General features: G+C 70.7%; 178 protein-coding genes, 5 tRNA genes and 5 pseudogenes. 139 read left to right on the top strand and 49 right to left on the bottom strand.

Annotated features, from left to right (window positions below):
- Positions 1-2,156, bottom strand: a 2,156-nt coding sequence (locus tag ABB07_RS40775) for a sensor histidine kinase (RefSeq protein ID WP_244189755.1), incomplete at its 3' end; no start/stop codon positions are given.
- Between the two features lie 573 nt (positions 2,157-2,729).
- Between ABB07_RS40775 and ABB07_RS11500 the strand changes: the two genes are divergently transcribed.
- From ABB07_RS11500 to gltX, 3 genes are all read left to right on the top strand, one after another.
- The gene (locus tag ABB07_RS11500) at positions 2,730-2,921 is read left to right on the top strand and encodes a hypothetical protein (protein ID WP_208898630.1); all 192 of its coding nucleotides are present in this window, start codon (positions 2,730-2,732) and stop codon (positions 2,919-2,921) included.
- A gap of 229 nt (positions 2,922-3,150) precedes the next feature.
- Positions 3,151-3,936, top strand: a complete 786-nt coding sequence (locus ABB07_RS11495) for a fumarylacetoacetate hydrolase family protein (protein ID WP_208898629.1) — start codon at positions 3,151-3,153, stop codon at positions 3,934-3,936.
- Positions 3,929-5,413: a glutamate--tRNA ligase gene (gltX, locus tag ABB07_RS11490; protein WP_208898628.1), complete on the top strand. Its 1,485-nt coding sequence runs from the start codon at positions 3,929-3,931 to the stop codon at positions 5,411-5,413. Before ABB07_RS11495 ends, gltX begins: the two co-directional genes overlap by 8 nt.
- Before the next feature lie 60 nt (positions 5,414-5,473).
- Here the strand turns inward: gltX and ABB07_RS11485 are convergent, their stop codons facing one another.
- Positions 5,474-5,758 carry a hypothetical protein gene (locus ABB07_RS11485; protein ID WP_208898627.1) on the bottom strand — a complete coding sequence of 95 codons (285 nt, stop codon included), beginning with the start codon at positions 5,756-5,758 and terminating at the stop codon, positions 5,474-5,476.
- Between the two features lie 41 nt (positions 5,759-5,799).
- Between ABB07_RS11485 and ABB07_RS11480 the strand changes: the two genes are divergently transcribed.
- From ABB07_RS11480 to ABB07_RS11455, 6 genes are all read left to right on the top strand, one after another.
- Entirely contained in the window at positions 5,800-6,531 is a 732-nt protein-coding gene (locus tag ABB07_RS11480) for an HAD family hydrolase (RefSeq protein WP_208898626.1), read from the top strand.
- A gap of 90 nt (positions 6,532-6,621) precedes the next feature.
- A tRNA-Gln gene (locus tag ABB07_RS11475) sits at positions 6,622-6,693 on the top strand.
- Positions 6,694-6,714: 21 nt separating this feature from the next.
- Positions 6,715-6,787 (top strand) — tRNA-Glu (locus ABB07_RS11470).
- Between the two features lie 29 nt (positions 6,788-6,816).
- Positions 6,817-6,889, top strand: a tRNA-Glu gene (locus ABB07_RS11465).
- A gap of 21 nt (positions 6,890-6,910) precedes the next feature.
- Positions 6,911-6,982: transfer RNA gene (locus ABB07_RS11460), tRNA-Gln, on the top strand.
- 28 nt (positions 6,983-7,010) lie between these two features.
- Positions 7,011-7,083 (top strand) — tRNA-Glu (locus tag ABB07_RS11455).
- 52 nt (positions 7,084-7,135) lie between these two features.
- On the opposite strand, the gene ABB07_RS11450 is transcribed toward ABB07_RS11455, so the two are convergent.
- Positions 7,136-7,780, bottom strand: coding sequence for a MerR family transcriptional regulator (locus ABB07_RS11450; RefSeq protein ID WP_208898625.1), 645 nt, complete (start codon positions 7,778-7,780; stop codon positions 7,136-7,138).
- 82 nt (positions 7,781-7,862) lie between these two features.
- On the opposite strand from ABB07_RS11450, the gene ABB07_RS11445 reads away from it, so the two are divergent.
- Positions 7,863-8,372, top strand: a complete 510-nt coding sequence (locus ABB07_RS11445; protein WP_208898624.1) for a DUF4188 domain-containing protein — start codon at positions 7,863-7,865, stop codon at positions 8,370-8,372.
- Positions 8,373-8,460: 88 nt separating this feature from the next.
- Here the strand turns inward: ABB07_RS11445 and ndgR are convergent, their stop codons facing one another.
- Positions 8,461-9,177: an IclR family transcriptional regulator NdgR gene (ndgR, locus tag ABB07_RS11440; RefSeq protein ID WP_009320373.1), complete on the bottom strand. Its 717-nt coding sequence runs from the start codon at positions 9,175-9,177 to the stop codon at positions 8,461-8,463.
- Between the two features lie 209 nt (positions 9,178-9,386).
- On the opposite strand from ndgR, the gene leuC reads away from it, so the two are divergent.
- From leuC to ABB07_RS11420, 4 genes are all read left to right on the top strand, one after another.
- Positions 9,387-10,811 carry a 3-isopropylmalate dehydratase large subunit gene (leuC, locus tag ABB07_RS11435; protein WP_208898623.1) on the top strand — a complete coding sequence of 475 codons (1,425 nt, stop codon included), beginning with the start codon at positions 9,387-9,389 and terminating at the stop codon, positions 10,809-10,811.
- Positions 10,812-10,817: 6 nt separating this feature from the next.
- Positions 10,818-11,411 (top strand): 3-isopropylmalate dehydratase small subunit, encoded by a 594-nt coding sequence (gene leuD, locus ABB07_RS11430; protein WP_208898622.1) that lies wholly within the window; start codon positions 10,818-10,820, stop codon positions 11,409-11,411.
- A gap of 263 nt (positions 11,412-11,674) precedes the next feature.
- Complete coding sequence (locus ABB07_RS11425; protein WP_055703456.1) at positions 11,675-11,905, top strand: SCO5555 family protein; 231 nt, start codon at positions 11,675-11,677, stop codon at positions 11,903-11,905.
- 136 nt (positions 11,906-12,041) lie between these two features.
- Positions 12,042-12,689, top strand: coding sequence for an HU family DNA-binding protein (locus ABB07_RS11420; protein ID WP_055703457.1), 648 nt, complete (start codon positions 12,042-12,044; stop codon positions 12,687-12,689).
- A gap of 82 nt (positions 12,690-12,771) precedes the next feature.
- Here ABB07_RS11420 and ABB07_RS11415 read toward each other — a convergent pair whose 3' ends face one another.
- Entirely contained in the window at positions 12,772-12,975 is a 204-nt protein-coding gene (locus ABB07_RS11415; RefSeq protein ID WP_208898621.1) for a hypothetical protein, read from the bottom strand.
- A gap of 117 nt (positions 12,976-13,092) precedes the next feature.
- Complete coding sequence (cofC, locus tag ABB07_RS11410) at positions 13,093-13,731, bottom strand: 2-phospho-L-lactate guanylyltransferase (RefSeq protein WP_208898620.1); 639 nt, start codon at positions 13,729-13,731, stop codon at positions 13,093-13,095.
- Between the two features lie 153 nt (positions 13,732-13,884).
- Here cofC and ABB07_RS11405 point away from each other — a divergent pair, with 153 nt between their 5' ends.
- The 3 genes from ABB07_RS11405 to ABB07_RS11395 are packed head-to-tail and all read left to right on the top strand — an operon-like array spanning position 13,885 to position 16,909.
- On the top strand, positions 13,885-14,685 hold the full coding sequence (locus ABB07_RS11405) for a lysophospholipid acyltransferase family protein (protein ID WP_208898619.1): 801 nt from the start codon (positions 13,885-13,887) through the stop codon (positions 14,683-14,685).
- The gene (locus tag ABB07_RS11400; RefSeq protein WP_208898618.1) at positions 14,682-15,692 is read left to right on the top strand and encodes an NAD(P)H-dependent glycerol-3-phosphate dehydrogenase; all 1,011 of its coding nucleotides are present in this window, start codon (positions 14,682-14,684) and stop codon (positions 15,690-15,692) included. Before ABB07_RS11405 ends, ABB07_RS11400 begins: the two co-directional genes overlap by 4 nt.
- A 59-nt stretch (positions 15,693-15,751) precedes the next feature.
- On the top strand, positions 15,752-16,909 hold the full coding sequence (locus ABB07_RS11395; RefSeq protein WP_208898617.1) for a D-alanine--D-alanine ligase family protein: 1,158 nt from the start codon (positions 15,752-15,754) through the stop codon (positions 16,907-16,909).
- A gap of 10 nt (positions 16,910-16,919) precedes the next feature.
- On the opposite strand, the gene ABB07_RS11390 is transcribed toward ABB07_RS11395, so the two are convergent.
- Together ABB07_RS11390 and ABB07_RS11385 are read right to left on the bottom strand one after the other, a co-directional pair.
- Positions 16,920-17,438 carry a DUF3515 domain-containing protein gene (locus tag ABB07_RS11390; protein ID WP_208898616.1) on the bottom strand — a complete coding sequence of 173 codons (519 nt, stop codon included), beginning with the start codon at positions 17,436-17,438 and terminating at the stop codon, positions 16,920-16,922.
- Between the two features lie 20 nt (positions 17,439-17,458).
- Complete coding sequence (locus ABB07_RS11385; RefSeq protein ID WP_003997603.1) at positions 17,459-17,692, bottom strand: Lrp/AsnC family transcriptional regulator; 234 nt, start codon at positions 17,690-17,692, stop codon at positions 17,459-17,461.
- A gap of 246 nt (positions 17,693-17,938) precedes the next feature.
- Here ABB07_RS11385 and ABB07_RS11380 point away from each other — a divergent pair, with 246 nt between their 5' ends.
- Together ABB07_RS11380 and thiD are read left to right on the top strand one after the other, a co-directional pair.
- Positions 17,939-18,904: a thiamine-phosphate kinase gene (locus tag ABB07_RS11380; protein ID WP_208898615.1), complete on the top strand. Its 966-nt coding sequence runs from the start codon at positions 17,939-17,941 to the stop codon at positions 18,902-18,904.
- Positions 18,901-19,686: a bifunctional hydroxymethylpyrimidine kinase/phosphomethylpyrimidine kinase gene (gene thiD, locus ABB07_RS11375; protein ID WP_208898614.1), complete on the top strand. Its 786-nt coding sequence runs from the start codon at positions 18,901-18,903 to the stop codon at positions 19,684-19,686. The genes ABB07_RS11380 and thiD overlap by 4 nt, the downstream gene beginning before the upstream one ends.
- A 151-nt stretch (positions 19,687-19,837) precedes the next feature.
- Here the strand turns inward: thiD and rpmB are convergent, their stop codons facing one another.
- Positions 19,838-20,023, bottom strand: a complete 186-nt coding sequence (gene rpmB, locus ABB07_RS11370; RefSeq protein ID WP_009190838.1) for a 50S ribosomal protein L28 — start codon at positions 20,021-20,023, stop codon at positions 19,838-19,840.
- 260 nt (positions 20,024-20,283) lie between these two features.
- On the opposite strand from rpmB, the gene ABB07_RS11365 reads away from it, so the two are divergent.
- Complete coding sequence (locus tag ABB07_RS11365; RefSeq protein ID WP_208898613.1) at positions 20,284-22,140, top strand: DAK2 domain-containing protein; 1,857 nt, start codon at positions 20,284-20,286, stop codon at positions 22,138-22,140.
- Between the two features lie 9 nt (positions 22,141-22,149).
- Here the strand turns inward: ABB07_RS11365 and ABB07_RS11360 are convergent, their stop codons facing one another.
- Together ABB07_RS11360 and ABB07_RS11355 are read right to left on the bottom strand one after the other, a co-directional pair.
- Positions 22,150-25,368, bottom strand: coding sequence for a tetratricopeptide repeat protein (locus ABB07_RS11360; RefSeq protein WP_208898612.1), 3,219 nt, complete (start codon positions 25,366-25,368; stop codon positions 22,150-22,152).
- On the bottom strand, positions 25,361-27,193 hold the full coding sequence (locus ABB07_RS11355) for an HSP90 family protein (RefSeq protein WP_208898611.1): 1,833 nt from the start codon (positions 27,191-27,193) through the stop codon (positions 25,361-25,363). Before ABB07_RS11355 ends, ABB07_RS11360 begins: the two co-directional genes overlap by 8 nt.
- Positions 27,194-27,359: 166 nt before the next feature.
- On the opposite strand from ABB07_RS11355, the gene recG reads away from it, so the two are divergent.
- The 9 genes from recG (at position 27,360) to ABB07_RS11310 (ending at position 35,147) form a co-directional block, all read left to right on the top strand.
- Entirely contained in the window at positions 27,360-29,576 is a 2,217-nt protein-coding gene (gene recG, locus ABB07_RS11350; RefSeq protein WP_208898610.1) for an ATP-dependent DNA helicase RecG, read from the top strand.
- Between the two features lie 80 nt (positions 29,577-29,656).
- Positions 29,657-30,244, top strand: a complete 588-nt coding sequence (gene rsmD, locus ABB07_RS11345) for a 16S rRNA (guanine(966)-N(2))-methyltransferase RsmD (protein ID WP_208898609.1) — start codon at positions 29,657-29,659, stop codon at positions 30,242-30,244.
- 26 nt (positions 30,245-30,270) lie between these two features.
- Positions 30,271-30,750 carry a pantetheine-phosphate adenylyltransferase gene (coaD, locus tag ABB07_RS11340; protein ID WP_208903392.1) on the top strand — a complete coding sequence of 160 codons (480 nt, stop codon included), beginning with the start codon at positions 30,271-30,273 and terminating at the stop codon, positions 30,748-30,750.
- Between the two features lie 66 nt (positions 30,751-30,816).
- The gene (locus ABB07_RS11335) at positions 30,817-31,896 is read left to right on the top strand and encodes an ATP synthase F0 subunit B (protein ID WP_208898608.1); all 1,080 of its coding nucleotides are present in this window, start codon (positions 30,817-30,819) and stop codon (positions 31,894-31,896) included.
- 132 nt (positions 31,897-32,028) lie between these two features.
- Entirely contained in the window at positions 32,029-32,673 is a 645-nt protein-coding gene (locus ABB07_RS11330; protein WP_208898607.1) for a YceD family protein, read from the top strand.
- Positions 32,674-32,675: 2 nt separating this feature from the next.
- A complete protein-coding gene (rpmF, locus tag ABB07_RS11325) occupies positions 32,676-32,849 on the top strand; it encodes a 50S ribosomal protein L32 (protein WP_003951102.1) in 174 nt (57 codons plus the stop codon).
- Positions 32,850-32,857: 8 nt separating this feature from the next.
- The gene (rnc, locus tag ABB07_RS11320; RefSeq protein ID WP_208898606.1) at positions 32,858-33,748 is read left to right on the top strand and encodes a ribonuclease III; all 891 of its coding nucleotides are present in this window, start codon (positions 32,858-32,860) and stop codon (positions 33,746-33,748) included.
- Between the two features lie 84 nt (positions 33,749-33,832).
- Positions 33,833-34,714, top strand: coding sequence for a bifunctional DNA-formamidopyrimidine glycosylase/DNA-(apurinic or apyrimidinic site) lyase (mutM, locus tag ABB07_RS11315; RefSeq protein WP_208898605.1), 882 nt, complete (start codon positions 33,833-33,835; stop codon positions 34,712-34,714).
- Positions 34,715-34,727: 13 nt separating this feature from the next.
- Positions 34,728-35,147 (top strand): DUF6924 domain-containing protein, encoded by a 420-nt coding sequence (locus ABB07_RS11310; protein ID WP_208898604.1) that lies wholly within the window; start codon positions 34,728-34,730, stop codon positions 35,145-35,147.
- A gap of 109 nt (positions 35,148-35,256) precedes the next feature.
- On the opposite strand, the gene ABB07_RS11305 is transcribed toward ABB07_RS11310, so the two are convergent.
- Positions 35,257-35,661, bottom strand: coding sequence for a winged helix-turn-helix transcriptional regulator (locus ABB07_RS11305; protein WP_425264707.1), 405 nt, complete (start codon positions 35,659-35,661; stop codon positions 35,257-35,259).
- A gap of 120 nt (positions 35,662-35,781) precedes the next feature.
- On the opposite strand from ABB07_RS11305, the gene ABB07_RS11300 reads away from it, so the two are divergent.
- The 4 genes from ABB07_RS11300 (at position 35,782) to ABB07_RS11285 (ending at position 39,769) form a co-directional block, all read left to right on the top strand.
- Positions 35,782-36,366: a flavodoxin family protein gene (locus ABB07_RS11300; protein WP_208898603.1), complete on the top strand. Its 585-nt coding sequence runs from the start codon at positions 35,782-35,784 to the stop codon at positions 36,364-36,366.
- A 255-nt stretch (positions 36,367-36,621) separates the two neighbouring features.
- Positions 36,622-37,530, top strand: coding sequence for a hypothetical protein (locus ABB07_RS11295; RefSeq protein WP_208898602.1), 909 nt, complete (start codon positions 36,622-36,624; stop codon positions 37,528-37,530).
- 1,163 nt (positions 37,531-38,693) lie between these two features.
- Entirely contained in the window at positions 38,694-39,251 is a 558-nt protein-coding gene (locus ABB07_RS11290; RefSeq protein ID WP_208898601.1) for a hypothetical protein, read from the top strand.
- Positions 39,252-39,307: 56 nt separating this feature from the next.
- Positions 39,308-39,769: a hypothetical protein gene (locus ABB07_RS11285; protein ID WP_208898600.1), complete on the top strand. Its 462-nt coding sequence runs from the start codon at positions 39,308-39,310 to the stop codon at positions 39,767-39,769.
- Between the two features lie 240 nt (positions 39,770-40,009).
- Here ABB07_RS11285 and ABB07_RS11280 read toward each other — a convergent pair whose 3' ends face one another.
- The gene (locus ABB07_RS11280) at positions 40,010-40,267 is read right to left on the bottom strand and encodes a hypothetical protein (RefSeq protein ID WP_208898599.1); all 258 of its coding nucleotides are present in this window, start codon (positions 40,265-40,267) and stop codon (positions 40,010-40,012) included.
- Positions 40,268-40,570: 303 nt separating this feature from the next.
- The gene (locus tag ABB07_RS11275) at positions 40,571-40,783 is read right to left on the bottom strand and encodes a hypothetical protein (RefSeq protein ID WP_208898598.1); all 213 of its coding nucleotides are present in this window, start codon (positions 40,781-40,783) and stop codon (positions 40,571-40,573) included.
- A 913-nt stretch (positions 40,784-41,696) separates the two neighbouring features.
- On the opposite strand from ABB07_RS11275, the gene ABB07_RS11270 reads away from it, so the two are divergent.
- Complete coding sequence (locus ABB07_RS11270; protein WP_244189329.1) at positions 41,697-42,506, top strand: IS5 family transposase; 810 nt, start codon at positions 41,697-41,699, stop codon at positions 42,504-42,506.
- On the opposite strand, the gene ABB07_RS11265 is transcribed toward ABB07_RS11270, so the two are convergent.
- Both ABB07_RS11265 and ABB07_RS11260 read right to left on the bottom strand, forming a co-directional pair.
- Positions 42,445-42,948, bottom strand: coding sequence for a hypothetical protein (locus ABB07_RS11265; protein WP_208903390.1), 504 nt, complete (start codon positions 42,946-42,948; stop codon positions 42,445-42,447). The genes ABB07_RS11270 and ABB07_RS11265 overlap by 62 nt on opposite strands.
- Positions 42,949-43,383: 435 nt before the next feature.
- A complete protein-coding gene (locus ABB07_RS11260; protein ID WP_341845881.1) occupies positions 43,384-43,803 on the bottom strand; it encodes a GntR family transcriptional regulator in 420 nt (139 codons plus the stop codon).
- A 208-nt stretch (positions 43,804-44,011) separates the two neighbouring features.
- Here ABB07_RS11260 and ABB07_RS11255 point away from each other — a divergent pair, with 208 nt between their 5' ends.
- The 4 genes and pseudogenes from ABB07_RS11255 to ABB07_RS11240 all read left to right on the top strand — a co-directional run bounded on the left by ABB07_RS11255 (position 44,012) and on the right by ABB07_RS11240 (position 47,450).
- Positions 44,012-44,386: a hypothetical protein gene (locus ABB07_RS11255; RefSeq protein ID WP_208898597.1), complete on the top strand. Its 375-nt coding sequence runs from the start codon at positions 44,012-44,014 to the stop codon at positions 44,384-44,386.
- Between the two features lie 295 nt (positions 44,387-44,681).
- Positions 44,682-46,018 (top strand): annotated as a pseudogene (gene repSA, locus ABB07_RS11250) (replication initiator protein RepSA).
- Entirely contained in the window at positions 46,015-46,209 is a 195-nt protein-coding gene (locus ABB07_RS11245; RefSeq protein WP_031167282.1) for a helix-turn-helix transcriptional regulator, read from the top strand. The pseudogene repSA and the gene ABB07_RS11245 overlap by 4 nt, the downstream one beginning before the upstream one ends.
- Positions 46,209-47,450 (top strand): annotated as a pseudogene (locus tag ABB07_RS11240) (tyrosine-type recombinase/integrase). The gene ABB07_RS11245 and the pseudogene ABB07_RS11240 overlap by 1 nt, the downstream one beginning before the upstream one ends.
- A gap of 20 nt (positions 47,451-47,470) precedes the next feature.
- Here the strand turns inward: ABB07_RS11240 and ABB07_RS11235 are convergent.
- Entirely contained in the window at positions 47,471-48,580 is a 1,110-nt protein-coding gene (locus tag ABB07_RS11235) for a CAP domain-containing protein (RefSeq protein ID WP_425264810.1), read from the bottom strand.
- Between the two features lie 602 nt (positions 48,581-49,182).
- Here ABB07_RS11235 and ABB07_RS11230 point away from each other — a divergent pair.
- From ABB07_RS11230 to ABB07_RS11215, 4 genes are all read left to right on the top strand, one after another.
- Positions 49,183-49,464: an acylphosphatase gene (locus tag ABB07_RS11230; RefSeq protein ID WP_069778503.1), complete on the top strand. Its 282-nt coding sequence runs from the start codon at positions 49,183-49,185 to the stop codon at positions 49,462-49,464.
- 381 nt (positions 49,465-49,845) lie between these two features.
- The gene (locus tag ABB07_RS11225) at positions 49,846-50,049 is read left to right on the top strand and encodes a hypothetical protein (protein ID WP_031167290.1); all 204 of its coding nucleotides are present in this window, start codon (positions 49,846-49,848) and stop codon (positions 50,047-50,049) included.
- A 246-nt stretch (positions 50,050-50,295) separates the two neighbouring features.
- Positions 50,296-53,934, top strand: a complete 3,639-nt coding sequence (gene smc / locus ABB07_RS11220; protein WP_208898595.1) for a chromosome segregation protein SMC — start codon at positions 50,296-50,298, stop codon at positions 53,932-53,934.
- Positions 53,935-54,133: 199 nt separating this feature from the next.
- Entirely contained in the window at positions 54,134-55,552 is a 1,419-nt protein-coding gene (locus tag ABB07_RS11215; RefSeq protein WP_208898594.1) for a sugar porter family MFS transporter, read from the top strand.
- A gap of 117 nt (positions 55,553-55,669) precedes the next feature.
- Here ABB07_RS11215 and ABB07_RS11210 read toward each other — a convergent pair whose 3' ends face one another.
- Positions 55,670-56,029 carry a hypothetical protein gene (locus ABB07_RS11210; RefSeq protein ID WP_208898593.1) on the bottom strand — a complete coding sequence of 120 codons (360 nt, stop codon included), beginning with the start codon at positions 56,027-56,029 and terminating at the stop codon, positions 55,670-55,672.
- 53 nt (positions 56,030-56,082) lie between these two features.
- Positions 56,083-57,054, bottom strand: a complete 972-nt coding sequence (locus ABB07_RS11205) for an LLM class flavin-dependent oxidoreductase (protein ID WP_208898592.1) — start codon at positions 57,052-57,054, stop codon at positions 56,083-56,085.
- A gap of 137 nt (positions 57,055-57,191) precedes the next feature.
- Between ABB07_RS11205 and ABB07_RS11200 the strand changes: the two genes are divergently transcribed.
- Positions 57,192-57,395 (top strand): hypothetical protein, encoded by a 204-nt coding sequence (locus ABB07_RS11200; RefSeq protein ID WP_208898591.1) that lies wholly within the window; start codon positions 57,192-57,194, stop codon positions 57,393-57,395.
- Positions 57,396-57,400: 5 nt separating this feature from the next.
- Here ABB07_RS11200 and ABB07_RS11195 read toward each other — a convergent pair whose 3' ends face one another.
- Positions 57,401-58,888: a cytosine permease gene (locus ABB07_RS11195; RefSeq protein ID WP_208898590.1), complete on the bottom strand. Its 1,488-nt coding sequence runs from the start codon at positions 58,886-58,888 to the stop codon at positions 57,401-57,403.
- A gap of 171 nt (positions 58,889-59,059) precedes the next feature.
- Here ABB07_RS11195 and ftsY point away from each other — a divergent pair, with 171 nt between their 5' ends.
- On the top strand, positions 59,060-60,265 hold the full coding sequence (ftsY, locus tag ABB07_RS11190; protein WP_208898589.1) for a signal recognition particle-docking protein FtsY: 1,206 nt from the start codon (positions 59,060-59,062) through the stop codon (positions 60,263-60,265).
- A 122-nt stretch (positions 60,266-60,387) separates the two neighbouring features.
- Here the strand turns inward: ftsY and ABB07_RS11185 are convergent, their stop codons facing one another.
- The gene (locus tag ABB07_RS11185; protein WP_208898588.1) at positions 60,388-61,050 is read right to left on the bottom strand and encodes a bifunctional DNA primase/polymerase; all 663 of its coding nucleotides are present in this window, start codon (positions 61,048-61,050) and stop codon (positions 60,388-60,390) included.
- 490 nt (positions 61,051-61,540) lie between these two features.
- On the opposite strand from ABB07_RS11185, the gene nsdA reads away from it, so the two are divergent.
- The 6 genes from nsdA to ftsH all read left to right on the top strand — a co-directional run bounded on the left by nsdA (position 61,541) and on the right by ftsH (position 71,295).
- The gene (gene nsdA / locus ABB07_RS11180; RefSeq protein ID WP_208898587.1) at positions 61,541-63,019 is read left to right on the top strand and encodes a transcriptional repressor NsdA; all 1,479 of its coding nucleotides are present in this window, start codon (positions 61,541-61,543) and stop codon (positions 63,017-63,019) included.
- Positions 63,020-63,421: 402 nt separating this feature from the next.
- Entirely contained in the window at positions 63,422-64,765 is a 1,344-nt protein-coding gene (locus ABB07_RS11175) for an ammonium transporter (protein ID WP_208898586.1), read from the top strand.
- Positions 64,762-65,100, top strand: coding sequence for a P-II family nitrogen regulator (locus tag ABB07_RS11170; RefSeq protein WP_030990174.1), 339 nt, complete (start codon positions 64,762-64,764; stop codon positions 65,098-65,100). Before ABB07_RS11175 ends, ABB07_RS11170 begins: the two co-directional genes overlap by 4 nt.
- A gap of 29 nt (positions 65,101-65,129) precedes the next feature.
- A complete protein-coding gene (locus tag ABB07_RS11165; RefSeq protein ID WP_208898585.1) occupies positions 65,130-67,571 on the top strand; it encodes a [protein-PII] uridylyltransferase in 2,442 nt (813 codons plus the stop codon).
- A 123-nt stretch (positions 67,572-67,694) separates the two neighbouring features.
- The gene (gene ffh / locus ABB07_RS11160) at positions 67,695-69,245 is read left to right on the top strand and encodes a signal recognition particle protein (protein WP_208898584.1); all 1,551 of its coding nucleotides are present in this window, start codon (positions 67,695-67,697) and stop codon (positions 69,243-69,245) included.
- 109 nt (positions 69,246-69,354) lie between these two features.
- Positions 69,355-71,295, top strand: a complete 1,941-nt coding sequence (ftsH, locus tag ABB07_RS11155) for an ATP-dependent zinc metalloprotease FtsH (RefSeq protein ID WP_208898583.1) — start codon at positions 69,355-69,357, stop codon at positions 71,293-71,295.
- Between the two features lie 138 nt (positions 71,296-71,433).
- Here ftsH and ABB07_RS11150 read toward each other — a convergent pair whose 3' ends face one another.
- Positions 71,434-72,429 (bottom strand): class I SAM-dependent methyltransferase, encoded by a 996-nt coding sequence (locus ABB07_RS11150; RefSeq protein WP_208898582.1) that lies wholly within the window; start codon positions 72,427-72,429, stop codon positions 71,434-71,436.
- A gap of 521 nt (positions 72,430-72,950) precedes the next feature.
- Here ABB07_RS11150 and ABB07_RS11145 point away from each other — a divergent pair.
- From ABB07_RS11145 to ABB07_RS11065, 17 genes are all read left to right on the top strand, one after another.
- A complete protein-coding gene (locus tag ABB07_RS11145; RefSeq protein ID WP_055704355.1) occupies positions 72,951-73,547 on the top strand; it encodes a hypothetical protein in 597 nt (198 codons plus the stop codon).
- Positions 73,548-73,888: 341 nt separating this feature from the next.
- Positions 73,889-74,308: a 30S ribosomal protein S16 gene (rpsP, locus tag ABB07_RS11140; protein ID WP_208898581.1), complete on the top strand. Its 420-nt coding sequence runs from the start codon at positions 73,889-73,891 to the stop codon at positions 74,306-74,308.
- Positions 74,309-74,313: 5 nt separating this feature from the next.
- Complete coding sequence (locus tag ABB07_RS11135; protein WP_003973401.1) at positions 74,314-74,553, top strand: RNA-binding protein; 240 nt, start codon at positions 74,314-74,316, stop codon at positions 74,551-74,553.
- 82 nt (positions 74,554-74,635) lie between these two features.
- Complete coding sequence (rimM, locus tag ABB07_RS11130; RefSeq protein ID WP_208898580.1) at positions 74,636-75,223, top strand: ribosome maturation factor RimM; 588 nt, start codon at positions 74,636-74,638, stop codon at positions 75,221-75,223.
- Positions 75,223-76,056 carry a tRNA (guanosine(37)-N1)-methyltransferase TrmD gene (trmD, locus tag ABB07_RS11125; protein WP_208898579.1) on the top strand — a complete coding sequence of 278 codons (834 nt, stop codon included), beginning with the start codon at positions 75,223-75,225 and terminating at the stop codon, positions 76,054-76,056. The genes rimM and trmD overlap by 1 nt, the downstream gene beginning before the upstream one ends.
- Before the next feature lie 135 nt (positions 76,057-76,191).
- Positions 76,192-76,542 (top strand): 50S ribosomal protein L19, encoded by a 351-nt coding sequence (gene rplS, locus ABB07_RS11120; protein ID WP_055704359.1) that lies wholly within the window; start codon positions 76,192-76,194, stop codon positions 76,540-76,542.
- 63 nt (positions 76,543-76,605) lie between these two features.
- Positions 76,606-77,301 carry a signal peptidase I gene (gene lepB / locus ABB07_RS11115; protein ID WP_208898578.1) on the top strand — a complete coding sequence of 232 codons (696 nt, stop codon included), beginning with the start codon at positions 76,606-76,608 and terminating at the stop codon, positions 77,299-77,301.
- The gene (lepB, locus tag ABB07_RS11110) at positions 77,294-78,385 is read left to right on the top strand and encodes a signal peptidase I (RefSeq protein ID WP_208898577.1); all 1,092 of its coding nucleotides are present in this window, start codon (positions 77,294-77,296) and stop codon (positions 78,383-78,385) included. Before lepB (ABB07_RS11115) ends, lepB (ABB07_RS11110) begins: the two co-directional genes overlap by 8 nt.
- On the top strand, positions 78,273-79,253 hold the full coding sequence (gene lepB, locus ABB07_RS11105; protein WP_208898576.1) for a signal peptidase I: 981 nt from the start codon (positions 78,273-78,275) through the stop codon (positions 79,251-79,253). The genes lepB (ABB07_RS11110) and lepB (ABB07_RS11105) overlap by 113 nt, the downstream gene beginning before the upstream one ends.
- A gap of 159 nt (positions 79,254-79,412) precedes the next feature.
- Entirely contained in the window at positions 79,413-80,147 is a 735-nt protein-coding gene (gene lepB / locus ABB07_RS11100) for a signal peptidase I (protein ID WP_208898575.1), read from the top strand.
- A complete protein-coding gene (locus ABB07_RS11095; RefSeq protein ID WP_208898574.1) occupies positions 80,137-80,661 on the top strand; it encodes an NUDIX hydrolase in 525 nt (174 codons plus the stop codon). The genes lepB (ABB07_RS11100) and ABB07_RS11095 overlap by 11 nt, the downstream gene beginning before the upstream one ends.
- Before the next feature lie 56 nt (positions 80,662-80,717).
- Positions 80,718-81,026: a DUF2469 domain-containing protein gene (locus tag ABB07_RS11090; RefSeq protein WP_003965949.1), complete on the top strand. Its 309-nt coding sequence runs from the start codon at positions 80,718-80,720 to the stop codon at positions 81,024-81,026.
- A gap of 81 nt (positions 81,027-81,107) precedes the next feature.
- Entirely contained in the window at positions 81,108-81,503 is a 396-nt protein-coding gene (locus ABB07_RS11085; protein ID WP_208898573.1) for a YraN family protein, read from the top strand.
- Complete coding sequence (locus ABB07_RS11080) at positions 81,504-83,129, top strand: YifB family Mg chelatase-like AAA ATPase (protein WP_208898572.1); 1,626 nt, start codon at positions 81,504-81,506, stop codon at positions 83,127-83,129. It abuts the gene before it with no gap.
- Positions 83,126-84,286, top strand: coding sequence for a DNA-processing protein DprA (gene dprA, locus ABB07_RS11075; protein WP_208898571.1), 1,161 nt, complete (start codon positions 83,126-83,128; stop codon positions 84,284-84,286). Before ABB07_RS11080 ends, dprA begins: the two co-directional genes overlap by 4 nt.
- Positions 84,287-84,607: 321 nt before the next feature.
- The gene (gene whiG, locus ABB07_RS11070; RefSeq protein ID WP_023546455.1) at positions 84,608-85,450 is read left to right on the top strand and encodes an RNA polymerase sigma factor WhiG; all 843 of its coding nucleotides are present in this window, start codon (positions 84,608-84,610) and stop codon (positions 85,448-85,450) included.
- A 127-nt stretch (positions 85,451-85,577) separates the two neighbouring features.
- Positions 85,578-86,135, top strand: coding sequence for a TetR/AcrR family transcriptional regulator (locus ABB07_RS11065; RefSeq protein WP_208903387.1), 558 nt, complete (start codon positions 85,578-85,580; stop codon positions 86,133-86,135).
- 103 nt (positions 86,136-86,238) lie between these two features.
- On the opposite strand, the gene ABB07_RS11060 is transcribed toward ABB07_RS11065, so the two are convergent.
- The gene (locus tag ABB07_RS11060; protein ID WP_208898570.1) at positions 86,239-86,826 is read right to left on the bottom strand and encodes a M23 family metallopeptidase; all 588 of its coding nucleotides are present in this window, start codon (positions 86,824-86,826) and stop codon (positions 86,239-86,241) included.
- Positions 86,827-87,098: 272 nt separating this feature from the next.
- Here ABB07_RS11060 and rpsB point away from each other — a divergent pair, with 272 nt between their 5' ends.
- From rpsB to ABB07_RS11030, 6 genes are all read left to right on the top strand, one after another.
- Positions 87,099-87,953, top strand: coding sequence for a 30S ribosomal protein S2 (rpsB, locus tag ABB07_RS11055; protein ID WP_208898569.1), 855 nt, complete (start codon positions 87,099-87,101; stop codon positions 87,951-87,953).
- A gap of 175 nt (positions 87,954-88,128) precedes the next feature.
- Positions 88,129-88,965: a translation elongation factor Ts gene (tsf, locus tag ABB07_RS11050; protein WP_208898568.1), complete on the top strand. Its 837-nt coding sequence runs from the start codon at positions 88,129-88,131 to the stop codon at positions 88,963-88,965.
- A gap of 204 nt (positions 88,966-89,169) precedes the next feature.
- The gene (pyrH, locus tag ABB07_RS11045) at positions 89,170-89,928 is read left to right on the top strand and encodes a UMP kinase (RefSeq protein ID WP_055706845.1); all 759 of its coding nucleotides are present in this window, start codon (positions 89,170-89,172) and stop codon (positions 89,926-89,928) included.
- Positions 89,929-90,103: 175 nt separating this feature from the next.
- Positions 90,104-90,661, top strand: a complete 558-nt coding sequence (gene frr, locus ABB07_RS11040; protein ID WP_055706853.1) for a ribosome recycling factor — start codon at positions 90,104-90,106, stop codon at positions 90,659-90,661.
- Positions 90,661-91,824, top strand: coding sequence for a phosphatidate cytidylyltransferase (locus ABB07_RS11035; protein WP_208898567.1), 1,164 nt, complete (start codon positions 90,661-90,663; stop codon positions 91,822-91,824). Before frr ends, ABB07_RS11035 begins: the two co-directional genes overlap by 1 nt.
- 363 nt (positions 91,825-92,187) lie before the next feature.
- A complete protein-coding gene (locus tag ABB07_RS11030) occupies positions 92,188-92,634 on the top strand; it encodes an SRPBCC family protein (protein ID WP_208898566.1) in 447 nt (148 codons plus the stop codon).
- Between the two features lie 13 nt (positions 92,635-92,647).
- Here the strand turns inward: ABB07_RS11030 and ABB07_RS11025 are convergent, their stop codons facing one another.
- The gene (locus tag ABB07_RS11025) at positions 92,648-93,298 is read right to left on the bottom strand and encodes a YceI family protein (protein WP_208898565.1); all 651 of its coding nucleotides are present in this window, start codon (positions 93,296-93,298) and stop codon (positions 92,648-92,650) included.
- 273 nt (positions 93,299-93,571) lie between these two features.
- On the opposite strand from ABB07_RS11025, the gene ABB07_RS11020 reads away from it, so the two are divergent.
- Positions 93,572-93,778 carry a hypothetical protein gene (locus ABB07_RS11020; RefSeq protein ID WP_208898564.1) on the top strand — a complete coding sequence of 69 codons (207 nt, stop codon included), beginning with the start codon at positions 93,572-93,574 and terminating at the stop codon, positions 93,776-93,778.
- A 179-nt stretch (positions 93,779-93,957) separates the two neighbouring features.
- Here ABB07_RS11020 and ABB07_RS11015 read toward each other — a convergent pair.
- Both ABB07_RS11015 and ABB07_RS11010 read right to left on the bottom strand, forming a co-directional pair.
- Positions 93,958-94,116 (bottom strand): annotated as a pseudogene (locus ABB07_RS11015) (site-specific integrase); the annotation flags it as partial.
- A 221-nt stretch (positions 94,117-94,337) separates the two neighbouring features.
- Positions 94,338-94,619, bottom strand: a complete 282-nt coding sequence (locus ABB07_RS11010; protein WP_208898562.1) for a hypothetical protein — start codon at positions 94,617-94,619, stop codon at positions 94,338-94,340.
- Between the two features lie 1,620 nt (positions 94,620-96,239).
- On the opposite strand from ABB07_RS11010, the gene ABB07_RS41985 reads away from it, so the two are divergent.
- A complete protein-coding gene (locus ABB07_RS41985; RefSeq protein WP_425264704.1) occupies positions 96,240-96,623 on the top strand; it encodes a ribosomal protein L7/L12 in 384 nt (127 codons plus the stop codon).
- Between the two features lie 255 nt (positions 96,624-96,878).
- On the opposite strand, the gene ABB07_RS11000 is transcribed toward ABB07_RS41985, so the two are convergent.
- A complete protein-coding gene (locus tag ABB07_RS11000; RefSeq protein ID WP_244189328.1) occupies positions 96,879-97,103 on the bottom strand; it encodes a hypothetical protein in 225 nt (74 codons plus the stop codon).
- 210 nt (positions 97,104-97,313) lie between these two features.
- On the opposite strand from ABB07_RS11000, the gene ABB07_RS10995 reads away from it, so the two are divergent.
- The 6 genes from ABB07_RS10995 (at position 97,314) to ABB07_RS10970 (ending at position 103,718) form a co-directional block, all read left to right on the top strand.
- Positions 97,314-97,631, top strand: coding sequence for a S1 domain-containing protein (locus ABB07_RS10995; protein WP_208898560.1), 318 nt, complete (start codon positions 97,314-97,316; stop codon positions 97,629-97,631).
- Between the two features lie 125 nt (positions 97,632-97,756).
- On the top strand, positions 97,757-98,863 hold the full coding sequence (rlmN, locus tag ABB07_RS10990; RefSeq protein WP_208898559.1) for a dual-specificity RNA methyltransferase RlmN: 1,107 nt from the start codon (positions 97,757-97,759) through the stop codon (positions 98,861-98,863).
- Between the two features lie 215 nt (positions 98,864-99,078).
- Positions 99,079-100,155, top strand: coding sequence for a thiamine ABC transporter substrate-binding protein (locus ABB07_RS10985; protein WP_208898558.1), 1,077 nt, complete (start codon positions 99,079-99,081; stop codon positions 100,153-100,155).
- A 47-nt stretch (positions 100,156-100,202) separates the two neighbouring features.
- Positions 100,203-101,804, top strand: a complete 1,602-nt coding sequence (locus ABB07_RS10980) for an ABC transporter permease (protein WP_208903385.1) — start codon at positions 100,203-100,205, stop codon at positions 101,802-101,804.
- Positions 101,805-101,872: 68 nt separating this feature from the next.
- The gene (locus tag ABB07_RS10975) at positions 101,873-102,892 is read left to right on the top strand and encodes an ABC transporter ATP-binding protein (protein ID WP_208898557.1); all 1,020 of its coding nucleotides are present in this window, start codon (positions 101,873-101,875) and stop codon (positions 102,890-102,892) included.
- Between the two features lie 25 nt (positions 102,893-102,917).
- Positions 102,918-103,718 carry a maleylpyruvate isomerase family mycothiol-dependent enzyme gene (locus ABB07_RS10970; protein WP_208898556.1) on the top strand — a complete coding sequence of 267 codons (801 nt, stop codon included), beginning with the start codon at positions 102,918-102,920 and terminating at the stop codon, positions 103,716-103,718.
- A gap of 86 nt (positions 103,719-103,804) precedes the next feature.
- On the opposite strand, the gene ABB07_RS10965 is transcribed toward ABB07_RS10970, so the two are convergent.
- The 6 genes from ABB07_RS10965 to ABB07_RS10940 all read right to left on the bottom strand — a co-directional run bounded on the left by ABB07_RS10965 (position 103,805) and on the right by ABB07_RS10940 (position 109,737).
- Entirely contained in the window at positions 103,805-104,503 is a 699-nt protein-coding gene (locus ABB07_RS10965; protein ID WP_208898555.1) for an LAETG motif-containing sortase-dependent surface protein, read from the bottom strand.
- A 203-nt stretch (positions 104,504-104,706) separates the two neighbouring features.
- Positions 104,707-105,114, bottom strand: coding sequence for a VOC family protein (locus ABB07_RS10960; protein ID WP_208898554.1), 408 nt, complete (start codon positions 105,112-105,114; stop codon positions 104,707-104,709).
- A 98-nt stretch (positions 105,115-105,212) separates the two neighbouring features.
- On the bottom strand, positions 105,213-106,910 hold the full coding sequence (locus ABB07_RS10955) for a hypothetical protein (RefSeq protein ID WP_208898553.1): 1,698 nt from the start codon (positions 106,908-106,910) through the stop codon (positions 105,213-105,215).
- Entirely contained in the window at positions 106,892-107,632 is a 741-nt protein-coding gene (locus ABB07_RS10950; protein ID WP_208898552.1) for an ABC transporter ATP-binding protein, read from the bottom strand. Before ABB07_RS10950 ends, ABB07_RS10955 begins: the two co-directional genes overlap by 19 nt.
- 216 nt (positions 107,633-107,848) lie before the next feature.
- Positions 107,849-109,231, bottom strand: a complete 1,383-nt coding sequence (locus ABB07_RS10945) for an aspartate aminotransferase family protein (protein ID WP_244189327.1) — start codon at positions 109,229-109,231, stop codon at positions 107,849-107,851.
- Positions 109,216-109,737 carry an Lrp/AsnC family transcriptional regulator gene (locus ABB07_RS10940; RefSeq protein ID WP_208898550.1) on the bottom strand — a complete coding sequence of 174 codons (522 nt, stop codon included), beginning with the start codon at positions 109,735-109,737 and terminating at the stop codon, positions 109,216-109,218. Before ABB07_RS10940 ends, ABB07_RS10945 begins: the two co-directional genes overlap by 16 nt.
- A gap of 169 nt (positions 109,738-109,906) precedes the next feature.
- Between ABB07_RS10940 and ABB07_RS10935 the strand changes: the two genes are divergently transcribed.
- From ABB07_RS10935 to fxsT, 6 genes are all read left to right on the top strand, one after another.
- Positions 109,907-111,346: a gamma-aminobutyraldehyde dehydrogenase gene (locus tag ABB07_RS10935; RefSeq protein WP_208898549.1), complete on the top strand. Its 1,440-nt coding sequence runs from the start codon at positions 109,907-109,909 to the stop codon at positions 111,344-111,346.
- Positions 111,347-111,363: 17 nt separating this feature from the next.
- Positions 111,364-111,888, top strand: coding sequence for an MmyB family transcriptional regulator (locus ABB07_RS10930; RefSeq protein ID WP_208898548.1), 525 nt, complete (start codon positions 111,364-111,366; stop codon positions 111,886-111,888).
- Positions 111,889-111,980: 92 nt separating this feature from the next.
- The gene (locus tag ABB07_RS10925; RefSeq protein WP_244189326.1) at positions 111,981-113,174 is read left to right on the top strand and encodes an ABC transporter substrate-binding protein; all 1,194 of its coding nucleotides are present in this window, start codon (positions 111,981-111,983) and stop codon (positions 113,172-113,174) included.
- Between the two features lie 157 nt (positions 113,175-113,331).
- Entirely contained in the window at positions 113,332-113,640 is a 309-nt protein-coding gene (locus tag ABB07_RS10920) for a trypco2 family protein (protein ID WP_208898547.1), read from the top strand.
- 143 nt (positions 113,641-113,783) lie between these two features.
- A complete protein-coding gene (locus ABB07_RS10915) occupies positions 113,784-115,229 on the top strand; it encodes a VMAP-C domain-containing protein (RefSeq protein WP_208898546.1) in 1,446 nt (481 codons plus the stop codon).
- Between the two features lie 184 nt (positions 115,230-115,413).
- Complete coding sequence (gene fxsT / locus ABB07_RS10910) at positions 115,414-119,325, top strand: FxSxx-COOH system tetratricopeptide repeat protein (RefSeq protein ID WP_208898545.1); 3,912 nt, start codon at positions 115,414-115,416, stop codon at positions 119,323-119,325.
- Between the two features lie 52 nt (positions 119,326-119,377).
- Here the strand turns inward: fxsT and ABB07_RS10905 are convergent, their stop codons facing one another.
- The 3 genes from ABB07_RS10905 to ABB07_RS10895 all read right to left on the bottom strand — a co-directional run bounded on the left by ABB07_RS10905 (position 119,378) and on the right by ABB07_RS10895 (position 122,626).
- The gene (locus ABB07_RS10905; protein ID WP_208898544.1) at positions 119,378-121,243 is read right to left on the bottom strand and encodes an HEXXH motif domain-containing protein; all 1,866 of its coding nucleotides are present in this window, start codon (positions 121,241-121,243) and stop codon (positions 119,378-119,380) included.
- A 38-nt stretch (positions 121,244-121,281) separates the two neighbouring features.
- A complete protein-coding gene (locus ABB07_RS10900) occupies positions 121,282-121,479 on the bottom strand; it encodes a hypothetical protein (protein ID WP_208898543.1) in 198 nt (65 codons plus the stop codon).
- Positions 121,480-121,582: 103 nt separating this feature from the next.
- Positions 121,583-122,626 carry an effector-associated domain 2-containing protein gene (locus tag ABB07_RS10895; protein ID WP_208898542.1) on the bottom strand — a complete coding sequence of 348 codons (1,044 nt, stop codon included), beginning with the start codon at positions 122,624-122,626 and terminating at the stop codon, positions 121,583-121,585.
- A 149-nt stretch (positions 122,627-122,775) separates the two neighbouring features.
- Between ABB07_RS10895 and ABB07_RS10890 the strand changes: the two genes are divergently transcribed.
- The 6 genes from ABB07_RS10890 (at position 122,776) to ABB07_RS10865 (ending at position 127,113) form a co-directional block, all read left to right on the top strand.
- Positions 122,776-123,174 (top strand): hypothetical protein, encoded by a 399-nt coding sequence (locus tag ABB07_RS10890; protein ID WP_208898541.1) that lies wholly within the window; start codon positions 122,776-122,778, stop codon positions 123,172-123,174.
- Between the two features lie 85 nt (positions 123,175-123,259).
- Positions 123,260-124,216, top strand: a complete 957-nt coding sequence (locus ABB07_RS10885; RefSeq protein WP_244189325.1) for a hypothetical protein — start codon at positions 123,260-123,262, stop codon at positions 124,214-124,216.
- A gap of 43 nt (positions 124,217-124,259) precedes the next feature.
- Positions 124,260-124,916: a hypothetical protein gene (locus tag ABB07_RS10880; protein ID WP_208898540.1), complete on the top strand. Its 657-nt coding sequence runs from the start codon at positions 124,260-124,262 to the stop codon at positions 124,914-124,916.
- Positions 124,900-125,874, top strand: coding sequence for an inositol monophosphatase family protein (locus tag ABB07_RS10875; protein ID WP_208898539.1), 975 nt, complete (start codon positions 124,900-124,902; stop codon positions 125,872-125,874). The genes ABB07_RS10880 and ABB07_RS10875 overlap by 17 nt, the downstream gene beginning before the upstream one ends.
- 149 nt (positions 125,875-126,023) lie before the next feature.
- Positions 126,024-126,863 carry a helix-turn-helix domain-containing protein gene (locus tag ABB07_RS10870; protein ID WP_208898538.1) on the top strand — a complete coding sequence of 280 codons (840 nt, stop codon included), beginning with the start codon at positions 126,024-126,026 and terminating at the stop codon, positions 126,861-126,863.
- Positions 126,835-127,113 (top strand): DUF397 domain-containing protein, encoded by a 279-nt coding sequence (locus ABB07_RS10865; RefSeq protein WP_208898537.1) that lies wholly within the window; start codon positions 126,835-126,837, stop codon positions 127,111-127,113. Before ABB07_RS10870 ends, ABB07_RS10865 begins: the two co-directional genes overlap by 29 nt.
- Here the strand turns inward: ABB07_RS10865 and ABB07_RS10860 are convergent.
- Positions 127,110-128,393 (bottom strand): ArsB/NhaD family transporter, encoded by a 1,284-nt coding sequence (locus ABB07_RS10860; RefSeq protein ID WP_244189323.1) that lies wholly within the window; start codon positions 128,391-128,393, stop codon positions 127,110-127,112. The two genes, ABB07_RS10865 and ABB07_RS10860, sit on opposite strands and share 4 nt — an antisense overlap.
- A gap of 102 nt (positions 128,394-128,495) precedes the next feature.
- Here ABB07_RS10860 and ABB07_RS10855 point away from each other — a divergent pair, with 102 nt between their 5' ends.
- Together ABB07_RS10855 and ABB07_RS10850 are read left to right on the top strand one after the other, a co-directional pair.
- The gene (locus tag ABB07_RS10855; RefSeq protein ID WP_208898536.1) at positions 128,496-134,324 is read left to right on the top strand and encodes a WD40 domain-containing protein; all 5,829 of its coding nucleotides are present in this window, start codon (positions 128,496-128,498) and stop codon (positions 134,322-134,324) included.
- A 90-nt stretch (positions 134,325-134,414) separates the two neighbouring features.
- Positions 134,415-134,912, top strand: coding sequence for a hypothetical protein (locus ABB07_RS10850; RefSeq protein WP_208898535.1), 498 nt, complete (start codon positions 134,415-134,417; stop codon positions 134,910-134,912).
- Between the two features lie 62 nt (positions 134,913-134,974).
- On the opposite strand, the gene ABB07_RS10845 is transcribed toward ABB07_RS10850, so the two are convergent.
- Both ABB07_RS10845 and ABB07_RS10840 read right to left on the bottom strand, forming a co-directional pair.
- On the bottom strand, positions 134,975-135,673 hold the full coding sequence (locus ABB07_RS10845; protein WP_208898534.1) for a glycerophosphodiester phosphodiesterase: 699 nt from the start codon (positions 135,671-135,673) through the stop codon (positions 134,975-134,977).
- 36 nt (positions 135,674-135,709) lie between these two features.
- A pseudogene (locus tag ABB07_RS10840) lies at positions 135,710-136,874 on the bottom strand (adenosine deaminase).
- 144 nt (positions 136,875-137,018) lie between these two features.
- Here ABB07_RS10840 and ABB07_RS10835 point away from each other — a divergent pair.
- Positions 137,019-137,750: a DUF4190 domain-containing protein gene (locus ABB07_RS10835; RefSeq protein WP_244189322.1), complete on the top strand. Its 732-nt coding sequence runs from the start codon at positions 137,019-137,021 to the stop codon at positions 137,748-137,750.
- A 107-nt stretch (positions 137,751-137,857) separates the two neighbouring features.
- On the top strand, positions 137,858-138,310 hold the full coding sequence (locus tag ABB07_RS10830) for a DUF4190 domain-containing protein (RefSeq protein WP_208898531.1): 453 nt from the start codon (positions 137,858-137,860) through the stop codon (positions 138,308-138,310).
- A gap of 133 nt (positions 138,311-138,443) precedes the next feature.
- Here ABB07_RS10830 and ABB07_RS10825 read toward each other — a convergent pair whose 3' ends face one another.
- Positions 138,444-139,013, bottom strand: coding sequence for an NADAR family protein (locus ABB07_RS10825; protein WP_208898530.1), 570 nt, complete (start codon positions 139,011-139,013; stop codon positions 138,444-138,446).
- 208 nt (positions 139,014-139,221) lie between these two features.
- Here ABB07_RS10825 and ABB07_RS10820 point away from each other — a divergent pair, with 208 nt between their 5' ends.
- The 8 genes from ABB07_RS10820 (at position 139,222) to ABB07_RS10785 (ending at position 147,474) form a co-directional block, all read left to right on the top strand.
- Positions 139,222-140,757 carry a gamma-aminobutyraldehyde dehydrogenase gene (locus ABB07_RS10820; RefSeq protein WP_208898529.1) on the top strand — a complete coding sequence of 512 codons (1,536 nt, stop codon included), beginning with the start codon at positions 139,222-139,224 and terminating at the stop codon, positions 140,755-140,757.
- Between the two features lie 85 nt (positions 140,758-140,842).
- The gene (locus tag ABB07_RS10815; RefSeq protein ID WP_208898528.1) at positions 140,843-142,090 is read left to right on the top strand and encodes a polyamine ABC transporter substrate-binding protein; all 1,248 of its coding nucleotides are present in this window, start codon (positions 140,843-140,845) and stop codon (positions 142,088-142,090) included.
- Positions 142,087-143,247, top strand: coding sequence for an ABC transporter ATP-binding protein (locus ABB07_RS10810; protein ID WP_208898527.1), 1,161 nt, complete (start codon positions 142,087-142,089; stop codon positions 143,245-143,247). Before ABB07_RS10815 ends, ABB07_RS10810 begins: the two co-directional genes overlap by 4 nt.
- Positions 143,247-144,182 (top strand): ABC transporter permease, encoded by a 936-nt coding sequence (locus ABB07_RS10805; RefSeq protein ID WP_208898526.1) that lies wholly within the window; start codon positions 143,247-143,249, stop codon positions 144,180-144,182. The genes ABB07_RS10810 and ABB07_RS10805 overlap by 1 nt, the downstream gene beginning before the upstream one ends.
- Positions 144,183-144,983 carry an ABC transporter permease gene (locus ABB07_RS10800; protein WP_208898525.1) on the top strand — a complete coding sequence of 267 codons (801 nt, stop codon included), beginning with the start codon at positions 144,183-144,185 and terminating at the stop codon, positions 144,981-144,983.
- A 36-nt stretch (positions 144,984-145,019) separates the two neighbouring features.
- Positions 145,020-146,450: an NAD(P)/FAD-dependent oxidoreductase gene (locus ABB07_RS10795; protein WP_208898524.1), complete on the top strand. Its 1,431-nt coding sequence runs from the start codon at positions 145,020-145,022 to the stop codon at positions 146,448-146,450.
- Positions 146,451-146,588: 138 nt separating this feature from the next.
- The gene (locus tag ABB07_RS10790) at positions 146,589-146,873 is read left to right on the top strand and encodes a hypothetical protein (protein WP_208898523.1); all 285 of its coding nucleotides are present in this window, start codon (positions 146,589-146,591) and stop codon (positions 146,871-146,873) included.
- A gap of 142 nt (positions 146,874-147,015) precedes the next feature.
- On the top strand, positions 147,016-147,474 hold the full coding sequence (locus ABB07_RS10785) for a hypothetical protein (protein WP_208898522.1): 459 nt from the start codon (positions 147,016-147,018) through the stop codon (positions 147,472-147,474).
- 59 nt (positions 147,475-147,533) lie between these two features.
- Here ABB07_RS10785 and ABB07_RS10780 read toward each other — a convergent pair whose 3' ends face one another.
- Positions 147,534-148,244, bottom strand: a complete 711-nt coding sequence (locus ABB07_RS10780; protein ID WP_244189321.1) for a phosphatase PAP2 family protein — start codon at positions 148,242-148,244, stop codon at positions 147,534-147,536.
- Between the two features lie 464 nt (positions 148,245-148,708).
- Complete coding sequence (gene gabT, locus ABB07_RS10775; RefSeq protein ID WP_208898521.1) at positions 148,709-150,043, bottom strand: 4-aminobutyrate--2-oxoglutarate transaminase; 1,335 nt, start codon at positions 150,041-150,043, stop codon at positions 148,709-148,711.
- A 300-nt stretch (positions 150,044-150,343) separates the two neighbouring features.
- Between gabT and ABB07_RS10770 the strand changes: the two genes are divergently transcribed.
- From ABB07_RS10770 to ABB07_RS10755, 4 genes are all read left to right on the top strand, one after another.
- Entirely contained in the window at positions 150,344-152,470 is a 2,127-nt protein-coding gene (locus tag ABB07_RS10770) for an ATP-binding protein (RefSeq protein WP_208898520.1), read from the top strand.
- 128 nt (positions 152,471-152,598) lie between these two features.
- A complete protein-coding gene (locus ABB07_RS10765; RefSeq protein ID WP_208898519.1) occupies positions 152,599-154,254 on the top strand; it encodes a PucR family transcriptional regulator in 1,656 nt (551 codons plus the stop codon).
- A 163-nt stretch (positions 154,255-154,417) separates the two neighbouring features.
- A complete protein-coding gene (locus ABB07_RS10760; RefSeq protein ID WP_208898518.1) occupies positions 154,418-155,863 on the top strand; it encodes an aldehyde dehydrogenase family protein in 1,446 nt (481 codons plus the stop codon).
- 223 nt (positions 155,864-156,086) lie between these two features.
- A complete protein-coding gene (locus ABB07_RS10755) occupies positions 156,087-157,448 on the top strand; it encodes a S53 family peptidase (protein WP_208898517.1) in 1,362 nt (453 codons plus the stop codon).
- Positions 157,449-157,560: 112 nt separating this feature from the next.
- On the opposite strand, the gene ABB07_RS10750 is transcribed toward ABB07_RS10755, so the two are convergent.
- Positions 157,561-160,404: a glycoside hydrolase family 3 C-terminal domain-containing protein gene (locus ABB07_RS10750; protein ID WP_208898516.1), complete on the bottom strand. Its 2,844-nt coding sequence runs from the start codon at positions 160,402-160,404 to the stop codon at positions 157,561-157,563.
- Positions 160,405-160,756: 352 nt separating this feature from the next.
- On the opposite strand from ABB07_RS10750, the gene ABB07_RS10745 reads away from it, so the two are divergent.
- The 8 genes from ABB07_RS10745 to ABB07_RS10710 all read left to right on the top strand — a co-directional run bounded on the left by ABB07_RS10745 (position 160,757) and on the right by ABB07_RS10710 (position 172,571).
- Entirely contained in the window at positions 160,757-162,469 is a 1,713-nt protein-coding gene (locus ABB07_RS10745) for an extracellular solute-binding protein (protein WP_208898515.1), read from the top strand.
- Positions 162,470-162,496: 27 nt separating this feature from the next.
- Positions 162,497-163,528 carry an ABC transporter permease gene (locus ABB07_RS10740; RefSeq protein WP_208898514.1) on the top strand — a complete coding sequence of 344 codons (1,032 nt, stop codon included), beginning with the start codon at positions 162,497-162,499 and terminating at the stop codon, positions 163,526-163,528.
- On the top strand, positions 163,525-164,469 hold the full coding sequence (locus ABB07_RS10735) for a carbohydrate ABC transporter permease (RefSeq protein WP_208898513.1): 945 nt from the start codon (positions 163,525-163,527) through the stop codon (positions 164,467-164,469). Before ABB07_RS10740 ends, ABB07_RS10735 begins: the two co-directional genes overlap by 4 nt.
- A gap of 284 nt (positions 164,470-164,753) precedes the next feature.
- The gene (locus ABB07_RS10730) at positions 164,754-166,928 is read left to right on the top strand and encodes a beta propeller repeat protein (RefSeq protein ID WP_208898512.1); all 2,175 of its coding nucleotides are present in this window, start codon (positions 164,754-164,756) and stop codon (positions 166,926-166,928) included.
- Positions 166,925-168,895, top strand: a complete 1,971-nt coding sequence (locus tag ABB07_RS10725; protein ID WP_208898511.1) for a beta-galactosidase — start codon at positions 166,925-166,927, stop codon at positions 168,893-168,895. The genes ABB07_RS10730 and ABB07_RS10725 overlap by 4 nt, the downstream gene beginning before the upstream one ends.
- Positions 168,892-171,216 (top strand): glycosyl hydrolase family 95 catalytic domain-containing protein, encoded by a 2,325-nt coding sequence (locus tag ABB07_RS10720; RefSeq protein WP_208898510.1) that lies wholly within the window; start codon positions 168,892-168,894, stop codon positions 171,214-171,216. The genes ABB07_RS10725 and ABB07_RS10720 overlap by 4 nt, the downstream gene beginning before the upstream one ends.
- Before the next feature lie 43 nt (positions 171,217-171,259).
- Positions 171,260-171,973, top strand: coding sequence for a glycoside hydrolase family 12 protein (locus tag ABB07_RS10715; protein ID WP_208898509.1), 714 nt, complete (start codon positions 171,260-171,262; stop codon positions 171,971-171,973).
- Between the two features lie 19 nt (positions 171,974-171,992).
- Entirely contained in the window at positions 171,993-172,571 is a 579-nt protein-coding gene (locus ABB07_RS10710; protein ID WP_425264699.1) for a chorismate mutase, read from the top strand.
- Between the two features lie 49 nt (positions 172,572-172,620).
- On the opposite strand, the gene ABB07_RS10705 is transcribed toward ABB07_RS10710, so the two are convergent.
- Positions 172,621-174,672 carry a glycoside hydrolase family 31 protein gene (locus tag ABB07_RS10705; RefSeq protein WP_208898508.1) on the bottom strand — a complete coding sequence of 684 codons (2,052 nt, stop codon included), beginning with the start codon at positions 174,670-174,672 and terminating at the stop codon, positions 172,621-172,623.
- 82 nt (positions 174,673-174,754) lie between these two features.
- Complete coding sequence (locus ABB07_RS10700) at positions 174,755-175,768, bottom strand: LacI family DNA-binding transcriptional regulator (protein WP_208898507.1); 1,014 nt, start codon at positions 175,766-175,768, stop codon at positions 174,755-174,757.
- 341 nt (positions 175,769-176,109) lie between these two features.
- Here ABB07_RS10700 and ABB07_RS10695 point away from each other — a divergent pair, with 341 nt between their 5' ends.
- Positions 176,110-178,047, top strand: coding sequence for an acyl-CoA dehydrogenase family protein (locus ABB07_RS10695; RefSeq protein ID WP_208898506.1), 1,938 nt, complete (start codon positions 176,110-176,112; stop codon positions 178,045-178,047).
- A gap of 34 nt (positions 178,048-178,081) precedes the next feature.
- On the opposite strand, the gene ABB07_RS10690 is transcribed toward ABB07_RS10695, so the two are convergent.
- On the bottom strand, positions 178,082-178,546 hold the full coding sequence (locus ABB07_RS10690; RefSeq protein WP_244189320.1) for a hypothetical protein: 465 nt from the start codon (positions 178,544-178,546) through the stop codon (positions 178,082-178,084).
- 230 nt (positions 178,547-178,776) lie between these two features.
- On the opposite strand from ABB07_RS10690, the gene dxr reads away from it, so the two are divergent.
- From dxr to ABB07_RS10610, 17 genes and pseudogenes are all read left to right on the top strand, one after another.
- On the top strand, positions 178,777-180,048 hold the full coding sequence (gene dxr, locus ABB07_RS10685) for a 1-deoxy-D-xylulose-5-phosphate reductoisomerase (RefSeq protein ID WP_208898504.1): 1,272 nt from the start codon (positions 178,777-178,779) through the stop codon (positions 180,046-180,048).
- Positions 180,045-181,349 carry a M50 family metallopeptidase gene (locus ABB07_RS10680; RefSeq protein WP_208898503.1) on the top strand — a complete coding sequence of 435 codons (1,305 nt, stop codon included), beginning with the start codon at positions 180,045-180,047 and terminating at the stop codon, positions 181,347-181,349. Before dxr ends, ABB07_RS10680 begins: the two co-directional genes overlap by 4 nt.
- A 170-nt stretch (positions 181,350-181,519) precedes the next feature.
- Complete coding sequence (gene ispG / locus ABB07_RS10675) at positions 181,520-182,677, top strand: flavodoxin-dependent (E)-4-hydroxy-3-methylbut-2-enyl-diphosphate synthase (protein ID WP_208898502.1); 1,158 nt, start codon at positions 181,520-181,522, stop codon at positions 182,675-182,677.
- A gap of 329 nt (positions 182,678-183,006) precedes the next feature.
- A pseudogene (locus ABB07_RS40755) lies at positions 183,007-183,477 on the top strand (helix-turn-helix domain-containing protein); the annotation flags it as partial.
- Positions 183,404-183,598 (top strand): DUF397 domain-containing protein, encoded by a 195-nt coding sequence (locus ABB07_RS40750; RefSeq protein ID WP_244189753.1) that lies wholly within the window; start codon positions 183,404-183,406, stop codon positions 183,596-183,598. The pseudogene ABB07_RS40755 and the gene ABB07_RS40750, both read left to right, overlap by 74 nt.
- Positions 183,599-183,701: 103 nt before the next feature.
- Positions 183,702-184,079, top strand: a complete 378-nt coding sequence (locus ABB07_RS10665) for a WXG100 family type VII secretion target (RefSeq protein ID WP_208898500.1) — start codon at positions 183,702-183,704, stop codon at positions 184,077-184,079.
- Positions 184,076-188,362 (top strand): DUF6531 domain-containing protein, encoded by a 4,287-nt coding sequence (locus ABB07_RS10660; protein WP_244189319.1) that lies wholly within the window; start codon positions 184,076-184,078, stop codon positions 188,360-188,362. Before ABB07_RS10665 ends, ABB07_RS10660 begins: the two co-directional genes overlap by 4 nt.
- Before the next feature lie 131 nt (positions 188,363-188,493).
- Positions 188,494-188,781 carry a hypothetical protein gene (locus ABB07_RS10655; RefSeq protein ID WP_208898499.1) on the top strand — a complete coding sequence of 96 codons (288 nt, stop codon included), beginning with the start codon at positions 188,494-188,496 and terminating at the stop codon, positions 188,779-188,781.
- Positions 188,782-189,335: 554 nt separating this feature from the next.
- Entirely contained in the window at positions 189,336-189,905 is a 570-nt protein-coding gene (locus ABB07_RS40745; RefSeq protein WP_244189318.1) for a hypothetical protein, read from the top strand.
- Between the two features lie 284 nt (positions 189,906-190,189).
- The gene (locus ABB07_RS10645) at positions 190,190-191,038 is read left to right on the top strand and encodes a GNAT family N-acetyltransferase (protein ID WP_208898498.1); all 849 of its coding nucleotides are present in this window, start codon (positions 190,190-190,192) and stop codon (positions 191,036-191,038) included.
- Between the two features lie 21 nt (positions 191,039-191,059).
- Positions 191,060-191,590, top strand: a complete 531-nt coding sequence (locus tag ABB07_RS41980) for a GNAT family N-acetyltransferase (protein WP_208898497.1) — start codon at positions 191,060-191,062, stop codon at positions 191,588-191,590.
- 75 nt (positions 191,591-191,665) lie between these two features.
- Complete coding sequence (locus tag ABB07_RS10635) at positions 191,666-193,369, top strand: proline--tRNA ligase (protein ID WP_208898496.1); 1,704 nt, start codon at positions 191,666-191,668, stop codon at positions 193,367-193,369.
- A gap of 214 nt (positions 193,370-193,583) precedes the next feature.
- Positions 193,584-193,997: a hypothetical protein gene (locus ABB07_RS10630; protein ID WP_208898495.1), complete on the top strand. Its 414-nt coding sequence runs from the start codon at positions 193,584-193,586 to the stop codon at positions 193,995-193,997.
- A 207-nt stretch (positions 193,998-194,204) separates the two neighbouring features.
- Entirely contained in the window at positions 194,205-194,432 is a 228-nt protein-coding gene (locus ABB07_RS10625; RefSeq protein WP_208898494.1) for a hypothetical protein, read from the top strand.
- Positions 194,433-195,002 carry a DUF6879 family protein gene (locus ABB07_RS10620; RefSeq protein WP_208898493.1) on the top strand — a complete coding sequence of 190 codons (570 nt, stop codon included), beginning with the start codon at positions 194,433-194,435 and terminating at the stop codon, positions 195,000-195,002.
- A gap of 39 nt (positions 195,003-195,041) precedes the next feature.
- On the top strand, positions 195,042-197,210 hold the full coding sequence (locus tag ABB07_RS10615) for an ATP-binding protein (RefSeq protein ID WP_208898492.1): 2,169 nt from the start codon (positions 195,042-195,044) through the stop codon (positions 197,208-197,210).
- The gene (locus ABB07_RS10610) at positions 197,194-197,763 is read left to right on the top strand and encodes a GNAT family N-acetyltransferase (protein WP_208898491.1); all 570 of its coding nucleotides are present in this window, start codon (positions 197,194-197,196) and stop codon (positions 197,761-197,763) included. Before ABB07_RS10615 ends, ABB07_RS10610 begins: the two co-directional genes overlap by 17 nt.
- Here the strand turns inward: ABB07_RS10610 and ABB07_RS10605 are convergent.
- The 3 genes from ABB07_RS10605 to ABB07_RS10595 are packed head-to-tail and all read right to left on the bottom strand — an operon-like array spanning position 197,760 to position 199,728.
- A complete protein-coding gene (locus ABB07_RS10605; RefSeq protein WP_208898490.1) occupies positions 197,760-198,659 on the bottom strand; it encodes an aminoglycoside phosphotransferase family protein in 900 nt (299 codons plus the stop codon). The genes ABB07_RS10610 and ABB07_RS10605 overlap by 4 nt on opposite strands.
- A 53-nt stretch (positions 198,660-198,712) precedes the next feature.
- Complete coding sequence (locus ABB07_RS10600) at positions 198,713-199,207, bottom strand: ferritin-like domain-containing protein (RefSeq protein WP_208903377.1); 495 nt, start codon at positions 199,205-199,207, stop codon at positions 198,713-198,715.
- A gap of 20 nt (positions 199,208-199,227) precedes the next feature.
- On the bottom strand, positions 199,228-199,728 hold the full coding sequence (locus tag ABB07_RS10595) for a hypothetical protein (RefSeq protein WP_208898489.1): 501 nt from the start codon (positions 199,726-199,728) through the stop codon (positions 199,228-199,230).
- 273 nt (positions 199,729-200,001) lie between these two features.
- Between ABB07_RS10595 and rimP the strand changes: the two genes are divergently transcribed.
- The 4 genes from rimP to ABB07_RS40730 form a co-directional block, all read left to right on the top strand.
- Complete coding sequence (rimP, locus tag ABB07_RS10590; protein ID WP_208898488.1) at positions 200,002-200,529, top strand: ribosome maturation factor RimP; 528 nt, start codon at positions 200,002-200,004, stop codon at positions 200,527-200,529.
- Positions 200,530-200,531: 2 nt separating this feature from the next.
- Complete coding sequence (gene nusA / locus ABB07_RS10585; RefSeq protein WP_208898487.1) at positions 200,532-201,518, top strand: transcription termination factor NusA; 987 nt, start codon at positions 200,532-200,534, stop codon at positions 201,516-201,518.
- Positions 201,519-201,670: 152 nt separating this feature from the next.
- On the top strand, positions 201,671-201,967 hold the full coding sequence (locus ABB07_RS10580) for a YlxR family protein (RefSeq protein ID WP_208898486.1): 297 nt from the start codon (positions 201,671-201,673) through the stop codon (positions 201,965-201,967).
- Positions 201,968-202,111: 144 nt separating this feature from the next.
- The coding region (locus ABB07_RS40730) for a translation initiation factor IF-2 N-terminal domain-containing protein (protein WP_244189317.1) at positions 202,112-202,759 on the top strand (648 nt) is incomplete at its 3' end.

Below are 202,759 nucleotides of genomic sequence, written 5' to 3'. Positions count from 1 at the left end.
AGCATGACCAGCGCGGTCGTACCACCGGAGTCGGACGGGCGCAGCTGGATGCGGATGCCGTGCCGCTGGGACAGCCGGCCGACCACGAACAGGCCCATGCGGCGGGAGACGGAGACGTCCACGGTGGGCGGCGAGGCGAGCCGCTCGTTGATCGCCGCGAGGTCCTCAGGGGAGAGGCCGATACCGGTGTCGTGGATCTCGATCAGCACGCGGCCGTCGGGCAGCGCGTGACCGGTGACCTTGACCTTGGTCTGCGGGGAGGAGAAGGAGGTCGCGTTCTCGAGCAGCTCGGCGAGCAGGTGCACGAGGTCGTTGACCACGCGGCCGGCGACCTCGGTCGTCGGCACGGCGGCCAGCTCGATGCGCTCGTACTGCTCCACCTCGGACGCGGCGGCGCGGAGCACGTCGACCAGCGGGACCGGGCGGGTCCAGCGGCGGCCGGGCTCCTCACCGGCGAGGACGAGGAGGTTCTCACCGTTACGGCGCATACGCGTCGCGAGGTGGTCGAGCTTGAACAGCGAGGACAGCTGGTCCGGGTCGGCCTCGCGGGACTCCAGTTCGGAGATCAGCGACAGCTGGCGCTGGATCAGACCCTGCGAGCGGCGCGAGAGGTTGGTGAACATCGCGTTGACGTTGCCCCGCAGCAGGGCCTGCTCGGCGGCGAGGCGGACCGCCTCGCGGTGCACGTCGTCGAAGGCCGCGGCCACCTGGCCGATCTCGTCCCGGGAGTGCACACCGACCGACTCCACCGAGGTGTCGACGTCCTGCGGGTCGGACTCCGACAGCTGCTTGACCAGCTCGGGCAGGCGGTCCTGGGCGACCTTGGTCGCGGTCTCCTGCAGCCGGCGCAGCGAGCGGATCATGGAGCGGGCCACGATGAACGCGCCGACCAGCGACACACCGAGCACGAGGAGGATCAGCGCACCGGAGATGATGGCGTCCTGCTGGGTGGCGCTCTTCAGCTCGCGGGCCTTCTGCTCCATCTCCTCGAGCAGGGTGTGCTCGATCTTCTTCATCTGCTCGATCTTGGTCGAGCTGTCGTCCACCCAGTCGCGGTACGAGCGCGCGTTCAGGCTCTGCAGGCCGTCGCGCGAGTCGAAGACGCGCTTGGCGTAGGTGTCGGCGGACTCGATCGTCGGGTTGCCGTTGTCGATCGGCTTGAGGAGTTCCTCGGCGTTGTGGCTCGCGTAGATCTTGCGGAAGATCGCGATTTCCGAGAGCTCGCTGTCGTACGCGGACTGGCCGTAGAGGCGGTCGTTCTCGGAGAGGTCGCCCTTGCTGGTCGTGGTCGCGGGCAGCGCGGCGGCGATCGTGGCGCGCTGCACGGAGGCGTACTCCTTGGCCGTGGAGAAGGCCGCGAGCGCGCGGGTGCGCGAGATCATCTCCGGGTTGCTGGACGCCTGGGCCATGTCCTGGGACAGGTCGATCAGCTGGGTGATCAGCCGGTGGTACGACTCGATCGTCTGGGTCGAGTTGCCCTGCTGCCCGTAGGCGGCCTTGCGGATCTTGGCCAGCTGGTCCAGCTGGTTGAAGATGCCGACGAGGTTGTCACGGACGCCCTGGAGGTTGCCGTTCTTGCTGGCGTCGTCGATCTCCTGGGTGGAGTTCTCGAAGTTCTGCAGGGCGCGGTCGGTCTTGTCCCGGTAGCCCTTGACCGTGTAGTCGGTCGCGTTCAGACCGTGCGCCAGCGGACCGGCGGACTGGTCGCGCTCCTCCTGGAGCGCGGCGGCCAGCTCGGTGGCCTGCTTGGTCATGTCCGTCAGCAGCTTCATGTTGTCGAGCTGCTGGATGTCGGTGATGTTCTGGTCGATGCGCAGCGCGCCCAGCGAGGTCGCCGCGACCACGGGCAGCGCGAGCAACGAGACCAGACGCGTGGAGATGCGCCAGTTGCGCAGGGCCAGGCGCGAGCCGGGGCCGCTGGAGCCCTTGGCGGGCTTGATGGGCGGCGCGGGGGCGGCGCCGGAGGTGCCCGTCCCGGTGGCGGCCGTCGGGGCCGACACGCCGGGACGTCCGCCGCGCTCACCGCCGTCCGCGGACGGAGCCGGGCCCGGGTTCTGGGCGTGCTGGGGCGAGGAGCTGCCCTTCATGGGGCCAGTCCTGTCGTGCGACTCCGGCTCCGCCGAAGCGCTGCCATCCCTCTTGAAACGTCCCTGCACTAGCGTCGCAACCTCTGGACCAGGCACCCCTCCGCGTGAACGGAGGGACACGGTGTCGGCGTTGTGGAGAGCGCCCTGAATACGCCCCCCGGTGGTCTTGAGTGACCGGCGCTGGTTCCCCCCTGTCTCGGCCGCCGCGCGGCGCTGCTTCGCGCCCCTTGTGCGCCGGCTCGATCCCTGCGGCGGTCCGTGGAATTCCAGCACAGTGCCGGATCTCCAACAAGGGCCGTGTCCCTAGCTGTGACCTACGTGACGGGCTGTGAGTGCCGCGTCACCAGCCGTGGAGGCTGATCCCGGTCATATCGGGCGTATCCCTGCGAGTTGGCGCCCGGGGTCAGGTGTCTGAGTCGCCATGATCAGGAGCGGAATGAGGGCTTCAGGTGGTCAATGTCCGTTTCGACAGGGCGTGTTGCCGGTGCGATTTGACCGAATTGTCCGCGAGGTCGTGAGCAAACTCACACGCACCTCGTGGGCAGTTGGCGCCATCGGCAGGGAATTGGATGTTTAGCCTGACGCTTTACAAGAGGGACGCTTCTGTAAGCCCGCCGACACAGAACCAGGACTCGTACAACCGTGAAGACGACGATGATGTTCCACAAGATCGCCAACCCACGACGCACCACCCTGGCGCATCTGAACGACGCCGGCGAACTCGAGACGCCGGAGCTGCCGGAGCACTCCCTCGAACTCCCCGCCCAGACGGCCAACCCCCGCCGCACGGTGCTGGTGGACGTCCCGGCCGGCGCGACGGCCTCGGCAGAGTAGCCGACGGGGCCACCCCGGCCCGCCGAGGGGCTCCCGCGCCCACCCTTCGTGCCGCATACGGGGGCTCCCGCGCTCACTCTTCGTTCTGAACACGGGCTGAACACGGGGCCGCCGGCGCACACCGGCGGCCCCACCCGTATGACCGCTCTTTCCCGGCGGAAATGCGCGGTCCGACCGGTTAACCTGGGGCGTCAGTACGCCGGTTCTCAGTAAGGGGCGCAAGGATCCCGTGCGCATCGCCAGGTTCTCCATCGACGGGAACGTCGCCTTCGGCGCGGTCGAGGGCGACAAGCAGGACGAACTCGTCCTCGACATCATCAAGGGCATCCCGTTCGCGGACCACGAGCTCTCCGGTACGAAGGTGCCGCTGAGCAAGGTCAGGCTGCTCCCGCCGGTCCTCCCCAACAAGGTCGTGGCCTTCGGGCGCAACTACGCCGAGCACGCGCGCGAGCTGGGCAACGAGGTGCCGGACGCCCCCTTCGCCTTCTTCAAGCCGTCCACCTCGGTGATCGGCCCCGGCGACGACATCCAGTACCCCTCCTTCTCCGAGGAACTGCACCACGAGGCCGAGCTGGCCGTCGTCATCGGCCGCATGTGCCGCGAGGTCCCGCGTGAGCGCGTCAAGGACGTCATCTTCGGCTACACCTGCGCCAACGACGTCACCGCCCGCGATGTGCAGCGCCGGGAGAAGCAGTGGGCCCGGGCGAAGGGCTTCGACAGCTCCTGCCCGCTCGGCCCGTGGGTGGAGACCGGGATCGACCTGGACCGGGCGAACGACCTCACCGTCCAGCTCACGGTCAACGGAGAGCAGCGCCAGCTGGGCCGCACGAGCGAGATGATCCACCCCATCGAGGACCTGGTCGTCAACATCTCCGAGGCCATGACCCTGCTCCCCGGCGACGTCATCCTCACCGGCACCCCGGCAGGGGTCGGCCCCCTGAACGTCGGCGACGAGGTCGCCGTCTCCATCGAAGGCATCGGCACTCTCACCAACAAGGTTGTCAAGCGTGGCTAGCGCACCCGCCTCACCCGTACGCGTCCGTTTCTGTCCCTCGCCCACCGGTAACCCCCACGTGGGCCTGGTCCGCACCGCCCTGTTCAACTGGGCGTTCGCCCGGCACCACCAGGGCACCCTGGTCTTCCGCATCGAGGACACCGACGCCGCCCGCGACTCGGAGGAGTCGTACAACCAGCTGCTCGACGCGATGCGCTGGCTCGGCTTCGACTGGGACGAGGGCCCGGAGGTCGGCGGGCCGCACGCGCCGTACCGCCAGTCGCAGCGCATGGGCATCTACGCCGACGTCGCCCAGAAGCTGCTGGACGCCGGGCACGCCTACCACTGCTACTGCTCCCAGGAGGAGCTGGACACCCGCCGCGAGGCCGCCCGCGCCGCCGGCCGGCCCTCCGGCTACGACGGCCACTGCCGCGACCTGAGCGCCGGGCAGGTCGAGGAGTACCGGGCCCAGGGCCGCACCCCGATCGTCCGCTTCCGGATGCCCGACGAGACGATCACCTTCACCGACCTGGTGCGCGGCGAGCTGACCTTCACCCCGGAGAACGTGCCGGACTACGGCATCGTCCGCGCGAACGGCGCCCCGCTGTACACGCTGGTCAACCCGGTCGACGACGCCCTGATGGAGATCACCCACGTCCTGCGCGGCGAGGACCTGCTCTCCTCCACCCCGCGCCAGATCGCGCTGTACAAGGCGCTGATCGACCTGGGCATCGCGAAGCGGATCCCGGACTTCGGCCACCTCCCCTACGTCATGGGCGAGGGCAACAAGAAGCTCTCCAAGCGCGACCCGCAGTCGTCCCTGAACCTCTACCGCGAGCAGGGCTTCCTGCCCGAGGGCCTGCTCAACTACCTGTCCCTGCTGGGCTGGTCGCTCTCCGCGGACCAGGACGTCTTCGGCATCGACGAGATGGTCGCCGCCTTCGACATCTCCGACGTGAACCCCAACCCGGCCCGCTTCGACCTGAAGAAGTGCGAGGCGATCAACGGCGACCACATCCGCATGCTGGATGTGAAGGAGTTCACCGAGCGCTGCCGCCCGTGGCTGAAGGCCCCCTTCGCCCCCTGGGCGCCGGAGGACTTCGACGAGGCCAAGTGGCAGGCCATCGCCCCGCACGCCCAGACCCGCCTCAAGGTCCTGTCGGAGATCACCGACAACGTCGACTTCCTCTTCCTGGCCGAGCCGGTCTACGACGAGGCCTCGTGGACGAAGGCGATGAAGGAGGGCAGCGACGCCCTGCTCCGCACGGCGCGGGAGAAGCTGGAGTCGGCCGACTGGACCTCCCCCGAGGCCCTGAAGGAGGCCGTCCTGGCCGCCGGTGAGGCGCACGGCCTCAAGCTCGGCAAGGCCCAGGCCCCGGTCCGCGTCGCCGTCACCGGCCGCACCGTCGGCCTGCCGCTCTTCGAGTCCCTGGAGGTCCTGGGCAAGGAGAAGGCCCTGGCCAGGATCGACGCGGCCCTGGCGAGGCTGAGCGCGTAGCCGGCCCATGCGTCAGGGGCGGCACCCGGTGTGTTCCGGGTGCCGCCCCTGTTGCGTCAGTCACTGTGCGTCGGCTTCGTCGACCAGATAGGCACTCTCGTCGAAGATCTCCACTACGACGACGACCATGAGCGCGCCGGCCACCATGTACTCCAGCATGACGCCCGGGGCCACGTACGCCTTGCGCAGGTGCTCGTCGGGGCCCAGCTGTGCGGTCGAGGTCTTCCGGAACGGGTCGCGCGCCAGGATGCGTACGGCCCTGTCCAACTGTGTTCGGCGCTCAGCGGGCAGGGTGTCGAACGTCGCACGGGCCTCGACGGTGAACTGGACGCGGTAATCGCTCATGCCGCCCAGCCTGCCAGCCGTTCGGCGGTACGGTCGGTGGCATGACGATCAGAGCCGTGGTCTGGGACGTGGACGACACCCTGTTCGACTACACGACCGCCGACCGCGAGGGCATGCGGGCGCATCTGGCGGTGGAAGGACTGCTCGCCGGGTACGACGGCCCCGAACAGGCCCTCACCCGGTGGCGGGAGATCACCGACCAGCAGTGGGCGCGGTTCTCGGCGGGGGAGGTCGGCTTCGAGGAGCAGCGGCGCGACCGCGTGCGGATCTTCCTGGACGCGGACCTGACCGACGCCGAGGCCGACGCCTGGTTCCGGCGGTACATCGGGCACTACGAGGCCGCCTGGAGCCTCTTCCCGGACGTCCTGCCCGCTCTGGAGGCCCTCTCCGCCAGCCACCGGCACGCGGTGCTGTCCAACTCCAGCCTCACGGTCCAGGAGCACAAGCTGCGCACCCTCGGCCTCCTGGACCGCTTCGAGGTCGTGCTGTGCGCCGCCGAGCTGGGCGTGTCCAAGCCGGAGGCCGGCGCCTTCCTGGCCGTCTGCGAGGCGCTGCGGTTGCCTCCGCACGAGGTGGCGTACGTCGGCGACCACCCGGAGATCGACGGGCGGGGCGCCGCCGAGGCCGGGCTGCTGTCCGTGTGGATCGACCGCCGGACGGGCTCCGCGCAGGCCGCGGGGGAGGCCGTCTGCCGCCGGATCTCGACTCTCGCCGAACTCCCGGCGCTCGTCCGCGCGGATACCCGTTTTGGAGCCCCGTCCACCTTCGGGTAATGTTCTTCCTGCGCCGAGGGGAGCGGGCCGGAAGGCCGGAACCCCGAGGAGCAAGCTAGAACGAGAACCCCGTAGGGGCTTGAGTTCCAGTGGCCTATGGTGTAATTGGCAGCACGACTGATTCTGGTTCAGTTAGTCTTGGTTCGAGTCCAGGTAGGCCAGCTCGCAGAGCTTATCTGCAAAGCCCCCGTTGTGTAGCGGCCTAGCACGCTGCCCTCTCAAGGCAGTAGCGCCGGTTCGAATCCGGTCGGGGGTACTGATCCTGATCCTGTCGGGATCGCTAGGGCCCCCGTTGTGTAGCGGCCTAGCACGCCGCCCTCTCAAGGCGGTAGCGCCGGTTCGAATCCGGTCGGGGGTACTGACTGGTCTAAACCATCATTGGTCTATGGTGTAATTGGCAGCACGACTGATTCTGGTTCAGTTAGTCTTGGTTCGAGTCCAGGTAGACCAGCTCGGACCTGCGGAAACGCAGAGTCCACGCCCCCGTTGTGTAGCGGCCTAGCACGCCGCCCTCTCAAGGCGGTAGCGCCGGTTCGAATCCGGTCGGGGGTACGCACAGGGAAGGCCCTCCACCTCGGTGGGGGGCCTTCGCCGTATCCAAGGGCTACTCGAAGCCGTAGCGGCGCCCCGACTCCTCCTCCTGGGCCAGCCGGCGCAGGGCCTGCAGCATCGGCTCGGTCAGCACCGAGCCGAGCACCGCCGTCTCCGCCTTCTCCGCCTCCGACGGGTGCGTCTCCACGACGTCCAGGTCGAGTTTGGCCACCTCGTGCATCAACCGGCCGTAGGACGCGAGCAGTTCGAAACCCCAGTCGTAACCGAGCCGGCGGAAGGCTGCCACCGCCACCACCAGGGAGCGGTACGAGGGGGAGATCGTGGTCAGCAGCTTCGCGTTCGACCAGCCCAGCCGGTCCAGCAGCTCGTCCACCTCCCGGTGCGCCGCCTGCACGAACGCGTCGTTCTCGTCCGGCTCCGGCACCTGCGGCAGCGCCCACAGGGCGGCGCCCAGCCGGATGGTGCGGCCCAGGGCGTAGTCGTCGACGTTGCGCAGCACCTCGCGGACCGTGGCCACCGGGATGCCGCCGACCTGGATCATCGCGCGCACCAGCCGCAGCCGGCGCAGGTGCGCCTCGTCGTACTCCGCCGTCGTGGGATTGACCTGGCGGCCCGGCGGCAACAGGCCTTCACGCAGGTAGTACTTGATCGTCGCGGTGGATACACCGCTGCGTCTGCTCAGTTCGGCGAGCCGCATGTCTTGCGCTCCTTCTTGGATAAGGGCACTATCCAAGCATCGGCTCTTGGATAGCGCCGCTCGCCAACGAGGGGGAGTAGTCATGGTTGCCCGTACGACCGCCGACGCCAAGGGCGAGGTCGTCGTCCTGCTGATCGGCATGCGCATCAACCGCTTCTGGGCCGTTCATCTGTGGCTGCCGGTGATGCTCGCGATGTTCCGCATGCTGCGGGAGCTCGAGAAGGACCCCGCGCGGGGCCTGCGCAGCCGGGTCATGCTGACGGCGTCGCCGCGCACGTACTACATCGTGCAGTACTGGGAGTCCAAGGAGAAGCTGTACGGCTACGCGACCGCGCCCGACGCCTTCCACCACAAGGCCTGGGCGGCGCTCAACCGGAAGGAGCGGACCGGGAAGCTGCGCGGGCAGGTGGGCATCTGGCACGAGGCGTACGTCGTGCCGGAGGGGTCGTACGAGGCGATCTACGGGGACATGCCGGCGTTCGGCCTCGCGGCCGCGCACGGGCAGATCCCGTTGGAGAAGCGGGGGCGGTACGCGAAGGACCGGTTCGCGCACCGGTCCCAGCAGCAGCCGGTGGCCGAGAAGGCCGGCTGAACCGGGGGGATCGGGGGAGCGAGGAGGGCCTGCCGCGGCGTTGGGGCAGGCCCTCCTCGGCGTTCCCGGACATCCCGGAGGCCGGGGCTCAGCCCGAGCGGCGCAGGGCCTCGGAGAGACGGGCGGCGGCGTCGATGACCGCCTGGGCGTGCATCCGGCCCGGGTGGCGGGTCAGGCGCTCGATCGGCCCGGAGACCGAGACGGCGGCCACCACGCGGTTGGAGGGGCCGCGCACCGGCGCCGAGACGGACGCGACGCCCGGCTCGCGCTCGCCGATGGACTGGGCCCAGCCGCGCCGCCGTACGCCCGACAGGGCCGTCGCCGTGAAGCGGGCGCCCTGCAGGCCGCGGTGCAGGCGCTCGGGCTCCTCCCAGGCCATCAGGATCTGCGCCGAGGAGCCGGCCTTCATCGTGAGCGTGGAGCCGACCGGGACCGTGTCCCGCAGGCCGGACAGGCGCTCCGCCGCGGCCACACAGATCCGCATGTCACCCTGGCGACGGTAGAGCTGTGCACTCTCGCCGGTGACGTCGCGGAGGTGGGTGAGCACGGGGCCCGCCGTCGCGAGCAGGCGGTCCTCGCCGGCCGCCGCCGCCAGTTCCGCGAGCCGCGGGCCGAGGATGAACCGGCCCTGCATGTCGCGTGCCACCATGCGGTGGTGTTCCAGGGCCACGGCCAGGCGGTGGGCCGTGGGTCGTGCCAGTCCGGTCGCGCCGACCAGACCCGCGAGGGTGGCCGGACCGGACTCCAGAGCGCTCAGGACGAGGGCCGCCTTGTCCAGAACGCCGACGCCGCTACTGTTGTCCATGCAACGATACTCGCGTCTCACTCTGTGAAACGCAAGTTCAATTTTCCGTGGAACGCGCCACTCTGGAATCACACAGCGGCCCGCAGACCAACGGGCCCGGCGGTGGACGCCCGGAATCACGACTTCATGGGGCCCCTCAGCAGGGCAGTCGCCGCTTCCTCAAGATCTCTAGTTGGGCCGGTGGACGTTTGCCGGCCGGAGGGAAAGCGATGGGTAGGACACTCGCGGAGAAGGTCTGGGACGACCACGTCGTCCGGCGCGCCGAGGGCGAGCCCGACCTCCTCTTCATCGATCTGCACCTGCTGCACGAGGTGACCAGCCCGCAGGCCTTCGACGGGCTGCGCCAGAACGGCCGCCAGGTGCGGCGCCTCGACCTCACCATCGCCACCGAGGACCACAACACCCCCACCCTCGACATCGACAAGCCCATCGCCGACCCGGTCTCCCGCGCCCAGCTGGAGACGCTGCGCAAGAACTGCGCCGAGTTCGGGGTGCGGCTGCACCCGCTGGGCGACGTCGAGCAGGGCGTCGTGCACGTCGTCGGCCCCCAGCTGGGTCTGACCCAGCCCGGTACGACCGTGGTCTGCGGTGACTCCCACACCTCCACGCACGGCGCGTTCGGCGCGCTGGCGTTCGGCATCGGCACCTCCCAGGTCGAGCACGTGCTGGCCACCCAGACGCTGCCGCTGGCCCGCCCCAAGACCATGGCGATCACGGTCGAGGGCGAGCTGCCCGAGGGTGTCACCGCCAAGGACCTGATCCTGGCGATCATCGCGAAGATCGGTACGGGTGGCGGCCAGGGCTACGTCCTGGAGTACCGCGGCTCCGCCATCGAGAAGCTCTCGATGGAGGCCCGGATGACCATCTGCAACATGTCGATCGAGGCCGGCGCCCGCGCGGGCATGATCGCCCCCGACGAGACCACCTTCGCCTACCTCAAGGGCCGCCCGCACGCCCCCGAGGGCGCCGACTGGGACGCGGCGGTCGAGTACTGGAAGACGCTGCGCACCGACGACGACGCCGAGTTCGACGCCGAGGTCGTGATCGACGCCGCCGAGCTGTCGCCGTTCGTCACCTGGGGCACCAACCCCGGCCAGGGCGCGCCGCTTTCGGCGTCCGTCCCCGACCCGGCTTCGTACGAAGACGCTTCGGAGCGCCTCGCCGCCGAAAAGGCCCTGGAGTACATGGGGTTGGAGGCCGGCCAGCCGCTGCGCTCCATCAAGGTGGACACCGTCTTCGTAGGCTCCTGCACCAACGGCCGCATCGAGGACCTGCGCGCCGCCGCCGAGCTCCTCAAGGGCCGCAAAGTCGCCGACGGCGTACGGATGCTGGTCGTCCCGGGCTCCGCGCGCGTGGGTCTGCAGGCCGTCTCCGAGGGCCTGGACGTGGTCTTCAAGGAGGCCGGCGCCGAATGGCGGCACGCGGGCTGCTCGATGTGCCTCGGCATGAACCCCGACCAGCTGGCCCCGGGCGAGCGCTCCGCCTCCACCTCCAACCGCAACTTCGAGGGCCGGCAGGGCAAGGGCGGTCGTACGCACCTGGTGTCGCCGCAGGTCGCGGCCGCGACCGCCGTCCTGGGCCACCTGGCCTCGCCCGCCGACCTGTCCGACGCCCCCGTGCCCGCTGGAGTCTGAGAAATCATGGAAGCCTTCACCACCCACACCGGCCGGGCCGTCCCGCTGCGCCGCAGCAACGTCGACACCGACCAGATCATCCCTGCTCACTGGCTCAAGAAGGTCACCCGGGACGGGTTCGAGGACGGGCTGTTCGAGGCCTGGCGCAAGGACCCCGAGTTCGTCCTCAACCGCCCCGAGCGGCAGGGTGCGACCGTCCTGGTCGCCGGCCCCGACTTCGGCACCGGCTCCTCCCGCGAGCACGCCGTCTGGGCGCTGCAGAACTACGGCTTCAAGGCCGTGATCTCCTCCCGCTTCGCGGACATCTTCCGGGGCAACTCGCTGAAGAACGGCCTGCTCACGGTCGTGCTGGAGCAGAAGACCGTGGACGCGCTGTGGGAGCTCACGGAACAGGACCCCACTGCTGAGGTCACTGTTGACCTTGAGGCGCGTGAGGTTCGCGCCGAGGGCATCACCGCCTCCTTCGAACTGGACGAGAACTCCCGCTGGCGGCTGCTGAACGGCCTGGACGACATCTCCATCACGCTGCAGAACGAGGCCGACATCGCCGCTTACGAGGCCAAGCGGCCGTCGTACAAGCCGCGGACGCTCCAGGCCTGATCCACATCCCCCAGCGCGTCGCGTTTCGGCCACCCAACACCCCGCCCGTACCCCCGATCGCCACGATCGGGGGTACGGGCATGTCTGGCCCCGAACGGCCCCGTGAGCTTCTTGCTTCACGCTCAACTCGCCACGTTACGAAGGACGTTGCCTGGGTACGTGAGTGCTGGAACCGCGCTCTCCGCAAGTGCCTGGAAGGCCATTTGAGGCGGCAGTTGCCCCCTGCGCAGGCGACAACTCGCCCCAGATGGCACAATCTGTGCATGGAACACGACGGCCAACTCCAGCTCTATACGGCGGTCGCGGGCCAACTGAAGGAAGCGCACGCAAGGGTGCGCGCACTGCAAGTCCCGGAGGGCGTACGGATGGCGCTGACCCGGAAGCTGCTGGTCATTACGGCCGCGGCCAAGCACGATCTCGCCGCTGCGGCAAGGCGGCTCGAGCGGTTCAACGCGGACCTCGACGAGGGTCGGATCCCCGACGAGGACGACTGAACAGCCCGGGACCACCGAGTCTGTTGCGGCACAAGGGTGATAAGCCCGTTTCGTGTTTGATTTGCGGTATATATCTGCCTAACGTGCGAAAAAGCTTGAACACTTTCGTTCTGGCGATGTCTCCGAAGGGGAAGACGTGAACAAGGCGCAGCTCGTAGAAGCGATTGCCGACAAGGTGGGTGGCCGCCAGCAGGCCGCCGACGCTGTCGATCATGTCCTGGACGCCATTGTCCGCGCGGTCGTCGCGGGCGAGCGGGTCTCGGTCACCGGCTTCGGGTCCTTCGAGAAGGTGGACCGCCCCGCCCGTTACGCCCGCAACCCTCAGACCGGCGAGCGGGTTCGGGTCAAGAAGACCTCGGTGCCGCGCTTCCGCGCCGGTCAGGGCTTCAAGGACCTGGTGAGCGGCTCGAAGAAGCTGCCGCGCGGCGGCGAGGTCTCGGTCAAGAAGGCGCCGAAGGGCAGCCTGACCGGCGGCGCCGCGGCGACGGTCAAGAAGGCCGCCGCGAAGAAGACCACCAAGGCGGCCGCGAAGAAGACCACGGCCAAGAAGGCGGCGCCGACGAAGAAGGCGGCCGCAGCGAAGAAGACCACGGCGAAGAAGGCGCCCGCCAAGAAGACCACGGCGACCGCCAAGACCACCGCGGCGAAGAAGACCACCGCCAAGAAGGCGACGGCCAAGAAGGCCCCGGCGAAGAAGGTCACCGCGAAGAAGGCCCCGGCCAAGAAGTCGACGGCCCGCAAGACCACCGCCAAGAAGGCCACCGCCCGCAAGGCGACGTCGTAAGGACGCCAGGGCGCTGCCGGGGCACTCACGCGCCGGGCCGGACTCCCCCAGGGAGCCCGGCCCGCGGCGTGTGTAAGGGCGGTTACAGGGTCTGAAGGGTTACGAGGGTGATCCGCAGGGCGTCGCCGGTCCCCTCGGTCTCGATCCGCACGCGCTGCCCGGGGCGGAGCAGTCGCAGGCCGCCCCTGTCGAACGCCGACGCGTCGAAGGGCACGGGGGTGCCGTCGTCGAGCAGTACCTGCCCGCTTCGGGTGCGGGGGTCGTAGGTGTACGAGGTCGCCTGCATGACGGCCAGCCTACTGGTCGTGGGTGGTACCGGGTTTCGCCGCAGGGGTGCGGGCCGTCTCCGGGCCGCGGGCCCGTCGTGCCCGATCGCGCGGTCCCCGCGTCCCTTCGGGGCGCTTCACGACCCCGGGATCAGCAATCCCGCCGAAACCGCAGCCGTGTACGGTCCGACCCCCATGGCCAGCGCCGCCCGGAGATCCTCTCCCGTGTCCACGTCCTGCCGTACCGAATCCACGCCCGCGAGCTGGAGTTCCTCGGCCCCGGACGCCCGGTGACGGCGACGCGAACGCACGCCGAACTCCGGCCGCAATTCCCCGCCCGGCCCCGCGGCCAGCAAAGTCGTACCCAGCCGCGCCGCGTCCGCGAGAAACGCCCGGGAGAACTCCGAGGCCGCGCCCAGGACCGCGGCGAGTTCCGCGGGGCGCAGGGCCGGGAGGTCGGCGTTCAGGGCCGCGAGCGGTGTGCGCGGGCGCATTTCCCGTACCACCGCGGCACCGTGCGCCACAGCGGCGTTCAGGCCGCCCGCCGGCGTGTCCGGGACGATCCGCGCGCCCAGTGCGGCCAGCTCGCGCGCCGCCCGCTCGTCGTCCGTGACGACCGCCACATCCGCCACGGCCGCACAGGACAGCGCCGCGGCCACCGTGTCCTTGGCGAACGCGAGCGCCAGCCCCGGGCGCACCCCGTCGCCCGCGGTGTCCGAGAGCCTGCTCTTGGCCCGCGACAGGGGCTTCAGGGGGATGACCAAGGTCCACTGCACCGGCGTACCGTCCCTCTCTTGTCACGATCATTGTCCCCGCGCCATCTGGCGCCGTCGGTGGCGGGGCGTACGGTGTTCTCGACAGACCGGCGGCACGGGGCGACAATCGTGCGGCCCCCGCCGGGGTGGCAGCCCCTAGAGGAAGGTGTCCTTGTGCCCCGCCGCAGAATCGGCTTCTGGTACCGCTTCGCCGCGGTGATCTGCAAACCGCCGCTGGTGGTTCTGATCAAGCGGGACTGGCGTGGAATGGAGCACATTCCGGCCGAGGGCGGATTTATCACCGTGGTGAACCACAATTCCCACGTGGATCCCTTCGCGTACGCGCACTATCAGTACAACACCGGACGGGTTCCGCGATTCCTGGCGAAGAGCGGGCTTTTCAAGAAGGGATTCGTCGGTGCCGCGATGCGCGGCACCGGGCAGATCCCCGTCTACCGCGAGTCCACGGACGCGCTCAGCGCCTTCCGGGCCGCGATCGACGCGGTGGAGCGCGGCGAGTGCGTCGCCTTCTACCCCGAGGGCACCCTCACGCGCGACCCGGACGGCTGGCCCATGACCGGCAAGACCGGCGCCGCCCGCGTCGCCCTGCAGACCAAGTGCCCGGTCATCCCGATCGCCCAGTGGGGCGCCAACGAACTGCTGCCGCCGTACGCCAAGAAGCCGAACCTCTTCCCGCGCAAGACGCATCACGTGCTCGCGGGCCCGCCGGTGGACCTCTCGCGCTTCTACGACAAGGAGATGACCCCGGACCTGCTCAAGGAGGCCACCGAGGTCATCATGGCGGCCATCACCCGCCGGCTCGAGGAGATCCGCGGCGAGAAGGCGCCCGAGACGCCCTACGACCCCCGCCGCGAGCGGATCGAACAGCGGCGCCGCACCCAGGCCCAGACGCGGAGCGCCCAGACGCAGAGTGCCCAGACGCAGAGCAAGGAACCGGAGGGGCAGGGCAAGTGAGCAAGGCGGTCAAGGCGGCGGTCATGGGCACCGGCTCATGGGGCACCGCCTTCGGTATGGTCCTCGCCGACGCGGGCTGCGAGGTGACCCTGTGGGCGCGCCGCCCCGAGCTGGCCGAGGCGGTCAACTCCACCCGGACCAACCCCGACTACCTGCCCGGTGTCGAACTCCCGGAGAACCTGAGAGCGACCTCGGACCCGGCCGAGGCGCTGCGCGACGCGGACTTCACCGTGCTCGCCGTCCCCTCCCAGACCCTGCGTGCCAACCTCGCCGAGTGGACCCCGCTGCTCGCCCCGGACACCGTGCTCGTCTCCCTGATGAAGGGCGTCGAACTCGGTTCCGCCATGCGGATGAGCGAAGTCGTCGACGACGTCGCCAAGGTCGGCGCCGACCGCATCGCCGTCGTCACCGGGCCCAACCTGGCCCGTGAGATCGCCGCCCGCATGCCGGCCGCGGCCGTCGTCGCCTGCACCGACGTGACCGTCGCCCAGCGCCTCCAGGCCGCCTGCCACACGCCGTACTTCCGGCCGTACACGGAAACCGACGTGGTGGGCTGCGAGCTGGGCGGCGCCGTGAAGAACGTCATCGGGCTCGCCGTCGGCATCGCGGACGGCATGGGACTCGGCGACAACGCCAAGGGCTCCCTCATCACCCGTGGTCTCGCCGAGACCGCGCGGCTCGGTGTGGTGCTCGGCGCCGACCCGCTGACCTTCTCCGGACTCGCCGGCCTCGGCGACCTGGTGGCGACCTGCTCCTCGCCGCTGTCCCGCAACCACACCTTCGGCACCAACCTCGGCAAGGGCATGACCCTGCAGGAGACCATCGCGGTCACCAAGCAGACCGCCGAGGGCGTCAAGTCCTGCGAGTCCGTGCTGGATCTGGCCCGCCGGCACGGCGTCGACATGCCCATCACCGAGACGGTCGTCGCCATCGTCCACGAGGGCAAGTCCCCGGTGGTCGCCGTCAAGGAGCTGATGTCGCGCAGCGCGAAGCCGGAACGACGCTGAGCGAACCCCCTGAGTCGACGCTGTATCCGGGCTCTACCAACGGGTACTCTCAACGCGATATGAGCACCGAGAACCTTCCCCAGAGCCCTGAGCAGCCGTCGCGCAAGCCGCGCGTGGCCGTCGTGTTCGGCGGGCGCAGCTCCGAACACGGGATCTCCGTGGTCACCGCCGGCGCCGTCCTCAAGGCCATCGACCGGACCAAGTACGACGTCCTGCCGATCGGCATCACCCGGGACGGCCGCTGGGCGCTGACGGCCGACGAGCCGGAGCGGATGGCCATCACCGACCGCCGCACCCCCGAGGTCGAGGACCTCGCGGAGTCGCACGAGGGCGGCGTGGTGCTCCCCGTCGACCCCGCGAACCGCGAGGTCGTCTACAGCGAGCCCGGCTCGGTGCCCAAGGCGCTCGGCGAGGTCGACGTGGTCTTCCCGGTGCTGCACGGCCCGTACGGCGAGGACGGCACCCTGCAGGGCCTCCTGGAGCTGTCCGGGGTGCCGTACGTGGGCGCCGGTGTGCTCGCCTCGGCCGTCGGCCAGGACAAGGAGTACATGAAGCGGATCTTCACCTCCTACGGGCTCAAGGTCGGCCCGTACCTGGTGATCCGCCCCCGCGCGTGGGAGCGGGACGAGTCCGCCGCCCGCAAGAAGATCGTCGACTTCGCCGGCGAGCACGGCTGGCCGCTGTTCGTGAAGCCCGCGCGGGCCGGCTCGTCGATCGGCATCACCAAGGTCGACGACCTGTCCGGCCTGGACGAGGCGATCGCCACCGCGCAGGCCCACGACCCGAAGATCCTGGTCGAGGCCGCCGTGCGGGGCCGCGAGATCGAGTGCGGCGTCCTGGAGTTCGAGGACGGCCCGCGCGCCTCGGTGCCGGCCGAGATCCCGCCGCCGGACGCGCACGCGTACTACGACTTCGAGGCCAAGTACATCGACTCCACGCCCGGCATCGTCCCCGCGCCGCTCACCGGGGAGCAGACCGCCGAGGTGCAGGAGCTGGCGGTGCAGGCGTTCGAGGCGGTGTCCTGCGAGGGCCTGGTCCGCGCGGACTTCTTCCTCACCGAGGACGGCGAGTTCGTGATCAACGAGATCAACACCCTGCCCGGGTTCACGCCGATCTCGATGTACCCGCAGATGTGGCAGGCCGCCGGCATCGGCTACCCCGAGCTGATCGACCGCCTGGTGCAGGCGGCGCTGCGCCGCTCGACGGGGCTCCGCTGAGCGGACACGCTCACTTCATGGAGGCGATCCCCTCGGGGATCGCCTTCTTCACTGCGGGCGCGAGATCCGTGAGGATCGCGGTGCCCTCCTCCTGCGCCGACATCCCCTTGGGCAGGCGGACCTGCACATAGGCCACGCGGCCCGCGGTGGTGAAGCGCCAGGTGCCGTCGCTCTGCTTCTCCATCAGCCAGTCCACGCCGTTCACCCCGCCCGCGATGGCGTCGGGGTCACCGCCCTCGGCCACCTTCGGGTCGATCATCTTCGGCGGCCGTACGACACCGCAGCGCAGTATGATCGCCGGGTTTCCCCAGCCCGCCGTGTAGGCGGACCGGGGCCCGGGGTCGTTGCGGCTTCGCCCGTCGAGCTCGCGCGGCAGCGCCCGGTGCAGTTCCCGGCACACCGGCGCCGTCTTCGCGTCGGGGCTGGGAACCGCCACGGCGGCGCTGTCGTCTGCCGAGGAGCAGCCCGCGACCGCGATCAGCAGCGCGGGCGCGAGCAGGCCGAGGGGCCGGTGACGGAAGAAGTTCACCGGCCAAGGGTAGACGGGGGCTACAGATGCACGACCGGACAGGTCAGGGTGCGGGTGATGCCGTCCACTTGCTGGACCTTGGCGACCACCATGCGACCGAGGTCGTCGACCGTGTCGGCCTGGGCGCGCACGATGACGTCGTACGGTCCCGTCACGTCCTCGGCCTGGATCACTCCAGGGATCTTGCTGATCGTCTCGGCGACGGTCGACGCCTTGCCGACCTCCGTCTGGATCAGGATGTACGCCTGTACCACGGAACCTCCAGGGCGGCCACGAGGATCATGTGGGGAAAAGGAACGCCACGGTATCGCGTCGCCGCTCCCCGCGGGGAGACCTGCGGGAACCGGGCTTGCGCGCCAGGGTGCAGGCACGACGGAAGTTGACGGCCGCAAGGCCGCTGCGACGGTCATCCGGACCGTATCGACAGTCACCTCGACCGTATCGGGGACACTGATGACGCGCGACTGGGCACGGCATGGCAGAGAAGGGGAGCAAGGGCAATGAAGGGCACTGTTGGTGAGCTCGGGGAGTTCGGGCTCATCAGGGAGCTCACCTCCCGTCTCACCACCACCCCGGCGGTCCGGATCGGCCCCGGCGACGACGCCGCGGTGGTCGCCGCGCCCGACCGGCGGGTGGTGGCGAGCACCGACATCCTGCTGGAGGGGCGGCACTTCCGCCGCGACTGGTCCACGGCCTACGACGTCGGCCGCAAGGCGGCGGCGCAGAACCTCGCCGACATCGCCGCGATGGGCGCCGTACCGACCGCCCTGCTGCTCGGCCTGGTCGTCCCGGCCGAACTCCCGGTGACCTGGCCCAGCGAGCTGATGGACGGCCTGCGCGACGAGTGCCAGGTCGCGGGTGCCTCCGTGGTCGGCGGTGATGTCGTGCGCGGCGACACGATCATGGTGTCGATCACCGCGCTCGGCGATCTGCGCAACCAGGAGCCCGTCACGCGCGCCGGCGCCCAGCCCGGCGACCTGGTGGCCGTCACGGGCTGGCTGGGCTGGTCCGCGGCCGGTTACGCCGTCCTCTCCCGCGGTTTCCGCTCGCCGCGCGCCTTCGTCGAGGCCCACCGCCGCCCGGAGCCGCCGTACCACGCGGGACCGGCCGCCGCGGGGCTCGGCGCGACCGCGATGTGCGACGTGAGCGACGGGCTGATCGCCGACCTCGGGCACATCGCCGAGGCCAGCAAGGTCCGCATCGACATCCGCTCCGGCGCGATCGACATCCCGACCCAGATGAACGACATCGGTCAGGCCGTCGGCGTCGACCCGCTGCAGTGGGTGCTGACCGGGGGAGAGGACCACGCGATCGTCGCGACCTTCCCGCCGGACACCAAGCTGCCGGCCCGCTGGAAGGTCATCGGCGAGGTCCTCAACCCCTCCGCGCTGCCCCAGGTGACCGTCGACGGGGCGCCCTGGACCAGCAAGGGCGGCTGGGACCACTTCGGGGACATCGAGTCATGATCCCGCGCGTCCTGACGGTGGCCGGCTCGGACTCCGGCGGCGGCGCCGGCATCCAGGCCGACCTGAAGACGATGCTGGCGCTCGGCGTGCACGGGATGAGCGTGATCACGGCGGTGACCGCGCAGAACTCGCTGGGCGTGCAGGGCGCCTGGGAACTGCCCGTGCGGGCCGTACGGGCCCAGTACCGCAGCGTCGTGGACGACATCGGCGTCCAGGCCGTGAAGACCGGCATGCTGGCCTCGGCGGAACTGGTCGAGGCGGTCGCCGAGTTGATCTCCGGCACGGACGCACCGGCCGTGGTGGACCCGGTGGGCGTCTCCAAGCACGGTGACCCGCTGCTGGCCGCCTCCGCGCTGGACTCCGTACGGACGAAGCTGCTCCCGGCGGCCACCGTGGCGACCCCGAACCTGGATGAGGTGGCACAACTCACCGGGGTGCGGGTCGAGTCGGAGGACGATCTGCGACGGGCCGCCGGAGCCGTGCTGGAGTTCGGCCCTCGCTGGGTGCTGATCAAGGGCGGGCACCTGGCGGGCGATGCCGTGGACCTGCTCACGGACGGTGCCGCCGAGTACCGGCTGCGTGCGCCCCGCCACGACAACCGGCACACGCACGGCACGGGCTGCACGCTGGCCTCCGCGATCGCCTCGGGGCTGGCGAAGGGCCTGAGCGTGCCGGAGGCGGTCACGGAGGCCAAGGAGTACGTCACGGGCGCGATCGCCGGGGGATTCGCGCTGGGGGCGGGGATCGGGCCGGTGGACCACGGGTGGCGGTTCAGGAGCTGACCTCGCGCGCGGGTGCGGGCGAAAGGGCACGGTCGCGGGTGCGGGTGCGGGTGCGGGCAGAAGGCGCGGGTACGGCAAAAAGCCGGCCCACCCTTCGGTGGACCGGCTCAGTGCAGCGAACCAGGCAGTGGCCGCGCGCTCAGCTGTAGCGTCAGCGCGAGACCTTGCCGGCCTTGATGCACGAGGTGCAAGCGTTCACGCGCTTCGGCGTCCCGCCGACCACGGTACGCACACGCTGGATGTTGGGGTTCCAGCGGCGGGACGTACGGCGGTGCGAAAACGAGATGTTGTTGCCGAAGCCCGGCCCCTTGCCGCAGACGTCGCAGTTGGCAGCCACGGGTCACTCCAAAGACTTCAGATGCACTTACGGTTAATCCCGGCATGCCGGGATCGAGATCCTAAGACCTGAGATCTTGAGTGGCGTTGCCAGGGGAACGGCCCGATCGGATCGGGCAACCGGAGCAGCATACAACGGCTGCGCCCGTAGAACGAAACTACCATGGCAGCTCAGGGCACCGCTTCCGGCCCTCTTCCGGTGGACACCACTTCGGGGTCTACGCTGCGTCCACGTCCAGCCAGCAGGTCAGGGAGGCGCAGGTGGCGCAGGTGCCGCAGACATTGCTCGATGCTCTCGCGGTGCGCACCTGGTGCGGTCTGGCGCTCGGAGCGCTCGGACGCGCGCGTGAGGAGATCGACGCGATCAACGTCTATCCGGTGGCCGACGGCGACACCGGGACGAATCTCTACCTCACCCTGGAATCGGCGGCCACGGCCGTGGAGGCGGTGTTCGCCGGGTACGGGACGGGTGCCGGGGAGCCCTCCCTGGCGGACACCGTGCACGCGATGGCCCACGGGGCGCTCATCGGGGCCCGCGGCAACTCCGGGACGATCCTGGCGCAGCTGCTGCGCGGCATGGCACAGGTGCTCGCGGAGGGCGGCGCGGCGGCCGACGGCGACGGCGCGGGGACCCACGGCGACGGCGCGGCGCTGCGGCGGGCGCTGCGGCGGGCCGCCGACTCCGCCCGGCAGGCCGTGGCCCACCCCGTCGAGGGCACCGTGCTGACCGTCGCCTCGGCCGCGGCCGAGGCCGCCGAGGCGGCCGAGGGCGACTGCGGCACGGTCGCGCGGGCGGCCTACGAGGGCGCGCGGACGGCCCTGGCGGCCACTCCGGGTCAGCTGCCCGTACTCGGCCGGGCCGGGGTGGTCGACGCGGGCGGACGCGGACTCGTGGCGGTGCTGGGGGCGCTGGTGGAGGCGTTCACGGGGGAGGCGGTGCGGGAGGCGCCGGGAGCACGGGAGGGCCGTGCGGCGGCCGCGGAGGGCGAGCGGGCCCCGGAGGCGGTTTCCGGGGGGCACGCGCGCGTGGGCGCGGTGTGCGGCACCGGCGACGCCGGTACGCACGCGCGTACCGGTGCCGGGACCGGTGTGGACGCCGGTGCCCCGGAGCGTGCGGGCGCCGAGCCCGATGCGGGCGCGCACGCGTGCGTGGCCGCCACGGACGCCGGACCGTGCGTCGAGGGCACCGAGGCCGGTGGGCCCGCGTTCGAGGTGATCTATCTCCTGGAGGCCGGCGACGCGGCCGTGGCCCGGCTGCGGGAACGCCTCGACGCGCTCGGCGAGTCCCTGGTCGTGGTCGGCGGCGACGGGCTGTGGAACGTCCATGTGCACGTCGACGACGCGGGCGCCGCCGTGGAGGCGGGCGTGGAGGCCGGGCGGCCGTACCGGATCCGCATCACCCACTTCGGGCTCGGGGACGTGCACACCGGGGGCGAGCGGCCGCCGCGCGAGCGCACCCAGCGGGCCGTCGTCGCCGTCGTACCGGGCGAGGGCCTGGCCGGGCTGTACACCGAGGCGGGCGCCACGGCCGTCCTCGCGCGCCCCGGGGAGCCGCCCGCCAGCGGGGAGCTGGTGCAGGCCGTACGGCGGGCCCACGCGCGCGAGGTGGTCCTGCTGCCCAACGACGCCGAGCTGCGCCACACGGCCGCGGCGGCCGCCGAGCAGGCCCGCACCGAGGGCATCCGGGTGGCCCTGATCCCGACCCGCTCGGCGGTCCAGGGCATCGCCGCGCTCGCCGTGCACGAGCCGGGGCGCCGGTTCGACGAGGACGTCGTCCAGATGACGGCGGCGGCGGGCGCCACCCGGTACGCCGAGGTCGTCGTCGCCGAACGCCAGTCCTGGACGACGGCCGGCATCTGCCAGGCCGGCGACGTCCTCGGGCTGATCGACGGCGACGTGGCGGTGATCGGCGAGGAGGTGACCGCCACCGCCGCGACCGTCCTGGACCGCATGCTCCAGGCCGGCGGCGAGCTGGTCACCCTCGTCGTCGGCGACGAAGCCCCCGAGGCCATCGCCGAGCAGCTTCAGGCCCGCGTTCGGGAGTCCTACCTCGCCGTGGACACGGTCGTGTACCGGGGCGGCCGGCAGGGGACCCTGCTGCTCATCGGGGTGGAGTGACCCCGCGCCTCACTGTCCGGGCCCGAGCATCCCGTCGGCCTCCGCCCGCCGCGCCCGGACGGTCCCGTCCCCGTCATCGGCACCCTCGTAGGCCGCGAGTACGGCACGCGCGCGTGCCGCCGCCTCGGCGGGCCGGCCCAGGTCGGCCGCCAGCCGGCCCGCGGCGAGTTCGGCACCGGTACGGTCGTGCAGCCCGTCCGCGCCCAGCGTGCCGAACAGCGCGGCCGCCCGCTCCATCTGGACCAGCGCCGCCTCGAACCCGGCCCGGACCGCGCCGCCTTCGACCTCCTCGGCGTCCTTGATCCCCTCGGTTTCCTCGGCGCCTACTGCCTCCTCGGCCTCCTCGGCCTCCTCGGTCGCCTCGGCACTCACGGCCTCCTCGGCACTCACGGCCTCCTCGGTCGCCGCGAGGGCGAGCAGGTCGCCGAACTGGCGGTGGGTATGGGCGAGTTCGGCCGTGAGCCGTTCCCGGGACACCGGGTCGGCCGCGTCCCCGCGCGCCCGCTCGCACGCGCGCACCGCCTCCGTCATCAGCTCCCGTGCGCCCTTCGCCCCGCCGTCCGCGCGCAGCGCCAGCCAGCCGCGGGCGCGCAGCGAGCGCACCAGGAAGGCGTGGTTGCCCAGTCCGCGCCAGAGCTCACCGGCCCGCACGTAGGCCCGGTCCGCCTCCTTCAGCAGACCGGCCTTGCTCAGCGACTCGGCGGCGAGGTGGGCGAGCGTGGCGTGGTCCTGCTGCTCGGGCCAGTGCCGGGCGGTCTCGGCCGCCCGCAGCCGGTGCTCGGCGGCCGCCCGGTGGTCGCCCAGCTCGCTCAGGCAGTCGCCGAGCCACCACCGCGCCTGTACGACGGCCCCGTCGCCGTGCGTCTCGCCGGACAGGTCGGCCAGGGCCGACTCCAGCACCTCGGCGGCCTCGGCGTACCGGCCCTGCCGCAGCAGGCAGCCGCCCAGCTGCTGCCGCGCCCAGGCGCCCAGCGTGCCGCTCTCACCCGCCTCGTCCGCCCAGTGCGCGGCCTCCAGGGCGTGCTCGACGGCCTCGGCCACCTCACCCCGGGCGCCGGCCACCTCGGCGAGCTGCAGATGCAGCTGGGCCCGCCCGACCGGCTCCACGTACGGCCCGCCGTGCTCCAGCGCGGCCCGCAGCGCCCGCTCGGCCCCGGCCGCGTCGCCCGCCTGATGGGCCAGCGCGGCGACCTGCACCTGGTACTCCACGGCGAACCAGGGCAGCCCGGCGCTGACATACGCGTCGGCCGCCCTCCGGAACAGCTCCCCGGCCCGCCCGGTGTCTCCGCGCAGCTGCGCCAGCTCGGCGAGCATCGCCCGCGCCTCCGCGGCCCGGGCGGCCAGCCGCACGTCGTCCCCGGCCCGCCCGTCGACCAGCGCCAGCACCTCCCGCACGGCCTGCTCGGTCCGCACGAGCAGATCCGCGGCCGGCTCCGGCACCGGCCCACCGGGCACGCCGTCCTCGCCCCCCGGCCGCTGGGCCGCTGCCTCGCCGGAGACCGCACCGCCTGACGGCAGGCCCTCACGCCCCGGTTCGTCCGAGGCCGTCGCGTCGGTGACCGGGGCGTCCGGTACGCGGCCCGAGGGTGCGCCACCGCCCGTGGGCGTTGTGTCCGGTGCCGGGTCCCCCAGGACAGGCACCCCCGCGTGCACGCGCCGCATCAGGATCCGGGCCCGGCTGATCAGCACCGACGCCGTCTGCCGTACGCCGGTGGCCTCCTCGGCGTACAGGGCGAGCGCCTCGTCGTACAGGCCGGTGACCGTCGCCAGCGCCGGGTCCACCTCGCCCGTCAGGGCGCGGACGTACGCGCCACGCGCGCGTGCCGCCAGGGCCTCGCCGGGGTCGCCCGCCTCCGCGTACAGGGCCGCCGCCTGCTCGAACAGCTCGATGCCCGCGGGGCCGCGGCTCATCGCCTCGTGGTCGGCGAGCTCCGCGCGGTCGCGCGGCTCCAGCTCCGCGCCGCGCGCGGCCCGCGCGACCGCGGCCCAGGCCTCCAAGGCGTGCGGCCGCAAGGTCTCCGACAGCCGCCGGGCCTCGGCGAGCAGGGCCGCCAGGCCGGGCTCGTCGTGCGCCTCCGGCAGCGGGGGCGCGGCCACCGGGACGGGCGCCGGGCGCACCGTCCGCACGCCCAGCGGCAGGCGCTCCACCAGCGGCCGCTGGTCCATACGCGCGCGTGCCCGGTCGCCGACGTGCGACGTGCCGTTGCGCCGGTCGAACCGCTCGGCCAGCTCCAGCGTCTCCACGCGCGCGTGGGCGGCGAGTTCGCCCGCCGTCCAGGTCCGCCCGGCCGGCCCCGGCACCCGCTGCCCGCCGAGGCCCAGCCCGTTCAGCCGGTCCATCAGCAGCGTCACCACGGCCATGAACTCCAGCCGGCTGCGCGGATGCCCGGTGTCCGTGAAGTACGCGGGCCGTTCGGCGAGCAGCTCCAGGGCGCGGGCCTCGTTCCCGGTCAGCGCGCAGAACTCCACGTGGTCGGCGTACGCGGCGCGCATCGACTCCATCGGGCGGACGAGCCGGAAGCCCCGCAGGTGGTGCGCGCGGGCCTCGTCCAGGCGGCCCAGGCGCAGCAGCGGGGCCAGCGAGGAGGCCAGCACGGTGTGCGGTTCGTGCGCGCAGGCGAACTCGCCCTCCAGCACCGGCCGCCACAACTCCAGCGCCTCCTCGTCCCGGCCGAGCTCGGCCTGCCAGAAGCCCTGCCCGTGCAGCTCGCAGGCGTGACAGTCGGCCATCTCGTCACGGTCCGCGGCGAGCCACGCCGCGTACGCCCGCTCCGCGCGCGCCAGGTCCCCGACGTGCGCGGCCACGCTGAACTCGGCGCTGCGCACGGCCCGTTCGGAGTGCCCGGCGAGCCGGTAGCGGTGCGCCATCTCGCCGAGCCACTTCTCGATCGAGGCGAGCGGGACGTGCGGCTGGTCCAGCATGCCCGCCGACATCCACTTGAAGACCCAGTGCAGCGCGTGCGCCTCGTACGCGTCGAAGTCCTCGGGCCGTTCGTCCCACATGCGCAGCAGCCGCGCGAAGGGGACGAACATCTTGTCCTTCTCGGAGCTGTAGTTGTAGACCTTCAGCTGGTGCCCGAGCGCCTCGATGACGGCCAGCGGGATGCCGAGGCCCTCCGCCGCGGCCAGCAGCTGCTCCGCGCGCGCGTTGCGGGCCGGGCCCTCGGGCTGCTCGGAGTTCTCCGCCATCGCCCGGCGCAGCGCGTCGAAGTCCGTGATCTCACTCATCGCCCGTCGTCTCCCCATGGGTCGCCCACTCCAGCAGGCCGATGAACGCCCGGTTCAGCAGCGCCGAGTCCGCCGTCCTGAGCGGGCGCTGCGCCATCAGCAGGGCCTGCCCGTACAGCGACTCGGTGGCCGTGCCGATCAGCTCGGGGTCCTTGAGCGAACTGATCCTGCGCACCAGCGGGTTGAGATGGTTGAGCACCAGACGCGCGCGTGGGGCGGTGCCGCGCAGCGAGCCGAGGATGCCCGCCCACAGGTCGTCGGCCTGCTCCTCGGCCGCCGCGCGGGCCTGCTCGTGCCGCGCCGCCCGGTCGTCCAGGTGCAGCGCGGGCACGGACAGCGGATGGAAGGCCCGGAGTACGACGTCACAGCCCAGCGGGTCGAGCTTCGCCCGCGCGGCCGACAGGAAGCCGGACAGGGCCAGTTCCTCGCCCGGGTCGACCGCGTCCAGGTGCGCGGTCACGGTGTCCGCGTCCAGCTCGGCGACCACCGTCCCGGGCCGCACCGACGGCAGCGCCTCGACCAGGTCGCCGTCGTACGTGTAGCCGCCGTTGACCACCCCGACGCCCTGCGCGGCGGCGATCGGCGCCACCTGCCGGTACTCCTCGACGGTCCGGGTGAAGTGCACCACCGGGTGCCGCTGCGCGAACTCCTCCAGCGACAGCTGCCCGTCGGTCGTCTCGAACGGCAGCCAGGGCAGCATCGTGCGCAGCATCTCGCGGTCGTGCCGGGCGAGGGACTTCACGCCCAGGTGGTGCACGGCGAGGAAGGCCGTCAGCCGCTCCGGGTCGCCGGCGGCGAGCCCCGTGAGCCACGAGCGGATCCGTTCGCCGAGCGCCTCCCGCACCGCGGCCAGCGTCTCGTCCTCGTAGAGCGACTCGCGCGAGGCGGTGGGCCGCAGACTGTCGGTGTCCAGGACGCAGCGCACGAAGAACGCCCAGTCGGGCAGCAGCTGTTCGGCCCGCTCGGTCAGCAGCATGCCCTTCAGGTGCACCCGGTGGGTCGCCCGCTGGGCCGGGCTCACGGCCGCCGGCAGCACGTACGCCACCCCGCGGATCCCGGCCAGCGGCACGGCCAGGTCGATCGAGTCCAGCGGCGTGAACCCGAACAGCTCGTGACAGTGCCGGGCCAGCGCCACCCTTCTGCCCGAAGGGCTCGGATACGGCCGGTCCCAGGGCGCGGGCAGATCGGTGACCGGCTCCTCGCCCACCCGGACGTCGTACGGCAGCAGCGCACCGAAGTCGCGGGCCAGGGTCAGGACCCGCTCCGGTGCCAGCCACTCGGCCGCCCCGGGCCGCGCGGTCAGGTGCACGGTCGTACCGGGTTCGGGCCGCGCGGAGGCGGGAAGGGTCCGCACGGTGTACGAGCCGTCGTCGCGCGCCGTCCACTCCACCGGTGGTGCGCCGGGCGTACGGGCGCTGCGGCTGACCACCCGGATCCGCTCGGCGACGAGGAAGCAGGCCAGCAGGCCGATGCCGAACTGGCCGAGGAAGTCCGAACGGACCTCCTGCAGGCCCTCGGCCCGCTTGGAGCTGCGCCCGATGGTGGCCAGCAGTGCGTGCACGTCCGCCTCGGTGAGCCCGATCCCGCTGTCCTCCACGCGCAGACCGCCGCCGTCGGCGTGCAGCCGCACCCGGGCCGGGGCGCCGGGCTCCGCGTCCCGCCGGGCCGTGATGGCGTCGACGGCGTTCTGCAGCAGCTCGCGCAGATAGACCTTGGGGCTGGAGTAGAGGTGATGGGAGAGCAGATCCACCAGCCCGCGCAGGTCGACCTGGAACGTGTGAGGTGAGAGGGAACCCTGTGATGTCTGTGAGCTCTGGTAGTCCATCGTCGCAGCGCCGGAGGGGGGAGGAGCATCGGCGCGGGGTCGGGCGGTCCCAGGTGGGGCGGTGACCGCGAAGGATGGCCGGAGCGCGCCATCCTAGAGTCCGAACAGCCCGCCTGACCAGGGGTTTCCCAAGACATATACGGCATTGTCAGTGCCGTGGTGTGCAATGGATCGCGTGCACGGACTGGAAGAACCACTGAAGCAGCCACTGAAGTCGGTGCTCGGCCCCGCCACCGCGAAGGTGATGGCCGAGCACCTCGGCCTGCACACCGTCGGCGACCTCCTCCACCACTACCCGCGCAGATACGAGGAGCGCGGCCAGCTCACCCAGCTAGCCGAGCTGCCCATGGACGAGCACGTCACGGTGGTCGCCCAGGTGGCCGACGCCCGCCTGCACACCTTCGCCTCCGCCAAGGCCCCGCGCGGCAAGGGCCAGCGCCTGGAGGTCACGATCACCGACGGCAGCGGCCGGCTCCAGCTGGTCTTCTTCGGCAACGGCGTCCACAAGCCCCACAAGGAGCTGCTGCCCGGCACCCGCGCGATGTTCGCCGGGAAGGTCTCGGTCTTCAACCGCCGGCTGCAACTCGCCCATCCCGCCTATGAGTTGCTGCGCGGCGACAGCGACGAGACGGTGGAGAGCTGGGCCGGCGCCCTGATCCCCATCTACCCGGCCACCGCGAAACTGGAGTCCTGGAAGATCGGCAAGGCGGTCCAGACGGTGCTGCCCACCGCCCAGGAGGCCCTGGACCCCCTGCCGCCCGCCCTCCGCGACGGCCGCGGCCTGGTCCCGCTCCCCGAGGCCCTCCTCAAGATCCACCGCCCGCACACCAAGGCCGACATCGCCGACGCCCGCGCCCGGCTGAAGTGGGACGAGGCCTTCGTCCTCCAGGTCGCCCTGGCCCGCCGCCGCTACGCGGACACCCAGCTGCCGGCCGTCCCCCGCACCCCGGAACCCGACGGCCTCCTCGCCGCCTTCGACGACCGTCTCCCCTTCACCCTCACCGAGGGCCAGCAGAAGGTCTCCAAGGAGATCTTCGACGACCTCGCCACGGAACACCCGATGCACCGGCTGCTGCAGGGAGAGGTGGGATCGGGCAAGACCCTGGTGGCTCTGCGCGCCATGCTCGCCGTGGTCGACGCGGGTGGGCAGGCCGCCATGCTCGCGCCCACCGAGGTGCTCGCCCAGCAGCACCACCGCTCGGTCACCGAGATGATGGGCGAGCTGGCCGAGGGAGGGATGCTGGGCGGCGCCGAGCACGCCACCAAGGTCGTCCTGCTCACCGGCTCCATGGGCGCCGCCGCCCGCCGCCAGGCGCTGCTGGACCTGGTCACCGGCGAGGCCGGCATCGTCATCGGCACCCACGCGCTGATCGAGGACAAGGTCCAGTTCCACGACCTCGGCCTGGTCGTGGTCGACGAGCAGCACCGCTTCGGCGTGGAGCAGCGCGACGCCCTGCGCGGCAAGGGGAAGCAGCCTCCGCACCTGCTGGTCATGACGGCCACCCCGATCCCGCGCACGGTCGCCATGACGGTCTTCGGCGACCTGGAGACCTCCGTGCTCGACCAGCTCCCGGCCGGCCGCTCCCCGATCGCCAGCCACGTCGTCCCCGCGGCCGACAAGCCGCACTTCCTCTCCCGGGCCTGGGAGCGGGTCCGCGAGGAGGTGGAAGGCGGCCACCAGGCGTACGTCGTCTGCCCCCGGATCGGGGACGAGGAGGACGATCCCAGGAAGGCCAGGCAGAAGTCGCCCGAGGACGAGGCGGAGAAGCGCCCGCCGCTCGCGGTCCTGGACGTCGCCGACCAGCTGGGCCGCGGCCCCCTGCGGGGCCTGAGGGTGGAGGTCCTGCACGGCCGTATGCACCCCGACGACAAGGACGCGGTGATGCGCCGGTTCGCCGCGGGCGAGACCGACGTCCTGGTCGCCACCACGGTCATCGAGGTCGGCGTGAACGTCCCCAACGCCACGGTGATGGTCATCATGGACGCCGACCGCTTCGGCGTCTCCCAGCTCCACCAGCTCCGCGGCCGCGTCGGCCGGGGCTCGGCCCCCGGCCTGTGCCTCCTGGTCACCGAGATGCCCGAGGCCAGCGCGGCCCGCCAGCGGCTGAACGCCGTCGCCGCCACCCTCGACGGCTTCGAACTCTCCCGCATCGACCTCGAACAGCGCCGCGAGGGCGACGTCCTCGGCCAGGCCCAGTCCGGAGCCCGCTCTTCCCTGCGCGTCCTGGCGGTCATCGAGGACGAGCAGGTCATCGCGGAGGCGAGGGAGGAGGCGACGGCCCTTGTGGCGTCCGACCCGGACCTGGAGCGTCTGCCGGGGCTCCGTACGGCTTTGGACGCCTTGCTGGACGACGAGAGGGAGCAGTACTTGGAAAAGGGCTGAAGGAGACTTACCCAGGGGCGCGGGGAACTGCGCGACCAGCCACAATGAACCGTAAAGCCGCCCACGAAGAAGGACCCCACATGACCCGCGTGATCGCCGGTCGGGCAGGCGGACGGCGCCTGTCAGTACCGCCCGGCACCGGAACACGGCCAACATCAGACCGCGCACGCGAAGGTCTCTTCTCCACCTGGCAGTCACTGCTGGGCGGCCCCCTGGACGGCGAACGGGTCCTCGACCTCTACGCCGGCTCAGGAGCCGTGGGCCTGGAAGCCCTCTCCCGAGGCGCCGGTCACACCCTCCTCGTCGAAGCCGACGCCCGCGCGGCGAGGATCGTGCGCGAGAACGTGAAGAACCTGGGCCTGCCCGGCGCCGAAGTGCGAGCGGGCAAAGCGGAACAGATCATCAGGCAACCGGCACCGGAAGAGCCGTACGACCTCGTCTTCCTCGACCCCCCGTACGCCGTCACGGATCACGATCTTCGCGAGATTCTGCTCACACTCCACTCGGAAGGCTGGCTCGCTGAGCAAGCGCTCGTCACCGTGGAGCGCAGCACCAGAGGTGGCGAATTCCGGTGGCCGGACGGCTTCGAGGCGATCCGGTCCCGTCGCTACGGCGAGGGAACGTTTTGGTACGGTCGCGCCGCCTCTACGTGCGAAGACGCACGATGACCGGACCGGAGAGCGAGGGATCACAAGTGCGCCGCGCCGTCTGTCCCGGGTCGTTCGACCCGATCACCAACGGACACCTCGACATCATTGCCCGAGCCTCCCGTCTGTACGACGAGGTCTATGTCGCGGTGATGATCAACAAGTCCAAGAAGGGCCTGTTCGAGATCGAGGAGCGGATCGAGCTGATCCGCGAGGTCACCGCCGACTACGCCAACGTCCGGGTCGAGGCCTTCCACGGCCTCCTCGTCGACTTCTGCAAGCAGCGCGACATCCCCGCCATCGTCAAGGGCCTGCGCGCCGTCAGCGACTTCGACTACGAGCTGCAGATGGCCCAGATGAACATCGGCCTCACCGGTGTCGAAACCCTCTTCGTGCCCACCAACCCCACCTACAGCTTCCTGTCCTCCTCCCTGGTCAAGGAGGTCGCGGCCTGGGGCGGCGACGTCTCCCACCTGGTGCCCGCCCCGGTTCTCGAGGCTCTGAACAAGCGCCTGCGCAAGGCCTGATGGGGCAGGGGGGACTACAGTCGTCCCGTCCGTCTCCAACCCGGCTGTAGAGAGTGGCGAGCACAGGTGGACGTGCAGAAGAAGCTCGACGAGATCGTCTCCACGGTCTCCGGCGCCCGGTCCATGCCCATGTCGGCGTCGTGCGTGGTCAACCGCGCCGAGCTGCTCGCGATGCTCGAAGAGGTGCGCCAGGCCCTGCCCGGCTCCCTCGCGCAGGCGCAGGAGCTGATCGGCGACCGTGAGCAGATGGTCGAGCAGGCCCGTCAGGAAGCCGAGCGGATCATCTCGCACGCGCACGCCGAGCGCGGCTCGCTGATCTCCGACACCGAGATCGCCCGCCGCTCCCAGGCCGAGGCCGACCGGATCCTCGCCGAGGCCCGCAAGGAGGCCGAGGAGATCCGCGCCGAGGCCGACGACTACGTCGACTCCAAGCTCGCCAACTTCGAGGTCGTCCTCACCAAGACCCTCGGCTCGGTCGGCCGCGGCCGGGAGAAGCTGCTCGGCACCGGCCCCGGCCTGGACGAGAACGGCTACGAGGACGAGGACGCCCCCGAGCGCAGCCACGACCCGGAGACCCTGCGCCACAACGCCGACCAGTACGTCGACGCCAAGCTGGGCGCCTTCGAGGCGGTCCTCGCCAAGACCCTGGAGGCCGTCGGCCGCGGCCGGCAGAAGCTGCACGGCCGGATCGCCACGGACGACCTCGGCGCCCTCGCCGACGACACCACGACCTTCCAGCACTCCAGCGACGCCGACTACCTCGCCGACCTGGCCGCCCTCGCCGAGCAGGACACCCCGGCCGAGCGTCCGGACCGGTCCGCACCGCAGCAGCCGCCGCAGCAGCCCTCGTACGAGCCGCAGCCGTCGTACGCGTCGTACGACCAGCAGCAGGACCCCTACGGCGGCTTCCCGCAGCAGCCCGCCTACGGCCAGGACCCGTACGGCTACCAGCAGGCCGACCCCTACGCCGCCTATCAGGGCTACGACCCGCAGCAGGCCGCCTACGACCCCCAGCAGGCCCAGCAGCAACAGCAGCCCCAGCAGCAGCCGCAGCAGGGCTACGCTCTCGACGAGACCAGCCTCTTCGACACGAGCATGATCAGCGCGGAGCAGCTGCGCGCGTACGAACAGGGCCGGGGCCTGTAGCCACGGGCCGGATTGGGCCCTGAGCGAAAGGTCCAGTATCCTGGCTCTTCGGTCGCGCGTACGTCCGCGATCACCGCTGCCCGAAGACACCGACGGGCGGCGGCCCTCCGAGCTCGAAGATCGAAAGCAGGAATGGCCTCCAACGCCCGCCTCGACCACCGCAACCCCCTCGTGTTCGACACGCACGAGCTGGGTCGGCGTCCTGGCGCGCTCCAGCGCCTGACCCGCACGATCGACGCTCCCGCCGATCTCGGCATCCAGGGGGTCATCGGAGTGCCGGAAGGCACCCCGGTGGAGCTCGAACTCCGGCTCGAGTCGGTCATGGAAGGGGTGCTCGTCACAGGCACCGCCCGTGCACGGGCCGAGGGGGAGTGCGTAAGGTGTCTGGAGCCGGTCGGGCTGGAGCTCGAAGCGGACTTCCAGGAACTGTTCTCGTACCCTGACGCCGATGACCGGGGCCGCGTGATCGCGGAACCGGGCGACGACGCCGAGGACGACGAGGACAGGTTCTTCCTCGAGGACGGACTGTTCGACCTCGAACCTCTGCTGCGCGATGCGGTGGTGCTCGCACTGCCGATGCAGCCGGTGTGCCAGGAAGACTGCCCGGGCCTGTGCTCCGAGTGCGGAGCGCGGCTCGCGGACGACCCGGACCACCACCACGACGCCGTCGACATCCGTTGGGCGGCTTTGCAGGGACTCGCCGGTTCACTCGAAGACGGCGAGAAGGACGAGATGAGCGGCGCCGAAGCGGGCGTCGACGAGAAGCAGGAGAAGTAGCCGTGGCTGTTCCGAAGCGGAAGATGTCGCGCAGCAACACGCGCCACCGCCGGTCGCAGTGGAAGGCTGCGGTCCCCACCCTGGTTGCGTGCGAGCGCTGCCACGAGCCCAAGCAGCAGCACATCGCGTGCCCGTCTTGCGGCACCTACAACAAGCGCCAGGTCCTCGAAGTCTGAGCGGGCTGGTGAGAGGCACTGTGTCCAGTCCCAAGAAGGCGGAAGACGCCAAGGCGGACGCACCCGCCAAGAAGAAGGCGGACAACCAGGCCTCGTCCCACACGCTTCTGGAAGGGCGGCTCGGCTACCAGGTCGAGTCCGCCCTTCTGGTGCGCGCGCTGACCCACCGTTCCTACGCGTACGAGAACGGCGGTCTGCCGACGAACGAGCGGCTGGAGTTCCTCGGGGACTCCGTCCTCGGCCTCGTCGTCACGGACACGCTGTACCGCACCCACCCCGACCTGCCCGAAGGCCAGCTGGCCAAGCTGCGGGCCGCGGTGGTCAACTCGCGTGCGCTGGCGGAGGTCGGCCGTGGCCTCGACCTGGGCTCCTTCATCCGGCTGGGCCGCGGTGAAGAGGGCACGGGCGGCCGGGACAAGGCGTCCATCCTCGCCGACACCCTGGAAGCGGTGATCGGCGCGGTCTATCTCGACCAGGGCCTCGACTCGGCGTCCGAGCTGGTGCACCGGCTCTTCGACCCGCTGATCGAGAAGTCCTCGAACCTCGGTGCCGGCCTGGACTGGAAGACCAGCCTCCAGGAGCTCACCGCGACCGAAGGACTCGGCGTGCCCGAGTACCTGGTCACGGAGACCGGACCCGACCACGAGAAGACCTTCACTGCTGCCGCCCGCGTCGGAGGCGTCTCGTACGGCACCGGCACCGGCCGCAGCAAGAAGGAGGCGGAGCAGCAGGCCGCCGAGTCCGCCTGGCGGGCCATCAAGGCCGCCGCGGACGAGCGCGCCAAGGCGGCCAAGGAGGCGGCCGCCGCGGACGCGGAGGCGGTCAGGGCGGCCAAGGAGGCCGCCGAGGAGAGCAGGGAAGCCGTCCAGGGCGGCGACCCGTCCTCCGCTCCCGCCTGACCCACGGCAGTACCGAGCGCCCGCCCCGCCGATGCCGACGGGGCGGGCGCTCGGCTCATCCACCGCTTCGTACGGGGGGTCCCGATGCCCGAATTGCCCGAGGTCGAGGTCGTCCGGCGCGGTCTCGCGCGCTGGGTCGCCCACCGCACCGTCGCCGAGGTCGAGGTGCTGCACCCGCGCGCCGTACGCCGGCACATCGCGGGCGCCGACGACTTCGCGCACCGCCTCAAGGGCCACCACATCGGTACGCCGAGCCGCCGCGGCAAGTACCTGTGGCTGCCGCTGGAGGAGACCAACCAGTCCGTCCTCGCCCACCTCGGCATGAGCGGCCAGCTGCTGGTGCAGCCGTACGAGGCGCCGGACGAGAAGCACCTGCGCATCCGGATCCGGTTCGCCGACTCCCTCGGCACCGAGCTCCGTTTCGTGGACCAACGCACCTTCGGCGGGCTGTCGTTGCACGACAACACCCCCGGCGGCCTGCCCGACGTCATCGCGCACATCGCCCGCGACCCCCTCGATCCGCTGTTCGACGACGAGGCCTTCCACCTGGCGCTGCGCCGCAAGCGGACCACCGTCAAGCGGGCCCTGCTGGACCAGTCGCTGATCAGCGGCGTCGGCAACATCTACGCGGACGAGGCGCTGTGGCGCGCCCGCATCCACTACGAGCGCCCGACGGCGAACTTCACCCGCCCGGTCACGACCGAACTCCTCGGCCACGTCCGGGACGTGATGAACGCGGCCCTCGCCGTCGGCGGCACCAGCTTCGACAGCCTGTACGTCAACGTCAACGGCGAGTCGGGCTACTTCGACCGGTCCCTGGACGCGTACGGCCGCGAGGGCGAGCCCTGCAACCGGTGCGGCACGCCGATCCGCCGCCGCCCCTGGATGAACCGCTCCAGCTACTTCTGCCCGAAGTGCCAGCGCCCGCCGAGGATCCGGGCGGCGGGGCCGGCCGGCCGGGGCTGAGAGGAACAGCCGTATGGCCCTGCCCGGGCACGACGAGTTCTCGCTCGTCCTGCGCACCGACTTCTCCGACGACGCGGCCTGGGAAGCGGTGTGCGCGGAGACCGACGCGGCGGAGGAGTTCTCGACGGCCGTCTTCGTCGGCGACCCCCGGTTCGCCGGGGTGAGCGTGCAGGCGCTGGTCGAGGAGGACGCCGCCGCCGACGACGACGAGAAGGTCTTCCACGTGTTCCTCGCGGACGCGTTCACCATGGCGGACGCGGAGCACCGCCTGCTGGCCGTCGACCTCGCCGACGAGCCCGGCCGCACCTTCCGGGTGCCGCCGGCATGGTTCTCCGACATCTCCGTCAACCTGGGCATCGCGAACATGGACTTCGCCGAGTTCGCGGACTCGGTCGACGGCTCGGGCACCTACCGGGGCTTCGGCGACGACTGACGGCCGCCCCGCCTGCGCCGACCGCCCCCGCCCGGGCACGCCTGCCCTACTCAGGTTCGCCTGCCCCGCCTGGGCACGCCTGCCCTGCCCAGGTACTGCACACCCCCGCCTACGCCGGCTCGCGGCCGTCGTACGCCTCGCGGGCCGCCAGGACCTCGTCCATGGCGCCCTCCACGCAGTGGATGAGCGCCAGCAGGCGCTCGGCGACCTGGCGGCCCAGGGGAGTCAGTTCGTAGTCCACGCGCGGCGGGTTGGTCGGCTGGGCCTCGCGGTGCACCAGGCCGTCGCGCTCCAGCGCGTGCAGCGTCTGGGACAGCATCTTCTCGCTCACCCCGTCCACGCGGCGGCGCAGCTCGTTGAAGCGCAGCGAGCCCTCGTACAGCGCGCCGAGCGTGAGACCGCCCCAGCGGCCGGTGACGTGCTCCAGCGTGCCGCGGGACGGGCAGGCCTTGGCGAAGACGTCGTAGGCGAGGTCGTCCTGGCCCTGGGCGGTGGCACTCATACCGGCGGTCATGGCACAAGGATACTTCCGCGCAGCGCTAACCGCTAGGTTGCACTAACCAGAGGTTAGTGCTTTCCTGGGGTCACTGCTTCCGAGCTGCCCAGCAGCCCAGTCGCCCTTCGAGGAGTCTCTGTGACCACCCCTGTCGTTTCCATCGCCTACCACTCCGGCTTCGGCCACACCGCCGTACTCGCCGAGGCCGTCCGCGCCGGTGCCGCCGGCGCGGGTGCCGAGGTGCACCTGATCAAGGTCGACGAGATCACCGACGAGCAGTGGGAGACGCTGGACCGCTCCGACGCGATCGTCTTCGGCTCGCCCACGTACATGGGCACGGCCTCCGGCGCCTTCCACGTCTTCGCCGAGGCCACCTCCAAGCGCTGGTTCGGCCAGGACTGGAAGGACAAGCTGGCCGCGGGCTTCACCAACTCGGCCTCCAAGAGCGGCGACAAGCTGCACACCCTGCAGTTCTTCCAGACGCTCGCCGCCCAGCACGGCATGCACTGGGTCAACCTCGGCCTGCTCCCCGGCTGGAACGCCAGCACCGCCTCCGAGAACGACCTCAACCGCCTCGGCTTCTTCGCCGGCGCCGCCGCCCAGAGCAACAACGACCAGGGCCCCGAGGGCGTCCACAAGGCCGACATAGCCACGGCGGAGCACCTGGGCCGCCGCATCGCGGAGACGGCGCAGGTGTTCGGCCGCGGGCGGTCCGCCGCGTAACCGGGCCCCGGACCGGCCGGCGCCGCGACCTCCGACTCGGCAGTCGGTGGTGGCCGGCGTCGGCCGTCCTCCTTCTGCGGGGCCGTGTGAACCATTGGACGTGCCGTAGAGGGCTGTAAGGCGTATATCCGGATGCGATCGGTGGCATCGGGTGGCGTGCTGGGGCACACCTCGCTCGACAGATCTGCCTGCGACGCCGCACGACTCCTTCGCGGGCCCGACATTCGCGGCGGTCGCGACCCCCAAAGGAGTGACATGCTCACGCGTAAGCCGCTTGCCCGGATCGCCCAGGTGCTCTCCATGGGCACCGCCGCCACGCTCGCCGGAATGGCGTTGGCTCCCGGTGCCTCGGCCGCCACGTATGCCGTGGCCTGCAACGAGGGCGCGTTGGCCAGTGCCATCAACGCCGCCAACAGCAACCCCGGGAGCGACACGCTCAACCTCACGCCCGGCTGCACCTATCAGCTGACCGGCGAGCTGCCCGCCATCACCTCACAGATCGTGATGAACGGCAACGGTGCCACGATCACCCGGGTGTCCGGGACGTTCCGTCTGCTCACCGTGAACGGCGGCAACCTGACCCTGCGCGCGATCCAGCTCACCAACGGCGACGCCACCGGCAGCCCGGTCGAGAACGGCGCGGGCGGCGCCATCGTCGTCACCGGCAATGGCACGCTGAACCTCAGCAGCGCCGTGGTCCGGAACAACCACGCCAACTTCGGCGGTGGCATCAGCAACTTCAGCGGCTCCACGACGACCGTGAGCGTCTCCACCTTCACGGGCAACACCGCGTCCGTGAACGGCGGAGCCATCGTCAACGACGGCACGGTGACCGTGGGCTTCTCACAGATCAGCGGGAACACGGCCGACAACGTGGGCGGCGGCATCGCCAGCATCGGCAAACTGACCGTCAATTTCACCAACGTGCTCAACAACACGGGCACGAACGGCGGAGGCGGCCTCGCCAACGGCGTACCCGCCGTGGCCGCCGGAACCTCCACGCTGACGGCCAGCAACGTCAGCAACAATCACGCGGGTGACAACAACCCCGGCGGCATCTACAACAACGGCGGCACGGTGACCCTGATCGGCACCCGGGTCGCCGCCAACACCCCGAACAACTGCGCCACCAGCCCGACCCCCGTCCCCGGCTGCGTCGGCTGATCCGGGGGCGGACGTGAGGTCCGACCCGCTCAGTACCCGAAGAAGTGAAGGGCCGGGTCTCTGACCTGCGGCCGTACAATCGATCAACGCTGCGACCTGCGACTTAGCTGTCGGTGGTTGTCAGCGTTGGTCGGCGTTGAGCGCCCCCGCACGGCCCAGAGACGGCCCGGGCGGGGGCGTCGCGGTGCGCCCCTCGATGCGAACTACGGGCGGGGCGGTCGCTGAGGTCTGCTGGGCTGGCCAGCCAGCCGGATGCGTGCAGTGATGGTCTCCTGCGGTCGTACCGGTTGCTGTACTTCGCTGCTGTACGGCAACCGGCTCCACCTCATCGACTCTGCTTCCGTTGTCTACGACGCAACCCAACGACACTGGCGATGGCGACGAAGAAACTGCCGCCTACTGTCATAGGGAGGTCAGAAGCGAAGGGCCTTAGAGGGGGGTGTTCAAGAAAGGCTCGGTCGAACGCAAATCCGATCAGGGCGCCTGTCAGTGTGATCGCCCACAAGAGCAGTATGAGCAACCATGTGCTCCGGGTGCTCAGCCAAGAAGTCATTGGATCATCATGCACCCGACGGAGCGCCGACCACAGCCCCCTCGCTTCCACTACCAGCTGCGCGAAGGCGACAGGCCGCCCCGGATTTGGCACCGGGTCGCCAGTTTGGAAGATCGCATGTGTGGATGTGTGGTGACCTGGTGAGACGCTGACCTGCGCGTTTCTGAACTGGTTGCCGTGACTCCCCACTGTTCCCCGTTCGGAACCGCGTCATCGGGCACGCAGGGGGCACGCGTAGCTCTCTGCCGCGTTCTCAGCCTTCCTGGGTCCCTGAGCTGACCCCGGGCCCTGCTCGGCTTCCCATGCGGTGCTCTGAGCCGTCCCGGCACACAGGCTTTGAGGTCCGGCCTCGTCCTTATCAGGTCGATCACGGGCCTCTGAGGCCTGGATCCCAGCCTTACGACGGTCTGCCGACCGCTGGGGGCCGCCCTCGGCCGGCCGGTCGTATTCGCCGCTGTTGGTGTCAGCCGTTGGTGTCAGACAACGACTACGGGCTCGACACCACCTGGCCTCGACCGCGATACGCCCTGAACCCCGTTTTGACCGCTATACCAGGGGCACATGGGGGTTAAGTGGTACATAACGGGCAAATCAAGGGGGCTCGGTCGCAATGTCAACAGGGACGCTTCTAGCGATCATCATCCCCGTCGTAGTGGTGATCGCTCTCGCTGCGACGGCGGCCTTCTTCTTCATGCGCCGCCGCCACCTGCGCGAACGCTTCGGCCCCGAGTACAAACGAACAGTCGAGGGCGCCGACAACAGATTGGCCGCCGAGCGCGAGCTCAGTGCACGTGAGAAGCGCCATGACTCCCTCGACATCAAGCCGCTGCCCAGCAGCGTGCGAGAACGGTACGCCCGGGACTGGACCAGCGTGCAGGACGAGTTCGTGGATCGGCCCAACGATGCCGTGCATGACGCCGACCGTCTGGTCACTTCTCTGATGCACGAGCGCGGCTACCCGACCGGGGAATTCGAGCAGCGCGTGAAGGATCTTTCAGTCGAGCACGGCCGCACGCTCGAGCATTATCGGGCCGCCCACGAGATCGACACACTCAGCACCCAACACAAGGCCACGACCGAGCAACTGCGCGGCGCCATGGTGCACTACCGCGAGCTCTTCGACGAGCTGCTCTCCGACGGTGGTCAACCTCGCCACGCCCGGGCCTGAACCCGCTCACCACCGCAATGCCGACGGATCCCGAAGGACGATGGGACGGAGGAGACATGGAACGCGAACACGCATCGGGCCCCGAGAGGGAACTGTCCACCGAAGACCTGGCCCAGCCCCGCGCCGGCACCGGGGGTGAACCGCCCGCGCAGTCCGAGGCGCCGGTCTACCCCGGCGAGAGCACAGCCCCGCCTCAAGAGACTGCCGAAGGGCAGGGGCGTGAGGCTGCCGCGGCACCGGGCGACGAGACTCTTCACCTCCTCGCGCCGGAGGAAGAGGAGCATCTCCGCGAACGGTGGCAGGAGATCCAAAACGAGTTCGTCGACGACCCCCAAGACGCCGTACACACGGCCGACTCCCTGGTCGCCGATGTCATGCAGCAGCTGGCCGAGACGTTCGCCGAGCAGAAGCACGAGCTGGAAGGCCAGTGGAACCGGGGTGAGCAGGCGGACACCGAAGATCTGCGTAGGGCCCTGCAGCACTACCGCTCCTTCTTCAACCGCCTCCTCACTGCATGACGGGGCTCACGGCGAGGTCGGGCGAAGACCCGCGAGAACAAAGCCGACGGTGCGCCGCCCAAGTGAGGACGGCGCACCGCTCCCGGTGCACTTTGAGGTTTGGCCTCATCCTTATCAGGTCGATCATGCGAGGCTGTCGACGTTGCTCCTCGCACTTCACGCTGCGGCTAGCTGATCGCTCACGTTCGGCATCGATCGCCTGAGTACGCGGCTGTTGATGTCAGGCGTTGATGTCAGACATCAACCGCCCACTTGACGGCTTCTGCAGCTCACGGCATGGCGTGGGGTGATGCATGCTCGAACGAGAATCAGCACGACGATCACGGTGATCAACTGAGTCGCCGAGTCGAGGGCTGCCCCGATGGGTTTACCGCCGACCACACAGCCTGCGATGGACATGATCGCCAGCCAGAGGACGTTGTCACTGGCTCGTGGCAAGGTGTTAGTAGCGCCATCACGACCGTTCGGAAGTGGGGCGCTGAGGATCTGGTGGAGCACGCTTGTTTCTCCTGGTTCTCCTCAGGGGGCGCACCCGTCTCTCGCCAAAGTGCTCGGGTGCGTCCCTTCCGTTTGCGGGCCAGACCCATTCTGTGGCGCGACACTGACAAATGAGAGACCCAACTCCGCTTAGGTCTAATCCAGTTGCCCGCAGATGCCAGCATCACCCGAGGGTGGCTGGCCCTTGAGCAGGCTAGATGGACTTCCCCGAAAGCCGTAATACGGACAGCGCGTCGGAGGTCCAAGGTCGGTGGAGCCTCACACTGCTTCGCTGATACAGCGCCTGCGTCGGCGCCCGAGCCGTCACCGCTCGGCGTGTCGTCGGCTGCCATCACCGGAAATCCATCGCTGTCCTGCCCCTGGGAACAGCACGGTCATCAGGGTGAGCACATCGGCGTAAGCCCTCACCACGTCAGCCGCTGCGCTCCAAACGATCACAACGACCACCACCACCGTGATCAGCCACGGCTTCAAGTCGGGGTTTGACAGCTCCCCCGGGTGAAGGGTCACACTCATGCTTGGACCTCCTGTAGGTCTAGTGCCCACTCGGTCGCTTCGGCCTGGAAGCTAGCGCGACCGGGTGGGCCTTTACTGGGCCCAAGGCGGGTCACCTGGGTTTTCTAGGGTCGGCCCCATTTTTGGGCACACGACCATCCACCCCCCTATCTTGGGCTGCGACTGGCGTCGCACAATGGGATTCTCTACTCGCCCAAAGAGAAGCGCAAACCTGCAGGTCAGAGGCCACGACAACTAGCGAAACCACATTAAGTGGTCCACGCGCGCTAGTGGACCACTTAATTGACAACTAAGTGGTCCACTAAGTTCGCCAACAAAGTTCGCCAACTAGATTAGCAAACAGACTTCGCTAACCAGATTCGCGAACAGGGTTCGCTAACAAGGTTCGCCATAGATTCGCGAACAAAGTTCGCTAACAAAGTCTCGACGTTGAAGACGACCGCGAGACAGTTTGAGTAGACATAGACCAAACGTGCGGGATGTGCTAACGAGCGGTCGGCGGAGCGGCTTTGGGCTGGAGCTGCTTTGGCGCGAGTGATCATGGCCCCGTAAGCTTCCGGCGCGTCGGGCAGTCTGTGGACCTGCCCGGTAAAGCACGACGTTGGGGCCATGATCTTCGAGGCTCGCGCCAAAGTGGCTGGCTAACTGGCCGTTCTCTATCCGTTCGTGTGCTCGATCTGGTTCGAACGAGGTCCTGGATCGGGTGAGTTGACCGCCTTCGGGGCATGAAGGAAGGGCCTCTTGGTAGCTCGCGGTTGTCGAGTCCAGCGAGAAGCAAGAGGCCCTGTTGTCGAAGTGTCGCGTGGTCGCGGTTGCCGGGTCCAGTCCGTCCACTCGTGGGTGCGACTGTCTCGCCCATAGGTTCGGGAACGCGGGTGACCGGCCGGAGCGCCGGCCCCGGTACGGCTCGGACATGAGCGATGCCGAGTGGGCGTCGGTGCGGGATCTGCTGCCGGTGCCGGGGTGGCTGGCGGGCCGGGGCGGCCGTCCGGAGGGCTACTGTCACCGGCAGATGATCGACGCGGTGCGCTATCTCGTCGACAACGGCATCAAGTGGCGGGCGATGCCTTCCGATTTCCCGCCCTGGTCACGCGTGTATGCCTTCTTCGCCCGCTGGCGGGATGCGGGGCTGGTGACCGAGCTGCACGACCGGCTACGCGAAGCCGTCCGCTTGTCTGAGGGCCGCAGCCCGGAGCCGAGCGCGGCGGTCGTCGACTCACAGTCGGTGAAGGCGGACGCCACGGTCACCCTCACTTCGCGGGGATACGACGCCGGGAAGAAGATCAATGGGCGCAAGCGGCACCTGCTCACCGACACCCTCGGGCTCCTGCTGACCGTGCTCGTCACGCCGGCCTCCACGACCGACCGGGACGCCGCCCGCGTCCTGCTGCCCGCAGCAAAGCATCACTTCCGGCGGCTGGGGCGGGTCTGGGCCGACGGCGGTTACACCGGCCATCTCACCGACTGGACCACTCAGCACCTCGGACTCGTCCTCGGCATCGTCCGCCGCAGCGACGATGCCAGCGGCTTTGAGGTCCTGCCCCGCCGCTGGGTCGTCGAGAGGTCCTTCGCCTGGCTTCTGCGCAGTCGGCGCCTGGTCCGTGACTACGAACGGCGCACCGACACCAGCGAGACCGTCGTCCTGTGGTCGATGACCATGCTCATGAGCCGCCGCCTGGCCGCCCAGCGCCGGCAGCGTCCTGTTCCGACGCGGGCAGCATGAACCTGCCCGGTTTCTCCTCGACCAGCCAGCCCCGTTCCACCAGCCGTTTCAGCCGGGCCCTCGCTCCTTCGACGCGAGAGGCGGAAGTACTGTCCCAGCCCAGCACCACCGCGGCCCGCCGGGCACCCAGCCCATCGGCTCCCGCCTCCAAGGCGGCGGCCATCAACGCCTGGTAGTCCACCGACAGCACCTCGATGTCGGCCGCGTCCTGGCGGTGAGGCACCGCCCGGCGCGGACCCACCGGCTTCCTCTGCGACACGACGGCCACGGCGGGCGCCTCGTCCTCGGCCAGCGCCTCCAGATACTGTTCCAGCCCGATCACTCGGCGTCTGAGCACCTCTTCGGCCTCTGCCAGAGCCGCCCGCACCCGCTCCAGCTCGGCTTCAAGCTCCTCCACCCGCACCGCCGCGACCTTCTGCCGCGCTTCCAGCACCGCCCGCATCGACGGCATCTGCCACCCCCACGACATCTCGGTCAGCAACGGACCGAGACTCCCGCGACAACTGGGCCTCCACGCCTGACCAGCAGAAACCACACACGAGGTTCGGAAAGAGAACGACCTCTAAAGCCGTGGAGCCGACCGCCCCAGCCACGACGTGTTCTGACCTCGGCTGGGCCGTCTCACCCTTACCCCGGCCTGGTCTTCGCCCCCTTGTGGGCGCGGACGGGCGACGGCGCGCGGCCCCGGTGACAGCGGCAAGGAGGGGCGGCGCGCCGGCGACCGGCCGGCGCCGCCGCGCTGTGCGCGGCACCTTCGATCTGTGATCGGACTGCTTGCAGTTCAGGAGGCCGGGAGCAACGGCGAGCGAAGCGAGCCCTTGATGAGGTAGAGAAACCTGTAACCGGCTCTAGTTGGTGCGGCTTGGTGCAGCGGGGTTCAGCTGCTCAGTCGGTACTCGAGGACGTAAGAGCCAGCGTCCAAGAGCATCTGATTGACCTCGACCGGTCGGTCCTCGGCCGTGTACGCGATGCGGCAGATCTCGACCACAGGCGTCCCGGAGGTTAGCCCAAGGGCCGTTCGCTCATCCTCGCTGGGCATGCGTGCACGCAGCTCCTCGCTGAAGCGCACCGGCTCAGCGCCGAGTTCGGCAAGTCGGGCGTAGCTTCCTCCCGGGCCGGTGTCTTCTTGCGCGATGGCTGTGCCTCGTACGAGTTCGGCGGGAAGGTATGACGTGGCCATCTGGACGGGGGGATCCTCGACCACGAACTTTCGGCTTCGGACGATGACAGGAGCGCCCGGCTCCAGATTCAGGCAGCGGCCGACCTGCCGGGGTGCCTCAGTCTCGTAAACCTGCACGTCAGTAACCAGGGGGCGCTGGGCAACGTCCGCAGACCAGATGGACTGTCCTGCTGACCACCGAGACTTAGCCAGTCGGTCATTCGCTACACGCCGGATCGGTCGGTCTCCCTAGGGAGGTTGTGCTCCCTGAAGCAGCAAGAAGGGGCGACGCCCTACCGCCAAGCAGACGCGCCGCCCCTCGTGTCCCTCGAAGGGAGCTTCCATCATGCCCGCAAAGTCCACCGGCACGCTCGTGTCGTTGTCCCCGGCCCCGTTAGCTCACCTGCCGTCCGTGGCGCTGGTGCTCGCCCTGTACGCATCGGACTACGTCCACGAGCGTCGGCCGGACCTTGAGAAGGTCGCGGCGTTCATGGTCGACGGCGCCAATCGCCTGGGTCTCGCCGACCTCATGACCAGCACATGCCATCTCGTGGCCTTCTGGCAGATGTGCGAGGACGACGCATCCACTGACGAAGCTTGGGCAGCTCACTACAAGCGGTTCGACAACTACCGGATCGTCCACTGCACTTTGACCAAGGGGCAGATGTCGACGGTGCGGCGTCACCTGCGCACCATGGCGGCTGAGGCGGTGGCGGCATGAGCCTGTTCCCCTCGTGCCTGGACCTGCTGGACCGTCCGACCAGGTGCCCCGGTTGCCGTGCTCACGCGCCCGGGTGGGTCCGCATGTCGGTGGACGGGCTGAGCGTGCTGACCCACGACGGTGACCGGATCTGCCCGGCTGACCCAATCTTCGGCACGTCGGCGGTGAGGGCGCTCCCCGTCGCCTTGCCCGTGGCCGCCGTGGAGGTGGCTGCGTGACGGTCTTTCCCGTCGCCCCTGAGGCCGTGGCCGGTGCTGCGGCCTCCCTGGGCACTGACCCGATCACCCTCGCCGACATGCTGCGGGTGGCCAACTCGCCCGGCTTCGACCGCTGGCAGGAACAGATCCGCCGCACGGGCGGCTGCGCCCACCCGATCCGCCTGCGGGGCGAGACCGTCACCCGCGACACCAAGACCGGGGACGTCCTCTACTCCTACAGCACCGAGCAGGAGCCGGGCGGTATGCTCCGGGTCGCCTGCGGCAACCGGCGGGCCTCCCGCTGCCCGGCCTGCGCCTGGACGTACGCCGGAGACCCTACCACCTGATCCGGGCAGGGATCACCGGCGACGAACTCAAGGACGTCCCCGCCACCGTCCGGGATCACCCGCGCGCCTTCGCCACCCTCACGGCCCCGTCCTTCGGCCCCGTGCACAACCGGCCCGACTCTGGCCATTGCCGCTGCGGCATCCAGCATGCCGACGGCGACCCCGCCTTGGGCACGGCGCTCGACCCGGAGCGCTACGACTACGCGGGCGCAGTGCTGTGGAACAACTACGCCGGGGACCTATGGCGGCGCTTCACTATCTACCTCCGCCGCGAGATCGCCGCCCGTGCGGGCCTGACGCAGACGGCCTTACGGGAGGTGTGCCGAGTCTCCTTCGGCAAGGTCGCCGAGTTCCAAAAGCGCGGCTCTGTCCACTTCCATGCCGTGGTGCGGCTCGACGGCCCGGACGGCCCGGACGCCACCCCGCCGGCATGGGCCACGGTCCGCCTCCTGGACGACGCCATCAAGGCCGCCGCCGCCCGCGTCTCCATCCCGGTCCCCGCCCCCGGTGACCACCAGGCACGCACCCTGCGCTGGGGTTCCCAGGTCGACGTGCAACCTATCGGCGCCCTCGGACATGAGGAACTGACCGAACAGGCCGTCGCCTCCTACGTCGCCAAGTACGCCACGAAAGCCGCCGAGACCACCGGCACGGTAGACCACCGCATCGGGGAGCTTTCCGAACTCGACCGCTTGCCGCTGCCCGACCACACCCGACGCCTGATCGAAGCCTGCTGGGACCTGGACGACGCCTACCCGGAACGGCTGCTGGCCCGCTGGGCTCACATGCTCGGCTTCCGCGGCCACTTCTCCACCAAGTCCCGCCGCTACTCCACCACCCTCGGCGCCCTCCGCCAGGTCCGCGCCGACTACCGCGCCCGGCAGGAACGCCGCGAACGCGGGCTCTCCGAAGACCTCGACGACACGGAGGGCTGCACGCTCGTACTCGCCCACTGGACCTACGCCGGACAGGGCCACACCCCCGGCGAATCCTGGCTGGCTGCCTCGATCGCCCGAGACATCCGGCTGAACCGGGAAACAGCACGCGAAGCGCTGGCCGACCTGGACGACTGGGAGGTGTGCGCATGAAGCGCCCGCTGCCTTCCCGCTACCTGACGCCGATCGACGTTGCTGACCTGCTCGGCGTGCCAGTTGAGACCGTCTACCAGTGGCGGCGCAAGGGCACCGGCCCCCGTGGCTTCCGCGTCGGCCGGCATCTCCGCTTCGACCCGGAGGACGTGCGCGCCTGGGTCGAGTCCCTGATGGAAGGGGCCGCCTGATGGCCGGACATATCCAAGACCGCTGGTACAAGACAGAGCCAGGGCCGGACGGCAAGCGTCGCAGGGTGAAGACCGAACGCCATGGCGTCGGCCTCCGCTACCGGGCTCGCTACGTCGGGCCGGACGGATCCGAGAAGTCCAAGAGCTTCCCGGACAAGCAGAAGCGCAAGGCGGAACAGTGGCTGGCCAACATCGAGGCCGACATGTCGCGCGGCGACTACGTCGATCCTGACGCTGGCAAGGTCACGTTCGAGCAGTACGCCACGGAGTGGATGGCCACGCAGATCACGGACCCGCTGACCCGTGAGTCCGTGGAAAGCCGTCTGCGACTGCACGCGATCCCGTATCTGGGCACGCGGCCGTTGGCGTCGTTCACCCCGTCGCACCTTCGCCTCTGGCTGCGGACCCTGGAGGATCGTGGGCTGTCCGCCGGGTACCGGCGCGGCATCTACGCCCATGTCTCCACGGTCTTCACCGCTGCCGTCGAGGACCGGATCATCCGGACCAACCCGTGCAGCGCTCGGTCTGTGCGCGCGCCGCGCCTGGAGCCTCGCAAGGTCAAGCCGTGGCCTGCCGAACGAATCATGGCCGTGCGCTCGGCGCTGCCGGACCGCTATCAGGCCCTCGTCAACCTCGCAGCCGGGTGCGGCCTGCGTCAGGGCGAGGCCTTCGGCCTGGCCGTTGAAGACGTGGACTTCCTTGGGGGGTGGTGCACGTCGTACGGCAGGTCAAGCTGCTGCGGCTGTCCCGGCCGGTGTTCGCCCCGCCGAAAGGTGGCAAGGAACGTGATGTTCCTCTGCCTGAGTCCGTCGCCTTCGCGCTGGCCGGTCATCTCAAGCGCCACCCGGCCGTGAGGATCACGCTGCCGTGGAAGACCCTCGACGGTCCTCCCGTCACGGCATCGCTGATTTTCACCGGCCCCATGGGGCTGCCGCTGGATCGGAACCGCTTCAACGACCGCGTGTGGCGGCCGGCACTTCGGGCGGCGGGCGTTGAGACTGGGCGGGACAACGGCATGCACGCGCTGCGGCACTTCTATGCCTCGGTGCTGCTGGACGCGGGGGAGAGCATCAAGGCTCTCAGTGAGTACCTGGGCCACCACGACCCCGGCTTCACGCTGAGGACGTACACGCACCTGATGCCGTCGAGCGGGTCCCGGACCCGGGCCGCCCGTGGATCGTGTCTTCGCCGCCGACGAGCCCACGGTTGACGGCCCGGACACGGCCCAGGAGGGTGCTTAGCCGTCTGACCTGCGGTTATCTCAATACCCGAAGTCCTGCGTCCACCAAGGCCCGCCCGGGCCGAAGTGGACGCCGACGCCCAGGGTCTTGAAGTCGCAGTTGAGGATGTTGGCGCGGTGGCCGGGGCTGTTCATCCAGGCCTGCATCACGGCCGCCGCGTCGGCCTGGCCGCGGGCTATGTTCTCGCCGCCGAGGTCGGTGATCCCCGCTGCCGCGGCCCGGTCCCACGGCGACTTGCCGTCCGGGTCGGTGTGGTCGAAGAAGTCCCGCGCCGCCATGTCGTCGCTGAACGACTCGGCCAGCCCGGTCAGCGCGGAGTTCGCGGCCAGCGGGCTGCAGCCGACCTTCGCCCGCTCCTCGTTGACGAGCCTGAGCACCTCTGCCTCCGCCGCCGCCGTGTCCGCCCTCGACACCGCAGCCGGTGCGGAACCCGCCGGCGCGGCCTTGGACGCCGTGGCCGCCGGGGCCGCCTTCGACGGGGCGGACGCGGTCGCCCGCGGCGTCGGCGTCCCCGTTGCCGTCTTCGACGGGGTGGGCGTGGGGGAGGCCGACGGGGCCGCCGGCTGGGACGCGGAGGCGGACGGGCTCGAGGCGGACGTGCTGGGGGCCGATGTGATCGGGGCGGAAGGGCTCGGGGACCGGGAGGAGCCGGACGCCGGGCCGGCGCCGCCCTTGGGATCGTCGGCGGTGCCGGAGGTGCCGCCCTGCTCGGCGGCCGTGTTGCTGGGCGTGGGGGCCGCCTGCACCCGGGCACCGCCGGTGGTGTGCGTGTCGCCGCCGAGCCGGTAGTTCTGCAGACCCGGCACCACCCCGGTGGCCACCGCGGCCGTACCGAGGGCCACGGCCGCGGACACCCCGAGCAGGCCCGTGCGCACCGGCCGCGCGCCCTTCCTGCGGCGCCGGTGGCCGGAGGAGGCGCCGTCGGCAGGAGTGAAGCCACCGCCCCCGGAGCCGCCGGGGCCGTCGTGCTCCGCCGCGAACAGATAGGCGTGCGCCTTGGCGGTCGCCTCGGCGTAGGCCATTGGCTGCAGACCGGTCGCCGGCGTGTGGAACTCCGGGTTCAGATACGGCGCGATGCCCCGCGGCGCCTGTTCGCGCCGGACGATCTCGGTCCGCCCGCGCCGGACGATCTCACCCGGGTACGACTCCCGCCGGGCCCCGGCCGCGAACCCACCCTGCTGGGCGCCACCCGGGTAGGAGCCCCGCCGGGCCTCGGCCAGGTACGAGTCCTGCCGGGTGCCGCCCTGGTACGAGTTCCGCCAGGTTTCGCCAGCGTGCGAGTCCCGCTGGGCGCCACCCGGGTAGGAGCCCCGCCGGGCCTCGGCCGGGTACGAGTCCTGCCGGGTGCCGCCCGGGTACGAGTTCCGCCAGGTTTCGCCAGCGTGCGAGTCCCGCTGGGCGCCGCCCGGGTACGACGAGTCCTGCCAGGCCTCGCCCGTGAACGAGTCCTGCGGGGTGCCGCTCCCGGTCCGCGAGCGCTGCGGGTGGGTGACCCCCGTGGCGCGGCCCGTGGCGGCGCGGCCGGCGGCGGAGCGTCGGTGGCGTCCCATGTCCTGGCCCTCTTCCTCGTCCTCGCGGTCGGCCGGCGCCTGCGCGGCCGGTGACTCCCCATGGCCAACCCGACTCACTCGATCGAGTGAGTTTCATATGAGATGCATGGGGCTCGGGACGCTACCGCATGCCGTCGGCGCGCGATGTGAACCGAGCGACATCGGCCGGTTAGGTTGCACCCATGAGCGAGGATGTACGGCTGGTCGCCTGGGTGCGAGGACGCGTCCAAGGTGTGGGTTTCCGCTGGTTCACGCGGGCCAAGGCACTGGAGATCGGCGGCCTGAGTGGTTTTGCTCTCAATTTGGCCGACGGTCGCGTCCAGGTCGTCGCGGAGGGGTCGCGCGAGGGCTGCGAGGGGCTGCTGGACTGGCTCCAGGGCGACGACACGCCCGGACACGTGGACGGAGTCACCGAGATCTGGGACACACCCCGCGGCGGCTACGACGGCTTCGCCATCCGCTGAGTCGTTTCTGTAAAGGCGCGCAGGCCGGCGCACGGGGAGCTGCCGGGGGCACATGCGCTCAGCAGAAACGACCTGGTGGTTGCCAAGAACGGCCCGGCATGGCAGGCTCCGCAGGAACAGCTGATCGCCACGCCCTGAGGGCCCCGGAAGACTCGCAGCGCCGCCACTTTTTCGGCCGCGCGCCCCGGTTTGCCCGCCAATACAGGGCGTGATCGTGTTGACCGTCAAACTTTTTGGTGAGACGCTGAAAGCCCCGCGCACCTTAGCTGTTTGGCATGGAGCAACAGCAGAGCAACACCCGGATGTGCCAAGCACCGCGGGTGCTATCCCTCACGACCCACACCGCATCGGTCGGTCACTCATTGTGGAGGACCATCCATCATGGCAAAGGCGCTTCTCGGTTACGTCGGCGGCTCCGACCCTCGACTCCTCGCCGAGATGCGACGGCTGCAGCAGCGCGTACAGGACCTGGAGTCCGAGCTCGTACGGATCCAGGCGGAGAACGAAGCGCTCTCGGCTGCCGCCTCTCAGGACAGGATCATGGAGAGCATCGACGCACACCAGGCGGAGCCTGCGCTCACCTGATCACTGCATCAGCTCCACGACAGCAGTCGCAGTGGTTGGGCTGCCCGTAATCAACCGCTCAGTTGATCGGACGACCGCAACCCGGCCGTCAGAGTTGCAAGGGACGCTTCGGCGTCCCTTCTTTCTTGCCCCGCGCATCCTTTCACCCTCTTTAACGTACGGTGTGCCCTGCCTGTTCATTGGCGAAACCGCGCGGTTGCGAGGGTTCATGGAGTGAGATAGCGGCGCCCGGTAGAGTCCAGCGGCGTGCACCTCAAGGCCCTGACCCTGCGCGGGTTCAAGTCGTTCGCCTCGGCGACCACGCTCCGGTTCGAGCCGGGCATCACGTGTGTGGTCGGCCCGAACGGCTCGGGCAAGTCCAATGTCGTGGACGCGCTCAGCTGGGTCATGGGCGAACAGGGCGCCAAGTCCCTGCGCGGCGGCAAGATGGAGGACGTCATCTTCGCCGGCACCACCGGCCGCCCCCCGCTGGGCCGCGCCGAGGTGTCCCTGACCATCGACAACTCCGACGGCGCGCTGCCCATCGAGTACGCCGAGGTCACCATCACGCGGATCATGTTCCGCAACGGCGGCAGCGAGTACCAGATCAACGGCGACACCTGCCGCCTCCTGGACATCCAGGAACTCCTCTCCGACTCGGGCATCGGCCGGGAGATGCACGTCATCGTCGGCCAGGGCCAGCTCGACTCGGTCCTGCACGCCGACCCGATGGGCCGCCGCGCCTTCATCGAGGAGGCGGCCGGCGTCCTCAAGCACCGCAAGCGCAAGGAGAAGGCGCTGCGCAAGCTGGACGCGATGCAGGCCAACCTCGCGCGCGTGCAGGACCTGACCGACGAACTGCGCCGCCAGCTCAAGCCCCTGGGCCGCCAGGCCGCCGTCGCCCGCCGGGCCGCCGTCATCCAGGCCGACCTCCGCGACGCCCGCCTGCGCCTGCTCGCCGACGACCTGGTGCGGCTGCGCGAGGCGCTCAAGGCCGAGATCGCGGACGAGGCGGCCCTGAAGGAGCGCAAGGAGGCCGCCGAACAGGAGCTGAAGAAGGCCCTGCACCGCGAGGCCCTCCTGGAGGACGAGGTACGGCAGCTCACCCCGCGCCTCCAGCGCGCCCAGCAGACCTGGTACGAGCTCTCCCAGCTGGCCGAGCGGGTCCGCGGCACGGTCTCGCTGGCCGACGCACGAGTCAAGAGCGCGACGTCCGCGCCCCCCGAGGAGCGGCGCGGCCGCGACCCCGAGGACATGGAGCGGGAGGCCGCCCGGATCCGTGAGCAGGAGGCCGAGCTGGAGGCGGCCCTGGAGGCGGCCCAGCACGCCCTCGACGACACCGTCGCGCACCGCGCCGAGCTGGAGCGGGAGCTGGCCGCCGAGGAACGCCGGCTGAAGGACGTCGCCCGCGCCATCGCCGACCGCCGCGAGGGCCTGGCCCGCCTGTCCGGCCAGGTCAACGCGGCCCGCTCCCGTGCGGCCTCGGCGCAGGCCGAGATCGACCGCCTGGCCACGGCCCGCGACGAGGCACAGGAACGCGCGGTGCGCGCCCAGGAGGAGTACGAGGCCCTGAAGGCCGAGGTCGACGGCCTCGACGCCGACGACGCGGACCTCGCCGAACGGCACGAGGCCGCCAAGCGCGGGCTCACCGAGGCCGAAGCCGCGCTGACCGCGGCCCGCGACGCCCTCACCGCCGCCGAGCGCACCCGCGCCGCGACCCAGGCCCGCCACGAGGCGCTGGCGCTGGGCCTGCGCCGCAAGGACGGCACCGGCATACTCCTCGGCGCCCGCGACCGCCTCACCGGCGTCCTGGGCCCGGCGGCGGAACTCCTGACGGTCACCCCGGGCTACGAGGTCCCCCTGGCCGCGGCCTTCGGCGCGGCGGCCGACGCGATCGCGGTGTCGACCCCGTCCTCGGCGGCGGAGGCGATCCGTCTGCTGCGCAAGCAGGACGGCGGCCGGGCGGCACTGCTGCTGGCAGGTGACATGGAGCCGACGCCGGAGGACGCGCACCAAAGGGGCGCGGGGCTGTGTCCGACATGCGGCTACCGCCGCGTGGGCGCGCTCAGCCACGACGTACCCGCAGACGAACGACTGCCCGGCACCCCCCTCTTCGCCACCGATCTGATCCGTGGCCCCGCCGAACTGATGCCCGCCGTCCGCCGCCTCCTGCGCGGCATCGTGGTCGTAGGCACCCTGGAGGACGCCGAAGACCTCGTCCACGCGCACCCGGAATTCACCGCGGTCACCGCCGAAGGCGACCTCCTGGGCGCCCACTTCGCACACGGCGGCTCCGCCGGCGCCCCGAGCCTGCTGGAGGTGCAGGCCTCCGTCGACGAGGCCGCGGCCGAACTGGCCGAACTGGCGGTGCGCTGCGAGGAGCTGGCCGAGGCACAGCGGGCGGCGGCGCAGCGGCGTACCGAGGCGGCCGCCGTCGTGGAGGAGATCGGAGAGCGCCGTCGCGCGGCGGACCGGGAGAAGTCGGCCGTCGCCCAGCAGCTCGGCAGGCTCGCCGGACAGGCGCGGGGCGCCGCCGGCGAGGCCGAGCGGTCGGCCGCGGCCGCCGCACGCGCGCAGGAGGCGCTGGAGAAGGCCGTGCAGGAGGCCGAGGAGCTGGCCGAGCGGCTGGCGGTCGCCGAGGAGATGCCGGTCGAGGAGGAGCCGGACACCTCCGTGCGCGACCGGCTAGCCGCCGACGGGGCCAACGCCCGGCAGACCGAGATGGAGGCCCGGCTCCAGGTCCGTACCCACGAGGAGCGGGTGAAGGGGCTCGCCGGGCGGGCCGACTCGCTCGACCGGGCCGCCCGCGCGGAACGCGAGGCACGCGCGCGTGCCGAGCAGCGCCGCGCCCGGCTGCGGCACGAGGCGGCCGTCGCGGAGGCCGTCGCCTCCGGCGCCCGGCAGCTGCTCGCGCACATCGAGGTGTCCCTCGCCCGCGCCGCGCAGGAACGCACCGCCGCCGAGGCGGCCAAGGCGCGGCGCGAGCAGGAGCTGACCGCCGCGCGCACCGCCGGACGCGACCTCAAGGCCGAACTCGACAAGCTCACCGACTCCGTTCACCGCGGCGAGGTTCTCGGCGCCGAGAAGCGGCTGCGCATAGAGCAGCTGGAGACCAGGGCGCTGGAGGAGCTGGGTGTGGAGCCGGAGGGGCTGGTGGCCGAGTACGGGCCGCACCAGCTCGTGCCGCCCTCGCCCCCCGCCGAGGGCGAGGTGCTGCCGGACGACCCCGAGCACCCGCGCAACCAGCCGAAGCCCTTCCACCGCGCCGAACAGGAGCGGCGGCTCAAGGCCGCCGAGCGGGCGTACCAGCAGCTCGGCAAGGTCAACCCGCTGGCGCTGGAGGAGTTCGCGGCGCTGGAGGAGCGGCACAAGTTCCTCAGCGAGCAGCTGGAGGACCTGAAGAAGACCCGCGCCGACCTGCTGCAGGTGGTGAAGGAGGTCGACGAGCGCGTCGAGCAGGTCTTCACCGAGGCCTACCGGGACACCGCCCGCGAGTTCGAGGGCGTCTTCAGCCGGCTCTTCCCGGGCGGCGAAGGGCGGCTCGTCCTCACCGACCCCGACAACATGCTCACCACCGGTGTGGACGTCGAGGCGCGCCCGCCGGGAAAGAAGGTCAAGCGGCTCTCCCTGCTGTCGGGCGGCGAGCGCTCGCTGACGGCCGTGGCCCTGCTGGTGTCGATCTTCAAGGCGCGCCCCAGCCCCTTCTACGTCATGGACGAGGTCGAGGCGGCCCTGGACGACACCAACCTCCAGCGGCTGATCCGGATCATGCAGGAGCTGCAGGAGGCCTCGCAGCTGATCGTGATCACGCACCAGAAGCGCACGATGGAGGTCGCCGACGCGCTGTACGGCGTGTCGATGCAGGGAGACGGCGTCTCCAAGGTCATCTCCCAGCGCCTTCGTTAGCCAACCATTCAAGATCAACTGACTCTGTGTTCAAGAACTGAACACAGAGCACTCGGGCATATCGAAAAACTCACAGCACCTGAACTATTGACTTCGAAACTTGAAGGCATAGTCTCTGCAACGTTGCTTTTACCTTCAGGTCTCACCTGTAAGGGCTCTACCCCCACCGGCAGCGTTGCCGTGGCCCGAGGAGATTCACGTGACCAGCACCACGCAGGCACCTCAGTCAGGAGCCAGGACGGCTCAACCCGATCATCTCGGGCACGTCATCTTCATCGCGGCGGCCGCCGCCATGGGCGGTTTCCTCTTCGGCTACGACAGCTCCGTGATCAACGGCGCGGTCGAGGCCATCCGTACCAAGTACGACATCGGCTCCGCGGCCCTCGCCCAGGTCATCGCCGTCGCGCTGATCGGCTGTGCCGTCGGCGCCGCGACCGCCGGCCGGATCGCCGACCGGATCGGCCGCATCCGCGTCATGCAGATCGCCGCGGTCCTCTTCGTCGTCAGCGCCGTCGGCTCCGCGCTGCCCTTCTCCCTGTGGGACTTCGCCTTCTGGCGCGTCGTCGGCGGCTTCGCCATCGGCATGGCCTCCGTGATCGGCCCCGCCTACATCGCCGAGGTCGCCCCGCCCGCCTACCGCGGCCGGCTCGGCTCCTTCCAGCAGGCCGCGATCGTCGTCGGCATCGCCGTCTCCCAGCTGGTCAACTGGGGCCTGCTCAACGCCGCCGGCGGCGACCAGCGCGGCCACCTGATGGGCCTGGAGGCCTGGCAGGTCATGCTCGGCGTCATGGTCGTCCCGGCCGTCCTCTACGGCATGCTGTCCTTCGCGATCCCGGAGTCCCCCCGCTTCCTGCTCTCCGTCGGCAGGCGTGAGCGCGCCAAGGAGATCCTCGCCGAGGTCGAGGGCAAGGACGTCGACCTGGACGCCCGCGTCGCCGAGATCGAGCACGCGATGAAGAGCGAGCACAAGTCCACCTTCAAGGACCTGCTCGGCGGTGGTTTCTTCTTCAAGCCGATCGTCTGGATCGGTATCGGCCTGTCGGTCTTCCAGCAGTTCGTCGGCATCAACGTCGCGTTCTACTACTCCTCGACGCTGTGGCAGTCGGTCGGTGTCGACCCGACGGACTCGTTCTTCTACTCCTTCACGACCTCGATCATCAACATCATCGGCACCGTGATCGCGATGATCTTCGTGGACCGCGTCGGCCGCAAGCCGCTCGCGCTCATCGGCTCCGTCGGCATGGCCGTCGGTCTGGCGCTGGAGGCCTGGGCGTTCTCGTACCACCTCGTCGACGGCAAGCTCCCGAGCGCCCAGGGCTGGACCGCCCTGATCGCCGCCCACCTGTTCGTCCTCTTCTTCGCCCTGTCCTGGGGTGTGGTGGTCTGGGTCTTCCTCGGCGAGATGTTCCCGAACAAGATCCGCGCCGCCGCCCTGGGCGTGGCCGCCTCCGCGCAGTGGATCGCCAACTGGGCCATCACCGCGAGCTTCCCGTCGCTGGCCGACTGGAACCTCTCCGGCACCTACGTGATCTACACGGTCTTCGCCGCGCTCTCCATCCCGTTCGTCCTGAAGTTCGTCAAGGAGACGAAGGGCAAGACGCTGGAGGAAATGGGCTGACCAGCCCCGTGAACTCGGGGAGAAGGGCCAAGTCCCCGCTGCCCCTCTCCTCGTACCTGCCGCCGCCCCCGCACCGGCCACTGCCCGGTGCGGGGGCGGCGGTGTCGTACGCGCCGGTCACCAGATGAGAACGCGGGCGCCGAGCCGCCGGGCCCGTAGCGTCGCCGCCTCGATGTTGTCCAGGCGGCTCGCGATCCCGTACGGATGCTCGCCGAGCGCCGCGCAGATCATGTCCAGGTGCGTGCGCAACAGGGCGATCTCCTCCAGGAACCGGGGAAGCTCCTCGGTCGGGACCTCCATCCAGTCGCCGTCGAGCAGGGGAAGGTAACGGGCGCCCAGCGAGCGCACCACCTCCGATCCCCACACCTTCCACCGCCAGGACTCGAACCCGGCCGAGTCATTGCACCCCTCGGGCACGTCGAGCACCTCGAACCCGCCGTTCGGCCCGCGGACGACCACATCCACACTCAGACTCACCGTCCCAGTGGAGCACCGCCGGACCCGCCCGGACCACCGGGTATCGCCGCAGGTCAGTCGCCCAGTGCCGGAATCACCCGCTCCGCGAACAACCGCAGGCTCCGCCACCCCTCCTCCACCGGCATCCCGCCCACCAGCGGATGCAGGACGAGACTGTCGGCACCCAGCGCCACGCACTCCTGCGGGGTCAGCACCCGGTACACGCCCTCGGCGCGCAGCTCCTCCACCGTCGTGGCCGCCGACCTCACCGCCGAGCTGATCTCGCCCGACTGCCAGGAGGCGTAGGTCCGCGCCTCGTGCAGGAAGTGCTCGCCGTAGTGGGCCCACGCCCGGTCCGGGTCCTCGGCGAGGTGCAGCAGGGGAGTCTCGGCCGCGGGCATCATGACCCAGCCCTCGGTGCCGTACTCGGTGAGCTTTTCCTTGTAGTAGGACTCCAGCTCCGGCAGATGCGCGCTCGGGAAGAACGGCAGGCCGAGGCGGGCGGCCCGGCGGGCGGCGGCCCTGGAGGAGCCGCCGACCAGCAGGAGGGGATGCGGGTCGGTGTACGGGCGCGGGGTGAGCCGTACCGTCCGGCCCCGGTAGGTGAACTCCTCGCCGGACCACGCCTTCAGCAGCGTCTCCAGCACCTCGTCCTGGAGCCTGCCCCGGCGTGTGTAGTCGACGCCGAACAGGGCGTACTCCTCCGGCCGGTAGCCGATCCCGGCCACCGTCACCAGCCGTCCGCCGCTCAGCAGGTCCAGTACGGCGATCTCCTCGGCCAGCCGCAGCGGGTCGTGCAGCGGGCCGATCACCGCCGAGACGGTCACCGCGATCCGTCGGGTCGCCCCGAACACCGCCCCTGAGAAGGCGAACGGCGACGGCAGCCAGTTGTTCTCCGCGCCGTGGTGCTCCTCGGTCTGCACAGTGCTGATCCCGTGCTCGTCCGCGTACGCGGCCATCTCCAGGGCGGCCCGGTAACGGGCGGCCAGGGCGGCGGGGCCGGCGCCGGGTGCGACGAGGTTGAAACGGACGACCGTGACGGGCATGGGAAGTCCCCCTCCGGTGCGATGCGGTGGAGGGGGACGGTAGCTGACGTAGCGTCAGATGGCCATGGGGGGGCGGAGGCAGGCCCGCGGGATGAGTGACCCCGTACCCACCGAGACCCACCGAGCCATGGGCAGCCGTGCCCACCGATCCGCGGGCGGAGGCCGGCCGGAGCCGGATCGCCCGCCGGCTCGACCCGGACGACCTGCGGTGGCTCGCCCGCCACTGCTGCTGCCCGGACGACGCCGGCCAGGAGACGGCCGGCCAGGAGACGAAGGACCGCTGCTCCCGCATCCGTTTCCGGGCCGGTGCCGTCCTGCACGAGAGCGGCCCGGCCGACTGAGCCCGTCAGGCGCCGGCGGTCGCGCGCTCCTCGGCCGGCTCGGCGACCTCGGCCGGCTCGGTGGCCTCCGCAGGCTCGGTGGCCTCCGTCGGCCTGGTGACCGCCGGCTTGGGCAGCGCCAGGTACAGCAGGCCCGAGATCACGATGGTGGCAACCCAGCCGAGGCCGTACTCGCCGATGACGTTGTTCTTCGCGAGCGGGCCGGTGAACCAGTCCGAGGTCGTGAACATCAGGCCCGACACCAGGCCGATCGCCCAGGCGGCCACGGCCGCGGGGGAGAAGCCGCCCCGGTACCAGTAGGCGCTGGTGCGGGTGGTGTCCGTCATGGCGCGGCCGTCGTACTCGGTGCGGCGCAGCATGTCCGCGCCGAAGACGCCGACCCAGGCGCTGAAGGCGACCGCCAGCAGCGACAGGAAGGCGATGAACGAGCCCATGAAGCTCGTCGCCACCAGCATCAGCACACCGCCGAAGACCAGCGAGATCACGGCGTTCACCGAGACCGCCCAGTGCCGCGGCACCTTGAAGCCGAGGGTCTGCGCGGTGAAGCCCGCCGAGTACATCGACATCGAGTTGATCAGCAGCATGCCGATCAGCGCGATGAACAGGTACGGCACCGCGATCCACGTCGGCAGGATCTCGCCGAGGAAGGACACCGGGTCGGTCGCCGAGGCCAGGTCCGGCGTGGAGACCGCCATCACCGCGCCCATGAGGACCATGGGGAGCACGACGATGCCGGCGCCGCCCACCGCCGTGCCGACGATCGCCTTCGAGGACGCCGTGCGCGGCAGGTAGCGGGTGAAGTCCGGCGCCGTCGGGATCCAGCTGACACCGCCCGCCGCGATCATGCCGATACCGGTGATCACCGCGGCCGTGGAGCCGCCGCCGTGGTGCAGCACCTTCGACCAGTTCGTGTTCGCGACCAGGTAGACCAGGACCAGCACCGAGAAGACGCCGAAGAAATAGGTCGCGTACTTGTTGCACTTCTGCACGGCGTTGATGCCGAGCCCGGAGATCGCGAAGGTCGCGACGACGAAGACCAGCAGCGTCACCATGTCCAGCACGCTGTTCGCCTTGATGCCGAACAGGATGTCCAGGATGGTGAGCATCGCGTAGGCGCCGGTGACCGCGTTGATCGTCTCCCAGCCCCAGCGGGCGACCCAGATCAGCGAGCCGGGCAGCAGGTTGCCGCGCTGGCCGAAGACCGCGCGGGAGAGCGCCATGCCGGGCGCGCCACCGCGCTTGCCCGCGATGCCGATCAGCCCGACCAGGCCGTACGACACGACCGGCGCCGCCACCGCGACGACGAGCGCCTGCCAGATGTCCAGGTGGTATGCCACGACGAGGCTCGCGCCCATGGTCAGCAGCAGCACGCTGATGTTGGCGCCGACCCAGGTGGGGAACAGCTCACGGGTCTTCGCGGTGCGCTCGCGATCCGGGACCTGCTCGATACCTCGGGTCTCGAGAGCGCCTTCGGTCTCGACGGTTTTGCTCATGGAAAAGGGGCACCAGACGTGGGGGGACGGGGACGGTCGGGACTCTACGCGCGTCAACGGAGTCGCGACCATCGTACTTTGCTCCGAGTCCTTGTATTAAGTGGCGTTTGTCTCTCGGACGAAGCCACAAACGGCCTCCTGCCGTACCCCATGGCTGATACTGGACGAGTTATGGAAACCGTCATCCTTGCTGTAGTCATCGCCGTGGTCGTGCTCGCGGCGCTCGGCGGGCTGCTGGTGGGCACCCGGCGCAAGAAGCCGCTGCCTCCGCCGCCCCCGAAGGCGCCCGACATCACCGCGCCCCCGGCCGAGCCGCACATCGGCGAAGAGGCCGAGACGCCGCGCGAAGAACCGCGCCGGACCATCGAGGAGGTGGACCTCCCCGGCGGCCCCGCACCGGTCGCCGTGGAGGAGCCCCCTGCCGCCGTAGAGGCTCCCGAGATCGAGATCCCGGAGCCCACCGCAGGCCGGCTGGTCCGCCTGCGCGCCCGCCTGTCCCGCTCCCAGAACGCCCTCGGCAAGGGCCTGCTCACGCTGCTCTCGCGCGAGCACCTGGACGACGAGACCTGGGAGGAGATCGAGGACACGCTGCTCACCGCCGACGTCGGCGTACAGCCCACCCAGGAGCTGGTCGAGAGCCTGCGCGAGCGCGTGAAGGTGCTCGGCACCCGCACCCCCCAGGAACTGCGCGGCCTGCTCCGCGAGGAGCTGCTCAAGGTCGTCGGCACGGACTTCGACCGCACGGTCAAGACCGAGCCCGAGGACCGCAAGCCCGGCATCGTGATGGTCGTCGGCGTCAACGGCACCGGCAAGACCACCACCACCGGCAAGCTCGCGCGCGTGCTCGTGGCCGACGGCCGTACCGTCGTCCTGGGTGCCGCCGACACCTTCCGCGCCGCCGCCGCCGACCAGCTGCAGACCTGGGGCGAGCGGGTCGGCGCCTACACCGTGCGCGGCCCGGAGGCCGGCGACCCCGCCTCCGTCGCCTTCGACGCGGTCAAGGAAGGCAAGGAGATGGGGGTCGACGTCGTCCTCATCGACACCGCCGGCCGGCTGCACACCAAGACCGGGCTCATGGACGAGCTCGGCAAGGTCAAGCGGGTCGTGGAGAAGCACGCTCCGCTCGACGAGGTGCTGCTCGTCCTGGACGCCACCACCGGCCAGAACGGCCTGGTCCAGGCCCGCGTCTTCGCGGAGGTCGTGGACATCACCGGCATCGTGCTGACCAAGCTGGACGGCACGGCCAAGGGCGGCATCGTCGTCGCGGTCCAGCGCGAGCTGGGCGTGCCGGTCAAGCTGGTCGGACTCGGCGAGGGCGCGGACGATCTGGCGCCGTTCGAGCCGGAGGCGTTCGTGGATGCCCTGATCGGTGACTGAGGGTAGTGCATTTACCACCCACCGGGTCTGCGAGAAGCGCCCGCTCCCAAGGTGCAGTTGGGGACGGGCGCTTCGCCTTGCCCGGCGCGCGTACGCCTGATCAGGCCCGCAGCCGCGACTGATCAGGCCCGCAGCCGCGACCTGTGCGCCACATACGCCAGCGTCCCCAGCAGCAGACGCGCCGCCGGAGGCCGGGTCGCCGAGTCCAGCGCGGGTGGGCGCAGCCAGCGCACCGGGCCCAGGCCGCCCCGGTCCGAGGGCGGCGCGGTGATGTGCGTACCGGGGCCGAGGCCGCGCAGGTCCAGGGCCGAGGGGTCGTCCCAGCCCATGCGGTAGAGCAGCCGGGGCAGCTCGGCGGCGGCGCCGGGCGCGACGAAGAAGTGGGCGCGGCCGTCGGGGGTCGCGGTCACCGGGCCGAGGGGGAGTCCCATCCGCTCCAGGCGGACCAGGGCGCGGCGGCCGGCGGCCTCGGACACCTCGACCACGTCGAACGCCTGGCCCACCGGCAGCATCACCGCGGCGCCGGGGAACTCCGACCAGGCCTTGCCCGCCTCGTCCAGCGTGGCCCCGGCCGGCACCACGGGCGCGAAGTCCAGGGGATGCGCGCCCGGTGCCGGGCAGTCGGCGTGTCCGCAGCTGCAGGCGCCCGCCGCGGCCCGCGCTCCCGGCACCACGTCCCAGCCCCACAGCCCGGTGAACTCGGCGACGGCGGTGCACTCCGACGAACGGCCGCGCCGGCGCGTGCCGGAGCGGATCTCGCGGATGCCGCCGATCGTGAAGCCCATGCCCCCTCCAACGGGTCCGGCGCGCCGGTGGTTACGACACGGAACGAGACGGAAGCGGAACGTAACGCTACGGCTCCGCCTTCCCTGTGCGACGCGAGGCCAAGGCGGCGCGTTGAGGTGCAGCGAGTGGCGCATCGGGGTATTCACGCCCCCGGGTGCATCACTCCGCCCACTTCCGGCTGTCCTATGTCAAGTGAATCGCGTACGACCCACCGTGAGTTCATTCGAAGGGGTGGCGAATGGTGGCGTTTCCGGGATCCCCGTGGCTGAGCGGGTGATCGTAGGATTACTGTGAGTGTGCGAGTCCGAGCGGCATATGCATCCTTGGGTATGCCGGGGGCGAGTCGTCAGCTCGTTCGAAGGGTGAGAACCGGCGGACAAGAGGCCGTATTTACCGGCATTCTGATAAGGCTTGGCGCGTGGCGGTCTCCCTCCGGGGCGACCGGGGGTCGCGAGGGCGACACGTGGTCTCAGGGATGGGGGCGTTCCAGTGAGCGGCAACGGCGGTAGCGGGGCGAACGCTGACAAGCGCCCCAATGAGCTGCTCGGCTCGTGGTTCGTGCGCAGCGGCTGGTCCAAGGGCGAGCTGGCCCGCCAGGTGAACCGCCGGGCCCGTCAGCTGGGCGCCAACCACATCTCCACCGACACCTCGCGCGTGCGTCGCTGGCTGGACGGGGAGAACCCGCGCGAGCCGATCCCGCGCATCCTCTCGGAGCTGTTCTCCGAGCGCTTCGGCTGTGTGGTCTCCATCGAGGACCTGGGTCTGCGCGCCGCCCGCCAGTCGCCCTCCGTGTCCGGCGTCGACCTGCCCTGGACGGCCCCGCAGACGATCGCCCTGCTCGGCGAGTTCTCGCGCAGCGACCTGATGCTCGCCCGGCGCGGCTTCCTCGGCACCTCCCTCGCGCTGTCCGCCGGCCCCTCCCTCATCGAGCCCATGCAGCGCTGGCTCGTCCCGAGCCCCGCCTCGCCGGTCCCCGCCGAGCCCGAGCCCGTCCTCGACCCCCGCAGGCCCGGCCGGCTGTCCAAGCCGGAGCTGGACCTGCTGGAGTCCACCACGCGCATGTTCCGCCAGTGGGACGCCCAGTGCGGCGGCGGCCTGCGCCGCAAGGCGGTCGTCGGCCAGCTGCACGAGGTCACCGACCTGCTCCAGGAACCCCAGCCCGGGGCCACCACCCGCAGGCTCTTCAAGGTCGCCGCCGAACTGGCGGAGCTGGCGGGCTGGATGTCGTACGACGTCGGTCTGCAGCCCACCGCGCAGAAGTACTTCGTGCTCGCCCTGCACGCGGCCAAGGAGGCCGGTGACAAGCCGCTCGGCTCCTACATCCTCTCCAGCATGAGCCGCCAGATGATCCATCTCGGCCGGCCCGACGACGCCCTGGAGCTGATCCACCTCGCCCAGTACGGCAGCCGTGACTGCGCGAGCCCGCGCACCCAGTCCATGCTGTATGCGATGGAGGCCCGCGCCTACGCCAACATGGGCCAGCCGGGCAAGACCAAACGCGCGGTCCGCATGGCCGAGGACACCTTCGCCGAGGCCGACGAGTGGGACGAGCCGGACCCCGACTGGATCCGCTTCTTCTCCGAGGCCGAGCTGTACGGCGAGAACTCCCACTCCTTCCGCGACCTCGCCTACGTCGCTGGCCGCAGCCCCACCTACGCCTCCCTCGCCGAGCCGCTGATGCGCAAGGCGGTGGAGAAGTTCGCCGAGGACAGCGAGCACCAGCGGTCGTACGCGCTGAACCTGATCGGCATGGCCACCGTGCACCTGCTCCAGCGCGAGCCCGAGCAGAGCACGGACTATGCCTCCCAGGCCATGGACATCGCCAAGAAGGTCCGCTCGGAGCGTGTGAACACTCGTATCCGAAAGACGGTCGACACGGCCGTACGGGACTACGGCGACCTCGCCGCCGTGGTCGACCTCACCGATCAGCTCGCCGTCGACCTGCCGGAGACCGCCGAAGCGGTCTGACCACCCGGCTCCCCGTGCCCCGGCCGCGGCCGGCCCTCCCGAACTGCCCGACTCGGCTCCCCCACGCCAGGTCATCGGAGGCCCGCCGCGGCCGGACCCTTGTTTGCGCCCAAACCGGCGCCGCTCTCGCGGACGTGGTTGCTCGCCGTCGTGGTTCCTCAATTGATGGTTGCGGTGGTGGGCGTGATGGTTGCGTCACGATAACGATCGGCGAGCCGCGAATCCGGTGGTTCATCCAGGCGTAACACGCAGGGTGCCCTTGTCACCCCGGCGAAACAACCAGGGGCTTCCACCGAAACCGCGCTGCGTCAGTCTCGTGGCGCATAACCGGCCCACCCCACTACCCGCCGGACCGCTCAGGCACCGCCCGCACGGGGCCGTACAACCGACGAGGAGACGCCGATGGCACCAGCCATCACGCTTGCCGCGGAGGCACCCAAGCTGTCGTCCGCGAACACAGGCTTCATGCTCATTGCTTCCGCTCTGGTGCTGATCATGACGCCGGGCCTCGCCTTCTTCTACGGGGGCATGGTCCGCGTCAAGAGCACCCTGAACATGCTGATGATGAGCTTCATCAGCATGGGCATCGTCACCATTCTGTGGGTGCTCTACGGCTTCTCCCTCGCCTTCGGCACGAACAACAGCCTCATCGGCTGGGACTCCGACTGGTTCGGCCTGCGCAAGATCGGTCTGACGGAGCTGTGGCCCGGCTACAGCATCCCGATCTTCGTGTTCATGGTCTTCCAGATGATGTTCGCGATCATCACCCCGGCCCTGATAAGCGGCGCCCTCGCGGACCGCGTCAAGTTCTCGGCCTGGTCGCTGTTCATCGCCCTGTGGCTCACGATCGTCTACGTCCCGGTCGCCCACTGGGTCTGGGGCGCCGACGGCTGGGCCTACAAGCTCGGTGTGATCGACTTCGCGGGTGGTACGGCGGTCCACATCAACGCGGGTGCCGGCGCCCTCGGTGTCATCCTCGTCATCGGCAAGCGCGTCGGCTTCAAGAAGGACCCGATGCGCCCGCACAGCCTCCCGCTGGTCATGCTCGGTGCCGGTCTGCTGTGGTTCGGCTGGTTCGGCTTCAACGCGGGCTCCTGGCTCGGCAACGACGACGGCGTCGGCGCGCTGATGTTCGTCAACACCCAGGTCGCGACGGCCGCCGCCATGCTGGCCTGGCTCGCCTACGAGAAGATCAGGCACGGCGCGTTCACCACGCTGGGCGCCGCCTCCGGCGCGGTCGCCGGTCTGGTCGCGATCACCCCGTCCGGCGGCGCGGTCTCCCCGCTCGGCGCGATCTGCGTCGGCGCCATCGCCGGTGTCGCCTGCGCCGCGGCCGTGGGCCTGAAGTTCAAGTTCGGCTACGACGACTCCCTCGACGTCGTCGGCGTCCACATGGTCGGCGGCATCATCGGCTCCCTGCTGATCGGCTTCTTCGCCACCGGCAAGGGCCAGTCCGCCGCGACCGGTGTCTTCTACGGCCACCACACCTGGACCCAGCTGTGGAAGCAGTGCGCGGGTGTCGGCGCGGTCCTTGCCTACTCCCTGGTCGTCTCCGCGGTCCTCGCCTTCCTGCTGGACAAGACGATCGGCATGCGGGTCACCGAGGACGAGGAGATCTCCGGCATCGACCAGGCCGAGCACGCCGAGACCGCCTACGACTTCAGCGGCGCCGGCGGCGGCGTCATCGGTTCCGTCGCCCACGCCCCCGCCCTGGCCGGCACGCAGACCAAGAAGGTGGACGCATGAAGCTCATCACCGCCGTCGTCAAGCCCCACCGGCTGGACGAGATCAAGGAAGCCCTTCAGGCCTTCGGCGTCCACGGCCTGACGGTCACCGAGGCCAGCGGTTACGGTCGTCAGCGGGGCCACACCGAGGTCTACCGCGGTGCCGAGTACACCGTCGACCTGGTCCCCAAGATCCGCATCGAGGTGCTGGCCGAGGACGACGACGCCGAGCAGCTGATCGAGGTCATCGTGAAGGCCGCCCGCACCGGCAAGATCGGTGACGGCAAGGTCTGGTCCCTGCCGGTCGAGACGGCCGTACGGGTCCGCACCGGCGAGCGCGGCCCGGACGCGCTCTGACCACAACTTCTCAGAACGGGAGTCGCTGGGTGACGGGAACGGACGAGCGGATGGCAGAGGACTCGGGACCCAGCGGCTACGCGGCGGCCCGGCTGCGCCTCCTCACCGAGGGGGCGCGGTCCGGGCCGCCGCGCCGTGCCGCACTCGCCGAACTGACCGACGACTGGCTCGCCGGACTGTTCACGGCGGCGGCCGGAGGCCTCCCGGGGGCCTCCCTGGTCGCCGTCGGCGGCTACGGCCGTGGCGAGCTGTCCCCGCGCAGCGACCTCGACCTCCTGCTGCTGCACGACGGCTCCGATCCGAAAGCGGTGGCCGCGCTGGCCGACCGCCTCTGGTACCCCATCTGGGACCTGGGCCTCGCCCTCGATCACTCCGTGCGCACCCCGGCCGAGGCCCGCAGGACCGCCGGAGAGGATCTGAAAGTCCAACTCGGCCTCCTGGACGCCCGCCATCTCGCCGGCGACCTGGGTTTGACTTCCGGACTGAGGACGGCCGTCCTGGCCGACTGGCGCAACCAGGCCCCCAAGCGCCTCCCCGAACTGCAGGAGCTCTGCGCCGAGCGGGCCGAGCGCCAGGGCGAACTGCAGTACCTGCTGGAACCGGACCTCAAGGAGGCCCGGGGCGGCCTCAGGGACGCCACCGCCCTGCGCGCCGTCGCCGCCTCCTGGCTCGCCGACGCCCCGCGCGAGGGCCTCGCGGACGCGCGCCGGCGCCTGCTCGACGTACGGGACGCGCTGCATCTGGCCACGGGCCGCGCCACCGACCGGCTCGCCCTCCAGGAGCAGGACCAGGTGGCGGCCGAGCTGGGGCTGCTGGACGCGGACACCCTGCTGCGGCAGGTCTACGAGGCGGCGCGGGTCATCTCGTACGCCAGTGACGTCACCTGGCGTGAAGTGGGGCGCGTGCTGCGGTCGCGCGCCGTCCGTCCGCGGCTGCGCGCCATGCTGGGCGGCGGCAAGCCCGTCGCGGAGCGGTCGCCGCTGGCCGAAGGGGTGGTGGAGCAGGACGGCGAGGTGGTGCTCGCCCGCGCCGCGCGCCCCGAGCGCGACCCCGTGCTCCCCTTGCGCGCGGCGGCCGCCGCCGCGCAGGCCGGCCTCCCGCTCTCCCTGCACGCCGTACGGCGCATGGCCGCCACCGCGCGCCCCCTGCCCACGCCCTGGCCCGCCGAGGCCCGCGAACAGCTGGTCACCCTGCTCGGCTCCGGCCGGCCGACCGTGGACGTCTGGGAGGCGCTGGAGGCGGAGGGCCTGATCAGCCGCCTCCTGCCGGACTGGGAACGGGTCCGCTGCCGCCCGCAGCGCAACGCCGTCCATCTGTGGACGGTCGACCGGCACCTGATCGAGACGGCCGTCCGCGCCTCCGAGCTGACCCGCCGCGTCAGCCGCCCGGACCTGCTCCTGGTCGCCGCCCTGCTGCACGACATCGGCAAGGGCTGGCCCGGCGACCACTCGGTGGCCGGCGAGATCATCGCCAGGGACGTGGCCGCGCGCATCGGCTTCGACCGCGCGGACGTGGACGTGCTCTCCGCCCTGGTCCGCCACCACCTGCTGCTGATCGAGACGGCCACCCGGCGCGACCTCGACGACCCGGCCACCGTCCGCTCGGTCGCCGAGGCCGTCGGCACCCAGAGCACCCTGGAGCTGCTGCACGCCCTCACCGAGGCCGACGCCCTCGCCACCGGACCGGCCGCCTGGTCCTCCTGGCGCGGCCACCTCGTCACCGACCTGGTCCGGCGGGTCTCCGCCGTGCTCGCCGGAGACGCCCCCGACGAGCCGGAGCCCGCCGCGCCCACGGCCGAGCAGGAGCGGCTGGCGATCGAGGCGTACCGCACCGGCGGCCCGGTCCTCGCGCTGCGCGCCCAGACGGAACCGGCCACCGGCGAGGAACCGTCCGGCGAACCCCTCGGCGTGGAGCTGCTCATCGCCGTACCCGACCAGCCCGCCGTGCTCCCCGCCGTCGCCGGTGTCCTCGCCGTGCACCGCCTCACGGTCCGTACGGCGGAACTCCGCGCCCTGGGCCTGCCCGACGACGTCGACGACGGCTCGGTGCTGCTGCTCAACTGGCGGGTGGCCGCCGAGTACGGCTCCCTGCCGCAGGCCACCCGGCTGCGCGCCGACCTGGTCCGCGCCCTGGACGGCAGTCTGGACATCGCCGGCCGCCTCGCCGAACGGGACGCGGCCTATCCGAGGCGCCGCGGCTGGGTCGCCCCGCCGCCGAGGGTGACCGTCGCCCCGGCGGCCTCCCACCACGCCACCGTGATCGAGGTCCGCGCCCAGGACGCCCCGGGCCTGCTGCACCGGATCGGCATGGCCCTGGAGAAGGCGGGGGTGCGGGTGCGGAGCATGCACGTGTCGACCTTGGGGTCGAACGCCGTGGACGCCTTCTACGTGACGACCGGGGCGGGGGCGCCACTGCCGGGGGAGGACGCGGCGTCGATGGCCCGGGCGCTGGAGGAGACGCTGCGGGGGTGACACCGGCGGGCGCGTAACGCGTTCCCGTCCGTCGAAGGAAGCGGGCGGGGACGATTCGCTTGCCGAGCCGGATACCCTGGAAGACGCTCACCACTGCCCCCGACCTCGAGGACCGACGCCACCGTGTTCGATACCCTCTCCGACCGCCTCAGCGCGACTTTCAAAAATCTCCGCGGCAAGGGGCGCCTCAGCGAGGCGGACATCGACGCCACGGCACGCGAGATCCGTATCGCGCTCCTCGAAGCGGACGTCGCGCTCCCTGTCGTCCGCACCTTCATCAAGAACGTCAAGGAAAGGGCACTCGGCGCCGAGGTCTCGCGCGCGCTGAACCCCGCCCAGCAGGTGCTGAAGATCGTCAACGACGAGCTCGTCACCATCCTCGGCGGCGAGACCCGGCGCCTGCGCTTCGCCAAGCAGCCGCCCACCGTGATCATGCTGGCGGGTCTGCAGGGTGCCGGTAAGACCACCCTCGCCGGCAAGCTCGGCCGGTGGCTCAAGGAGCAGGGCCACTCCCCGCTGCTGGTCGCCGCCGACCTCCAGCGCCCGAACGCCGTCAACCAGCTGAGCGTCGTCGCCGAGCGCGCCGGCGTGGCCGTCTACGCCCCGGAGCCGGGCAACGGCGTCGGCGACCCGGTCAAGGTCGCCAAGGACTCCATCGAGTTCGCGAAGTCCAAGGTCCACGACATCGTGATCGTGGACACCGCCGGCCGCCTCGGCATCGACGCCGAGATGATGCAGCAGGCCGCGGACATCCGGGACGCGATCGGCCCCGACGAGATCCTGTTCGTCGTCGACGCGATGATCGGTCAGGACGCCGTCAACACCGCCGAGGCCTTCCGCGACGGCGTCGGCTTCGACGGCGTGGTGCTCTCCAAGCTCGACGGTGACGCCCGCGGTGGTGCCGCCCTGTCGATCCGGCAGATCACCGGCAAGCCGATCATGTTCGCGTCGAACGGCGAGAAGCTGGACGACTTCGACGCCTTCCACCCGGACCGGATGGCCTCCCGCATCCTCGACATGGGTGACCTGCTCACCCTGATCGAGCAGGCGGAGAAGACCTTCAGCCAGGAAGAGGCCGCCAAGATGGCCTCCAAGCTGGCGTCCAAGAAGGGGCAGGACTTCACCCTCGACGACTTCCTGGCCCAGATGGAGCAGGTCCGGAAGATGGGCAGCATCAGCAAGCTGCTCGGCATGCTCCCGGGCATGGGCCAGATCAAGGACCAGATCCAGAACATCGACGAGCGGGACGTCGACCGCACCGCCGCGATCATCAAGTCGATGACCCCGGGCGAGCGCCAGGACCCGACGATCATCAACGGCTCCCGTCGCGCCCGCATCGCCAAGGGTTCCGGTGTCGAGGTCAGCGCGGTGAAGAACCTGGTCGAGCGGTTCTTCGAGGCCCGCAAGATGATGTCCCGCATGGCGCAGGGCGGCGGCATGCCGGGCATGCCGGGGATCCCGGGCATGGGCGGCGGCCCCGGCCGGCAGAAGAAGCAGCAGAAGAAGGCCAAGGGCAAGCAGCGCTCCGGCAACCCGATGAAGCGCAGGCAGCAGGAGCTGGAGGAGGCCCAGCGCCGCGAGGCCGCCGCACAGGGCGGAGGCGCCTTCGGGCTGCCGCAGCAGGGCGGTCAGGACTTCGAGCTGCCGGACGAGTTCAAGAAGTTCATGGGCTGAGCCCCACTCGTACGTGTCGTAGGTCTCGTACGTCCCTGAGGGGCGCCCCCGGCCAAGGGGGCGCCCCTCAGCGCATGCCGACGTCCGCCATATGCCGTAACGTCCAGATATGAGCGATGCGGCGCCCCCACGCAAAGCCCCGGACCAGCCGTGGCGCACCGAGGGCACCCCCGACGAGTCGCCGCGGCGATCCGGCGGCGGAAGGATCCGCGGCGGAAAGTGGTGGGGGCTGCTCGTCACCGCGGTGATCGTCTTTCTCCTGGCCTATGTCGGACTGAACTATCTCGGCCAGGGCAACGAGCCGACGATCTCGTACACGGAGTTCAGCAGACAGGTCGCCGCCGGCAACGTCACCAAGATCTACTCCAAGGGTGACGCGATCCAGGGCCAGCTCAGGAGCGCGCGGGCCAATCCCGAGGGCGGCGGGAACTACACCAGGTTCAAGACCCAGCGCCCGGCCTTCGCCGACGACCGGCTGTGGCACAACCTGACCGCCCACGGCGTCACCGTGACGGCACGGCCGGTCGTGCAGGAGCGCAGCCTGTGGTCCAACGTGCTGATGTCCCTGATCCCGATCGCGGTGCTGGTCGTCGTGTGGCTCATCGTCGCGCGGCGGCTCGGCGGGGCCCTGCCCGGCGCGGGCGGCCTGTTCGGCCGCCGGGCGCCGCCCAAACCCGTCGGGCTGCGGCCCGGCCACGAGCGCACCACCTTCCTGGACGTGGCCGGCATCGACGAGGTCAAGGGCGAACTGGACGACGTCGTCGACTTCCTGGAGCACCCCGACGTCTACCGCCGGATGGGCGCGAAGCTGCCGCGCGGCGTGCTGCTCGCCGGCCCGCCCGGCACCGGCAAGACCCTGCTCGCACGCGCCGTCGCGGGCGAGGCCGGCGTGCCGTTCTTCTCCGCCTCGGCGTCCGAGTTCATCGAGATGATCGTCGGCGTCGGCGCCTCCCGCGTCCGCGAACTGTTCGCCGAGGCCCGGAAGGTGGCGCCGTCGATCATCTTCATCGACGAGATCGACACCATCGGCCGGGCCCGGGCCGGCGGTGCCTCCATGAGCGGGCACGACGAGCGCGAGCAGACGCTGAACCAGATCCTCACGGAGATGGACGGCTTCTCGGGCTCGGAGGGCGTGATCGTCATCGCCGCGACCAACCGCGCGGACATCCTGGACCCGGCCCTGACCCGCCCCGGCCGCTTCGACCGGGTGGTCAACGTGGCCCCGCCGGACCGCGCCGGGCGCGAGTCGATCCTGCGCATCCACACCCGGGACATCCCGCTCTCCGGTGACGTGGACCTGGCCCAGATGGCGCGTGTCACCCCCGGTATGACGGGTGCGGATCTGGCCAATCTCGCCAACGAGGCCGCTCTGCTCGCGGTCAAGCGCAAGCAGGAACAGGTGACCGCCGCCGACATGTCCGAGGCGCTGGAGAAGGTCCAGCTGGGGGCCGAGCGCACCCTCGTGATGCCCGAGGAGGACCGCCGGCGCACCGCCTACCACGAGAGCGGCCACGCCCTGCTCGGCATGCTGCAGCCCGGCGCCGACCCCGTCCGCAAGATCACCATCGTGCCGCGCGGCCGGGCGCTCGGGGTGACCATGTCCACGCCCGAGGTGGAGCGGTACGCCCACTCGGAGGAGTACCTGCGCGGCCGCATCATCGGCGCCCTGGGCGGGATGGCGGCGGAGGACGTCGTCTACGGAGTCGTCACCACGGGCGCGGAGAACGACCTCGAACAGGTCACCAACATCGCGCGCGGGATGGTCGCCCGGTGGGGCATGAGCGAGCGCGTCGGCCGCCTGTCCGCCCTCCCGAGCGACGCCCAGCAGGCCTACGGGCTCTCCGCCGCCCCGCAGACCCTCGACGTGATCGACACCGAGATGCGGCGGATCGTCGACGCGTGCTACGAGGAGGCCTGCGCCAAACTCCGCGACCACCGCGACCAGTTGGACGCCCTCGCCCTCGCCCTGCTGGACCAGGAGACGCTGGAGGAGGCGGACGCGTACCGCATCGCCGGGATCCCACGCCTGACCAAGGACGGCGACGCCTAGGTCCTGGCGTCCAGGTCCTGTCGTCAGACTCCCGCCGTCCGCCCGGAGGACGCGCCGCGCGGCTGGGGGAGTGCCGGTCCTGGCCCTCGTACCGGACGTACTTGGGCTCGGGCCCGGTGCGGCGGGAGTACGTGCCGTCTAGGGCACGCGGGCGACCAGGTAGCGGAAGACGTTCGGCATCCACACGGTGCCGTCCGGGCGCCGGTGGGGGTGCAGGGACTCCGTGAGCTCCTTGTCGACCTGCTTGGCGTCCGTCGCCGTGATCGCCGCGTCGAACAGGCCGGTCGACAGCAGGCCCCGTACGGCGCTGTCCATGTCGGCGTACCCGAACGGGCAGGCCACCCGCCCCGAGCCGTCGGGCTTCAGCCCCGCCCGCTGGGCGACCTCCTCCAGGTCGTCCCGCCGGGCGGGCCGCCAACTGCGCGCGCTGCGCAGGGGATCGGCCAGTTTCGTCGCCACCCGCAGCACCGCGGAGGTGGCGCAGCGCTCCGGCGGCCCCCACCCGGCCAGCACCACGGCGGCCCCGCGCGCGGCCAGCGGCAGCGCGTCCGCCAGCAGCTCACCGAGCCCCTCGGAGTCGCCCGCGAGGCACCCGATCGGCTCGAAGACGGTCACCAGGGTGTAGGCGGCGGTCTCCGCCCCGGCCACGTCCTGGGGCGAGCCCGCGACGAGCCGCACGGCACGCGCGCGTGTACGGCCGCTCGGGCCCTGCGCTCCGGTCCGGCCGGCACCAGCCGCGCTGCCTCCGGGCGCAGCGCGCCTGCCGGGGCCGTCCGACGCGCCGCGGGCCCCGCCGGGCTGCCCGGGCCGGCCCAGGGCGCTCCCGTCGGCGCGGCGTGCGGCGTCCGGCAGCAGGCGTTCGCGGGCCAGGGCGAGCCGTTCGGGGGAGGCGGCGTCGACACCGGTGACGTCGGCGCCTCTGCCGGACGCCAGCAGCAGCGCGAGCCCGGCGCCGCAGCGCAGGCCCAGCAGCCGGGTGGCAGGGCCCACTTCCAGTCGTTCGTAGACGGCTTCGTAGAGCGGCACCAGCATCCGCTCCTGGATCTCGGACCAGTCACGCGCGCGTGCGCACAGGTCCACGCCGGGTGCGGAACCCGCGTGAGGCACGTGCGGTCGCACGAGCGTAGGTGTCATAGGTAAGCGCCCCAATCCGCCGACAGTTCGCCGCTGTGCCCGGTTGCGTGGCCCCCGTGCCGTGCGCGCGCACTTCCCACGTATGCCAGGTAACTCCCGGCTCGCTGCCCCGTCCAGGGGTCGTGGGCCCCCGCTTGGGGCCCTGGAGCGGGTGTGGCGAGATTTCACATCCCGGCAATCTGGAGGGCCGTACGGTGTCCGCTCCGGGGAAACCGGCCGGTGCCGGGGCCGGACGGCGTGCAGTAACGCCACGCGCGTCACGGACGCTGACCGGAGTGAGGCTTCACGACGAGAGCGACCGAAACGCCTCTTGCGCAACCGGCGGCCACACCCGTAGAGGGGTCTACCCCCTGGGTCGTACGGCGGACTACGCACCAGCTTGGTAGGAGCTGTGCGGCTTCTCCGCAGATCAGCGCACCCGCCCTCGTCCGGACGCATCAGCGGCAACTGACGGGTACGTGCAAATTATTTGAGATGCCCCGGAATAGGAACACATTCGAGCTCCCGCTCGTTGTCATTACGTGAGCACGACACAGACACCACCTGTACTCGCCGCAGAGCTGGCGCAGGCGTGGGCCGACATTCAGCGGTACCACCCCGAGCTGCCGGACCTTGCCGCGCCAGAGTCCCTGATCGGAGAGTCGTCGTCCGCCTGCGGACACGAGCTCTCCTTCGAGCGACTGCTCCATGAGGCAGTCCACGGCATCGCCGCCGCCCGCGGGATCCGCGACACCTCCCGCGCCGGCCGCTACCACAACCGCCGCTTCCTCGCGATCGCCGAGGAGCTGGGCCTCGACCACCCCGAGGAGCCGCACCCGAGCAGCGGTTTCTCCCTGGTCACGCTCAACCCCGAGGCCAAGCGGCGCTACCGCCCGACGATCGAGCGGCTGCAGCGCGCCCTGAAGGCGCACACGGCGGCGACCTCCTCGGACACCACCCGCAGCTTCCGCGGCCCGGCCGCCCGGCACGGCTCCTCCGGGGGCGGGGTGCGGGTCAAGGCGGTCTGCGACTGCGGCCGCAACGTCCGCGTGGTCCCCTCGGTCCTCGCCCAGGCCCCCATCGTCTGCGGCGGCTGCGGCAAGCCGTTTCGGATCCCGGAGGTCGCGGGAGCGGCGTGACGCGCCAGGCCACGGAGTACCGGCATCTCGTGGGTGCCGGTTGCGGGCCGGGCGATGTGGGGGTGCCGCCGGACCCCGCGGCGGCACCTCGTCACGCCGAGCAGCGCACCCGACGTACGGTCACCTCCACGCCGGGTGCCTCACAGGCATGCCCAGCCGCAGCTCACCCACCCTCGGCCAAAAGCGACCCGCAGGGTATGGCACAATGGCTAGCTGTACTCGACAGCCGCACAGGACCCCTCTCTCCTCCGGCTGACGCGTCCATCGGGCACTCGGGTACCGCAACCCCACGCGGCAGCTCGCCGTGCCCAACCACGTCAAATCCAGGAGAACCCACTCCCGTGGCAGTCAAGATCAAGCTGAAGCGTCTGGGCAAGATCCGTTCGCCTCACTACCGCATCGTCGTCGCCGACTCCCGTACCCGCCGTGACGGCCGGGCCATCGAGGAGATCGGCAAGTACCACCCGACCTACAACCCGTCGGTCATCGAGGTGGACGCCGAGCGTGTGGCGTACTGGCTGGGTGTCGGCGCGCAGCCGACCGAGCCGGTTCTCGCCATCCTCAAGAAGACCGGCGACTGGCAGAAGTTCAAGGGCGAGCCGGCCCCCGCGCCGCTGCTCACCGCCGAGCCGAAGCCGGCCCGTCCGTCGTTCGAGGCGCTCGGCGGTGACGACGAGGGCAAGGGTGAGGCGATCACCCAGAAGAAGAAGGCTGAGAAGAAGGACGAGGCGGCCGCCGAGTCCGAGTCGACCGAGGCCTGAGCAGCATGCTCGAAGAGGCGCTTGAGCACCTCGTGAAGGGCATCGTCGACAACCCTGACGATGTGCAGGTCGCCTCGCGCAACCTGCGCCGCGGACGCGTGCTCGAGGTCCGGGTCCACCCGGACGACCTCGGCAAGGTGATCGGCCGCAACGGCCGCACCGCGCGCGCTCTGCGCACCGTCGTGGGCGCCATCGGCGGTCGCGGTGTCCGCGTCGACCTCGTCGACGTGGACCACGTCCGCTGACGCTTCAAAGCAACCGGCTCGGGCCGGGGAGGGCCACTGGGCCGTCCCCGGCCCGCAGTCGTATGACAGGAGATCACGCACAGTGCAGCTGGTAGTCGCACGGATCGGCCGCGCCCACGGCATCAAGGGCGAGGTCACCGTGGAGGTACGTACCGACGAGCCGGAGCTGAGGCTCGCCCCGGGCGCCGTCCTGGCCACCGAGCCGGCCTCCGCCGGACCGCTCACCATCGCCACCGGCCGCGTCCACAGCGGCCGTCTCCTCCTGCGCTTCGAGGGCGTCGCCGACCGCAACGCGGCCGAGGCCCTGCGCAACACCCTCCTGATCGCCGAGGTCGATCCGGAGGAACTGCCCGAGGGCGAGGACGAGTACTACGACCACCAGCTCATCGACCTCGACGTGGTCACCGAGGACGGGGTGGAGGTCGGCCGGATCACCGAGATCTCGCACCTGCCCTCCCAGGACCTGTTCATCGTCGAGCGCCCCGACGGCAGCGAGGTGATGGTCCCGTTCGTGGAGGAGATCGTCACCGAGATCGACCTGGAGGAGCAGAAGGCGGTCATCGCCCCGCCGCCGGGCCTGATCGACGACCGCGCCGAGATCGCGTCCTCCCGCGACACGGGGGACGAGGCGGGGGACGGGACCGGGGACGAGACCGGGGAAGAGTCGTAATGCGCCTCGACGTCGTCACGATCTTCCCCGAGTACCTGGAGCCCCTGAACGTCTCCCTCGTCGGCAAGGCACGCGCGCGTGGACAGCTCGACGTACACGTCCACGATCTGCGCTCGTGGACGTACGACCGCCACAACACCGTCGACGACACCCCGTACGGCGGCGGCCCCGGCATGGTCATGAAGACCGGGCCCTGGGGCGACGCCCTGGACACGGTCCTCGCCGACGGCTACGAGACCGGCGCCACGGCCCCCGCGCTGATCGTGCCCACGCCCAGCGGCCGCCCCTTCACCCAGGAACTGGCCGTGGAGCTCTCCGAGCGCCCGTGGCTGATCTTCACGCCGGCCCGCTACGAGGGCATCGACCGGCGCGTGATGGACGAGTACGCCACGCGCATACCGGTGTACGAGGTCTCCATCGGCGACTACGTCCTGGCCGGCGGCGAGGCGGCCGTCCTGGTCATCACGGAGGCCGTCGCCCGGCTGCTGCCCGGTGTCCTGGGCAACGCCGAGTCCCACCGCGACGACTCCTTCGCGCCCGGCGCGATGGCGAGCCTCCTGGAAGGCCCCGTCTACACCAAGCCGCCCGTCTGGCGCGGACGGGACATCCCGGACGTGCTGCTCAGCGGCCACCACGGCAGGATCGCCCGCTGGCGCCGGGACGAGGCCCTCAGGCGTACGACCGCCAACCGGCCCGACCTGATCGAGCGCTGCGACCCCAAGGCCTTCGACAAGAAGGACCGCGAGATGCTCTCCATCCTGGGCTGGGAACCGGACCCCGAAGGCCACCCGTACGGCCGATTTTGGCGGCGGGCCGAGGGCATGGAAGAATAGACCGCTGTTGTGCGCCCGTCCGGCGTGCGCCCCTGCCACAGGGGGACACGACGCTCGCCCCGACCCGCACACGGCTTCGTGCAAACACCTAGTTTCCGTTGATGACCTGTGGCATCAGCGAAGAAAGCAGACGAAATGTCTCACCTGCTCGACTCCGTCGACGCCGCGTCGCTGCGCAGCGACATCCCGGCCTTCCGTCCGGGTGACACCGTCAACGTGCACGTCCGCGTCATCGAGGGCAACCGCTCCCGTGTGCAGCAGTTCAAGGGCGTTGTGATCCGTCGCCAGGGCTCCGGTGTCCGCGAGACCTTCACGGTCCGCAAGGTCTCGTTCTCCGTCGGCGTCGAGCGCACCTTCCCGGTGCACACCCCGATCGTCGAGAAGATCGAGCTGGTCACCCGTGGTGACGTGCGCCGCGCCAAGCTGTACTACCTCCGTGACCTGCGCGGCAAGGCCGCGAAGATCAAGGAGAAGCGCGAGAGCTGAGCGCTTCCCCGGTGTCACGGCCCGCGCGAGGGCCACAGCGGAGCCGGATAGCATCTGGCTCCGATGGACACCGAAGCACAGCCGACGGAACGCGACCGCTCCTCCCACCCGGATTCACCGGGGCCGGAGGGACGGTCGCGTTTCGCGTTGGTGGCGCGGGTCGCCGACTGGCTGCCGGGCGGCCGGATCACCCTGACGCTCTTCCTCTGCCTGGTTTTTTTGCTCGTCCTCAACACTTTCGTGGTGCAACCGTTCCAGATTCCGAGCGGATCCATGGAACAGGGCTTGAGGATCGGGGACCGCGTTCTCGTAAATAAGTTGGCGTACCGTTTCGGTGCCCAGCCGCGCCGCGGCGACGTGATCGTGTTCGACGGCACGGGGTACTTCGGGAACGCCGACTACATCAAGCGCGTGGTCGGTGTGGGGGGAGACCATGTGGTCTGCTGCGACAAGCAGGGGAGGATCGAGGTGAACGGCCGCGCCGTCGACGAGTCGGCGTTCCTCTATCCCGGGGACAGCGCCTCCGGCGTGCCCTTCGACGTCGTCGTACCCGCCGGCCGCCTGTTCGTCCTCGGCGACCACCGCAGCGACTCCAGCGACTCCCGCGACCACCTCGGCTCGCCCGGTGGCGGCATGGTCCCGGTCGGCGACGTCATCGGCCGCGCCGACTGGATCCTGTGGCCGTACGACCACTTCACGCACCTGACGCGGCCCTCCGCCTACGCGCGCGTGCCCACCCCGGAGGGCGCGCATGGGTAATCGCGGCAAACCGCGCGGAGTGCCGAGCAGCCCCGCCGACAATCTGCTGCCCACCGGATCGCGCCGCACCTCCGCGCCCGGCGGCGGCCGCACGCGCGCGGAGCGGCGGAAACTCCAGCGCAAGGTCAAACGCAAGCGCCGGCGTTCAGCCGTCCGGGAGATCCCTCTTCTCGTCGGCGTGGCCGTCCTCATAGCACTCGTGCTGAAGACCTTCCTGGTCCAGGCCTTCGTGATCCCGTCCGGCTCGATGGAGCAGACGATCCGGATCGGCGACCGCGTCCTGGTCGACAAGCTCACCCCGTGGTTCGGCGCCAAGCCGCAGCGCGGGGACGTCGTCGTCTTCCACGATCCGGGCGGCTGGCTGGCCGACGAGCAGACGGCCAAGAAGCACGACCCGGTCGTCGTCAAGCAGCTCAAGGAAGGCCTCACCTTCATCGGCCTGCTGCCCTCCGACAACGAGAAGGACCTGATCAAGCGGGTCATCGGGGTCGGCGGCGACCACGTCAAGTGCTGTGACCAGCAGGGCCGGGTCACCGTCAACGGCGTACCGCTCACCGAAGGGGGTTACATCTACCCGGGTGACGCCCCGTCCGCCCAGCCCTTCGACATCACCGTCCCCCAGGGCCGGCTGTGGGTCATGGGCGACCACCGGGGCAACTCCGCGGACTCCCGTTTCCACCAGAACACCCCGTACGGCGGAACGGTGTCCGAGGAATCCGTGGTGGGCCGTGCCGTCGCCATCGGCTGGCCGATCGGCCACTGGACACGCCTTCAGGAACCTAAAACCTTCGCAAGCGTCGCCGACTCCGCGTCGGGTGCGACCGCCGGTCGCGCGCTGTCGCATAGGGTTGCCTCCGAGAATCCGAACGGAACGATCCAGCTCCCGACCCCTGCGGAACTCCCGCTCGTTATGGGAGTGGTGGGCCTGCGTCGAATGTGGGGCAGGCGGCGGCACAGAGTAAGGAGTTGGCGTGGGGGATGTGGCGGTTGGCGCACGGTCGGGGCACGACGGCGAGGAGCACCGCGGGCACCCCGTGGAAGACAACGCCCCCGTGCCGGACGGCGCCATGACCTCCGGGAATGACGCGGCGGGCGACGCGGGCACGCCGGGCGACGGGCAGCGGCCGAGGGCGGAGGGCGCGGGTGCGGGCGAGGCCGCGAACCGGCCGAAGAAGCCACGCTCCTTCTGGAAGGAGCTGCCGATCCTCGTGGTCATCGCGCTGGTGCTGGCGCTGCTGATCAAGACGTTCCTGGTGCAGGCGTTCTCGATCCCGTCCGCCTCGATGCAGAACACCCTCCAGGTGGGTGACCGTGTCCTGGTCGACAAGCTCACCCCGTGGTTCGGCTCCAAGCCCGAGCGCGGCGAGGTCGTGGTCTTCCACGACCCGGACGACTGGCTGGCGGGCGAACCGGCCCCGAGCCCGAACGCCGTGCAGAAGGTCCTCAGCTGGATCGGCCTGATGCCGTCCGCCAACGAGAAGGACCTCATCAAGCGCGTGATCGGCGTCGGCGGCGACACCGTCCAGTGCAAGGGCAGCGGCCCGCTGCTGGTCAACGGCCACGCCCTGAACGAGCCGTACGTCTACCCCGGCAACACGCCGTGCACCGACGACGAGCTGGGCGGCCAGTTCAAGGTGACGGTCCCCAAGGGCTACATCTGGGTGATGGGTGACCACCGCCAGAACTCCCGCGACTCGCGCTACAACCAGTCCGACAAGCATCACGGCATGGTCCCGGTCAGCGACGTCGTGGGCCGCGCGATCGTCAAGGCCTGGCCGATCACCCGCTGGGGCACCCTGCCGGTCCCGGACACCTTCGACCAGCCCGGCATCAACCAGCAGACCTCGGCGTCCGCCGCCCTGACGGTGGCCCCGCAGGGCGTGGCCATCGCGGCGGTGCTGCCGGTGGCGGTGTGGCGGCGCCGGCGCGCGGTGAAGTGGAAGCGTCGCTGAGGGGTCGGGCGGGCAGCGTTCCCGGGCCCCTTCCAGCCGGTCGTTCCGGCTGGGCGGGTGGGAAACGGAGCCTCCGGGCGGGGGCTGGGGCGGAGCCGCGGGAAGAGCCGACCGACGGGGGTGGGCAAGCCCAGGTACTGCCGGGTAGGGTCCGGGTCCATGAGTGGTGAGCGCAGGCAAGGGCTCGGACAGCGCCTGTCCGGAGTGGCCGTGGCACTGGGTCTGGTGCTGTTCCTCGGCGGTTTCGCCTGGGCGGCGGTGACCTACCGGCCGTACACCGTGCCCACCAGCTCCATGACGCCCACGATCGACGCCGGGGACCGGGTGCTGGCGCAGAAGGTCGACGGCGGCCAGGTCAAGCGCGGTGACGTCGTCGTCTTCGAGGACAAGAGCTGGGTCACCAACGCCAAGGTGGTCAAGCGTGTGGTCGCGGTGGGCGGCGACACCGTCTCCTGCTGCACGAACGGCAAGCTGACCGTCAACGGCAAGCAGATCGACGAGCCCTATCTGCCCAAGGGCAGCCTGGCCGAGGTCAAGAACTTCCCGACGGTGACCGTCCCCCAGGGCCGCCTGTTCCTCCTCGGTGACGAGCGGCAGGGGTCCCTGGACTCCACGGCCCACCTCACCGACGCGGCCAAGGGCACCGTCTCCCGCGACGCCGTGACCGCCCGCGTGGACGCGGTCATCTGGCCGTGGAAAGGCTCGCTGAAGCGCCCCACCGGCTTCGAGGCCCTGGGCGCCCTCTCCCAGCCCGGGCCGCTGTCCACGATCGAGCTGCTGATCGCGGCCGGTGCCGTCCTCGTCCTGGCCGGCGGCGCCTACGGCCCGATCGCGGGGCGCATGAGCCGCTCCCGCGCGCGTGCCGCCCGCCCTGAGGCGGCCGGTGTCCGCTGAGGCCACGCGGACCGGCGAGGACTCGTACAACGGCGGCCTGCGCAAGGTGGCCCGGGTGGTCCTCCTCGACCCGCGGGACCGCATACTCCTGCTGCACGGCCATGAGCCGGACGATCCGGCCGACGACTGGTGGTTCACCCCCGGCGGGGGCCTGGAGGGCGCCGAGACGCGCGAGGAGGCCGCGCTCAGGGAACTCGCCGAGGAGACCGGCATCACCGACGTCGAACTCGGCCCGGTGCTGTGGCGCCGGCTCTGCTCCTTCCCGTTCGCCGGCCGCCGCTGGGACCAGGACGAGTGGTACTACCTGGCCCGTACGACGCAGACGGCCACCGCGGCGCAGGGGCTGACGGAGCTGGAGCGGCGCAGTGTCGCCGGAGCGCGCTGGTGGACGTGTCAGGAACTGAGCCGGGCACATGAGACGGTGTATCCGACCAGACTCGCCGAGCTGCTGCGCACGCTGCTCGACGAGGGTCCCCCGGTCAGTCCTGTGACCCTCGACCCGGAAATCGTCTGAGGGCCCGTCGGACTGGCGCACAATGGGGGGATCGCACGGCTGAAGGGGAACATGCCATGAGCGCCGAGGACCTCGAGAAGTACGAGACCGAGATGGAGCTGAAGCTCTACCGGGAGTACCGAGATGTCGTCGGTCTGTTCAAATACGTGATCGAGACCGAGCGGCGTTTCTACCTCACGAACGACTACGAGATGCAGGTGCACTCGGTGCAGGGTGAGGTGTTCTTCGAGGTGTCGATGGCGGATGCCTGGGTCTGGGACATGTATCGGCCGGCCCGGTTCGTGAAGCAGGTGCGGGTTCTCACGTTCAAGGACGTGAACATCGAGGAGCTGAACAAGAGCGACCTGGAGCTTCCGGGCGGGTGATCCCGCCCCGCGCTTGTGGGTGACGGAGTTTTCCACAACCGCCGGGTTGTCCACCAAGATCAACAACTTGGGGCGGGATGCGTGACGGTTGGCGCCGGAGGTGGTGCCGACATGAGCAACGCACGCAGTGCACTCGGCAAGTACGGCGAGGACCTGGCCGCCCGGCGGCTCGCCGAGGCCGGAATGACGATCCTGGAGCGCAACTGGCGCAACGGCCGTTCCGGCGAGATCGACATCGTCGCGCGCGACGGTGACGCGCTCGTCGTCTGCGAGGTGAAGACCCGCAGGGGCGGCGACTACGAACACCCCATGGCCGCGGTGACCCCAGAGAAGGCGGCCAGGCTGCGCGAACTGGCCGAGCACTGGCTCCAGGCCCACGGCGGGGCACCGCCGGGCGGCGTCCGCATCGACCTGATCGGCGTCCTGCTGCCCCACCGCGGAGCCCCGTCCGTCGAGCACGCACGGGGGGTGGCCTGAATGGGATTCGCCCGCACCTGCTCCGTCGCCCTGGTCGGCGTGGAGGGCGTCGTCGTGGAGGTCCAGGCCGACCTGGAACCCGGCGTCGCCGCCTTCACCCTGGTGGGCCTCCCGGACAAGAGCCTGACGGAAAGCCGGGACCGGGTCCGGGCGGCGGTGGTGAACTCGGGCGGCGAGTGGCCGCAGAAGAAGCTCACCGTCGGACTCAGCCCGGCGTCGGTGCCCAAAGCCGGCTCCGGTTTCGACCTGGCCGTCGCCTGCGCCGTGCTCGGAGCCGCCGAGCGGATCGATCCGCGTGTCCTCGCGGACATCGTCATGATCGGGGAGCTGGGCCTGGACGGCCGGGTCCGACCGGTACGCGGCATTCTCCCGGCCGTCCTCGCCGCTGCCGACGCAGGCTACGAGCAAGTGGTCGTACCCGAGTGCGCCGCCGCCGAGGCCTCACTGGTCCCGGGCGTCTCCGTGCTCGGCGTCCGCAGTCTGCGACAGCTCGTCGCAGTCCTCACCGAGGAGCCCGTACCCGAGGAGGAACCCGACGAACAAGGCCGCCCCGACCCCCTCCTGGCCGGTCTGCGCGTGCCGGGCACGGGCGCGGCCACCGGCATGCACAGTCTTGGCGCCGCGCAGCACGAACACGATCACGACCTGGCGGACGTCGTGGGCCAGACCTCGGCCCGTACGGCCGTGGAGGTGGCCGCCGCCGGTGGACACCACCTGTTCCTCGAGGGTCCGCCCGGCGCGGGCAAGACGATGCTCGCCGAGCGGCTGCCCGCCGTCCTTCCCCGGCTCACCAGGGAGGAATCGCTGGAGGTGACGGCGGTGCATTCGGTGGCCGGGCTGCTGCCGCCGGGCAAGCCGCTCATCGACGTGGCCCCCTACTGCGCACCCCACCACTCGGCCACCATGCAGTCGCTGGTCGGTGGAGGCCCCGGTGTCGCACGGCCCGGGGCGGTCTCCCTCGCCCATCGCGGGGTGCTGTTCCTGGACGAGGCGCCGGAGTTCCACAGCCATACCCTGGACGCCCTGCGACAGCCGCTGGAGTCGGGCCACGTCGTGATCGCCCGCAGTGCCGGTGTCGTCCGCTTCCCGGCCCGCTTCCTCATGGTGCTGGCAGCCAACCCCTGCCCCTGTGGACGCTTCTCGCAACGCGACTCCCTGTGCGAGTGCCCGCCGTCGGCGATCCGCCGCTACCAGTCCCGGCTCTCCGGCCCGCTGCTGGACCGGGTGGACCTGCGCGTCGAGGTCGATCCGGTCACCCGGGCCGAGCTCACCGAACCGGGCGCCCGGGGCGAGTCCACGGTGACCGTGGCCGATCGGGTACGGCAGGCCCGCGAGCGCACCGCGGCCCGCTTGGCCGGAACCCCCTGGCGCACCAATAGCGAAGTCCCCGGCCGGGAACTGCGCAGTCGCTACCAGCCCGTCGCCGGCGCGATGGACGAGGCCGAGCGCAACCTCGAGCGGGGTGTGCTCACGGCCCGAGGCATCGACCGGGTCCTGCGCGTCGCCTGGACCGTCGCCGATCTGGTCGGACACGACCGACCGGACGCCACCGACGTCGCCCTGGCCCTGCAACTGCGCACCGGAGTACCGCGAGGGGTGCCGATGGCCATCGGGGCGCTGACATGACCGCGGTCGAGAACCCCGGAGAAGAGCTGCTCGGGCGGGTCTTTCTCTGTCGGGTGATCGAGCCGGGGGATGAGGTCGGGGGGCGGTGGGTTCGGGAGTTCGGGGTGGGGGAGGTGGTGCGGCGGTTGAAGGAGGGGGCGCCGGGGCTGCCGGGGGTGAGTGAGGTGCGATGGGGCGGGCTGGTCGCTCGGGCCCGGCGGGCCGCGCCGGAGCGGGATCTCGCCGTGGCCGCGGAGGCCGGGGCGCGGTTCGTGGTGCCCGGGGCTGCCGAGTGGCCCGGACAGCTCGATGACCTGGGGGACGCCCGGCCGATCGGACTGTGGGTGCGCGGGCGGCCCAGCCTGCGCATGTGGGCGCTGCGGTCCGTGGCCGTGGTCGGCGCCCGGGCCTGCACCGAGTACGGCACCCACGTCGCCGCCACCCTCGCCGGAGGCCTCGCAGAGCGGGGCTGGGTGGTGGTCTCGGGCGGCGCGTACGGCATCGACGGCGCCGCCCACCGAGGCGCCCTCGCCGCCCGCGGAGCCACCGTCGCCGTCCTGGCCTGCGGCGTCGACCGGCCGTACCCGCGCGGCCACGCCGCCCTGATCGGCCGGATCGCGGAACAGGGACTGGTGGTGGGCGAGTTGCCCCCGGGTGACCATCCGACGCCCAGCCGGTTCATCCTCCGCAACCGCGTCATCGCCGCGCTGACCAGGGGCACCGTCGTCGTGGAGGCCGCCTGCCGCAGCGGCTCGCTGGCCACCGCCCGGGCGGCCGGGCGCCTCGGCCGGTTCACCATGGGCGTCCCCGGCCCCGTCACCAGCGCCCTCTCCGCCGGCGTGCACGAACTGCTCCGCTCGGAGGCGACCCTCGTCACCGACGCCGCGGAAGTCGTCGAACTGGTCGGTGACATGGGAGAACTCGCGCCGGCCCGGCGAGGCCCGGTGCTCCCGCGCGACCTCCTGGAACCCGCCGCACGGGCCGTGCTCGCCGCCCTGCCGGGCCACCGCGCGGCCGGCGTCGAGGAGATCGCGCTCGGCACGCCGACCACCCGGGACGAGGCGATCGCGAAACTGTACGAACTCCGAGCACTTGGGTACGTCGAACGACATGGCGACGGCTGGAAGTTGACACGCCAGGCGGTGATGTCGGTCCGTAGCGGTCACCGTCCGTGCTGACCGAGCGTGTTCGGCCGTCCGGGGGAACCTCCGACGCCCTTGAGGTTTCCAGGAGTTGACGCTCCGGCCGGTCACGCAGAGCGAGCCGCGAAACCCGCGCGCGGGGCCGGTGGAAGCGCCCCGCGCACGGGTGGAGCCTCCTTGTTCGCACACCGCGACACCTCAGTCACGCTACGCTCACGAAGGCGCCCCCACAGAACGCGCCAACTCGACACCAGACCGACAGCTCACCCAGGCAGCCCACATCGCCCCACCAACCCCACCACCTACCACTTCACAGCGATTCACAGCACTTCACGGCAGAACGGCACAAGGCGACGAATGCCCCAGCACACCTCCGGGTCCGACCGGGCGGCGATCCCCCCAGCCGCCCGCGACGGTGGCAGCGAGCGGCCGCCGGCTCCCTCGACGCTCGACGAGCTGTGGCGGTCGTACAAGGCGACGGGGGACGACCGGCTGCGGGAGCAGCTGATCCTGCATTACTCGCCGCTCGTGAAGTACGTGGCCGGCCGGGTGAGCGTCGGCCTGCCGCCCAACGTCGAGCAGGCCGACTTCGTCTCCTCCGGCGTCTTCGGGCTGATCGACGCGATCGAGAAGTTCGACATCGACCGGGAGATCAAGTTCGAGACGTACGCGATCACCCGGATCCGGGGCGCGATGATCGACGAGCTGCGGGCGCTGGACTGGATCCCGCGGTCGGTGCGGCAGAAGGCGCGGAACGTTGAGCGGGCGTACGCCACCCTGGAGGCGCGGCTGCGGCGCACCCCGAGCGAGGGCGAGGTCGCCGCCGAGCTCGGCATGGAGGTCGACGAACTCCACGCCGTGTTCAGCCAGTTGTCGCTGGCCAACGTGGTCGCCCTGGAGGAGCTGCTGCACGTCGGCAGCGAGGGCGGGGACCGGCTCAGCCTCATGGACACGCTGGAGGACACCGCCGCGGACAACCCCGTGGAGGTCGCCGAGGACCGGGAGCTGCGCCGCTTCCTGGCGCGGGCGATCAACACGCTGCCCGAGCGCGAGAAGACCGTGGTCACCCTCTACTACTACGAGGGGCTCACCCTCGCCGAGATCGGCAACGTCCTCGGGGTCACCGAGAGCCGGGTCAGCCAGATCCACACCAAGTCGGTGCTGCAGCTGCGGGCCAAGCTGGCGAGCTTCGGGCGGTGACCGCCCAGGTCCGGGCGCCCGGATCGGTGGTTCGGGTGGTGCGGCCGGCGCCATGGGGGCAAGCGGCTCCCCTTCGGGTGGGGGCGTCCGTAAAGTGGTTGACGTGCCAAGGATTCGAGCGGCCTCCGTGGCCGAGCACCGGTCGATGCAGCGAGCCGCCCTGCTGGACGCGGCCCGGTCGTTGCTGTCCGAGGGCGGGACGGAAGCGCTGACGTTTCCCGCGCTGGCCGAGCGGACCGGGCTGGCGCGGTCGTCCGTGTACGAGTACTTCCGGTCGCGGGCCGCGGTGGTCGAGGAGCTGTGTGCGGTCGACTTCCCGCTGTGGGCGGCGGAGGTGGCGGCCGCGATGGAGCGGGCCGAGACCGCCGAGGGCAAGGTCGAGGCGTATGTGCGGCAGCAGCTGGCGCTGGTCGGGGACCGGCGGCACCGGGCGGTCGTCGCCATCTCCGCGAGCGAGCTGGACGCCGGGGCGAGGGAGAAGATCCGGGCGGCGCACGGCGGCCTCGTCGCGATGATCGCCGAGGCGCTCGCAGAGATGGGGCATGCGCAGCCTCGGCTGGCGGCGATGCTGCTGCAGGGGGTGGTGGACGCGGCGGTCCGTCGTATCGAACTCGGCGCGGCGGAGGATCCCGCGGTCGTGACGGACGCGGCGGTGGCCATGGCGCTGCGGGGCGTGAAGGGCTGACACCGGCTGCCGCTGGGCGTGAAGGGCTGACGCCGGCCGCCGCCGGGCGGGGGTGGATCGCTTACCGGCGTCGGCAGCCCGCGGCTGAGCAGCTACCCGCCGGTTACGACGGCAGCGGTACCCCCAGCACCGGCAGCAGCCTCGGTGGCCCCCTGTGCAGGAGCCAGGGCGGGAGCAGGGACAAGGGGTCGAGGTAGGTCCGGTCCCGGAGCAGGCCCCAGTGGACGCATGTCGTGGGGCAGTGGGAGGCGGGCGCCGGTTCCACCGTGCCCAGTGCCTCTCCCGCGGCCACCTCGTCCCCCTTGTGGACCAACGCGGTCACCGGCTCGTACGTCGTCCGAAGATCCGTGCCCGTGAGGTCGACCGAGACGACCCCGCGCCCCGCCACCCGGCCCGCGAAGGACACCCGGCCCGGGGCGACCGCCCGTACCTCGGAACCGGCCGGTGCCGCCAGGTCCACGCCCCGGTGACCGGGGCCGTACACCGTGGCCGGTGGCTCCCAGCCGCGTAACACCAGGGGGCGGACGCCCACCGGCCAGGTGCGCGCGACGGCCGGGACCGGGGCCTGAGGGGGCGGCGCGGGCGCCGGAGGCGGGGTGTTCGCCCAGGACCGGTAAGGGAGCAGGGCGGCCAGGACCAGGCCGAGGAACAGAACCGTCGACAGCAGGACATATCGCAGGGGTGCTCGCATGCGACCACCGTCCCGCACCCCGCCGATCACCGCCGGAGTCTGTGGACAACCCACCGGTTGTGGACAGCGGCGTCACCCGATGCCCCGGCGGTCCCGTACACTTCTTCTGGCGATCCGGGTCACCGGGTCGACTTCGCACGCCCCGACACCAGGCCGTCAAGCGGTCGGTGTCAGCGCCTCTCGGTCCCTCGTGGCAAGGCGCGTCGCGGGCGTCAGGCGCGGGAGCCGTCCGGCATCCGCGGCACAACCGAGAAACTCAAGGAGATACGGCCATGGCCGTCGTCACGATGCGGGAGCTGCTGGAGAGCGGCGTCCACTTCGGTCACCAGACCCGTCGCTGGAACCCGAAGATGAAGCGCTTCATCTTCACCGAGCGCAACGGCATCTACATCATCGACCTGCTCCAGTCGCTGTCGTACATCGACCGCGCCTACGAGTTCGTCAAGGAGACCGTCGCCCACGGCGGCACGGTCATGTTCGTCGGCACCAAGAAGCAGGCGCAGGAGGCCATCGCCGAGCAGGCCACCCGCGTCGGCATGCCCTACGTCAACCAGCGCTGGCTGGGCGGCATGCTCACCAACTTCTCGACCGTCTACAAGCGTCTGCAGCGCCTGAAGGAGCTCGAGCAGATCGACTTCGAGGACGTCGCCGCGTCCGGTCTGACCAAGAAGGAGCTTCTCGTGCTCTCGCGCGAGAAGGCCAAGCTGGAGAAGACCCTCGGTGGTATCCGCGAGATGCAGAAGGTGCCGAGCGCCGTCTGGATCGTGGACACCAAGAAGGAGCACATCGCCGTTGGTGAGGCCCGGAAGCTGAACATCCCGGTCGTCGCGATCCTCGACACCAACTGCGACCCCGACGAGGTCGACTACAAGATCCCGGGCAACGACGACGCGATCCGCTCCGTCACCCTGCTCACCCGTGTGATCGCCGACGCCGTCGCCGAGGGCCTCATCGCCCGCTCCGGCGTCGCCACCGGCGAGAAGGGCGAGAAGGCCGCAGGCGAGCCGCTCGCCGAGTGGGAGCGCGACCTGCTCGAGGGTGAGAAGAAGGACGAGGCCCCGGCCGCCGAGGCCGCCGCCGAGGCCGCTCCGGCCGAGGAGAAGGCCGCCGAGGGCGAGCAGGCCTGACGCACGCGTTGACGGCGGGGGCGGTACGGAATCCCACAGCGCCTCCGGCGCGGTGAAGTCCGCCCCCGCTGTTCACCCGTAGGTCGGCGCGCGGTCCGCTGTCCGCGCTCACATGTGGACCGCAGACCGTACCGATCTCCGATCACCCAAGACTTCGAGAAAGACTCACAGACTCATGGCGAACTACACCGCCGCCGACGTCAAGAAGCTCCGTGAGCTCACCGGCGCCGGCATGATGGACTGCAAGAAGGCGCTGGACGAGGCCGAGGGCAACGTCGAGAAGGCCGTCGAGGCGCTGCGCATCAAGGGCCAGAAGGGCGTCGCCAAGCGCGAGGGCCGCTCCGCCGAGAACGGCGCCGTGGTCTCCATCATCGCCGACGACAACTCCTCCGGCGTCCTGGTCGAGCTGAAGTGCGAGACGGACTTCGTCGCCAAGGGCGAGAAGTTCCAGGCCGTCGCCAACAAGATCGCCGAGCACGTCGCCGCGACCTCCCCGGCCGACATCGAGGCCCTGCTCGCCTCCGAGATCGAGGCCGGCAAGACCGTCCAGGCGTTCGTGGACGAGGCCAACGCCAACCTCGGTGAGAAGATCGTCCTGGACCGCTTCGCGCAGTTCTCCGACGGCTTCGTGCTCGCCTACATGCACCGCACCATGCCCGACCTGCCCCCGCAGATCGGTGTCCTGGTCGAGCTCGACAAGCCGAATGCCGAGGTCGCCAAGGGCGTCGCCCAGCACATCGCCGCCTTCGCGCCGAAGTTCCTCTCCAAGGACGAGGTGCCGGCCGACGTCGTCGAGTCCGAGCGCCGCATCGCCGAGGAGACCACCCGCGCCGAGGGCAAGCCCGAGGCCGCGATCGAGAAGATCGTCGAGGGTCGTCTCAACGGCTTCTTCAAGGACGCCACGCTGCTCGGCCAGCCGTACGCGCTCGACAACAAGAAGTCGGTCCAGAAGGTGCTGGACGAGGCCGGTGTCACCCTGAAGCGCTTCTCGCGCATCAAGGTCGGCATCTGAGCCCGTTCCGCGATCGACGCGCGACCCGCGGGGAATTCTCGGTAGGGTCGACAGCAGTCGTCCGCGCACACCGCCACACCCCGGGGTGGGGCGGACGGCAGCAGATCTGACGAGGAGGCCATTGCCGCGCATGGGAGCGAAAAGCGACCCCACCGGCAATGGTCTTCTTCGTATGTGCAACACGTGAAAGAGGCGGGATCTCCCATGACCACCAAGGCCCAGAAGAGCGACGACGGCAAAGTACGCGGCCGGTTTCTGCTGAAGCTGTCCGGAGAGGCGTTCTCCGGTGGCGGGGGCCTGGGCGTGGACCCGGACGTGGTGCACAAGATCGCCCGCGAGATCGCGGCCGTGGTACGGGACGGCGCGCAGATCGCGGTCGTCATCGGCGGCGGCAACTTCTTCCGCGGTGCCGAACTCCAGCAGCGCGGCATGGACCGCGCCCGCTCCGACTACATGGGCATGCTCGGCACCGTCATGAACTGCCTCGCCCTCCAGGACTTCCTGGAGAAGGAGGGCATCGACAGCCGGGTGCAGACCGCCATCACCATGGGCCAGGTCGCGGAGCCGTACATCCCGCTGCGCGCCGTGCGCCACCTGGAGAAGGGCCGCGTGGTCATCTTCGGCGCCGGTATGGGCATGCCGTACTTCTCCACCGACACCACCGCCGCCCAGCGCGCCCTGGAGATCGACGCCGAGGCGCTGCTCATGGGCAAGAACGGCGTGGACGGGGTCTACGACTCCGACCCCAAGGCCAACCCGGACGCCGTCAAGTTCGACGCCCTCGGCTACGGCGAGGTCATCACCCGCGACCTCAAGGTCGCCGACGCCACGGCCATCACGCTGTGCCGCGACAACAAGCTTCCGATCCTCGTCTTCGAGCTTCTCGCGGAGGGCAATATCGCCCGGGCCGTCAAGGGTGAGAAGATCGGCACGCTGGTGGGTGACCACGGCAGCCGGGACTGACCCGGCATCAACCCGGCCGGTGGCGCGCGGCCCCGTAAGGGGGCCGGACCCTGGCCGGGGGATGGACAATGTCCTGCCGGTCGGGAACCGTGCAGGAAGAAGACGCGACGCAGCCGGCCGCCGACCGCTTCAGGAACCGCAGCCGGGCCTTACTCAAGACACGCAGGAGCAAGTGGTGATCGAAGAGACCCTCCTCGAGGCCGAGGAGAAGATGGAGAAGGCCGTCGTGGTCGCCAAGGAGGACTTCGCCGCGATCCGCACCGGCCGTGCGCACCCGGCGATGTTCAACAAGATCGTGGCCGACTACTACGGTGCCCCGACGCCGATCAACCAGCTGGCCTCGTTCTCCGTGCCGGAGCCGCGCATGGCGGTCGTGACCCCGTTCGACAAGAGCGCGCTGCGCAACATCGAGCAGGCGATCCGCGACTCCGACCTGGGCGTCAACCCCAGCAACGACGGCAACATCATCCGAGTGGTGTTCCCCGAGCTGACCGAGGAGCGCCGCCGCGACTACATCAAGGTCGCCAAGGGCAAGGCCGAGGACGCGCGCGTGTCCATCCGCTCCGTGCGCCGCAAGGCCAAGGAAGCCCTCGACAAGCTCGTCAAGGACGGCGAGGTCGGCGAGGACGAGGGCCGCCGTGCGGAGAAGGAGCTCGACGACACCACGCACAAGTACGTCGCGCAGGTGGACGAGCTCCTCAAGCACAAGGAAGCGGAGCTGCTCGAAGTCTGATGAGCGACTCTTCCTGGGGGGCGCCGCCAGCGGCGGGCCAGGCCGGGTACTGGGGGCCCGCCGGGGGCGGGCCTGCCCAGCCTGTCCCGGGGGCCGTCCCGGCGGGTCCCGCGTACGATGCGCCTGAGGCGCAGCAGACTCGCCCCATGCCCGTCGTGCCCGACGAAGCCGGGTACGACGGGGATCAGGGTGTCGACCGGGGGGTTGCCCGGCGGGGCGGCTCCTCGTTCCAGGAATTCCAGGACGAGTTCCGCCCCGAGCCCCCGCAGGCCCGCGCCCTCCCGGCCGAGAACCAGAATCCGGAGCCCATGCCCGACGCCCACCAGCCGGCCTCAGCGCCGCAGAAGAAGAGCGCGGGCCGTGACCTGAGCGCGGCCATAGGCGTCGGGGTCGGGCTCGGTGTGGTGATCATCGCCTCCCTGTTCATCGAGAAGGCCGTCTTCGTCGGCGTCATCGCGGTCGCCGTCGTCGTCGGCCTGTGGGAGCTGACCAGCAGGCTGCGGGAGCGCAAGCAGATCAAGGCGCCGCTGGTGCCGCTCGCGGTCGGCGGTGCGGCGATGGTGGTCGCCGGGTACGTCAGCGGCGCCGAGGGCGCGTGGGTGGCCATGGCGTTGACGGCGCTCGCCGCCCTGATCTGGCGGATGACGGAGTCGCCGGAGGGCTATCTCAAGGACGTCACGGCAGGCGTCTTCGCGGCCTTCTACGTGCCCTTCCTGGCCACGTTCGTGGCGATGATGCTGACCGCGAAGGACGGCCCCTGGCGGGTGCTCACCTTCCTCCTGCTGACGGTGGTCAGCGACACCGGCGCGTACGCGGTCGGCTGGCGGTTCGGCAGGCACAAGCTGGCCCCGCGGATCAGCCCCGGCAAGACCCGCGAGGGTCTGCTGGGCGCGGTGCTGTTCGCGATGACCGCCGGCGCGCTGTGCATGCAGTTCCTGATCGACGGCGGCACCTGGTGGCAGGGCCTGCTGCTGGGCCTCGCGGTCGCGGCCAGCGCCACGCTGGGCGACCTCGGCGAATCCATGATCAAACGCGACCTGGGCATCAAGGACATGGGCACCTTGCTCCCCGGCCACGGAGGCATCATGGACCGCCTTGACTCCCTCCTCCCGACGGCGCCGGTGGTCTGGCTGCTGATGGTGGTGTTCGTCGGCTCGGCTTGAGCGGTGGGTCGCGACGGCTTGCGGGTCTCGTGCCTGGTGGAGGGCGGTCCGCTGCGTGTCTCGGTGGCTGCTGTCGGTGGTTGGGGGAGGCCACGGTGCCGCCCCGCGGTAGCGGCACATGGACACAGCATGGACCGCCTCGACTCCCTCCTCCCGACGGCGCCGGTGGTCTGGTTGCTGATGGTGGTGTTCGTCGGCTCGGCGTGATCGGTTGGTCGTACTCGGCTCGGCGTGAGCGGTGGTCGTGACGGCTTGCGGGTCCTCGCCCGGGTCAGGAGGGAGGGCCCGTCGGTGTGTGGTCGTACGGGTCTCGGGATGGGACGATTCTGGAGGTAAGCCCTCTATTCGGAGAAGGAGGGTGTGATGGCCGCCTTCCATGAAGAGATCGACGTCGACCGGTCTCCCGGCGAGGTCTGGGCGTATCTCAGTGACCCGTCGCACCTGCCGGAGTGGCAGAAGAGCGCGGTGTCGGTCGAGCAGCTCGACGACAGCCCCTTCGGGCTCGGGTCCCGGATCCGGATCACCCGGCACGTCGGCCGCCGCGACGTCCCGCTGACCATGCGCGTCACCGAGTTCGAGCCACCGCGCGCATGGAGCATGCGGGGCATCGACGGTCCGGTCCGGGGCCGGGTGCACGGCGAGGTCACCCCGCTCCCCGACGGCCGTACGCGCGTGACGATGGACCTGGACTTCGAGGGCCACGGCCTCGGCAGGGTGCTGATCCCTCTCGTCGTACGCCCCCAGGTCCGCAGGGAGCTGCCGGAGAACGAGCGGTTGCTCAAGGAGCGCCTCGAGCGCACCGCCCGCTAACGGGAAGGGGCCTTCACGTGGCCCGGATCGCCGCGATGTCGAACTGGAGGCGGACCTTCTCGCTCACCATGGTCCCGCCCTGGGCCAGCCGGGCGTCGTAGGTCAGCCCCCAGTCGGAGCGGTTGATGGTGGTGGTGCCGTCGAAGCCGACCCGCTCGTCGCCGAACGCGTCGATGACATGACCGATGTAGGTGAGCTCCAGGTCCACGGGGCGGGTGGTGTCCTTGATCGTGAGATCGCCGGTCATGCGGTAGACGTCCCGCCCCGCGAGCTGTACGGCGGTGCTCGTGAAGGTCATCCGCGGATAGCTGCCGGAGTCCAGGAACTGCCGGCCGATCACATGTGCGTCGCGCTGTTCGACACCGGTGTCGACGCTCGCCGTGTACAGCACGATGTCGGCCCGGGAGCGCGCCGGGTCGCGGCCGTCGAAGTAGAGCCGGCTCTCGTACTCGGTGAACGCGCCGCGCACCGTCGTCACCATCGCGTGCCGCACGGAGAACCCGATCCTGCTGTGCGCCGGATCGATCAGCCACTCGCCGGTGAGGCCCGCCAGCTCGGGATCGGGCAGAACGGCGGTGGCGCTGGCCCGCGGTGCGGCGGTCGCCACGGGAGCGGCGGTCGGCTGCGGGCGCCGCTGGAAGGAGTTGCGGCCGAAAAGGTTCATACCTCATGTGGTTACGTCAGGCCAAGGGACGGAACAAGGCCCGATCAGGAAACCCGACCGTTCGTCAGCAGAACTTCACAGCTCACCGCTCGTATCCGGGCCCTCACACACGCGCATCACGGACACCCGGTACCGCCGATTTTCGACAACAATGCCCCAATTCATGGTATTGACGCCATGTCTGCCGCATATGACGATATGCGGAACATGAGCGCCGGCCCGTCGCCCTGTGAACCGTGCGGCGCTCCCGTCTCGGCCCGAAGGAGGGCGGCAATGAAGACGTTCCGGAGGCACATCCCGGGCAAGAAATCGGCGGTGGCGGCGATGGTCCTCGGGGCGATCGTCCTGGTCGCTCCGACCGCGACCGCCGCCACCGAGAGCCCGAAGCCCCAGCGCCCCGGCCTCGACCAGTGCGTGCACAGCGCTGGTCCGGCCGGGCGCTACTACTACCCGGGCTTTGCCAACCTCCCCTGCCTCTGAGGGGCGCACCCACGAGGGCTCGGTCACGTCCGGCCGAGCCCTCCTCCCGACCCCGCAGGCCACCCATGTGGATCTGCGACACTGGTAGCACCATGCCCAAGCCCGGAGAACTTGCAGTGAGCGGGCAGCAATAGGCCCCCTACCAGCGCGTTTGGCGCGGATCGGGGGCCTGGTTCAGGTCACTGGGCCGTCTCTGGGCCGTCCGGCTCGCGCGGGGCCGGGAGAAGCACCCGGTCCACGGCCTTCCTGGTGCGGTCCTGGCTCGACGGCATCAGGTGCGCGTACACCCGCAGCGTCAACCCGGGGTCGGAGTGCCCCAGGTACTCGCTCACGGCCTTGAGGGGGCGCCGTTGCCGACCGCGGGTCCGTCGTGGCGGATGCTGGGGGCTCCCATCCCGCACACCGTCGACCCAGGCAGAGCCGAGCAGACGTCGCCCCTGGCGTCCAGGTCGTTCGTACAGTGGCGCGCTCCACCTGGACGCCAGGAACCACGCCCGCTCCACGGTGTGTGGGTCGACGGCGTACGGGATGGGAGCTGGGGAGAGTGGTGGATGCAGGTTCACTCGGTGGATCGGGGAATCAGAGTCACTTCGAGATTCTGCACGCTGAAAGACCAGCGGTTCCCCAGCCCCATGGCCCTGACCCCATCGGTAAGCATCTGCTCGCGCATCCGTTCCGCGGACTCACCTAGCATCACCGCTTCGGATGGCGTACAGAGCCTCTCTTGCGCGCGGCGTACAGAGATGTCCAGCGCACGCAATGCGCTGCTCATGTCGGCGACCGCCTCGCCAGCCTCGCCCAGTCCGGTGACGCCCCAACGCATCCAATAGGACACGGCCACACCTCCCACTCTCCAGCGTACGAGCGGGGGTGCAGGTGGCAAGGGATCGTCAAGCACGGCGCGGATGTCTGACACCAGTGGCTGACACCAACAGGGGCGAACAGCGATGGTCGAGGCTGAACCTGAGCGGACCGGCGATCCAGGCCGAAGGTCGATTGACCCAGTACGCACATCCGGCGTGATCGACCTGATAAGGATGAGGCCAGACCTCAAAGCCTTCACCTCGTAGCGGGTGCCGTTCCTCACCCGTGGGCCGGCGCCCATCGCCTTGACTCGGTCATTGAAACTCCCGGCCAAAGTCGCTACGTCGACCTTGCGCTGTTTGTTCTGCGTCCGCCACTTGAAGGGCCGTACCATCCCGCGATGAGCTGCAGCATCTACATTCGCTTCTGACCTGCGCCGAAGGTCGCATCCACTCCTTCCCCAGCGTCAAGGGCCGTGACATGATCCGCTCGTGCGGCATGGAGCCGCGCCGACGATCTTCCGAGGAGACGCGCTCGTCATGGACGCTTATGGCTGGGCCGCTCTCGGAGCTGCCTTGACGATCACGCTGATACCGGGCGGAGCTGCAGTCTTCCGCCGCTGGCTGCTCCCTCGGCTCAGGGGCCGTGTCGAGTCACCCCGAATCTGGGGGCTCGGCGTCATCCTGATGGGGCTCGGGCTGTCGGTCGAGCTTCTCGACGCATGTCGGCACGATGACATGTTTCGCAACATCGCAGGATTGGCAGGCCTCTGCATCCTGATATACGGCTTTTGCCTTGAAACGTGGGCGCGGGTGTCCGGTCGACTCAGCCAGTCATAGGCGTGCCGAGGCAGCGCCAAAAAGCCGCAGACGGGTCACGCAATCCCAATCGCCATGGATCATGACTGGCCCGGGCCGTCGCAGGGCGCTCAACGACGACCAACGCTGACAACCACCGACAGCTAAGTCGCAGGTCGCAGCGTTGATCAATCACACGGCCGCAGGTCAGGGACCCAGCCCTTACTTCTTCGGGTACTGATCGAGACCATGCTTGACTCGCCCATTGAAACTCCCGGCGAAGGTCGCTGCACCGACCTAGTACGTCAACGTGACCGCAGCAGCCCCGCGATCGGCTCATCACCTGCGGTGGTTCATCCAGGAGAGATCTTCACCGCTGTTGCCCATGGCCCCGCGCTTCCAGGCGCGCAGATCGCGCCGGGCCTCCCGCGCATCAACCTCCATGGTGCGGCTGTCTCGGTTTGTGCTCCCGCGGCGTCGCGCACGCCTGTCGCTAAGGACGCCGAAGGCGAGGAACCCCAACACCACCATTGCTGTCGGCACTAAAAGAATCATGGACACGATGGTCCAGCCGCTCAACCTCGCTGTCCAGCGACATGCGTCGTGCGACTGCGGCAGAGTGCTTCGACGGGTGGAGTCGCAGGCGAGCAGGGAGGGCGGGAGAACGGCGTACGTGCCCTCTACGTGCCCGATCAGATGGTGAGCGGCGGGGAACTACGGGGAACGTCAGCAACCCACTCAGGAACGCGCAGGTCAGCGTCTTGCCAGTTCAGGCAGCACCCGCATACGCGATCTTCCAAACTAGGGACTTCGGGTGATGGGCTGCCGCAGGTGGTTGGCCCCTGGCGTCATGCAGCACCATGTGGTCGACCAGCGCGGACGGGTGGAAACCCCGTGGCCTGCGGCGAGGCGCCAGGGCTACATTCAGCGGCCACTCGGCCTTGAGGAGCAGCATGCCCCAGACGTTCTTGCTGATCTGTGACGAGATTCCCCAGGACATTGTCCTGCTCGACCCAGGACCGCAACCCCTGGAAGTGGCGAAGGCACTCCGCGGGCTCGTCGGCGGGGGGCTATGGAGGGCCAAGCAAACGGTCACGCGGACGCCGCCGGTGCGCCTCGCCGAGGGTGTTGGGGATGAGGTGGTGTCCAGGTGGGTCGGAGTCCTGCGGGAGGCCGGTGCGGTGATCGAGGTCCGCACGTGGTGGCGGTACCGACCGGGGAATCCTCCGTTGCCAGTCGATTGACCATGGGCGTCCGGCTCGCCGTGCCACATCCGTGCCAGATCGAGCGGGTAACCAGGGGGAACGGCGGTGGCCGGCGGGAGGCTGATCCTCTGTCCACCCACGTGAATGTTTCGCAGGTCAGAGCCGTACTCACCTCACCTCGCTCCTCAAGCGGGTGTCGCAGGTTCGAATCCTGCCGGGGCACCAGGGAATACGCTCCGGATCGATCTTGGCCCGGGCTTTTGGCATCCGAGGGGGTTCTGAGTCGAGGCGTGGTCAGCTCACCAGGATGCGCAACGCTCCTGCCAGGAGGAAGACGCCCGCGATCCCGAAGCAGATCCGCATGGTGGTAAGACTTCGCCAGGTCTTTCCGTATGGAGTGCGCACCGCGTCTGCCCAGTCCCAGACCCATACGTCGGCGCCGCGGTAACCACACGCAACCGCCGTGCAGGCGCTGACCGCGAGCAGCAGGAGCAGACAGAGCACCCCACGAATGATCACGTTGTTCCCTCCCCGAGCTGACGGTCAGCGTCGCATCGCGGCATTGTCGCAAGTGGCGAAGGCGGGTGCTGAGCGTCCCTGATGTGACGGCAACGCCGACGGCAACGACGGCGGACGGCAGCGGCGCTCAGCAGCCCGAGGCGGAACTGGCGGACTGCCGTCGGACCTGCCGATCGCGGCTTGCCCGCATCTGGGCGTCATGATCTACCGATGGATGAGTACGCCTGGCCCACAGGCCCTGAGGCGCCGGCCGCTGACGCGGTCCGGTCGAGCTGGGCGGCAACCGTCGCGGCCCTGCCTGTAGGCACCCGGATCACCGGCGAGGTCATCGGTCGCCAGCGCTTCGGGGTCTTCATACGTATAGACGGCGTGCCGAACGCCATAGCGCTGGCCGAGATCACGGCTATGCCGCACGGGATGGATCTCCCGGCCCTCGGGGCCTTCGTCAGTGGGGAGGTCATCTGTCACGCCGCCCACAACCACCAGGTCAAGGTCCGGCTCGATGAGTGGCTGGCGGCCGACGAGTGATCTTCGCTGGGCCGTCTCTGGGCCGTCCGACGCCGCTCAGCGGCGACCACTGACGCCTACTAATGACAGTTGTAGCGACCGGCAGCCCCAGGTCACCCAAGTGGATCTGCGACACTGGTACAGCCATGCCTAAGCCCGGAGAACTCACTTTCGTCGCCCCGCGCGGAGCCAAGAAGCCGCCGCGGCACCTTGCCGATCTCACGCCCGCCGAGCGCAAGGACGCGGTGGCCGAGACCGGCGAGAAGCCGTTCCGTGCCAAGCAGCTCTCGCAGCACTACTTCGCGCGGTACGCGCACGACCCGGAGCAGTGGACCGACATCCCGACCGGATCGCGTGCCAAGCTGCAGGAAGCGCTGTTCCCCGAGCTGATGACCGTCGTCCGGCATCTGTCGACCGACGAGGGGACCACCCGCAAGACGCTGTGGCGGCTGTTCGACGGGACCCTCGTCGAGTCCGTGCTGATGCGGTACCCGGACCGGGTCACCATGTGCATCAGCTCGCAGGCGGGGTGCGGGATGAACTGCCCGTTCTGCGCGACCGGGCAGGCGGGCCTGGACCGGAATCTGTCCACCGCCGAGATCGTCCACCAGATCGTGGACGGAATGCGGGCGCTGCGGGACGGGGAAGTGCCCGGAGGCCCCGCCCGGCTCTCCAACATCGTCTTCATGGGTATGGGTGAGCCGCTCGCCAACTACAAACGGGTGGTCGGGGCCATTCGCGCCCTCACCGATCCCGCCCCTGACGGGCTGGGGCTCTCGCAGCGTGGGATCACCGTCTCGACGGTCGGGCTCGTGCCGGCCATCCACCGGTTCGCCGACGAGGGCTTCAAGTGCCGGCTCGCGATCTCCCTGCACGCCCCCGACGACGAGCTGCGCGACACCCTCGTCCCCGTGAACACGCGCTGGAAGGTGCGCGAGGTGCTGGACGCCGGGTTCGAGTACGTCGAGAAGAGCGGGCGCCGGCTGTCCATCGAGTACGCCCTCATCCGGGACATCAACGACCAGGCGTGGCGGGGGGATCGGCTCGGGCGGCTGCTCAAGGGCAAGCCCGTGCACGTCAATCTCATTCCGCTGAACCCGACGCCGGGCTCGAAGTGGACCGCCTCGCGGCCCGAGGACGAGAAGGCGTTCGTGGAGGCCATCGCCGCCCACGGTGTGCCCGTCACCATCCGGGACACCCGTGGCCAGGAGATCGACGGGGCCTGTGGTCAGCTGGCGGCCACCGAGCGGTAATCTGACCACCGTCATTCATATCTTCATATTCCGACAGGGGAGCGCCACAGCGCTGAGAGTGCGGCGGACAGGGCCGCAGACCCTCTGAACCTCGCCCAGGTCATTCTGGGTAGGGAGTTCGGTCATCACTCAAGCTGTTGCGCCCTGCCCGGGTCTCCCCAGCGGAGCCCGGGCAGGGCCGCGTCTCTTCCTGGCCAACCCCAGGAGGACATCCAGTGCAGAACAAGACCTTCGTGGCCGTGGCGGTCGGGCTCGGCCTGATCGCGCTGTCCGCGTGCGGTTCCGGCGGCGGCACCACGTCGTCCGCGGACTCCAGGACCGTGACGCTCGTCAGCCACGACTCGTGGGCCGTGTCCAAGAGCGTGCTCAAGGACTTCGAGCGGCAGACCGGGTACAAGGTCCGCAACCTCCAGGACGGCGACGCCGGACAGGCCGTCAACAAGGCCATCCTGACCAAGGACGACCCGCAGGGCGACGTCTTCTTCGGCGTCGACAACACCCTGCTCTCCCGCGCCCTCGACAACGGCCTCTTCCAGCCGTACACCGCGAAGGGCCTCGACAAGACCGGCGCCCAGTACCAGCTCGACCGGGCCGAGCACCGCGTCACGCCGGTCGACTACGGCGACATCTGCGTCAACTACGACAAGAAGTACTTCGCCGACCACCACCTCACCCCGCCGCAGACCTTCGCCGACCTCGCCAAGCCCGAGTACAAGAACCTGCTGGTCACCGAGAACGCTGCCACCTCCTCGCCCGGGCTCGGCTTCCTGCTCGGCAGCGCGGCCCAGTTCGGTGACAACGGGTGGCAGGGCTACTGGAAGAAGCTCAAGGCCAACGGCGTCAAGGTCGTCGACGGCTGGGATCAGGCCTACTACCAGGAGTTCTCGGGTTCGTCGGAGGGCAGGAAGGCCGGCGGTGACCGGCCGCTCGTCGTGTCATACGCCTCCTCCCCGCCCGCCGAGGTGATCTACGCCAAGAAGCGGCCCGGCACCGCTCCGACCGGGGTGTCGTACGGCACCTGCTTCCGGCAGATCGAGTTCGCCGGGCTGCTCAGCAACGCCAGGAACCCCAAGGGCGCCAAGGCGTTCATCGACTTCCTGGTCTCCAGGGAGTTCCAGGAGGACATGCCGCTGAAGATGTTCGTCTACCCGGTGCTGCAGGGCGCGAAGGTCCCGGCCGAGTTCACCGAGTACGGCAAGGCCGCCCAGCACCCCGAGACCATGGCCCCCGGCAGGATCGCCGCCAACCGTGACCAGTGGGTCAAGTCGTGGACCTCGCTCGTACTGAAGTAGTCCCCCGCACGAGGGACTGGCGCGGGAGCGCGGCTCGGCTCGGGCTGCTGGCCCTGCCCGTCGCGTTCTTCGCGCTGTTCTTCGCCTGGCCCGTGGCCGCGATCGTGGCGCGCGGGCTGAAGGTGGACGGCGCCTGGCGGTGGGGGCGGATCGCGGACGTCGTCACGCAGCCGGACATCCGGCACGTGCTGTGGTTCACCACCTGGCAGGCGCTCGCCTCCACCGCGCTCACCCTGCTGCTCGCGCTGCCCGCCGCCCATGTCTTCGCCCGCCTCGACTTCCCGGGCAAGCAGGTGCTGCGGGCCGTCGTCACCGTCCCGTTCGTGCTGCCGACCGTCGTCGCCGGCAGCGCGTTCCTCGCCCTCGTCGGGCACGGCGGGCTGCTGGACGAACTGTGGGGCGTACGGCTGGACACCACGGTGTGGGCGATCCTGCTGGCCCATGTCTTCTTCAACTACGCGGTGGTCGTACGGACCGTCGGCGGGCTGTGGGCCCAGCTCGACCCCCGCCAGGAGGAGGCCGCGCGGATGCTCGGCGCGTCCCCGTGGCGGGCCTGGCGGAAGGTGACGCTGCCCGCCCTCGCGCCCGCCGTGGCCGCCGCCGCGCTGATGGTGTTCCTGTTCACCTTCACCTCCTTCGGCGTCGTCCAGATCCTCGGCGGCCCCACCTTCTCCACCATCGAAGTGGAGATCTACCGGCAGACCTCCGAGGTCTTCGACCTCTCCACGGCCGCCGTCCTCACCCTCGTCCAGTTCGCCGCCGTCGGCGCGATCCTCGCCGTGCACGCGTGGACGGTACGGCGCCGGGAGAGCGCGCTGCGGCTGGTCGACCCCGCGGTGACCGCCCGCCGGCCGCGCGGCGCCGGGCAGTGGGCCCTGCTCGCCGGTGTCCTCGCCACCATCGCGCTGCTCCTGGTGCTGCCGCTCGCCGTCCTCGTCCAGCGCTCCCTGGACGCGCCCGGATTCGGCTACTACCGGGCGCTCACGAACGCCGACGGCGGTACGTTCCTGGTGGCGCCCGTGCACGCGGTGTGGACCTCGCTGCAGTACGCCGTCGCCGCCACCGCCATTGCCGTCGTAATCGGAGGTCTCGCCGCCGCCGCGCTGGCCCGCCGGGACGCCGGACGACTGGTCCGGGGTTTCGACGCGCTGCTGATGCTGCCGCTCGGCGTGTCCGCGGTGACCGTCGGTTTCGGCTTCCTGATCGCCCTCGACAAGCCGCCGCTGGACCTCAGGCAGTCCTGGATCCTCGTCCCGCTCGCCCAGGCGCTGGTCGGCGCCCCCTTCGTCGTACGGACCATGCTGCCCGTGCTGCGCGCGGTGGACCTACGGCTGCGGGAGGCCGCCGCGGTGCTCGGGGCCTCGCCCTGGCGGGTGTGGCGGGAGGTGGACCTGCCGCTGGTGCGGCGGGCGCTGCTGGTCGCGGCCGGGTTCGCGTTCGCCGTCTCGCTCGGCGAGTTCGGGGCGACGGTGTTCATCGCCCGGCCCGACAACCCGACGCTCCCGGTCGCCGTGGCCCGGCTGCTCAGCCGCCCCGGAGACCTCAACTACGGCCAGGCGATGGCGCTTTCGACCATCCTGATGGTGGTGTGCGCCGCCGCCCTGCTGCTCCTGGAGCGGCTGCGCACCGACCGCACGGGGGAGTTCTAGATGCCGGCGGCGGGGTTCCGTGCCGACGGGGGAGTTCTGATGACGCTGACCGGACGGATGGGTGCCCGATGCTGCTGAGCCTGGATGCCGTGACCGTGCGCTTCGGCGGGCGGGCCGTGCTCGACGCGGTCGATCTGGATGTCGCGGAGCACGAGGTGGTGTGTGTGCTGGGCCCCAGTGGCAGCGGGAAGTCGACCCTGCTGCGGGTGGTCGCCGGGCTTCAACCCCTGTCGGGCGGACGGGTGTTGCTCGACGGCCGGGACCAGTCGGGCGTGCCCGCGCACCGGCGGGGCGTCGGCCTGATGTTCCAGGACCACCAGCTCTTCCCGCAGCGGGACGTCGGCGCGAACGTGGCGTTCGGACTGCGTATGCACGGCGTCGCCAAGGGCGAACGGGACGCCGAGGCAGGGCAGTTGCTGGACCTCGTCGGACTGCCCGGGGCCGGCCGACGGGCCGTGGCCTCCCTGTCCGGCGGCGAGCAGCAGCGCGTGGCCCTCGCCCGGGCGCTGGCGCCCCGGCCCCGGCTGCTCATGCTCGACGAGCCGCTCGGCCAGCTCGACCGCTCGCTGCGCGAACGCCTGGTGGTCGAACTGCGACAGCTCTTCGGTCGGTTGGGTACGACCGTGCTCGCCGTCACCCACGACCAGGGCGAGGCGTTCGCGCTGGCCGACCGGGTGGTGGTGATGCGGGACGGGCGGATCGCGCAGTCCGGCACGCCGCTCGAGGTGTGGCAGCGGCCCGCCGACGCGTTCGTGGCCCGCTTCCTCGGCTTCGACAACGTGGTCCCGGCGACCGTCGCGGGGACGGCCGCCGACAGCCCCTGGGGCAAGCTGCCGGTCCCCGACGGCTCCCCGCAGGGCGCGCGCACCCTCCTGGTCCGGCCCGCCGGGGTACGGCTCGTGGCGGCCGGCACCGGCCTGCCGTGCACGGTGACCGCCCGCACCTTCAAGGGCACCCATGTGGCCGTCCACCTCCAGCCCGCCGACGGGCCGCGCCTGGAGGCGGCCTGCGCGCTGCGCGAGGCGCCCGAGGCCGGGGACGGGGTGGGCGTGGAGTTCGACGCGGCCGAAATCGTCGTCCTCGACTGATCGTTCCCGGCCTAGGGTGGGGGACATGACCTTGCTCGCGCATGACCGGTACTGCGAAGAAATCGCCCACCAGGTCGACCTGTTGAGGGCCGTGGTGACGTCCGGCGCCGATCTGTCCGCGACCGTCCCGACCTGCCCGGACTGGTCACTGGAGGACCTCGTACGGCACATGGGTGGCGCCCTGCGCTGGGTGGACACCCTGGTGCGCACCCGGGCCCAGGAGAACGTCCCGCACGACCGGGTGCCGCTCGGTTCGGGGCCCGAGGAGCGCGGGAACGCGGCCGTGCTCGACAAGTGGCTCGCTCAGACCGGTGAACTGGTCGTCGCGGCGCTGCGCGAGGCCGGACCGGACACCGCGGTGTGGAGCTTCGTCCCGGGGAAGTCCGTCTCCGGGTTCTGGGCCCGCCGGATGACCCACGAGATCACCGTCCACCGCGCCGACGCGGCCCTCGCCGCCGGGACGGACTACGAAGTGGCGCCGGAGATCGCGGTCGACGCGATGGACGAGTGGCTGGACTTCGCCGTCCTCCTCCAGCAGCTGCGGGGTGCCGAAGAGGCACTCCGTCTCGACGGCCCCACCCGCGCCATCCACCTCCACGCCACCGACGCCGATCCGGCCCTGAACGCCGAGTGGCTGCTGGAGTTCGGCGCGGACGGCGTGCGCTGGCGGCGCGGCCACGAGAAGGCCACGGTCGCCCTGCGCGGCCCGCTCACCTCGGTTCTGCTGGCCTTCTACCGGCGGCTGCCGCTGGACACGCCCGGGCTCGACGTGCTGGGCGAGCGCGAGGTGCTGGAGTTCTGGCTGGAGCGGGCCACCTTCGGCTGACCCCTGGCCGCCGCGTACGACCGCGGCCCGTCCCCTGGGGATAGGGGGACGGGCCGCGGTGGCGTACGGATGAGAGGGGCGAGGCGTCAGCCGTTGCCGCGGGCACCACGACGGCGCATGCCGAAGTAGACCGCGCCACCGCCGACGACGACCAGCGCGCCCGCGATGCCGGCGATCAGGCCGGTGTTGGAGCTGGCACCGGTCTCGGCGAGGTTGGAGTCACCGGCCGCCGGGGACGGCGCGTTGCTCGACGTGGCCGCCGGGGCGGAGCTGGACGCGGAGGCCGACGGGGTCGGGGTCGCCGACTCGGCCGGGGCGGACGTCGACGGCGACGGCTTCGGCGTCGTGGAGGCCGGCGCGGTCGGGGTCGGGGTGTCGGTCTTGCAGGCGGCGGCCGGGGTGACCAGGTCCGGGGTGATGAACTGGTCGAAGTGGAATCCGCCAGCATCCACCTTGACGTTGACGCGGTAGGTGGTCTTGGCCTTCCAGTCCACGTCGATCGGGGTCTTGGTGCCCTTGGCGGAACCCTTGACGTTCGTCTCGGCGACCTTCGTGTCGACAGCGTCGTTCGACTCGAACACGGTGATGTGAGCGGTGGTACGGGACGAGTCGGTGTCGGTGATGACGATCTGGGCCTTGCCACCGACACAGGTGGCTTCGGCCGAGAAGTCACCGATCTGGCACGCGAACGCGGAGCTGGACAGTCCCAGCACCACGGCGGCGGAGGCGGAGGCAACACCCAGGATGCGCACGGAACGGCGCGCGCTGCGGCGAGTTATGGACACGTTTGTCCTTTACAGAGTGCATAACTGCGGGGGGTTCAGGGAGTGTTGAGGCGACGGATGAGGTGAGGCCCCAACACCCCCAAGAGGCTCACAGGTCTATAAGCGCTCCATAAGCAGTGTCAACGCATATGCCGCCAACGGCCGTTGGCTTTGCCTTCTTATTAATCACCGTGACGTTTGGCGCCGATTTGGGTGGTGCGGGCTCAGCCCTGGACCGTGGCCGGGTCCATCCAGATGACCTCCCAGGTGTGGCCGTCGAGGTCGTCGAAGGCTCGGCCGTACATGAAGCCGTGGTCCTGGGTCTCGCCGCTCGGGGTGGCGCCCGACGAGAGGGCCTTGTCCACCAGTTCGTCCACCTTCTCGCGGCTCTCGGCGCTCAGCGCGACCAGCACCTCACTGGTCTTCGTGGCGTCGGCGATCTCCTTCTTGGTGAACGTGGCGTAGAACGGCTTGGTGAGCAGCATCGCCACGATGGTGTCGCTGATCACCACGGAGGCGGCCTTCTCGTCGCTGAACTGCGGGTTGATCGTGTAGCCGAGCTCCGTGAAGAACTTCTTGGACGCGTCGAGGTCGTTCACGGGCAGGTTCACGAAGATCATCTGCTGGTACATGACGGTCTCTCTCCCATGGTGGTCCGTGCCGGGATCGGCGTGTTCGGTGGGTAGACCGGGGGCCCCGGGAGAACTCATCGGTCGCCGGAGAACTTTTTTCAGCGGCCCGCGGGGAGGGCCGCCAGGGCGGCGACGACGAGGGTGAGCGGCCCGAACAGCGTCAGCAGGGCCGCCGCGCGCAGGGCCGCGGCCGCGCGCAGCATCGAGGCCGGGGCGCCGAGCCGGAGCAGCGCGGCGGTCGTGTCGGCGCGGCACTGGCGGGTCTCCACGGCCGCGGTGAGGAGCGTGGCGACCGTGCAGCCGGTGACGAGCAGCCCGCCGAGGGTGGTCAGGGGGCCGAACGCCGGTGCCGAGCCGGTGTACAGCGAGGTCATGGCGTAGCCGGCGGACGCGACCGCGCAGACGACGCCCAGGGGGCGGCCGATGCGGGTGGCCTCCGCCATGAGGACCCGGCCGGCCAGCAGGCGGAGGGCGCCGGGGCGGGTGGCCTGCAGGAGCAGGCCGCACAGGTGGGTCAGGCCGGGGGCGGCCAGCACCAGGCCGGTCGCGGTGAGGAGCCAGCCGAGGAGTACGGCGGCGTTCGCGCGGCCTGCGTAGGCCTGGACCGCGAGGCCGGTGGCCAGCAGGGCGATGCCCCAGGGGAGGCCTACGGGGGCCGTTCTGGGGGCGCGGGGGGCGCCGTCGGTCCAGTCCGCGTCCGGCGCCGGGAGCTCGGGGCCGGTTTCGCTGCCGGGCGCCGACGGGGTACCGTCCGCGCCCACCCTCCCCCACGCTCGGCTGCGCCCGCGCGGGGGCACCCCCGTCGCCCCGGCGGCAGGACCGCCCGCGGGATGCGGACGGGGTTGCGCGCCGTCGTCGGGTGCGCCTGCGGGGTGCCGGCCGGGTTGTTCGCCGTGGGCGTCCGCGACTGCGGGCTGATGTCCGGGCTGTTCGCCGTGGGCGTCCGCGGCCGGGTGATGTCCGGGGTGCTCGCCGTGGGCGTCCGCGGCCGGGTGATGTCCGGGGTGCTCGCCGTGGGCGTCCGCCACCGGGTGATGTCCGGGGTGCTCGCCGTCGTCGCGTGCGGCCGCCCGGTGACGGCCCGGCTGCTCGCCGTCGTCCGCTTGCCCGTGCTCGCTCCCCTGTGCCTGGTCGTCTCCCTGCCCGTGCCTGTCGCGAGGAGCACCGGCCCGCGCCCGTGACCGTGCCCCGAACCGGCCGTACGTCCCGAACGTCTCCCGGGCCGCCGCGTAGCCATACGCCCCGAAGCGGCCGTACCGGCGCAGGAGCGGGGTGGCGGGGCGGGGGTCCTTGGGGCGCAGGGACAGGGCCACCGTGGCCGAGGAGACCGCCGGGACCAGGGCCAGCAGGGTCAGGGTCGCCGGGACGGGGAGGTGTTCGCCGGAGGCCAGGACGTCCGCCGCCGCGCCGCCGTAGGGCAGGCCCGCGAGGTCGCCGCGCAGCTGGAGGAAGACCAGCAGGGCCAGCAGCGAGCCCAGGGTGCAGGACAGGGCCGTGGTCAGCGCGGAGACCGCCATCAGGCGCGCCGGACCGAGCCCCACGGCGGACAGTCCCGTGCGCGGCCGGGTGCCCGGGTCGGTGCGGGCGACGGCGAGCGCGAAGTACGCGGTGGCGGCGAGCGGCACCGCGCACCAGGCCAGCCGCAGCGCGGCGGCGTCCGCGGCCTCGGGGTGGTTCAGGGCGTAGCCGAAGCAGGACAGCAGCAGGAAGCCGGTGCCCGCCGAGGCCGCGGCCACCAGCAGGCGGCGCAGCTGGACGGCGGGCCGGGCCGCCCAGGTCAGACGGAGAGCGACCACGCGGCGCGGCCTTCCGTCTCGGGGGCGTCCGGCAGGTGCACGGTGCTGACGCGCCGGCCGTCCAGCAGGGCCACGGTGCGGTCGGCGAGGGCGGCGGTGTCGGGGTCGTGCGTGGCGAGGACCACGGTGATGCCGTGTGAGCGGGCGGCCGAGGTGAGCGTGCGCAGCACATGGGTGCGGTCGGCGTGGTGCAGCGGAGCCGTGGGCTCGTCGGCGAAGAGGACCGCGGGGGCGTGGGCCAGCGCCCGGGCGATGGCGACGCGCTGGCGCTCGGCCTGCCGCAGTTCGTGCGGCCGGTTGCGGGCACGGTCGCCGACGTCGAGCCGTTCCAGCCACTCCAGCGCGGCGACCTTGGCCCGGCGGCGGCCGGTGCCGCGCAGCATCAGGGGGAGCGCGGCGTTCTCCCAGGCGTTCAGTTCGGGGACCAGTACCGGCGCCGGGTCGATCCAGCCGAAGCGGTCCCGGCGCACCCGCTCCCGGCGCATCGGGCCCAGGGTGTGCAGGGGTGAGCTGTTGAACCACACCTCGCCGCTGCGCACCGGTACCAGGCCGGACAGACAGCGCAGCAGGGTCGTCTTGCCGCTGCCGCGCGGTCCGGTGACGGCGACGATCTCGCCCTCGCGCACACCGATCGAGACCCCCGCGAGCCCGGGGGAGCCGTCGGGGTGCCTGAAGTGCAGGGAGCGTGCCCAGAGCACGTCGTTGTCCGGCGGGGCCTCCATGGGCGTACACCTCGGTTCTGATCCGTTTTCCCGTGCCTCATCCCTCGTCCGGGGGAACGAAGGGTGGGCCGATCGGTCACTGGAACGCAGGGAACGCTAGGCAGCCGTGATCGGGAGGCCGGACAGCACACGGCCCCGGGCCTCCGTTCTCACTCGAACGGGTGGCGCCGGGGCCGGTGTCGGTCATCCGGTCGGATGATCGGAGCTCCGAAGGGCTCAGAGCTTGGTCCACGCCTCCGTGAGGGTGGCGCGCAGGATCTGCTCGATCTCGTCGAAGGTCTCCTGGTTGGAGATCAGCGGCGGGGCGAGCTGGACGACCGGGTCGCCGCGGTCGTCGGCACGGCAGTACAGGCCGTTGTCGAACAGCGCCTTGGAGAGGAAGCCGTACAGGACGCGCTCGGTCTCCTCCTCGTTGAAGGACTCCTTGGTGTTCTTGTCCTTCACCAGCTCGATGCCGTAGAAGAAGCCGTTGCCGCGGACATCGCCGACGATCGGCAGGTCGTGCAGCTTCTGCAGGGTCTGCAGGAAGGCGCCCTCGTTGTCCAGCACGTGCTGGTTGAGGCCCTCGCGCTCGAACAGGTCGAGGTTGGCGAGACCCACCGCGGCGGAGACCGGGTGGCCGCCGAAGGTGTAGCCGTGCAGGAAGGTGTTGTCACCCTTGTAGAACGGCTCGGCGATCCTGTCGGAGACGATGCAGGCGCCGATCGGGGAGTAGCCCGAGGTCATGCCCTTGGCGCAGGTGATCATGTCCGGGACGTAGCCGAACTTGTCGCAGGCGAACATCGTGCCGAGGCGGCCGAAGGCGCAGATGACCTCGTCCGACACGAGCAGCACGTCGTACTGGTCGCAGATCTCGCGGACGCGCTGGAAGTAGCCGGGCGGGGGCGGGAAGCAGCCGCCGGCGTTCTGCACGGGCTCCAGGAAGACCGCGGCGACGGTGTCCGGGCCCTCGAAGAGGATCTGCTGCTCGATCTGGTCGGCGGCCCAGCGGCCGAAGGCCTCCGGGTCGTCGCCGAAGATCGGGGCGCGGTAGATGTTGGTGTTCGGCACCTTGTGCGCGCCCGGGACGAGCGGCTCGAACGGCGCCTTCAGGCCGGGCAGACCCGTGATGGACAGGGCGCCCTGCGGGGTGCCGTGGTAGGCGACCGCACGCGAGATGACCTTGTACTTGGTCGGCTTGCCCCGCAGCTTGAAGTACTGCTTGGCGAGCTTCCAGGCGGTCTCCACGGCCTCGCCGCCGCCGGTGGTGAAGAAGACCTTGTTCAGGTCGCCCGGGGCGTAGTCGGCGAGGCGCTCGGCCAGCTCGACGGCCTTCGGGTGGGCGTAGGACCACACCGGGAAGAAGGCCAGCTCCTGGGCCTGCTTGAAGGCGGTCTCGGCGAGCTCCGTGCGGCCGTGACCGGCCTGGACCACGAACAGACCGGCGAGACCGTCCAGGTAGCGCTTGCCCTTGTCGTCGTAGATGTAGGTGCCCTCGCCCCGGACGATGGTCGGGACGGGGGAGTTCTCGTACGAGGACATGCGGGTGAAGTGCATCCACAGGTGGTCGTACGCGGTGCGGCTGAGGTCCTTCTGGGTCACGGTTATCGGGTTCCCCACATGTAGGTCTGCTTCTTCAGCTTCAGGTAGACGAAGCTTTCGGTGGAGCGCACGCCGGGGAGCGCCCGGATGCGTTTGTTGATGACGTCCAGCAGGTGGTCGTCGTCCTCGCAGACGATCTCGGCGAGGATGTCGAACGAGCCCGCGGTCATCACCACGTACTCGACTTCCGACATGTCAGTCAGCGCGTCCGCGATCTTCTCGACATCGCCCTCGACGTTGATCCCGACCATCGCCTGCCGGCGGAAGCCCACGGTGAGCGGGTCCGTGACGGCGACGATCTGCATCACGCCCTGGTCCAGCAGCTTCTGGACGCGCTGGCGCACGGCCGCCTCGGACAGGCCGACGGCCTTGCCGATCGCGGCGTACGGCCGGCGGCCGTCCTCCTGGAGCTGCTGGATGATGGCGAGGGAGACGGCGTCCAGCTGGGGGGTGCCGCCGTTCCTGGACTCGCGGGTGGAGTCCCTCTGGTCTGCGCTTCGACTGGCCACGGCCTCACTGTGCACGAGGTCTCGACAGTTTCGCAAGCCCCGATCGATGAAATTCGTTGTTTGTGAGACGGAAGCTTGCGGATTTCGCAGAACTGGTGGCCGTGGGGGTGTTGAAAACGTCGGCTCGGCGACTAGTGTGGGTGTCTCAGTGAGTGGACAGTTGAACCAGATCAGGAGGCCGGCAGTGAGCACCGAGCTGCGTCGTCTGCGCAACTACATCGACGGTGAGTTCCGGGACGCCGCCGACGGACGGACCACCGAGGTGGTCAACCCCGCGACGGGCGAGGCGTACGCGACCGCGCCGCTGTCCGGCGAGGCGGACGTGGACGCCGCCATGGAGGCCGCCGCCCGCGCCTTCCCGGCCTGGCGCGACACCACCCCCGCCGAGCGCCAGAAGGCCCTCCTCAAGATCGCCGACGCGTTCGAGGAGCGCGCCGAGGAACTGATCGCGGCCGAGGTGGAGAACACGGGCAAGCCGACCGGGCTCACCCGCTCCGAGGAGATCCCGCCGATGGTCGACCAGATCCGCTTCTTCGCGGGCGCGGCGCGACTGCTGGAGGGCCGCTCGGCAGGCGAGTACATGGAGGGGATGACCTCGATCATCCGCCGTGAGCCGGTCGGCGTCTGCGCGCAGGTCGCGCCGTGGAACTACCCGATGATGATGGCCGTGTGGAAGTTCGCCCCGGCGATCGCGGCGGGCAACACGGTCGTGCTGAAGCCCTCGGACACCACCCCCGCCTCGACCGTCCTCATCGCCGACATCATCGGCTCGATCCTGCCCAAGGGCGTCTTCAACGTCGTCTGCGGCGACCGCGAGACCGGCCGCCTGATGGTCGAGCACGACATCCCGGCGATGGCCTCCATCACCGGCTCGGTCCGGGCCGGCATGTCGGTGGCCGAGTCCGCGTCCAAGGACCTCAAGCGGGTCCACCTGGAGCTCGGCGGCAAGGCCCCGGTCGTCGTCTTCGAGGACACCGACATCGCCAAGGCCGTCGAGGACATCTCCGTGGCGGGCTTCTTCAACGCCGGCCAGGACTGTACGGCCGCCTGCCGCGTCCTCGTCCACGAGGCCATCCACGACGAGTTCGTGGCCGCGCTCGCGAAGGCCGCCGAGGACACCAAGACCGGCCAGCCGGACGACGAGGACGTGCTCTTCGGCCCGCTCAACAACCCCAACCAGCTCAAGCAGGTCGAGGGCTTCATCGAGCGGCTGCCCGCCCACGCGCGCGTGGAGGCCGGCGGCAAGCGCGTCGGTGACAAGGGCTACTTCTTCGCGCCGACCGTCGTCTCCGGCGTCAAGCAGGACGACGAGATCATCCAGAAGGAGGTCTTCGGCCCGGTCATCACCGTCCAGTCCTTCTCCGACGAGAACCAGGCCGTCGAGTGGGCCAACGGCGTCGAGTACGCCCTCGCCTCCTCCGTGTGGACCAAGGACCACGCCCGCGCGATGCGCATGTCCAAGAAGCTCGACTTCGGCTGCGTGTGGATCAACACCCACATCCCGCTGGTCGCGGAGATGCCGCACGGCGGCTTCAAGAAGTCCGGCTACGGCAAGGACCTGTCGGCGTACGGCTTCGAGGACTACACGCGGATCAAGCACGTGATGACGTCCATCGGCGAGTAACCGTCGGAGACAGCAGTGTGCGGCCCCGGGCAGGCTCCCTGCCCGGGGCCGCGCTGTGTCATTTCCCGGCGACGAACTCCAGCTCCCGCTCGGTCAGTTCGAGGCGGCCGCCCGGCGACCGTCTTCGGCGACTTCGGCGAAGTGCCCGAGAACCGGCGGACTTCGCGCACCTCATCTTCCTCGACGTCCGGGACCGCGAGCTGTTCGCGGACAGCCGGCGGGCGAAGGCGGAGGCCACCGTGGCGTTCCTGCGGGTGAGCGTGGGCCGGTATCCCGACGATCCGGCGCTCGCCTCCCTCATCGGCACCCTCGCCATGAAGAGCGAGGAGTTCGCGGCGCTGTGGGCCCGCCAGGACGTGGCGGACGAGGGCCCCGGCCGCTACACCCTGCGCCACCCGCTGGTCGGGCCGCTCACCCTGGACTTCGAGGTGCTCGCGGCCAACGACCCCGGCCATGTGCTGGTCGGCTGTCTCCCGGCCCTGGACACGGAGGCGGCCCAGGCCCTGGAACTGATCGGCCGCTGGGGGCCGGCCGGTGCGTGAAAGGCGCTGATCGACAGGGTGTCGGGCAGGCGGGGGCATGCTCGACGCAGCGTCGATTGCCCCTCGGAGTGCCGGGGCGGCATCCTTCCGGGGTGCCCCAGACTTCTTCTCGTACGTCGCCGATGTCCCGCCGCTCCCTCCTGCGCGCACTCGGCGGCACCGCCGCGCTCGGTGCCCTGGCCGGCTGCGGGGTGCCCGCCGCCTATGTCGCGCCCGGCGACCGGGGCGTCGCCGACGCGTCGGCGGCCGACAAGAGGCTGACGTGGGCGAACTGGCCGCTGTACATCGACACCGATGACAAGAACCCCAACCGGCGGCCCACCGTGGACGCCTTCGAGAGGCGCACCGGCATCTCCGTGGACTACGTCGAGGAGATCAACGACAACGACGAGTTCTTCGGCAAGATCAGCCCGGCCCTGATGAACCATCAGTCCACCGGCCGCGACCTGATCGTCATCAGCGACTGGATGTGCGCCCGGTTCGTCCGGCTCGGCTGGGTCCAGGAGATGGACCGCGCCCACCAGCCGAACGTGGCGAAGTACCTCGACCCGCTGCTCCGTACGCCCGCCTTCGACAAGGGCCGCCGGTTCACGGTGCCGTGGCAGTCGGGCATCACCGGCATCGCCTACAACCGCAGGAAGCTCGGCCGCGAGATCCGGCACGTCAAGGACCTCTGGGCGAGCGACCTCAAGGGCCGCGTGACGCTGCTGTCCGGCCTGGACGAGTCCTTCGCGCTGCTGATGCAGGGCAACGGCGTGGACATCACCAGGTGGACCGCCGACGACTTCCACCGCGTCTGCGACGAGGTGGAGCGGGAGATCCACCGCGGGCAGATCCGCCGCTTCACCGGCAACGACTACACCAAGGACCTGGTCAGCGGGGACGTCCTGGCCTGCCAGGCCTACTCCGGCGACGTCATCCAGCTGCAGGCCGACAATCCCGACATCCGCTTCGTCGTGCCCGAGGAGGGCGCCGAGCTGTGGTCGGACTCCCTGATGATCCCCAACCGGGCCCGCCACAAGGCCAACGCCGAGCGCCTGATCGACTACTACTACGCCCCCGAGACCGCCGCGGAGCTCGCCGCCTGGGTCAACTACGTCTGCCCGGTCCCGGCCGCCCAGGACGTCCTGGCCTCCGCCAAGGACAAGGACACCGCCTCCCTCGCCGACAACCCGCTCATCTTCCCCGACGCCGGCATGCGCGGATGCCTGGCGATCGCCCGGGACATCACCGCCACGGAGCGGGTGGAGTTCGCCAGGCGGTGGAACAGGATCGTGGGGCTCTAGTGACCCGACAGGGCACTGGGCACACGGAAGTCGCCAACTCGGCGCGGCCGCGCCCGAGGACGGGAAGAGTCTGGGCGGGACAGTGGTCAAGAGTGGCCCGGCGCACCCCCGTTCCTCGGTACCATCACACCGCTGCGATGCTTCCGGGGGAGGAATCTTGATCGAACTTGCCGAGATGGTACGTGAGTTGAGGGAGCAACTCGGCCAGGCGATGGCCGGGACCGGACCCAGTCCCCTGCGCTTCGACCTCGGCGAGGTGGAGATCGAGGCGACCGTCACGGTCGACCGCACCGCTGGTGCCGGCGGCAAGGTGAAATTCTGGGTCGTCGAGGCGAACGGCGAGGCGTCCGTCGCCGATTCGCGGACCCATCGCATCACGCTCACGCTCCAGCCCACCCTCCTGGCTCCCGACGGCACACGCCACCGCGTGCTGATCTCAGGTGACGAGACGCACGGGGAGCGTTGAGGATTTCCGCCTTGTTCACGCCGCTGACGCAGCGGGAAGGCTAGTCGTACGCTGTCCGGACCGGACTGCGGACGAACTCGATGACGGCCGGAGGGGGTCACGAGGTGGAGGGGCGCAGCGCCGCACGCGTTCGCAACGAACTCATGGCCGAGATGGCCGGCGTGCTCGCGGCGACGGAGACGGTCCGGCGGCAGCCCGGCGCGGAGATGCTCGTGGACGACCTCCGCTCGGAGCTGCGCCTGACCGTGGACCCGCGGCAGGACCAGCCACTCGGCCTGTGGGCACGGCGGGTGGTCAAGGCGTGCGCGGAGACGGATGAGGGACTCCAGACCCTGGCCCGCTGCCTCGGCTACGCGGAACAGGGATCGGTGCACCTGCTCGCCCTGTGGCGTCTGGTGGACGAATGGGAGGCCACCTCCTTCTTCAAGGACACGGATCTGCGCCCCCTGCGGCCCGTTCTCCGCGAGATCCGTTCCACGTCACTGCTCACCGCGCTCGCCCGCAGGGCCAGCCGTGCGCGCACCCAGGAGCTGGAGGAATGGTGCGACACCGGCTGGGAGGTCTTCCTGCACCTGGCCGGGGACAACACGGTGGCGGAGGAACTGCCCCCGTCCATGGCCTTCCTGTCGCTCGTCTCCGAGTACCTGGTGAAGGAGGGCCGCACCGAGGAGGCGGAGGAGCTGCGTCGCTGGAACCGCAAGCAGGCCCAACTCCGCGGAGTCAGCGAGGAGATGGCGATCTGGCAGCAGGGTGAGTTCGTCTCACCCACGGAGGCCTCGTTACATCCGGCCTACCTGCTGATCCAGTTCGAACCGGACGGTGTGGACCCCGACAGCTTCTGGGTCGCCCACTGGCGGCAGTCCGACTCCGACGGTTGGCACCCCGTACCCGGTGAGACCCTCAAGCTGCAGCGGGACCAGCTTCCGGCCGCCGTCGACCGCCTCATCGAAGAGGCGGAGGAACGGTGGTGGGATCTGCGTCAGCCCGTCGTGATCGAATTCATTCTTCCGTGGGCACTGCTGGGAGAGCCCGTGGAATGGTGGCACAAGGAGACCGACGCGGACATACCCACACCTTTGGTGATGGACTACACCGTTGTCGTGCGCAGCTTCGAACGCCTGCGCAAGGCGGCCTGGCACCGGCCGTGGAACAACCGCTGGCGGCAGTTCAAGGAACGGCCCGCGGACAGCCGCTCGCACTGGAGCGAGCCGGACCAGCCGGCCTTCCATCTCGAGCGTGAACTCAAGGACGACCAGCAGATCGTGTGCCTCGTGCTGAGCGCACCTCCCGGCACCGACTCCCCGGCCGCCCGCCAGGAATTCGTCGCCGCGCTGCGCGCCGGAATTCCGGCCATCCTCTGGGACCGGGGCGGCCACGGCCCCGCGTTCCGGGAGGCCGCCGCGGACATAGTCCAGGAACGCGGCCTGGCCGGAGTCCTGGAGCGCACCCGCCGATGGCGCAACGAGGCCCTGGCGCTGGGACCGGACGACTGGCACAGACACGTGGGCCGGCACCTGGCCCTGCTCCTGGACGACCCGGAGCGCATACCCGGCCCCTCGGGAGCGGGCGGCGAACCCCACAGTGCGTGAGACGTTGACCATGGATGGGGGACAGAAGGGAGGGCCTCTGTGATGTCAAGTGCATCGTCCGAAGAGCACGGCCACAACCCGCCCGGACTATCGGTAGGCTGGCCCCGCTACGGGGGGCCCACGACCGCGACCGCAGGCCTTCCGTCCTCAACTCCGCGACCACAGCGACGCCTTGAGAGTGACCATGGCCAGTGACAACGCTCGGCGTGACCGGCCGGGGTCCGGAGCCGACCTGACGCAGTTGTGGGGCGACTGGCGTTTCGAGGACGAGGCATTACCCCGGGAGGTCTTCCTCGTCACCGACGCCCACGTGACCATGCGGGTGTGGGACGAGGCGGTCGACGACCTCTCCCGCGCCCTGGCCCGCGGCTTCGCTGCGGTGCACGACGTGGCCCTGCTTGGCACGGACGAGATGCTGCCGGCCGGTGTGCGTACCGACACCGGTCTCGAACCGGACGCGCCGTCGGACGGAACGCGCCGCGTGATCCTCGTGGTCACCGACGGGCTGGCGGCAGGCTGGCATCTGGGTGCGGTGCAGCCCCTGCTGCGGCGCTGGGGGCAGTCCCGGCCCGTCGCCCTGGTCAACCCGCTGCCGCCCCACCTGTGGTTCCGTACCGGCCTCGACGTGCTGCACGCGCGGATCAGGGCCCTCGGCCCCTGGGCCGCCAACGCCTGCTGGGACTGGCAGGAACGAGAGGTCCCCGCCGCGCCGGGATACGGGCCGGCCGACTCGGTGCAGCCGAGCACGGACCCGGACGGCGCGTCCCCCGCGGTCGCGGTACCCGTACTCTCCCTCGGGCACCACGGCGCGCGCGCCCTGTCCGCCGTGCTGGGCGGGACGGAGCCGCGCGCGCTGGACCTGCCCGCGACGCCGGCCAACGCGTGGAAGGGACGGCCGGACGCCGCCCGGAACTTTCCCTGGGCGACCGAGTTCGACGATTCCGCCGGGCCGCTCTCGGCCGTCGACCGTGTTTTCGATTTTCGCGCGGCGGCGTCCCCCACGGCCTTCCGGCTGGGCACCCGCCTGGCCGCGGCGCCCCTCACCCTGCCGGTCGTCCGCAGGCTGATCCGCTCGACTCCGGGTGCCGGGCCGGTTCACGCGTCCGAGTTCTTCATGAGCGGCCTGGTCCAGCCGACCGGCGTACACCTCGACGCCCCGGGGGCCGTGGTATACGACTTCCTCCCCGGCACCCGCGAGCAACTGCTGGCCCTGGGCCGCCGCAGTGCCACCCTCCGCACGTTGCGCGAGGTCCGTGAGGTCCTGGCCTCGGATCCGTCCGCCGCGTCACTCCTGCCGCCACCCACGGAACCGCTGGGCAAGGTGTCGCAGCCACGCGTGACGCAGAAGAGCGCACCGTTCCTCCGCATCGAACTGACTGCTCTGGATGCCTTGTCCGGGTCACACCTTCAGCGCGCCCGATTGTTGCGACATGCCCTGAAATGGCACGATCAGCGGTATGCAGTCTCGCTTGCCAAGGTCCCGCCTGCCGGAGCCGCCATAGCCCCGTCCGCCGCCTCAGATGCCACCGAAGGAGTACCGCCGATGTCCACCACGCCCCAGCGCACCGTGGAAGGAGAGCGCACCGTACAGCCACGCGTCTGGGGGAACTTGCCGCCGCGGAACCAGAACTTCACCGGCCGCACGGAACTCCTCGACCTGCTCGAACAGCGGCTGCGCGAGGGTACGACGACGGTTCTGCCCGAGGCGATCCACGGCATGGGCGGCGTCGGCAAGACACAGCTGGCGATCGAGTACGCCTACCGGCACCAGTCGCAGTACGACATCGTGTGGTGGATCCCCTCGGAGCGGCCGGGCCAGATCGGCCAGTCGCTGGTGGAACTGGCCAAGCGACTGGGGCTGGTGACCACGTCCGAGGCCAACATCGCCGGCCCGGCGGTCCGGGAGGCGCTGCGCGAGGGGCGCCCGTACTCCAGGTGGCTGCTGATCTTCGACAACGCGGACAGCCCCGAACAGGTACGCCCGTACTTCCCGACCGGTGGCACCGGCACGATCCTGGTCACCTCCCGCAACCGCCGCTGGGGGCTCGTGGGCGGCTCCCTCGAAGTGGACGTGTTCACCCGCGAGGAGAGCATGGAACTGCTGCGCGGTTCAGGACCCGAGCTCGCGGACGAGGAGGCCGAGGCACTGGCCGAGGCGCTGGGCGACCTGCCCCTCGCTCTGGTACAGGCGGCCGCCTGGCGCGCGGAGACGGGCATGCCCGCGTCCGAATACCTCCGCCTCTTCGAGAGCAAGCAGAACGAACTCCTGGAGACGGCTCCGCCGCCGGACTACCAGCTGCCGGTGGCCGCCGCCTGGAACGTCTCCCTCGACCATCTGGAGACACGCAGCCCGGGAGCCCTGCGGCTGCTGCAGCTGTGCTCGTACTTCGCCCCCGACCCGATCTCCAGGCAAATCCTCTCCGGCCCGGGATACAACACCGGATTTCCCGAGCTGGATGCGGCTCTGAACGACCCGATGAAGCTCGCGCGTGCGATACGGGAGATAAACCGCTATTCCCTCGCCCGAATCGATCACCGCACGAACTCCATCGAGATGCACCGGCTGGTCCAGCACGTGCTGATCAACCGTATGAGCCCAGAGGAGCAGAACCGCATGCGCGAAGGCGCCCACGCCCTGATGGCGTCCGCCGATCCGAGGACCCCTACCGACCCTGAAAGCTGGCCTCGGTACGCGGAGCTCTATACGCATGTGATCGCCTCCGGCGCGATCAACTCGGACCAGCCTTGGGTGCGTCAACTGGTGATGAACATCGCCAAGTACCTGTACTACTGGGGGGATCACGAGGTCTCCTTGGACTTTTCCGAGACCGCGTGGAACGCCTGGGTGGAGATCTTCGGCGAGGAGGACGTGCAGACGCTCCTCATGGGCCGGTGGCTGGTCTTCGTGTATCTGATGGTCGGCCGGTACAGCGACGCTTCCACGTTGGTGGAGCACATCAGGTCCGTCCACGAGCGCGTCTCCGCGCCGGACAGTGAGGAGGCTCTGGACGCCGCTCAGATGGAGGCTGCCGTACGCCGTGTCCAAGGCCGTTTCCTTGCAGGTGCGGAACTGGACCGGGTCGTCTATGAAAGGGCTCAGAGGGCGTTCGGGGAAGACGACCCTGCCAGCCTCAACATGGCCCACAACCTGGGTGTCAGCCTCAGGCTCACCGGATCCTTCAGGGAGGCACTGGAACTCGACAGAAGGACTTGGCACCTGAAGCTGCGCCTGTTCGGACGTGATGACCAGCGCAGTCTCATCACCGAGAACTCGGTTGCCATCGACGTGCGCGAATCCGGGGACTATATCGGTGCGCTTCGGTTGCAGGAGGCAGCATTGGAGGCGTTCCGGGACGTTTTCGGGAACGACAATCCCGCCACGATCAGTACGGTGCGCGAACTGGGTATCGCGTGCCGAAAGGCGGGCCTGCACGCACGTGCGCTTGAACTGGCCATTCAGTCGCATGAAGCCTTCACCCGCCGGTATGGAGACACCCACCCGCAGTCCTTGGCCACCGCCTTGCCCCTGGCCATCGCACTCCGTCAGAACGGGGACCTGGAAGCGGCACGGGCGCGAGGTGCCCAGGCCTGCGCCGGTTATCGCCAGGTCTTCCATCCGCAGCACCCGTACGCCATGTCCGCGGACGTGGGTCTCGCGGTGTCAGAACGACTCCTTGGCAAGCCGGAGGAAGCTCGCCGTCTGGACGACCAGGCGCTCGTCGCGCTGTCCGACAGCCTCGGCGCCGACCACCCCTTCACGCTGGTGGCCGCCGTCAATCTGGCCAGTGATCTTGCGGCGCTCGGCCAGCACGAGGCAGCCACGGCTCAAGGGCGCGACACGCTGGACCGATGCCGAGAGATCTTCGGCCCGGACCACCCAACCACGTTGGCCTGCGCCGGGAATCTTTCGCTGGATCTGAAGTCCGTGGGGCTCGACACTGAGGCAGCGGCGTTGCGGCTCGACACCGAGGAACGTATGCGCCGCGTGCTGGACACCCAGCGTGGCGACCAGGAGCAGCCCGCATCGCACCCGGCGACCGAAGCCTTCCTGAATGAGACAAGGCTGAACTGCGACATCGATCCCATGCCGTTGTGAGAGCCGCAGCCAGGGAGCCGGAGGGGCTGCTCGGCGCCGTGCGGGCGGCCTCTCAGTCGGTCGGCCTCAGCCGGCTGGTGGCGCTGCTCAGCCATGTGGCCAGAGCCACCGGATCGGGGCGCCGTCCATGCTCTTCGTGAAGGGCCTCAGCAACGGCGCGGGCCCACTCCGGCGACCGGAGCAGGAAGAGGCATGCGGCCCGCTGTTCGGAACTGTCAGCCAGGGCGCTGCCCAGCGCCGCCCAGGAGCCCACTGCCGGGTCTCCGTGTCTCAGCTGCTTCGATAACTCCTGCCGAGCGGCAGACCGGTCCCCGCGAGCCAGGAGGACATCGACCGGGCCGGCCCCGCGCACCCCGCCTCCGCCGGTGGGGTCGCGCCAGGAGCCGTCCGGGTTGGTGAGGCGATGTCTGAACAGGACGGCCGCGGTGTCGAGAAAGCGGGCTTCGCCGTCCGGCACTAATGACGACATGGTGTGCGCCAGCGGGGGGCATGCCTCGCCTCGGTGCCACGCACGCAGTGCCTGGTGCACCATTTCCGGCGACGGTCGCAGATGATGCTCGCGCCATCGGGAGCGGTGACTGGCCGCCGCCTCGCGGGCTAGCCGTAACTCCGTCGCGGGGACGGCGTCGCCCAGCCATCCAGCGCAGGTCTGCGCCAGCGACTCCAGGAGTCGGCGCCCGAGAGGGGTCAGCCGTTCATGGAACCGGATGCTGTTGAGCGTCGACCACACCGCTTCCCGCCACAGGGCGAACTCGAAGTGCGCCAACGGCGCGCGCGCCGCGTCGGCGGTACGGCGGTTGCTGCGCCAGAACCGGGTGACTCCCAAGAATGCGTAAATTCCTTGCAGGAGCCCCTCCAACGGCCTGGGATCGTCCCTCCACGGCGCATGGAACAATTCTGGTCGCCCGTCCGTCTTCTCGACTCGTCGCACCAGTGGCGCCAAGTGCGTGAGCGCACCGAGTTTGATGTGTTGGAATTCGTGCACCAGGGTCGCCGCCAGTTCAGAAGCCTCATCGGGCAGCGAGGCGTTGATCGCACCGAAGGCTTCCGCAGAGGAACTGCTGTAGGGTCGAAACCTTTCTCCTCGTGGCATGGGAGTGAGGGACATCAAGCCTCGGCGCATCGCGTCCGTGTGGGCCGGTTCGTCGCGGAGCAGTATTTTCCACGTCTCGTCGAGTGAGGACTGCCAGGTCTGTGCCTCGGGCTCGGAGACGACTCGGGCGGCCGTGGGCCCGGAGAAGCCTCGATAGGGGTCATGTTCCTCAAGCGTCACGACTCCGCCATCGGGGGCCCCTCCCAGGGACAGCCTGCGAGTGGGCTGCCAGCCGGGTACCCGTCGCTCCCAGTCCGGTCCTACCATGACCTCGCCGCTGCCGCAGGTGATACGCACGTGCCATTGGTTGCCGGTGACCCGCGCGATTGTCCAGTCTTCGCGCGTCGGTAGAAGCGCGCATCCCAGCCCGGGAAGGGACACGATCCCTTCGTGCATCGGAACTTTCAGGGTGAATTCGATGCGGGCGCCGACGGCCGAGGCTGCGGCCAGAGAGGCCAGGTGTCCCAGCATCGCCCAGACCGGCACGTCACTGTTCTGCGTGTCCCGGAGGTGGCGGAGAACGGAGGAAAGCCATGTTCCAGTCCCCGGAGCCATCAGAACATCCTCGACCACCTCGGGAGCCTTGGCCTGCGCACGCTCCAGGGATTCCCAGGCGTCGTCGAGCGGCAAGGGAAAGTCCGCGGAGTTGGAGGCGAGACGTATGCTTCGGTCGTAGAGGGCCCGCAGAAGCAGCAGCCGGCGGCTGCGTTCCGCGCTGAGCAGTTCGTCGATGGCGGCACCGTCGCCACCACCCCGGAGGAGCTGGTCGAGGGCGGCCGCCGAGATGCGGTGAAAAGCGGCTCGATCGTCAGATGTGCTGCTCAATGAGCGCACCGGTATTCTCCCCGCACGCGGTTGGCGCCCTATTTCCCAGTCGCTCCGTGCGTCTGATTGACGCCGGCCACCGTGATGGCGTGCGGATCGTCGAGATCGCCCAGCAACCGTTCGAGGGACTCGGACAAGTCTGGGCCGTCCAGAGAACGCAGCGCCTCAAGTGATACCCCCGAGAGGTCAATGAGTCCGGACTCAAAGGCCGGCGTCGCCCGCTCCACGGCTGCCAAGTCCCCTCCCCCTGCATGATCGTCCGGGCCGTCGTTCCTCTCCTAATGATGGCCCAGGCAGAGGGGGGCCGAAACCCTGCGTACCGGCCAGTTGCCGCACAAGTCAGCTGTGCCGCACCGCGAGTTCGGCCGCCGCGCGGTCGACTTGGCGTAGTTCTTCCGAGTCCTCCTCCCAGTCCCGCAGCACTTCCATGAAACTGTCGAGGGTGCCGGGAAAGCGCAGACATGTGCGCAGGACGCCGTACACCTCGTAGCGCAGCCGGTCGTCGCGGGGCCGGTGGGCGGCCACCCGGGGGTCGACGCCTTCGAGGACGGTGTCGAGTCCGTTCGGCCGCCGCAGCGTCGGCAGGGCGGTCAACGCGTCCACCAGGTCCTTGAGTTCGCGCATGGTCAGGGTGTGCGGCAGGGAGCCGAGGCGCGGGGGCCGTGATGACGTGCCGTCGGCGAGCAGCGGGCCGGGCCGGGCCGGCAGGCCCGCGCAGGCGTGGAGCAGTTCGAGCTCGGCCGGGGTCAGCACGTCGTACCAGCGCCGCACCCGCACCGCCGCGAGCCGGCCGAGGCCGTCCGAGCGGTGGTGCGCGGTGATCAGGCCGACGACGGCGCCGCCCGACCAGAGGGCCGCGCCGGACATGCCCTCCCAGGGCGAGTGCTCCGGGCCGGCCACATCGGCCGGAGGCCGGACGGCCACCTCCAGGGTGCCCTCCCGCCGGTTGGAGAGGACGGACACCGTGCCGTCGACGTGACAGGAGTCGCGGTACCGGCTGACCTCGCCCTCCGCGAGGGGACCGGCGCCGACGTCCTCGCGCAGTTTGAAGAGCGGGAAGCCGACGGCGGTGACGGGCAGGGTGACGTCGGTCTCCGGGAGTACGGCGTAGCCGGGCGTGTGCCGGACGGGTGGGGCCGTGGGCGGGCACTCGGCCATTTCCAGCAGGGCGAGGTCGGCGGCGCCGGAGCGCAGGACGACGCCGGCCTCGGCCTTCCACTCGTCGGGCCGGTCGGCCTGGAAGCGGACCACCACCTTGGTCAAGGGCGGCTCGACCAGGTGAGCGGCGGTCAGGACGTACCGTTCGCCCACGCGGTAACCGGAGCCCCGGCGGCCCGGCGAGCCCGTGGCGCGAACCACGATCACCTCTGCGACCCGGGCCATCTCCAGCCCTGGATTCCCCTGTCCCCGTTCCCTCACACGAGGGGCATACCCCACGGCCCGCACAAATACCGGGACCCGCAGGCCGGTTGACCCAGGCCCATCGGTCATCCTTGGCGCGACCAGGAACGCGACCGGACGGGGCGGAGAGCATGACGATATGGGCGTTGGTCGTCGAGACGACCGTGGGGGTCAGTGAGCGCAAGCACGTGGAGGCCCATGTGGTGGCGCATGTCTCCGGGTCCCGGGCCGCCGCGCTCGCGGAGCTCGAGCGCCGCGCTCGAAGCCACGCGCCCGAGCACCCCAGAAGTCCCCGGCGCCGGCGGCTCCTTCGGGTGAGCGACGGATTCCTGGTCGTCGTGGACGGGGCGTGGCAGTCCTTCGCCACCCGGTTCACGCTGGCGGAGCTGCTGGAGGACTCCGCCGCGCCCGTCCCTCCGGAACCGGTGGACACGCCGGAGGAGCAGGGCGACCAGGCCGACCAGGCCGAGCTGCATCCGGACGGCGTACCGGTCAAGCCGGCCTGGCTGGGGCGCGACGACCTTCCGTGAGCGTGCCCTCACGCGGCCGATTGCCGCATGGCTGACCAACTGCCCTTGCTCCTACGATGGAAGCCACCGTCGGGGGAGGGTGGACGTGACGAACAGCGCACCACAGGGGACCGGGCGCCGGCTGGAGGAGGGGATCGCCTGGGCGGTCCGGAACGCGGACGGCATCGTCGCCATCGTCGTCGCCCTGGTCGTCGGGCTGATGGACGTGCTCAACCAGAACATGGACGCCAACGTCGTCTCCGGCGCCACCCTGCTCGTGCTCGCGGCGCTGGTGTACGGAGGTCTCACCGAGCGCCGCCGCCGGATGGCCGACCTCCGCGCCGCGTCCGCCGGGACGAGCAGGGCCATCGAGGACCTGGCGATGGTCCGCACGCTCTCCGGCGCCGAGGTCGCACTCGCGCACGAGCGGGCCCGGCGCACCACCAGCCGCTGGGTGTTCAAGGGCGGCACGGGCACCTACCTGCGGGCCGTCACGCTGCCCGAGTGCGTGCTGGAGGCGCAGCGGCAGCGGCGCTTCCTCACCGTGAAGATCGACATCATCAACCCGGCCGACGAGCAGGTGTGCGCCGCCTACGCGCGGTTCCGCAGCACCTTCGGCCCCGGCCCCGGCGACGCCGAGTGGACGGTGGAGCGCACCCGCAAGGAGGCGTACGCCACCGTCGTCGCCGCAGGCTGGCACCGGCAGCGGCTGGACACCCTGGAGATCGACGTCCATCTGTCCTCCGTCGCACCGGCGCTCCGGTTCGACCTCTCGGACAGCTGCCTGATCATCACCCAGGACGACCCCAGCCGGGTCAGCCTCTACGTGGAGCGTGACCGGCCGCTCTACGACTACTACGTCACCGAGCTGCACCAGAGCCGCGAACAGGCGGTCAAGCTCGATCTGCGCGAGGCCGTCCCGCTCGCCGACGAACCGACCGTCGACGAGGTCAGACGCCTGCTCGACCGGCTCGGCCTGCCACTTCCGCCGAGCTTCACCGACGGTGACGTCGGCGACATCATCGACAAGGCGCTGCGCGCGGAGAACCCGTACCGCAGATGAGCGAGCGCCGTGTTCCGGCCAAGGGGGAGCAAGGGGGAGGAACATGGACTACCCGGCCCTGGAACGGGCCGCCCGGCGGCACGCCACCGCCGAGCTGACACGACACGCCGCAGCGGAACTCGACCTGATCGCCTCCGGCCGCCGCGCCCTGCGCGCGGTGCGCCACCCACTCGGATTCGTCTGCCTGCCCATCCTGCGCGACGGCCACGACGGCGTCTGCGTCCACGTCTTCGGCCCGCCGGAGGCACAGCCCGACCGATCCGTACCCCAAGTGCACTGCCACAGCTGGGACTTGACCAGTACCGTGCTGTACGGGCGGCTCGACAACCGGCGGGTCCACGTCGACGACGACTCCGGCGAGCCCACGCACCGGGTCTTCGAAGTGCTCAGCGACCCCTCGGGCGTGGACGAACTGCGGCCCACCGAACGTCTGGTGCGCTGCCGGCCCGGTGCGGGGCAGACCAGCGCGCGGGGCCAGAGCTACGCCCTCCCGGCGGGTGAATTCCACACCAGCGTGGTGCCGGACGGCCGCCCCACCGCCACGCTGGTCCTGGGGCGGACCCTGCCCGGCCGGGTGGACCTCTCGCTGGGCCCGCCGTCCGCCGCCGGGCACCGCATGGTCCGCCGGGCCTGCGACGCGACCCAGACCGCCCGGATCGCTCGGGCCGCCCTCAGGAGGATCCATGAGCCCGAACCCTGACCCCTGGTCCGGACCGGCCGGTTACGACGCCGAGCACCGTACGGCCGTGGGCGCCGCCGAGGAGGCCGGGGCACTGCTGCGGTCCCGCTTTCCCGACGGGTTCGCGGCCCGTCCCAAGGGGCGGCTCGGGGACGTGGTGACCGACCTGGACCTCGCCGCCGAGCGCCTGGTGGTCGGCCGGATCCGCGAGCACTTCCCGCACGACCGCATCCTCGCGGAGGAATCCGGTGAACTGGTGGGGGACGGCGGGGGCCGCACCTGGCTGGTGGACCCGCTCGACGGCAGCAACAACGTGGTGATCGGGCTGGCCGTGTACGTCGTCGGCATCGCCCTGTGTGTCGATGACATCCCCGTGGTCGGGGTCGTCCACGATCCGATGACCGGCCGTACCTGGTCCGCGCTGCGGGGCGGCGGGGCACACGGCCCGGCCGGGCGCCTCGCCGCCCCCGCGCACAGCCGCCCGCTCCCCGCCGCCGGCCCCCTGCTGGCCTGGACCCAGGGCCACGCCGTCCCCCGCGACGACCCCTTCGCCTGCTCCCTCCGGCACTCCCTCGAACTCCGTTCCCGGCGCCTGCTGCAGCTCTGGGCGCCCCTGGTGGCCTGGGCGATGCTGGCCCGGGGCGACATCGACGGCTTCGTGGGCTACCGCGCGGAGGCCATCGACCTGCCCGCCGGCGCGCTGCTCGCCCGCGAGGCCGGCATCGCCCTGCGGCACCTCGACGGCGCGGAGTTCGGCGGCGGCTACGGCGGCCCCGACACCGGGCGCTCCTTCGTCGCCGGGCGCCCCGAACTCCTGCCCCACCTGCTGGACCTCGTCAGCTCTTTCTCTCCCGGCACCGAGGGCACGCACACGGCGGAAACCGCCCCGACAGGTCCAGCGGCGCGGCGTTCTTCGGCGGCCGGTACGTCACCCTTGGCCCCCACGTCCGGCCCCCGTCCCGGGAGACCCTCAGCGTGAGAAACACCCCGACGTAGCCGTCGTCCTGCTCCTGCATTCCAGCGCCTTTCACTATCCGTGCTGATTCATGCACAGCGTGCTGCGGACGCGAGTACCTTCGGTAGATGACCGAGCGTGACGACGCAGTCAGCACGAGGGGGAGTGGAAAGGTGGCCATCGAGGACAATCCCATCTCGCGGGTGCGGTACGGGGAGGAACTCAGGCGACGGAGAGAGGCGGCCGGGCTCACGCAGGAGGAGCTGGGCCAGCTTGTCGCGATGTCCCGCACGCACATCGCCCACATCGAGGCGGGCAGGCGGAGGCCGGATGTGGAGGACGCGCGGCGGCTGGACAAAGTGCTGAACACCGGCGGGTTCTTCGAGCGGTTCCTGCCGGTGCTGGACGGCAAGAAGGTGGCCGAGTATTTCGAGGAGGCGCTGGAGTACGAGGGCCGGGCGAGAGAGATCCGGGAATACGCGCCTGCGGTGGTGCCGGGACTCCTGCAGACCAGGGAGTATGCATCCGAGGTACTGGGCTTCGGCTATCCGCGCAGGAGCGACGAGGAACTCGAGGAGTTGGTGGCCACTCGGCTGGAACGGGCCCGCATCCTCGACAGTTTCCACACGCCCGAGGTTTGCTGCCTCCTCGATGAAGCGGTGCTACGCCGTGTGGTCGGGGGACCGCTCGTGATGTGCGAGCAGCTTCGTCACATCGCGGAGTTGGGCGCGAGCCGCCGGATTCGCGTCCATGTCCTCCCGTACTCCCTGGGCGCCCATGCCCTGCAGGCGGGCTTTCTCTCCCTTATGTGGTTCGAAGACCTCCCGCCCATCGCCTATGCGGAAGGCGTGAAGAGCGGGCGGATCATCGAACTGCCGTCCATGGTGCGCGAGTGTCAGGAGATCTACGATCAGGCGCTGGGCGATGCCCTGTCGCACCGAAAGTCCCTGGATCTGCTCACGTCCGTCGCGGAGGATTACGAACATGAAGCGCAGCGAGCACTCCATTCCTGACGCCTCGGTGCTGTCCGGCTGGCGCAAGTCGTCGTACAGCGACGGGGGTAGCAGCAACTGCCTGGAAGTCACCACCTGGCGCAAGTCGAGCTACAGCGGTGAAAGCGGCGGCGACTGCCTCGAAGTCAACGACACCGCCGCCCCCACCCACGTCCCCGTCCGCGACAGCAAGCACCCCACCGGCCCCGCCGTCGTCTTCTCGGCACCTGCCTGGTCGGCGTTCGTAGGTGCCGTGAAGACGGACGCCTAACGCGTCAGAGCCAGGGCGGCCACCGCCGCGGCCACCGCGCACACCGCAAGTACCGCGCCCGTCCCCATCAACCGGCCAACCGGCACCCGGACGCCGTACGCATGGCAGCGCTCGTACCACAGCAGCGTGGCCAGGGATGCCCAAGGGGTGATCACCGGACCGGCGTTGGTGCCGACGAGCAGGGCCAGCAGCTGGTCGTGGTTGCCCACCGGCACCGCCGCCTCACCGGCCAGGTAGACCGGCAGGTTGTTGAGGGCGTTGGACAGGCCGCCGCCCACCCCGGCCGCGCGGAACAGGCCGAGGGTGCCGCCGTCGATGCCGACCGCCGCGGCGAGCAGGTGGTGCAGCCCGTGCGCGTCGAAGGTCTCGACCACCAGGAACATGCCCGGCACCATGACCAGCAGCCGCCAGGGGACGAGCGACAGCCGGAGTGCGGACCGCTGCCGCACCCCGAACGCGGTCACGGCGACGAGCGCCGCCGTCCCAGACGCCGTCCACAGCGGGACGTCGGCCACCAGGATGGCCAGCAGAAAGCCGGCGCAGGCGAGCGCGCAGGCCCGGAACAGGACCCGGTCGGCGGGGCGGTGCACGGCGGGCGGCACATAACGGTCGGCGGCATCCGCGCGCACGTCATCCGCACGCGCCGTACCCGGCCCCGACACCGGTACCGCCGCCATCAGGCCGGAGCCGTCGGCGACAGGCCCTTCACGCCGCCCCCGGCGCCAGAAGAACAGCCACAAACAAGCCATCGTCACGGACAGCGCGGCGAGTTGCGGTGCCCACATGCGCCCCGCCAGGCCCAGCGGGGACAGCGCGACCCGGTTGGCGGCCAGCAGGTTCGTCAGGTTGGACACCGGGAGGAGCAGGCTCGCGGTGTTGGCCAGCCACACCGTCGTCATGGCCAGCGGCACCGGCGCGATCCCCACCCGGGAGGCGAGCGCCAGCATCACCGGGGTCAGCAGCACGGCCGTCGTGTCCAGGTTCAGGGCGATCGTCGTGACCGACGCGAACAGCACGCACAGCAGGAAGAGCAGCGGATAGCTGCCCTTACCCGCCCGGGCCACCCGCGCCGCCACCACGTCGAACACCTCGGCCCGGCTGGTCAGTTCGGCCAGCACGATCACCGTGCCCAGGAAGGCCAGGAGCGGTGCGATGCGGGTCATCGCGTCGGACGCGGAGCCCGTCGGCAGCAGTCCCGTGGCCACGCACAGCAGTCCGGTCGCCAGCAGTCCGATCGCCACCCGGTCCAGGACATGCAGACGCAGCAATAAGGCACGCACGGGGGGAAGGGTCGCACGTTTGTGCGTCGCTGTGACCAGGGCGCCGTCGAACGCCTGGAAACGACCGGTATCAACCTCTCTTTTCACGGCATCATCAATACTATGGTGGCTCGTCAGAACAACCCGGGGGACACCGGGCCATTGGACTTCTTCATCAGCTACTCACCGGCCGACGAGCGCTGGGCGTCCTGGATCGCCTGGACCCTGGAGGAGGCCGGGTACCGGACGGTGCTGCAGGCCTGGGACTTCGTGCCGGGCACCAACTTCGTGGACTTCATGGACCGGGGCGTGAGCGGGTCCGCCGCCGTCATCGCCGTACTGTCCAGGAACTACGAGCGGTCGCGGTACGGGCGGATGGAGTGGCAGGCGGCGTTACGGGCCGATCCGGACGCGCCGGAGCGGCGGCTGATCACCGTACGGGTCGAGGACATCCCGGTGGAGGGGCTGCTCGCCACCATCACGTACGTGGACCTGGTGCCGGTCGCCGATCCGGCGGCGGCCCGGGAGCTGCTGCTCGCCCGGGTCCGCCAGGCCCTCGACGGGCGGGCCCGGCCCAGCCTGGCGCCGGGTTACCCCGGTGGTGCGGACGGCCGTCCCGTGCCCGCCGCCCCGGCGGTACCGAGCCCCGGGCGGCCGCTCGGCGGGCCCGGGTGGGCGGGGCGTCGCAGACCGGCCGCGCCGCCGTCGTACCCGCGCGTGTCCGGGGCGGTGCGGGAGCGGGACGCGGTCACCGTGCTCCAGCTGGCCGGACCCGCCTTCGGCCGGGGGCAGGACCCCGCCGAGCTGCAGGCGGCGATCTGGGGTGACCTGGTCGAGCTGGCGGACTCCGGGGCGCCCTCGCCCGATCTGCTGGTGGTCACCGGGGATCTCACCGCTTCCGGCAGCCGGCGCGAGTTCGAGCAGGCCCTCGCCTTCCTCACCGGGCTGCGGGCGCTGCTCGGGCTCGAACCGCACCGGGTCGCCCTGGTGCCGGGCGGTCAGGACGTCAACCTGGCGGCCTGCCAGGCCTACTTCAGCACCTGCGAGGCCGACGAGATGCCGCCCCGGCCGCCGTACTGGCCCAAGTGGCGGCACTTCGCCCGGCTGTTCCAGGAGCTGTACCAGGGGCTCGACGTCGTCTTCGACAGCGATCAGCCGTGGACCCTCTTCCCCGTGCCGGAGCTGCACACCGTGGTCGCGGGGCTCAACTCCTCCATGGCGTACAGCCATCGGCGCGACGACCAGTACGGGCTGGTCGGGCGCGAGCAGGCCGCCTGGTTCGCGCAGGCGCTGCGGCCGCACGAGACGGAGGGGTGGCTGCGGATCGGGGTGGTGCGGCATGCGCCGGGTGCCGCCCGTGCGGCCGCCCCCGGCGTACGGCGCGCGGGTACGGCGGCCCTGGACGGGTCCGGGCCGCTGCGGGACACCGACGTGCTGAGCCGGCTGACCGCGCCCCGGCTGCACCTGCTGCTGCACGGTCCGGCCGAGCCGGGCGCGCAGCCCGCCCTCGCCACCGCCGCCGGTGAGGTGCCGGTGATCGGCGCCTCGCGGCCCGGCGGGCACCAGCTGGTGCGCGTCGCCCGGGACGGCGTGGCCGTCTGGCAGGGGCCGGGGGAGCCCCGGCGGCGCGCCGTCCAGTGGCGTCGGGCCGAGCGGGCCTTCGGACCCGAGGCCGCGCCCGCCGGCGACCGCGAGGGCACCGTCGCGCCCGCCCCCGAGCCCGAGCCGCGCGCTGTGCAGACCCCCGCCGAGATCCTGCTCGCCCGGGTCGCCGAGGTCTGCCGCACCCGGCACGAGGGCGCCCAGATCCGCCCGGTGGACGGGCCGGTGCCGCAACTGCTCGTCACCTGGAGCCAGTCGGGCTTCGTGCGGCAGCAGCGGGTGGCGGTGCACCTCGGCACGCCGACCGCGCAGGACGTCGACCGGTTCGTGGCCCTCGTGCACGCCGCCGACGCCGAGGCGGAGGCCGAACTCGTCCACGACGGGCCGCCGCCCGCCCGCGAGCTGCGCGATGCCGCCCGCCGCCGGGGCGTACGCGTGCGCAGCTTCACCGAGTTCCAGGGGCTGCTGGACCTGCGCGGCTATGTCGCCGGGCAGAGCGAGCGGCTGCGCACCGACCCCCGCTACCCCCCGGGCATGTACCTGCCGCAGCGGTACCGCGAGGTGGAGCGCCTCGACGCCGAGGACCGCGACGGGCTGGTCGACGAGATGCTGCGGCTGCTCGACTCCGACCAGGGGCGCTTCCTGCTGCTGCTCGGCGACTTCGGGCACGGCAAGACCTTCGCGCTGCGCGAGCTGGCCCGCCGGATCCCCGGTGAACTGCCGCATCTCGTCCCGCTGTTGATCGAACTGCACGCGCTCGACCGGGCCTATTCGTTCGAGGGTCTCGTCGCCGCGCACCTCGCCGCCCACGGCGTCGACAACATCGACCTGCGGGCCTTCCGGTACATGCTCCAGCAGGGCCGGATCGTGCTGCTCTTCGACGGCTTCGACGAGCTCGTGAACCAGGTGACGTACGACCGTGCCGCCGAGCGGCTGCAGGTGCTGCTGGACTCCGCCGTGGACAGCGCCAAGATCGTGGTGTCCAGCCGTACCCAGCACTTCCGCTCCCAGGGCCAGGTGCTCACCGCGCTCGGCGAACGCGTCGGCCTGCTCCCGCACCGCCGGGTGCTGGCCGTACGGGAGTTCAGCCCGCAGCAGATCCGCGCCTATCTGGTGAACCGCTACGACGGCGACGAACGCGCCGCCGACCGCCGGATCCGGCTGCTGGACGCCATCCCCGACCTGCTCGCCCTGTGCCGCAACCCCCGGCTGCTCGGTTTCGTCGCCGACCTCGACGACGACCGGCTGCGCGCGGTCGCCGGTGCCGGGCGCGCCCTCAGCCCCGCCGGACTGTACGAGGAGGTCCTCACCGCCTGGCTGAACTTCGAGGTGCAGCGCGGCAGCGGCAGCCCCGGCCGGGCGCCCGGGCTGTCCCTGGAGCAGCTGTGGGACGCGGTCACCGCGCTCGCCCTGCGGCTGTGGGAGAGCGGGCAGGACTCGCTGCGCCTCGACGAGCTGACCGATGTCGCCGAGACCCTGAGCGGGCTCGCGGACGCCCGGCTGTCGGTGCCGCAGACCGCCCACGCCATCGGCTCCGGCAGCCTGCTGGTGCGCAGCGACGACGGCGTGTTCCGGTTCATCCACGGCTCGGTGGTGGAGTGGCTGGTCGCCCGGGAGTGCGCCCGCAGGCTCACCGGCGGCGACAGCGGCCTGCTGGGCCGGCGGCAGCTCAGCCGGCTGGCCGTGGAGTTCCTGTGCGACCTCGCCGACCACCGGATCTGCCAGGCGTGGGCCGAGCGGGAGCTGTCCGGCACCTCCCAGGACGCCTCCTCGGACGCGGCCCGCGGCAACGCCGTGCGGATCCTCGGCCGGCTGCGCGTGCCCGCCCACACCGATCTGCGCGGCGCCGCCCTGGCCGGGGAGGACCTGTCCCACCGCGACTTCTCGGGCGTGGACCTCACCCGCGCCGACCTCACCGACGCCCGGCTGGTCGGCGCCAACCTCTCCGGAGCCGTCCTGCGCGGCGCCCGCCTGGTCGGCGCCCGGCTCGACGGCGCCGATCTGACCGGCGCGGACCTGCAAGGTGCCGACCTGAGGCGGGCCCGGCTGATCGGCACCGACCTGACCGGCGCCCGGGTGGCGGGCGGCCGGTGGCGGCGGGCGGCGCTGATCTCGGCGACCCTGGGCGCCCTGGACCGCAGCCCCGAGCTGGCCACCGCCGCGATCGCGCCCGGCATGGCCGTCGACTCCGGCTTCCGGCCCTCCGCGGTCGGCGTGCCGTACGGCTACGACATGCGCACCAGCCGACTGCCCGAACCCATCTCCTACAGCCCCGACGGCGAACTGCTCGCCGTCGGCAGCGAGGACGGCGGCGTCCTGGTGTGCGAGGCCGCCACCGGCATCCCCCTGCGCACCCTGCAGGGCCACACCGGGCGCGTCTACGCCGTCAAGTTCCGCGGCCGCGTCCTGGCCACCGGCAGCTCCGACGGCACCGTACGGCTGTGGGACCCGGTCTCCGGCCGCTGTCTGCACCGGCTGGAGATCCACGAGACCGGCGTCTGGCCGCTCGTCCTCGACGCCGAGGGCACCCTGCTGGCCACCGGCGACGCCGACGGCCTGGTCACCGTCTGGGACACCGCCTCGGGCACCCCGCTGCACCGGTTGCCCGGGCACGCCGCGCCCGTCTACACCGTGGCGTTCGCACCCGGCGACACCGCCCTGGTCACCGGGGACGCGGCCGGCGCCGTACGGCTGTGGGACCTGGACACCGGGCGGCAGACCGGCGAACTGCCCGGCCATCGCGGCGCGGTGTACCGGGCGCGGTTCAGCCCGGACGGCACCGTGCTGGCCACCGCCGACCAGGGCGACGACCGGCAGGGCGGCACGGTACGGGTGTGGGACCCCGCGACCGGAGCCCTGCGGCACGAGTTCACCGGGCACTCCGGCCGCGTCTACACCCTGGACTTCCACCCCGGCGGCGCCCTGCTGGTCAGCGGGGACACCGAGGGGGAGGTACGGCTGTGGGACCTGGCCGCCCGCCGCTCCGCCGGGCTGCTCGGCGGCTGCCGCGGGGCGGTGTACCAGGTGCTGTTCGACCCCGACGGGACCCTGCTCGCCGCCGGGGACAGCGCCGGAGTGGTCCGGCTGTGGCGGATCGACCCGGAGGCCGACCCGGTCGCGGCACCGCTCGGCCGGCAGCCCGGCGAGCACCGCGGCTCGGTGTGGGTGTGCAAGTTCCGCCCGCACGGCGACACGCCCGCCCAGGGCGCCGGCGCGCTGCTGGTGACCGGCGGCAATGACGGGGTCGTACGGCTGTGGGAGCCGGCCACCGGACAGGGCCGGCGCATTCTGCGCGGTCACGGCCGGCGCGTCGGCACGCTGTCCTTCAGCGCCGACGGCTCGATGCTGGCGGCCGGCGGCAACGACGGTGTCGTCCGGGTGTGGCACGCGGCCTCCGGGCGGCGGCTGCGGGAGCTGACCGGGCAGAGCGACCGCCTGGTGTCGGCGGCGTTCGGCCCCGCCGGGCCCCTGCTGGCCACCGCGAGCAGCGACGGCGACCTGTACCTGTGGAACGCGGCCACCGGCGAGTACCAGCGCGAACTCGACGTGGAGACCGACCATGTGTGGGCGGAGGCGTTCAGCGCCGACGGCGAACTCCTCGCCACCGCCAACGACGACGACACGGTACGGCTCTGGTACCGGGCCACCGGGGCGCACGTCGCCACCATCACCGAGCACTTCGGGCGGGTCCGCGCGATCGCCTTCCGGTCCGACGGCACGGTCCTGGCCACCGGGTGCGACGACCGCAAGGTGCGGATCTGGGACGTGGCGGAACGCCGGATCACCGCTGTCCTCGACGGCCACACCGACCGGGTGTACGCCGTGGCCTTCGCCCCCGACGGTTCCTGGCTGGCGGGCGCCTCCTGGGACGGGACGGCGGTGATCTGGAAGGAGGGCGAGGTCGCCCACCGGCTGACCGGCCACACCGGCAAGCTCTGGACGGCGGCCGTCCACCCCCTGCGCCCCCTGCTGGCCACGGCGGGCGACGACCGCACCGTCCGCCTGTGGAACCCGGACACCGGCGAGGAGACGGCCGTGCTGACGGGCCACACCGGCCGGATCCTGGCCGTCGCCTTCAGCCCCGACGGTTCCCTGCTGGCCAGCGGCGGCGAGGACGGCACGGTACGGCTGTGGAACGTGCCCGCCGACGGCCCGGCCACCCTGCGGGCCACCCTGGTCGGCATGCCCGGCGGCTGGGCGGCGCTGTCCGCGTCGGGCGGCTACAAGTACGAGGGCGACGTCACCGGCGAGTTCTGGCACGCGGTCGGCATGTGCCGCTTCGAACCAGGGGAGTTGGACGGGCATCTGCCGGGGATGTGGCAGGTGCCGTTGGAGGACGCGCTGGAGTGACGTCGAGGAAGGCGGTGGGGGCGCTTTTACGAGGGGCACTTTTGCGAGGGCGCTTTTGAACGCGTTCAAAAGGAGGCGTACGCTCATGCCATGAGCGACAGAGCCGCCCTGCTCAAGGGCATTCGCGTCTGGCTGGCCCTCTTCGTGGTGTGCCTGGTCCTCAGCGGCGCCACCGCCTTCCCCCTGGTGCACGAACTGCGCTGGACCGAGAGCGCGTTGCGGGCGCTGTCCGTGCCGGACCACCTGCCGGGGCTCATGGCCTGGATCACACGGGTCCGCGACGGCCTCGACTCGGTGGACGCCACGTACCCCTTCGTCCTCTACGGCACCGACTGGCTCGCCTTCGCCCACCTCGTCATCGCGGTCGCCTTCTACGGCCCCTACCGCGACCCGGTGCGCAACATCTGGGTGGTCGAGTTCGGGATGATCGCCTGCGCCGGGATCATCCCGCTCGCCCTGATCTGCGGGCCGATCCGCGGGATCCCCTTCTGGTGGAGCCTGATCGACATGTCCTTCGGGGTGTTCGGCGTGCTCCCGCTGTACGTCGTACGGCAGAAGATCAAGCGGCTGGAAGCACTGCCCGCCTGAAAAACTCTGGTGCCCCAGCACTCGCGGGTGTGCGCCGCCAACTCCCGTGCGGACCGGGCCTATCAGCAGCCGATGCCGCCGCCGTCGCGCAGGGCGTGCAGGACGTCGACCCGGTTCGTGGTGATCGAGTCGGCGCCCAGGTCCAGCAGGCGGCTCATCGAGCGGCGGGTGTCCGGGGTCCAGACGGACAGCAGGTAGCCGTCGCGGTGGACGCGGGCCGCCAGCTCCCGGCTCACCAGGGAGAAGCGGTAGTTGAGCCAGCGCGGCCGGACCGCGTCCAGCAGCGCGGGCCGGGGCGGGGCGAGGCTCGTCCAGGTCAGCGCGATCTCGGCGGCCGGGTCGGCGGCGCGCACGGCGAGCATCGCCTCCGGGCCCGCGCAGTAGTAGACGCGCTCGCCGGCCCCGCTCTGCCGGACCACGTCCATGACCCGGTCCACCATCCGCCGCTCGACCCGTCCACAGAGGTCCACCATCACCCGGCAGTCACCGGTCGCGGCCAGCGTCTCCGCCAGCGTCGGCACCCCGCCCGCCGTGAGCCCGCGCACCTCCTCGGCGGACAGCGCGCCGAGCGGCCGGCCGACCTCCCACAGCCGCTGCAGCGTGTCGTCGTGCAGCAGCACGGGGACGCCGTCACGGGTGAGCCGTACGTCGATCTCGACCGCGTCCGCGCCCCGGTCGAGCGCGGAACGCAGCGAGTCGACGGTGTTCTCACGGACCCGGTAGGGGTCGCCGCGGTGGGCCACGGCGGTCACGGTCTGCATGACCCCCATTGTGGGGGTGCCCCCTTGTGGGCCGTGTCAGGAGGCGAGCCAGGTGCTGGTGTACGTGTCGATCTCCGCCGTGATCCGGGCCTTGCCGGCGGCGTCCAGGAAGGACGCCTCCACGGCGTTCTTCGCGAGCTCGGCCAGACCCCGCTCGTCCAGGCCGAGCAGGCGGGCGGCCACCGCGTACTCGTTGTTGAGGTCGGTGCCGAACATCGGCGGGTCGTCGGAGTTGATCGTCACCAGCACCCCGGCCTTCACGAACTCCTTGACCGGGTGCTCGTCCAGGGTGCGGACCGCGCGGGTGGCGATGTTGGAGGTCGGGCAGACCTCCAGCGGGATGCGCCGCTCGGCGAGATGGGCGAGCAGCGCCGGGTCCTGCGCGGAGCTGGTGCCGTGCCCGATGCGTTCGGCGCGCAGCTCGGTCAGCGCGTCCCACACCGTCTGCGGGCCGGTCGTCTCGCCGGCGTGCGGCACCGAGTGGAGACCGGCGGCGATGGCCCGGTCGAAGTACGGCTTGAACTGCGGCCGGGGCACGCCGATCTCGGGCCCGCCGAGCCCGAACGACACCAGCCCCTCCGGCCGGATCCGGTCGTCGGTGGCCAGCCGTGCCGTCTCCTCCGCGGACTCCAGCCCCGCTTCGCCGGGGATGTCGAAGCACCAGCGCAGCACGGTGCCGAACTCGGCCTCGGCCGCCTTGCGCGCGTCCTCGATCGCCGCCATGAAGCCCAGCTCGTCGATGCCGCGCCGGGTGGAGGAGAAGGGGGTGACGGTCAGCTCGGCGTAGCGCACCTGCTGCCGGGCCAGGTCGCGCGCCACCTCGTAGGTGAGCAGCCGGACGTCCTCGGGCGTGCGGATCAGGTCCACGACCGACAGGTACACGTCGATGAAGTGCGCGAAGTCGGTGAAGGTGAAGAAGTCCGCCAGGGCCTCCGGGTCGCTGGGGACCTTGGAGTCGGGATGGCGGGCGGCCAGCTCCGAGACGATGCGCGGGGAGGCGGAGCCGACGTGGTGGACGTGCAGTTCGGCCTTGGGCAGCCCGGCGATGAAGGTCCGCAGATCGCGGTCGTCGGTACCGGTCGCGGGCACGGAGCTGCTGTCGGTCAAGGGAACCTCCCCGGGCAGGGCGCCGACGGCCCGGTACGGGCGCGGCGCGGGTGATCGGCTGATCGGTGGCACGGACGCCATCGTAGGCGGGCACCGGGTGTGCTCCGTCGGGCCGCTCCCCGAGGTCCGGCAGCCGTCCCGGTCCCGGGGATCCCACGAGCTGGGAGCGGACCGGCCCGCAGTGCTGCCGCGGTGAGGCCTTAGCATGGCGGCACGAACGAGCTAGGGGGACGTGCCCGTGAGCGACGGAGCGCAGCCGAGTGGAGCCTCGGACGGCGACTACAACCCGTGGGCGCCGCCCGAGCAGCGCCTTTCGCTGGAGAAGCAGCCGGCCGAGCCGCAGGACCAGCCTCCCGTGCGGCCGCCGTCGGTGCACGACCAGGCCACCATGACCTCCCTGGACACCGGGGGCTTCGCCCCGCCCGCGTATCCCGCCGGGCCCCCCGCGCCCGCGTCGCCCGCCGCTGCCGGATTCGGCGTGCCCGGTCCGGCCCCGGCCGGCGGGGAGGCCGTACCGCCGCCGCCGATCGCGCCCTCCGGCCCCGGCATACCCGCCCCGCCCGCCGCCGGCGGCTACGGCTACCCCGGGTACCCCGGCTACCCGGTGGGCTACGGCTGGCCCGGCATGCCCATGGCCCCGCAGAACGGCCTGGGCACCGCGGCGATGGTGCTCGGCATCCTCTCCCTGTGCCTGTTCTGCCTGTACGGCGTCGTCTCCGTGGTGCTGGGCATCCTCGCGGTGATCTTCGGCATCAAGGGCCGCCGGCGGGCCGACCGCGGCGAGGCCACCAACCACGGCCAGGCCCAGGCGGGCCTGCTCATGGGCGTCATCGGCATCGTGATCGGCGTTGTCGTGGCCGTCCTGCTCGCGATCGGGATCACCGCCGCCATCCACGACCGCAACACGAACCCCGATCCGTACGACGACTCCGCCCCGCGCGTCTCGGTGACGGTGGCCGCCGACCGCTGAGCACACCGGGCCCCGCCCTTCCGGTCGCCCGTCGGCCGGAACCGGCTCCCTCCCCGCCGCGCGCCCATTACGATGCCTTGATCGTCAACGGAGGGGAAAGCCACTTCATGTCCAACTTCAACCCCGAACCCGGTGGTTTCGGTCAGCCGGGCGAGCAGCCCGCACCGGGATACGGATACCCGCAGCAGCCCGCACCCGGCTACGGCCCTCCCCAGTCGGCCCCGGGCTACCCGGCCGCGCCGCCCATGGGATATCCGCAGGCCCCCGGCTACGCGATGCCGATGCAGCCGAGCAACGGCATGGGCACCACGGGACTGGTGCTGGGCATTATCGGAGTGGTCTGCAGCCTCACCATCGCCATGGAGATCCTCGGGATGATCCTGGGCATCCTGGCGATCATCTTCGGTGCCATCGGCCGGGGCAAGGCCAACCGGGGTGAGGCCACCAACAAGGGCGCGGCGACCGCCGGTCTCGTCTGCGGGATCATCGCCACGGTGCTCCTGCCGGTGCTGGTCTTCCTGGTGTTCGCCAGCCTGTTCAGCGTCGGCAGCACGTTCTGACGGTCCCGGCGGACCACGGGCGACACGGGGGGCCGGGCATCGGACCCGGCCCTCCACGTTCACACCCGGCTCGGCCGGACCCGGCTCGGCCGGACCCGGCTCGGCCGGATCCCGTTCGGCGGCTTCCGTCGGCTCAGGCCCCCGTCCCCGCCCCTGCCAACCGCTCCCGCGCCTCCATCAGGGCGAAGCCCAGCAGGTTCGGCCCCCGCCACTGCTCGGGATCCGACGCCGCGTCGTCGTCCGCGGCGAGCCCGATCCCCCACACACGGTCCAGGGGACTCGCCTCCACCAGCACCCGGTCACCGGTACCGAGCAGAAAATCCCGGAGCGCGTCGTCGGCCGCGAACTTGTGCACGCTGCCCTCGACCACGATCCGGAACCGCTCCCGCTCCCATATCGCCTCGTCGAAGCCCCGGACCAGCCGCCCCGCCTTCTTCGCCTCGGCGGGATGACCCGCGGCCAGCACCCGGCGCTCCGCCTCCGCGTCCCCGAACAGCCGCGCCTTGCCCGCCATCATCCAGTGCTCGGCCGTCGCGTACTCCACCCCGTCGACCGTGAACGGCGAGGGCCACCACTGGCTCAGGCAGCTCGCCCCGATCCTGCCGTCCGGCCTCGGCCGGTGCCCCCAGAAGTGGAGGTACTTGATCCGGGACCCGGCCCGGACCTCCCTGATCAGGGCTTCCACCCCGTCGATCTTCCCCATGCACGCGAGTCTGGCACGCACCACTGACACTCCGTCCGGCCTTTTCGGCCCCGACTCGACACCTGGTCGACAGATTCCGTCGCGTAACCAAAAGGCAACAACGGAATCACTTGTTGGAGTCCTATAGCTCTGTCAGGATCGGCACTCAAATCGAGCTGGAGCTACGCCACCCACCCCCGGGACGGGGCGAACGGCGGAGGAGAGCGACATGCACAACCCGGGCACCGCCACCCCGGAACGATTTCCCGCCGAGGAGCGATTCGCGGACGGCGCGCAGTTCATCGCGGGCCGGCCGGCGCAGGGCACCTCGGGCCGTACCCACGCCGTGGTCGACCCCGCCACCGGCGCGGAGGTGTACACCTACGAGCTGGCCGGCACGGACGACATCGACGCGGCCGTCGCCGCCGCGCGCGAGGCCTTCCCGGGCTGGGCCTCGGCCACCCCGGGTGAGCGCTCCGACGCCCTGCACCGGTTCGCCGCCGTGCTCGCCGACCGCGCCGAGGACTTCGCCCGCGCCGAATCCCTGCAGTGCGGCAAGCCGCTGAAGCTCTCGCGCGAGTTCGACGTGCCGGGGACCATCGACAACACCGCCTTCTTCGCGGGCGCCGCCCGGCACCTCGCGGGGCAGTCCGCCGGTGAGTACTCCGGGGACCACACGTCGTACGTCCGGCGCGAGCCGATCGGTGTCGTCGGGTCGATCGCGCCCTGGAACTACCCGCTCCAGATGGCCGCCTGGAAGATCCTCCCGGCGATCGCCGCGGGCAACACCATCGTGCTGAAGCCCGCCGAGCTGACCCCGCTCACCTCGCTGCTCTTCGCGCAGGCCGCCACGGACGCCGGCATCCCGGACGGCGTGATCAACATCGTCACGGGGACCGGGAAGGAGGCGGGGGAGCACCTCGTCGGCCACCCGGACGTCGCCATGACCTCCTTCACCGGGTCCACCGCCGTCGGCAGGCGCGTCGCCGAGGTGGCCACCGCCACGGTCAAGCGGCTGCATCTGGAGCTGGGCGGCAAGGCGCCGTTCGTCGTCTTCGACGACGCCGACCTGGAGGCCGCCGTGCACGGGGCCGTCGCCGGTGCGCTCATCAACACCGGGCAGGACTGCACGGCCGCCACGCGCGCGTACGTGCAGCGGCCGCTGTACGAGGCCTTCGTGGAGCGGACGGCCGCCCTGATGGAGAGCGTGCGGCTCGGTGATCCCTTCGCCCCCGGCACCGACCTCGGCCCGCTCGTCTCGCGCGCCCAGCGGGACCGGGTCGCCGGCTTCGTGGACCGTGCGCGTGCCTACGCGCGCGTGGTGACCGGCGGCGAGGCACCGAAGGGCGACCTGGAGCAGGGCGCCTACTACCGGCCGACCCTGATCGCCGACGCCGCCCAGGACAGCGAGATCGTCCAGTCCGAGATCTTCGGCCCGGTCCTCGTCGTCCGCCCGTTCGACGGCGACGACGAGGGCATCCGGCTGGCCAACGACACCCCGTACGGCCTCGCCGCGTCCGCGTGGAGCGGCAGTGTCTACCGCGCGAACCGCGCCACCCGCGAGATCAAGGCCGGCTGCGTGTGGATCAACGACCACATCCCGATCATCAGCGAGATGCCGCACGGCGGATACAAGGCGTCCGGCTTCGGCAAGGACATGTCGGCGTACTCCTTCGAGGAGTACACGCAGGTCAAGCACGTAATGTTCGACAACACGGCGGTCGCCCGCAAGGACTGGCACCGCACGATCTTCGGGGACCGGTAGCAGCAGGAGCCGGCTGCCGCCGGGTGTGACGTTCCGGCCCTCGACCAGGCCGACCAGCCATTCCTCCCGAAAGGGCACCACGCGCATGGAGCAGTACGAGCCCGACCGCCTCACCCCGGTCGAAGTCGCCGCCATACGGCGCAGTCTGCGAGGCGGCAGGGCCGCGATGACCCGCAGGTCGTTGCTGCGCGCCTCCGCGGGCGGCGCGCTCGCGGTCGGCGGACTCGGGGCGCTGAGCGCCTGCGGCATCCCCGCGGCGAACAAGACGCAAGGGGGCGTGTCCGCCGACGACCACTCGGCCAAGGAGAAGATCGTCAACTTCTCCAACTGGCCCGAGTACATCGACGTGGACGACAAGACGAAACGCCATCCCACGCTCGACGCGTTCGCGAAGCGGACCGGCATCCAGGTCAAGTACACCGAGGACATCAACGACAACGACGAGTTCTTCGGCAAGATCCAGCCGGAGCTCGCCGCGGGCCAGGACACCGGCCGGGACCTCGTGGTGCTCACCGACTGGCTGGCCGCCCGCATGATCCGCCTCGGGTACGTCCAGAAACTGGACCCGTCCAACCTGCCGCACGCCTTCGCCAACCTGTCGGACCAGTTCCGCGCCCCCGACTGGGACCCGGGCCGGGCGTACTCGTACCCCTGGCAGGGCATCTCGACCGTCATCGCCTACAACAAGAAGGCGCTCGACGGCATCGAGGTGAAGTCGGTCTCCGACCTGCTGGACAACCCCAGGCTCAAGGGCCGCGTCGGCTTCCTGACCGAGATGCGCGACAGCATCGGCATGACCATGCTCGACATGGGCATCGACCCGGCGAAGTTCACCGGTGACGACTACGACAAGGCGATCGCCCGCCTGCAGAAGGCCGTCGACAAGGGCCAGATCCGCCGCTTCACCGGCAACGACTACACCTCGGACCTCACCAAGGGCGACTTCGCCGCGTGCGTGGCGTGGGGCGGCGACATCGTGCAGCTCCAGGCGGACAACCCGGACGTCGGCTACGTCATCCCCGACAGCGGCTACATGACGTCGACCGACAACATGCTGATCCCCAACAAGGCGCGCCACAAGGCGAACGCCGAGCGGCTCATCGACTTCTTCTACGAGCCCGAGCCGGCCGCCGAGCTCGCCGCCTACGTCAACTACGTGAGCCCCGTCGCGGGAGTGCAGCCGTACCTTGCGAAGATCGACAAGTCGGCGGCGAGCAACCCGCTGATCCTCCCCGACAAGGCCATGCAGGCGAAGTCCCATGCCTTCCGCGCGCTGACGCAGAAGGAAGAGACGGCCTACCAGCAGAAGTTCTCGAAGCTCACAGGGGCGTGACGACGATGACGACACCAGACAACAGCGGCGACGTCCGCCTCTCCGGTATCAGCAAGACCTACGACAACGGCTTCACCGCCGTGCAGCCGCTGGACCTGACCGTGCCGCAGGGCTCCTTCTTCGCCCTGCTCGGCGCCTCCGGCTGCGGCAAGACCACCACGCTGCGCATGATCGCCGGCCTGGAGGAACCTTCCTCCGGCACCGTGCGCCTCGGCGACCAGGACGTCACCCACCTGCCGCCGTACAAGCGCCCGGTGAACACCGTCTTCCAGTCCTACGCCCTCTTCCCGCACCTCGACATCTTCGAGAACGTCGCCTTCGGCCTGCGCCGGCGCGGCATAAAAAGCGTGAAGAAGCAGGTCGAGGACATGCTGGAGCTGGTCCAGCTCGGTGAGCAGGCGCGCAAGAAGCCGCACCAGCTCTCCGGCGGCCAGCAGCAGCGCGTCGCCGTCGCCCGCGCGCTCATCAACCACCCCAAGGTGCTCCTGCTCGACGAGCCGCTCGGCGCCCTCGACCTCAAGCTGCGCCGCCAGATGCAGCTGGAGCTCAAGCGCATCCAGACCGAGGTCGGCATCACCTTCATCCATGTCACGCACGACCAGGAGGAGGCCATGACCATGGCCGACACGGTCGCCGTGATGAACGCGGGCCGCGTCGAGCAGCTCGGCTCCCCGACCGACCTGTACGAGAACCCGAACACCACCTTCGTCGCGAACTTCCTCGGCACCTCCAACCTCATCGAGGCCGAGGTCGACACCAAGAGCGGCGACGACATCGTGCTCAAGGCGGGCGGCGGCAAGCTGGTGCTGCCCGAGGCGCGATGTTCGGCCCCGGCGACGGCCGGCGGCAAGGTGCTCGTCGGTATCCGCCCGGAGAAGATCTCCCTCACGCACGCCGACGACGCGGGGGACATTCCCGAGGGCCGCAACCGGCTCACCGGCAAGATCGCCGACGCCAGCTTCATCGGGGTCTCCACCCAGTACGTGATCGACAGCCCGGTCTGCGACGAGCTCTCGGTGTACGTCCAGAACGTCGAGCGCGACGGCCGGCTGGTGCCCGGCGCCGACGTGGTCCTGCACTGGAGCCCGGCGCACACCTTCGGTCTGGACGCGGCCCAGGACATCGACGCGGGTCTCGAAGAAGAGGCGGCCGCCTGATGACGACGCTCACCGAAGCCGAGGCGCCCCCGCCCCTCGCGCCCGCGACCGAGGAGAAGAAGCCCCCGCGCAAACGTGGCCGGTTCACCCCGTACTGGCTGCTGCTGCCCGGCATCCTGTGGCTGGTCGTCTTCTTCGCGCTGCCGATGATCTACCAGGCCTCCACCTCCGTGCAGCAGGGCTCCCTGGAGGAGGGCTACAAGGTCACCTGGCACTTCGCCACCTACTGGGACGCGCTCAGCGAGTACTGGCCGCAGTTCCTGCGGTCCGTCCTCTACGCGGCTGGGGCCACGGTCCTGTGCCTGCTGCTCGGTTACCCGCTGGCCTACCTGATCGCGTTCCGCGCGGGCCGCTGGCGGAACCTGATCATGATCCTGGTGATCGCGCCGTTCTTCACCAGCTTCCTGATCCGCACCCTGGCCTGGAAGACGATCCTCGCCGACAACGGCCCGGTGGTGCACACCCTGAACTCGCTGCACATCCTGGACCTCACCAACTGGCTCGGCTGGACGGCCGGCGACCGCGTGCTGGCCACGCCGCTCGCGGTGGTGTGCGGACTGACCTACAACTTCCTGCCGTTCATGATCCTGCCGCTGTACACCTCGCTGGAGCGGATAGACCCCCGGCTGCACGAGGCGGCCGGCGACCTCTACGCCAGGCCCTGGACCACCTTCCGCAAGGTCACCTTCCCGCTGTCGATGCCGGGTGTGGTCTCCGGCACGCTGCTGACCTTCATCCCGGCGGCCGGCGACTACGTCAACGCCGAACTCCTCGGCTCCACCGACACCCGCATGATCGGCAACGTCATCCAGACGCAGTTCCTGCGGATCCTGGACTACCCGACCGCCGCGGCCCTCTCCTTCATCCTCATGGCCGCCATCCTGGCCATGGTCACGATCTACATCCGCCGGTCCGGGACGGAGGATCTGGTCTAAATGCCCTTCGTCAACTGGCTCAAGCGCCATCTCGTCGTCATCGCGGGCATCCTGACGCTCGCGTACCTGCTGCTGCCCAACGTCATCGTGACGGTGTTCTCCTTCAACAAGCCGAAGGGCCGCTTCAACTACGAGTGGCAGCAGTTCTCCCTCGGCGCCTGGAAGAAGCCGTGCGGCGTCGCCGACATGTGCGGCTCGCTGTCCATCAGCCTCCAGATCGCCGTGTGGGCGACGATCGGCGCCACCCTGCTCGGCACGATGATCGCCTTCGCGCTGGTCCGCTACCGGTTCCGCGCCCGCGGCGCCGTCAACTCGCTGATCTTCCTGCCGATGGCGATGCCCGAGGTCGTCATGGCCGCCTCGCTGCTCACCCTGTTCCTCAACATGGGCGCGCAGCTCGGCTTCTGGACGATCCTCATCGCCCACATCATGTTCTGCCTCAGCTTCGTCGTCACCGCGGTCAAGGCGCGCGTGATGTCGATGGACCCGCGACTGGAGGAGGCCGCCCGGGACCTGTACGCCGGCCCCGTGCAGACCTTCCTGCGGGTCACCCTGCCCATCGCGGCACCGGGCATCGCCGCGGGCGCGCTGCTGTCGTTCGCGCTCTCCTTCGACGACTTCATCATCACGAACTTCAACGCCGGCTCGACCGTGACCTTCCCGATGTTCGTGTGGGGTTCGGCGCAGCGCGGCACACCGGTCCAGATCAATGTGATCGGCACGGCCATGTTCCTCGTCGCCGTTCTGATCACGCTGTTCTCGATGCTCGTCACCAATCGCCGTAACAACCAGAAGGCATAGGCCTTTCAGGAAAGTCCTCTGTAGGGAGTTGAAATCATGGCCCCAAGCGCCATGAGCCGTGGCAAAGACAACTGGATCGCTTCTCTCTCCGAAGCCCAGCCGGTCCCGTACTGGCTGGAGGACCCCGGCAAGCCCCACCCCGAGCCCGCGCTCACCTCCGCCGAGACCTGCGACCTGCTGGTCGTGGGCGGCGGCTACAGCGGACTGTGGACCGCGCTCAACGCGAAGGAGCGCGATCCGCAGCGGGACGTGGTCCTGCTGGAAGGCCGCGAGGCGGGCTGGGCCGCCTCCGGCCGCAACGGAGGCTTCTGCGCCGCCTCCCTCACCCACGGCCTGCCCAACGGCCTCACCCGCTGGCCCGACGAGATCCACAAGCTGGAGGAACTCGGCCGGCGCAACCTCGACGAGATCGAGGCCGCCGTCGCCCGGCACGGCATCGACTGCGACTTCGAGCGCACCGGCGAGATCGACGTCGCCACCGAGACCTACCAGGCCTGGGAACTGCGCGACTGGCACAAGGAGCTGGAGCGGAAGGGCCTCGCGGACGGCATCGAGTTCCTGGACGCCGACGCCGTGCGCGAGCAGGTCAACTCACCCACCTTCGAGGCCGGTCTGTGGGACCGCCGGGGCGTCGCCATGCTGCACCCGGCGAAGCTGGCCTGGGGCCTGAAGAGGGCGTGTCTGGAACTCGGGGTGCGGGTGTACGAGCACACACCCGCGCTGACGCTGAAGCAGTACGGCGCCGGGATGGCCGTCCGCACCCCGTACGGCTCGGTCCGCGCCCGCAAGGTCGCCCTCGCCACGAACATCTTCCCCAACCTGCTGCGCCGCGTGCGCTCCTACACCGTCCCGGTCTACGACTACGCGCTGATGACCGAGCCGCTCAGCGACGAGCAGCTGGCGGCCATCGGCTGGAAGAACCGTCAGGGCCTCGGCGATTCGGCCAACCAGTTCCACTACTTCCGCCTCTCCGCCGACAACCGCGTCCTGTGGGGCGGCTACGACGCGATCCACCACTACGGCGGCCGGGTGCGCGCCGAGTACGACGACCGGCCGGAGACGTACGCCAAGCTCGCCGGGCACTTCTTCACCTGCTTCCCGCAGCTGGAGGGCGTGCGCTTCACCCACGCCTGGGGCGGCGCGATCGACACGTGCTCGCGCTTCTCGGCGTTCTTCGGCACGGCGCACCAGGGGAAGGTGGCGTACGCGGCCGGGTACACCGGCCTCGGCGTCGGCGCGACCCGCTTCGGCGCGGACGTGATGCTCGACCTGCTGGACGGGGAGCGGACCGAGCGGACGGAGCTGGAGATGGTCCGCAAGAAACCGCTGCCGTTCCCGCCGGAGCCGTTCGCCTGGACCGGGATCGCCCTCACCAAGTGGTCCCTGGCCCGCGCGGACGCGCACGGCGGCCGCCGCAACCTGTGGCTGCGGACGATGGACCGGCTGGGGCTGGGCTTCGACAGCTGAGACCGTTTACCCGGTCCTTATGGCGGCGTCAAGCCACGAGTTTCCGGAGCATGACCCCGCTCCCGCGTTCCGGCGTACTTGAAGCACGGGCCTCACCGGGAGGCACCGGCTTCCACACCGGATCAGCAGGAGAAGACCATGACTCTCATCGACCGTTTCACCCGCAGGCACGACGACACCCGCCCCCGGCGCCGCCTGCGCCTGGGCCTGGCGACGGCGGCGGCCTCGGCCGCCGTAGCCGGAGGCGTCATGCTGCCGGCGGCGGCCGCCTCGGCGGCTCCGATGCCCCAGGCGTCCGTGGTGACCATGGCCCCCCAGCACGACCACCACGACGGGGACTACTACCACCACGACGACGACTGGGACCACCATCACCACCACCACTGTGACGACGACGGGTACTGGTACTGGTACTACTACTAGGATCGGCCCGGCCGACCCGCTGGTGTGACCTAGATCACTCCAGCGGGGGCGGGGATCCCGCGTAATGCCCCCCGAAGGCCTCCCTCTCTCCACCTGACCCGACCGCGCCGGACGGCCGGGTGAGAGAAGGGGAGGCCTTGCCATGACTGGGGCGAAGACGGCCGTCGAATGGCTGGCATCCGTCGCACCGGACCCCGAAGCCTGCCGCTGGGAATGGGAGCGCAGTCCACTCGGGGTCGCGCTGCTGCCCGCCGGCCGGGCCTGGGACGTACTGATCCTGCCGGGTGACCTCGGCTACCCGACCCTGGACGTGCTCCTCCGGGTGCTCGACCAGCCCGGGCCGGTGCTCGCCGGCTTCGGCGACGACCGGGTCGGGTTCTTCGTGCCACCGGGCACCGCGGCCCGCTGGGTCGGCACCGGCGTCCGCACCGCCGGACCCGGCACCTGGATCGTCGTACCGCATCCGGGCCGGGCGACCCGGGGCGTGCGCTGGCTGGTGTCACCGGACGGCTCCGGCACGCTGACCGACCCCGCCCTGCTGGAGCTGGCGATGCACGAGGCGGCGGCACGGCTGGCCGGGGGAGGGGACGGCGGCGGCTAGTGCCCCAACCGGCACTGGCGCGGCCGGAGTTCGGCACCCCCGTGAGCGACGCCCCGGCGTCAAGAACCCGAGGGCACGCCCCCGCGATCGTCCGCCTCGTCTCCGACCGCGTCCACCTCGTCCCCGTCCGGACGGGGAGTTCCGCGAGCGCTCCGACGCGTGCTCCGGCCGACCCCCGGCACCAGCGACAGGGCGGTCAGCAGCACGGTGCACAGGCACCAGCTGGCCACCACGTCCAGCGGCCAGTGATAGCCGTGCCGTACCAGGCCGTACGACACCCCGAGGACCACGGCCGCGCAGCCGGCGACCAGGCCCCGGCGGGCCGCCGTGGAGCGCAGCCAGGAGAGCAGCAGCAGGGTCGCGGAGCCGTAGGCGACGGCCGCCGTGGCCGTGTGCCCGGAGGGGAAGTAGCCGACGGCCGGGGGCTCCACGGGGGTCGCCGGCCGCGCGGTCCAGTCCTTGAGCGGTACGACGATCGCCGGGACCAGCGCCATCAGGACGGCCGCCGCGGCGGGTGGCAGCCACCACCGGTGCGCGCCGGCGGCACGCCCCCGCCGGAGGGCGAGGACCACGGCCGCGGCGAGGACCGGGACGGCGACCTGGACGTCGCCGAGGTCGGAGAGGAACTGGCCGAACCCGTCCGGATGGACCAGGGCCCGGCTGAGGCGGGAGTCCAGGCGCAACAGCGGCCCGTGGGCGACGACCTGCCAGGTGATCAGGGCGAAGAGGGCGGCCGGGACGCCGAGGAGCAAGCAGCGGCGGGTTGACACGGTGTCCAGCTTCGCAGGTCCGCCCGGCCCGGAAAGCGGGAATGCGTCACATGGTCGTACCGGATGACCACCGGATGACCGATGGGCGTACGAGGTGACCGGGCGTCACGAGGGGGGAGGGAAAGGGAAGGAGGTCGGCCGCCCCGGAACAGGGGGGGTAGTTCCGAGGCGGCCGTCCGGATCGGAACGTCGCGCGCCCCGGGGGGTTTGGGGCGGCGACCGTCCGATCGGTGAGGAGATCCCGGAGCCGTCAGGCGCCGGTTGTGTGCGCGAGGGCACGACCAGGTCGAAGCTGGGGAGGCCTCGGCCTGAAATCGCCCACAGTCCCCTGTGGGCGGGGTGTATCTCTCATCTGGGTAGAACCTACGGCAGGCCGGGCCGGTTGGGCAGACGGAATCGGCTCCCGCCATCCACCCCGCACACGTTCTTCACACGGCCTGCCGCAGGCACCGTCAGGGTGGTGCTCAGATGCGCGCGAACGCCTGCTCGATGATGTCGAGACCCTCGTTGAGGAGGTCCTCGCCGATCACCAGCGGGGGCAGGAAGCGCAGCACGTTGCCGTAGGTGCCGCAGGTCAGGACCAGCAGGCCCTCGGCGTGGCAGGCCTTGGCGAGGGCGGCGGTGGCCTCCGGGTTCGGCTCCTTGGTGGTGCGGTCCTTGACCAGCTCGATGGCGATCATCGCGCCGCGCCCACGCACGTCACCGATGACGTCGAACTTCTCGGCCATGGCGGTGAGGCGACCCTTCATGATCTCCTCGATGCGCTTGGCCTTGCCGTTGAGGTCGAGCTCCTTCATGGTCTCGATGGCACCGAGCGCACCCGCACAGGCGACGGGGTTGCCGCCGTAGGTGCCGCCCAGCCCACCGGCGTGCGCGGCGTCCATGATCTCGGCGCGGCCGGTGACGGCGGCGAGCGGAAGGCCGCCGGCGATGCCCTTGGCGGTCGTGATCAGGTCGGGAACGATCCCCTCGTCCTCGCACGCGAACCACTGCCCGGTACGGCAGAAGCCGGACTGGATCTCATCGGCGACGAAGACGATCCCGTTGTCGGCGGCGAACTTGCGGATCGCCGGCAGGAAGCCCTTGGCCGGCTCGATGAAGCCACCCTCGCCGAGCACCGGCTCGATGATGATCGCGGCCACGTTGTCCGGGCCGACCTGCTTGGTGATCTGGTCGATGGCCTGCGCGGCGGCCTCGGGACCGGCGTTCTCCGGCCCGGTCGGCCAGCGGTAGGCGTAGGCGACCGGCACCCGGTACACCTCGGGGGCGAACGGCCCGAAGCCATGCTTGTACGGCATGTTCTTGGCCGTCAGCGCCATGGTCAGGTTGGTCCGCCCGTGGTACCCGTGGTCGAAGACGACCACGGCCTGCCGCTTGGTGTAGGCACGCGCGATCTTGACCGCGTTCTCGACGGCCTCGGCACCGGAGTTGAACAGCGCGGACTTCTTGGCGTGGTCACCGGGCGTGAGCTCGGCGAGCGCCTCCGCGACCTCCACGTACCCCTCGTACGGGGTGACCATGAAACAGGTGTGGGTGAAGTCGGCGAGCTGGGCGGAGGCACGCCGCACGACGGCCTCGGCGGAGGCGCCGACGCTGGTCACGGCGATACCGGACCCGAAGTCGATGAGCCGGTTGCCGTCGACGTCCTCGATGATCCCGCCACCGGCGCGCGCGGTGAAGACCGGCAGCACGGAGCCCACGCCCTGCGCGACCGCGGCGGTGCGGCGGGCCTGCAGCTCCTGCGACTTCGGGCCGGGGATGGCGGTGACGACGCGACGCTCCTGCGGAAGTGCGGTCATGGGGGCTCCTGACGATCTTGCGTACCGAACGGTCCGATCCGGCGTCCCGGACGATTCCGGGCGGTGAGTTTTCGGCCGCTTACCTATCTTTCTTCGCAGGCTAGGGCCGGGGGTGGAGGGTGGGCATGCTCCATGTGGGCGCTGTCGGGCACCCCGATTGTCCGTGGTGGACATAGCCGGGTGGCCGGGGTACGCCCGGTCGGCGGGCGCTCTCGGCCGCGTAAGCGGTGAACTCCCCTTGCCGGGGCGTTAGATTGCTCGCTGATGGTGGACGGAACGGCTGGTCAGGGGGCAAGGGCGATGGACGGCGACAGCACGCGGGACACGCGCGGCACGCATGCGCGTCCCGTACCCCGCCCGGCGGCACCGACGGAGGCGGGCGCGGTGCCGCCCATGCCGGTGGTACCGCCCGGATCGCCCCCGAAACCGGACGGCTCCGCCTTCCTGACCTGGCTGCGGACCCCCCGCCCGGAGGCGGCGCCCGGCGTGTGGCGCCTCGGGCACCGGCCCCGGCCCGAACGGGAGCCGGAGCAGATCCCGGCCCGGCAGCTGATCAGCGGCGCCCTCATCGCCTTCCTGGTCGGCTGGCTGGTCTGGTCCCTGCTGTGGAACGGCTACCTCGGCAGCTGGTGGGTGCTGCCGCTGGAACTGCTCGTCCCCGACTCCTGGCGCAGCAGCGACAGCCATGTGTCACAGGCCTTCCTCTGGTACGGCTACTACACCGTCATCGCCCTCGGCATCCTGCTGATCGTCGGCCGTCTCGGCCGGTGGGGCGAGGTGTGGCGCCGTTACGGCCCGCCGGCCTGGCGTCCGGCCCTGCCGGTGGCCGAGCGACCGCCCGCCCCCGAGCAGGACCCGGCCGAATGGCCCCACCTGCGCCGCGCCGGTGCCCACGAGGCCGCCGACCGGCTCGCCGCCGAGGCGAAGGCCGGGCTCATGCGGGACGTCGACCACGCGCGGATCAGCCGGGCCTGGCAGGGGGTGCGGTCGGGGCGGCACTCGCTGGCCACCTTCACCGGCGCCGTGCTCAAGGACGGCTCCGCCGCCTGTCTGCACCCGTCCGGGGAACGGGACCTGCCCGTGCGGCACGCACGCCACGACCTGCTCACCGGCCAGGTCCGGCTGGGCACCACCGCCGACGACGCCCGCAACCCCTACCACTACCGTGGCGCGGGTCTCGGCCTCGACCCCGGCCTGCTGGGTACCTCGCTGCTCGTCGTCGGGCCGTCCGGCTCCGGGAAGACCGGCGCGGTGGTACGGCCGCTCGCCGAGTCCCTGTGCCTGCACGCCCTCGCCGGGCGCGCCTCCGTCGTGGTCGTCGGCGCGGCGGGCGCCGGACTCGGACCGGCCGAGGCCTACGACGTCGTCGTACGCATCGGTGACCCGGAGTCCGTCTACGACCTCGACCTCTACGGCGGCACCACCGACCCCGACGAGGCCGCTGCCATACTCGCCGAGGCCCTCGTGGGCGACCTCGCCGACCCGCACCCGGGCAGCGACAGCCGCCGCTCCACCACGGTGCTCGCCCAGCTGCTCGGTCCCTTCCGCGCCGTCCACGGCCGCTTTCCGTCCGTGCCCGAGCTGCGCGGGCTCCTCGACGGCGCTCCCGGCCCGCTCGCGGCGCTGCGCAAAGCGCTGACGGACACCGGACAGGACGGGCTCCTGCGGGAACTCGACGCCCGGGAACGGCAGATGGCCCATCCGGGCGACGTCGGCACCGTCCTCGCCGACCGGATCGCGCTGCTCGACCGGCCCGCCTTCGCCCCCTTCTTCGACACCTCCGGGCAGTCCCGGCCGTTCTCGCTCAAGGCCCTCGACCACCCGGTACGCGTGCGCGTCGACCTGCCCCAGCGCGGGCACGCCGACGCCTCCCGGATCCTGGCCCGCCTGGTGCTCGCCCAGTTCACGGCGGCCGTGACGGTACGGGAGGACCGGTCGCTCTTCGCCTGCCTGATCCTCGACGACGCCTCCGGGGCCGTCACCCCGGAGGCGGTCCGCGGCATCCAGCGGCTCCGCTCGGCGGGTGCCGGCGCGGTGCTCACCCTGCGCACCCTGGACGACGTGCCCAGGCCGCTGCGCAGTCCGCTGCTCGGCGCCACCGGCTGCCGGATGGCGCTGTCCGGGGTCACCCCCTGGGACGGGCAGGACTTCGCCGAGGTGTGGGGCAAGGAGTGGACCGAGACCCGGGACGTGACCGACCGGCAGATCATCGCCGAGACCCCGGCCGGCAAGGCCGTGCACATCCTGCGCCGGGTCATCACCGGGCAGGCGCCCACCGCCCGCGCCGTCACCGTCCGCCAGGTGGAGCGCGAGCGCTGGTCCGCGTCCGAGCTGGCGCACGGGGTGCCGGCGGGGCATGCCGTGCTGTCGCTGACGAGTGTCAAGGGGGAGCACGCGCCGCCGCTGCTGGTGGATCTGAGGGGGTGACGGGGCGGCGGGGGACCGTACGGTGAGGCAGAATCGGGATAGGCCGTTCATACGGATCGGCCAAGAGATCGCCGTGATCGCCGACCATCGCCCTGATGCAGGAGATCACCCCTCACCGTGAAGGCCCCATGCCCCCCACCCTCGCCTCGCTCGTCCACCACTCCGCGCTGAAGCTGACCGTGCGCGCGGGCGAGGACCGTCTCGACGTGCCCGTCCGCTGGGCCCACGTCAGTGAGCTGGCCGACCCCGTGCCGTACATGGAGGGCGGTGAGCTGCTGCTGATCACCGCGCTGAAGCTGGACGCGGAGGACCCCGAGGCCATGCGGCGGTATGTGAAGCGGCTGGTCGGGGCGGGCGTCGTGGGGCTCGGATTCGCCGTCGGGGTCAATTACGAGGAGATCCCGGCCGCCCTCGTCGACGCCTGCCGGCTGGAGCGGCTGCCGTTGCTGGAGGTGCCCCGCCGCACCCCCTTCCTCGCCATCAGCAAGGCCGTCTCCGCCGCCATCGCCGCCGATCAGTACCGGGCCGTCACCGCCGGGTTCGCCGCGCAGCGCGAGCTGACCAAGCAGGCGCTGAACTCCGGGCCCGAGGGGCTGCTCGGCGCGCTCGCCGGGCAGGTCGACGGGTGGGCCGCGCTGTACGACGCCTCGGGCTCCGTCGTCGCCGCCGCGCCCGAGTGGGCCGGACGGCGCGCCGCCCGGCTGACCGCCGAGGTGGAGCGGTTGCGGGAGCGGGCCGCGCCCGCCTCCTCCGTGGTCGGCGGGCCCGACCACGAGGACCGGGTCGAGCTGCACTCCCTGGGCACGGGCAGGCGGCCGCGCGCGGCGCTCGCCGTCGGCACCGCCGCCGCCCTCGGCACCGCCGAGCGGTACGCCGTGCACTCCGCCATCGCCCTGCTCACCCTCACCACCGAACGCTCCCGCTCCCTGCACGCCGCCGAACAGCGCGTCGGCGCGGCGGTGCTGCGCATGCTCCTCGCCGGGGAGCCCGACCATGCCCGGGCCGTCGCCGGGGACCTGTACGGCGGGCTGCTCGACGCGCCGTTCCGGATGATCGTCGCCGAGGCGGCGTCCGGCTCCGCCGCCCGGGCGCACGCCGATGCCCACGGTCACAGGCCGGGGCCGGGTGCCGGTGGCGCCGCGCCCAGCAGCGATGTCGGCGGTGATCCGCTGGGCGCGCTGGCGGAGGGCGTGGAGTCCGCCGCCGCGCGCTCCGGGGAGGCCGTACTCGTCGTGCCCGAGGGGGAGCGGCTGGTGGTGCTGGCCGCCGACGGGGGCGCGGCGGTCGCCGCCTGCACGAGTCACGCGGCGGCGCTGGAGGCGGTGCGGGCGGTGCCGGAGCAGGCCGCAGGCGACGAGGACGAGCTGGTGGTCGGGCTGTCCGCGCCGGCCGGGCCGATCGCCGCGGCGGCGGCCTACAAGCAGGCCGAGCAGGCGCTGTCGGTGGCCCGGCGGCGCGGGCGGGTGCTGGTGGAGCACGAGCAGCTGGCCGCCGGGTCCGTGCTGCCGTTGCTCGCCGACGACGCGGTGAAGGCGTTCGCCGACGGGTTGCTGCGGGCGCTGCACGAGCATGACGCGACGGGGCGCGGGGATCTGGTCGCCTCGCTGCGGGCGTGGCTGTCGCGGCACGGGCAGTGGGACGCGGCCGCGGCGGACCTGGGCGTGCACCGGCACACGCTGCGGTACCGGATGCGGCGGGTCGAGGAGATCCTGGGGCGGTCCCTGGACGATCCCGACGTCCGGATGGAGCTGTGGCTCGCCCTGAAGGCGACCAGCGCCGAATAGGCCGAACGGTCCGGCGCCGACTGGTCCGAGCGCCGACTAGTCCAAACAGTAGTGCCCAGCCCGGCCACTGCTACGACTCGGACAAGCGACCCCCGCGCACCCCCGCCCTACCGTTGACCACGCAAGCCAAGCACACCCCTAACGCGGAAGGGCCGGGAATCCTATGACTTCCACTCACGCCTTCTGGCTCGCCGGCCGCCAGGTCACCGGCGAGGACACCTTCGACGTCACCTCCCCGTGGGACGGCCGGCTCGTCGGCAAGGTCGGCGTGCCGACCGACGCCCAGGTCGAGGAGGCCGTGGCCGCCGCGTACGCCGTGCGGGACGAGTTCGCCGCCACCCCGGCGCACGTGCGCGCCGCCGCCCTGGACCACGTCAGCAAGCGGCTGGCCGAGCGCACCGAGGAGATCGCCCAGCTGATCTCCGCCGAGAACGGCAAGCCGGTCAAGTGGGCCCGGGGCGAGGTCGGCCGCGCGGTCTCCGTGTTCCGGTTCGCGGCGGAAGAGGCCCGCCGGTTCAACGGCGGCGAGGCCCAGCGGCTGGACACCGACGCCGGCGGCCAGGGCCGGCTGGCGCTGACCCGCCGCTTCCCCAAGGGTGTCGTGCTCGGCATCGCGCCGTTCAACTTCCCGCTGAACCTGTGCGCCCACAAGATCGCCCCGGCGATCGCCGTCGGCGCGCCCATCATCCTCAAGCCCGCCCCGGCCACCCCGCTCTCCGGCCTGATCCTGGGCGAGCTGCTGGCCGAGACCGACCTGCCGGCCGGTTCCTGGTCGGTCCTGCCGGTCCCGAACGACCGCATGCCCGCCCTGGTCCAGGACGAGCGTCTGCCGGTCATCTCCTTCACCGGTTCCGACAAGGTCGGTTACGCGATCATGGACTCGGTGCCGCGCAAGCACTGCACGCTGGAGCTGGGCGGCAACGGCGCGGCCGTCGTCCTCGCCGACTACGCGAGCGACGCCGACCTGGACTGGGCCGCGAACCGCATCGCGACCTTCTCCAACTACCAGGGCGGCCAGTCCTGCATCTCCGTGCAGCGGGTGATCGCCGACGCCTCCGTGTACGACCGTCTGCTGCCGCGCATCGTCGCCGCCGTCGAGGCCCAGGTCACCGGCGACCCGTCCGACGCCCGGACGGACGTCGGCCCGCTGGTCAGCGAGGACGCCGCCAAGCGCGTGGAGTCCTGGGTGAAGGAGGCGGTCGAGGCCGGCGCCAACCTGCTCACGGGCGGCGACCGCGACGGCGCCTCCTACGCGCCGACCGTCCTCACCGACGTACCGGCGGACGTCACCCTCGCCTGCGAGGAGGTCTTCGGGCCGGTCCTCACCGTGCAGAAGGTGGACGGCGAGGCCGCGGCCTTCGCCGCGGTCAACGACTCCAAGTACGGCCTCCAGGCGGGCGTGTTCACCCACGACCTGCAGGTCGCCTTCCGCGCCCACCGCGCCCTGGAGGTCGGCGGCGTGGTGATCGGCGACGTCCCGTCCTACCGCGCCGACCAGATGCCGTACGGCGGCGCCAAGCAGTCCGGTGTGGGCCGTGAAGGCGTGCGGTTCGCGATGGAGGACTACACCTACGAGCGCGTGCTGGTCCTGACCGGTCTCGCGCTCTGACCTGCCACGGACAGGTCAGAACCGTGGCGGCCGGTGCCCACTGTGCGGGGGCACCGGCCGCTGCTGCTTCCTGCGTCTTGGTAAAGGATTCGGCATCGGCGGTTCAAGAGTCATGCCCTTGGTCTTGTTCTGTCCATGACTCACCCGATGGGATGCGCCTGACCACTTCGTCCTGCTCGGGTTCGTCCTGTCCAGGACGTCACAGGACCTCTCAGGGGAACACATGCGCATAGCCCGAACCGGGCGCGGCCTCGCGGCCTCCGCCGCCACCGCCGCACTCGTCGCCGCAGGACTGGCGACCCTCTCCTCGGCCGGCGCCACCACCGCCGCGCCCGCCGGCGTACCGCACACCTTCGCGCAGCCGGCCATCGCGGGGCACACCCTGGTCCACGGCGTGGCCAGCCCCCTCCCCATCGCCCAGTGCCAGGCCAAGTGGCACATCAACTGCTACAACCCGCTGCAGTACCGCACCGCGTACAACCTGAACCCGCTGTACAAGAAGGGCATCACGGGCAAGGGCCGTACGATCGTCATCGTCGACTCCTTCGGGTCCCCGACCGTCCAGCACGACCTGGACGTCTACAGCAAGCAGTTCGGCCTGCCCAGCACCAAGGTGAAGGTCGTCAAGTGGGGTCACGTCCCCGCGTTCGACCCGAAGAACTCGGACATGACCGGCTGGGCCGGCGAGACCACGCTGGACGTCGAGATGGCCCACGCCGTCGCGCCCGGCGCGAAGATCGTCCTGGTGGAGACGGCGGTCTCCGAGACGGAGGGCACCACCGGTCTGCCGGAGATGATGTCCGCCGAGAAGCACCTGATCGACCAGGGTGTCGGCGACGTCATCAGCCAGAGCTTCGGCGCCACCGAGAACACCTTCCCGGGCTTCGACAAGGGCGACTTCTCCAGCATCAAGAAGCTGCGGTACGCCTTCGAGGACGCCCAGCGCAAGCACGTGACGGTCCTCGGCTCCTCCGGTGACGGCGGCGCCACCGACATGAAGCTGGACGGCAAGACGTACTACAACAAGCGCGTCAACTCCTGGCCGTCCTCCGACCCGCTGGTCACCTCCATCGGCGGCACCCAGCTCCACCTGAACGACAAGGGCGAGCGGATCAAGCCGGACAGCGTCTACAACGACTACGGCGCGGGCGGCGGCGGCCAGTCCCACGTGTTCACCCGTCCGGGCTTCCAGGACAGCGTCAAGAACTTGGTCGGCACCCGCCGCGGCACCCCGGACATCTCGATGGCCGCCGCGGTCAACGGCGGTGCCTGGGTGTACTCCAGCTACGACCCGACCGCCACCGGCTGGGACGTCTCCGGCGGCACCAGCGAGGCCAGCCCGCTCTTCTCGGGCGTCGTCGCCCTCGCCGACCAGGCGGCCGGTCACCGCCTGGGCAACATCAACCCGGCCCTCTACACCCTGCTGAAGCAGAAGAACCCGGGCATCGTCGACGTCAACGACGGCACGGACAACAGCTACCAGGGCGTCAAGGGCTACAAGGCCGTCAACGGCTACGACATGGCCACCGGCGTGGGCACGCTCGACGCCCTGCGCCTCGTGGCCGCCCTCGCCAAGCAACACTAATGGGAACCATTTCCAGGTAAGCTCTCCATGGCGCTGCCCGCCATGCGGAAGGGGCCCGGCACCGCTGCCTTCGGTGCCGGGCCCCCACGCGTCGCCGGTCTTCTCCGGACCCTCAACCGGAGAAGCCGACGTGCGCGAGCCGCAGGGGGCCGCGCAGCCTGAGGCGGACGTCGTGCACACCGGCGGCCGCGAGGCCGGCGGACAGGGCGGTGTAGGCGTAGACGCCGGCGGTGGGGGCGGCCGGGGTCAGCGTGGCCAGCACCGGGCCGCCGTCCAGGGACACCTCCAGTACGCCCTCGCCCGCCACCTGCGCCGTCACCTCGCTCACGCCCGCACCGAAGTCGCAGGCACGGTAGACCAGTTCGGCCGTGCCGCCGTGCGCCGGTGTCACCGCGTCGCCCGCCGTCCTCGTCCGGTCCACGATCGCGGCGCCGGACTGCTCGTCGAAGTCGGCCGCCGGCAGGCCGCGTCGGACGACCTGGCGCGGGGCCGGGGGCGTGCCGTCGAGGTGCACGGCCGTGCGCAGGCGGATGTCCTCGCTGGACGCGCCGAGCAACAGCTCGTACGGCCCGCTCTCCAGCCGCGGGCCATCCAGGGCCACGTCCCAGAACTCCAGGTCCGCCAGCGGGACTTCGAAGGAGACGGGTGCCGTCTCGCCGGGGGCCAGGGTGAGCCGGCGGTGGGCCAGCAGCTGGCGGCGCGGGCGGGCCACCGAGGGGTCGGCGGCCCGCCCGTAGAGCTGCACCACCTCGTCCGCCGCCCGGTCCCCGGTGTTCGTCACCGCGCACGAGACGCGCACCGAGCCGCCCTCGACGCGGGTCGTGAGGTCGGCGTAGCCGAAGGACGCGTACGACAGGCCGTGGCCGAAGGGGAAGAGCGGGGTGCCCTCGAAGTAGAGGTATGTCTGCCGGCTGCCGATGATGTCGTAGTCCAGCAGGTCGGGCAGGTCGGCGTCGGAGGCGTACCAGGTCTGGGGGAGGCGGCCGGCCGGGGAGACGTCGCCGGCGAGGGTGCGGGCCAGGGCCGTGCCCGCCGCCTGGCCGCCGTGCGCGGTCCACAGCACCGCCGGCAGCCGGACCACGTCCACCGCGTACGGATAGGCCGAGGTCAGGACCAGCACGGTGCGCGGATTCGCGGCCCGGGCCGCGCGCAGCAGCCGCTGCTGGTGGGCGGGCAGCCGAAGCGTCGTACGGTCCTCGGTCTCCCGGCCGCCTATGTGCGGGTCGTTGCCCGCGACCACCACGACGACGTCCGCCCGCTCGGCCACCCGGGTCACGGCCTCCTCGCCCCGCTCGACCGTGATCACCTCGAACACGTCGCCGGAATCCCCTGCCCCGGCAACCTTCACGCCGTCGGCGGCGACCCGGACATGACGGCCCGTGCCCAGGTGCGTGAGGAGGTGACCGCCCCGGTGCGGTTCGAGGCGGAAGGTCTCCTGGACCACCCAGCCGCCCGGCTGGTCCGCGGCGGCGCGCACCCGGCCGTCCTCGGCGACCGACAGGTACCGGCCGTCCGGCGCGCGCAGCGTGAGCACGCCCTCGCCCCAGTCCACCAGCGCGAACTCCGTGCCGACGGGGTCCGCGACGAGCGGCGGCAGATCGGTACGGCCCCGCAGCAGGGCCGGGTCCAGGGCGCCCCCGGCGCCGCGCGCCTCGTCCGGGGCGTCCGTCTCCGGCACCCGCAGGAAGGCCCCGGTCGCGGTGCGCAGCCGGACGCGGTCCACGCCCTCGGCGAACTCCACCCGGTCCGCGCCGAACCGCTCGTACAGGCCCTCCAGGGGCGTGGAGCGATGCAGCAGGCCGCCGCTGTACCAGTCGAGCTTGCACTCGTCGGCGAGCAGGCCGACCACCGCGACACGGGTGCCGGGCGCGAGCGGGAGCAGCCCGTCGTCGTTCTTCAGCAGGACGATCGCCTGCTCGGCGGCCTCCCGGGCGAGCGCCCGGTGTGCCGGGGTGTCGAACGCGCCGGTGCCGGCGTGCGGGTCGTGGTGCGGGTCGAACTCGCCGAGCCGGAACCGGACGGAGAGCTGACGGCGTACCGCGGTGTCGATGTCCGCCTCCGTCAGCAGCCCCTCCGCGTAAGCCCTCCTGACCCGTCCGACGATCCGCGAGCTGTCCGTCCCGTGGTCGGTGAAGCTGTCCACGCCGGCCAGCAGGGCGGCGGCGGTGGCCTCCTCGTGGGTGCCGAAGTAGTGCTCGGCGTCGACCAGGTTGGAGGGCGCGCCCGCGTCCGAGCAGACCAGCAGGTCGTCCTCGGTCCAGGTGCGCAGCTGAGAGCGCAGGTGGGGGGAGAGGTGGTTGGGGCGGCCGTTGACCAGGTTGTAGGCCGGCATCACCCCGGCCACCGCACCGGCCTCGACGGTCTCCTTGAAGGCGCGCAGGTCGTACTCGTGCAGCACGCGCGGGCAGACGGAGACGGAGCAGGTGGCCCGGTCCGTCTCGTTGTTGTGGGCCAGCCAGTGCTTGAGCACGGGGGCGGTGCGCCAGTACACCGGATGGTCGCCGCGCAGGCCGTGCGTGTACGCCGTGGCGATCGCCGAGGTCAGCTTCGGGTCCTCCGAGTAGCCCTCCTCGTTACGGCCCCACAGCGGATGCCGGAGCAGATTGACCGTCGGCGACCAGACGTTGAGGCCGACCCGGTCGTCCCGGGCCCGCATCGCGCGCACCTCCTTGGACACCGCCTCGCCGACCCGCCGCACCAGCTCCGGGTTCCAGGTCGCGCCGAGGCCCACGGCCTGCGGGAACACCGTCGCCGGACCCATCCAGGCGACGCCGTGCAGCGCCTCCTGGCCGGTGCGGAAGGCGGCGATGCCCAGGCGTTCCACGGCGGGCGCGAACTGGTGCAGGAGGGCGGTCTTCTCGTCCAGGGTGAGCCGCGCCAGCAGGTCGTCGACACGCTTCGCGAACGGCAGTCGGGGATCGCGGAAGGGCGGCGTGGACGGCGGGTCGACGGTCACGAGTGATTCCCCTTGCAGAGGGAGCGGCAAGACACTTTCGAAGCGCTTCGATGCTCAGGGGGCGGTGGGTCCGGTGTCAAGGTACCGGACGTGAAGAAGGCGTCGTTCTCGCCGACTTCCCAAGGGGTGTGGACCACCGGGGCATTGCGTGGCGCATTCGGGGAATCTTGGGAGCGACCCTTGTGCACCCCCAGGTGTTCACTTAATCTCGCTGAACATCGAAGCGCTTCGACTCGGCCGAGTACGGCTGCCGCCGTCGCCGGAGGACGCTTCCGCTCAGCCAGATCCACTCGAGACACCGCAGCCGACGGCCACCGCCGGGTGTCCTGGTGCGCCATGAAGGGTTGACGCAATGACGCCGAACGCCGCCTCCGCATCCTCCGCGCCCAGCCGGAGAAGCTCCCCCAGCCGGAGGAGCTTCCTCGCCTCCACGGCGGTCGCCGCCGCGGCGGTGGCGGGCGGGACGCCCTTGCTCGCCGCCTGCGGGAGTTCGGACAGCGGCTCGCGCGGCGGCACCACCTCGGGCAAGAACGCGAAGAAGATCCTTCCGGCCTACGTGGCCAGCGACGTGGTGACGCCGGACATCCCGTCCAGGAACGGCTCCTCGATGGGCTTCACCGGCAAGCTCGACGTCGCCACCCTCAAGACCTCGGTCCCGAAGAAGCTGGGCAAGGGCGGCAAGGTCACCGTCATGTCGCCGTTCTGGGGCTCGCCGCCGAAGCAGAACTGCGCCTACTACACCGCGGCCAACGCGATGATCGGCGTCGACGTCCAGTGGCAGAACCAGGACGGCAACACCTACGACCAGAAGCTGGGCGCGGTCCTCGCCTCCAGCGACATCCCGGACGTGGTGGTCATCCCGGGCTGGAACATGACCGCCAAGATACCCAGCGCCATCATCGGCAAGTTCGCCGACCTCGGCCCCTACCTGTCCGGCGACAAGGTCAAGGAGTACCCGAACCTCGCGGCGATCCCCACCGACGCCTGGCAGCGGTCCCTCTTCGGCGGCAAGCTGATGGGCCTGCCGATGCCCGCCTCGTACGTCCAGAACATCGTGCCCCTCTACCGCCAGGACATCTTCGACAAGCAGGGCTACGAAGTCCCCAGGTCCGCCGCCGAGTTCATGGCCCTGGCCAAGGAGATCACCAACGCCAGGGCCAAGCGGTGGGCCTGCGGTGACATGAAGTGGACCGCGTTCAACACCTTCGGCGTGATCAGCGGCGGGGAGAAGTCGCTCAGCTGGACCGTGGTCGACGGCAGGATGACCCACCGCATGGAGACCCCGGAGTACCTCGAGGCGCTGGAGTGGACGCGGAAGCTGTTCGCCGCCGGATACGTCCACCCCGACTTCAAGCTCGGCAAGAGCCAGGCCACCGACCCCAGCGCCAAGTTCGCCGCCGGCGAGTTCCTGATCTGGAACAACGACATCTCCAACTGGTACGGCCAGCAGGCCGTCCAGGCCACCCAGAACCCCGGCTTCAAGGTCTGGGGCATGGACCTGTGGGGACACGACGGCGGCAACCCCGTCCTGTGGGCCGCGAACCCGGCCGGCATCTTCGCCTTCGTCAACAAGAAGGCCTCCGAGTCCGTCATCCGCGACGTGCTGGCCGTCGCCGACGTCACCGCGGCGCCGTACGGCACCAAGGAGTGGATGATGACCAACTACGGCGTCGAAGGCACCCACTACACACTCAGGAACGGCGTGCCCGTCAAGACGGACAAGGGCAACAACGAGGTGGCCAACGCGTTCGTCATGGTCGCGAGCCCCGCCGCGACCATCGCCCACCCCGACCTCCCGGACTACACCAAGGGCATGGTCGGGTGGCAGCAGCGGATGGGCGCCTTCACCAGGAAGTCGTCCTTCTGGGGCCTGCAGGTGGTCGAGCCCAGCCGCTGGACCAACCTCACCAACGACATGGAGCAGCTGGAGGACGACATCGTCCGCGGTCACAAGAAGATCAGTGACATGCAGCAGTACATCTCCGACTGGAGGAGCAGGGGCGGCGACAAGCTGCGCGACTGGTACAAGAAGCTCCTCGACGACAGCGGTTCGGCGGCGAGCTGACCCGTCGGCGAGGCAAGGAGATCCGCCGTGTCCCACAGCACCGTGCCTCGGAAGGCCGAGGCCAGTGAGCCGATGAAGACCCCGGTGGCGTCCGGGGGCGCCACCGGCTCCCGGGAGAAGAAGGCGCCGGACAGGCTGAGCTTCCGGCTCAGGTTCCGACGCGACCGCGTCCTGATCCTGATGACGGTGCCGGCGCTCGTGCTGGTCCTGGTCTTCAACTACGTGCCGATCCTCGGCAATGTGGTCGCCTTCCAGGACTACGACCCCTACATCAGCGACAACGGCATCGTCTCGATCCTGCACAGCCCCTGGGTGGGCCTGGCGAACTTCCAGCAGATCTTCCAGGACCCGGCCTTCTGGAACGCGGTCGAGAACACACTGGTGCTGTTCTTCATCCAGCTCGTGCTCTACTTCCCGGTCCCGGTCCTGCTCGCCCTGCTCATCAACAGCGTGGTCAGGCCCCGGATCCGCGCGTTCTCCCAGGCGATCCTCTATCTTCCGCACTTCTTCTCATGGGTGCTGGTCATCGCCGTCTTCCAGCAACTCTTCGGCGGCGCGGGCCTGTTGTCGCAGCTGCTGCGGCAACACGGCTTCGACGGGCTGAACATCATGACCGACCCGTCGACCTTCAAGTTCCTCGTCACCGCGCAGAGCGTGTGGAAGGACGCGGGCTGGGGGATCATCGTCTTCCTCGCCGCGCTGGCCTCCGTACCGCCGGATCTGTACGAGGCCGCCGCGATGGACGGTGCCGGGCGCCGGCGGCGCATGTGGCACGTCACCCTGCCGGCGCTGCGGCCGGTGATCGCACTGCTGCTGGTGCTGCGCGTGGGCGACGCGCTGACCGTCGGCTTCGAACAGATCCTGCTCCAGCGGGATGCCGTCGGACCCGGAGCGGGCGAGGTCCTCGACACCTTCGTGTGGTGGAACGGCGTCCGCAACCAGGACTTCGGCTACGCGGCCGCCGCCGGCCTGGTCAAGGGCGTCGTCAGCATCGGACTGGTGCTCGCCGCGAACAAGGTGGCCCATCTCATGGGAGAGCAGGGGGTGTACAAGAAGTGACCGCCGTCATCGACAAGCCGCCCGCGGGACAGCGGACGCCGTCCCGGTGGGCCGCGCCGCCCCGCCCGGTGTGGGAGGAGGCGCCGAGCAAGGCCGGACTGGCGGGCAAGGGGCTCGTGCTGACCCTCGCCTGCCTGGGGATCCTGTTCCCGCTCTGGATCGTCGTGGTCACCAGCCTGTCCTCGCTCAAGACCATCAACGAGGCCGGCGGGCTGGTGATGGTGCCCAAAGGCATCACCTTCGTCGCCTACAGGGAACTGCTCAGCGGAGGGCAGGTCACCCGGGCCGCGATCATCAGCATCGGCATCACCGTGGTCGGCACGCTGTTCTCGATGACGGTGTCCGTGCTGTGCGCCTACGGGCTCTCCCGAACCGGCTCACTGGGGCACCGGTGGATCCTGATGACCCTGCTGGCGACCATGTTCTTCAGCGCCGGGCTCATCCCGACCTATCTGCTGGTGCAGTCGCTGGGGCTGACGGACACCTATCTCGCGCTGATCCTGCCGAGCGCGATCAGCGTGTTCAACATCCTGGTGCTGCGCGGCTTCTTCATGGGCATCTCGCAGGAGCTCATCGACAGCGCCCGGATCGACGGCGCCGGGGAAGTCCGGATTCTGTGGCAGATCGTGATGCCGCTGTCCCGGGCGGTCCTCGCGGTGATCACCCTCTTCTACGCCGTCGGGTACTGGAGCGCGTGGTTCAACGCGTCCCTGTACCTGAACGACCAGAACAAGATGCCGCTGCAGAACGTCATGATCCAGCTGGTGCAGAAGCAGCAGGCGCCGGTGGGGCTCGGGCAGGCGATCAGAACCGGGCAGTTGTCCGGGCTGGCCGTGCAGATGGCGGTCATGGTGATGGCCCTGCTGCCGGTGGCCGTGCTGTCGCCGTTCGTCCAGAAGCACTTCAAGAAGGGGATGCTGACGGGAGCGGTGAAGGGGTGACCGGGCGCCTACTGGTTCGGGGCGCGTGGTGATCGGGCGACTGCGGGTCCGTCGTGGCCGGTCGCGCAGTTCCCCGCGCCTCTTTCGGGGCGCTGCAGCGCCGGCGCCTTCGAAGCGCCGCCGCTGCGGGCAGTCGTGCCTCCCCCAGTGCCTTAAGGGCCTGGGGGGACCCTCAGGCGGCACGGGTGGGCGCAGCGGCACCCCGCAAGCGCGGGCGAGTGACCCACTCCCGGCCCGCATAGGCGCCGGTCCATCCACCAGACCCACGCACACCGAGGTACCCCATGCCCAGACCAACCCGCAGAACCGTCCTGACCGCCACCGCAGCAACCGCCGCACTGCTGAGCCTCCCCACCAGGGCATACGCCGCCCAAGCCGCGCAGAGATACCGTTGGCGCAACGCGGTCATCGGCGGCACCGGCTTCGTGACCGGCGTCCTGTTCCACCCCACCACCCCGGGCCTCGCCTACGCCCGCACGGACATCGGCGGCGCCTACCGCTGGGACGCGGACACCGCCCGCTGGACCCCCCTCATCGACCACCTCGGCTGGGACGACTGGAACCTCCTCGGTGTGGAGGCGATGGCCGTCGACCCGGCCCACCCCGACCGGCTGTACCTGGCCCTCGGCACGTACGCCCAGCCCTGGGCCGGAAACGGAGCGGTCCTCCGCTCCGAGGACCGCGGCACCACCTGGCAGCGCACCGATCTCCCGGTGCGGCTCGGCGCCAACGAGGACGGCCGCGGCACCGGCGAACGCCTCCTCGTCGACCCCCGCGACAGCGACACCCTCTGGCTCGGCACCCGCCACGACGGACTCCTCAAGTCGACGGACAGGGGCGCCACTTGGGGCCGGGACACCGGGTTTCCGCCCGCCCCGAACGCGGCCGGCCAAGGCGTCACCCTCCTCGTCGCCGCGGGCCGCGCCCTCTACGCCGGCTGGGCAGACGCCGCCGGCACCGCCCCCCACCTCTACCGCACCACCGACGGCACCACCTGGCAACCGGTCCCCGGACAGCCCACCGGCGCCGCCACCCAGGTCCCGATCCGCGCCGCGTACGACCGGCACACCCGCGAGCTGTATCTGACGTACGCGAACGCCCCCGGCCCGAACGGGCAGACCGACGGCGGCGTGCACAAGCTGGACCTCACCACCGGCACCTGGACCGACGTCACCCCGGCCGTCCCGCAGGGCACCGACACCTTCGGGTACGGAGGCCTCGCGGTGGCGGCCTGCCGTCCCGGCACCGTCGTCGTCTCCACCAACAACCGCTGGGCGGCCGTGGACACCCTGTACCGCACCACCGACGGCGGCCGCAGCTGGGTCTCCCTGAAGGACACCGCCGTCCTCGACGTCTCCGAGACGCCCTATCTGAAATGGGGAGCGGACCGGCCCAAGTTCGGCTGGTGGATCCAGGCCGTCGCCGTCGACCCGTACGACCCCGAGCACGTCCTCTACGGCACCGGCGCCACCCTCTACGGCACCCGCGACCTGCGGAACTGGGCGCCCAGGGTCCGCGGTCTCGAGGAGACCTCCGTGCGGCAGCTCATCTCGCCGCCCACCGGAGAGGCCCATCTGATCAGCGCGAACGGTGACATCGGCGTGCTGTACCACGACCGGCTCACCGCGTCCCCGGCCCGCGGCATGGCCGCCGACCCCGTCTTCGGCACGGCCACCGGACTCGCCCAGGCGGCCGCGAAGCCGTCGTACGTCGTGCGCACGGGATGGGGTGATCACGGCAACGGCGCGTTCTCGACCGACGGCGGTCGGACCTGGTCGCCCTTCCGGGCCCAGCCCGCGCTCGCCAAGGACGCCCCCGGCCCGATCGCCGTCGGCGCCGACGGCTCCGTCCTGCTGTGGACCTTCGTGCACGGGGACGGCACCACCTACCCCGCCCACCGCTCGGCGGACGGCGGGGCGACCTGGGCCGAGGCGGCCACCTTCCCCCAGGGCGCCACCCCGGTCGCCGACCCGGTCGAGCCCGGCACGTTCTACGCCTACGACACGACCACCGGCACGCTGTACGCCGGCACCGACGGCGGCCGTACCTTCGCCGCCCGCGCCGGCGGACTGCCCTCGGGCGACAGCCAGTTCCAGCTCGTCGCGGCCCCGGGGCGCCGGGGTGATTTGTGGCTGAGCACCAAGGGGAACGGGCTGTACCGGTCCACGGACTCAGGCGCCACCTTCGCCGAGGTCGCGGGCGTCCGGGCGGCGTACACCCTCGGCTTCGGCAAGGCCGCGCCCGGCGCCGGCTACCCGGCGATCTACCTCGTCGGCGTCACGGACACGATCACCGCCGTGTACCGCTCGGACGACGAGGCGAAGACGTGGATCCGGATCAACGACGACGCCCACCAATGGGGCTGGACCGGCCAGGCCGTCACCGGTGATCCGCGCGTTCACGGCCGCGTGTACCTCGCCACCAACGGGCGCGGCATCCAGTACGGGGAGCCCGTATGACACCGACCCTCGCCGACGCCTCCCGGGGCCGCATCCTCTTCGGCGGTGACTACAACCCCGAGCAGTGGGCCGAGGAGACCTGGCAGGACGACGTACGGCTGATGAAGGAGGCGTCGGTCAACTCCGTCACGGTCGGCGTCTTCTCCTGGGCGAGGCTCGAACCCGAGCCGGGCGCACGGGAGTTCGGCTGGCTCGACCGGCTGATGGACCTCATGGACGCAGGCGGCATCGGGGTCGTCCTCGCCACCCCGACCGCCGCCCCGCCGCCGTGGATGGGCCGGCTGCACCCCGACACGCTGCCCCGCGACGCCGACGGGCGGACCGAGTGGTGGGGCGGCCGGCAGCACTTCTCGCACTCCAGCGCCGCCTACCGGCGCTACGCCGCCGCCATCACCGAGGACCTGGCCGCCCGCTACGGCAGCCATCCGGCCCTGCGGATGTGGCACATCAACAACGAGTACTGCACCGTCGACCACGGCGACGAGGCGGCCGCCGCCTTCCGCCGCTGGCTGCGCGAGAAGTACGGCACCCTCGACGCCCTCAACACCGCCTGGGGCACCGCCTTCTGGAGCCAGGTGTACGACACCTGGGACGGCATCCTGCCCGCCCGGCACGCGCACTATCTGAAGAACCCCGCCCAGGTGCTGGACTTTTCGCGTTTCACCTCCGACATGCTCCTGGAGTGCTTCACCGCCGAACGCGACATCGTCCGCCGGTACACCCCGCACATCCCGGTGACCAGCAACTTCATGCCGTTGTGGAGGGGGCAGGACGGCTGGCGCTGGGCGGGGGAGGAGGACGTCGTCTCCGTCGATCTGTATCCCGACCCGCGCGATCCGCTGGGCGCCCAGCGCGGGGCCCTGGTGCAGGACCTGACGCGCTCGCAGGCGCGCGGCCCGTGGATGCTCATGGAGCAGGCGGCCGGACCGGTCAACTGGCGCGGGGTGAACCATCCCAAACCGCGCGGTCTCAACCGGCTCTGGTCGCTCCAGGCGGTCGCCCGCGGCGCCGACGCCGTCTGCTACTTCCAGTGGCGCCAGTCCCGGCAGGGCGCCGAGAAGTTCCACTCGGGCATGGTCAGCCACGCGGGGGAGGAGGGCCGCACCTACCAGGAGGTACGGCGGCTCGGCGCCGAACTCGCCGCCATCGGCCCCCAGGTGGCAGGGAGCCGGATCGACGCCGACGTCGCGATCCTGCACGACTGGCACTCCTGGTGGGCCGGTGCGCACGAGGGGCGGCTGTCCACGCTGGTGGACCTCGCGGACGTGCTCACCGCCTGGCACCGGGCGCTCTGGGAGGCCCATCTGACCTGCGACTTCGCCCACCCGGAGCACGACCTGTCCGGCTACCGGCTCGTCGTCGTACCGCAGCTCTACCTCCTCACCGACACCGCCCTCGACAACCTCCTCGGCTACGTCCGCGGCGGCGGCACCCTGGTCTGCGGTTTCCTCACCGGCGTCGCCGACGAGGACGACCGGATCAGGCCCGGCGGCATGGACGCCCGGCTGCGCGAGCTGTTCGGCATCCGCGTGCTGCACGAGTGGTGGCCGCTGGAAGCGGGGGAGACGGTGGAGTGCGAGGGATTCCGCGGGACGCTGTGGTCGGAGGAGATCGAGCCGGAGCCCGGGGCCGCGGAGATCGTGCCGTACCGGGGCGGCGAGCTGGACGGGCTGCCCGCCGTACTGCGCCGGGGCCGCGCCTGGTACCTCTCCACGCTGCCGGAACCGGAGGCGCTGCGCGCGCTGCTCGGCACCGTCGCCGCCGGGGCCGGGGTGCGCCCGGTGCTGGAGGGGCTGCCCGACGGTGTCGAGGCGGTGCGCCGGGGCGAGCTGCTGTTCCTGCTGAACCACGGGCGCGAGCCGGTCACCGTCGAGGTCCCGGGCAGCCATCGCGACCTGCTCGGCGGCGGGACCGTGACCGGCTCGGTCACCCTGGCCCGCTACGGCGTGGCGGTGCTGCGGCCATGAGCGACGGACCGGTCCACGGCACCTGGGAGCCGGCCCCGGCGGCCCGCTGGGAGGACGCCTTCCTGGCCGGGAACGGCCACCACGGGGTTCTCGTGTTCGGTGATCCGAACGACGACCGGGTCGTCGTCACGCAGCACACCCTGGTCCGCCCCAACGGCGGCGAGCGGGCCCGGCCGCCCCGCCTCGCCGCCGAACTCCCCGCACTCCAGGACCGGTTGCTCGCCGGCGACCTGACCGCCGCCGAGGGCTTCACCGACGGCCGCCCCCTGCAGTGGGTGCAGCCCTTCCATCCCGCCTTCCAGGTGCGGCTGCGCAGGCCCGGCGGAAGCGGGAGCGGGAGCGGGAGCGGGCATGGGCACGGGCATGGGCATGGGCATGGGCATGGGTATCGCCGGGCCGTCGATTTCACCACCGGCGAGGTCACCGCCTCCTGCGCCGGTTTCGCCGGCCGCGTCTTCGTCTCCCGTGCGGACGACGTGATCGTGCACGAGGTCAGGACGGACGGCCTCGACATCAGCCTCGACCACCGGCTGCCGGGCGCACCGGCCGGGCTGCGGGTCGGGCACGGCGCCCTGCTCACCCCCGAGGGCGCCCTGCTGAGCCTGCGCGCCCGCTACCCGGGCAGCGACCGCGCCTACACCGGCGTGACCCTCGTCGCCGCGTACGGCGGCAGCACCGAACTCGCCCCGCCGGGCGCCCGCGTCACCGGCGCCGATCGGGTGCTGCTGCTCACCCGTGTCCACCGGCACACCGGAGAGACGGACGTCGTCGCCGAGGCCCGGCGGCTCCGGGCACTGCTGGAAGACACCGAAGGCGGCATCGGAGGCGGGACCGAAGGCGGGACCGAGTACGGGACCGAGACCGGTACCCAAGACGCCGTCGAAGACCGCACCGGGCGGCCGTACGACCTCCTCCTCGCCCGCCATCTGGACCGCCACCGCACCGCCTACCGGCGGGTGACGCTGGACCTCGGCGCGGATCCGGCCGAGCGCGCCCTGCCCGGCTCCGAGCTGCTCAAGCGCCCGCACAGCCCGGCCCTGCTGGAACGGCTCTTCGCGGGCGGCCGCTACCACCTGCTCTCCAGCAGCGGCCTCAATCCGCCCCGGCTCACCGGGCTGTGGACCGGCGACTGGGACACCGCCTGGTCCGGCGCCTTCACCACCAACGCCAACCTCAACCTCCAGACCGCCTCCGCGCCGGCCGCCGCCCTGCCCGAGGTCACCGAGGCGCTGGCCGCCCTCGTCGCCCGGCAGCTGCCGGACTGGCGGGCCAACGCCCGCGCGATCTTCGGCACCCGGGGCGCCGTCGCACCCTCGCACACCGACGGCGCGTCCGGGCTGACGTACCACTTCAGCCGCGAGTACCCGCTGCACCTGTGGACGGCCGGAGCGGACTGGCTGCTCAAACCGCTGGTCGACCACGACGAGATCCACGGCACGCAGGACCCGCGCACCGCCGCCGCGCTCGCCGAGGCGGCCCTCTTCCACGAGGACTTCCTCACCCGCACCGACGCCGAGGGCCGGCTCGTCGTCGTCCCCTCCTACTCGCCGGAGAACCGCCCCGCGAACGGCAGCTGGGGCGCGCTCAACGCCGCCATGGACCTCTCCGCCGCCCGGCACACCCTGCTCACCGCCGCCCGCTACCACCCCGAACAGGCCGAGAGATGGCGGGCGTTGGCCGACCGGCTGCCACCGCACCGGATCAACGCCGACGGAGCGCTCGCCGAATGGGCCTGGCCCGGCCTGGACGACACCTACGACCACCGTCACCTCAGCCACCTCTACGGCGTCTGGCCCCTGGACGAGATCAACCCCCACGACACCCCCGGCCTGGCCGCCGCCGCCCACCGCGCCCTCGCACTGCGCGGCGCGGAGAACCACTCCGCCCACGGCCATCTGCACCACGCCCTGATCGCCGCCCGCCTCGGCGACGCCGCGCGCGCCGCCCACGCCCTGCGCCGGGTCCTCGACGGCGACTTCTTCCACGCCTCCCTGATGAGCGCCCACTACCCGCACCGGGACGTCTACAACGCGGACGCCGCGCACACCCTGCCCGGCGTGCTGATCGAGCTGCTCGTGCAGTCCACCCCGGACCGGCTCGTCCTGCTGCCCGTCGTCCCGGAGGCCCTCGCCCTCGGCGAACTCCGGGGCGTGCGCACCCGGTTCGGCGCCGAGATCGACCTCGCGTGGGATCCGCGTCGGGCCACGGTCACCCTCCGGCCGAGCCGCACCGCCCGCATCGAACTGCGGACTTCCTCCGGCAGCGAACCGCTCGACCTCGTCGCCGGAGAAGACCGCGTCCTCACCCTGGGGGCGCGGTGACCGGCAAATACCGGCAATTCCCCCCACCCATGGAAGGGACACCATGGCACCAAGCACGCTCAGCAGGGTCGCGAAAGCCCTGATCGCCCCCGCCCTCGCCCTCGGCGCCACCGCCGGCCTCGCCTCGGCCCCCGCCTCCGCGGCCGTCTGGAGCTCCTGCGACCAGTGGGGCAGCACCACGCTGAACGGCTACACGCTGTACAACGACGTCTGGGGCTCCGGCGCGGGCAGCCAGTGCATCTGGGCCAACTCCGGCACCAACTGGGGCGTCTGGGCGGACCACCCGAACACGGGCGGCATCAAGTCCTACCCCAACGCCAAGAAGGTGATCAACAAATCGATCGGCTCCATGGGCTCGCTCTCCAGCAGCTACAACGTCACCGTCCCGTCGTCCGGGGCCTACGAGACGGCGTATGACATCTGGGACACGGGCCACAAGTACGAGATCATGCTCTGGGTCAACAAGACCGGAGCCGTCGGCCCGCTCGGCACCTCCCAGGGCACCGTGACCCTCGGCGGCTCCACCTGGACCGTCTACAAGGGCAACAACGGCTCCAACGACGTCTTCTCCTTCGTCCGCGGCTCCAACTCCGGCTCCGGCACGGTGAACATCCTGCCGATCCTGAAGTGGATCAAGGACACCAAGGGCTGGTTCGGCGACGTGACCATCGGTGACCTCCAGTTCGGCTTCGAGATCACCTCGTCCGCCGGCGGGCTGAACTTTACGGTCAACAGCGAGACAACCAGCAGCAGTTGAGACGTAGGGGTGGGGTTTCATGGACCTCATGCGAATCTCCGCCCCCCTGACCGGAACCGTGATCGCCGCTGCCGTGCTGCTCGCCGCGCCGGGCACCGCGGCAGCGGCTCCCTGCGTCTCGCCCCTCCACCCCGTGGCCTCCCTCGCCGCCGAACGTCTCGCCACCGCCGACCTGGTGGCCGCCGCGAAGTGGGGCACCGGCAGCCCCATCGACGATCCCGCCCGGGAACAGCAGGTCCTGGACGCCGTGGCCGCACAGGCCGCGCAGCTCGGCGCCGATCCGGACGAGGCCCGGCGCGTCTTCCGCGACCAGATAGAGGCCAACAAGATCGTCCAGCGCGGTCTGTTCGCCCGGTGGGCGGCCCATCCCGAGCAGGCCCCGACCACCAAGCCGGACCTGAACGTCGTCCGGCAGACGATCAACCGCATCAACACGGACCTGGTCCGCGCCCTCGCCGACACCACCGCGGAGCGCGACACCCCGGCCTGCGGGCCCGAACTCGCCACAGCCGTCGTCGAGGTCCACCACGAGAAGCACCCGGACCTGCTGCACACGGGCGCGCTGGTGCGTTCCCTGGTATCGGCCTGCCGGGTCTGACCCGCACCGTGCGGCCGGGCCTCCGCCAGGGGCCCGGCCGCCGGAGCCGCTACTCCGCCACCGGCAACCGCGCCCCGTCCCGCAGGAACAGCGGGATGCGGTCCAGCGGCGCGTCCACCGTCACCGCCGTACCGCCCTCGTACGACTCACCCGTCCAGGCGTCCGTCCAGCGGGCGCCCGCCGGGAGATACGCCGTGCGGGCCGTCGCGCCGGCCGTCAGCACCGGGGCGACCAGGAGGTCCCGGCCGAAGAGGTAGGCGTCGTCCACCGACCAGGCCGCCTGGTCGTCGGGGAACTCCAGGAACAGCGGGCGCATCACCGGCAGCCCCTCCTCGTGGGCCTCCCGCATGACGGTCAGGACGTACGGCTTGAGGCGCTCGCGCAGGCGCAGGTACTTCTCCAGGATCGCGCCGGCCTCCTCGCCGTACGACCACACCTCGTTCGGGCCGCCCGTCATCCCGGGGCCGAGCGGCATGCCCGGGTCGCGGAAGCCGTGCAGCCGCATCAGCGGGGACAGCGCGCCGAACTGGAACCAGCGGACCATCACCTCGCGGTACGCCGGGTCGTCCGGGTCGCCGCCGTGGAAGCCGCCGATGTCGGTGTTCCACCAGGGGATGCCGGACAGCGCGGTGTTGAGGCCGGCCGCGAGCTGGCGGCGCAGGGTGGCGAAGCCGGTGCCGATGTCACCGGACCACAGGGCCGCGCCGTAGCGCTGACTGCCCGCCCACGCCGAGCGGTTGAGGGTGATGACCTCCTCGCCCCGGGCGCGCAGGCCCTCGTGGAAGGCGCGGGCGTTCTCGCGCGGGTAGAGGTTGCCGACCTCCAGGCCCGGACCCGCCCAGTAGCGCAGGTTCTCCGGGAAGCCCGGCTTCAGCTCCGGCTCGCAGGCGTCCAGCCAGAAGGCCGTGATGCCGTACGGGACGAGGTAGTTGTCGCGGACCCTCGACCACACGAACTCCCGTGCCTCGGGGTTCGTGGCGTCGTAGAAGGCCACCTGGACGGTGGAGTCGACCTCCTTGTCGGGCCAGTCGGCGTGCGCCATCGGGCCGTACTGGGTGCCGATGAAATAGCCGCGCTGCTCCATCAGCCGGTGGTTCTCGCTCAGCGGCGACACCGACGGCCACACCGACACCACCAGCTTGACGCCCAGCTCCTGAAGCTCGCGGACCATCGCCGCCGGGTCCGGCCACTCCTTCGGGTCGAACCGCCACTCGCCGAGGTGGGTCCAGTGGAAGAAGTCGCACACGATCGCCGACAGGGGCAGGCCCCGGCGCTTGTACTCCCGGGCGACGCCGAGGAGTTCGTCCTGGGTGCGGTAGCGCAGCTTGCACTGCCAGAAGCCGGCCGCCCACTCCGGGAGCATGGGCGAACGGCCGGTCACCGCCGTGTAGGCGCGCTGCCCGTCGGCCGGGGTGCCCGCCGTGATCCAGTAGTCGATCTGCCGGGCCGAGTCCGCGACCCAGCGGGTGCCGTTGCCCGCCAGCTCCACCCGGCCGATCGCCGGGTTGTTCCACAGCAGGGTGTAGCCCCGGCTGGACACCAGCACCGGGACGCTCACCTCGGCGTTGCGCTGCACCAGGTCCAGCACCAGGCCCTTCTGGTCCAGCCGCCCGTGCTGGTGCTGCCCGAGGCCGTACAGCTTCTCGCCCTCGTAGGCGGCGAACCGCTGCTCCAGCCGGTGGTGGCCGCCGCCGGCCGCCGTGTAGAGCCGCGACCCGGGCCACCAGAAGTGCGCCCGCTCCTCGGCGAGCAGTTCCGTACGGTCCGCGGTGCGCAGGAAGCGGACGAGGCCCTCGGCGCTCACCTCGACGGTCAGCGCGCCGACCGTCAGCCACGCCTCGCCGTCACCGATCTCGATGCGGGCGTCCTGGGCGGGCGGGGCGTCGAGGAGGGCGCCCGGGAGCCCCTGGAGCACCGGGCCGCCGAGCCGGGCGCGCACCCGGACCGCGTCCGGACCCCACGGCTCGATCCGCACCGTCTCCTGGCGGCCGCTCCACTCCAGCGCCGCGTCCCGCTCGCGGAAGGTGCCGACGGTGGGGGAGGACTGGGCGAGCGAGACCTTGGGCTGCGTGACGGCAGGCGTGACGGCAGGCTGATTCACTGCGTGCTCCTGAAGGAGGGCGGGACGTCGGACAAGGCAGGCAGAGGCATGCCCCGGACGCGCCGGAGCACGGGAAGGTACGTCAGGACGCGGCCGGTGCCGGTCCCGAACTCGCCCGTACCGTCAGCTCGGGCGCGATCAGCACGAGATCGTCGCCGCCCCGCCCGTCCAGCTTGGCCACCAGGTGCTCGACCGCGTACCGGCCCATCTCCTGCGCCGGGACGGCGACCGAGGTCAGCCGCACCGAGGCCTGCACGGCGACCTGGTCCGGGCAGATCGCGACCACGGACACGTCCTCCGGCACGGCCCTGCCCTGCTGGCGCAGCAGCGCGAGCAGCGGCTCCACCGCCGACTCGTTCTGCACCACGAAGCCGGTCGTCGCCGGGCGCTCGTCGAGGATCCGGGCCAGGGTCACGGCCATCGCGTCGTAGCCGCCGTCGCACGGGCGGTGCAGCACCCGTACGCCCGTCTCGCGGGCCCGGGTACGCAGCCCGTCGAGGGTGCGCTCGGCGAAACCGGTGTGCCGCTCGTAGACGGCCGGGGCCTCGCCGATGACCGCGATGTCACGGTGACCGAGCCCCGCCAGGTGTTCCACGCACAGCGCGCCGGTCGCCGTCCAGTCCAGGTCGACGCAGGTCAGGCCGTCCGTGTCGGCGGGCAGCCCGATGAGCACCGAGGGCTGGCCGGTCCGCCTGAGCAGCGGCAGCCGCTCGTCCTCGAGCTCGACGTCCATCAGGATCATCGCGTCGGCGAGACCGCTGCCGGTCACCCGGCGCACGGCGTCGGGTCCCTCCTCTCCGGTGAGCAGCAGGACGTCGTAGCCATGGGTGCGGGCGGTGGTGGCCACCGCGATGGCGATCTCCATCATCACCGGCACGTACATGTCGGTGCGCAGCGGGATCATCAGCGCGATGATGTTCGACCGCTTGCCGGCCAGGGCGCGGGCGCCGGCGTTGGGGTGGTAGCCCAGTTCCCGGATGCTCTGCTCGACCCGCTGCCGGGTGGTCGTGGAGATGGACCGCTTGCCGCTGAGGACATAGCTCACCGTGCTCGCCGAGACTCCGGCGTGCTGGGCGACCTCGGCGAGGGTGACCATCCGTGCTCCAAGCGTTGTGAAGCGCTTCGACTAGCGCGCATTGCCGACGGGGGCGAGTGAGGGTGAGATTGACACTAGCCTCAGCCGGGTCGGGGTGTCCATAGGATGTCGAAGCGCTTCGACAGCTTTCCGTGAGCCCGGCGAAGTCCGTTCTTGGCCGATATCCCGAACAAGCCACCGAGCAGCAGTACACACCGCCGCGCCGGGCTTCGGCAGTCCTTTCGGCCGTTCGGCCGCGCGAGGGGTGGTGGGGTCGGCCCGTTTCGGGTACCAACGATCCAGTAGCACGGGTCGGTAACCAACGGTCCGACATCATCCCTCTTCGCGGCGAGGTGAGCCTCATGTCCGCCCCCACCCAGTCACGCACCACCGTCACCGAACGCGAGGCACGCCAGGTGGCGGAGGCCGCCCGGCAGCAGGACTGGCACAAGCCCAGCTTCGCCAAGGAACTGTTCCTCGGGCGCTTCCGGCTCGACCTCATCCACCCCCACCCGCTCCCGGACCCCGAGAGCGTCCAGCGCGGCGAGGAGTTCCTCGCCAAGCTGCGCGCGTTCTGCGAGTCCACGATCGACTCCGCCCGCATCGAGCGCGAGGCCCGCATCCCCGACGAGGTCGTGACCGGCCTGAAGGAACTCGGCGCCCTCGGCATGAAGATCGACCCCAAGTACGGCGGTCTCGGCCTCACCCAGCTCTACTACAACAAGGCCCTCGCCCTGGTCGGCTCCGTGAGCCCCGCCGTCGGCGCGCTGCTCTCCGCCCACCAGTCGATCGGCGTGCCCCAGCCGCTGAAGCTCTTCGGCACCCAGGAGCAGAAGGACGCCTTCCTGCCCCGCTGCGCCCGCACCGACATCTCCGCCTTCCTGCTCACCGAGCCGGACGTCGGCTCCGACCCGGCCCGCCTCGCCACCACGGCCGTACCCGACGGGGACACGTACGTCCTCGACGGGGTGAAGCTGTGGACCACCAACGGGGTGGTCGCCGACCTGCTCGTGGTCATGGCGCGGGTGCCGAAGTCCGAGGGGCACAAGGGCGGCATCACCGCGTTCGTGGTCGAGGCGACCAGCGAGGGCATCACCGTCGAGAACCGCAACGCCTTCATGGGGCTGCGCGGCATCGAGAACGGCGTCACCCGCTTCCACCAGGTGCGGGTCCCGGCCGCCAACCGGATCGGCCCCGAGGGCGCGGGCCTGAAGATCGCCCTGACCACCCTGAACACCGGCCGGCTGTCGCTGCCCGCGATGTGCGCGGGCGCCGGGAAGTGGTGCCTGAAGATCGCCCGCGAGTGGTCGGCGGAGCGCGAGCAGTGGGGCAAGCCGGTCGCGCTGCACGAGGCCGTCGGCTCCAAGATCAGCTACATCGCGGCCACCACCTTCGCCCTGGAGGCCGTCCTCGACCTGTCCTCCCAGATGGCCGACGAGGACCGCAACGACATCCGCATCGAGGCCGCCCTCGCCAAGCTCTACGGCTCCGAGACGGCCTGGCGGATGGCCGACGAACTGGTCCAGATCCGGGGCGGCCGCGGCTACGAGACCGCCGAGTCCCTGAGGGCGCGCGGCGAGCGGGCGGTCCCGGCCGAGCAGATCCTGCGCGACCTGCGCATCAACCGCATCTTCGAGGGCTCCACGGAGATCATGCACCTGCTGATCGCCCGCGAGGCCGTCGACGCCCACCTGTCGGTCGCCGGTGACCTCATCGACCCCGACAAGTCCCTGTCCGACAAGGCGAAGGCGGGCGCGAACGCGGGCGTGTTCTACGCCAAGTGGCTGCCGAAACTGGTCGCCGGACCCGGTCAACTGCCCATGGCGTACGGCGAGTTCAAGCACGAGGTGGATCTGTCCGGGCATCTGCGCTACGTCGAGCGCGCCGCCCGCAAACTGGCCCGCTCCACCTTCTACGCCATGTCCCGCTGGCAGGGCCGGATGGAGACCAAGCAGGGCTTCCTCGGGCGGATCGTGGACATCGGCGCCGAGCTGTTCGCGATGAGCGCGGCCTGCGTCCGGGCCGAACTGCTGCGCAGCCGGGACGAACACGGCCGCGAGGCCTACCAGCTGGCCGACGCCTTCTGCCGGCAGGCCCGCATCCGCGTCGAGGAGCTCTTCGACCGGCTGTGGACCAACACCGACGCTGTCGACCGCACCGTGGTCAAGGGCGTGCTGGGCGGTGCCTACACCTGGCTGGAGGAAGGCGTCGTCGACCCCTCCGGGGACGGCCCGTGGATCGCCGACGCGACCCCCGGACCCGCCACGCGGGAGAGCGAGCGCCGCCCCTTCGGGGACTGAGCCGCCCTCCCGCCGGCCGACCGGGCGCCTGGGGTCAGTTGCCCCAGGTGCCCTGGTTCACGGCGCAGTTCCAGCCCGAGCCGTGCAGGGTGAACTTCAGCTGGTAGCTGCGGGTGTTGAGCAGGTGCGAGGGGATCCTCATCCCCAGGCTCGCCCTGCCCTTGAACGTGCCCGCGTAGACGGACACCGAGGTGGACGAGTTGTGGGTGATCCTGCCGCCGGTGGGCTTGGCCTTGCCGAAGCGGAGGTTCTTGACGTTCGTGACGCTGAAGGTGACCTTCTTGAAGCTCGTGGCCGTCTTGCTCTTGATGCCGAAGTACAGGCCCCCGTTCGTGACCCAGCCGTGCGAGTCGACGTAGAAGCGGCTCGGGTACACGATGTCGATCGGGCAGCCGGTGCTCTGCGGAGCCCGGGTGGCGGCGGCCGCGCCCCCGGCGAAAGCGAGCTGAGTGGCCGCCAGGACACCGGCGGTGGCCAGCGCGGCCGCGGTCGTACGCATGCGGTTCAAGGTGATGTTCCTCCCCCTGTGAATGCGCCCTCGTCAACGGGCGCCACGGGAAGGATGCCATCACCGGCGGGCCGGTTGCGTGCGATTTCAGAAGTATGATCTTCATTACGCCTTCACAACGGGGAATCCGCCCATCGGCGACGAAGCGACGAAGCCCTGCGAGGCACCCGCCCGGGGGACGCCCTGTCCGGACGGCCACCGCTTGCGGCAACAATGGGGGGATGACCGACAGCCACGCCCATCCGGCACCCCTCGCCGATCCGCACCTCGTCTACGACCCCCTCGCGGGCGACAGCCCCAAGGACGTGGTGATCCTCGGCTCCACCGGATCCATCGGCACCCAGGCCATCGACCTCGTGCTGCGCCACCCCGACCGGTTCCGGGTCACCGCCCTGTCCGCGAACGGCGGCCGCGTCGCCCTCCTCGCCGAACAGGCGCACCGGCTGCGGGTGCGGACCGTCGCGGTCGCCCGCGAGGACGCCGTACCGGCCCTGCGCGAGGCGCTTGCCGCCGCGTACGGCCCCGGCGCGCCGCTGCCCGAGATCCTCGCCGGACCGGACGCGGCCACCCAGGTCGCCGCCTCCGCCTGCCACACCGTGCTGAACGGCATCACCGGCTCCATCGGCCTCGCGCCCACCCTCGCCGCCCTGGAGGCCGGCCGCACCCTCGCACTCGCCAACAAGGAGTCCCTGATCGTCGGCGGCCCGCTGGTCAAGGCCCTCGCCAAGCCCGGGCAGATCATCCCGGTCGACTCCGAGCACGCCGCCCTCTTCCAGGCCCTGGCGGCCGGGACGCGGGCCGACGTCCGCAAGCTCGTGGTGACCGCCTCCGGCGGCCCCTTCCGCGGCCGTACCAGGCAGGAACTGGCGCACGTCACCGTCGAGGACGCCCTCGCCCACCCCACCTGGGCGATGGGCCCGGTGATCACGATCAACTCCGCGACCCTCGTCAACAAGGGCCTGGAGGTCATCGAGGCACACCTGCTCTACGACATTCCCTTCGACCGCATTGAGGTGGTCGTGCATCCCCAGTCGTATGTCCACTCGATGGTCGAGTTCACCGACGGATCCACGATCGCCCAGGCGACCCCGCCCGACATGCGCGGGCCCATCGCCATCGGTCTGGGCTGGCCCGAACGCGTCCCCGACGCCGCGCCCGCCTTCGACTGGAGCAAGGCCTCCACCTGGGAGTTCTTCCCGCTGGACAACGAGGCCTTCCCCTCGGTGAACCTCGCCCGGCACGTGGGGCAGCTCGCGGGCACGGCCCCGGCGGTGTTCAATGCGGCCAACGAGGAGTGCGTCGAGGCCTTCCGCAGCGGCGCGCTGCCCTTCAACGGCATCATGGAGACCGTCACCCGGGTGGTCGAGGAGCACGGCACCCCGGTCACGGGAACTTCACTCACCGTGTCGGACGTCCTCGAAGCGGAGACCTGGGCCCGCGCCCGGGCCCGTGAACTCACCGGCACGAAGGCGACCGCGGAGGCGCGTGCATGACGATCTTGATGTTCATCCTCGGCATACTGGTCTTCGCGGTCGGCCTGCTCGTCTCCATCGCGTGGCACGAGCTGGGGCACCTGTCCACGGCCAAGCTCTTCGGCATCCGCGTGCCCCAGTACATGGTCGGCTTCGGCCCGACCGTCTGGTCGCGCAAGAAGGGCGAGACCGAGTACGGCATCAAGGCCGTCCCGCTCGGCGGCTACATCCGCATGATCGGCATGTTCCCGCCCGACGACCAGGGCCGCGTCTCCGCCCGCTCCACCTCCCCGTGGCGCGGCATGATCGAGGACGCCCGCTCGGCCGCCTTCGAGGAGCTCCGGCCCGGCGACGAGACGCGCATGTTCTACACGCGCAAGCCGTGGAAGCGCGTCATCGTCATGTTCGCGGGTCCGTTCATGAACCTGATCCTCGCGATCGCCCTGTTCTTCACGGTCCTGATGGGCTTCGGCGTCCAGCAGCAGACGACCACGGTCGCCTCCGTCTCGCCGTGCGTCATCGCGGAGAGCGAGCACCGCGACAGCTGCAAGAAGTCCGACCCGGCGTCCCCGGCCCAGGCCGCCGGCATGCAGAAGCGCGACAAGATCGTCTCCTTCGACGGCCGTCCGACCAAGGACTGGAACACCCTCTCGGACCTGATCCGGGACAGCGCCGGCAAGACCGTCCCGATCGTCGTCCAGCGCGACGGCAGGCAGGTCACCCTCCACGCCAAGATCGCCACCAACCTGGTCGCCAAGAAGGACTCCAGCGGCCAGTACGTCCAGGGCAAGTACGTCAAGGCCGGCTTCCTCGGCTTCAGCGCCGCCACCGGCGTCGTCCACCAGGACTTCGGCCAGTCCGTGACCTGGATGACCGACCGGGTCGGCGACGCCGTCGACTCCCTCGCCGCCCTGCCCGCCAAGATCCCGGCCCTGTGGGACGCGGCCTTCGGCAACGCACCGCGCCAGCCGGACTCCCCGGTGGGCATCGTCGGCGCGGCCCGCATCACCGGCGACATCGCCACCCTGAACATCCCCGCCTCCCAGCAGGTGGCGATGTTCGTGATGCTCCTCGCCGGCTTCAACCTCTCCCTGTTCCTCTTCAACATGCTCCCGCTCCTCCCCCTCGACGGCGGGCACATCGCGGGCGCCCTGTGGGAGTCCCTCCGCAGGAACGTGGCCCGCGTCCTGCGCCGCCCGGACCCGGGCCCGTTCGACGTGGCGAAGCTGATGCCGGTGGCTTATGTGGTGGCGGGGATCTTTGTCTGCTTCACGGTATTGGTCCTGATTGCGGACGTCGTTAACCCGGTGAAAATCTCGTAGCCATACGACGTTGGGAGCGGCCCGGAACCCTGTGCTCCGGGCCGCCTTCCATCGAGTGGGTTTGCCGGGTGGGATGTGCTCAGGCCAAGGCCCGTGCCGTAATCTCGAAGTCTGGAGCCCGCCCGACGACGGGACCGGACCTTGATCCACGACTTGGGGTTGCACAGCAGATGACTGCGATTTCTCTCGGCATGCCGTCCGTTCCGACCAAGCTCGCCGAGCGCCGGAAGAGCCGGCAGATCCAGGTCGGAAGCGTGGCGGTCGGCGGAGACGCGCCCGTCTCAGTCCAGTCGATGACCACGACCCGTACGTCCGACGTGGGCGCCACCCTCCAGCAGATCGCCGAGCTGACCGCGTCCGGCTGCCAGATCGTCCGTGTGGCCTGCCCCACCCAGGACGACGCCGACGCCCTGGCGACCATCGCGAAGAAGTCCCAGATCCCGGTGATCGCGGACATCCACTTCCAGCCCAAGTACGTCTTCGCCGCCATCGAGGCCGGCTGTGCCGCGGTCCGCGTCAACCCCGGCAACATCAAGCAGTTCGACGACAAGGTCAAGGAGATCGCCAAGGCCGCCAAGGACCACGGCACCCCGATCCGCATCGGCGTCAACGCCGGCTCCCTGGACCGGCGCCTGCTGCAGAAGTACGGCAAGGCGACCCCCGAGGCCCTGGTGGAGTCGGCCCTGTGGGAGGCGTCCCTCTTCGAGGAGCACGACTTCCGGGACATCAAGATCTCCGTCAAGCACAACGACCCGGTCGTCATGATCGAGGCGTACAAGCAGCTCGCGGCCCAGTGTGACTACCCGCTGCACCTCGGCGTGACGGAGGCCGGTCCCGCCTTCCAGGGCACGATCAAGTCGGCGGTGGCCTTCGGCGCGCTGCTCTCCCAGGGCATCGGCGACACGATCCGCGTGTCCCTCTCGGCGCCGCCCGTCGAGGAGGTCAAGGTCGGCCTCCAGATCCTGCAGTCGCTCGGCCTGCGCCAGCGCGGCCTGGAGATCGTCTCCTGCCCGTCCTGCGGCCGCGCCCAGGTCGACGTCTACAAGCTCGCGGAGGAGGTCACAGCCGGCCTGACCGGCATGGAGGTCCCGCTGCGCGTGGCCGTCATGGGCTGCGTGGTGAACGGCCCCGGCGAGGCCCGCGAGGCCGACCTCGGCGTCGCCTCCGGCAACGGCAAGGGCCAGATCTTCGTCAAGGGCGAGGTCATCAAGACCGTCCCCGAGTCCAAGATCGTCGAGACCCTCATCGAGGAGGCCATGAAGCTGGCCGAGAAGATGCAGGACGAGGGCATGGAGTCGGGCGAGCCGTCGGTGTCGGTGGCCGGCTGACCTCGTCGTACTTGTTGCTGAGCCCCGTCACCGCTGGGTGGCGGGGCTCAGCCATACCCCCGCACGCATGTGCCGGGCTGCCGCGGCGTGCCCCCCATGTGTCGGCGAGCCCCTCGACCATCAGCAGCCCGCGGCCGGACTCGTCGGCCGGGCAGCGCATGGCGCATTCGCGGGTGGAGATTTCTGACTTCATGCCGCTTACGCTCACGCACGCTCAGTAACGTTGAACAGCGGCTGCACCTTGACCAACTCGCGTTGTACGAGGGCGGGGTGCCGCTGTCGGCGTGCGCCCCGTGACTCACGGCGGCGCGAGGGTATTGGGGGTGTACGTGAGCGAGGAAGCACAAGCCGAACCTGAAGTACCGGAGCCGGAGGGGGAGTCCGGGGCGGATTCGGTGGTCCCGCTCCTCCTCGGGCGGCTGTTGAAGCGGCTGCGGACACAAGCCGGCTTGGAACGCGCCGACCTCGGTTCCCGTACCGGCTACTCGGCAGCGACCATCGCATCGTTCGAGCAGGGCAGGCGTATTCCGCCAGCGCGGTTCATCATGCGGGCCGATGAGGTGCTGGGTGCGCAGGGGGTGTTGGTCGATTTCATCGAGGAGATGGAGAGGGCGCAGTATCCGGCGTTCTTCCAGGACGCGGCGGCGCTGGAGAAGAAGGCTGTCGCGTTGCACTTCTTCGCCGTGCAGGGCGTACCCGGTCTGCTGCAGACGGAGGATTACGCGCGTGCGGTGTTCACCATGTGGCGGCCGCCCCTGGACGAGGAGGCGATCGAGCAGCGGGTGGCGGCGCGGCTGGCAGGTCGCCACCAGCCCCACCACCATCCATGTACGGGACTCCAAGCAGAACCCCGCTACGGCCCCCACCCTCGCCCTGCCCCCCGCGGCCTGGCAGGCGCTCCTCGAGCTTATGCAATCCTGAACGGATCTTTACCGCCCCTTGATGCCGCTCCCGATTGCGAACTCGTCTTGGCTATTAGGGTCTTCGGGCCGGTGAGCAGACTGACGGGGAGGGACGCGGCACCATGGGTGACCAGGGCGGCAGCGGCGGCGACGGCAAGATACTCGACATCAAGATCGCCGATCTGAAGCAGACGGCTCCGCATTTCCACACGCATAGCCAGGATCTCACCAAGGCGCTGAACAAGCTCAAGACGGCGCTCGCGGCGGCCGGTTCGCCGTGGGGTGACGACAAGCAGGGCAAGGAGTTCCACAAGGTCTACGGCCCGAACGTCACGAAGATCGAGCACGCCGCGACCATCCTCGCGCAGGGCCTCGCCAGCATCGAGGAGGCCATGACGGACATGGCGGACGGCCACATCGACAACGAGCAGCTCGTCCGCTCGATGTTCAGCCGGATCCATGTGCAGGGCCACGGCCAGGGCGGGGGCCAGTCCAAGTGAGCGCGGCCGACAAGGCGAAGCAGATCGTCAAGGACATGACCGGCATGTGGTGGCCGGCGGCCGACGAGGACGGTCTGCGGAATGCCGCCAAGGCCTGGCGGACCTTCGCCGACGACATCGAGGACGTACTGTCCGCGGCGAACAAGACGGCGCGGCACATCATCGAGGACAACAAGGGCGAGGCGATCTCCGCCTTCGACGACCCGTACTGGCGCCGCTACTACTACGACGGGCACGGCTGGCTGAAGGACATGGCCGACGCCGCCCGGGACATGGCCAAGGCGCTGGACAAGTACGCCGACATCGTGCACAAGGCGGTCAAGCGCCTGGAACACGAGCTGGAGATCGTCGGCGCGACCATCGTCGCGGGCACCGCGCTGGCCATCTTCACGGCCGGTATCTCCGAGGGCGCGGCGGCCGCGGCGACGGCGGGCATCGTGGAACTGGCCGGGACCCTGGGCATCGAGGTCTCCACCGAGATCGCCACGATCGCGGGTACGACCCTGGCCACGGCCGCGATCGGCGGCGTCGAGTCGGTCACCGTGGACCTGGCCGTCAGCCAGCCGGTCGCCATCGCCACCGGCGAGAGCAAGGGCTTCAGCCTGGACGAGGCGAGCGACGCGGCGACGTCCGGCATGGTGTTCGGCGGCATGTTCGGCGGGGCCGGAGCCATGGCGAAGGTGGCGGGCGAGGCGGGCGGCTTCGGAGCCCTCTTCGACGGCATCTCGATCCCCGGTGCCCGTGCGCTGCCCAGCGAGCTGGACGGGCTGGGTGACGTGGCCGCGAGCGATGCGCGCAGCACGGCCCGCCAGGCCGCGGGCGAGGACCCGGAGGGCGCGGCGGAGAACCCGGGCAACAAGGTCCAGGACGACAACACCGACCCGGTCGACCTGGTCACCGGCAAGATGTACCTGCCCCAGACCGACATCACCCTGCCCGGCACCCTGCCCCTGGCCTTCACCCGCCGAGTCGAATCCGGGTACCGCCTGGGCCACTGGTTCGGCCCGTCCTGGTCCTCGACGGTCGACCAGCACCTGGCGATCGACGCCGAGGGCGTCATCTTCGTGACGGAGGATGGCCTCCTCCTCACTTATCCCCACCCCGAGCCCGGCGCCCCGACGCTTCCGGCCCACGGCAGCAACCGCTGGCCGTTGGCCCGGGTGGACGGCGGCTACACGATCACGGACCCCCGCTCGGGCCGGGTATGGCACTTCGCCGACCACGGCGAGGACCGCGCGGTCCTGGAACAGATAGACGACCGCAACGGCAACTGGCTGACCTTCGAGTACGACGGACAGGGCACACCGCTCGCGATCGCTTCCTCCGGCGGCTACCGCCTGAAGATCACCACGGAAGGCGACCGGATCACAGCCCTGCACCTGGCAGGCGCGGCCCCCGACGGCACGGATCAGGAGATCAAGCGCTACGCCTACTCACCCGAAGGCCACCTGACGGAGGTCATCAACTCCTCGGGCCTGCCCCTGCGTTTCGCGTACGACGACCGCGCCCGCGTGGTGTCCTGGACGGACACGAACGACCGCAGCTACACGTACGAGTACGACGACCGGGACCGCTGCATCGCCGAGAGCGGCTCCCACGGCCACATGGCCCTGCGTCTGTCGTACGACGAGACGGACCCGGCGACCGGCCACCGCGTCACCACGACGGTGACGGGGGAGGGCCACACCCGCCGCTACCTCATCAACGCAGCCAGCCAGGTCATCACGGAGATCGACCCGCTGGGCGCGGCGACCCACTTCACCCGCGACCGCTACAACCGCCTGCTGTCGCACACCGACCCGCTGGGCCACACGACGACGTTCCACTACGACGACGAGGGCAACCTCGTCTCGGTCATCCGCCCGGACGGCCGCGAGGCGAGGGCGGAGTACAACGACCTGGGCCTGCCGATCAAGGCGACCGGCACGGACGGCAACACCCACCGCGCCAGCTATGACGACCGGGGCAACCGCACATCGGCGACGGACCCCGCGTCCCAGACAACCCGCTTCACCTACACGGAGGCGGGCCACCTGACGTCGGTGACCGACCCCCTGGGCAACACGACCAGGGTGATCTGCGACCGCGCCGGTCTCCCCATCGAGGTCATCGACCCGTTGGGCGCGGTCACCCGCTACACCCGGGACAACTTCGGCCGCCCGATCGCGATCAACGACCCCACCGGCGCCACGACCCACCTGGAATGGACGGTGGAAGGCCACCTGGCCCGCCGCACGGCCCCGGACGGCACGTCGGAGAGCTGGACGTACGACGGCGAAGGCAACTGCACGAGCCACACCGACCCCCTCGGCGGCGTCACCCACTTCGAATACACCCATTTCGACCTCCTGTCGGCCCGCACGGGCCCGGACGGTGTTCGCTACGAATTCGCCCACGACGCGGAACTGCGCCTGACGAAGGTCACGAACCCCCAGGGCCTGACCTGGGAGTACGCCTACGACCCGGCCGGCCGCCTGGTGTCGGAGACGGACTTCGACGACCGCACGCTGACGTACGAGTACGACCCGGCGGGCCGCCTGACCTCACGCCGGAACGTCCTCGGTGAGGTCACGTCCTTCGAGCGCGACACCCTGGGCCGTATCACCACGAAGAACGCAGCAGGCCAGGTCACCACCTACGCCTACGACTTCACTGACCAACTCGCCGAGGCAATGGGCCCGGACGGCACCACACTGAGCCTGCTGCGCGACCGCTACGGCCGCGTGCACTCGGAGACGGTCAACCGCCGCACGGTGACGTACGCCTACGACACCCTGGGCCGCCGCACGGGCCGCACGACACCGACCGGTGCCGTCTCCACGTGGTCGTACGACGCAGCGGGCAACCGCACACAGCTGACGACCAACGGCCGCACGATCGACTTCGCCTACGACGAGGCGGGCCGCGAACTGACCCGCCACATAGCCGAAACGATCACCCTGGCCCACACCTTCGACCCCCTGGGCCGCCTGACCACCCAGTCGGTGACCGGCGCAGAGGGCCGCACGCTGCAAAGCCGGGCCTACACCTACCGCGCCGACGGCAACCTGACCGCCATAGACGACCACCTCTCAGGCACCCGCCGCTTCGACCTGGACGCGACAGGCAGGGTGACAGCTGTCCACGCGGCGGGCTGGACGGAGCGCTACGCCTACGACGAGGCGGGCAACCAGACCGAGGCATTCTGGCCAACGAACCACGCGGGCACGGAGGCAACGGGCCCCCGCGCCTACACGGGCACCCGCATCACCCGAGCCGGCACCGTCCGCTACGAACACGACGCCCTGGGCCGCGTCACCCTTCGCCAGAAGGCCCGCCTGTCGAGGAAACCGGACACCTGGCGCTACGAATGGGACACCGAGGACCGCCTGACCTCGGTGGTGACACCCGACGGCAGCCGGTGGCGCTACACCTACGACCCCCTGGGCCGCCGCACCGCAAAACTCCGCCTCGCTTCGGACGGCGAAACGATCCTGGAGCGGGTGGACTTCACCTGGGACGGCTCAACTCTCTGCGAACAGACCACAACCTCTCCGGACCTCCCCAACCCGGTCACCCTCACCTGGGACCACCAAGGTCTACGCCCCCTCGCCCAGACGGAACGCATCACCGTAGCCGAGGCGCCTCAGGAGGAAATCGACTCCCGCTTCTTCGCCATAGTCACCGACCTGGTCGGCACCCCGAACGAACTCATTGACGAACGGGGCGACATCGCCTGGCGCACCCGAAGCACCCTGTGGGGCACAACTGCGTGGGTGGCAAACAGCACCGCCTACACACCCCTGCGCTTCCTGGGCCAGTACTACGACCCGGAATCCGGCCTCCACTACAACTACTTCCGCACCTATGATCCCGAAACCGCCCGTTACCTCACCCCCGACCCACTCGGACTCGCTCCGGCGCCCAATCCCTCGACGTACGTCGAAAATCCGCACACCTGGTCCGACCCCTTCGGACTTGCTCCGTACCCTCCGCAACAACAAGTTGTCCAGACCCCGGAAGTCGTCGCTCCCAAACCTCTCAAACCACACCAAGTGTTGGACGAGTGGGAGAAATTTTTGGGCGACGGCCCCTATACGAACATCCACCCTCGCACTGGTCTACCGGATCCGGATCGTCTGGTCTCCGCCGACGGCCGGCGTAGTATTCGACTGGGACCACACGAAATGAACAGTAAGCCGACAAAATTCCACTTCCATATGGAAACCTGGACATTCGAAGCGCCCACCAACACGTGGATTGTGGACAACACCATGGTTCGAGTACCACTGGGGCTGAAGTAATGCACATTGAGATTCGGGACTTTTCGCCCGGCGGGCAGAGCGGGGATAGACCCATGGTCGCCTTCAGTAGCGCCTGCGGACGGGCATGGGCCCAGTGGCGTGGGTCCGAGATGCCACGGGTGGGTGCGGCTGTGGATGTCGAGATCGAGATTCCGGATGAGATCGCCCAGTGGGCCATCGTCGACGGACCGGCGGTGGTGGCATCGGACACACCAGGATCCCCGGTCCGGATCAGGGGTGCCGTGGCCGCTGTGGGTGAGGACGCCGTGACGGCTGTCCGGATCGGCGCCGACATCGTTCTCGTGGAGTTCACGGACCCCTTGAACTCCATGCAGCCCGATCAGGCACACAGGCCGGGAGTTGGAGACTTCATCGAAATCACGACACCCCGGATCGAGATTTACCCCTACTCCGTCTGATCTTTTTCATCCTTATTCGGCAGAGGTGAGGGGGCGCCTACGTCGAAGTCGTCGGCCTGGCCAGGCGCACCGCGTGCTATCGGAGCTGGACATCGACGATCTGAGCGAAGTCCTGCGCGGCGTTGTGGAGGGCGTGGGGCAAACGTTGCAGGGTGTGAACGATCACGCGAAGGTGGCCCCCTGACTGAACTGGAAAAACCCAACACGGTCGTTGCGTCGCGGCACACAATGAGCGTGACAAGCAGCTACGCATCCGAGTAGGGCCTCCTCTTGGCAAGATCATTCAGGGATAAATCCTCGTATCCAAGCGTCGGCACCTGGGCCTGGTGACTGTGGCAGATTTCTACCCCGCTCGACAGAGGGCATGGTCCCGTCCGTCAGACGTAGCTCCCGGAAGCTCTGCGGCACGGCAACTGAACCTGCTAGACCAGTTAGCGGACGGGACGTGCACAGCGTCCGGGTTCGCGCATGGCTGGTGGGAGGCGCGGCGTGCTTCGCAAAGGAACGGCGAACGCATCCAGGGTCGGCTCGCAGAACTTTTCGACCGTATTTTTATGCTCCTGGAGGACTACGAAGTCGAACCGGATCTGAGCGAGCCCGGCGACCTGTCCGCCGCGGATCTTTCCATGGCGGTTCGCGACCTCTGGCGCGACTTCTGCCGTTCGGCATTCTCCATCCGGGTCGTCTCCGTCCCGTCGCCCACCGAAGCCGCAGCCGGGGCGGGCGCGGTTGGTCGCATTGCGGCGGGGGGCTTCGGAGAGGATTTTCCCATGGATCTGACGTACTGGGGCGTGGAACGCTATCAGGCCAGCTGGGTCCGGGCGTTGAAGGTTCTCGAAGGAGCGGATGATGCGGTATCGTGCCTCATTTCATCCATCACGGATCCAGCGAACAGCAACTTTGTTTTCTGTTGGCCCCTCTACCGGTCGGGAAGCGTCGTCCACATCCAGAACTCGATCATTTTCCTCGAGGGTATCGCGGAGGATTTCACGCCGGATGAGCCCTGGAATTTCGTGGAACCGCGATCCATGATCAACGAAGACGGGAATGAGATCTCCGAGTGGCAGACGAACATGGATGAAGTCAGGGAGTTCCTGCGATCGGTGCAGTCTTGGGCTGGGTAGCCGGGATACGTGTCGTCCCCGGCCGGCACCACGCTTCCTGTGGCACGCGCCCTGCCCCCCCCACCGGCCTGACCCACTCGGCCCGGATGCAGGGCCAGGAGAGCGCGGGATCCTCCTGCGCGCTCTGGACGACGCCGTCGCGTACTAGGCGGCGAAACCGGAGGTGCGGCGGCAGAAGCCCACCCTGGACGTCGTCCTGCTCGGCCGTTCTCACCCAGAAGCGCTCCACAAAAGCTCGGGGTAAAGTTCCGGGACCAGCAGAACCCCAGGGTGAGGCCCCGCACGTGTTGACCCAGACCACCTCACGGGTGCTCGAACCGAGCGACCTTGACGCCGCGCTCGCCGTCCTCGACCGCGAGCCGGTCGCGAACGCCTTCGTGACCTCGCGGGTCCAGGTCGCGGGCCTCGACCCCTGGCGGCTCGGCGGCGAGATGTGGGGCTGGTACGAGGACGGCATGCTCACGTCCCTGTGCTACGCGGGCGCCAACCTGGTCCCGGTCTGCGCCACCCCGCGTGCCGTCCGCGCCTTCGCGGACCGGGCGAGAAGGGCCGGCCGGCGCTGCTCCTCCATCGTCGGCCCCGCCGGATCCACCGCCGCCCTGTGGCGCCTGCTGGAACCCCACTGGGGCCCCGCCCGCGAGGTCCGACCCCGCCAGCCCCTGATGATCACCGACCGCATGCCCGCCGACATCGCCCCGGACCCGTACGTCCGCCGCGTCCGCAAGGACGAGATGGAGACGATCATGCCGGCCTGCGTGGCGATGTTCACCGAGGAGGTGGGGGTATCCCCGCTGGCGGGTGACGGCGGGCTGCTGTACCAGGCCCGGGTCGCCGAACTCGTCGGCTCCGGCCGCTCCTTCGCCCGCCTCGACGAGCACGGCAGGGTCGTCTTCAAGGCGGAGATCGGCGCGGCGACCAGCCAGGCCTGTCAGATCCAGGGCGTCTGGGTGGCCCCCGAGTACCGGGGGAGGGGCCTGGCGGCCCCCGGCATGGCGGCGGTCCTGCGCTACGCCCTCGCCGACGTGGCCCCGGTCGCCAGCCTGTACGTCAACGACTTCAACACGGCGGCGCGGCGGACGTACCGCAGGGTGGGCTTCCAGGAGGTGGGCGCTTTCATGAGCGTCCTGTTCTGAACCCGCTGTACGCTCCCGGGCATGGACCTCGTGATCGGCTCCCTGGACCTCGCTGCCCGCGTCGACGAGGCCCTGGCCGTCCAGGCCGTAGCCTTCGGGCTGGGTCCCGACGAGGTCGCCGTACGCCGGCAGATCGTCCAGCGGCACATGCAGTTCCCGGGCGCGCGGGCCCTCGGCGCGAGCGTCGGCGGGCAGCTCGTCGGCTTCGTCTACGGCATGCCGAACTCCCGCACCCACTGGTGGTCCACCGTCGTGGAACCGTACCTGCGCGCGGCCGGCAACGACTTCTGGCTGGACGACTCCTTCGTGATCACGGAGCTGCACGTCCACCCCGACCACCAGAACCGGGGCATCGGCCGCCGCCTGATCACCACCATCACGGACTCCGCGACCGAACCCCGCTCGATCCTCTCCGCGATCGACACCGACAGCCCCGCCCGGGGCCTGTACTTCTCCCTCGGGTACGTCGACCTCGCCCGCCAGGTCCACTTCCCGAGCGCGCCCCGGCCGTACGCCGTGATGGGCGCCCCGCTTCCGCTGCGCAGGCGCTAACCGATTTCCGCCCGCACAGGCGGCCCGGCTAACCTCCTGTGCCATCACCTAATACCCGGCAGGAGTATGAGAGCCATGGCGAACGCACCGGTCCAGCGCATGTCCCAGTTGATGGCGAAGACGCTGCGCGACGACCCGGCGGATGCCGAGGTCCTCAGCCACAAGCTCCTCGTCCGCGCCGGCTACGTCCGCCGCACGGCCGCCGGCATCTGGAGCTGGCTGCCCCTCGGCATGAAGGTCCTCTCCAACGTGGAGCGGATCGTGCGCGAGGAGATGGACGCCATCGGCGCCCAGGAGGTCTCGCTGCCCGCCCTGCTGCCGCGCGAGCCCTACGAGGCGACCGGCCGCTGGGACGAGTACGGCCAGGAGCTGTTCCGGCTCAAGGACCGCAAGGGCGGCGACTACCTCCTCGGGCCCACCCACGAGGAGATCTTCACCCTGCTGGTCAAGGACCAGTGCACGTCCTACAAGGACCTGCCGGTGATCCTGTACCAGATCCAGACCAAGTTCCGGGACGAGGCCCGCCCCCGCGCCGGCATCCTGCGCGGCCGCGAGTTCCTGATGAAGGACTCGTACTCCTTCGACCTGGAGGACGAGGGGCTCGCGAAGTCGTACGCCCTGCACCGCGCGGCCTACCAGCGCGTCTTCGAGCGCCTCGGCCTGGACTACCGGATCTGCGCGGCCACCGCCGGCGCCATGGGCGGCTCGAAGTCGGAGGAGTTCCTGGCCCCGGCCGAGGCCGGCGAGGACACCTTCGCGGACTGCCCGAACTGCGACTTCGCCGCCAACACGGAGGCGATCACGTACGAGCTGAAGGCGGTCGACGGCTCGGCCGTGCCCGCGCTGGAGGAGATCCCCACCCCCGACACCCCGACCATCGAGACCCTGGCCGCCTCCCTCGGCGTCCCGGCCTCCGCCACGCTGAAGAACCTGCTGGTGAAGGTGGACGGCGAGATCGTCGCCGTCGGCGTCCCCGGTGACCGCGAGGTCGACCTGGGCAAGGTCGAGGCGCACTTCGCCCCGGCCGCCGTCGAGATGGTCACCGAGGCGGACTTCGCCGGCCGTCCCGACCTGGTCCGCGGCTACGTCGGCCCGCAGGGCCTGGGCGAGAAGGTCAAGTACCTCGCCGACCCGCGCGTGGCCCCCGGCACCTCCTGGATCACCGGGGCCAACAAGGAGCACACGCACGCGAAGAACGTCGTCGCCGGCCGTGACTTCGAGGTCGACGCGTACGTGGACGTGGTCGTGGTCCAGGAGGGCGACCCCTGCCCGAAGTGCGGCACCGGCCTGAAGCTGGACCGCGCCATCGAGATCGGCCACATCTTCCAGCTCGGCCGGAAGTACACCGACGCCCTCAAGCTCGACGTCCTCGGCCAGAACGGCAAGCCGGTCCGCGTCACCATGGGCTCCTACGGCATCGGCGTCTCCCGCGCGGTCGCGGCCATCGCCGAGCAGAGCGCCGACGACAAGGGCCTGGTGTGGCCCAAGGAGGTCGCCCCGGCCGACGTGCACGTGGTCGCCGCCGGCAAGGCCCTGCAGACCGAGCTGGCCCTCGACGTCTCCGAGAAGCTGCGCGCCGCCGGCCTCCGGGTCCTCGTCGACGACCGGGCCGGTGTCTCCCCGGGCGTGAAGTTCACCGACGCCGAGCTGATCGGCGTCCCGCAGATCCTGGTCGCCGGCCGCCGCTCCGGCGAGGGCGTCCTGGAGCTGAAGGACCGCAGGACCGGCGAGCGCGAGGAACTGACGGTCGAGGACGCGATCGCCCGCCTGACGGCATAGCAGGCCTGGCGTGACCGGGGCTCGCGGTGGGCCCCGGTCACGCGGGGTGCCGCCACCTCGGGCGACCGGCAAGGTCACCGTCCCAGAGGGCGTCTTTTGGCGCATAAGCGGGGTGACCGCGCGGCGGCGGGTTGACGGGTTCACGGGAGCGCGAGACACCACCTCTACGAAGTGCTATACAACCCATACGGTGTGTAGCGGGAGGGGGGCCGGGGTGGATCCGATATCAGCAGGGCTGCTCGTGGCGCTGGCGAGCGGGGCCGGAGGCGCCGCCGGCACGGAAGTCTGGGCAGCCCTCAGCGGGTTGGTGCGCCGGCCGTTCCGGCGTGCCGATCGGGCGATGCCCGCAGAGCCGGCTCCGGGCCTGCGCGAACTGGAAGCGCTCGAGGGCGATCCCCGCAACACGGTCCAGGCGCAGGTGCTCGCGGACGTGCTGCGACAACGAGCAGCCTACGACTCGGATTTCGCCGACTCCCTCGCCGCATGGCTGGAGCTGGCCAACAAGCTGCCGGCCGCGGTGGGAGACGTCCACAACACCGTCAGCGGTGGTTCACAGGGGAATGTCCTTCAAGCGCGAGACCTGCATGGCCCTGTCACGTTCGGGACTCCTCCTGCGCAAGAAGCCTGAATCGAAATTAACTGCTGCATCAGAGCTCACCCGAAAGCCACTTCTGGAACCTGTGCATGCTTTCATGCAATCAGGTTCCGCGGGGGCGGAGAATTAAATAAGCCAAAGTCGATTGAGCGGCCGGCTTGGCTGCGTCAGCCTTGACGGGTTGTACGTTTCGTCTCTAGCCTTACGCAAACCGAGGTCGTCATCCAGAAGGGGGCAAAAATGAAGCTCACCAAGCTGTACAAAGACCAGGGCTCAGGCGGAAATGGATGTCCTACGGTCTACCTCGGCGAGTCGGGCGAGCTTGTCGTGCAAGGGTACACAGTGGACAGTGTGACATTCGGGGAACTGGAGAACGTCCTCCCGGGAGAAGGCGCCGTTCGAATCGCCCCTGAGATCGTGGCCGGTGCAATGGAGCAGTACTACAGTCAGCACAGTGAGGGGCGGTAGGTGGGGCGCAAGTTCTACTCCTTGGCGGATGAGGAATTCAACCGCCTCTTCACTGAATTCAGGTTCACGGCGTACCGTCTGGAGTCCCTTCAGCGGTACGACGTGTCCTACGAGCAGGATGAGTTCGCACGCTTCCTCTCGGGCGAAGCCAGGGGTGAGTTCCCCGGTATCGCAGAATGGATCGACGGCACTGTCGCGAAGGCGGCGGCGGCCGGAAAGGCCATGAGCCGGGTCCACGTGGTGGAACTCCCGCTGTCGGACTACGTCCGCTTCGAATGTGCCTGGGCGTACGAGCACACGGTCGAGGCCGGAGAAGATGTGCGGATCCTCCCTGTGCCGAAGCAGGAGTGGCCGTCGGAGCTGCCGCACTACGACTACTGGCTCTTCGACTCGACGCAGCTGGTGGCCATGTACTACGAGGAGGACGGAAGCTTTTCGGCCGCTGAAATCATCGACGACCCCCAGCGGATCGTCGAGGCGAATTACTGGCGCGATGCGGCTCAGGCGTCCGCGATCCCCTATCGGGAATTCGCGCGCAAGTACCCGGATGAACTTCGCGTCTCGGGCTGAACGACTGCGCAACGCCATTCGGGACCGGGGGAAAGGCGTATGGCCGACGAGCCGAAATCTGTCTCGAATGAGTTCTCGGGCGGAGAGAGCGGCATAGTGGTTCAAGCTGGGACCGTGCACGGTGGCGTCCACGTGCACGGTCCCAGCCACTCTTTCCCGCCGCCCCGTCAACTCCCCTACGGCGTGCCAGGATTCGTCAACCGCGCGCGGGAGCTGACCGTGCTGGACACCCTGTACCCAGAGGCCTCCGAGGACTCCGACGATTCGCCGGCCGTCGTGACGGCGATCACCGGAGGGCCGGGCGTGGGGAAGACCGCGTTGGCACTGCACTGGGCGCACAGGATCCGTCGGCGCTTCGCCGACGGTGACCTGTACATCGACATGCGCGGCTACAACAGCGGCCACGCGCTGGGGCCCGACCAGGCCCTGGACTGCTTTCTGCGAGGCTTGGGCGTGGAGGCGGACCGCATCCCGATCGACGAGCAGGAGCGCGCCGGGTTGTTCCGCTCGCTGATCTACGGGAAGAGAATCCTCATCTTCATCGACAATGTTTCGTCGGTGAAGCAGATCAGACAGGTGATACCTGCCTCGCGCTCCAGTCTCGTGCTGATCACCAGCCGAAGCAGGCTGTCCGGCCTGGTGGCGCGGGAGGGAGCGGCACGTGTGACTCTGGATGTACTGTCACCCCAGGAGTCGGTGCACCTCCTGCGCGAAGTGATCGGCCCTGCACGGGTCGATGCGGAGCCCGAGGCCGCCCGCCGAGTGGCTCAGCTCTGCGGGTGCCTCCCGCTGGCGCTGCGTGTGGTGGGTGAACGAGCGGCCGCCCGCCCGCTGCTCTCCCTGACCGAACTCGTGGACGAGCTGATTCAGGAGCAGGACTTTCTCGACGCCCTGGCCGACCGAGAAGACGAGCTCAGCGATGTGCGGGCCGTCTTCTCCTGGTCCTACCGAGCCCTCCCGGAGCAGACGCGGACGGCTTTTCGTCTGCTGGGACTGCACGAGGGGAAGTTTCTCTGCAGCGGCTCCTCCGCAGCGCTGCTGGCAGTTGCCCCAGCGGTCGCTCGTCGCAGGATCGGCGAACTCGCCGACGCGCATCTGCTGCATGAGATCGCCAGGGACCGGTACCGCATGCACGACCTGCTTCGCGCCTATGCACTGGAGCGGCTGGCCGACGAACTGCCACAGGCGGAAAGAACCCGCGCGGTTCGTCGAATCCTGACCTGGTACCTGCTCAGTGCCGATGCGGGACGAAGAGCGATCCTGCCGCACTCTCACGCCATCCCCCTGGTGCCGGCGGGTGAGGTGCCGGAGGTCGAGCGCTTCCATGAGGCCGCCGCGGCAATGCAGTGGTTCGAGGCGGAGCGTGACAATTTACTCTCCGCACTGAGACAGGCAGTCAAGTGGGGACAATATGACATCGCCTGGATGCTGCCAGTGGCTGCCGACGGATTCTTCGAGCTCGGCTCACACTGGGCGGACTGGAAATATATCCACGAGCTCGGACTGGATGCCGCCCGACTGGTCGGCAGCCGCTTGGGGGAAGCGTCGAACCTGCTCTGTCTGGGAGATGTGGGCTGGCGGTCGGGAGCGTACGACACTGCTGCCGAGGACTATCGCCAGGCAGCGGAAATCAGTCGTGACATCGATGATGCCTGGTTACTGGGATTTTCACTGCGCGGTCTGGGGCTCGTGGCGATCGAGCAAAGGGAATCCGGAGCTCGGGAGCACTTCGAAGCCGCGCTCACCGTGTTCCGGGTGCATGGCATCAGTCGGGGCGAGGGGATGAGCCTGCTGAGCCTCGCAGAATGTGCTCGCTCCCGCAATGAATTCTCTGAGGCCGTTGCGCTCTGTCGACAGGCCATTGAAATCTTCCGTTCGATCGACGACAGATGGAGCGAAGCCTGGGGGGCGCTACCGCTTGCCGCGAGCATGAGCGAGGTCGGTGATTTCCAAGATGCCGAGGATCACCTGGTGCGGGCTCTGGAGACCTTCCGGGAGTTCACGGACCGGCGAAGTGAGGCGTCAGCGCTCACCCGGCTGGGGGACGTGTTCGCAGCGCGTGGCGAACCGACGGCCGCCTGCGAGTTCTGGGCGCAAGCCGCAGTGATTTACGAGGAGCTTGGCGACGCGCTTTCCGAGGAACTCCGGGAACGAGCCGCAAGCGCCTCGGACGCATCGAACGGAGGCGAAGATGACGGACGCTCGTGAGGCTGTCTTCGAAGGCGGCGGCCGGGAGGTGGCCGCGGCCTGGTTCCACCAGATCTGCACGATCCACGACACGGTGTTCTCCGTCGCGCCGTTCGCGTGGGTGCCAGAAATGTCGCAGGGCCACCAAAGAGAACTCGAGAGTCTGATGGCTGTGCCGGGTTTCAGTGCGGTCGTCGCGAAGCAGGCGGGTTCTCTCGTCGGTTATGCCTACGGCCATCCACTCGCCGTCGATCACGGATGGTGGCGCGACTTCACCCACCCGCTTCCCGCCGATCTCGTGCGTGAGTGGGAGGGCCGGACCTTCGGTGTCATCAGCCTCGGTGTCCTCGCCGCGTGGCGTGGTCGTGGCATCGGCAAGCGCCTGATGGGAGAACTCCTGCGGGACCGCAAGGAGCAGCGCGGAGTCCTCTCCGTGCAACCGACCGCCCTGTCCACGCAAAGCGTCTACCGGCATCTGGGATGGCACAGAGTCGGCAGAAAGGGCCCCCTGCACGGGGTCACGCCGCCGTACTGGGACATCTACGTCCGCGAACTCAACGGCGAACCGGCCTAGAGCCAGCTCGCGAACTCCAGCAGGAGCTCCGCGTCCTTCTCGCGGCCGACGCGCCGGGCCCGTACGCCTGATTCCACGGCCCGGAACAGCGTCCACCCCCGCAACCGCTCCTGGTCCACCTCGAGGGACTCGGCGAGCCGTTTGATGCGCCGCCGCGTCGTCGCCGCACCCGACGGTGCCGCGATCAGGTCCTCCACCCGGTCCCGTACCAGCCGCGCCAGGTCGAAGGCGCTCTCGCCGACCACCGGGTCGGGACCCACCGCGAGCCACGGCATCCGCTCCCCGGCGAGCACCTTGCTCTGCCGGAACGTGCCGTGCAGCAAGAGGTGTTCGGGCGGCGCGGCCAGCAGCTCCGCGCGGGCCGCGAGCGCCGCGTCCACCAGGGGCGCCGCCTCGGAGTCGGTGCCGGTGCTCGCCCGCATCGCCGCGGCCTGCCGCCCGGTGCGCTCGGCGACGGTCTCGAAGGTGTGACCGGCCGGCGGCTCGACCCACAGCCGCCGCAGCGTGCCCGCCGCCTCCAGCAGCGCCTTCGCCTCCGGCAGCGACCGCACCGACACATCCGGGTGCAGCCGCTCCAGCAGCAGCACACCGTCCTCCGCGTCGGCTTCCAGCAGTTGTACGGTGCCCAGCCCGCCCCAGCGCGCCAGCGCCGCCCGCTCGCTCTCCGGACGCGCCCGGGGCGGGGCCAGCTTCAGCACGGCCGGGGTGCCATCGGCCCGCCGCACCAGCACCACCAGGCTGCTGCGCCCGCCCGGCACCTGAACCCGCTCCACGGTCAACTCGCGCCTGGCAACGGCTCGTTCGGCGGCCGCGGGCAGCTGAGCGAGCCAGTCGTCCCCGGCCGGTGCCGTCTCACCGAGCGCCCGTACCAGGCGCGGCGGCGGTTCGAAAGCCATGCGCGAGTCGTTTCCTTCCGGTCCAGGTCCTGTCGTAGGGGCGCCTCATGCGGTCACGGGGATACCGAGGCGGGGGCCGACGGTGTCGTACCGGCCGCGCCGGTCCCCTCGCCGGAGGACCGCTCGGCGAGCCCAGGGAAGGCTACGCTCTCCCCGCTCCAGCGCACCGCGCGCACCGCGGCCTCCCGCAGCGCGGCGGCGGCCGCCCCGCGCCGCGCGCCCGTCGCGGCCCGCACCAGGTCCGCGTAGACGCCCGCGATCCGCTCCTCCAGCCGGGCGGCGAGCCGCACGGCGCCGGCCGGGTCGTGCACCGGGAACGGCAGCGCGTACGCCGCGTTCGCCGCGACCGGCTGCCCGCCCAGGTCGCGGACCTCGCGGATCAGCGCGTCCCGGCGCGCCCGGTGGGCGTCGTACGCCGCCCGCGCCTCGGTCCGGCGCGCCGCGCCGATCATGCCGCCGACGACACCGTAGCCGTACACCGCCGCGTGCTCCGCCGCCAGCGCCGCCTGCAGCGCGGTCAGCTCGCCCTGCTCCGTCCCGTCGCTCACGTCCTGCTTCGTCCCGTCGCTCACTTCGCCCCCTCAGTCAGCAGGTACGCGTGCGTGGCCCCCGCCGCGGCCACCGACGCCAGCAGCCGGGCCAGTTCGCCCGGCACCTCCAGCAGGGCCCCCGCGCGCCGGTCGGCGAGGGCGCGCTCGGCGGCAGCCAGACCGGCGAGGGCGTCCTTCTCGGTGGCCGGGACGCTCGCCTGGGCGGAGGGGGAGGCCGAGGACTTCGCGGGCGCGGGCGTCGTACCCTCCGTGAACGCCCCGACATGGGCCGCCACCTGCGCGCGCAGCGGGCCCAGCCGCGTCGCCAGGCCGGGGTGCGCGGCGAGCACGGCGTCGTACCGCGCCACCAGCCCCTGGCTGTCGCGGGCCGCACGCGCGCGTGCCCGCTCCGCCGCCGAGGAGCCGCCACCAGAGGTCGGATCGGCCGTGCAGCCCACCAGCAGGGCCGCGCCGGCGGCCGAGGCGAGCAGGGATCTTCTACGCGGCCCCGAGGGGCGCAGGGGTGGGGGGTATGGCACGGCTGACGTCCTCGGGGGCCTCGTACGAACACACGGGCGGGAGGGCAGCCCGCCGTGATCACGTTACCCGCGTATCCGCGCGCCTCGTATCACCGGCTCAGTGGACCGACAAAAGGGGCGCGGGGAACTGCGCGAGTACCTCCCACAGCCCGCAGCCGCCAACGCACGACGGCCCCGGGCTCTCCTGCGAACTGCCGACCGCCGGAGGCGATACCCTTTGACCAGACACGCGACCCATCCCACAACAGCACACGCGGCCGAGGAGTCACCCGGATGAGCACCACCCAGAGCGAGAGGCTGCGAGAGCTGCTGGAACCGCTCGTCACCTCCCAGGGGCTGGATCTCGAAGAGATCGCCGTGGACTCGGTCGGACGAAAGCGTGTGCTGCGCGTGGTCGTCGACTCCGACACCGGAGCGGATCTGGACGCCATCGCCGATGTGAGCCGTGCGCTCTCGGCGAAGCTCGACGAGACCAACGCGATGGGCGACGCGGCGTACGACCTGGAGGTCGGAACCCCCGGCGCGGAGCGCCTCCTCACCGAGCACCGGCACTTCGTGCGTGCCACCGGCCGGCTCGTGAGGTTCCAGCTGACCGAGGGCGGCGAGCTCGTCGCCAGGATCCTGGACGTCGACGACGAGGGCCTCGGCCTCGAGGTGCCCGGGGTGAAGGGCCGTAAGGCCACCACCCGCAGGCTCGGCTTCCCGGAGATCGCCAGGGCGCGCGTGCAGGTCGAGTTCAACCGCAAGGAAGACAGGGCCGACAAGGCCGAGAAGGACATGAAGGAAGAGGAGGAGGCGTAGCCGTGGACATCGACATGAGCGCCCTGCGGGGCTTGGTCAGGGAGAAGGAGATCTCCTTCGACCTGCTGGTCGAGGCGATCGAGTCGGCCCTCCTCATCGCCTACCACCGCACCGAGGGAAGCCGCCGACACGCGCGCGTGGAGCTCAACCGGGAGACCGGGCATGTGACCGTGTGGGCGAAGGAGGACCCCGAGGACCTCGAAGAGGGGCAGGAGCCGCGCGAGTTCGACGACACCCCGTCGGGCTTCGGGCGCATCGCCGCCACCACCGCCAAGCAGGTCATCCTGCAGCGGCTGCGGGACGCCGAGGACGACGCGACGCTCGGCGAGTACGCCGGCCGCGAGGGCGACATCGTCACCGGCGTGGTCCAGCAGGGCCGCGACCCGAAGAACGTGCTGGTCGACATCGGCAAGCTGGAGGCCATCCTGCCGGTGCAGGAGCAGGTGCCGGGCGAGACCTACCCGCACGGCATGCGCCTGCGGTCGTACGTCGTCCGCGTGGCCAAGGGCGTGCGCGGACCGTCGGTCACCCTCTCGCGTACGCACCCCAACCTGGTGAAGAAGCTCTTCGCCCTGGAGGTGCCGGAGATCGCGGACGGCTCGGTGGAGATCGCCGCGATCGCCCGTGAGGCCGGTCACCGCACCAAGATCGCCGTACGGTCCACCCGTTCGGGCCTGAACGCCAAGGGCGCCTGCATCGGCCCCATGGGCGGCCGGGTGCGCAATGTGATGGGCGAGCTGAACGGCGAGAAGATCGACATCGTCGACTGGTCGGACGACCCGGCCGAGATGGTGGCGAACGCCCTGTCACCCGCTCGGGTGAGCAAGGTCGAGGTCGTCGACCTGGCCGCCCGCTCCGCCCGGGTGACCGTGCCGGACTACCAGCTGTCGCTCGCGATCGGCAAGGAGGGCCAGAACGCCCGCCTCGCCGCCCGCCTGACCGGCTGGCGGATCGACATCCGGCCCGACACCGAACATGTGGCCGAGTAACAACCTGGTAACGCCTGGTGACGTCGAGTGACCGTCGACCGGCCGGGCGGCCTGGGGAATAGATCCAAGCCGCAGGTCGCTTGGTTTACGACAACAGCCGTTCGATCTTTGCCCCAAAGGGGTGAGGTCGGTGCGGGGAGGTAGACTTAACCGTGTCTGGCCGGACGCACGCCGGAGCATGCCCTGAACGCACCTGTGTGGGGTGCCGGAAGCGGGCGGCCAAGAACGATCTACTGCGGATCGTGAAGATCGAGGACGCATGCGCCCCCGATCCGCGCGGTACGCTGCCCGGCCGGGGTGCCTATGTACACCCCGCCCTGGTCTGTCTCGACCAGGCGGTACGCCGCCGGGCGTTCCCGCGGGCACTGCGCGCCCCGGGGCCGCTCGACACAAAGGCGTTGCGCCGATACGTCGAGCAGACAACAGTTGCCGAGCAGGCAACACCGTAAGACGCGCCGCACGGAACCCCGTGCGGCCTGGTACCTCGCGAGTCGAAAGCAGGTCGAGATTGCGATGAGCACTCGATGAGTACGCGATGAGTACGCCCATGAACTAGCGACGGTCCGGCTTCACCCGGACCTCAAAGGAGCGAAGTGGCTAAGGTCCGGGTCTACGAACTCGCCAAGGAGTTCGGCGTTGAGAGCAAGGTCGTCATGGCCAAGCTCCAGGAGCTCGGTGAATTCGTCCGTTCGGCGTCTTCGACCATCGAAGCGCCCGTAGTACGCAAGCTGACCGACGCCTTCCAGGGCGGTGGCACCGGCAAGTCCGCCGCGAAGCCCGCCCCGCGCAAGGCTGCCCCCAGGCCCGCCGCGCCCTCTCCGGCGCAGGCGGCTCGTCCTGCTGCCCCGGCCCCGAGGCCGGCAGCCCCCAAGCCCCCGACGGCCCCGGCGCCCGCTGCCCAGCAGCCCGCCGCACCGTCGGCCCCCTCGGCGCCCGCGCCGGGCCCGCGTCCGGTGCCGGGTCCGAAGCCCGCGCCGCGTCCGGCTCCGGCCGCCCCGGAGTTCACCGCTCCGCCGGCCGCCCAGGCCCCGCAGGCTCCGGCCGCGCAGGGTCCGCGTCCCGGCGCCCGTCCGGGTGCCCCGAAGCCCGGCGGTGCCCGTCCGGGCGCTCCCGGTCAGGGCCAGGCCCGTCCGGGCCAGGGTGGCCCGCGTGCCGGTGGCCAGGCCCCGCGTCCGGGTGCCCGTCCGGCCGGTCCGCGTCCGGGCAACAACCCCTTCACCTCCGGTGGCTCCACCGGCATG

It is taken from the genome of Streptomyces incarnatus, from assembly GCF_001027185.1.
GTDB lineage: Bacteria > Actinomycetota > Actinomycetes > Streptomycetales > Streptomycetaceae > Streptomyces > Streptomyces puniciscabiei.
The sequence above is the reverse complement of the archived record's forward strand: the minus strand, read 5'-3'. Positions and strand labels throughout refer to the sequence as shown.

Bases quoted from the DNA above. Each gene is read 5' to 3' on its own strand.
- rimP (WP_208898488.1), top strand. From the start codon at position 200,002: ATGAGCACCACCCAGAGCGAGAGGCTGCGAGAGCTGCTGGAACCGCTC.
- ABB07_RS11195 (WP_208898590.1), bottom strand. From the start codon at position 58,888: ATGAGCAAAACCGTCGAGACCGAAGGCGCTCTCGAGACCCGAGGTATC.
- ABB07_RS11450 (WP_208898625.1), bottom strand. From the start codon at position 7,780: ATGCGGCTCGCCGAACTGAGCAGACGCAGCGGTGTATCCACCGCGACG.
- dprA (WP_208898571.1), top strand. From the start codon at position 83,126: ATGACCGCGGTCGAGAACCCCGGAGAAGAGCTGCTCGGGCGGGTCTTT.
- ABB07_RS10915 (WP_208898546.1), top strand. From the start codon at position 113,784: ATGGCCGAGATGGCCGGCGTGCTCGCGGCGACGGAGACGGTCCGGCGG.
- ABB07_RS11175 (WP_208898586.1), top strand. From the start codon at position 63,422: ATGGCACCAGCCATCACGCTTGCCGCGGAGGCACCCAAGCTGTCGTCC.
- ABB07_RS11485 (WP_208898627.1), bottom strand. From the start codon at position 5,758: ATGAGCGATTACCGCGTCCAGTTCACCGTCGAGGCCCGTGCGACGTTC.
- rlmN (WP_208898559.1), top strand. From the start codon at position 97,757: ATGCCTAAGCCCGGAGAACTCACTTTCGTCGCCCCGCGCGGAGCCAAG.
- lepB (WP_208898575.1), top strand. From the start codon at position 79,413: ATGAGTGGTGAGCGCAGGCAAGGGCTCGGACAGCGCCTGTCCGGAGTG.
- ABB07_RS11295 (WP_208898602.1), top strand. From the start codon at position 36,622: ATGCTCACGCGTAAGCCGCTTGCCCGGATCGCCCAGGTGCTCTCCATG.
- ABB07_RS11290 (WP_208898601.1), top strand. From the start codon at position 38,694: ATGTCAACAGGGACGCTTCTAGCGATCATCATCCCCGTCGTAGTGGTG.
- ABB07_RS10895 (WP_208898542.1), bottom strand. From the start codon at position 122,626: ATGGCCCGGGTCGCAGAGGTGATCGTGGTTCGCGCCACGGGCTCGCCG.
- ABB07_RS11275 (WP_208898598.1), bottom strand. From the start codon at position 40,783: ATGAGTGTGACCCTTCACCCGGGGGAGCTGTCAAACCCCGACTTGAAG.
- ABB07_RS40745 (WP_244189318.1), top strand. From the start codon at position 189,336: ATGCTCCTGGAGGACTACGAAGTCGAACCGGATCTGAGCGAGCCCGGC.
- rpsB (WP_208898569.1), top strand. From the start codon at position 87,099: ATGGCCGTCGTCACGATGCGGGAGCTGCTGGAGAGCGGCGTCCACTTC.
- ABB07_RS10975 (WP_208898557.1), top strand. From the start codon at position 101,873: ATGCTGCTGAGCCTGGATGCCGTGACCGTGCGCTTCGGCGGGCGGGCC.
- ABB07_RS10625 (WP_208898494.1), top strand. From the start codon at position 194,205: ATGAAGCTCACCAAGCTGTACAAAGACCAGGGCTCAGGCGGAAATGGA.
- ABB07_RS10880 (WP_208898540.1), top strand. From the start codon at position 124,260: ATGGACTACCCGGCCCTGGAACGGGCCGCCCGGCGGCACGCCACCGCC.
- ABB07_RS41985 (WP_425264704.1), top strand. From the start codon at position 96,240: ATGTGGTCGACCAGCGCGGACGGGTGGAAACCCCGTGGCCTGCGGCGA.
- ABB07_RS11255 (WP_208898597.1), top strand. From the start codon at position 44,012: ATGCCCGCAAAGTCCACCGGCACGCTCGTGTCGTTGTCCCCGGCCCCG.
- leuD (WP_208898622.1), top strand. From the start codon at position 10,818: ATGGAAGCCTTCACCACCCACACCGGCCGGGCCGTCCCGCTGCGCCGC.
- ABB07_RS11245 (WP_031167282.1), top strand. From the start codon at position 46,015: ATGAAGCGCCCGCTGCCTTCCCGCTACCTGACGCCGATCGACGTTGCT.
- ABB07_RS11310 (WP_208898604.1), top strand. From the start codon at position 34,728: ATGGCCCTGCCCGGGCACGACGAGTTCTCGCTCGTCCTGCGCACCGAC.
- ABB07_RS41980 (WP_208898497.1), top strand. From the start codon at position 191,060: ATGGACCTCGTGATCGGCTCCCTGGACCTCGCTGCCCGCGTCGACGAG.
- ABB07_RS11480 (WP_208898626.1), top strand. From the start codon at position 5,800: ATGACGATCAGAGCCGTGGTCTGGGACGTGGACGACACCCTGTTCGAC.
- ABB07_RS11030 (WP_208898566.1), top strand. From the start codon at position 92,188: ATGGCCGCCTTCCATGAAGAGATCGACGTCGACCGGTCTCCCGGCGAG.
- ABB07_RS10820 (WP_208898529.1), top strand. From the start codon at position 139,222: ATGCACAACCCGGGCACCGCCACCCCGGAACGATTTCCCGCCGAGGAG.
- ABB07_RS11355 (WP_208898611.1), bottom strand. From the start codon at position 27,193: ATGGACTACCAGAGCTCACAGACATCACAGGGTTCCCTCTCACCTCAC.
- ABB07_RS11445 (WP_208898624.1), top strand. From the start codon at position 7,863: ATGGTTGCCCGTACGACCGCCGACGCCAAGGGCGAGGTCGTCGTCCTG.
- ABB07_RS10720 (WP_208898510.1), top strand. From the start codon at position 168,892: ATGAGCGACGGACCGGTCCACGGCACCTGGGAGCCGGCCCCGGCGGCC.
- ABB07_RS10785 (WP_208898522.1), top strand. From the start codon at position 147,016: ATGACTGGGGCGAAGACGGCCGTCGAATGGCTGGCATCCGTCGCACCG.
- ABB07_RS10790 (WP_208898523.1), top strand. From the start codon at position 146,589: ATGACTCTCATCGACCGTTTCACCCGCAGGCACGACGACACCCGCCCC.
- ABB07_RS10815 (WP_208898528.1), top strand. From the start codon at position 140,843: ATGGAGCAGTACGAGCCCGACCGCCTCACCCCGGTCGAAGTCGCCGCC.
- ABB07_RS10610 (WP_208898491.1), top strand. From the start codon at position 197,194: ATGACGGACGCTCGTGAGGCTGTCTTCGAAGGCGGCGGCCGGGAGGTG.
- ABB07_RS11035 (WP_208898567.1), top strand. From the start codon at position 90,661: ATGAGCGACTCTTCCTGGGGGGCGCCGCCAGCGGCGGGCCAGGCCGGG.
- dxr (WP_208898504.1), top strand. From the start codon at position 178,777: ATGACCGACAGCCACGCCCATCCGGCACCCCTCGCCGATCCGCACCTC.
- ftsH (WP_208898583.1), top strand. From the start codon at position 69,355: ATGAGCGATGCGGCGCCCCCACGCAAAGCCCCGGACCAGCCGTGGCGC.
- pyrH (WP_055706845.1), top strand. From the start codon at position 89,170: ATGACCACCAAGGCCCAGAAGAGCGACGACGGCAAAGTACGCGGCCGG.
- mutM (WP_208898605.1), top strand. From the start codon at position 33,833: ATGCCCGAATTGCCCGAGGTCGAGGTCGTCCGGCGCGGTCTCGCGCGC.
- ABB07_RS11270 (WP_244189329.1), top strand. From the start codon at position 41,697: ATGAGCGATGCCGAGTGGGCGTCGGTGCGGGATCTGCTGCCGGTGCCG.
- ABB07_RS11090 (WP_003965949.1), top strand. From the start codon at position 80,718: ATGAGCGCCGAGGACCTCGAGAAGTACGAGACCGAGATGGAGCTGAAG.
- ABB07_RS11225 (WP_031167290.1), top strand. From the start codon at position 49,846: ATGGCAAAGGCGCTTCTCGGTTACGTCGGCGGCTCCGACCCTCGACTC.
- ABB07_RS11170 (WP_030990174.1), top strand. From the start codon at position 64,762: ATGAAGCTCATCACCGCCGTCGTCAAGCCCCACCGGCTGGACGAGATC.
- ABB07_RS10995 (WP_208898560.1), top strand. From the start codon at position 97,314: ATGGATGAGTACGCCTGGCCCACAGGCCCTGAGGCGCCGGCCGCTGAC.
- trmD (WP_208898579.1), top strand. From the start codon at position 75,223: ATGCGCCTCGACGTCGTCACGATCTTCCCCGAGTACCTGGAGCCCCTG.
- ABB07_RS10865 (WP_208898537.1), top strand. From the start codon at position 126,835: ATGAAGCGCAGCGAGCACTCCATTCCTGACGCCTCGGTGCTGTCCGGC.
- ABB07_RS10665 (WP_208898500.1), top strand. From the start codon at position 183,702: ATGGGTGACCAGGGCGGCAGCGGCGGCGACGGCAAGATACTCGACATC.
- ABB07_RS10845 (WP_208898534.1), bottom strand. From the start codon at position 135,673: ATGCAGACCGTGACCGCCGTGGCCCACCGCGGCGACCCCTACCGGGTC.
- ABB07_RS10730 (WP_208898512.1), top strand. From the start codon at position 164,754: ATGCCCAGACCAACCCGCAGAACCGTCCTGACCGCCACCGCAGCAACC.
- ABB07_RS11135 (WP_003973401.1), top strand. From the start codon at position 74,314: ATGCTCGAAGAGGCGCTTGAGCACCTCGTGAAGGGCATCGTCGACAAC.
- ABB07_RS11415 (WP_208898621.1), bottom strand. From the start codon at position 12,975: ATGCAGGCGACCTCGTACACCTACGACCCCCGCACCCGAAGCGGGCAG.
- ABB07_RS10970 (WP_208898556.1), top strand. From the start codon at position 102,918: ATGACCTTGCTCGCGCATGACCGGTACTGCGAAGAAATCGCCCACCAG.
- ABB07_RS11230 (WP_069778503.1), top strand. From the start codon at position 49,183: ATGAGCGAGGATGTACGGCTGGTCGCCTGGGTGCGAGGACGCGTCCAA.
- ABB07_RS10745 (WP_208898515.1), top strand. From the start codon at position 160,757: ATGACGCCGAACGCCGCCTCCGCATCCTCCGCGCCCAGCCGGAGAAGC.
- ABB07_RS10755 (WP_208898517.1), top strand. From the start codon at position 156,087: ATGCGCATAGCCCGAACCGGGCGCGGCCTCGCGGCCTCCGCCGCCACC.
- tsf (WP_208898568.1), top strand. From the start codon at position 88,129: ATGGCGAACTACACCGCCGCCGACGTCAAGAAGCTCCGTGAGCTCACC.
- fxsT (WP_208898545.1), top strand. From the start codon at position 115,414: ATGGCCAGTGACAACGCTCGGCGTGACCGGCCGGGGTCCGGAGCCGAC.
- ABB07_RS10890 (WP_208898541.1), top strand. From the start codon at position 122,776: ATGACGATATGGGCGTTGGTCGTCGAGACGACCGTGGGGGTCAGTGAG.
- ABB07_RS10635 (WP_208898496.1), top strand. From the start codon at position 191,666: ATGGCGAACGCACCGGTCCAGCGCATGTCCCAGTTGATGGCGAAGACG.
- ABB07_RS10725 (WP_208898511.1), top strand. From the start codon at position 166,925: ATGACACCGACCCTCGCCGACGCCTCCCGGGGCCGCATCCTCTTCGGC.
- ABB07_RS11150 (WP_208898582.1), bottom strand. From the start codon at position 72,429: ATGACACCTACGCTCGTGCGACCGCACGTGCCTCACGCGGGTTCCGCA.
- ABB07_RS10875 (WP_208898539.1), top strand. From the start codon at position 124,900: ATGAGCCCGAACCCTGACCCCTGGTCCGGACCGGCCGGTTACGACGCC.
- rplS (WP_055704359.1), top strand. From the start codon at position 76,192: ATGTCTCACCTGCTCGACTCCGTCGACGCCGCGTCGCTGCGCAGCGAC.
- ABB07_RS10715 (WP_208898509.1), top strand. From the start codon at position 171,260: ATGGCACCAAGCACGCTCAGCAGGGTCGCGAAAGCCCTGATCGCCCCC.
- ABB07_RS11025 (WP_208898565.1), bottom strand. From the start codon at position 93,298: ATGAACCTTTTCGGCCGCAACTCCTTCCAGCGGCGCCCGCAGCCGACC.
- ABB07_RS10710 (WP_425264699.1), top strand. From the start codon at position 171,993: ATGGACCTCATGCGAATCTCCGCCCCCCTGACCGGAACCGTGATCGCC.
- ABB07_RS11360 (WP_208898612.1), bottom strand. From the start codon at position 25,368: ATGAGTGAGATCACGGACTTCGACGCGCTGCGCCGGGCGATGGCGGAG.
- ABB07_RS11205 (WP_208898592.1), bottom strand. From the start codon at position 57,054: ATGCCCGTCACGGTCGTCCGTTTCAACCTCGTCGCACCCGGCGCCGGC.
- lepB (WP_208898577.1), top strand. From the start codon at position 77,294: ATGGGTAATCGCGGCAAACCGCGCGGAGTGCCGAGCAGCCCCGCCGAC.
- ABB07_RS10765 (WP_208898519.1), top strand. From the start codon at position 152,599: ATGCCCCCCACCCTCGCCTCGCTCGTCCACCACTCCGCGCTGAAGCTG.
- ABB07_RS11185 (WP_208898588.1), bottom strand. From the start codon at position 61,050: ATGGGCTTCACGATCGGCGGCATCCGCGAGATCCGCTCCGGCACGCGC.
- ABB07_RS10700 (WP_208898507.1), bottom strand. From the start codon at position 175,768: ATGGTCACCCTCGCCGAGGTCGCCCAGCACGCCGGAGTCTCGGCGAGC.
- ispG (WP_208898502.1), top strand. From the start codon at position 181,520: ATGACTGCGATTTCTCTCGGCATGCCGTCCGTTCCGACCAAGCTCGCC.
- ABB07_RS11020 (WP_208898564.1), top strand. From the start codon at position 93,572: ATGAAGACGTTCCGGAGGCACATCCCGGGCAAGAAATCGGCGGTGGCG.
- recG (WP_208898610.1), top strand. From the start codon at position 27,360: ATGGATCGCGTGCACGGACTGGAAGAACCACTGAAGCAGCCACTGAAG.
- ABB07_RS10695 (WP_208898506.1), top strand. From the start codon at position 176,110: ATGTCCGCCCCCACCCAGTCACGCACCACCGTCACCGAACGCGAGGCA.
- ABB07_RS11380 (WP_208898615.1), top strand. From the start codon at position 17,939: ATGAAGGGCACTGTTGGTGAGCTCGGGGAGTTCGGGCTCATCAGGGAG.
- ABB07_RS10680 (WP_208898503.1), top strand. From the start codon at position 180,045: ATGACGATCTTGATGTTCATCCTCGGCATACTGGTCTTCGCGGTCGGC.
- ABB07_RS10830 (WP_208898531.1), top strand. From the start codon at position 137,858: ATGTCCAACTTCAACCCCGAACCCGGTGGTTTCGGTCAGCCGGGCGAG.
- leuC (WP_208898623.1), top strand. From the start codon at position 9,387: ATGGGTAGGACACTCGCGGAGAAGGTCTGGGACGACCACGTCGTCCGG.
- ndgR (WP_009320373.1), bottom strand. From the start codon at position 9,177: ATGGACAACAGTAGCGGCGTCGGCGTTCTGGACAAGGCGGCCCTCGTC.
- ABB07_RS10795 (WP_208898524.1), top strand. From the start codon at position 145,020: ATGGCCCCAAGCGCCATGAGCCGTGGCAAAGACAACTGGATCGCTTCT.
- ABB07_RS10770 (WP_208898520.1), top strand. From the start codon at position 150,344: ATGGACGGCGACAGCACGCGGGACACGCGCGGCACGCATGCGCGTCCC.
- ABB07_RS11080 (WP_208898572.1), top strand. From the start codon at position 81,504: ATGGGATTCGCCCGCACCTGCTCCGTCGCCCTGGTCGGCGTGGAGGGC.
- thiD (WP_208898614.1), top strand. From the start codon at position 18,901: ATGATCCCGCGCGTCCTGACGGTGGCCGGCTCGGACTCCGGCGGCGGC.
- ABB07_RS10605 (WP_208898490.1), bottom strand. From the start codon at position 198,659: ATGGCTTTCGAACCGCCGCCGCGCCTGGTACGGGCGCTCGGTGAGACG.
- gabT (WP_208898521.1), bottom strand. From the start codon at position 150,043: ATGACCGCACTTCCGCAGGAGCGTCGCGTCGTCACCGCCATCCCCGGC.
- ABB07_RS10950 (WP_208898552.1), bottom strand. From the start codon at position 107,632: ATGGAGGCCCCGCCGGACAACGACGTGCTCTGGGCACGCTCCCTGCAC.
- ABB07_RS11395 (WP_208898617.1), top strand. From the start codon at position 15,752: ATGAGCACCGAGAACCTTCCCCAGAGCCCTGAGCAGCCGTCGCGCAAG.
- whiG (WP_023546455.1), top strand. From the start codon at position 84,608: ATGCCCCAGCACACCTCCGGGTCCGACCGGGCGGCGATCCCCCCAGCC.
- ABB07_RS10805 (WP_208898526.1), top strand. From the start codon at position 143,247: ATGACGACGCTCACCGAAGCCGAGGCGCCCCCGCCCCTCGCGCCCGCG.
- ABB07_RS10960 (WP_208898554.1), bottom strand. From the start codon at position 105,114: ATGTACCAGCAGATGATCTTCGTGAACCTGCCCGTGAACGACCTCGAC.
- ABB07_RS11425 (WP_055703456.1), top strand. From the start codon at position 11,675: ATGGAACACGACGGCCAACTCCAGCTCTATACGGCGGTCGCGGGCCAA.
- ABB07_RS10850 (WP_208898535.1), top strand. From the start codon at position 134,415: ATGAGCGACAGAGCCGCCCTGCTCAAGGGCATTCGCGTCTGGCTGGCC.
- lepB (WP_208898578.1), top strand. From the start codon at position 76,606: ATGGACACCGAAGCACAGCCGACGGAACGCGACCGCTCCTCCCACCCG.
- ABB07_RS11265 (WP_208903390.1), bottom strand. From the start codon at position 42,948: ATGCGGGCGGTGCTGGAAGCGCGGCAGAAGGTCGCGGCGGTGCGGGTG.
- ABB07_RS11305 (WP_425264707.1), bottom strand. From the start codon at position 35,661: ATGACCGCCGGTATGAGTGCCACCGCCCAGGGCCAGGACGACCTCGCC.
- ABB07_RS11060 (WP_208898570.1), bottom strand. From the start codon at position 86,826: ATGCGAGCACCCCTGCGATATGTCCTGCTGTCGACGGTTCTGTTCCTC.
- ftsY (WP_208898589.1), top strand. From the start codon at position 59,060: ATGGAAACCGTCATCCTTGCTGTAGTCATCGCCGTGGTCGTGCTCGCG.
- ABB07_RS10855 (WP_208898536.1), top strand. From the start codon at position 128,496: ATGGTGGCTCGTCAGAACAACCCGGGGGACACCGGGCCATTGGACTTC.
- ABB07_RS10615 (WP_208898492.1), top strand. From the start codon at position 195,042: ATGGCCGACGAGCCGAAATCTGTCTCGAATGAGTTCTCGGGCGGAGAG.
- ABB07_RS10800 (WP_208898525.1), top strand. From the start codon at position 144,183: ATGCCCTTCGTCAACTGGCTCAAGCGCCATCTCGTCGTCATCGCGGGC.
- ABB07_RS10690 (WP_244189320.1), bottom strand. From the start codon at position 178,546: ATGCGTACGACCGCGGCCGCGCTGGCCACCGCCGGTGTCCTGGCGGCC.
- rsmD (WP_208898609.1), top strand. From the start codon at position 29,657: ATGACCCGCGTGATCGCCGGTCGGGCAGGCGGACGGCGCCTGTCAGTA.
- ABB07_RS10760 (WP_208898518.1), top strand. From the start codon at position 154,418: ATGACTTCCACTCACGCCTTCTGGCTCGCCGGCCGCCAGGTCACCGGC.
- ABB07_RS11285 (WP_208898600.1), top strand. From the start codon at position 39,308: ATGGAACGCGAACACGCATCGGGCCCCGAGAGGGAACTGTCCACCGAA.
- ABB07_RS11330 (WP_208898607.1), top strand. From the start codon at position 32,029: ATGGCCTCCAACGCCCGCCTCGACCACCGCAACCCCCTCGTGTTCGAC.
- ABB07_RS10825 (WP_208898530.1), bottom strand. From the start codon at position 139,013: ATGGGGAAGATCGACGGGGTGGAAGCCCTGATCAGGGAGGTCCGGGCC.